190 protein-coding genes, 2 tRNA genes, 1 other RNA gene and 2 pseudogenes (1 of these 195 cut by a window edge) are annotated in these 230686 nt (G+C 65.6%); 72 read left to right on the top strand and 123 right to left on the bottom strand.

What is annotated here, in order from left to right; all coding sequences use genetic code 11:
- The 4 genes in view from MNI96_RS05145 to MNI96_RS05130 are tightly spaced (at most 42 nt apart) and all read left to right on the top strand, a layout consistent with a single transcriptional unit that may run on beyond the window.
- Positions 1-53 carry the end of a TRAP transporter small permease subunit gene (locus tag MNI96_RS05145; protein ID WP_249690945.1) on the top strand. 547 nt of this gene lie to the left of the window's left edge, so only the last 53 of its 600 coding nucleotides appear in the window; its start codon lies off the left edge, out of view; it ends in the stop codon at positions 51-53.
- Entirely contained in the window at positions 46-1374 is a 1329-nt protein-coding gene (locus tag MNI96_RS05140; protein ID WP_249690943.1) for a TRAP transporter large permease, read from the top strand. Before MNI96_RS05145 ends, MNI96_RS05140 begins: the two co-directional genes overlap by 8 nt.
- Positions 1375-1416: 42 nt before the next feature.
- Positions 1417-3021 carry a GMC family oxidoreductase gene (locus MNI96_RS05135; protein WP_249690940.1) on the top strand — a complete coding sequence of 535 codons (1605 nt, stop codon included), beginning with the start codon at positions 1417-1419 and terminating at the stop codon, positions 3019-3021.
- Between the two features lie 37 nt (positions 3022-3058).
- Positions 3059-3907 (top strand): fumarylacetoacetate hydrolase family protein, encoded by an 849-nt coding sequence (locus MNI96_RS05130; RefSeq protein WP_249690938.1) that lies wholly within the window; start codon positions 3059-3061, stop codon positions 3905-3907.
- Positions 3908-3955: 48 nt separating this feature from the next.
- On the opposite strand, the gene MNI96_RS05125 is transcribed toward MNI96_RS05130, so the two are convergent.
- From MNI96_RS05125 to MNI96_RS05105, 5 genes are all read right to left on the bottom strand, one after another.
- Positions 3956-5260 (bottom strand): TRAP transporter large permease, encoded by a 1305-nt coding sequence (locus tag MNI96_RS05125; RefSeq protein ID WP_249690936.1) that lies wholly within the window; start codon positions 5258-5260, stop codon positions 3956-3958.
- On the bottom strand, positions 5257-5739 hold the full coding sequence (locus MNI96_RS05120; protein WP_249690935.1) for a TRAP transporter small permease: 483 nt from the start codon (positions 5737-5739) through the stop codon (positions 5257-5259). The genes MNI96_RS05125 and MNI96_RS05120 overlap by 4 nt, the downstream gene beginning before the upstream one ends.
- Positions 5740-5813: 74 nt before the next feature.
- Positions 5814-6890, bottom strand: a complete 1077-nt coding sequence (gene dctP / locus MNI96_RS05115; RefSeq protein WP_249690934.1) for a TRAP transporter substrate-binding protein DctP — start codon at positions 6888-6890, stop codon at positions 5814-5816.
- A 25-nt stretch (positions 6891-6915) separates the two neighbouring features.
- Entirely contained in the window at positions 6916-7707 is a 792-nt protein-coding gene (locus MNI96_RS05110; RefSeq protein WP_249690933.1) for an alpha/beta fold hydrolase, read from the bottom strand.
- Positions 7707-8258, bottom strand: a complete 552-nt coding sequence (locus tag MNI96_RS05105) for a cupin domain-containing protein (protein ID WP_249690932.1) — start codon at positions 8256-8258, stop codon at positions 7707-7709. Before MNI96_RS05105 ends, MNI96_RS05110 begins: the two co-directional genes overlap by 1 nt.
- Positions 8259-8423: 165 nt before the next feature.
- Here MNI96_RS05105 and MNI96_RS05100 point away from each other — a divergent pair, with 165 nt between their 5' ends.
- Positions 8424-9356 (top strand): LysR family transcriptional regulator, encoded by a 933-nt coding sequence (locus tag MNI96_RS05100; RefSeq protein ID WP_249690931.1) that lies wholly within the window; start codon positions 8424-8426, stop codon positions 9354-9356.
- 8 nt (positions 9357-9364) lie between these two features.
- Here the strand turns inward: MNI96_RS05100 and MNI96_RS05095 are convergent, their stop codons facing one another.
- From MNI96_RS05095 to MNI96_RS05055, 9 genes are all read right to left on the bottom strand, one after another.
- Positions 9365-9820, bottom strand: coding sequence for a YaiI/YqxD family protein (locus MNI96_RS05095; protein ID WP_249690930.1), 456 nt, complete (start codon positions 9818-9820; stop codon positions 9365-9367).
- Between the two features lie 128 nt (positions 9821-9948).
- A complete protein-coding gene (locus tag MNI96_RS05090; protein ID WP_249690929.1) occupies positions 9949-10173 on the bottom strand; it encodes a formate dehydrogenase subunit delta in 225 nt (74 codons plus the stop codon).
- Positions 10163-10978, bottom strand: a complete 816-nt coding sequence (fdhD, locus tag MNI96_RS05085; protein WP_249690928.1) for a formate dehydrogenase accessory sulfurtransferase FdhD — start codon at positions 10976-10978, stop codon at positions 10163-10165. Before fdhD ends, MNI96_RS05090 begins: the two co-directional genes overlap by 11 nt.
- A gap of 4 nt (positions 10979-10982) precedes the next feature.
- Positions 10983-13853, bottom strand: a complete 2871-nt coding sequence (gene fdhF / locus MNI96_RS05080; RefSeq protein ID WP_249690926.1) for a formate dehydrogenase subunit alpha — start codon at positions 13851-13853, stop codon at positions 10983-10985.
- A 4-nt stretch (positions 13854-13857) separates the two neighbouring features.
- The gene (locus MNI96_RS05075) at positions 13858-15414 is read right to left on the bottom strand and encodes a formate dehydrogenase beta subunit (protein ID WP_249690924.1); all 1557 of its coding nucleotides are present in this window, start codon (positions 15412-15414) and stop codon (positions 13858-13860) included.
- Positions 15411-15890: a formate dehydrogenase subunit gamma gene (locus MNI96_RS05070; RefSeq protein ID WP_249690923.1), complete on the bottom strand. Its 480-nt coding sequence runs from the start codon at positions 15888-15890 to the stop codon at positions 15411-15413. Before MNI96_RS05070 ends, MNI96_RS05075 begins: the two co-directional genes overlap by 4 nt.
- A gap of 348 nt (positions 15891-16238) precedes the next feature.
- Positions 16239-17936: a dihydroxyacetone kinase family protein gene (locus MNI96_RS05065; protein WP_249690922.1), complete on the bottom strand. Its 1698-nt coding sequence runs from the start codon at positions 17934-17936 to the stop codon at positions 16239-16241.
- 27 nt (positions 17937-17963) lie between these two features.
- The gene (locus MNI96_RS05060; RefSeq protein WP_249690921.1) at positions 17964-18386 is read right to left on the bottom strand and encodes a hypothetical protein; all 423 of its coding nucleotides are present in this window, start codon (positions 18384-18386) and stop codon (positions 17964-17966) included.
- Positions 18387-18389: 3 nt separating this feature from the next.
- Entirely contained in the window at positions 18390-18863 is a 474-nt protein-coding gene (locus MNI96_RS05055; RefSeq protein ID WP_249690920.1) for a MarR family winged helix-turn-helix transcriptional regulator, read from the bottom strand.
- 115 nt (positions 18864-18978) lie between these two features.
- Between MNI96_RS05055 and dctP (MNI96_RS05050) the strand changes: the two genes are divergently transcribed.
- From dctP (MNI96_RS05050) to MNI96_RS05010, 10 genes are all read left to right on the top strand, one after another.
- Entirely contained in the window at positions 18979-20067 is a 1089-nt protein-coding gene (dctP, locus tag MNI96_RS05050) for a TRAP transporter substrate-binding protein DctP (protein ID WP_249690919.1), read from the top strand.
- A gap of 23 nt (positions 20068-20090) precedes the next feature.
- Positions 20091-20597: a TRAP transporter small permease subunit gene (locus MNI96_RS05045; protein ID WP_249690918.1), complete on the top strand. Its 507-nt coding sequence runs from the start codon at positions 20091-20093 to the stop codon at positions 20595-20597.
- A complete protein-coding gene (locus MNI96_RS05040; protein WP_249690917.1) occupies positions 20594-21889 on the top strand; it encodes a TRAP transporter large permease in 1296 nt (431 codons plus the stop codon). Before MNI96_RS05045 ends, MNI96_RS05040 begins: the two co-directional genes overlap by 4 nt.
- Entirely contained in the window at positions 21889-22860 is a 972-nt protein-coding gene (locus MNI96_RS05035) for an alpha/beta hydrolase family protein (protein WP_249690916.1), read from the top strand. The genes MNI96_RS05040 and MNI96_RS05035 overlap by 1 nt, the downstream gene beginning before the upstream one ends.
- An 80-nt stretch (positions 22861-22940) precedes the next feature.
- On the top strand, positions 22941-23297 hold the full coding sequence (locus MNI96_RS05030; RefSeq protein WP_249690915.1) for a hypothetical protein: 357 nt from the start codon (positions 22941-22943) through the stop codon (positions 23295-23297).
- 72 nt (positions 23298-23369) lie between these two features.
- On the top strand, positions 23370-24890 hold the full coding sequence (locus MNI96_RS05025) for a multicopper oxidase family protein (protein WP_249690913.1): 1521 nt from the start codon (positions 23370-23372) through the stop codon (positions 24888-24890).
- A 124-nt stretch (positions 24891-25014) separates the two neighbouring features.
- Positions 25015-25143, top strand: coding sequence for a hypothetical protein (locus MNI96_RS21830; RefSeq protein WP_280515606.1), 129 nt, complete (start codon positions 25015-25017; stop codon positions 25141-25143).
- 16 nt (positions 25144-25159) lie between these two features.
- Entirely contained in the window at positions 25160-25435 is a 276-nt protein-coding gene (locus tag MNI96_RS05020; protein ID WP_249690911.1) for a DUF302 domain-containing protein, read from the top strand.
- Between the two features lie 274 nt (positions 25436-25709).
- Positions 25710-28043, top strand: a complete 2334-nt coding sequence (locus MNI96_RS05015) for a heavy metal translocating P-type ATPase (protein WP_249691376.1) — start codon at positions 25710-25712, stop codon at positions 28041-28043.
- A 39-nt stretch (positions 28044-28082) separates the two neighbouring features.
- Positions 28083-28562: a DUF411 domain-containing protein gene (locus MNI96_RS05010; protein WP_249690909.1), complete on the top strand. Its 480-nt coding sequence runs from the start codon at positions 28083-28085 to the stop codon at positions 28560-28562.
- Positions 28563-29171: 609 nt separating this feature from the next.
- Here the strand turns inward: MNI96_RS05010 and MNI96_RS05005 are convergent.
- The 3 genes from MNI96_RS05005 to dctP (MNI96_RS04995) form a co-directional block, all read right to left on the bottom strand.
- A complete protein-coding gene (locus tag MNI96_RS05005) occupies positions 29172-30479 on the bottom strand; it encodes a TRAP transporter large permease (protein ID WP_249690906.1) in 1308 nt (435 codons plus the stop codon).
- Positions 30476-31054, bottom strand: a complete 579-nt coding sequence (locus MNI96_RS05000; protein WP_249690904.1) for a TRAP transporter small permease — start codon at positions 31052-31054, stop codon at positions 30476-30478. The genes MNI96_RS05005 and MNI96_RS05000 overlap by 4 nt, the downstream gene beginning before the upstream one ends.
- A 65-nt stretch (positions 31055-31119) precedes the next feature.
- Positions 31120-32124, bottom strand: coding sequence for a TRAP transporter substrate-binding protein DctP (gene dctP, locus MNI96_RS04995; protein WP_249690903.1), 1005 nt, complete (start codon positions 32122-32124; stop codon positions 31120-31122).
- 229 nt (positions 32125-32353) lie between these two features.
- Between dctP (MNI96_RS04995) and MNI96_RS04990 the strand changes: the two genes are divergently transcribed.
- Complete coding sequence (locus MNI96_RS04990) at positions 32354-33736, top strand: aminotransferase-like domain-containing protein (protein WP_249690901.1); 1383 nt, start codon at positions 32354-32356, stop codon at positions 33734-33736.
- Positions 33737-34338: 602 nt separating this feature from the next.
- Here MNI96_RS04990 and MNI96_RS04985 read toward each other — a convergent pair.
- Positions 34339-34497 carry a hypothetical protein gene (locus tag MNI96_RS04985; RefSeq protein ID WP_249690899.1) on the bottom strand — a complete coding sequence of 53 codons (159 nt, stop codon included), beginning with the start codon at positions 34495-34497 and terminating at the stop codon, positions 34339-34341.
- Positions 34498-34808: 311 nt separating this feature from the next.
- Here MNI96_RS04985 and MNI96_RS04980 point away from each other — a divergent pair, with 311 nt between their 5' ends.
- The 3 genes from MNI96_RS04980 to MNI96_RS04970 are packed head-to-tail and all read left to right on the top strand — an operon-like array spanning position 34809 to position 38538.
- On the top strand, positions 34809-35450 hold the full coding sequence (locus MNI96_RS04980) for a (2Fe-2S)-binding protein (protein WP_249690898.1): 642 nt from the start codon (positions 34809-34811) through the stop codon (positions 35448-35450).
- A 2-nt stretch (positions 35451-35452) separates the two neighbouring features.
- On the top strand, positions 35453-36430 hold the full coding sequence (locus MNI96_RS04975) for an FAD binding domain-containing protein (RefSeq protein ID WP_249690896.1): 978 nt from the start codon (positions 35453-35455) through the stop codon (positions 36428-36430).
- The gene (locus tag MNI96_RS04970; RefSeq protein ID WP_249690893.1) at positions 36427-38538 is read left to right on the top strand and encodes a xanthine dehydrogenase family protein molybdopterin-binding subunit; all 2112 of its coding nucleotides are present in this window, start codon (positions 36427-36429) and stop codon (positions 38536-38538) included. The genes MNI96_RS04975 and MNI96_RS04970 overlap by 4 nt, the downstream gene beginning before the upstream one ends.
- Positions 38539-38848: 310 nt before the next feature.
- Here MNI96_RS04970 and MNI96_RS04965 read toward each other — a convergent pair whose 3' ends face one another.
- The 3 genes from MNI96_RS04965 to MNI96_RS04955 all read right to left on the bottom strand — a co-directional run bounded on the left by MNI96_RS04965 (position 38849) and on the right by MNI96_RS04955 (position 44350).
- Positions 38849-39523, bottom strand: coding sequence for a nuclear transport factor 2 family protein (locus MNI96_RS04965; protein WP_249690891.1), 675 nt, complete (start codon positions 39521-39523; stop codon positions 38849-38851).
- A 282-nt stretch (positions 39524-39805) separates the two neighbouring features.
- Positions 39806-42682, bottom strand: a complete 2877-nt coding sequence (locus tag MNI96_RS04960) for an ATP-binding protein (RefSeq protein WP_249690889.1) — start codon at positions 42680-42682, stop codon at positions 39806-39808.
- A 390-nt stretch (positions 42683-43072) separates the two neighbouring features.
- Positions 43073-44350 carry an MFS transporter gene (locus tag MNI96_RS04955; RefSeq protein WP_249690887.1) on the bottom strand — a complete coding sequence of 426 codons (1278 nt, stop codon included), beginning with the start codon at positions 44348-44350 and terminating at the stop codon, positions 43073-43075.
- A gap of 135 nt (positions 44351-44485) precedes the next feature.
- On the opposite strand from MNI96_RS04955, the pseudogene MNI96_RS04950 reads away from it, so the two are divergent.
- A pseudogene (locus MNI96_RS04950) lies at positions 44486-45030 on the top strand (integrase core domain-containing protein).
- A gap of 486 nt (positions 45031-45516) precedes the next feature.
- Here the strand turns inward: MNI96_RS04950 and MNI96_RS04945 are convergent.
- The 5 genes from MNI96_RS04945 to MNI96_RS04925 all read right to left on the bottom strand — a co-directional run bounded on the left by MNI96_RS04945 (position 45517) and on the right by MNI96_RS04925 (position 59599).
- The gene (locus MNI96_RS04945; protein WP_249690884.1) at positions 45517-46647 is read right to left on the bottom strand and encodes a hypothetical protein; all 1131 of its coding nucleotides are present in this window, start codon (positions 46645-46647) and stop codon (positions 45517-45519) included.
- A gap of 97 nt (positions 46648-46744) precedes the next feature.
- Positions 46745-49669 carry a DEAD/DEAH box helicase gene (locus tag MNI96_RS04940; protein WP_249690882.1) on the bottom strand — a complete coding sequence of 975 codons (2925 nt, stop codon included), beginning with the start codon at positions 49667-49669 and terminating at the stop codon, positions 46745-46747.
- 626 nt (positions 49670-50295) lie between these two features.
- Positions 50296-54723, bottom strand: a complete 4428-nt coding sequence (locus MNI96_RS04935) for a sacsin N-terminal ATP-binding-like domain-containing protein (RefSeq protein WP_249690881.1) — start codon at positions 54721-54723, stop codon at positions 50296-50298.
- Positions 54724-55105: 382 nt separating this feature from the next.
- A complete protein-coding gene (locus tag MNI96_RS04930; protein ID WP_249690880.1) occupies positions 55106-58501 on the bottom strand; it encodes a TM0106 family RecB-like putative nuclease in 3396 nt (1131 codons plus the stop codon).
- A gap of 99 nt (positions 58502-58600) precedes the next feature.
- Positions 58601-59599: a hypothetical protein gene (locus MNI96_RS04925; protein ID WP_249690879.1), complete on the bottom strand. Its 999-nt coding sequence runs from the start codon at positions 59597-59599 to the stop codon at positions 58601-58603.
- A 707-nt stretch (positions 59600-60306) separates the two neighbouring features.
- Here MNI96_RS04925 and MNI96_RS04920 point away from each other — a divergent pair.
- Positions 60307-61863 carry a Fic family protein gene (locus MNI96_RS04920; RefSeq protein ID WP_249690878.1) on the top strand — a complete coding sequence of 519 codons (1557 nt, stop codon included), beginning with the start codon at positions 60307-60309 and terminating at the stop codon, positions 61861-61863.
- Positions 61864-62021: 158 nt separating this feature from the next.
- Here the strand turns inward: MNI96_RS04920 and MNI96_RS04915 are convergent, their stop codons facing one another.
- The 6 genes and pseudogenes from MNI96_RS04915 to MNI96_RS04890 all read right to left on the bottom strand — a co-directional run bounded on the left by MNI96_RS04915 (position 62022) and on the right by MNI96_RS04890 (position 68454).
- Complete coding sequence (locus tag MNI96_RS04915) at positions 62022-63479, bottom strand: argonaute/piwi family protein (protein WP_249690877.1); 1458 nt, start codon at positions 63477-63479, stop codon at positions 62022-62024.
- Complete coding sequence (locus tag MNI96_RS04910; RefSeq protein WP_249690876.1) at positions 63479-64801, bottom strand: DUF4365 domain-containing protein; 1323 nt, start codon at positions 64799-64801, stop codon at positions 63479-63481. The genes MNI96_RS04915 and MNI96_RS04910 overlap by 1 nt, the downstream gene beginning before the upstream one ends.
- A gap of 123 nt (positions 64802-64924) precedes the next feature.
- Positions 64925-65806, bottom strand: a complete 882-nt coding sequence (locus MNI96_RS04905; protein WP_249690875.1) for a pPIWI-associating nuclease domain-containing protein — start codon at positions 65804-65806, stop codon at positions 64925-64927.
- Between the two features lie 200 nt (positions 65807-66006).
- Complete coding sequence (locus MNI96_RS04900; RefSeq protein WP_249690874.1) at positions 66007-66942, bottom strand: toll/interleukin-1 receptor domain-containing protein; 936 nt, start codon at positions 66940-66942, stop codon at positions 66007-66009.
- Positions 66943-66958: 16 nt separating this feature from the next.
- Positions 66959-67171, bottom strand: a pseudogene (locus MNI96_RS04895) (DUF2188 domain-containing protein); the annotation flags it as partial.
- Positions 67172-67458: 287 nt separating this feature from the next.
- Positions 67459-68454 (bottom strand): hypothetical protein, encoded by a 996-nt coding sequence (locus tag MNI96_RS04890; protein ID WP_249690870.1) that lies wholly within the window; start codon positions 68452-68454, stop codon positions 67459-67461.
- A 204-nt stretch (positions 68455-68658) separates the two neighbouring features.
- Here MNI96_RS04890 and MNI96_RS04885 point away from each other — a divergent pair, with 204 nt between their 5' ends.
- Positions 68659-69021: a hypothetical protein gene (locus MNI96_RS04885; RefSeq protein ID WP_249690868.1), complete on the top strand. Its 363-nt coding sequence runs from the start codon at positions 68659-68661 to the stop codon at positions 69019-69021.
- A 374-nt stretch (positions 69022-69395) separates the two neighbouring features.
- The gene (locus MNI96_RS22065) at positions 69396-70697 is read left to right on the top strand and encodes a DNA cytosine methyltransferase (protein ID WP_502960302.1); all 1302 of its coding nucleotides are present in this window, start codon (positions 69396-69398) and stop codon (positions 70695-70697) included.
- Here the strand turns inward: MNI96_RS22065 and MNI96_RS04880 are convergent.
- The 3 genes from MNI96_RS04880 to MNI96_RS04870 all read right to left on the bottom strand — a co-directional run bounded on the left by MNI96_RS04880 (position 70578) and on the right by MNI96_RS04870 (position 74833).
- The gene (locus tag MNI96_RS04880) at positions 70578-71513 is read right to left on the bottom strand and encodes a response regulator (protein WP_249690865.1); all 936 of its coding nucleotides are present in this window, start codon (positions 71511-71513) and stop codon (positions 70578-70580) included. The two genes, MNI96_RS22065 and MNI96_RS04880, sit on opposite strands and share 120 nt — an antisense overlap.
- Entirely contained in the window at positions 71503-73848 is a 2346-nt protein-coding gene (locus tag MNI96_RS04875; RefSeq protein WP_249690863.1) for an ATP-binding protein, read from the bottom strand. Before MNI96_RS04875 ends, MNI96_RS04880 begins: the two co-directional genes overlap by 11 nt.
- 908 nt (positions 73849-74756) lie before the next feature.
- Positions 74757-74833, bottom strand: a tRNA-Met gene (locus tag MNI96_RS04870).
- Between the two features lie 554 nt (positions 74834-75387).
- Here MNI96_RS04870 and MNI96_RS04865 point away from each other — a divergent pair.
- Positions 75388-77139: a cyclic peptide export ABC transporter gene (locus MNI96_RS04865; protein WP_249690861.1), complete on the top strand. Its 1752-nt coding sequence runs from the start codon at positions 75388-75390 to the stop codon at positions 77137-77139.
- A gap of 3 nt (positions 77140-77142) precedes the next feature.
- On the opposite strand, the gene MNI96_RS04860 is transcribed toward MNI96_RS04865, so the two are convergent.
- The 5 genes from MNI96_RS04860 to MNI96_RS04840 form a co-directional block, all read right to left on the bottom strand.
- The gene (locus tag MNI96_RS04860; protein ID WP_249690859.1) at positions 77143-79587 is read right to left on the bottom strand and encodes a GcvT family protein; all 2445 of its coding nucleotides are present in this window, start codon (positions 79585-79587) and stop codon (positions 77143-77145) included.
- 4 nt (positions 79588-79591) lie between these two features.
- Complete coding sequence (locus tag MNI96_RS04855) at positions 79592-80494, bottom strand: choline kinase family protein (RefSeq protein WP_249690857.1); 903 nt, start codon at positions 80492-80494, stop codon at positions 79592-79594.
- Entirely contained in the window at positions 80491-82554 is a 2064-nt protein-coding gene (locus MNI96_RS04850; RefSeq protein WP_249690855.1) for an ABC transporter permease, read from the bottom strand. Before MNI96_RS04850 ends, MNI96_RS04855 begins: the two co-directional genes overlap by 4 nt.
- A gap of 2 nt (positions 82555-82556) precedes the next feature.
- Positions 82557-83612, bottom strand: coding sequence for a quaternary amine ABC transporter ATP-binding protein (locus tag MNI96_RS04845; RefSeq protein WP_249690853.1), 1056 nt, complete (start codon positions 83610-83612; stop codon positions 82557-82559).
- Positions 83613-83748: 136 nt separating this feature from the next.
- Positions 83749-84708 carry an ABC transporter substrate-binding protein gene (locus MNI96_RS04840; protein WP_249690851.1) on the bottom strand — a complete coding sequence of 320 codons (960 nt, stop codon included), beginning with the start codon at positions 84706-84708 and terminating at the stop codon, positions 83749-83751.
- 218 nt (positions 84709-84926) lie between these two features.
- Between MNI96_RS04840 and MNI96_RS04835 the strand changes: the two genes are divergently transcribed.
- From MNI96_RS04835 to MNI96_RS04825, 3 genes are all read left to right on the top strand, one after another.
- On the top strand, positions 84927-85688 hold the full coding sequence (locus MNI96_RS04835) for a DeoR/GlpR family DNA-binding transcription regulator (RefSeq protein WP_249690850.1): 762 nt from the start codon (positions 84927-84929) through the stop codon (positions 85686-85688).
- Positions 85689-85802: 114 nt separating this feature from the next.
- Positions 85803-87089 carry a UDP-N-acetylglucosamine 1-carboxyvinyltransferase gene (locus MNI96_RS04830; RefSeq protein WP_249690847.1) on the top strand — a complete coding sequence of 429 codons (1287 nt, stop codon included), beginning with the start codon at positions 85803-85805 and terminating at the stop codon, positions 87087-87089.
- Between the two features lie 111 nt (positions 87090-87200).
- Complete coding sequence (locus tag MNI96_RS04825; RefSeq protein WP_249690845.1) at positions 87201-88430, top strand: mandelate racemase/muconate lactonizing enzyme family protein; 1230 nt, start codon at positions 87201-87203, stop codon at positions 88428-88430.
- Here MNI96_RS04825 and MNI96_RS04820 read toward each other — a convergent pair whose 3' ends face one another.
- The 7 genes from MNI96_RS04820 to MNI96_RS04790 all read right to left on the bottom strand — a co-directional run bounded on the left by MNI96_RS04820 (position 88431) and on the right by MNI96_RS04790 (position 95272).
- Positions 88431-89717: an amidase family protein gene (locus tag MNI96_RS04820; protein WP_249690843.1), complete on the bottom strand. Its 1287-nt coding sequence runs from the start codon at positions 89715-89717 to the stop codon at positions 88431-88433.
- Between the two features lie 63 nt (positions 89718-89780).
- Entirely contained in the window at positions 89781-90458 is a 678-nt protein-coding gene (locus MNI96_RS04815; protein WP_249690841.1) for a DUF2848 domain-containing protein, read from the bottom strand.
- Positions 90459-90496: 38 nt separating this feature from the next.
- Positions 90497-91777 (bottom strand): TRAP transporter large permease, encoded by a 1281-nt coding sequence (locus MNI96_RS04810; RefSeq protein WP_249690839.1) that lies wholly within the window; start codon positions 91775-91777, stop codon positions 90497-90499.
- A complete protein-coding gene (locus MNI96_RS04805; protein ID WP_249690837.1) occupies positions 91774-92322 on the bottom strand; it encodes a TRAP transporter small permease subunit in 549 nt (182 codons plus the stop codon). Before MNI96_RS04805 ends, MNI96_RS04810 begins: the two co-directional genes overlap by 4 nt.
- 27 nt (positions 92323-92349) lie before the next feature.
- Positions 92350-93393: a TRAP transporter substrate-binding protein gene (locus tag MNI96_RS04800; RefSeq protein WP_249690836.1), complete on the bottom strand. Its 1044-nt coding sequence runs from the start codon at positions 93391-93393 to the stop codon at positions 92350-92352.
- Between the two features lie 22 nt (positions 93394-93415).
- Positions 93416-94219 (bottom strand): putative hydro-lyase, encoded by an 804-nt coding sequence (locus tag MNI96_RS04795; RefSeq protein WP_283776350.1) that lies wholly within the window; start codon positions 94217-94219, stop codon positions 93416-93418.
- A gap of 132 nt (positions 94220-94351) precedes the next feature.
- Positions 94352-95272, bottom strand: coding sequence for a LysR family transcriptional regulator (locus MNI96_RS04790; RefSeq protein ID WP_249690834.1), 921 nt, complete (start codon positions 95270-95272; stop codon positions 94352-94354).
- Positions 95273-95459: 187 nt separating this feature from the next.
- Between MNI96_RS04790 and MNI96_RS04785 the strand changes: the two genes are divergently transcribed.
- Positions 95460-96089: a LysE family translocator gene (locus MNI96_RS04785; RefSeq protein WP_249690833.1), complete on the top strand. Its 630-nt coding sequence runs from the start codon at positions 95460-95462 to the stop codon at positions 96087-96089.
- A gap of 36 nt (positions 96090-96125) precedes the next feature.
- Here MNI96_RS04785 and htpG read toward each other — a convergent pair whose 3' ends face one another.
- The 3 genes from htpG to MNI96_RS04770 all read right to left on the bottom strand — a co-directional run bounded on the left by htpG (position 96126) and on the right by MNI96_RS04770 (position 100091).
- Positions 96126-98060: a molecular chaperone HtpG gene (gene htpG, locus MNI96_RS04780; protein ID WP_249690832.1), complete on the bottom strand. Its 1935-nt coding sequence runs from the start codon at positions 98058-98060 to the stop codon at positions 96126-96128.
- 112 nt (positions 98061-98172) lie between these two features.
- A complete protein-coding gene (locus MNI96_RS04775; RefSeq protein WP_249690831.1) occupies positions 98173-99000 on the bottom strand; it encodes a glycerophosphodiester phosphodiesterase family protein in 828 nt (275 codons plus the stop codon).
- Complete coding sequence (locus MNI96_RS04770; RefSeq protein WP_249691373.1) at positions 98997-100091, bottom strand: Gfo/Idh/MocA family oxidoreductase; 1095 nt, start codon at positions 100089-100091, stop codon at positions 98997-98999. The genes MNI96_RS04775 and MNI96_RS04770 overlap by 4 nt, the downstream gene beginning before the upstream one ends.
- Positions 100092-100123: 32 nt before the next feature.
- Here MNI96_RS04770 and MNI96_RS04765 point away from each other — a divergent pair, with 32 nt between their 5' ends.
- The 3 genes from MNI96_RS04765 to MNI96_RS04755 all read left to right on the top strand — a co-directional run bounded on the left by MNI96_RS04765 (position 100124) and on the right by MNI96_RS04755 (position 105232).
- The gene (locus MNI96_RS04765) at positions 100124-102412 is read left to right on the top strand and encodes a caspase family protein (protein WP_249690830.1); all 2289 of its coding nucleotides are present in this window, start codon (positions 100124-100126) and stop codon (positions 102410-102412) included.
- A 46-nt stretch (positions 102413-102458) separates the two neighbouring features.
- Positions 102459-104414: an adenylate/guanylate cyclase domain-containing protein gene (locus MNI96_RS04760; RefSeq protein ID WP_249691372.1), complete on the top strand. Its 1956-nt coding sequence runs from the start codon at positions 102459-102461 to the stop codon at positions 104412-104414.
- Positions 104415-104491: 77 nt separating this feature from the next.
- Positions 104492-105232 (top strand): hypothetical protein, encoded by a 741-nt coding sequence (locus tag MNI96_RS04755; RefSeq protein ID WP_249690828.1) that lies wholly within the window; start codon positions 104492-104494, stop codon positions 105230-105232.
- 15 nt (positions 105233-105247) lie between these two features.
- On the opposite strand, the gene MNI96_RS04750 is transcribed toward MNI96_RS04755, so the two are convergent.
- The 18 genes from MNI96_RS04750 to MNI96_RS04665 form a co-directional block, all read right to left on the bottom strand.
- Positions 105248-106486, bottom strand: coding sequence for an MFS transporter (locus tag MNI96_RS04750; RefSeq protein ID WP_249690826.1), 1239 nt, complete (start codon positions 106484-106486; stop codon positions 105248-105250).
- Between the two features lie 129 nt (positions 106487-106615).
- Positions 106616-107704: a metal-dependent hydrolase gene (locus MNI96_RS04745; protein ID WP_249690824.1), complete on the bottom strand. Its 1089-nt coding sequence runs from the start codon at positions 107702-107704 to the stop codon at positions 106616-106618.
- Positions 107705-107857: 153 nt separating this feature from the next.
- On the bottom strand, positions 107858-109030 hold the full coding sequence (locus tag MNI96_RS04740) for a Gfo/Idh/MocA family protein (RefSeq protein ID WP_249690822.1): 1173 nt from the start codon (positions 109028-109030) through the stop codon (positions 107858-107860).
- A gap of 39 nt (positions 109031-109069) precedes the next feature.
- Positions 109070-110125, bottom strand: a complete 1056-nt coding sequence (locus MNI96_RS04735) for a sugar phosphate isomerase/epimerase family protein (RefSeq protein ID WP_249690820.1) — start codon at positions 110123-110125, stop codon at positions 109070-109072.
- A 79-nt stretch (positions 110126-110204) separates the two neighbouring features.
- On the bottom strand, positions 110205-111194 hold the full coding sequence (gene dhaK, locus MNI96_RS04730; RefSeq protein WP_249690817.1) for a dihydroxyacetone kinase subunit DhaK: 990 nt from the start codon (positions 111192-111194) through the stop codon (positions 110205-110207).
- Between the two features lie 18 nt (positions 111195-111212).
- Positions 111213-111659: a hypothetical protein gene (locus MNI96_RS04725; protein ID WP_249690815.1), complete on the bottom strand. Its 447-nt coding sequence runs from the start codon at positions 111657-111659 to the stop codon at positions 111213-111215.
- Positions 111652-113271, bottom strand: a complete 1620-nt coding sequence (gene ptsP / locus MNI96_RS04720) for a phosphoenolpyruvate--protein phosphotransferase (protein WP_249690813.1) — start codon at positions 113269-113271, stop codon at positions 111652-111654. Before ptsP ends, MNI96_RS04725 begins: the two co-directional genes overlap by 8 nt.
- Before the next feature lie 4 nt (positions 113272-113275).
- Positions 113276-113578, bottom strand: a complete 303-nt coding sequence (locus tag MNI96_RS04715; protein ID WP_249690811.1) for an HPr family phosphocarrier protein — start codon at positions 113576-113578, stop codon at positions 113276-113278.
- Positions 113579-113589: 11 nt separating this feature from the next.
- The gene (gene dhaM / locus MNI96_RS04710) at positions 113590-113979 is read right to left on the bottom strand and encodes a dihydroxyacetone kinase phosphoryl donor subunit DhaM (protein ID WP_249690809.1); all 390 of its coding nucleotides are present in this window, start codon (positions 113977-113979) and stop codon (positions 113590-113592) included.
- A complete protein-coding gene (gene dhaL / locus MNI96_RS04705; RefSeq protein WP_249690806.1) occupies positions 113976-114584 on the bottom strand; it encodes a dihydroxyacetone kinase subunit DhaL in 609 nt (202 codons plus the stop codon). The genes dhaM and dhaL overlap by 4 nt, the downstream gene beginning before the upstream one ends.
- The gene (locus MNI96_RS04700; protein ID WP_249690805.1) at positions 114585-115598 is read right to left on the bottom strand and encodes an ABC transporter ATP-binding protein; all 1014 of its coding nucleotides are present in this window, start codon (positions 115596-115598) and stop codon (positions 114585-114587) included.
- Between the two features lie 4 nt (positions 115599-115602).
- Entirely contained in the window at positions 115603-116718 is a 1116-nt protein-coding gene (locus MNI96_RS04695; protein WP_249690800.1) for an ABC transporter ATP-binding protein, read from the bottom strand.
- Between the two features lie 6 nt (positions 116719-116724).
- Complete coding sequence (locus tag MNI96_RS04690) at positions 116725-117024, bottom strand: hypothetical protein (RefSeq protein WP_249691391.1); 300 nt, start codon at positions 117022-117024, stop codon at positions 116725-116727.
- Positions 117021-117971 (bottom strand): carbohydrate ABC transporter permease, encoded by a 951-nt coding sequence (locus MNI96_RS04685; protein WP_067218941.1) that lies wholly within the window; start codon positions 117969-117971, stop codon positions 117021-117023. Before MNI96_RS04685 ends, MNI96_RS04690 begins: the two co-directional genes overlap by 4 nt.
- A complete protein-coding gene (locus tag MNI96_RS04680) occupies positions 117968-118930 on the bottom strand; it encodes a carbohydrate ABC transporter permease (protein WP_249690799.1) in 963 nt (320 codons plus the stop codon). Before MNI96_RS04680 ends, MNI96_RS04685 begins: the two co-directional genes overlap by 4 nt.
- Positions 118931-119130: 200 nt before the next feature.
- Entirely contained in the window at positions 119131-120411 is a 1281-nt protein-coding gene (locus MNI96_RS04675) for an extracellular solute-binding protein (RefSeq protein ID WP_249691370.1), read from the bottom strand.
- Positions 120412-120877: 466 nt separating this feature from the next.
- Positions 120878-122995 carry a 3-hydroxyacyl-CoA dehydrogenase NAD-binding domain-containing protein gene (locus MNI96_RS04670; protein WP_502960301.1) on the bottom strand — a complete coding sequence of 706 codons (2118 nt, stop codon included), beginning with the start codon at positions 122993-122995 and terminating at the stop codon, positions 120878-120880.
- Between the two features lie 112 nt (positions 122996-123107).
- On the bottom strand, positions 123108-123935 hold the full coding sequence (locus MNI96_RS04665; protein WP_249690797.1) for a 2-keto-4-pentenoate hydratase: 828 nt from the start codon (positions 123933-123935) through the stop codon (positions 123108-123110).
- Positions 123936-124134: 199 nt separating this feature from the next.
- Between MNI96_RS04665 and MNI96_RS04660 the strand changes: the two genes are divergently transcribed.
- Positions 124135-124560 (top strand): FKBP-type peptidyl-prolyl cis-trans isomerase, encoded by a 426-nt coding sequence (locus MNI96_RS04660; protein WP_249690795.1) that lies wholly within the window; start codon positions 124135-124137, stop codon positions 124558-124560.
- Positions 124561-124634: 74 nt separating this feature from the next.
- On the opposite strand, the gene MNI96_RS04655 is transcribed toward MNI96_RS04660, so the two are convergent.
- Together MNI96_RS04655 and MNI96_RS04650 are read right to left on the bottom strand one after the other, a co-directional pair.
- Positions 124635-125264 (bottom strand): CDP-alcohol phosphatidyltransferase family protein, encoded by a 630-nt coding sequence (locus MNI96_RS04655; RefSeq protein WP_249690793.1) that lies wholly within the window; start codon positions 125262-125264, stop codon positions 124635-124637.
- Between the two features lie 28 nt (positions 125265-125292).
- Positions 125293-126888, bottom strand: coding sequence for a xylulokinase (locus MNI96_RS04650; protein WP_249690791.1), 1596 nt, complete (start codon positions 126886-126888; stop codon positions 125293-125295).
- 127 nt (positions 126889-127015) lie between these two features.
- On the opposite strand from MNI96_RS04650, the gene MNI96_RS04645 reads away from it, so the two are divergent.
- Entirely contained in the window at positions 127016-128005 is a 990-nt protein-coding gene (locus tag MNI96_RS04645; RefSeq protein ID WP_249690789.1) for a stealth family protein, read from the top strand.
- A gap of 4 nt (positions 128006-128009) precedes the next feature.
- Here the strand turns inward: MNI96_RS04645 and MNI96_RS04640 are convergent, their stop codons facing one another.
- Together MNI96_RS04640 and MNI96_RS04635 are read right to left on the bottom strand one after the other, a co-directional pair.
- Positions 128010-129128 carry a glycosyltransferase family 4 protein gene (locus tag MNI96_RS04640; RefSeq protein WP_249690787.1) on the bottom strand — a complete coding sequence of 373 codons (1119 nt, stop codon included), beginning with the start codon at positions 129126-129128 and terminating at the stop codon, positions 128010-128012.
- Positions 129125-129865: a CDP-alcohol phosphatidyltransferase family protein gene (locus MNI96_RS04635; RefSeq protein ID WP_249690785.1), complete on the bottom strand. Its 741-nt coding sequence runs from the start codon at positions 129863-129865 to the stop codon at positions 129125-129127. The genes MNI96_RS04640 and MNI96_RS04635 overlap by 4 nt, the downstream gene beginning before the upstream one ends.
- 115 nt (positions 129866-129980) lie before the next feature.
- Here MNI96_RS04635 and MNI96_RS04630 point away from each other — a divergent pair, with 115 nt between their 5' ends.
- Positions 129981-130736 (top strand): phosphocholine cytidylyltransferase family protein, encoded by a 756-nt coding sequence (locus tag MNI96_RS04630; RefSeq protein WP_249690783.1) that lies wholly within the window; start codon positions 129981-129983, stop codon positions 130734-130736.
- A gap of 81 nt (positions 130737-130817) precedes the next feature.
- On the opposite strand, the gene MNI96_RS04625 is transcribed toward MNI96_RS04630, so the two are convergent.
- Positions 130818-132041: an LptF/LptG family permease gene (locus MNI96_RS04625; RefSeq protein WP_249690781.1), complete on the bottom strand. Its 1224-nt coding sequence runs from the start codon at positions 132039-132041 to the stop codon at positions 130818-130820.
- 3 nt (positions 132042-132044) lie between these two features.
- Positions 132045-133268: an LptF/LptG family permease gene (locus tag MNI96_RS04620; RefSeq protein WP_249690779.1), complete on the bottom strand. Its 1224-nt coding sequence runs from the start codon at positions 133266-133268 to the stop codon at positions 132045-132047.
- Between the two features lie 122 nt (positions 133269-133390).
- Here MNI96_RS04620 and MNI96_RS04615 point away from each other — a divergent pair, with 122 nt between their 5' ends.
- Positions 133391-133870: a phosphatidylglycerophosphatase A family protein gene (locus MNI96_RS04615; protein WP_249690777.1), complete on the top strand. Its 480-nt coding sequence runs from the start codon at positions 133391-133393 to the stop codon at positions 133868-133870.
- A gap of 7 nt (positions 133871-133877) precedes the next feature.
- Here the strand turns inward: MNI96_RS04615 and MNI96_RS04610 are convergent, their stop codons facing one another.
- From MNI96_RS04610 to MNI96_RS04570, 9 genes are all read right to left on the bottom strand, one after another.
- On the bottom strand, positions 133878-134678 hold the full coding sequence (locus MNI96_RS04610; RefSeq protein WP_249690776.1) for a phosphatidate cytidylyltransferase: 801 nt from the start codon (positions 134676-134678) through the stop codon (positions 133878-133880).
- The gene (locus MNI96_RS04605; protein ID WP_249690774.1) at positions 134675-135514 is read right to left on the bottom strand and encodes an SDR family oxidoreductase; all 840 of its coding nucleotides are present in this window, start codon (positions 135512-135514) and stop codon (positions 134675-134677) included. Before MNI96_RS04605 ends, MNI96_RS04610 begins: the two co-directional genes overlap by 4 nt.
- A 2-nt stretch (positions 135515-135516) precedes the next feature.
- Positions 135517-136629, bottom strand: coding sequence for an inositol-3-phosphate synthase (locus tag MNI96_RS04600; protein ID WP_249690772.1), 1113 nt, complete (start codon positions 136627-136629; stop codon positions 135517-135519).
- Between the two features lie 121 nt (positions 136630-136750).
- Positions 136751-137431: a DUF4833 domain-containing protein gene (locus MNI96_RS04595; protein WP_249690770.1), complete on the bottom strand. Its 681-nt coding sequence runs from the start codon at positions 137429-137431 to the stop codon at positions 136751-136753.
- A 60-nt stretch (positions 137432-137491) separates the two neighbouring features.
- Positions 137492-138733 carry an aminotransferase class I/II-fold pyridoxal phosphate-dependent enzyme gene (locus MNI96_RS04590; protein ID WP_249690768.1) on the bottom strand — a complete coding sequence of 414 codons (1242 nt, stop codon included), beginning with the start codon at positions 138731-138733 and terminating at the stop codon, positions 137492-137494.
- 603 nt (positions 138734-139336) lie between these two features.
- The gene (locus MNI96_RS04585; protein ID WP_249690766.1) at positions 139337-140455 is read right to left on the bottom strand and encodes a 2-aminoethylphosphonate--pyruvate transaminase; all 1119 of its coding nucleotides are present in this window, start codon (positions 140453-140455) and stop codon (positions 139337-139339) included.
- On the bottom strand, positions 140452-141591 hold the full coding sequence (aepY, locus tag MNI96_RS04580) for a phosphonopyruvate decarboxylase (protein WP_249690764.1): 1140 nt from the start codon (positions 141589-141591) through the stop codon (positions 140452-140454). The genes MNI96_RS04585 and aepY overlap by 4 nt, the downstream gene beginning before the upstream one ends.
- Positions 141592-141615: 24 nt before the next feature.
- Entirely contained in the window at positions 141616-143235 is a 1620-nt protein-coding gene (gene aepX / locus MNI96_RS04575; RefSeq protein WP_249690761.1) for a phosphoenolpyruvate mutase, read from the bottom strand.
- Positions 143236-143371: 136 nt separating this feature from the next.
- Positions 143372-144364 carry an MDR family oxidoreductase gene (locus tag MNI96_RS04570; RefSeq protein WP_249690759.1) on the bottom strand — a complete coding sequence of 331 codons (993 nt, stop codon included), beginning with the start codon at positions 144362-144364 and terminating at the stop codon, positions 143372-143374.
- Between the two features lie 184 nt (positions 144365-144548).
- Between MNI96_RS04570 and MNI96_RS04565 the strand changes: the two genes are divergently transcribed.
- The 7 genes from MNI96_RS04565 (at position 144549) to urtE (ending at position 155344) form a co-directional block, all read left to right on the top strand.
- A complete protein-coding gene (locus tag MNI96_RS04565; protein WP_249690758.1) occupies positions 144549-147953 on the top strand; it encodes a class I SAM-dependent DNA methyltransferase in 3405 nt (1134 codons plus the stop codon).
- A 144-nt stretch (positions 147954-148097) separates the two neighbouring features.
- On the top strand, positions 148098-149333 hold the full coding sequence (locus MNI96_RS04560; protein WP_249690755.1) for a CaiB/BaiF CoA transferase family protein: 1236 nt from the start codon (positions 148098-148100) through the stop codon (positions 149331-149333).
- 245 nt (positions 149334-149578) lie between these two features.
- On the top strand, positions 149579-150871 hold the full coding sequence (gene urtA / locus MNI96_RS04555) for an urea ABC transporter substrate-binding protein (protein WP_249691369.1): 1293 nt from the start codon (positions 149579-149581) through the stop codon (positions 150869-150871).
- Positions 150872-151040: 169 nt separating this feature from the next.
- Positions 151041-152651 carry an urea ABC transporter permease subunit UrtB gene (urtB, locus tag MNI96_RS04550; RefSeq protein WP_249691367.1) on the top strand — a complete coding sequence of 537 codons (1611 nt, stop codon included), beginning with the start codon at positions 151041-151043 and terminating at the stop codon, positions 152649-152651.
- Positions 152652-152688: 37 nt separating this feature from the next.
- Positions 152689-153873: an urea ABC transporter permease subunit UrtC gene (gene urtC / locus MNI96_RS04545; RefSeq protein ID WP_249690753.1), complete on the top strand. Its 1185-nt coding sequence runs from the start codon at positions 152689-152691 to the stop codon at positions 153871-153873.
- A gap of 4 nt (positions 153874-153877) precedes the next feature.
- Complete coding sequence (gene urtD, locus MNI96_RS04540) at positions 153878-154624, top strand: urea ABC transporter ATP-binding protein UrtD (RefSeq protein ID WP_249690751.1); 747 nt, start codon at positions 153878-153880, stop codon at positions 154622-154624.
- Between the two features lie 24 nt (positions 154625-154648).
- Positions 154649-155344, top strand: coding sequence for an urea ABC transporter ATP-binding subunit UrtE (urtE, locus tag MNI96_RS04535; protein WP_249690749.1), 696 nt, complete (start codon positions 154649-154651; stop codon positions 155342-155344).
- A 12-nt stretch (positions 155345-155356) separates the two neighbouring features.
- On the opposite strand, the gene MNI96_RS04530 is transcribed toward urtE, so the two are convergent.
- Both MNI96_RS04530 and MNI96_RS04525 read right to left on the bottom strand, forming a co-directional pair.
- On the bottom strand, positions 155357-156121 hold the full coding sequence (locus MNI96_RS04530) for an SDR family oxidoreductase (protein WP_502960306.1): 765 nt from the start codon (positions 156119-156121) through the stop codon (positions 155357-155359).
- A 116-nt stretch (positions 156122-156237) separates the two neighbouring features.
- Positions 156238-156636, bottom strand: a complete 399-nt coding sequence (locus MNI96_RS04525) for a DUF2177 family protein (RefSeq protein WP_249690746.1) — start codon at positions 156634-156636, stop codon at positions 156238-156240.
- A 235-nt stretch (positions 156637-156871) separates the two neighbouring features.
- On the opposite strand from MNI96_RS04525, the gene bfr reads away from it, so the two are divergent.
- The 3 genes from bfr to MNI96_RS04510 all read left to right on the top strand — a co-directional run bounded on the left by bfr (position 156872) and on the right by MNI96_RS04510 (position 159663).
- A complete protein-coding gene (gene bfr / locus MNI96_RS04520) occupies positions 156872-157357 on the top strand; it encodes a bacterioferritin (RefSeq protein ID WP_249690744.1) in 486 nt (161 codons plus the stop codon).
- Between the two features lie 166 nt (positions 157358-157523).
- Complete coding sequence (locus MNI96_RS04515; RefSeq protein ID WP_249690743.1) at positions 157524-158681, top strand: lipase family protein; 1158 nt, start codon at positions 157524-157526, stop codon at positions 158679-158681.
- 100 nt (positions 158682-158781) lie between these two features.
- On the top strand, positions 158782-159663 hold the full coding sequence (locus MNI96_RS04510; protein ID WP_249690742.1) for a 2-keto-4-pentenoate hydratase: 882 nt from the start codon (positions 158782-158784) through the stop codon (positions 159661-159663).
- Positions 159664-159908: 245 nt separating this feature from the next.
- On the opposite strand, the gene MNI96_RS04505 is transcribed toward MNI96_RS04510, so the two are convergent.
- The 5 genes from MNI96_RS04505 to MNI96_RS04485 form a co-directional block, all read right to left on the bottom strand.
- Complete coding sequence (locus MNI96_RS04505) at positions 159909-162359, bottom strand: Tex family protein (protein ID WP_249690741.1); 2451 nt, start codon at positions 162357-162359, stop codon at positions 159909-159911.
- Positions 162360-162514: 155 nt separating this feature from the next.
- The gene (locus MNI96_RS04500) at positions 162515-163627 is read right to left on the bottom strand and encodes an ATP-dependent DNA helicase (RefSeq protein WP_249690740.1); all 1113 of its coding nucleotides are present in this window, start codon (positions 163625-163627) and stop codon (positions 162515-162517) included.
- A 73-nt stretch (positions 163628-163700) separates the two neighbouring features.
- Positions 163701-164732, bottom strand: coding sequence for a 4-hydroxyproline epimerase (locus MNI96_RS04495; RefSeq protein ID WP_249690739.1), 1032 nt, complete (start codon positions 164730-164732; stop codon positions 163701-163703).
- Positions 164733-164762: 30 nt separating this feature from the next.
- Positions 164763-166007: an NAD(P)/FAD-dependent oxidoreductase gene (locus MNI96_RS04490; RefSeq protein WP_249690738.1), complete on the bottom strand. Its 1245-nt coding sequence runs from the start codon at positions 166005-166007 to the stop codon at positions 164763-164765.
- Between the two features lie 57 nt (positions 166008-166064).
- A complete protein-coding gene (locus MNI96_RS04485) occupies positions 166065-166961 on the bottom strand; it encodes a dihydrodipicolinate synthase family protein (RefSeq protein WP_249690737.1) in 897 nt (298 codons plus the stop codon).
- Between the two features lie 114 nt (positions 166962-167075).
- Between MNI96_RS04485 and MNI96_RS04480 the strand changes: the two genes are divergently transcribed.
- Positions 167076-167786, top strand: a complete 711-nt coding sequence (locus tag MNI96_RS04480; protein WP_249690734.1) for a GntR family transcriptional regulator — start codon at positions 167076-167078, stop codon at positions 167784-167786.
- A 114-nt stretch (positions 167787-167900) separates the two neighbouring features.
- Here MNI96_RS04480 and MNI96_RS04475 read toward each other — a convergent pair whose 3' ends face one another.
- Complete coding sequence (locus MNI96_RS04475) at positions 167901-168527, bottom strand: hypothetical protein (RefSeq protein WP_249690732.1); 627 nt, start codon at positions 168525-168527, stop codon at positions 167901-167903.
- A complete protein-coding gene (locus tag MNI96_RS04470; RefSeq protein ID WP_249690730.1) occupies positions 168524-169174 on the bottom strand; it encodes a hypothetical protein in 651 nt (216 codons plus the stop codon). The genes MNI96_RS04475 and MNI96_RS04470 overlap by 4 nt, the downstream gene beginning before the upstream one ends.
- A gap of 181 nt (positions 169175-169355) precedes the next feature.
- On the opposite strand from MNI96_RS04470, the gene MNI96_RS04465 reads away from it, so the two are divergent.
- Positions 169356-170834, top strand: a complete 1479-nt coding sequence (locus MNI96_RS04465; protein WP_249690728.1) for a DUF4403 family protein — start codon at positions 169356-169358, stop codon at positions 170832-170834.
- Between the two features lie 121 nt (positions 170835-170955).
- Here MNI96_RS04465 and MNI96_RS04460 read toward each other — a convergent pair whose 3' ends face one another.
- Entirely contained in the window at positions 170956-171600 is a 645-nt protein-coding gene (locus MNI96_RS04460) for a GntR family transcriptional regulator (protein ID WP_249690726.1), read from the bottom strand.
- A 186-nt stretch (positions 171601-171786) separates the two neighbouring features.
- Between MNI96_RS04460 and MNI96_RS04455 the strand changes: the two genes are divergently transcribed.
- On the top strand, positions 171787-172950 hold the full coding sequence (locus MNI96_RS04455) for a pyridoxal phosphate-dependent aminotransferase (protein WP_249690725.1): 1164 nt from the start codon (positions 171787-171789) through the stop codon (positions 172948-172950).
- An 11-nt stretch (positions 172951-172961) separates the two neighbouring features.
- Here the strand turns inward: MNI96_RS04455 and MNI96_RS04450 are convergent, their stop codons facing one another.
- Both MNI96_RS04450 and ctrA read right to left on the bottom strand, forming a co-directional pair.
- Positions 172962-173738, bottom strand: a complete 777-nt coding sequence (locus MNI96_RS04450) for an aminoglycoside adenylyltransferase domain-containing protein (protein ID WP_249690723.1) — start codon at positions 173736-173738, stop codon at positions 172962-172964.
- Positions 173739-173822: 84 nt separating this feature from the next.
- A complete protein-coding gene (gene ctrA / locus MNI96_RS04445; protein ID WP_067218837.1) occupies positions 173823-174512 on the bottom strand; it encodes a response regulator transcription factor CtrA in 690 nt (229 codons plus the stop codon).
- A gap of 383 nt (positions 174513-174895) precedes the next feature.
- Between ctrA and fliI the strand changes: the two genes are divergently transcribed.
- From fliI to MNI96_RS04425, 4 genes are all read left to right on the top strand, one after another.
- Positions 174896-176221 carry a flagellar protein export ATPase FliI gene (fliI, locus tag MNI96_RS04440; RefSeq protein WP_249690720.1) on the top strand — a complete coding sequence of 442 codons (1326 nt, stop codon included), beginning with the start codon at positions 174896-174898 and terminating at the stop codon, positions 176219-176221.
- Positions 176222-176250: 29 nt separating this feature from the next.
- Positions 176251-176661 (top strand): flagellar export protein FliJ, encoded by a 411-nt coding sequence (gene fliJ / locus MNI96_RS04435; protein WP_249690718.1) that lies wholly within the window; start codon positions 176251-176253, stop codon positions 176659-176661.
- 120 nt (positions 176662-176781) lie between these two features.
- The gene (locus tag MNI96_RS04430) at positions 176782-177255 is read left to right on the top strand and encodes an acetyltransferase (RefSeq protein ID WP_249690716.1); all 474 of its coding nucleotides are present in this window, start codon (positions 176782-176784) and stop codon (positions 177253-177255) included.
- Between the two features lie 3 nt (positions 177256-177258).
- The gene (locus MNI96_RS04425) at positions 177259-177696 is read left to right on the top strand and encodes a paraquat-inducible protein A (protein ID WP_249690714.1); all 438 of its coding nucleotides are present in this window, start codon (positions 177259-177261) and stop codon (positions 177694-177696) included.
- Between the two features lie 10 nt (positions 177697-177706).
- On the opposite strand, the gene MNI96_RS04420 is transcribed toward MNI96_RS04425, so the two are convergent.
- A complete protein-coding gene (locus MNI96_RS04420) occupies positions 177707-178777 on the bottom strand; it encodes a DUF2336 domain-containing protein (protein ID WP_249690712.1) in 1071 nt (356 codons plus the stop codon).
- A gap of 170 nt (positions 178778-178947) precedes the next feature.
- Here MNI96_RS04420 and MNI96_RS04415 point away from each other — a divergent pair, with 170 nt between their 5' ends.
- From MNI96_RS04415 to MNI96_RS04385, 7 genes are all read left to right on the top strand, one after another.
- Entirely contained in the window at positions 178948-180528 is a 1581-nt protein-coding gene (locus MNI96_RS04415) for an aldehyde dehydrogenase (NADP(+)) (protein WP_249690710.1), read from the top strand.
- A 130-nt stretch (positions 180529-180658) separates the two neighbouring features.
- Positions 180659-183124, top strand: a complete 2466-nt coding sequence (locus MNI96_RS04410) for a mechanosensitive ion channel domain-containing protein (RefSeq protein WP_249690708.1) — start codon at positions 180659-180661, stop codon at positions 183122-183124.
- A gap of 364 nt (positions 183125-183488) precedes the next feature.
- Complete coding sequence (locus tag MNI96_RS04405) at positions 183489-185093, top strand: ABC transporter substrate-binding protein (protein WP_283776331.1); 1605 nt, start codon at positions 183489-183491, stop codon at positions 185091-185093.
- Positions 185094-185218: 125 nt separating this feature from the next.
- A complete protein-coding gene (locus MNI96_RS04400) occupies positions 185219-186226 on the top strand; it encodes an ABC transporter permease subunit (RefSeq protein ID WP_249690706.1) in 1008 nt (335 codons plus the stop codon).
- Positions 186227-186240: 14 nt separating this feature from the next.
- The gene (locus MNI96_RS04395) at positions 186241-187158 is read left to right on the top strand and encodes an ABC transporter permease subunit (RefSeq protein WP_249690704.1); all 918 of its coding nucleotides are present in this window, start codon (positions 186241-186243) and stop codon (positions 187156-187158) included.
- Between the two features lie 3 nt (positions 187159-187161).
- Positions 187162-188028, top strand: coding sequence for an ABC transporter ATP-binding protein (locus MNI96_RS04390; protein ID WP_249690702.1), 867 nt, complete (start codon positions 187162-187164; stop codon positions 188026-188028).
- A complete protein-coding gene (locus tag MNI96_RS04385; protein ID WP_249690700.1) occupies positions 188025-188861 on the top strand; it encodes a dipeptide ABC transporter ATP-binding protein in 837 nt (278 codons plus the stop codon). Before MNI96_RS04390 ends, MNI96_RS04385 begins: the two co-directional genes overlap by 4 nt.
- 39 nt (positions 188862-188900) lie before the next feature.
- Here MNI96_RS04385 and MNI96_RS04380 read toward each other — a convergent pair whose 3' ends face one another.
- Both MNI96_RS04380 and MNI96_RS04375 read right to left on the bottom strand, forming a co-directional pair.
- Positions 188901-190085: a coiled-coil domain-containing protein gene (locus tag MNI96_RS04380; RefSeq protein ID WP_249690698.1), complete on the bottom strand. Its 1185-nt coding sequence runs from the start codon at positions 190083-190085 to the stop codon at positions 188901-188903.
- Between the two features lie 175 nt (positions 190086-190260).
- A complete protein-coding gene (locus MNI96_RS04375) occupies positions 190261-190863 on the bottom strand; it encodes a DUF1134 domain-containing protein (protein WP_249690696.1) in 603 nt (200 codons plus the stop codon).
- A 236-nt stretch (positions 190864-191099) separates the two neighbouring features.
- On the opposite strand from MNI96_RS04375, the gene MNI96_RS04370 reads away from it, so the two are divergent.
- The 7 genes from MNI96_RS04370 (at position 191100) to MNI96_RS04340 (ending at position 198230) form a co-directional block, all read left to right on the top strand.
- Positions 191100-191519: a YHS domain-containing (seleno)protein gene (locus MNI96_RS04370; RefSeq protein ID WP_249690694.1), complete on the top strand. Its 420-nt coding sequence runs from the start codon at positions 191100-191102 to the stop codon at positions 191517-191519.
- Positions 191520-191707: 188 nt separating this feature from the next.
- Positions 191708-192352, top strand: a complete 645-nt coding sequence (chpT, locus tag MNI96_RS04365; RefSeq protein WP_249690692.1) for a histidine phosphotransferase ChpT — start codon at positions 191708-191710, stop codon at positions 192350-192352.
- Between the two features lie 130 nt (positions 192353-192482).
- Positions 192483-195248 carry a hybrid sensor histidine kinase/response regulator gene (locus MNI96_RS04360; protein WP_249690690.1) on the top strand — a complete coding sequence of 922 codons (2766 nt, stop codon included), beginning with the start codon at positions 192483-192485 and terminating at the stop codon, positions 195246-195248.
- On the top strand, positions 195245-195724 hold the full coding sequence (locus MNI96_RS04355; protein ID WP_067218805.1) for a chemotaxis protein CheW: 480 nt from the start codon (positions 195245-195247) through the stop codon (positions 195722-195724). Before MNI96_RS04360 ends, MNI96_RS04355 begins: the two co-directional genes overlap by 4 nt.
- Positions 195725-195770: 46 nt before the next feature.
- Complete coding sequence (locus MNI96_RS04350; RefSeq protein ID WP_158193773.1) at positions 195771-196136, top strand: response regulator; 366 nt, start codon at positions 195771-195773, stop codon at positions 196134-196136.
- A 22-nt stretch (positions 196137-196158) separates the two neighbouring features.
- On the top strand, positions 196159-197370 hold the full coding sequence (locus MNI96_RS04345; RefSeq protein ID WP_502960300.1) for a protein-glutamate methylesterase/protein-glutamine glutaminase: 1212 nt from the start codon (positions 196159-196161) through the stop codon (positions 197368-197370).
- Positions 197367-198230: a CheR family methyltransferase gene (locus MNI96_RS04340; protein ID WP_249690685.1), complete on the top strand. Its 864-nt coding sequence runs from the start codon at positions 197367-197369 to the stop codon at positions 198228-198230. Before MNI96_RS04345 ends, MNI96_RS04340 begins: the two co-directional genes overlap by 4 nt.
- 236 nt (positions 198231-198466) lie before the next feature.
- Here the strand turns inward: MNI96_RS04340 and MNI96_RS04335 are convergent.
- Both MNI96_RS04335 and MNI96_RS04330 read right to left on the bottom strand, forming a co-directional pair.
- Positions 198467-198542 (bottom strand) — tRNA-Glu (locus MNI96_RS04335).
- Between the two features lie 212 nt (positions 198543-198754).
- Positions 198755-199114: a hypothetical protein gene (locus tag MNI96_RS04330; protein ID WP_067218794.1), complete on the bottom strand. Its 360-nt coding sequence runs from the start codon at positions 199112-199114 to the stop codon at positions 198755-198757.
- Between MNI96_RS04330 and MNI96_RS04325 the strand changes: the two genes are divergently transcribed.
- The 3 genes from MNI96_RS04325 (at position 199113) to MNI96_RS04315 (ending at position 203572) form a co-directional block, all read left to right on the top strand.
- The gene (locus MNI96_RS04325) at positions 199113-200150 is read left to right on the top strand and encodes an RluA family pseudouridine synthase (protein WP_249690683.1); all 1038 of its coding nucleotides are present in this window, start codon (positions 199113-199115) and stop codon (positions 200148-200150) included. The genes MNI96_RS04330 and MNI96_RS04325 overlap by 2 nt on opposite strands.
- 158 nt (positions 200151-200308) lie before the next feature.
- Positions 200309-201211 (top strand): RNA polymerase sigma factor RpoH, encoded by a 903-nt coding sequence (gene rpoH, locus MNI96_RS04320; RefSeq protein WP_249690681.1) that lies wholly within the window; start codon positions 200309-200311, stop codon positions 201209-201211.
- A gap of 162 nt (positions 201212-201373) precedes the next feature.
- Positions 201374-203572, top strand: a complete 2199-nt coding sequence (locus tag MNI96_RS04315; RefSeq protein ID WP_249690680.1) for a CHASE2 domain-containing protein — start codon at positions 201374-201376, stop codon at positions 203570-203572.
- On the opposite strand, the gene MNI96_RS04310 is transcribed toward MNI96_RS04315, so the two are convergent.
- The gene (locus MNI96_RS04310; protein WP_249690679.1) at positions 203569-204516 is read right to left on the bottom strand and encodes a DMT family transporter; all 948 of its coding nucleotides are present in this window, start codon (positions 204514-204516) and stop codon (positions 203569-203571) included. The two genes, MNI96_RS04315 and MNI96_RS04310, sit on opposite strands and share 4 nt — an antisense overlap.
- A gap of 177 nt (positions 204517-204693) precedes the next feature.
- On the opposite strand from MNI96_RS04310, the gene MNI96_RS04305 reads away from it, so the two are divergent.
- The 3 genes from MNI96_RS04305 to MNI96_RS04295 all read left to right on the top strand — a co-directional run bounded on the left by MNI96_RS04305 (position 204694) and on the right by MNI96_RS04295 (position 209206).
- Positions 204694-205962 carry an MFS transporter gene (locus tag MNI96_RS04305; protein WP_249690678.1) on the top strand — a complete coding sequence of 423 codons (1269 nt, stop codon included), beginning with the start codon at positions 204694-204696 and terminating at the stop codon, positions 205960-205962.
- A gap of 163 nt (positions 205963-206125) precedes the next feature.
- Positions 206126-207415, top strand: coding sequence for an adenylosuccinate synthase (locus tag MNI96_RS04300; protein WP_249690677.1), 1290 nt, complete (start codon positions 206126-206128; stop codon positions 207413-207415).
- Between the two features lie 60 nt (positions 207416-207475).
- The gene (locus MNI96_RS04295; RefSeq protein ID WP_249690676.1) at positions 207476-209206 is read left to right on the top strand and encodes a prolipoprotein diacylglyceryl transferase; all 1731 of its coding nucleotides are present in this window, start codon (positions 207476-207478) and stop codon (positions 209204-209206) included.
- 113 nt (positions 209207-209319) lie between these two features.
- Here MNI96_RS04295 and serA read toward each other — a convergent pair whose 3' ends face one another.
- The 22 genes from serA to MNI96_RS04185 form a co-directional block, all read right to left on the bottom strand.
- Positions 209320-210906, bottom strand: a complete 1587-nt coding sequence (gene serA / locus MNI96_RS04290; protein ID WP_249690675.1) for a phosphoglycerate dehydrogenase — start codon at positions 210904-210906, stop codon at positions 209320-209322.
- A 98-nt stretch (positions 210907-211004) separates the two neighbouring features.
- Positions 211005-212180 carry a phosphoserine transaminase gene (locus MNI96_RS04285; RefSeq protein WP_249690674.1) on the bottom strand — a complete coding sequence of 392 codons (1176 nt, stop codon included), beginning with the start codon at positions 212178-212180 and terminating at the stop codon, positions 211005-211007.
- Between the two features lie 214 nt (positions 212181-212394).
- Positions 212395-213192, bottom strand: a complete 798-nt coding sequence (locus MNI96_RS04280) for an outer membrane protein (protein ID WP_249690673.1) — start codon at positions 213190-213192, stop codon at positions 212395-212397.
- Positions 213193-213464: 272 nt separating this feature from the next.
- Entirely contained in the window at positions 213465-214811 is a 1347-nt protein-coding gene (gene glmM / locus MNI96_RS04275; RefSeq protein ID WP_158193787.1) for a phosphoglucosamine mutase, read from the bottom strand.
- Between the two features lie 285 nt (positions 214812-215096).
- Entirely contained in the window at positions 215097-217025 is a 1929-nt protein-coding gene (gene ftsH, locus MNI96_RS04270; RefSeq protein ID WP_249690671.1) for an ATP-dependent zinc metalloprotease FtsH, read from the bottom strand.
- 129 nt (positions 217026-217154) lie between these two features.
- Complete coding sequence (gene tilS / locus MNI96_RS04265; RefSeq protein ID WP_249690669.1) at positions 217155-218492, bottom strand: tRNA lysidine(34) synthetase TilS; 1338 nt, start codon at positions 218490-218492, stop codon at positions 217155-217157.
- Positions 218479-219474, bottom strand: a complete 996-nt coding sequence (ybgF, locus tag MNI96_RS04260; protein ID WP_249690667.1) for a tol-pal system protein YbgF — start codon at positions 219472-219474, stop codon at positions 218479-218481. The genes tilS and ybgF overlap by 14 nt, the downstream gene beginning before the upstream one ends.
- A 224-nt stretch (positions 219475-219698) precedes the next feature.
- Positions 219699-220184, bottom strand: coding sequence for a peptidoglycan-associated lipoprotein Pal (pal, locus tag MNI96_RS04255; RefSeq protein WP_067218757.1), 486 nt, complete (start codon positions 220182-220184; stop codon positions 219699-219701).
- Between the two features lie 143 nt (positions 220185-220327).
- Complete coding sequence (tolB, locus tag MNI96_RS04250; protein ID WP_502960299.1) at positions 220328-221683, bottom strand: Tol-Pal system beta propeller repeat protein TolB; 1356 nt, start codon at positions 221681-221683, stop codon at positions 220328-220330.
- A gap of 151 nt (positions 221684-221834) precedes the next feature.
- Positions 221835-222785 carry a cell envelope integrity protein TolA gene (gene tolA, locus MNI96_RS04245; protein WP_249690665.1) on the bottom strand — a complete coding sequence of 317 codons (951 nt, stop codon included), beginning with the start codon at positions 222783-222785 and terminating at the stop codon, positions 221835-221837.
- Positions 222786-222789: 4 nt separating this feature from the next.
- Positions 222790-223239, bottom strand: a complete 450-nt coding sequence (gene tolR, locus MNI96_RS04240; RefSeq protein WP_249690662.1) for a protein TolR — start codon at positions 223237-223239, stop codon at positions 222790-222792.
- A gap of 4 nt (positions 223240-223243) precedes the next feature.
- Positions 223244-223957, bottom strand: a complete 714-nt coding sequence (tolQ, locus tag MNI96_RS04235; RefSeq protein ID WP_249690661.1) for a protein TolQ — start codon at positions 223955-223957, stop codon at positions 223244-223246.
- A gap of 187 nt (positions 223958-224144) precedes the next feature.
- Positions 224145-224618: a tol-pal system-associated acyl-CoA thioesterase gene (ybgC, locus tag MNI96_RS04230; protein WP_249690658.1), complete on the bottom strand. Its 474-nt coding sequence runs from the start codon at positions 224616-224618 to the stop codon at positions 224145-224147.
- Complete coding sequence (gene ruvB / locus MNI96_RS04225; RefSeq protein ID WP_249690656.1) at positions 224605-225651, bottom strand: Holliday junction branch migration DNA helicase RuvB; 1047 nt, start codon at positions 225649-225651, stop codon at positions 224605-224607. The genes ybgC and ruvB overlap by 14 nt, the downstream gene beginning before the upstream one ends.
- The gene (gene ruvA, locus MNI96_RS04220) at positions 225648-226262 is read right to left on the bottom strand and encodes a Holliday junction branch migration protein RuvA (RefSeq protein WP_249690654.1); all 615 of its coding nucleotides are present in this window, start codon (positions 226260-226262) and stop codon (positions 225648-225650) included. The genes ruvB and ruvA overlap by 4 nt, the downstream gene beginning before the upstream one ends.
- Before the next feature lie 43 nt (positions 226263-226305).
- Entirely contained in the window at positions 226306-226824 is a 519-nt protein-coding gene (gene ruvC / locus MNI96_RS04215) for a crossover junction endodeoxyribonuclease RuvC (protein ID WP_249690652.1), read from the bottom strand.
- Between the two features lie 150 nt (positions 226825-226974).
- Positions 226975-227724, bottom strand: coding sequence for a YebC/PmpR family DNA-binding transcriptional regulator (locus tag MNI96_RS04210; RefSeq protein ID WP_249690650.1), 750 nt, complete (start codon positions 227722-227724; stop codon positions 226975-226977).
- Between the two features lie 223 nt (positions 227725-227947).
- A complete protein-coding gene (locus MNI96_RS04205; protein WP_249690648.1) occupies positions 227948-228775 on the bottom strand; it encodes a TIGR00282 family metallophosphoesterase in 828 nt (275 codons plus the stop codon).
- Complete coding sequence (locus MNI96_RS04200; RefSeq protein WP_249690646.1) at positions 228772-229395, bottom strand: 5-formyltetrahydrofolate cyclo-ligase; 624 nt, start codon at positions 229393-229395, stop codon at positions 228772-228774. Before MNI96_RS04200 ends, MNI96_RS04205 begins: the two co-directional genes overlap by 4 nt.
- Before the next feature lie 74 nt (positions 229396-229469).
- A non-coding RNA gene (gene ssrS / locus MNI96_RS04195) (6S RNA) lies at positions 229470-229625 on the bottom strand.
- Between the two features lie 94 nt (positions 229626-229719).
- Positions 229720-230097: a cell division protein ZapA gene (locus MNI96_RS04190; protein WP_249690644.1), complete on the bottom strand. Its 378-nt coding sequence runs from the start codon at positions 230095-230097 to the stop codon at positions 229720-229722.
- Between the two features lie 12 nt (positions 230098-230109).
- On the bottom strand, positions 230110-230460 hold the full coding sequence (locus MNI96_RS04185; RefSeq protein WP_249690642.1) for a DUF4164 domain-containing protein: 351 nt from the start codon (positions 230458-230460) through the stop codon (positions 230110-230112).
- Positions 230461-230686 lie beyond the last annotated feature (226 nt).

Here is a 230686-nt window from a genome sequence, read left to right as displayed (position 1 = left end):
CCTTCAATTACCTGCGCGGCCTCGCAAGGCCTGAGAGGCACGACGATGCTTGACCTTCTCGATCTCGGCCTGAACCTGAAGGCGCTCGGCATCGAATACGGCACGCTGGTCCTGTTCGCCCTGCTGGTGGCCCTTCTGCTCACCGGCATGCCGCTGGCGCTGGTCACCCTGCTGGTGGCGCTCGTCTTCGCCATCGGCTGGTTCGGCCCCAATGCGGTGCCTCTGATCACCAGCCGCGTCTATTCCTTCGTCTCCTCCTTCGTCTTCGTCTCCGTGCCGATGTTCGTGCTGATGGCGGCGATCCTCGACCGCTCCGGCATTGCGCGGGATCTGTTCGACGCCATGAAGCTGGTCGGCGGCCGCCTGCGCGGCGGGGTCGCGGTGCAGACCGTCTTCGTCGCGGTGATCCTGGCGGCGATGAGCGGCATCATCGGCGGCGAGATCGTGCTGCTCGGCCTCGTCGCGCTGCCGCAGATGCTGCGCCTCGGATACGACAAGCATCTGGCCATCGGCGTCGTGTGCGCCGGCGGTGCGCTCGGCACCATGGTGCCGCCCTCCATCGTGCTGATCATCTACGGCCTGACTGCCAACGTGTCCGTCGGCGAACTGTTCACCGCCGCCTTCGTGCCGGGCTTCATGCTGGCCGGCCTCTACATCGCCTATATCCTCTTCCGCTCCTACACCGATCCCACGGTCGCCCCGCCGCCACCGGAAGACCGCCCGTCCTTCTCCGAGATGCTGCCCCTGCTGCGCGGCCTCGTCCTGCCCATTCTCGTCGTCTCGGTGGTGCTCGGCTCGATCTACGGCGGCATCGCCTCGGTGACGGAGGCCTCTGCCATCGGCGTTGCCGGCGTCATCGTCTCGACGATCCTGCGGCGCGAGTTCTCCTTCTCCATGCTGCTCGACGCGGCGATGCACACGCTGGCCACCGTCGGCATGATCATGTGGATCGGCATCGGCGCCAGCGCGCTGGTCGGCGTCTACAACCTGATGGGCGGCATCCGTTTCATCTCCTCGCTGATCACCGGCGTCTCGGACTCGCCCACCGTCATCATCCTGCTGATGATGGTCATCCTCTTCGTGCTGGGCATGTTCCTGGACTGGGTCGGCATCGCGCTGCTGACCATGCCGATCTTCGTCCCGATCGTGATCGGCCTCGGCTATGACCCGGTGTGGTTCGGCGTGCTCTTCGCCATGAACATGCAGGTGTCGTTCCTGACGCCGCCCTTCGGACCGGCCGCCTTCTACCTCAAGAGCGTGACCCCGCCGGAGATATCGCTCGGCGAGATCTTCCGCTCGCTGGTGCCCTTCATCTGCCTGCAGGTCCTGGCGGTGGCGATCCTGATCCTCTTCCCCGGCATCGCCCTCTACTGACGCCGGCCGCTCGCCTCCAACACAGCCCCTTCGGATACCTTCATGACGTCCACCCTCGACGGCGACTACGACTACATCATCATCGGCGCGGGAACCGCCGGATGCGTGCTCGCCAACCGCCTGAGCGAAGACCCGCGCACCCGCGTCCTGCTGCTGGAAGCCGGCGGCCGCGACACCTATCCCTGGATCCACATCCCGGTCGGCTATCTCTACTGCATGGGCAACCCGCGCACCGACTGGATGCTGCGCACCCAGCCCGAGGACGGTCTGAACGGCCGCTCCCTCGCCTATCCGCGCGGCAAGGTGCTGGGCGGCTGCAGCTCCATCAACGGCATGATCTCCATGCGCGGACAGGCCGCCGACTACGACGGCTGGGCCGCGCTCGGCAACACCGGCTGGAGCTGGGAGGACGTGGTGCCGCACTTCCTGCGCTCGGAAGACCGGCCGGGCGGCGACGGTCGGCTGCACCGCGAGGGCGGCGAATGGAAGGTCGCGCGCCAGCGGCTTAAATGGCAGTTGCTGGAGGACGTGCAGGCGGCGGCGGCGGAAATGGGCATTCCCCGCAGCACCGACTTCAACGCCGGCGACAACGAGGGCGCCGGCTATTTCGAGGTCAACCAGAAGAACGGCCGGCGCTGGAGCGCCGCCCGCGCCTTCCTGAAGCCGGCCTTGAAACGCCCCAACCTGCGCCTCGTCACCCATGCCGAGGTGGAGCGCATTCTCATTGAGGACGGGCGCGCCGTCGGCGTCGCCTTTTCCCGCGGAAACAGGCGGGGCGAAGCGCGCACGCGCGGCGAGGTGCTGCTGGCCGCGGGCGCGATCCACTCGCCGGTGCTGCTGGAACGCTCCGGCATCGGCCAGGGCGCGCGCCTGAAGGAAGCCGGCATCGATGTCGTGCAGCATATGGAGGAGGTCGGCGAGAACCTGCAGGACCACCTGCAGCTGCGCATGGTGTTCCGCGTCGAGAACGCGCTGACGCTGAACCAGATCGCCAACTCGCTGACCGGCAAGATCTCGATGGCGGCGGAATATCTGTGGCGCCGCTCGGGCCCGCTGTCGATGGCGCCGAGCCAGCTCGGCATCTTCACCCGCAGCGGCCCGGACCAGGCAACGCCGGATCTGGAATACCACATCCAGCCGCTGTCCACCGACCGGCTCGGCGAGCCGCTGCACCCCTATCCGGCGGTCACAGTGTCGGTGTGCAATCTGCGCCCCGAAAGCCGGGGCAGCGTGCACATGTCCGGCAGGCCGGACGACCCGCCGCAGATCGCGCCGCGCTATCTGAACACCGCCGGCGACCGCGAGATCGCCCGCCGCTCGTTGCTGCATGCCCGAAAGCTGATGACCATGCCGGCCCTGCGCAAATATACGCCGAAAGAAGCCCTGCCGGGCGCGGAGATCGTCTCCGATGCCGAGCTGATCCACGCGGCGGGCGACATCGGCACGACCATCTTCCACCCCGTCGGAACCTGCCGGATGGGCGGCGACGAGCGGGCGGTGGTCGACCCGCAGTTGCGTCTGCGCGGCCTGGCGGGCCTGAGGGTGGTCGATGCCTCGATCATGCCCCGCATCGTCTCCGGCAATACGGCAACGCCCGTGGTGATGATCGCCGAAAAGGCCGCCGACATGATCCTGCGCCCGGCCTGAGCGGCGCATCCCGTTTCAAGACCCGAAAGGACGACCCATGAAGTTTCTCCGCTTTGGACCGGCGGGCGCGGAAAAGCCCGGTTGCCTCGACGCGGCCGGCACGATCCGCGATCTTTCCGGCCTGATCGACGATTTCACGCCGGAAACGCTCTCCTGCGAGACGTTGGACCGGCTCAAGGGCACCGACCTTGCCGCGCTGCCCGAAGTGCCGGCCGGCACCCGCATCGGTCCGTGCGTCGGTGCGGCGCGCAATTTCTTCGCGGTCGGGCTGAACTATACCCGCCATGCCCGCGAGACCAACAATCCGGAGCCGGCCGAGCCGGTGCTCTTCTCCAAGGCGACGTCCTGCATCTGCGGGCCGAACGACCCGATCATCCTGCCGAAAGGCTCGGTCAAGACCGACTGGGAAGTGGAGCTCGGCATCGTCATCGGCCGGGTCTGCGAGCATGTCGAGGAAGCCGGTGCCCTCTCCCATGTCGCCGGCTATTGCACGGTCAACGATGTCAGCGAGCGCGCCTTCCAGATCGAGCGCGGCGGCCAGTGGATCAAGGGCAAGTCGGCCCCGAATTTCGGCCCGCTCGGCCCCTGGCTGGTGACGCCGGACGAGGTCGGCGACCCGCAGGATCTCGCCCTCACCCTGTCGGTCAATGGCGAGACGATGCAGGACAGCTCGACCTCGGACATGATCTTCGGCGTCGCCACGATCATCTCCTACATGTCGCGCTTCATGCGGCTGATGCCCGGCGACATCATCGCCACCGGCACGCCGGAAGGCGTCGGCCTCGGCTTCACCCCGCCGCGCTTCCTGCGCGAGGGCGATGTGGTGGAGCTGTCGGTGGAAAAACTCGGAGCCCAGCGGCAGACCGTCATCGCCTACGACAGCTGACGGGAGAAAACCTGCGGCGCGGCGGTCGTTTACCGCCGCGCCGCGACGTCAAAGCAGCGAGGGCACCAGGGTCGCCAGCGGCGGGAACACATAGACCGCGACGGCGATGCCGAGGATCATGATCCAGTAGGGTGCAAGGCCGCGGAACACCTCGGAGAGGCGCAGCTCCCTGTCCGGGATCGCCGCCAGCACCACGAAGGCGCCGATGCCGAAGGGCGGCGTCAGCACGCCGGCCTCGATCACCAGGATGCCGACGATGGCGAAGACCACCGCATCGATGCCCATCGCCTGCGCGATGGGCCAGAACAGCGGCACGGTCAGCAGCATGATCGAGATGCTGTCGACGAAGCAGCCGAGCACCAGCCAGATCGCCGCCATCACCAGAACCGTGCCGGTAGGCCCGAGCTCCATCGTCTCGAACAGCATGCCCACCACCTGCGGGATGCCGGCAAGCGCCAGCAGCTTCGAATACATCGCCGCGCCCAGCAACAGCAGCATGATCGGCGTGACCACCATGCCCGCCTCGCGGGTCGCCTCGACGATGGCGCCCCGGCTCATGCCCTTTGCGAGGGAGAGCAGAAGCGCGCCGGCAAGGCCGACGGCGCTTCCTTCCGTCGGGGTGAAGAAGCCGCCCCAGATGCCGCCGAGCGTGACGACGATGATCGCCAGGATGCCGAAGATGCCGACCGGATCGGGCCGCGGCGCGCTGTCCGGCGCGATGGCGGTCTCGGCTTGCACGATCTGCGGATTGCGGATCGCCCGCACCACGCAGTAGAGCGCGAAGAGCACGGCCAGCGCGATGCCCGGCAGGACGCCGGCGGCGAACAGCCGGCCGATGGACTGCTCCGTCAGAATCGCCCAGACGATCATGAAGACCGACGGCGGGATCAGGAGGCCCAGCACCGAGGAGCCGGCGATGCAGCCGGCGGCGAAGCTGCGGCGATAGCCGGCCGCCTGCATCGAGGGATAGGCGATGTGGCTGAAGGTGGCGGCCGCCGCGACGCCGACGCCGGTCACCGCCGCAAAGAAGGCGTTGCCCGCAACCGTTGCCACCGCAAGACGCGCCGGCACGCGGGAGAACGTGCGATTGGCGGCGGAGAAGAGGTCTGTCGCCGCGCCCGAGCGGGCGATCAGCAGGCCCATCACCGCAAACAGCGGGATCACCATCAGATTGTAGTCGCGAATGCCGTCGAAGGCCGTCTGCTGCAACAGGCCGAGCGTCATCCACCAGTCCTGGAACAGCAGGTAGAGCCCGACGGTGGAGCCGATGAGAAAGGCCAGCGCGATATGCACGCCCGCCAGCGCCAGCACGAAGATGAGGCCAAGGGCGATGACCGCGGTCTGTTCGATCATCGCGTGCTCCTCATGAAGGTGGTGCGGGCCTTGCTCAGGAAGGCGACCGCCAGCATGCACCACAGCAGCGCGACCGCGAGGCGCACCGGCCAAGCGGTGACGCGGAACGCATCGGTGCCGAAGAACTCGCGGGTCCGGTAGGCCTGCTCGATGGGTTCGACGGAGATCGCGGCAAGGCACAGGAACAGCCCCGCGCCGACCAGATTGGCCAGCGTCACGGCAAGCTTCAGCACCGCGCCCGGCAGCTTTTCCAAAAGCAGCGTCATCTGCAGCAGCCGGTCCTGCAGCAGCGCCTTCATCGCCTGCAGGAAGGTGACGAGGACCAGCGCGATGGCGACGAGATCGGCCGTGCCGGCGAAGGGTCGCCCGAAGGCAAGGCGGGCGCACACGTCATAGACGATGAGCCCGGCACAGAGATAGACGACGAGGCTGCCGAGATCCGCCAGCAGGCTCGCCGCCCGATTGATGAAGCGTTCCATGTCTTTCCACCGGTTGGACGGACGGCACAAGACGAAAGCGGGCCGGACGTGGCGCCCGGCCGGCTTCGCCTCACTTAGAACTGGTAGTCCGTCGGGAAGGTATAGCCTTCCTCGCCGAGGATCCGGATATAGGTCCTCAGCACCTCCGCGGTGGGATAGCCGCGATCTTCCAGGCCGGCAATCGAGGTGACCGGAATGTCGGTCACCGCCCGTGCCCAGCGGGCCCGCTGCTCGTCGGAGAGATCGCGCACGGTGATGCCCTCGGCCGCAAGCTTCTCGGCGAGTTGGCGGTCGCGCTCGGCACTGCGCTCGGCGACGATCACCGCCGCCTCGGCCGCAACCTCGTCGATGATCGCCACTACGTCCTCGGGCAGCCGCGCGCGGGTGTCCTTGTTCATGAAGGAGACGAAGGTCGCCAGCGAGCCGAAGCCGGTCCGGGTGAAGGTCGAGGACACTTCCTTGAGCTGGAAGGCTTCCATGCCGGAGATGAAGAACAGGCTGCCTTCGGCAAGGCCCGTCTGCATCGCCTGGTAGTGCTCTCCGATGCCGAGATTGACCGGCGCGGCGCCGATCGGCACGAACAGCGGCGCGTTGGTGCCGGCCATGGCGATGCGCCGGCCGCGGAGCTCGTCGATGGTCGTCCAGTCGAAGCTGGTGGCAAGGCCGTAGGCCTCGGTGACCATCATCGACAGGATATGGGCGTTGTAAGGCTCCATGCTCTCCTGCAGGCTCGGCACCTCGGCAAGCATGCGCGAGGCGACCCGCCCCTGCAGCACCGGATCGGATGTGGTGAAGGGGACCATGGCGCTGTAGTTCAAAAGCGCCGCCCGCGACTGCTCGAAGCCGATGGGCGACAGGCCGATGTCGAGCGTGCCGCGCTGCACCGCCTCGACGGCGCCGTCGACCTTGGCGACGCTGCCGCCCCAGGCCTTGATGAAGCGGATGTCGTGCCCCGTACGCTGCTTGACCCGCTTCTGCACCTCGTCGGCGAAGAACGTGTCATAGGTGGCGATATAGGTCAGGCCGGTCGTGTGGCCGCCGCCCATGCGCAGCAGGAAGCTGTCCGCCTGCGCCCCGAACGTGCCGGCAAGCAGCAGCGCCGCAGCGCACACGCTCCCGCCGAACCCCTTGATCCACGTGCCCAGTTTCATTTTTTCCCTCCCAGGTATTCCTGCCTCAGATGGCTGCCAGCACGGTGCGTGCAAACTCCTCCGGGGCGTTGACATAAGGATAGTGTCCACCGGAAATTTCCCGGTGAGCGGCGACCGGCCAGCTCTCGCGGAACAGGGCCCTGGCCCGCTCGCCGACAATCGGATCGTCATGGCAGTCGACCACCGTCACCGGACCGGCGAAACGCTCGCCCGGGGGCACCGGCAGCGACGAGGTCACCTCCAGCAGGCGGCCCTTCAGGTCCTCCGCCGCCAGCCATCCCGTCATGGCCTGCAGCAGAAGCTCGGACAGCATCGCCGGCGGTGCGGATGCCGCGCGCTCGCGCCACTCCTCGCGCAAGCCTGCCGCTGGCGTTGCCGCAATCGCAGCATGGTCGAACAGCGGATGCGGCTTGAGATCCTCTGCCTCGACGAAGCCGTTGCACAGGATCAGCGCGTCGAACGGCCCGTCCGTGGCCGCATGCTGCAGCCACCAGGCGCTGTAGGAACAGCCCAAGGCGACAGGCGCCGCAAGGCCGAGATCCCGCGCCAGGCGCTCGGTTCGCCGGGCAAGCTCGCGCGGGGCGAGCGTGCCGGGATAGTCGACCAGCACCGGATCCACGCCGCCGGCCGCCAGCAGCGGCGCGGCAAGGCAGAAGAACTCCGAAGTGCCGCTCGCGCCCGGCAACAGGATCACGGGCCGGCCCGCCGGCGAAGCGGACCGGCGAAACGACAGGGCACCGTTCGCGCCCTGCGTCCTGGGAAAAGCCGCGTCCAGCGCGGCAAGCGGCCTTCCCGTCAGGTTTGCGCCAGAGGCCATCAGCTTTCCAGCAGGCCCCGCTCGCGCAACTCGTCCATGGCACCCGGCGAGAACTCGGCCTTCGGCTGGTTGCCGCCGATGACGAACATCAGCAGATGCTCCTTGTCCGGCTCGTCGAAGGTGATGTTCTCGAAGCGGCGCTGGACGCCCGGAGGAAACGAGATGACGTCGTGCGGGCCGAGCTCGAAGGCCTCGACCTGGCCATCGACTTCCCACGAACAGCGCCAACGGCCGGTCATCGGAATGAAGGTCTCGTTGGTATCGTGGTTGTGCATCATCGGTCCCTTGCCGGGCTTGGCGTGGCAATAGCCGAGATTGAAGCCCTCGGAGATCTTGATCGATGCGTTTTCCGCAGCCTGTGCGCCGACCGGCGAGGTCGTCGCGACATCGGATCCCTCCGGCGGCTGGAAGCCGACGACGTTGTACAGCGTGCGCTTGCACTCGGGATGATTGCTGTCCGGCAGTCCGCCGTCGAACCCCTTGAGTTCGGAGAAAAGGGCAACGCGCTTGCGCATCTCCTCACGGGTGACGCGGATCGTCTTCAAAGCCATTACGACCTCCCTGGCCTGGTTGCGTGATAACCGGCGCTGCCGGTTTTGCCCTCCGTGCAACTACGGAGAACTATCACGATGGAGAATGGCGCGAGGGGATCGTTTGCAGCAATCGGCTTGCCTTGATATGTTTCATTCGATTTCCGAATAGCTGAAGAGTATGAAATGGCTGGCCCCGACTACAGCCTGAAGGACCTGCGGGCGCTCGACGCCCTGCTGCGCGACCGGCATGTCAGCCAGGCTGCGAACCGGCTCGGCATGAGCCAGCCGGCGATGAGCATGACGTTGAAGCGCCTGCGCGCGATCTTCGACGATCCGCTGCTGATCCGCCAGGGCAACAAGCACGTCCTGACCGACGTGGCGCGCGGCCTGCACGAACGGGCGCAGATCCTGATCCGCGAGATGGAAGGTCTGGTCGACGACAGCGGCGGCTTCGATCCGCTGCGCTCGCGCCGCACCTTCACGCTGATCCTGACCGACTATATCGACGCGATCCTGATCCCCTCGCTGCAGCAGCGGTTCCGGGACCTCGCACCGGAGGTGCGGCTGCGCATCGTCGGGCCGGACCCGTTTCGTCTCGCGCGCGTCTTCGGAGAGGGCAGCGTCGACCTGACGGTATCCTATTTTCCCGATGCGCCGGGCGACCTGATCTCGCGCAGGATGTTTTCCGACAAGATGGTGTGCCTTGCCAGGCGCGGCAATCCGGCGATTTCCGGCGACCTGACTCTGGCCGGCTTCTGCAATCTCGACCATGTCGCCATCGAGCCGGCCGAGGCGACCATGTACCGCGCCGTGCTGGACGAATCCCTGGCCAAGCTGAACCTGGTGCGCCGGGTGGCGATCTCCAAACCGGACTTCGTCGGCGTGCCGTTCCTGCTGGAGCGTTCGGACCTTGTCGCGACCATGCCCGAGCGTCTCGCCCGGCTGTTCACCGCGAAATTCGACCTCGTCACCTTCTCGCCGCCGATCGACCTGCCGCCGCTCGACATCCAGATGATGTGGCACAAGAGCACCCACCTGTCGCCGGCCCATGTCTGGCTGCGCGATCAGGTGATCCAGGTCTGCCGGCAGCAATCGCCAGAGACCGATGGCGACTAAGGCGGCCGTCAGGCGCCGTTGAGTGCGCGCCGGGTCAGCCGGTCGAGCGATTGCAGGAAGCGGGAGCGGTCGGCCTTGGAGAAGGAACGCCCGCCGCCCTGATGGAAGGGATCGGCGGCGCGAATGTCCTGCATCAGGTCACGGGTCGCGAGCCGGCCGCCGATATTGGCCGTATCGAGAATCTGGCCGTCGTGCTGCAGCACATGCGCCCCCGCTTTCACGCAGCGGTCGGCAAGCGGCAGGTCGGCGGTCACCACCACATCGCCCGGACCGCATTGCTCGGCGATCCACTTGTCGGCCTCGTCCGGGCCTTCGGCAACGACCTTTAAGGATATCAAGCGGTTGGAGGATGGGCGCAGGCCGCCGTTGCACACGAGCACGACCGGCACATCGAGCCGGCTCGCGACGCGTTCCACCTCGTCCTTCACCGGACAGGCATCCGCATCGACATAGATCGTGGTCACGCCTCTACTCCCCTTGCCGCTCAAGCGCCGCAGGCCAGCCTTGCGAGCCGCCTCGGCGCCGCCCTTATAGGAGGTCTTTTGAGGGAGCGAAATCCGGAGGGCGAAAATCGATGCGACAGGGGCGCCGCTCAGGCGGCCTGCTTCGGCTTGCGGATGGCGGGAGCTGCCTCGACCACCAGCGGATCGAAGCCGGCACCGCCCGCCTCCAGCATGGCGAAGAGCTGGTTGCGCATGCGCGGCTCCCAGAACTTGCTGATGTGGTCGGCGATCCCGGCCACCGCCTCGTCATGCGGGCGGGTCCGGAAGAAGCCGCCGATCTGGTTGGCCATGTAGGTCAGTTTGTCAGGCGACATCTTTGAGGCTTCCCCCGATGATCCTTTGCGGATGCGTGAAGAGTTCGAATTCGTCGCCGCGCGCGACGGCCGCGAGGGTGATGCCGGCGGCCTCGGCTTCGTCGACGGCAAGGGCGGTGGGCGCGGAGACCGCGACGAGGATGCCGCAGCCGGCGACCGCCGTCTTCTGCACCAGTTCGATGGACAACCGGCTGGTGAGGACGATGGCCCCCGTCGCCATGTCGATGCCGGCCCGCGCCGCCGCGCCGATCAGCTTGTCGAGCGCATTGTGCCGGCCGACATCCTCGCGCACCAGAACGAGCCCGCGCTCGCTCTGCCAAAAGCCCGCAGCGTGGACGGCACGGGTGCGCAGGTTCAGCGCCTGCGCCTTGGCCATCGCGGCAACAGCACGCGACACCTCGGCCGGCGCGAGCCGAACCTCGGCGGAAACGGATGCGATCTGGCGCATCGCCGCCTCCAGGCTTTCGATCCCGCACAGCCCGCAGCCGACCGGCCCGGCCATCGACCGGCGCCGCTCGCCGAGCCGCGCGCTGGCATCGCCGGCAAGACTGACCTGCAGGTCGAGGCCGCGGCCGCAATCGACCGCGGCGACCTCCTCGACCTCCGCCACCGAGGCGACCAGCCCTTCCGTGAGCGAGAAGCCGTAGGCGAGATCCTCCAGATCGGCCGGTGTTGCCATCAGCACGGCATGGGACGTGCCGTTATAGCTGATCGCCACCGCCACCTCCTCCGCAAGCTCCCTGGTGGAGGCGGAGAAGCGGCCGTTGCGATAGGCGGTGCCGGAGGCGGGGCGATGGGTGACCATGCGGCTACTCGGCAGCCTCGATCCGCCGCGACAGGGTCGAGAATTCCTCGTATTTCTCCTGCCAGTCGGTCGGGCCGTTGGACGGCATCACCTGCACCGCCGTCACCTTGTATTCCGGGCAGTTGGTCGCCCAGTCGGAATAGTCGGTGGTGATCACGTTGGCCTGTGTCGTCGGGTGATGGAACGTGGTGTAGACGACGCCCGGCGACACGCGGTCGGTGATCTGCGCCCGCAAGGCCGTCTCGCCCGAGCGGCTGGCGAGCTTCACCCAGTCGCCGTCCTTGACGCCGCGCGTCTCCGCATCGTGCGGATGGATCTCCAGCACGTCCTCCGCATGCCAGACCACATTGGCGGTGCGCCGGGTCTGTGCGCCGACATTGTACTGCGACAGGATGCGGCCCGTGGTGAGCAGGAGCGGGAAGCGCGGCCCGGTCTTCTCGTCCGTCGCCACGTAGTCGGTGCGGATGAACCGGCCCCTGCCCCGCACGAAACCGTCGACATGCATGATCGGCGAGCCGTCCGGCGTCTTGTCGTTGCACGGCCACTGCACCGAACCCTTCTTGTCCAGCATCTCGTAGGAGACATTGGCAAAGCTCGGCGTCGTCGCGGCGATCTCGTCCATGATCTGCGAGGGGTGGGTGTAGGACCAGTTGGCGCCCATCGCATTGGCCAGCATCTGGGTCACTTCCCAGTCCGCATAGCCGTTCCTCGGCGCCATCACCTTGCGGACCCGGTTGATCCGACGTTCCGCGTTGGTGAAGGTCCCGTCCTTCTCCAGGAAGGTCGAGCCCGGCAGGAAGACATGGGCGTAGTTGGCCGTCTCGTTGAGGAACAGGTCGTGGACGATGACGCAGTCCATCGCCGCAAGGCCGGCCGAGACATGGCGCGTGTCGGGATCCGACTGCAGGATGTCCTCGCCCTGGCAGTAGAGCCCCTTGAACGTGCCCTCGACCGCTGCATCCAGCATGTTGGGAATGCGCAGGCCCGGCTCGTCGGAGATCTCGACGCCCCACAGCTTTTCGAAGATGTCGCGCACCTCCCGCCCGTTGACATGGCGGTAGCCGGGAAGCTCATGCGGGAACGAGCCCATGTCGCAGGAGCCCTGCACGTTGTTCTGGCCGCGCAGCGGGTTCACGCCGACGCCCGGCCGGCCGATATTGCCGGTGAGCATGGCAAGGTTGGCGATGCCGATGACCGTGGTCGAGCCCTGGCTGTGCTCGGTGACGCCGAGGCCGTAATAGATCGCGCCGTTGCCGCCGCGAGCGTAAAGCCGGGCCGCGGCGCGCAGCTCCTGCGCCGGGACGCCGGTCAGCGCCTCCACCGCTTCCGGACTGTGCTTCGGGTCGGACACGAACTCCGCATAGTCCTGGAACTCGTCCCAGTCGCAGCGCTCGCGGATGAAGGTCTCGTCGAACAGGCCTTCGGTGACGATGACATGGGCCATCGCCGTTACCACCGCCACATTGGTGCCCGGACGCAGCGCCAAGTGATGCGACGCCTGCACATGCGGCATCCTGACCAGGTCGATGCGGCGCGGATCGATGACGATCAGCTTCGCCCCCTGGCGCAGCCGTTTCTTCAGCCGCGAGGCGAAGACCGGGTGTCCGTCGGTCGGATTGGCGCCGATCACCACGACCACATCGGCATGCTGGACGCTGTCGAAGTCCTGGGTGCCGGCGGAGGTGCCGAAGGTCTGGCCGAGGCCGTAGCCGGTCGGCGAGTGGCAGACGCGGGCGCAGGTATCGGTGTTGTTGTTGCCGAACACCGCGCGCGCCAGCTTCTGCACCAGATAGGTCTCCTCGTTGGTGCAACGCGAGGAAGTGATGACGCCGATGGCGTCCTTGCCGAGCTCGTACTGGATGGCGCGCAGCTTCGTCGCGGCGAAGCCCAGCGCCTCCTCCCAGGACACTTCCCGCCAGGGATCGGTGATCTTCTCGCGGATCATGGGGCTCAGGATTCGGTCCTTGTGGGCGGCATAGCCATAGGCGAAGCGTCCCTTGACGCAGCTGTGGCCGCGGTTCGCCTTGCCGTCCTTGTAGGGCACCATGCGCACCAGCTCGTCGCCGCGCATCTCCGCCTTGAACGAGCAGCCGACACCGCAATAGGCGCAGGTCGTGACCACCGAATGTTCCGGCTGGCCGATCTCGATCACCGACTTTTCCTGCAAGGTCGCCGTCGGGCAGGCCTGGACGCAAGCGCCGCACGAAACGCATTCGGAGGACAGGAAGTCCTCGTGCATGCCCGGCGAGACGCGGCTGTCGAAGCCGCGCCCCTCGATGGTCAGCGCGAAGGTGCCCTGCACCTCCTCGCAGGCCCTGACGCAGCGCGAGCAGACGATGCATTTGGACGGGTCGTAGGTGAAATACGGGTTGCTCTCGTCCTTCGGCATCCAGCGGGCGTTGACCTCGCCCAGGCCATCGCGCGCCTTGACATGGTTGTCGCCGTCATGGCCGTAGCGCACGTCGCGCAGGCCGACGACGCCGGCCATGTCCTGCAGTTCGCAGTCGCCATTGGCCGCGCAGGTCAGGCAATCGAGCGGATGGTCGGAGATGTAGAGCTCCATCACCCCGCGGCGCAGCTGCTTCAGCCGCCCGGTCTGGGTATGCACCACCATGCCCGGTTCCACCGGCGTGGTGCAGGAGGCCGGCGTGCCGCGCCGCCCCTCGATCTCCACCAAGCAAAGCCGGCAGGAGCCGAAGGCATCGACCATGTCGGTGGCGCAGAGCTTGGGGATCCGGATGCCGGTCTCCATCGAGGCCCGCATCACGGACGTGCCTTCCGGCACGGTGACCTCGAAGCCGTCGATGGTCAGCGTGACGGTCTTGTCCGACGTCGAGGCCGGTGTGCCGTAGTCGGTTTCCTTGATCAGGGTCATCGGTCTACTCCGCCGCTTCGGCCATCGGCCGGGGGCTGAAATCCTGAGGGAAATGGGTCAGCGCGCTGAGGACCGGATAGGGCGTGAAGCCGCCGAGCGCGCAGAGCGAGCCGGCCTTCATCGTGTCGCAAAGGTCCTTCAGCAGGTCGACCTGCGCCTCGGGCCGCTCGCCGCCCGCGATCTTGTCCAGCGTCTCGACACCGCGCACCGCGCCGATCCGGCAGGGCGTGCATTTGCCGCAGCTCTCGATGGCGCAGAACTCCATGGCGAAGCGCGCCTGCTTCAGCATGTCGACCGTGTCGTCGAAGACGACGATGCCGGCATGGCCGATCAAGCCGTCCTGCGCCGCGAAGGCTTCATAGTCGAACGGCGTGTCGAACAGCGCGGGCGGAAAGTAGGCGCCGAGCGGACCGCCGACCTGGACCGCGCGCACCGGACGGCCGCTCGCCGTGCCGCCGCCGATCTCGTTGACCAGAGCGCCGAGCGTCACGCCGAAGGCGGTCTCGTAGAGCCCGCCATGGCGGATGTTGCCGGCAAGCTGGATCGGCATTGTACCACGCGAGCGGCCGACGCCGAAATCGCGATAGAAGGCCGCGCCCCGGTCCAGGATCACCGGCACGGAGGCCAGCGAGAGCACGTTGTTGACCACCGTCGGCCGGCCGAAGAGGCCGCGCAAGGCCGGCAGCGGCGGCTTGGCCCGCACGACCCCGCGCTTGCCCTCCAGGCTGTTGAGCAGCGAGGTCTCCTCGCCACAGACATAGGCGCCGGCGCCGACGCGCACCTCCATGTCGAACGCGTGGCGCGAGCCCAGCACCGAGGTGCCGAGAATGCCCTCCCGGCGGGCGATCTCGATGGCCTCGCGCATGGTGGCGATGGCATGCGGATATTCGGAGCGGGTGTAGATGTAACCCTTGGTCGCCCCGGTCGCGATGCCGGCAATCGCCATGCCCTCGATCAGCACGAAGGGATCGCCCTCCATGATCATCCGGTCGGCGAAGGTGCCGCTGTCGCCCTCGTCGGCATTGCAGACGATATATTTGCGGTCGGCCTCGGCCTTCAGCACCGTGTTCCACTTGATGCCGGTGGGAAAGCCGGCGCCGCCGCGCCCGCGCAAGCCGCTGTCGGTGACCGTGGCGACGATCTCCGCCGGCGCCATGGCAATGGCGTTCTGCAACCCGCGCAGGCCCTTGTAGTGGCGGTAGTCCTCCAGCGACAGCGGATCGGTGACGCCGACGCGGGCGAAGGTCAGCCGAGTCTGGCCCTTGAGAAAGGGAATCTCCTTCGTCTCGCCGTGGAACAGCGGATGATCGCCACCGTCCAGGAACCCGGCGTCGAACAGGCCGGGCACGTCCTTTTCCGTGATCGGGCCATAGGCGACGCGGCCATGAGCGGTGCGCACCTCGACGAGCGGCTCCAGCCAGTGCATGCCGCGCGAGCCGTTGCGGACGATCCTGGCCTCAAGGCCGCGGGCGGAGAGTTCGCGGGCGATCGCCCGGACCACACGGTCGGCGCCTACGGCAAGCGCCGCGGAGTCCCTGGGAACGAAGATCACCGGGGTCATCGGCCCGTCTCCTTCACCAACTCGCCCATCGCGGTCTCGTCCAGCCGGCCGTGCAGTTCGCCGTCGAGCATCGCCGCCGGCGCGCAGGAACACAGGCCGAGGCAATAGACCGGCTCCAGCGTGACCCGCCCGTCCGGCGTCGTCTCGTGCCAGTCGATGCCGAGCGCAGAGCGCACCCCGTCGGCGAGCGCATCGCCGCCCATCGACTGGCACGCCTCGGCCCGGCAGATCTTCAGCACGTGGCGGCCCGCCGGCACCTTGCGGAAATCGTGATAGAAACTCGCAACGCCGTGCACTTCGGCCCGGCTCAGATTGAGTGCCTCTGCAATGGTGCGCAGCGCCTCTTCCGGCACGCAGCCGAACTCCTTCTGCACCTCGTGCAGGATCGGCAGCAGCGGCCCCTCGAGCTCAGCAAGGTCCTCCACGACGGCCTGCGTCCGTTCCGCGACCTGTCGTGACGACAATTGCAGTGACATGCGTTTTCTCCCTCGGCTCGCCCGCTTCCCGGAAAGTCCGAAATGCACGGAGAAACATCAACATCACTGTTCCGTTGTGCGATTGCACATCCTTATAGATGAATGAAAGACTCCATTTTTTCGCGCAAGTCTGCCCCGCCCCGACGCCGCGTTCCCATTTCAGACCCGTCTCGCGCACGCAGAATTGCGGGGTGGCGAGCGCCGCGAACTGGTCCCCGAACTCCTTGATGAAGGCCGGATGGCCATTCGTCCTAAGTCTGTTGCGGTCGGAACGCGGCATCTGCACGTGGTGGCGGTGCAGCAGCCCGGCCGCGTTCCCGCGACCGGGCGAGCGCCAGCGCCGCCGCCTCAGGCGCGAAGCGACCTGGCGATCGCGTCCATCCAGATCGCAACCGCCGTCGCGCCTGCATCGGCGTGTCCGAGCACACGTCCGCCCAGATAGCTTGCCCGTCCGAGCTTCGGCGTCATCTCGGCGGTTCTCCGGGCGCCCTGAGCAGCGCCGGCAGCGGCTGCATCGAACGCTTCGAGGCCATTGCGATCTTCGCCGCGCGCCGCGTGCCATCCCTCGATCGCACCTGAAAGCGCGTCGAGCATCGTCCGGTCGCCGGGCTTTGCGCCACCCGTCGCAGACACGGCCTCGGCCGCCTCGGCCAAGGCCTTGCCCCACAGATCGGCGGACGGTGCGGCCTCGCCCTCGAGCAGCCTTGCGATCCGCATCAGGGCAATCGCATAGAAGGGACCGGAACTGCCGGCTATCTCTCGCCGCAGCGCCAGCGCCAGCGCGTCGAAGGCCTTCGAGGGCGTCGAGAACTGCTGGGCGGCGACACCGCGCAGCGCCACGGCACCGCGCACCATACTGGCGCCGAGATCGCCGTCGCCTGCGACGCTGTCGAGCTCCGTCAGCTTCTGCTCGGCCGCATCGAGCGCCTCGGCAATCGCCAGCATGGCCTTGCGCACGGCGCCCGAAACCGGGCCGTCGACCTCGCCGGCAAGGATGTCGTCGGCCGCGGCCGGCGGGTCCACCGCCGTCTTCTGCGCGATCACGCCCGGTCCCGGCCAGGCCGGAGCCGCCGTCTCCTGGTCGATCAGCGCGGAAAGTTCGTCATCCAGCGGCATCAGCGAAAGGGAGCAGCCCGGCATCTCCAGCGCGGTCATGAAATTGCCGGCCCACACGCGCGCGACCTTCACGCCGCGGCGGGAGAGATCGTCGAGCGCGTTGCCAGCCACGATCATCAGTTCGAGCTGTGTCGTCGCGCCGAGCCCGTTGACCACGAGCCCGATCGGCTCGCGGGACCGCTCACCCAGATCCTCGACGAGGCGGTCGAGCATGTCCGACACGATGCGGTTTGCCGGCAGCATGGCGGAGCGACGCGCGCCCATCTCGCCGTGAATGCCGAGGCCGAACTCGACCTCCTCGTCGCCGAGCGTGAAGCTCGGAGTCTTGGCCGAAGGCAGTGTGCAGGATCCGAGGGCAACGCCCATGGAGCGAACCGCATCGGCTGCACGGGCGGCCAGCTGCGCGACGACGGCAAGCTCCCTGCCCTGTTCCGCCACAGCGCCCGCGACCTTGTGCACAAGGACCGTGCCGGCGATGCCGCGCCGCCGTTCGCGCGCGACGATGCCCTCGAGCGCCGCGTCGTCCCCGACGACCACGATCTCGACCGGAATACCGCCGGCGCGGGCAATCTCCGCCGCCAGGCCGAAATTGAGCCGGTCGCCCGTGTAGTTCTTGACGATGAGAAGCGCGCCGGCCGGCCCCGCCGTCGCCTGGATCGCTTCGAGCACCGCATCGACGCTCGGCGAGGTGAACACGTCGCCCAGCACCGCGGCCGTCAGCATGCCGGCGCCGACATAGCCTGCATGGGCGGGCTCATGGCCGCTGCCGCCGCCGGAGATGATGGCGACCTTGCGCTGCTCCGGCACCGGCAGGTCGGCGCGCAGCACAACGTTCCGGCCGGCGATCCTGGTCAGTCCCGGCTGCGTGGCAACCAGGCCAGCAACCATTTCTGCAACGGCGTTCGCGGGATCGTTGATCAGCTTCTTCATATCCATTCCCCAGATGTGGTCACACGCTCAGGCCGGTGCTTGCGCCAAAACGCCCCGCGCGACAAGCCCGCGATAGTTGTCCTCGCTGCCCTTGAAGCCGCCGAACGGCGTACTCGTCACGGGCTGCCTGGCGCGGCAGCTCCCACCTGAAGGGGACGCAAGCACCGTCAGCGCGGGGGTGAATGCCAGAGAGGTCGTGAGAAAGCCGATCTGGCCGGCAAGCGCGATGAAGACGGCAAGCTTCTCGACGATGGCCGGATCCGTGCCGGCCGGAGCGCCGACGCCGTCGGCTTGCCGTTCCTGCCGGAGAAGGTCAGAGCCGAACATTTTGCGATGGTCGACGTTGTCAGGAACGGCGAGCTCGAAGAACTCGCAAGGTTGTGCACGAGCGACATGCAGCCCGCACGCGCCTTCTGCGAGGAAAAATACTGCGGTGTCCTGTAGGTGCAAGCCTCACGCGGCAGGCTCCGCGACGGAAGAAATATGATCCGAGAGCTTGATCAGAATCGCCTGGAACTGCTGCAATTCCTCGCCGGTCAGACAGGAGAGATACGCGCCCTCCCTTTCCACGAAAAGCGGCTCGATTTCAGCGAAGACGCGCGCTCCATCCGCGGTCGGGTGCAGCGTTACCTGACGCTTGTCCTGGGTACTGGGAGTGCGCCGGACGAGGCCGCGTTTCTCGAGGCTGATGACGCCCCGGCTGATTGAGTTGCGAGGCTGTCCCGTCAGCTCCCAGATGTCCTTCGAGATGATGCCTTCCCGGATCATCACGCAAAGCAGAACCGTCCACTCGGGCCGCGAGAGGTTCCACCTTTCCTCGACGACCTTCAGGAGCGGCTCGCGAAACATGTTGCCGACATAGGCAAGGCGGAACGCCCACGGGAAACTGGCGGTGCTGACGAAATCATTCACGTTCATGCCTGCCATCGCATCCTGCTTTCCCGTCGCAAGTCAAGACGCAACTATTGCCATATGGGAGGAATTATGATCCCATATGGGAATAATTATCCGGGCAATCCGGGAGACAGGGAGGAGGAACCCGATGAAACACGTCACTTCCAGGATGGCTCGAGCCATCGCGGCCGGCCTTGTGGCGATCCTGTCCAGCGGGGCAGCGCAGGCTGAAACGCGCACGTTGACCTACGCGACCTACCTTCCCCAGAGCTTCACCTGGGTCCAAGTGGACGACTGGTTCATGGACGAGGTCGAAGCCAGGACCGAGGGGCGCATCAAGTTCGAACGAAACTACGGCGGCTCGCTTCTGGGCCCTGTTGAAGTCTTTCCGGGCGTGAGTTCGGGCGCGGCGGACCTGGGGACGGGCGGCGCCGTCTACAACACCGACATGCTGCCGCTGGCCGGTGGCCTGCTGCTGCCCTTCGTGACCGAAAATGCCGATGCCGCGGCACGCGCCTTCACCGATCTCAGCTTGTCGAGCGGCGCGCTGGCGCAGGAATGGAAGGCGGCGAACCTGACGCCCGCCTATTCGCTCGTGGCGACCGAAAACGCCTTCTGGACCAATAAGCCCATCGAGACGACCGAGGACCTGAAGGGCATGCGCATTCGGGCTTCGGGAGGCGTCGCCCAGGTCCTGCAAATGCTGGGAGCAACGCCGGTCGCCATGGGAATGGGCGACGGCGTGCAGGCGTTCAAGTCCGGCGCCATCGACGGTTTCTCAGCGGCCCCCTTCGACGTCAGCACGCTTGTCGGCCTGCAGGACATTGCGACCCATGCGGGCGACGCCGGCCGGCTGGGCGTCTACGCGGCGGTGACGCTGGCATTCAACCTGAACACCTGGGACAGCCTGTCCGAAAAAGACCGCGCGGTGATCAGCGAGGTCGCGGCAGGTGCGCCCGCGAAATATCTGGAGATTGCCGACGTTTCGATCGCAGCGGCAATCGACAAGATCAAGGCGGCTCCGCAGTTGAAGATCGTTCGGACCAGCCCGAAGGTCGACACCGAATGGCGCGAGAAGACCCGCGAGACGGTCTGGAACACCTGGATCGACGAGTTGGAAGCGAAAGGAATTCCGGCAAGGGCGACGTTCGACGAGTTTCGGCGTCTTGTCGCCGAGAAGGAGCCCGGCTCCGACTACGCCCCCGGCTTCGACCGCCTGCAAGCCGAGCCGAACTGACCCCTGACATGACGGGATTGTCCTTGAGATGGATCGACCGGGCGCATATCGCGCTCGGCTCGATCAGCGGCCTGTGCATCCTTGCCATCATGGCCATCGTCACGCCCGACGTGATCGCACGAAAAACGGTCAGCTACACCATTCCCGGTGCAGCCGAACTGAATACGCTTCTTCTGGTCACGCTGATCTATCTCGGCCTTGCCGCAGCCGAAGCAAAACGCGCCCACTTCGTCGTGACGCTGCTGACCGATTCCTTGACCCCGCGATATCGCCATGTCGCGGCGATACTCAGCACCCTCGTCAGCCTGGGATATGTCGGCTTCCTGGCATGGCTGACGACTCTCGCCGCCAGCAAGTCCTTCCTCTCCGGCGAAACGACGTTCGGGGTCGTCTCCTTTCCCGTCTGGCCCAGCCGCATTGCAGTCGCCGTGGGATTGTCCCTGCTCACGCTGCAGCTTTTCGTCGAACTGATCCGGCTTCTGGGCGGCCATCCGGCACACGTCCAGGATCGCGAAGGAACCGTCCAATGACCGGGATCGAGATATCCCTCCTGATGGGCGGGATGCTCATCGTGCTGCTTCTGATCGGAACGCCGATTTCCTTCGCGCTCGGAGCGACCGGAGTGGCCGGTCTTGCCCTGGCACGAAGCTGGCAATCAGTCCTGTTCCTGATCGGCTCCAAGCCCTTCGCCTTCACGGCGGAGCTGACCCTGATCATCGTGCCGCTTTTCCTGCTGATGGGGCACCTGGCCTTTTCGGCCGGCATTTCGCGCCGGGCGTTCGAGGCGGCTCGGGCCTGGGTCGGCCACATCCGGGGCGGCCTTGCGATGACCACCATCCTGGCCTCCGCGCTGTTCGCAACCGTGTCCGGGACAAGCGTTGCGACCGCCGCGACCATCGGGCGGATCGCAATCCCGGAGATGCTCCGGTTCGGCTACAGCGAGAGGCTCGCCGCCGGGGCCGTGGCTGCCGGCGGGACGCTCGGGGTCCTGATCCCGCCCTCCGGGGTCCTCGTCATCTACTCCATCGCAACCGGCACGCGGTTAAGCGATCTGCTGCTGGCCGCGATCCTGCCTGGGATCATGACCGCCGCGGCCTACATGGTCGGGGTGCATCTCCTCGCCCGGTTTCATTCCGGCTTCCAGAGCACGCAAGTGTTGCCGCGGGAGGGCTGGACGCGGCGCGGGACGACACTGCTGAAGGCGTGGGATCTCTGGCTGCTGTTCGCTGTCGTGATCGGATCGATCTATGCCGGTGTCGCCACCCCGACCGAAGCTGCCGGCGTCGGTGCGACCATGGCGCTGGTCATCGCCCTATTCCGCCTGCGCGGAAACGTCCGGCAACTGGTCTCCGGCTTCATCGAGACGGCCGTCTCCACGGCCGCGATCTTCGCGCTGATCATCGGCGCCGGACTTTTCAGCCTCGGCCTGTCGGCCACGCAGGTTCCTCAGGATCTTGCGGCCTGGGTGGCCATGCAGGACGTGTCGCCGACCGTCCTGCTCATCCTCGTGCTGTTGCCGTTTCTGTTCCTCGGGGCCGTGGTCGACGGTCTCTCGATGATCCTGCTGATGATGCCGATCGTCTTCCCGATCATCACCGATGCCGGTATCGATCCGGTCCTCTTCGGTATTCTCGTCACCAAGATGACCGAAATCGGCGTCATCACGCCGCCGGTCGGCCTCAATGTCTTCGTGGTGAAGGGCGCCTATCCGGACATCAGAATCTCAGAGGCCTTCAAGGGCTGCATCCCGTTTGTCGTGATCGAACTGATCCTGACCGGGATCCTTATCTTCTGCCCCGGCCTGGTGCTCTGGTGGCTGTGATGACGAAAAGCCCCGCGGTCGTCTTGGCCGATTTCGGCAGCTTCCATGTGGGAGGCCGGCTCGCCGAGATAACCGGCGAAGACCGCACGACAATCCGCCTGACCGAGACGATCACCGAATTCGTGCACGACCCCAACGGGTGCTACGCGATCGAGGGGGCGTATGTCCAGTACATGATCCCCGAAGCTGCGACAGGGAAACCGGTGCTCCTGATCCATGGCGGAGGCATGAATGGCTCCGTCTGGGAAACCACTCCCGACGGACGCAAGGGCTGGATGCGCCTTCTGCTGGAGGCCGGGTACCCGGTCTATGTCGTCGACATGGTCGAGCGAGGGAGAGCAGGGTTCTGCGCTCTGGAAAGCGTATGGGCGTCGCGCCCGATCATGCGCTCCATCGAGGACGCCTGGGAAACCTTCCGCATCGGCCACCGCCAGCCGGACGGCCTAGCTGAGCATCCAGGGCAGCGATTTCCGACGGATCACTTCATCAAGGGGGCCTATGCCTGGTCGCCGCGCTGGCCCGACACCGAAAGCGCCGCGGCAGCGGCTCTTGAAAAGGCGATCCGGCGCATCGGCCCCTGCCACATCATCGCCCACAGCAGCGGCTCGGCAACGGCATTTCAGGTGCTTTCGGGACTGGCAACAGGAGGGGCCCTTTCGCTCTGCCTCGTCGAGCCGGCAGGCCTGCCGCAGGTACCGGACTTTCCCGACGTGCCGCTTCTTGCCGTTTGGGGCGACTTCATCGGGTCCAGCCTTCTGTGGCAGGCGCTTCGCGAGACGAGCAGAACCGCCTGCGCGGCATCCGGACTGCATCTTGAAGAGCTGCTGCTGTCTGATATCGGCCTTGCCGGGCACTCGCATCTGCCGATGCAGGATCTGGGGAACGAGCGGGTGCTAGGCGCCATCCTCACTCGCCTCGTCAGGCCGTCGGAGACAAGACTGAGCCTTGCCCGGCGCCAGACCGCGTCCTAGGAACGGCCCTGCGCCGCCCTGCAGTCACCAGTGGCTCGATCCAATGGACATTATCGTGACCAGAGCCTATCTACTACAAGATGATCGATCGCTTCGTCACTATGTTCGCCTTGCTCGCGATCGCCGTGGTCACAACGATGACTCCGGCGCATGCCGTGCGCATGAGTGCCGGGCAGGATCATGTAGTTCATGTCGGCGAGATGATGCACGTCACCGGTGACGGCGAACGCTCCTGTGCTGACCAGCTTCATTGCGGCATCGCCGACACCGGCATGTGCGAGTTCGTCTGTGCCGGTTTCACGGCCTTCCTGCCGTTTCCGAGCGCGAAAGCCGGACAAGAGTACGTGCCTTCCCGACACGACTTCCCGCCCGAGGCAAGCCACGTCGGCCATGCGCCAGGACTGAAGGAACGACCTCCCAAATTCCGTCTCCTCTGATCGCGCCCGGGCCGACGCCCGCGGCGTCCCATCGGCATTGATGAACGGGACGGATGTCCCGAGGAGACGACCATGAACACCCTTTCGCGACGCGGCTTTCTCGCCGCAAGTGCTGCCGCCATTGGCGCTGCACACATGCCCCGTCTTGCCTTCGCGCAGACCGTGGCCCCAATCAGCCTCTCCGCTGCAACCCGGACGCTCGACATTAACGGGCGCGCAGCCACGGTCTTCGGTCTTGCCGGCCCCGGCGGTCAGGGGCTTGTCCTCGACCCCGGCCAGAAGTTCCGTGTCGATCTGACCAACGATCTCGACGTGGGCACAATAATCCACTGGCACGGCCAGATCCCGCCAAATGCTCAGGATGGCGTGCCGGACATGCCGATGCCGGTACTCGCGGCGGGCGAGACCCGATCCTACGACTTCGAGGCGCGGCCGGGCACACACTGGATGCACAGCCACGTACCTACCCAGGAAATGCAACTGCTGGCCGCGCCGCTGATCGTGCGCTCGGCCGAGGACGTCGCCGCCGACCGGCAGGAGGTCGTGATGTTCCTGCATGACTTCTCCTTCAGGGCCCCCGAGGAAGTGCTGGCGGAGATCAGCAGGGGTCATGTCGGCGATGGCGCCGGTCCCTCTGCGCAGCCCGATCAAGGCGCGCCCATGGAAGGCATGGGGGCGATGCAGAGCATGAATCATGGCAGCATGCCGATGGGCAACATGTCCGGTATGGGCGGGATGATGGGCGTGGGCGGCCGGATGGGCGGCATGGCCATGGACCTGAACGATTACGACTGGGACGCCTATCTCGCCAACGACCGGACCCTGTCGGACCCCGAGGTGGTGCAGGTCGAGCGTGGCGGACGCATCCGGCTTCGGGTCATCAATGCCGCCGCGGCGACGGTGTTCTGGATCGAAACCGGTGGAGCAGAAGCGCGACTTGTCGCGGTGGACGGGCACGCCGTCCAGCCTGTCCCGGGCACGCGGTTCGGGCTGGCGATGGGCCAGCGGCTGGACATCGAGATCGACCTGCCGAAGGAAACCGGCTCCTGGCCGGTTCTCGCCCTGCGCGAAGGGGCGCGGGAGCGCACCGGCCTGATCCTTGCCACGCAGGGTGCCGAGGTCCGGCGCCTGGATGCCATGGCGGAGTCCGAAGCACCCGCTTTCGACACCGGCCTTGCGCAGGAGGCGCGCCTTATTGCCCGCGATGCCCTGCCTGATCGACCTGTGGACCGCAGCCATGTGCTGATGCTGGGCGGCTCGATGCAGCCCTATGTCTGGACGATCAATGGGGCACTCTGGGGCCAGCATCAGCCGGTCGCCGCGCGCAGCGGCGAGCGGGTCGAGCTGTCGTTCCACAACATGTCGATGATGGCCCACCCGATGCATCTGCACGGGCATGTGTTCCAGGTCGTCGGCCTGAACGGGCGCCGCGTCGCCGGGGCCCTGCGCGACACGGTTCACGTGCCGCCGATGGCGATGGTCGATGTCGCCCTCGACGCCGGCGAGGCTGCGCGCTGGATGCTGCATTGCCATCACATGCCGCACCTTGCGACCGGCATGATGACCGAGTTCGCAGTCACGGCATCAGCCTGACCCAGGTGGGGCGTCCGGACAGGGCGCCCCGACGTCCCGGTACCGATCCTATGCTGTCCTGCCCCATGTTGTCGTGAGGGCCGGCCAAAAGGCACACCTTACGGGTGAAAATCAGGAGGATGAGATGATGAACTGGAACGACATGGGCTCCGGAATGGGTTTCGGAATGGGGTTTGGCTGGCTCTTCGGACTGCTGATCCTCGCGCTGGTGGTTTTGGCCATAGCGGCGCTGATCAAATATCTTCGAAAATAAGTGAAGGGACTTCTCAATGGCCTCCACGATCAATCGCATGATCCCGGATACCGGTATCGACGATGTCGACGCCCGCACGCGCAAGGCGCTGGCGGACCATGGCTTCGGTGTCCTGACCGAGATCGACGTCGAGGCGACGATGAAGAAGAAGCTCGATGGCGAGATGCCGACCTGTCGCATCCTCGACGCCTGCAATCCGAAGATGGCGCATCAGGCAATCGAGAACGCCGATTTGACGGCCGTCTCGCGCGAGGTGCGCGACCTTCTGGCGAAGGCCGACGCGGCGATCTGAGATGGGCCTGCGCGCAATCATTCTCGCGACACTGGCGGGATCATCCCGGCAAGCTTCCTGCTCGCCCATTTCGGAGGTGAGGCGGTCAGCAGAGACCTTGGCCGCGCGACCTGGGCGGTGCTCGGACTCGGACTTGTGACCGGGTTGCCACTGCTCTGGGTGGCCCTTCGAAAGGGGCCTGAAAAAGGCGCTTCCGACCACTCATGAAAAGGGCTTGACCTTCCAGCGGCTGGAGGCCGCAAGCTCAGATAAGAGATCGAAAGGCTGGCAGACTATGGAGCATGATCATCATCACAGGGCGCCTGACATCCCGGCAGGGACGGAGACGGCGAAGGATCCGGTCTGCGGGATGGCGGTCGCGGTCAAGCCGGACGGACGTCACGCCGAGTTCCAGGGCGAGACCTTCCATTTCTGCTCGGAGAAGTGCCAGACGAAGTTCCAGGCGGATCCGTGGTTCTATGCTTCCGGCCGCGCCGCCGGACAGAAGAAGGCTGTTCCGGCCAACGTCCAGTACACCTGTCCGATGCATCCCGAGATCGTTCGCGATGTGCCGGGGTCCTGCCCGATCTGCGGCATGGCGCTGGAGCCGATGGTGCCGTCGGACGAGCCCAGCGAGGAATTGACCGACTTCACCCGCCGAATGTGGATCTCGGCTGCCGCGGCGGTGCCGCTCATCGTCCTGACGATGGGCGAACTGGTGGCGCTGCCGGTGCGCGACTGGATCGGGCACCAGACGGCCAGCTATCTGGAATTCGTGCTGGCCACGCCGGTTATCCTCTGGGCGGCGCTGCCATTCTTCCGGCGCGGCTGGGATTCGATCGTGAACCGCAGTCCAAACATGTGGACCCTGATCAGCATCGGCGTGGCGGCGGCCTACCTTTACTCGATCGTCGCCACCTTCCTGCCGGGCGTGTTTCCGGAACAGTACCGGATGGGCCATGGCGTCGGCACCTACTTCGAGGCGGCGGTCGTGATCGTGGCGCTGGTCTTCGTGGGCCAGGTTCTAGAGCTGCGCGCCCGCGAGCGCACCGGCGACGCGATCCGCGCGCTTCTGGACCTCGCGCCGAAGACTGCGCGACGGATCCTGCCGGACGGCACCGAATACGACGCGCCGCTCGAGAACATCATGGAGGGCGATCGGCTTCGCGTGCGCCCGGGCGATGCCGTCCCTGTCGACGGGACGGTAATCGAAGGCCGCTCATCTCTCGATGAAAGCATGCTGACCGGCGAGTCTATGCCGGTCGAAAAAGGCCCGGGCGATGACGTGACCGGCGCCACGATCAACAAGAATGGCTCCCTCGTGATCGAGGCCGGCAAGGTCGGGTCCGATACCGTGCTGGCGCAGATCGTGGCGATGGTGTCGAACGCGCGCCGGTCCCGCGCGCCGATCCAAGGTCTGGCCGACCGGGTGTCGGCGGTGTTCGTGCCGACTGTGGTGGCCATCGCAATCGTCGCTTTCGTCGTCTGGCTGACCGTTGGCCCCGAGCCCGCGCTTGTCTTCGCCATCGCGTCTGCAGTGTCGGTGTTGATCATCGCCTGCCCCTGTGCGCTCGGGCTGGCTACGCCGATCTCGATCACCACGGCGGCGGGGCGTGGCGCGCAGGCAGGCGTGCTGATCAAGGACGCCGAGGCGCTGGAACGCATGGCGGGGGTCGACACGCTGATCGTCGACAAGACCGGCACCCTGACCATGGGCAAGCCGAAGCTGACTGATACTGTTGCGCTGGCGGAACTGCCCGAAGTCGACCTGCTGTCGCTGGCCGCAGCTCTGGAGCGCGGCTCGGAACACCCGTTGGCGGAGGCGATCGTCGAGGGCGCCGAGGCGCAGGGTGCGCCGCGTCAGGAGGCTGCGGACTTCGAGGCAATCACCGGCAAGGGTGTGCGCGGCAGAGTCGGCGAACGCGCGGTGGCGCTCGGCAATGCCGCGATGATGCGGGAAATGGGTCTTGAAACCGGTGAGGCTGAAGCCAGGGCCGATACTCTGCGCGCCGAAGGGAAGACGGCCATGTTCATAGCCGTCGATGAGGCGCTTGTCGGAATCGTGGCTGTGGCCGACCCGATAAAGGACTCGACGGCTCAGGCTATCCGCGAACTGCACGCTCAAGGGCTGCGCGTGATCATGGCGACGGGCGACAACGAACGCACGGCGCAGGCGGTGGCGGGCAAGCTCGGGATAGACGAGGTGCGCGCGGGCATCCTGCCCGAGGCCAAGAAGGACCTGATCGACCAGTTGCGCCGCGACGGCCACAAGATCGCCATGGCCGGCGACGGGGTGAACGATGCGCCTGCGCTGGCCGCTGCCGATGTCGGCATCGCCATGGGCACCGGGGCCGATGTTGCGATGGAAAGCGCGGGCATCACCCTGCTGGGCGGTGACCTGATGGGCATCGTTCGAGCGCGCAAGCTCGCCCGTGCCACCTTGCGCAACATCAAGCAGAACCTGTTCTTCGCCTTCGCCTACAACGCGCTTGGCGTCCCCGTCGCGGCAGGACTGCTCTACCCCGTCACCGGCTTGCTGCTTTCGCCGATGATCGCGGCGGCGGCGATGAGCCTGTCCTCCGTCTCGGTGATCACCAACGCCTTGCGGCTCAGACGGGTCGATCTCTGACCTGTCAGTCCACGCATGCAATCTCGGAAGGAAAATCAGATGATCGAAGACAGTTTCTCCCGCCGCGCTCTCCTGATCGGCGGAGCGGCACTGCTGGCCGCATCGCCCTTGGGGACCCAGGCGAAAGACGCCGGACCGGCGATCCACGTGATGAAGGATCCGAATTGCGGCTGCTGCTCGGCCTGGATCGAGATCCTGGAAAACGATGGTTTCTCGGTCACGACCGAGCACAGCGCCGGGACCGCGCTCATGCGCTACAAACTGGACAATGGCATCCCGCAGGAGATGGCCTCCTGCCATACTGCGCGGGTCGAGGGCTACATGATCGAGGGTCACGTCCCTGTTGCCGACATTCGCCGCCTGCTGGATGAGCGCCCTGACGCGGTGGGCCTCGCGGTGCCCGGCATGCCCTACGGATCGCCCGGCATGGGGCCGGAGAACGAGCGCGAGGCATACGACGTGTTCCTGATCCGTCGGAATGGCAGTACGGACGTCTTCTCCCACTACGCCGCCGCTTGATGACGGGCCGGCGAAACAGCGACCGGGGGCGCGACAGTGGCGCTAGCTGGAAAAAGCGGCAACTGAAATAATCTCCTGTCGCAGACGCTTGCTTCGCATCTGCGACGGGTTGGAATGGTCGGTTACCGAGATGCCTCCCATAAAAAGGGAATCCCCTTAATGGATTATGCGACCTAGCTGTCGGGCGCCCCAGGGTATCTAGGTTCCGTGCACTAAGCCTGACCGTGGGCTCGGTCGGCTGATTCAAAGCCGGCTTTTGGAGGCAGCCTTGGACGAGGGGATCGGCGTGATGGGGGCGATTCTACCGCCTGAACATGGTCGTGGATGCCGGAGCTCCAAGCCAGATGCGACGCCAGAGATCTCCCGCTCGGCTTCATGCTGAGGCCTGGACAGGTGCACGATGTGCAGGGCTTTGCTCCGCTGTTCCGTGTGATTGGAGACCGGATCGAGGCCTTCCTGGCTGATCGGGGCTAAGATGCCGACGCTGTCTGCAAGGAGATCGAGGCAGCCGGTGTAGAGGCAGTGATCCCAGCCAAGGTCAACCCGCGCATGTTCCTTTCAGAGCGGTTTGGCAGAAGGGAGATCATTTTGATGATAAGATAGCGAGGGTCACGGAACGCCCAGCACGAGCCGTGGCAGGGCCAACGAGAGGCTGGGTACGAAGGTCGTCAAGAGAACCACGGGCAAATAGGCAAGGAATACGAAGACTAGCGTCGGCGTCAGCATCTTGGCCAACGGCACCTTGCCGATCAAGGCAGCGAAGTAGAGGATCGGCGCGGTCGGTGGCGTGATCAGTCCCATACCAAGATTGGTGGCGACGATCGCGGCAAACTGGATCGGATCGACTCCAGCATGGACCATGACCGGCATGAGCAGCGGCGATGCGAGCAGGATGCCGCTGACGTCCTCCATGAACATGCCGACGATCATCAGGAAGAGGTTGGCGAGCAGCAGCAGGATCACCGGATTCTCGCTCACTAGGAGAAAGCCCTCCATGATCTGCTGCGGTACATTCTCCAGCGTCCAGACGCGCCCGAGCATGGCGGCGAAGAAAATCAGCACCATCAGCACGCCTGTCGTCTGCCCGGCACGCCAGATTACCTCGCTCGTGTCGCACCAGTTCATGTCGCGATAGATGTAGATCGAGATCGGTATGGCGTAGACGACGGCGACGGCCGCCGCTTCGGTCGGGGTGGTGACGCCGCCGTAGATAAAGCCGAGAATGATCAGAGGCATGGCGAGACCAAAGCCGGCCCGTTTCGTGCGCCGCGCAAACTCTTGCATGACCTGCCGAGTGGTTGCCTTTTCAGGAGCGGCGAGCGGCATGCGCCGCGTCAGCACGTAGTTCCAGCTTCCCAGCAACAGGCAAAGCAGGAGACCCGGCACAACAGGTGCCAGGAAGCAGGCGAGGATTGAGGTGCCTGTGACCCAGCCGAACAGGATCATTGAGGCGCTGGGCGGGATGAGCAAAGCCAGAACGGCCGAGGCCGAAACGAGTGCAGTTGCATAGGCACGGTCGTAACCTCGCTCTTCCATGCGAGGGATCATGATCGTGCCGATCGCGGCCACAGCCGAGGAGGCCATGCCCGATATGGCGCCGAAGATGGCGGTCGCGATGATGACGACGATTCCGAGGCCGCCGCGCATGCGCCCGAACACGGTGTCGGCAAGGTCGACGAGGCGGCCGGCAATGCCGCCGCGGCTCATGATCCCTCCGGCGAGGATGTAGAGCGGAATCGCCACCAACACGATCGAGGAGAGCTTTGCATAGCCGGCTCCGACCAGGAAGCTGGCGTTGCCGAAGTCGCCCGTCAACACTAGGAACAAGACCGCGCCTGCAAAGCAGAGTGGGACTGGCACACCGATGATCAGCAAAACCGTCAGCAGCAGCGCATCGATGAGGATCAGCGGGCTCATCGGCTTGTCTTGCCGCGAAGCAGGTTCCAGCGGTCGAGAAGCTCAACCACGAAATAGAGCGTCATCAAAGTAAGGCCGAGCGGCATCACGCCATGCACCCAGGCGAGCGGAATGCCGGTCTCAAGCGACATGGTTCCGCGTCTGATCGTGAAGGCGAGGTACTGAAATGCCCACACCGTCATCCAGCCCGAGAGGACCACAGTCACCAAGCTGGAAAAGACGGCCATAGCGGCGCGCGCCTTGCCTTCGGGCAGGAAGAGCTCGACCAGGCTCGCTGAAATATGCCCACGCTCCCAAGCGCCGTGTGATGCACCGATAAAATAGAGATAGACGGCGACGAAGCTCGCCAGTTCCTCGATGCCGAACAGCGAGATGCCCACGACGTAGCGGGTGAACACCTGCACCGTCACGAGAGCTGTGAGGGCCGCGCCGCAGACGAGCAGCACAAGGCGCTGCAGAATGAGCTTGGCGTTCCAGATCGCCAGACCGCGGGCCGAGAGAAAGTCTGGCGTATTGACGCCTGCATGTATGCTGCCCGGTACTGCAACTGCGACGGTGGTTTCGTCTTCTTGCATCGCGTCTTGCCTCTCAGAAAAAGAAGGGACCCGGCCGGGAGACTGCCGCCGGGTCCCAAGGGACATCAATCGATGCCGAGGGAGGACTTCAACTGGCCGAAGGTTTCCTCGCCGAGTTCGCCGGCGATCTGCGGCCAAACGTCGGTACGCGCGACGCCTGCCAGCTTGTCCAGCGTTGCGTCGTCGAAGGTCACGACCTCGATACCCGCCTGACGCATCGTGTCCAAATGTTTAGCGTCGGCCGCTTCGACCTGCTCGAAACGTTCCGAACTGACTTCCTGCGCCGCGTCGAGCAGGATCTTCTGGTCGGCCTCCGAGAGCGAGGCATACCTCTCCGAGTTGACGATGAACCAGTCGCCTTCGAAGTGGTCGTTGTACTGGACCCAGGTCTTGGTGATGTCTTTGAACGATTCGAGTGCCATGCCGGCGGTGCCGCCGATCTGTCCGTCGACCACTCCGGTCTGCATGCCAGTATAGAGTTCGGCCCAGGGCAGCGTGGCGGTGTTGAAGCCGAAGCGCTCCAGCAGGACCCTGTGTGTGACGCCGCCCGGCCAGACGCGGATCTTGAGGTTTCGCTTGAGTTCCGTGTCGGAGGGATTTTCGACCGCCCCGGCGAAGCCGGCGCCGCCCATGCCCTCGCCATAAACGCCGAGGGGCGTCAAGCCTTTGTCGGCGATTGCTTCGCTGACGATGTCGAATACCGCGCCGCCGGGCGACAGCGACTGTTTCGCCGTCTCGTAATTGGTGAAGGCGTAGGGAAACCAGGTGATGGCGAGTCGCTTGTCGTCAGCGGTTGCCAGCGGCTGCATGGCCATGTCGACTGCGCCCTGCATGACCTGCTCGTAGACCTCGGTCCAGTCGCCGAGTTGGCTGGCAGGATAGACCTTGACCTCGACTCGTCCTTCGGTTCGCTCCCCGACAAGCGCTGCGAATTTCTCTGCAGCCTGCGCGCCGTCCGAGCCTGGCTGTTTCAAGGTGGACAGGCGCAGCGTCTCGGCGTGCGCTGCTCCGGTAAGTAGAAGGGTTGTGATGGCCAGCAGCGTTGCGATTTTGCGATTGTTTTGTGTCATTGCGGTCTCCTCCACCGAGCTCTCTGTAGCGGTTGCTCCCAATGTATGACCATACAAGTCATTAATTTGAAACTTGCACGATATCAATCCATCGTCAACCGACCATTAATGTCAAATTTTTCGCTCAATCCTTCTTTGCATGTCATGTTTTTATGAAATATGATTAATTGCATGATCTATTTGCATGTGGCACAAAGCGTCCATGAGATTCGAGGATCAGCCAGTTCGCATGTTTGAGAAGACGAAGTTCGTAGCGGGTAACGTGCCAATCTACCGGCAGATCGCTGACCTGATTGCCGACGGCATTGTGCAGGGCAAGCTTACCGTCGGTGAACGACTTCCACCGCAGCGCGACATCGCGCGTATGGTCGGCGTCAACTTGACCACGATCACCCGTGCCTTCGCGGACTTACAAGAGCGCGGGCTGGTGGAGAGTCGCGCCGGCAGAGGTTCGATCATCGCCGACCCCTCGGTGAACGCCAGCTTCAAGTCAGCGCCAGTTGAGGAGCAGGGCTTTATAGACTTGTCAGTCAACCGACCGGCCACAACTGGCTACCTTGAGGCTCTTGCGGCCCTGATGCCGCAGCTACCGCGCGACAAACGCTACACTTCGCTGCAGGACTTTCACGCGCCCGAAGGTCCGAGCTGGGCTCGAGAGGCGGTTGCCGACTGGTTGTCTCCCGCAGCCGGTATCAACGATCCGTCAAGAATCATCGTGACCAACGGAGCGCAGAACGGCCTCGCCTGCGTCCTCGGTGCCGTAGCACGGCAGGGCGATGCGATTTTGGCGGACGCGGTCACCTATCAGGGAATTGGCGCACTGTGCCGGTCACTAGACCTCAACCTCAGGCCGGTTGCAATTGACCGCGATGGTATGCTGCCGGATGCGCTGGACAGGACCTGCAACGAGTTCAAGCCACGCGCGCTGTTCCTCGTGCCGACCCTGCACAATCCGACGACGATTACGCTGTCCGCCGAGCGCAAGTGCGCGCTAGCCGCAATCGCGCGCAAGCATGGTGTGCTGATCGTCGAGGACGACGTCTATCGTCCATTGAAAGCGGATGCGCCGCGCGCACTGGTGTCGTCCGACCCTGACATCACAGTCCATATCAGCGGCTTGTCGAAATGCGTCGCGCCGGGCTTGCGGTTCGGTGCCGTCCTAGCCCCCAAGGCGCTCGTGGCCGACATTGCGGCGATGCTGCGCATCAACTGCTGGAGCACCAGCCCGCTCAATGCGTTGATCGCGACACGGATGATCGAGGACGGCCGCGTAGCGCGGATTGTTGACGGTCAACGCGACGAGTTCGGCAGGCGTCAGGCAGTGGTTCGGGAAGTTCTGCATGACGTGAACATTTGGACAGATGACGTCGCGACACATTTCTGGCTGCACTTGCCAGAGCCTTGGCATGCGAACGCGTTCGCCCGCGCCGCCGCGCAGGCTGGCGTCGGCGTTCTTTCCGGCGAGGTCTTTGCGGTCGGCCGCGATTCGGTGCCGCATGCCGTACGAGTGAACGTTGGAGCGGCGCGCTCGCCGAAAGATCTTCGGTGCGCTTTGGAGAGCCTCCGGGACGTGTTGAAAGCGGACCGGCGCCTCTATGAAACGATGATCTGAGCAGCGGCGATGCAGGAAGCAAGCGAAGTCGCGATTATCGGAGGTGGCGTCGTCGGACTTGCCGTGCGCATGCAGCACGTCAACCCGACGAAGCTTCGTGACGATCTCTTCTGCCTTGTGTCTTTCCCCGCCATTTCAATGTCCTTCTGAGGCTCAAAAGCCTGCAAGATGCACTAGCGGAAGGCATGCGTTCGGGCGACTCCACCGCCACAACGCGCGAGAACTGAATGATGGTGGCCTTGGCCGACGCATAGGCGGCTTGCGGCGCGCCGGGGGTAGCGGATGCCTGAGAGCGCGTGGTAGGCATCGAGGGTGGCGTCTGAGACGTCGGGCCGAAGCAGCGCAATGCCGAGATAGCGCTGGCCGTCGCACTGTTGTCGAAGCCGTGGCAGCCGGACTACACGATGACGCAGCGCTCAATGCCCATGCGGTCGTAAAGGGCGAACAGGGACTCCTACGGCGCATCGCCTGGCATGCAGCCGCTCGCCGGATCATAGGGGAAGCAGTCGGTCGGTCCAAAAACATGGCAATGGCAGTCGATCGTGCCCGCCGGCAGGACCACCTGCGTCCGCCGCGGGTTTGCCGTCCAGGTCGGCGCCGCCTCATTCATCGGACAGCTCCGGGATGCAGCCCATCGGCGGGATCCGGAAGACGCTAATCGTCGGGGAAATCAACGAATAGTAGTCGAGCAGACCCACCATATCGACAACCGCCTTGGCGCAGAGGACCTCGACGGCGCGGGCGAAGAGGGCGTCGTCCACCGTCCGGCGTTTCTTTGACCATAGGATCAACGATCGAAATTGCCGGGCCAACCGCTGCGCCAGCGCGGAGGTTCCTTCCGCAGTGGGGGCGGGCGGAGACCCCGGTCTCATCACTAGAAGCGAGGCTTCAATGGCGCAGGGCAGCCAATAATGAACCTCGTCTGCAGAGGAATGCTCAAATCCACCCCTTTTATTCTGCGGCCTTCACATGTGCCCCGCTCGATTCACAACGATTAACTCGGCCCCAGTTTAGGATCGCCGTACACTGTCCTTGCGAGTGTGCAGTTGCGCATTCTTGACGGAGGACCAACATGGCGAATCCTGACCTTCCTGGTTCATCGAGCGGCGCAGAGAGCTCGGCTTCGCCCCAAACGGGTGCCGGCGCCTATTCAAGACGAACCGTCCTGCAATTCGCCGGCGGAGCCGTATCCGTGGCGGTGACACCCGCGGTAGGGACCATCTCCGCCGCCGCACAGGATAGCTCCACCATGACAGATACCTTGCGGATATCCGTCAACGGAACGCCGCACGAATTGACACCGGATCCGCGCCAGTCGCTGCTCGATGTCCTTCGAGAAACGCTCGACCTCACAGGCACCAAGAAGGGCTGCAACCAGGGTGCCTGCGGGGCCTGCACAGTCCTTGTCGACGGCAAGCGGGTGGTGTCGTGCCTGACGCTGGCAGCCATGCATGACGGCGCCGAGATCACAACCATCGAAGGGCTGGCGAAAGGCGGGGAACTCCACCCGCTGCAGACGGCCTTCATCGAGCACGATGGCCTGCAGTGCGGTTTCTGTACGCCGGGACAGATCATGTCGGGCGTCGCCTGTATCGCCGAAGGCCATGCCGGTTCGCCGGAGGAAATCCGCTTCTGGATGAGCGGAAACATCTGCCGCTGCGGGGCCTATCCTGGGATCGTGGCAGCGATCACCGATGCAGCGGAAAGGGCCTGACCATGCTTCTCTTCACATTGCAGAAGGCCGGCAGCCCCGAGGATGCGATCGCCGCGGCGCAAGCCGGGGCCCGCTACATCGCCGGCGGCACGACCCTCATTGATCTCATGCGCGAAGAGGTCGAGCGGCCCGAAAGGCTCGTCGACATCAACGCGCTCCCGCTCAAGGATATCCGCGTCGAAGGCGAGGACCTCGTGTTCGGCGCGCTGGCGCGGATGAGCGAGATCGCCGCGCATCCCGACGTCCTGCGCCTGCAGCCGCTCGTGGCCGAAAGCCTGATCGAAGGCGCCTCGCCGCAATTGCGCAACATGGCCTCGATCGGCGGCAACCTGCTCCAGCGCGTGCGCTGCCCTTACTTTCGAATGCATGACGCAGCCTGCAACAAGCGCCAGCCTGGTTCCGGCTGTACCGCGCTCGACGGGCTCAACGGCGGCCATGCCATTCTCGGAACGAGCGAGCAGTGTGTCGCCACGCATCCCTCCGACGTTGCCGTAGCGTTCGTAGCGCTCGACGCTACGATGCGCGTGCGCGGCCCGGACGGCGAGCGCAGTTTCCCGGTGGAGGAGCTCTTCCGGCTGCCCGGCGACACGCCGCATCTTGAGCACACGCTGCTGCCCGGCGAATTGATCCTCGAGGTCCGCGTGCCTGGGGGCGCCCATGCCAGGCAAGCGCGCTACCTGAAGGTGCGCGACCGCGCCTCCTACGAATTCGCGCTGGTTTCGGCCGCGGCGGCGCTGGAGATCGAAGACGGCGTCATCCGCACCGTCCGCATTGCCTGTGGCGGCGTCGGAACGAAACCCTGGCGCATGCGTGCCTGCGAGCAGGCGCTCATCGGCCGCCCGCCGGATCGCGCAAACCTCGAGGCGGCGGCAAAGCTCGCGCTCGAAGGCACGCGGCCGCTCGCGCACAACCACTACAAGATCGAACTGCTGCCGCGCACGATCGCACGTGCGCTCGAAATGGCGGGAGAACTCGCATGAACACACAATTCGTCGGACAGCCGATCCGTCGCGTCGACGGTCGTCTCAAGGTGACCGGTGGCGCACGCTATGCGGCGGATTTCAATCTGGACGAGCACGTCTACGCGGTCATCGTCAATGCGACGGTTGGGCTCGGCCGTATCGTCTCGATCGATCAGGCGGCCGCAACGCGGCTCCCCGGCGTGATCGCTGTGATCTCGCACCTCAACGCCCCGCGCCTCGCCTACCACCCGCACAAGGGTGCGATCGATCCCGCGACCGGGGAACGGCTGCATGTGCTGCAGGGCGATCAGGTGCGCTTCTACGGCCAGCCGGTCGCCGTCGTCGTCGCCGATACGCTCGACCAGGCGGAGCGGGCGGCGGCCGCGCTTTCGATCACCTATGCGGCCAAGCGTCCTGCCGTCGACCCGTCGGCCTCAGACACAACGGAAATCATGGCCGAGGCCAGCAAGGGCCCCAAGGCATATTATCCGGCCGACACCGCCCGCGGCGACGCCGACGCCGCCCTCGCCACCGCGCCCGTCAGGATCGACGCCTTCTACGACACGGCGCGCGAGAACCACAATCCGATGGAGCCGCATGCGACCGTCGCCCGCTGGGACGGCGATCGGGTGACGCTCTGGTCGAAGACACAGTTCGTCGTCAACGAGCAAGCCGAAATCGCGGCGATCTTCGGCATCCCGACCGAGAACGTTCAGGTGATCTCGCCTTTCGTCGGCGGCGGCTTCGGCACAACGCTCAGAACCTGGTCGCATGTGACCATCGCCGCGTTGGCCGCTCGCCAGGTGGGACGGCCCGTCAAGCTCGCGCTGACGCGCAAGCAGATGTTCTTCACCACCGGCCATCGGCCTCGATCCTTGCAGCGGGTAGCACTCGGCGCAACACCCGACGGCAAGCTGACCAGCATCGTTCACGAAGGCCGGGGCGAGACCAGCCGCTACGAGGAGTTCATCGAGGCGCTGACCGCGGGCACGGGCTTCATGTATTCCTGCCCGAACGTCCGAACCCAGTACCGCATCGTCCCGCTCGACACGGGCACACCCAATCACATGCGCGGTCCCGGCGAGGCGCAGGGCATGTTCGCACTGGAGTGCGCGATGGACGAACTGTCCTATGAACTCGGCATCGACCCGATCGAACTTCGACGCCGCAACGAGCCGGAAATCGACGAAAGCACCGGCAAGCCGTTCTCGAGCCGGTCGCTGATGCCGTGTTACGACCGTGGCGCCGAGCTGTTCGGCTGGGCACAGCGCAACCCGGCACCGCGCTCAATGCGCGACGACCGCGAATATGTCGGGATGGGGTGTGCATCCGCGACCTATCCGGTGCTCTTCAGCCCGACCAGGGCGAGAGCGCGTTTGCTCGCCGACGGCACTGCCGAGATCGAGGTCGCGGCCAGCGACATGGGGCCGGGGACCTATACGTCGATGACCCAGGTCGCCGCGGACGCACTCGGCCTGCCGCTGGACAACGTCCGCTTCAGCCTCGGACGTTCCGACTTTCCGCCGGCCCCACCGCACGGGGGGTCCCAGACCATGGCGTCGGTCGGGTCCGCCATCCGCGCCGCCTGCGCAGCTGTTCTGGAAGCAGCAGCGCGCAACCGCGAGGTGCGGCCGATCGAGGCGGAAGGATCGGCGCAGCGCGATCCGGAGGTCGCGGCGCGGTTTTCCATGCATTCGTTCGGCGCCGTGTTCGCCGAGGTGGGGATCGATAGCGACGTCGGCACGATCCGCGTGCGCCGGGCGCTCGGCGTCTACGGCGCCGGCCGTATCGTCAATCCGCGGCTCGCCCTCAGCCAGTGCACCGGCGGCATGGTCGGAGGCATCGGCATGGCCCTCATGGAGCGCACCATGCTCGACGCCCGCGACGGCCGGCTCGTCAACGCCCACATGGCCGACTATCTGATGCCCGTCAATCTCGACATCGACCGGCTTGAGGCGCATTTCGTCGACGAGGAGGATCCCCACGTCAACCCGCTCGGCGTGAAGGGGCTTGGCGAGATCGCTCTGGTCGGCATGGCCCCGGCCATCGCCAACGCGATCTTCCATGCCACCGGCACGCGCCTGCGCAACCTGCCGATTTCGATCGAGAACGTACTCACAGCCTAGGGCAGACCGCATCCATTCGGACGAAGTAAAGGTGCCCCAGGGAACTGAAGTCGATGAGCGTTGGACGTTCGGTCGCTATCGAAAGAACGTCCGCCGATCCAGGCAGCCGGCGTTCGATCGGACAGATCGGACGCCCAGCGGCGACCCTATCTCGAAACCTTGAACAACCACACCTGCGTCCGACCCGACGCAGGTGTGGCCAGCTCGCGCTCCGCACCGGCGCGGTCGGCGCGCCGATCGACTCGCGTATAAATTGCGCAAGGCGAGATCAAATCCCGCTCGGCATAGACCGTGATCGGCGCCTCGGCCCTCACTGCTTCGGCAGGATGATGAGGCTGACGATCCGGTCGCTGGACAGGCGAAAGTACAAGGCGTGAATCACTGGATCCGGAAGCCCGAGCCAGTCGAAATTTCCGTTGACCGTGACCGTTACGATGACCTCGCCGTAGTGGTCGAGGGCGTTGACGACATAGAAGGTCAACCGGCGCCCGACGACATCGCGTGACGCCCAGTCGGCAATCGCAGACCTGCCCCAATAGTCACTGAACTGGTCATCGACGAAGGCGTCGGAGGCGAATGTTGCAAGCATGCCTTCGGCGTCGAGGCAATTCGCCGCTCGTAGGAACCTTCCGACGGTCGGGGGCATCCGGACCGGCGTCCGGTCTTCGATGGCAACCACGGCGACCCGCCCGTCATGGACGACGAACCGCCAGTCGCTGTAGGTTTCCCCCTCGCCGCCTTCCGGCCCCCGTGTGACTGTCAGCGTAGTGACCACGGCCTCCCCGGCTCGCTTTCGTTCGTCGACCGCGCGGATCAGGCGGATTGAACAACCCGACAGGAATTCGAGCCAATGGGCGAGCGGCTTGACCGTCGCCAGCCGCCGATCGAGGCGCGAGGCCATGGTCTTCGCGGTCGTATTGCTGCCGCAAGCAACCAGGCCCTCGAGAAAGATCCGGATCGGGAGGGGAAGATTGGACAGAGACATCGCCGACCGACAGGCAATGAGGTGGTGGCATCAGACCATCTCTGTTCGATCATCGCGGAAAACGTCGGCCCGCGCGTGTTAATGGTTGTGAAAAAACGAAGAGCATGCCGACGACGTCATATCGCGGTCCATCGGCGAGGTTACTTGAATACCCCTCTCCTCGATCACAGAATCGGCAATACTTTTCGAACAGGAAGCATCAAGTTATCGAAGATATTTCGTAAAAATCTCAGTAATTAAAGTAAATTCCGTTCATGCCGCTTGGATGTGTACAGGAGATATTCAGGTGAACGAATTCTCACTCGTCACGATCTTCTCAAGCATACGAACTGCAGCCGAGAAGTCTCGAGTGGCAAAGCCTTCCCTGAATCGAGAGCGCGGCTCGCTCAAGACGCTACGTGCCTCCGAAATCCTTCCATCCTGCAGCAACAGCTCGGCCAGCGTCGTTGCCGCGCGCAGCTCCCAGCCCAGAGCGTGCTGCAACTGGGCCAACTGAATCGCCTCTCGAAGCAAGGCTTCAGCCATATCAGTCCCTCCGTCTTGCGCGGCCATGAGGACCTCGGCGCTCGCCCTCAGCACCTCCGGATACAGAAATCCGCGGTCGGCCGCTTCTCTTGCTTGAGCGACCAGAATGCGCGCCCCGTCGACCTCTCCGAGGCACAAAAGCCCCTTCACCAGCGCAAGTTCCGCGGCAGTCGCGCGTGGCCGCGCTCCCTCCGCTCGTATTCTGGGTAGAGCGTCTTTCAAAACCTCGACCCCGCTGGTCGGGTTGCCCCTGGCGATGAGCAATTCCCCTTTGAAGCCAACGCATGTCGATTCGAAGTGCTTCAAGGAGTGCGCCCGCGACAAGGACAAGGCCCGGCCGACTTGCGTCTCGGCAGCGTCAAGCTCACCACTCAGCAAGAAGATCGGCACCGTGTGGGTCAGCGAGAGGCAGAGATCGACCGGTCCTCCCCGAGTTTCGGCCTCTCCGGCGGATTGCCTTGCGATGAGCATGGCCCGTTCTGGCCGGCCGCGCATCCAAAGGGTAAGGGCCAGGGAAACGAGGCCACGCGAGCGTTGATGATAGCCAAACAACGTGTAGTCTTGGGAAATCGTCGCATTCGACTGCGCCAGGGCGCTTTCTCCGACTTGCTCCGCCTCCCTCTGGTTTCCGGCAACGAAGTGGGCGGACGCGAGAAGCCATTTGGCAGCCACCGCCGGGCTGTCGCCGGCAAGTTGTTCCGCTATGGTGACGCTATGCCGAGCTGCTCGAATGGCTTCGTCGGTTCTCGAATGCCGCGCGAAGAACACGCTCTGCCCGGCAAGCAGATGAAGTTGACGTTCCGTATCGCGCAAGGCCCCGGCCAGTTCGAGACCTCGATCCATCGCATGTCGGATCTCGTCGTTGTTTCCGGACGTGAATACGGTGGCGATCGCTGTTGAAAGCTGGAGCGTTAGCTCCAGTTTGCTTCCGCGAACCGCGGCAGGAAGCACCGCCAGTGCTCGTCCGCACCATTGCAGGCATTCGGGAAGATACGAGAGCCCCAGAAACAAGGGTGCTGCCTGACCAGCCATTTCCACGCCTAAACGGCTGTCGCCGCCTGCCGAAAAGCACCAGGCCAATGCGCTTCGCAAGTTGGCGAGGTGAGGTTCGAAGGCGGTCAGCTGTCTCTTATCTGCGATCACGGGGGCGTCCGCTAGGATCTGCCCCAACAGACCCGAGACATAGAGCACGTGCCCCTTGTGCAGCCGTTCGCTCTCTCCGCACTCTTCGAGCTTGAAGGCCGCGTAGGATCGGGTCGTCTCCGGAAGTCGGAACGCCGGAACCCCGTTCTGCTGGACAACCCAGACCAGAGATTTCTCGACCAGGCCTTCGATGGCCTCGATGCCTTCATCGTCGCCGTCCCGGTCAACGGTGCTGCCGAAGTCGTGGGCCTCCGCATGTGTGAACATGCCCACGAACAATGACAGGCGTCGCAATAAGCGCTGCTCGCGCTCCGAAAGGAGGAAGTAACTCCAATCGAGCATCGCCTTAAGTGTCTTGTGGCGCGGCAAGGCCGTGCGCCTTCCTTGCCAGACCAGCCTGAAGCGGTTGTTCAGCAGGTCTTCCACACCGTGAATGCCGTAGGGTCCGACGCGGCTGGCCACGAGCTCGATCGCGAGGGGAATTCCGTCCAGGCGATGGCAGATCCTAGCGACGAGCGGCGCATCCTCGTCGGTCAGGCCCTTTGAGTATCCGCTGGCTGCGGCCCGTTCCATGAACAGGCGCACGGCGGGCGTGGCCAGCGCCTGCGCCGCAGTAAGCCCCTGGTCCCGTCCCGGAACGTCTAACGCGGCCAGACGATAGACGTTTTCGCCCCGGACGCGCAGGGCCTCCCGGCTCGTAGCGAGCAGATGCAGCGCCGGGAGATCCGCGATCAGCCGCTCCGAAAGGTCCGAAACGGCTTGGACGAGATGCTCGCAATTGTCCAGGACGAGAAGAATGCGTTTGGCCTTGAGAGACGTCAGCAGGCGCGCCATCGCGCCATCCCCCTGTGCTTTAAATCCCAGCGCTGCGCCGGTCTCGGAGATGACGAGCGCGGGATCGGAAATTGCGCCGAGGTCGACAAATGCCACCCCGTCGGGGAAGGTCCGCAACAGGCGATGCGCCACGGACACCGCGACAGTGGTCTTGCCCATGCCTCCCGCGCCGACGATGCTGACGAAACGGCTGGATTGGAGAAGCTCGCAGAGGGCGTCGACCGCTTGGTCTCGGCCGATCATGCTGGCCGGCGGAGCGGGCAATTTCCTCAGCTCGGTTTGCGATTCCGATGTGTCCGGCTGGGCTTGCTCAAGCCGGCCGCGAACCACCGGCGCAGTGAAGCAGTAGCCACGGCCCGGGACGTTCGTGATATACCGGACGTCCTCCCGCCGGTCGCCGAGTGCTTTGCGAAGCGCGGCGAGGTTCACGCGAAGATTGGATTCCTCGACAGTGACTTCCGGCCAGACTCGCTCGATCAACTCCTCTTTCGCAACGACCTGACCCGGGCGTTCCAGAAGAGTTCTCAAGATGTCGAGCGCACGTGTTCCAACTCTGACGGAAACACCGTCTCGAAATAAGGACCTATGCGCGGGCACCATTCGAAACGGCCCAAAGGAAAACACCTCGCCCTCAGTGAAATCATTCTGTTCGATCATAATAGATTTCCAGCTCGTCCAAGCGTCGAACTATCAAGCCACCAGCAAAGCTGAACACGCTACACATACCAAATATGCGAGCGCAAACCGCGCAGAGATGCTTGGAAAAATGCCGGCCGTCGGATCGGGGCCAAAAGGCCATCGTTCTTCCCGTCTCAACGCCGCCGGCTAAATATTAGGCAAACTGAATGAGAACATTACAATATAGCATTTGTGCCAAAGGATACAGACAGGCTCCGGCGCGGCTCGCCATCTCAAGCCCGCACGCCCGAACCGCCCCGACTAGGAGCGCCCGAACCAACTCGGGGAAGCGCCCTGATCCACGCAGCTGGGGCAATCGCTGCAAGGAATGCATCGGGCATGGAGGCGTTATGGGATTCAGGAAGTGCCCTACAGAGGCCGTCCGAAAAGGGGCACCGGGAGAAACCTGATCATTAGAACGAAGGCTACAGCGTTCAGCCCGCTCAGGATCAGCATCGCGTCGGGAGCGCTCAGTCCGAATTTCTGCGCCGCGGCAAGCGCTGTGCCGAAGATGACAATGAGAGCGGCGCCCAATGCGCTTGCCCCCGCGATCGTCCTCGCCCGGCGCCCCGGTTCGGGCCAGACCTGAAGAGCAACGGACGTGGGAACAAGCAGCAGGCCACCGGCCATCGCAAGACCAGCCACATCGATGGCAATGCGGATCACATGTGCCTGGACAATGAAGTCGAGGATTGGAACGGAGGTGTGTTGTTCGGCGACGCCCGCAATCACGAAGTGAATATCAAAGCAGAGGACTGACATCAGTGCCGTCCCGATGATCGACGGCAGGAAGACAACCCGTCCTGCACAAAGCCTCGCTGCAAATGCGGAGCCGATGCCGATCGAAAAGGCAAAGACGACAAGGAAGAACGTGACGGCGCTCTCCCCACCTCCCATGTTTTCCTTAACGAAGACCGGAAGCACCGCAAAGATCATGGCGGAGATCAACCAGAACCAGGACGTCATCGCGGCAATGACGAGAAACCGGCGCTCGCGTACCAGATCGGCAAAGATCTCCCATGTCGACTTGATGATGTTCCAGTCGACCCGCAGGCCGGGACTTGCAGCCGTGGTCGGGGGAATCATTCGGCTGACGAGATAACAGGCAATCGCCAGCGTAACGATGATCGGGGCAAAGGCCAGGTGAGCGATATCCAGCGTGAACAGAAGCCCCGCCGAAAGCGTGCTCCCCAGCTTGGCGAGAAAGACACTCCCCTTCAGCCAGGCGTTCGCCGTCGGGAGTTCGTTGGGACGCATCTGCTCTGGAAGGATGCTGTACTGCACGGGCACGCCGAACGCCGAAACGACACCGAACATGAGAAGTGACGAAAACAGTGTCGGAAGCGACTGGAAGGCCATGCCGAGGGTTGCCAGCACCGCCCCTGCGATCTCCACCAACTTGAGCCCTCTCAAGATAGCGGCCTTGTCATACCGATCGGCAATCTGCCCACCCGGCGCAGACAGGAAAAGAAAGGGCACGATATAGACGGCGCTTGCGAGGGAAATCAGGGCAGCGGAACCCTCCGCGACATTAAACAAAATCAAGAAGACCAGGGTGTTCTTGAGGAAATTATCGTTGAACCAGGAAACAACCTGACAAAAGAACAAGGGGGCAAATCGCCGATTCGCTACCAGATAGTGAGCCACCGTCCCTCCTCGACACAACAATGCGACTGCCGGAAAGCCGAGAGGTATTCTAACAGGCGGGAGCGGATTCCACCCCACTAGTTGGAGCCGGCCTCGCCACCCGCTGTTCGACCGCTCGGATATAGCGTCCCTCGCATTCAGGAGACGGATGGAAGGAAGCGTTCAAGGTTCACGGAAGAACAGATCATCGGCATTTTGCGAGAGCAGGAGAGCGGCCAGAAGACGGCCGATGTTTGCGGGTACCACGGAATCTCGGAAGCCACCTTTCACAAGTACAAGGCCAAGTTTGGCGGTATGGATGTATCCGATGCCCGCAAGCTGAAGACGCTGGAAAGACGTGAATGCGAAGCGCTCGTCCGTCTGCGTGGCAAACCGGTCACCGTGGTCTCTGAAAGGAACCGAACTGACAAGCATGGCCGTTCTCAAATGGTGTCACCGGTTTCGGTTGGCACTACATCCAGCCCGGCAAGCCGATGCAAAACGGTTTCGTCGAGAGCTTCAACGGCAGCTTCAGGGATGAGTGCCTCAACGAGACGCTGTTTTCATCGATCGCGGAAGCCGAATTCCAAATCACTACATAGAAGGACGACTACAACAGATACAGACCCCATACATCCCTAGGCAATCTCACGCCCTACGAATTTGCATCAAAAAGGAAATCGCAAATACAGGCAGCATGAGGTCAAAAATCAACAGTAAAACTCTGCGCCAAACTGGAAGAAAATCGGACCTCAGGTCAAAGCCGATATTGTTCAGAGTTCGATTCATCGGCGTTGGGCCCTGAATAGCACATGAGAGTTGCTAGGTCTGAGTAGCAAGAAAAAGAAGCCGCCCAGTACCCGTCGTCGCAGAATGCGACCACTAGCTAAATCTTTGGCACGATCGATTTTTTTGGTAGCGGAGGACCGCTACCGCCAATCCCCACACCTACCGGAAATACGCTACAGGCTCCGATTATTCTCTCGGCTTCTAGCAGCCTAGCTGCGCCGATGGGATTGACCGTATCAGGGCCGTTTCCAGACTGCCCGGTTGTGAAAACGTTCTGCATCAAGCAGCTGTGCTGAGTTCGCAAATTAGGAAAAGTTCGCCTATTCCACTTCTGATCCCGAAGTGTCATTCGCGCCACGTGGTAGGCATCGTGGACGACTTGCGCATTGCGTCGATCATCATTGTGCCCACTGGACGACAAACGTATCAGTTGTCTTCCATGCCAAGCTGATACCTAGTGAATGGCAGAACTTGATCTCTTCGTGTTTGGGTTTGGCTCCCAGGACGATGAGAGGATGTGCGTCTGGGTTCTGGAAATATCGATACTCGAGCACCTGGCCCACAGCAAAGCGAATGGGGTATTTGGTCTGCCCAGCTGTGGCTGGCTTGAGTTCGGCGATGACGCGGCCCCGAGTTGCAAGGTGGAAACGAACGTCGATCGCGTTCTTGTTCTGCGAAATGGCTGTCGCTTTGAGGGTTCTCAGGAAGGCGAGAAACGCCTTCTCTAACAAGTGGTGCTCGGGAGTTACCCTGACCTCCCTATTTTGAATGTAGCGCGTGTAAGGGTCTTTGGCCGCTGGCGCGCCGAAGTTGTCGGCACGCTCCGAGGACGTCTGACCTGGTTTGCTTCTCACGTAGCGCGGCAGGAAGGCTTCGTCGAACTCCCCTTCTATGAACCACTGGCGAACGAGGCTCTCGGGCGGCAGGTGTCCATCCAGCAGCTTCAGGGCATGTTCGGGTCGGATCGCCTGGTAGTTGTTGTGCATCTTGGCGAGAACCTTTTTCCCTAAGCCGAGGGGGTCTTTCGGCAGAGGAATAGGTTCGTCGAACCAATGAAAATAGTCAGATGGGCAACGCCACCTCGGTGTGTCAAATCCGGCTGGAAAGTCCTTCTTCAATGCCGCAATCGATGCATATCGCGCTCGAACGGAGCCTGCATTCCATAGCTCATTGATTGTGTTTTTGAAGGCCGACTGTTTGAAAATCGAGGCGAGGTCATCCTCCTCGTTGATGCGCACGCCACAGGCCACACCCACGATGTGCTGTACGTCGTCATGCATGGCGATCATGAGAAGGCCGAGGTGTCCATGTTTCGCGTAGAGATCGAGCTTTTCCTTCGTCTCAGTATGGAAAACGCGCTGCCCCCTCCAGGTACGGTTAATGCGCCCGTTCCATTCCTCACCGCCAAACCCGTGTTTCCTCACGAAGCCGCCGGCCACCCGGGGGCTGCTTGGACCGTTGTAGCCGTTCAAGCTCCAAAGCAGGGGCTTCACCGCCACGGCGAACTTGGTCGAAGGCGATAAGGTCATTCTTAAATACAGCCCGCGTTGCTTACGAGGAGGAGGGTCTGTGCTCCATCATTGGTCAGAACATGATGTCCTTGAACGTCAAGAAGCGCCAAGGCGGTCATGCCGAACACATGACGCGCAGGGGCAGAAAACCACCACGAACAAGGTGGTCGCTGGCGGCGGCAAGTACGTTGGCGAATTCTTCCGGCAATCCCTCTCTTTGAAGTCCAGGCTGAACCGCCAGGAACTCAAATGAAATCTGCGCGGGCGTCGCTTCCTCGATGAGGAGCGTTAAAGCATCAAGATCGCCTTTGATAAACTGATGGGCACCTTTCCTTTCAGTGAACCGCCTGCGTATGTGCTTGAGCACGCGCTGCTTGAGCGCCCAGGTGACCGACTTAACGGCCTGAGAGGTGACCTCGTATATGTCACCCAACCTGTGCCCCGCAGCGGCACCGCCCGCGCCTTTGCAATGATAGAGACGAATCGTCAATCCACGGTCGTGCTGTTCGATACCGACGAAATCCGCCATCTCGCCCGTGCCGTGATCGTAATAAACGACAATATCATTCGATGCGCGCAGACGAGCATCCAGCCATGAATGGACCGACTCCATGCCGGGGCTCGCGTTACCGAATTCGCGGCCGATATCAACGTTTGCAGCTGTCCAGTCGACTACTTCCCACTGGTCCTCGGCAACGAGAGGAACGCCGCCGTCAGGCGGCCTCAAGAGACTAGCTCCGTCGACAAGCGACAGATCGGACGTGAAAAAATGCGGCATATCGCCGTTCAGAAAATCGATCAGTGGAATGTTATCGCGATCGTGTTCCACGAATGCCTCCGGTTCATGGTCGCTTGCTGGCTCAAAATATCGGTCAGTCTCGAACGAAAACGTCGCGTCGAATGCAAACCCCGGATCGTGCCGCAATGTGACCATCACCGCTTCGGGCGTTGACCGATCGCGATCAACGGATATGTCGAAGTCCAATAGCTGCGCCGTGATGTCGCCGTTCGGGCCATTGAACCTGACGAGTGGCGGACTGCGGTACACTGACAGCGGCCAATCGGCACCGATTATGTTATCGGGAAGCTCGGTGATTTCTTCGCCGACATCGAGATAGTCGAGACCCGAGCCGGTAACCGGGTTGCGGTCGCTACTGATGCGGGTGGCAAGCTTCTCGCACCACGAGATCAGGCCAGGGAGTTTGGAACTGGTATTACTCCAAATCTTTGAGGCGCTGCTCAATCCGATAGTGACTAGGTCGCCGTCATCCGACGCTCGGCCAAACACATGGCCGCGATGGTAAAGGCGCCCATCACTCTTATGGATCGCCTTGTCCGCGTTGGAGCCGGTAACGATCCTATATGACTCCATGGTATTGAGCGCGACACGATTGCGCATTCCGACATTGAAGAATTCGGGTGTCGTCAGATCGTTGAGCGCCCGATTCAGGCGAACAAGTGGCAGCGGCCGGGGATTGGCAACCGCAAAGGTTTCAGCCAGTTGAGCGTACAGCCCTTCCGCCCGGCGGGAGGCGCATATGAACAACAGACCAGAGTCAGCGTGCTGATAGAAGATGAACAGGTCCGGGTGGACAATGGCGAGGCGATCATCGGTCGTCCATCGAGGAAGGCTGACCTCACGTGTGATGTAGACCGCCGCGTTGTGGGCTTCGCTGATGCCTTCGTAAACGACCTCAAGCGGCTCCGGAAAATTCACCGGCTGATTCAGATCGACCGGCGCATCAAGTTGGTAGACTTTGACGTGGTAGTACGGTTCAAGGACGAACAGTGACAGGTCAGCAAGGTCCTCGGCGCCTAACTGGGCAACGGCAAAGGATTCAAGCACTTCGCGAATCTGCGCTTCCTGGTGGACGCGCGTAGCGCTCAGGTTCTGCACCATCTCCTGCCAAACCGCGCGGGTATCATAGAGACGCTCGGCCTCGATCTCGATCTCCGATGGAATCGCCAGGAACGTCGCAGGCCCGATGTTGTCACCGACCGTCCTTGCAAACCTGCCAATGAATTGCAGGGTGACCGCGAGCGAACGATGGGGAGAATGGATAGCGGCGATTTTCAGGCTCGGGAGATTAAAACCTTCACCGAGCATGTTCACGCAGATAACGCCATCAAGTTCTCCCGCGAGCAGCTTGTTAATCACTCCCTTCACGTATCTCAGCGATTTGTCACCGGTAATGATGCGAAGTCTGAGCCCTGTGTTTTCGTCGTAGACGGCTTGCAATTCTCCGGCGCGCTTACGGCTATCCGTTCGCACCATTAGATGGTGCCGGAATCCGGCCTCCCGGTCCGCCGTGTACTGTCTCTCGGCTGCGAGCGCGATCGAAACGTCATGGTTGACGCCCGGGGCGGGGCCGACAGGCTGATAGGTAATTTCCCCGAAGACACCATCTTCGTAGGCCTTATGGAGATCGTAGGTGTAAATGAAGCGGCCTTTGATTTCCTTCTGGTCTTGACGAAACGGCGTCGCCGTAAACAACAGCCGCTTGGCCTCAGGGAAATGGTTGAGCACCGCCTGCCACGTTCGGGCAGGGCTATGATGCGCTTCGTCGACCAGCACCAGGTCAAACAGGTCAGCGGGCGGTTCCGGAATCTGCTCGTATTCGGGGCTGATGCTCTGAACCGTGCCTACGACGACATCGAACTCGCGCAAGGCCTCCCATTCCTCTGCCGTCGTGATACGTTTCTTGGTGCTGAACACTCGTGGGTTCGGAACGCCGTCACCAATTGCGCCGGCCTCTCGCAGCGTAGTCAGTGCGCCAGCTTCTTCGGCGATCTGTTCCCGGACAAGGCGCCCAGGCGAGATGATGAGAACACGCGTTGCGCGAAGCACGAAGGCAGCGGAAATAAGAACGGCCGTTTTACCCGATCCGGTTGGCATCGCGACCACACCGGGCTCTGACCGCAGGGTGAAGTGTGAGGCAGCAGCATGGATGGCGCCGAGCTGTGCTAGCCGGAATCCGGCAGCATCTCCGTCTTTGAGCGGGTAACGGAAGGCCTCATAATTATCCGAGAAATAGGACATCGAGTAAGAATACTTCGCGAATCACTGATAGCAAAGAAGTTAGAGCACCCTCTTGGGCTGTATCGGGTGGATTTGACGGATGAATTCGCGCAAGCTCGCTTTCGCTGCTTAATTTGGAGCCGCCGTCGCTATCGCCGTCAAAGGGCGAGCACCGCAGCGAAGGACTGCTTCAGCCCACATTGGCCTTCAATCAGATTTCAAGGAGCGGCCGCTTTCGGGATGAGGGGCGGCGACCTTGCACGGCCGGGATGGGAGCGCGAAGCGGCCATAGATGCACCCGTCAGCGGAGTGAGCGTTGAGGTCAGCTCGGTCCGGGATGACCATGTTACTCTGGCTTGCTCCAGCGTAGGAGATCCAACGTTTGAGTATCGAGACTAGGGACCGCTACCGTCAATCCCCACACCTACCGGATATTCGCTACAGGCTCCGATTGTTCTCCCGGACATTGGCAGCCTAGCCGTCGACTGCACCTCGCGGGATCCTTCCTCGGGGACTTTCGTATGCCTGCCTGCGCCCGAAGCTCTTCAGGAGAGCGGAAAAGCAAGGCTGTCAAAGCTGCCAATGGAGCCCTTGCCCATTGCTTCGTTGGAATTGCAACTCCCCAGGTTGGTTCTTGCCGAGGCGGGCTAGTCGGCCTCCGCCTCCTCGCTTGCTTCTTCGAAGTGTATTACGACAGCAGGTGCATCCAGAAGGCCAACTAGCTTCACACCGTTGGCCGGACGCATAGTGGCACAGTTCGCAGGATCGAAAATCAGCCGAACCTCGTCCTTCTGGCCGGTCTCCAGGCCCGATACGAGCGCCAAGATGAAGTCGCTACCTCGTTGCTTTGCTCGTTCAAACTCATTGTTGGAGAGTTCAATCTGAGTTTGCGGTGCGCGCGCAGTTGCCTTCATCTCGACGAAGCGTTTCCAGTCGAATACTCCGTCCGCACCAACGCCATGTCGCTGACGAAAGTCGGTAAGGCGTTGGTCCGGCGATGTCTCCAACGCCTGCTTCAAAATCTCCCACCCTCGTTGTTCCAGATCCGCATTGGTGTAAGCGGCAGGTGCCGAGATTTTACCGCTCGTCGCAAACTCGCTTGGCTTCGGTGGAGTTGAATGCAGGCCCTTAGTCTGCTTCTTGCCTGCCTGCTTCGGGTTGTGGCTTTGCGTACCAGGCTGCACCGTCGCGCCGACCACCGCCCCTGCTGATTGCTTCAGCGTTCTTGGCTCGACCTTCGTCTCGCGGCTTTTCGGCGGGGTGACCTTTATCTTGCTCTTCGGCGCCGCATTAATTGCCGCTGCAGTCTCGGCCATGGCCTCTGTGCGTCTCTCATCACTGGCAAGGCGGATGACCTCTGCGGCCGTGTCCCGGCTCTTAAGCCACGCTAGGGCCCATTCTCCGCCGATACGACGACGCACATCCAGCGGAAAGAACGAGGCAATCGCACGCCCTCCGAACTCACGGTCGCCAATGTCGTCATCCCGCACGTACACTCTGCGCGATGCGTCATCGATGTAAGCGCGAAGACCGACAACGATCCCAGTAGAAGGCAGATGCTCGGCCTTAACCCGAACAGGAATTACACCGTCCGATACATATAGCGGGATTGCCTTGAGTGTATCCCAGCTTATGTTGATGCGATCACGTAGCGTCGGTTCACTGCGCGCCAACTCCGATGACAAATGGTCGACGGCGTGCCCGTATCGCAGGCGCAGTTGTTCGCCGCGTTCTTCTTCCTCCGGCATATCTTGCTCGACGCTAAGTGTGAGTGCCATGACTTCCACGCCGATCGCTCGGCCAAGACCTGGGAAATCCCGAAGGTCGCAAGGGGGCGTCCAGCAGTTCAAAGAGGGAAGTCTGGCCACAAGCTCTTGCCGAAGCTCGGCATTCTCAATCCAGAACACCGGGCGCGTGCTCACCCATTTGTCCGTGCAGTACAACGGAAGCTGGCGTAGTTTGTCGCGGTGACGGCGCTCGGCCGTCCCCACGATCTCCTCCATATAGCGGTAGACATCCATTAGGACGGCGTCTGTAGCCAGGCTGTATTCTTCAGCAGCGAGCTCGCGGCAAAACTGGATACAATCGTCGAGTGTTGGTTCTTCGACACCAAGAGTGACCCAGAGACTGGCACAGCCTGGGCCTCCCGGCACAAAGAGCCGGCGGTCATGGAAGATGTCGACGCCCCGCATAACCTCGTCGGGACGTTTCCATGTTCCATTGCCCACATAGACAAGTCCCGTGCCCGCAAGAAACCGGCGTCTGAGTTCCTGCACACTCATTTCACCGACGAGGGCGTTATACGCCGCTACGCGGGGACATCTTTTGGCAATGGTGCGATAGAGCTGGAGTATATGGAGGTCATCGACGGGTCCGGCCTGGTCGCGGATTTCCTCGAGCCTGCCGACCAGATCGCCCACCCGCACATCCACGATTAACTTGAGTGCTACGGCACAGTCCGCAGACACCTCGTCCAGCGCGATGTCACACACAAACACTTGGTAAAGCGCCTGGGTCTCTGACGTCTTTAGTACGGCCACGTCCGGAGCGACCAGTTCGCCACGGCCTACAGCTACCCAATCACTTTCACGAAGTTCGTTCAGCCATGCGGCGGTGACCTCCCCGCGGCTGTGGATATACTTGGTGGCCACATGCTCAGCCGGAACGCGCTGTCTTGGCGCGTAAAGCCGATCCCAGTGTCTGGAGAGTGTCCGAAGAAGGGCCGGGCTTCGCTGCCGGACATCGCGTTTACTAAGCTTTCTCAGAGCTTTGAGGACGCTGCTTAAGGCAGGCGATAGGTAGTCATACTCCACTTGCTCGGCGCGCCGGGCGCGCAGCTCCGCATACCGGGCGCCTTCACCCCAGCGTACCCGCCCATCCGTCTCCACCACTCGTGGGGCGGTCTCCGCTCCCAGCAGTGTCAGGAAGCGTCTAGGTCCTCGGGATATCGACCCATCTTCGCGCTTGCGCTTGGCCCACCGCCTAGCACCCGTCTTGAGCACGTCTTCGTACTTCGCAGCGATCCACTGGATCCCCGGTGTGGTTCCGGCAGCATCTGGCCAGGTGGAGTTCTCGCCATCGAGAGTTTTGGAGAGATAGGCTTCCGTCAAAGCCACTTTTTGTCGTGCTGGCTTTCCTCCTTTGTAAACCAACCCGTCGACGAGCAGCACGTCGCCGACCGATGGGCCCAGCCTTTCCGCCCTTCTGTCGGACACGCTATCGAAACTCTCACGAAGCTCGCGCAACTCTTCATCTGTGATCTCGATACGATTGCCAGCGAAATGCTCAGCAAATGCCGCAAGCTCGATCTCAGGTTCGAGGTGGCTTGTGAACGCAGCATTCGCGGAAAGCCAAGCGATCACCTCCTTGCCATCTTCGTTGTGACCGAAAGCCGGATGCAGACGATCCATAAGCCGCCACCGCATCGCAAAAGGAGAGGGTGCGGCGTCATAGACTAGCGGCTTTTGCGACTCATCCGCTTCCCTGCAACTGACGATACGCAGATCATCTGTGAGCAAGAACGGCGTGTCGAACAGCTCATCATCAGGATGGTTTTGCACAAGGCGCGAAGCCACTGCCACGCACCATTCCGGGGGCTTGCCGGAAAACTGACCGTCCCGGAGGGCTGAGAGCAATACGGCCGCGTCGATCAGAGGCGATACACCGAGAGCATTGAGAACCTCTCGCCAGCGGCCCTCATCGTCACGGTGCCCCGTCGGAAGGGCGGTGCATTCTGGCTCCAGCTGTTCCAAGTCCGCGCCGCCGAGGACATTGGTGAAGTAGTCTTCTTCGTGAACTATGCGCTCCAGGGGTACCGCCGTTCCTTGGATCGTGAGGGAAGTCTGCTTCGCCAACCAATCTCGGGTTTCAGCAAAGGCACTGGCAAATCTTCCGGAAAGCCAGCGGTCGTCCGCCTTACCCACTGTTTCGGATTCCAGGGGCACAAGGCTCCAGCCTGCTAAGGGATTTGTTCGCAGTTGCTCGGCAGCAATCGTGGCCAGAACTTCACCGGTCCGGTCGATGAGCCAGTTGTTCCATGGATTCTCAATGATGGCTTCGCGCGAGGTGCTCGGATCGAACTGTGCGTCAATCGAGAAAGGGACAGATAATGGCACTTGCGACCGAAAACCTATGAACAGCCCCGCCGGGCTGTTGTCGTTCGCTATGGCGACAGAGATATCCGTGAAATCACTTCGCGCCTTGTGCGCAGGGTGCAGATGGGCGGGTACTGCTACGGTCGCACGCCAGACTGTCCAACTGCCGGCCGGGCCGTTCACCTGCCTGCGTACCAAATGATCTATCGAAGCGTGAGAGACCGTGTAGTGCACCGGCTCCCAAGCCGAGAACGCAAGGGTGCGTTCGGCTATCGATTGCCCATCCAGCGTACACCATCGAAACCGGCACACCGACGCCAGGAAAAGAAGGCTATCTGCTTCCCAAGCTTCGCACCATTCCTTGAGTTCATCCTCATGGAAGCTCGCGTTGAGGTCCGCGACCAGCATCGTGTCGAGGGTCGGATCATAGAAACCGGGAATGGCGTTCTCTGGACCTATCCGATCGAAGCGTAGTTGATCGCCCGAAAAATGATACGGCGCTGAATGGATCGAGACAGCATCGGCGATGCGTTTGAGGGTTTTCATCCCGATACCGAACCGGCCTCGCTGGTCCACGCGGTCAGTCTTGGTTGTGAGGTACGGCAGCGCCATGCCTAGTACATTGTGGCATGTCACCGGTTGGCCATTGTGAACTATTAGTAGCTGCCTTTTCCCAGGCTTTTCGCGGAGCGCAAATCGCACTTCCGTGGCACGCACATCGTCGGCGTTTTGTATGACTTCGATGATGCCCTGGAACTGCTCGACGGCAAGATCCTCCGCTCCCGCCGCCGCGCGATCAATCATGCGCTTTATGAGACCTCGCGAGCTCCGCAGGATCGTCACTGACGTATCGATCATTGCATGCGCAAATTCTGGCGTGCGCGGATCGACAAGTGCCCCCGCCGCCGGGTCATCGTCCCATATCAACCGCGCCGCTTCTGCACCCAGCACAACGTCGGAGACAGATTCATCGACTGACAAGCACCCCTCCCTATCAGATTAAGCCTTTGCAACATGACCCATGCTCCCACGTGTCGCATAGCCTACATTGCTGCCAGCTATGCATCCAGCGAGTCCGCGCCGTACAGCGTATCGAATATGTCCGGACTTGCGCCATAATCGGGCAGGTCCCATGCAGATCATCGTGATGCGCTCATCAGCTGTTGGCCCAAGGAGATATGGGCCTTCGATCCCGCCTCGACCTGGCCTGGCCAATTCGCGTTGGTCAGGTCACTGTTCAGGACGTTGCGTTAGTTCGTTGCATCCGGCATATTCACTAACACGTTCTCCCTGTGTCTTCGGACAGAAGGGTAATCGCACCGAAGGGGACCTCGCGTGAAACTCGCAGCCGGTGCGAGCCGCCTCAGATCACGTTCGCCCGTTCAAGATACCGGCAGAAGGCGTTCGCAAGCTGCATCTGTCGGGGCGTTCGGCACTGCGCTTCGAAAACGGAGGGCGAGGCGACCAACATGCAAGTGCATTTGGCGCGTGAGGTGGCCACATTGAGCCGGTTCAGGCTGTAGAGAAACTCCATGCCGCGCGGCGCGTCGGCATAGCTTGAAGTCGTCATCGAGTAGATGACGATCGGCGCTTCCTGTCCCTGGAACTTGTCGACCGTGCCGATACGGCCGCCGGGAATGTGGTCCCGCATTTCGAAGACTTGGGCGTTGTAAGGCGCGATGATGAGGATGTCGTCGAGCGTCACAGGCGCTTCGACGCCGTGTTTGTCGATCCAGGTCGTGCCCGAACCAAGGATCTCATTCACAAGATCGCGGACACAGTCGGCTTCCTCTGGCGACGAACTCTGATTGCCTTCAGTCGGGACCGGGATATAGCGCAGGCCCGCACCGCTGATACGGCTTCTCGATCTTATGTCCTGCACTTCCAGCCCTGGCCGTGGGTGAAGGCGCCCACCGTAGAACAGCTCGGAGGTATAGGCGCAGATGTCCGGGTGAAGCCGCCACGTCTCGGCGAGAAACAGCCCGTGGTCATCGGCAATGGTTTGATCACCGCCGAGGATGTGATGGAGCGATGAGACGTCGGTGCCTTCGGGATGGCTGCCCTGCATGGGTTGGTCGAGTTGTTGCGGATCACCGAGCAGCACGATAGTGGATGCCGCCTGAGAGACGGCCAGCACATTGGCAAGCGCCATCTGCGCCGCTTCGTCGATAAAGAGGACATCGACAGCTTCGGCGGCGTCGGGCGAGGCCCAGAGCCACGCTGTGCCGCCGCCGACGTGAACGCCGTGGCCGATGGCTCCGAGCAGTTCGGGCGCCTTGGTCGTGAAGCGCAGGCGGTGAACGCCGTCCTCTTTGTCGGCAGGCTTCTGCATGCACTGGACGTCGATGCCCATCTCGTCGGCCGCCGTCACGACAGCATTCAGAAGATTGCGGATGACCTTGTGGCTGTTGGCGGTCACGCCGACGGTCTTTCCGGCCTGAACGAGGACGCAGATCATGCGGGCGCCGGTGTGGGTCTTGCCGGCACCGGGCGGGCCTTGAATGGGAAAGACGCCCGGCTGCAGAAAGGGTGCGATGCGGAGCGCGGCATCGAGCGCCGGTTCGCCATCCTGCTGGATCGGCTGGTCGCCGATCCGCGGTGGCATCCGCATGAGAAGATCGCGGGCGGCCCTATATGGACCGTCGCCTTCCATGCCGTTTGCGGCGACATAGGTGCCAATGCGGACGAGTGCTTCCGCAAGGACCTCTGCTCTTACAACCTTGTGCGCAAACACGGCGCCGGAATGCAGGCCGGCGGTGTCCATCCGCTTTTTGATGTCAACCCAGCGCTCTTCGAGCGAAATTGCCTCGACCGAACCAAGCTTCGCGCCGCCCAGATTGTGCAAGCCTTCCCCGCCGCGCAGTTCCGTTTCCTGCGGCGGGAAGCCGTAGCGGTGGATCGGCGCCTTGGCGGTGCCGCCGGTCACACCGATGAAGGAAAGGCCGGACAGGCCCGCCCTCTCTTCGAGCAGATCCTCTGCGGCTAAGTCGGACAGCCTGAAATACTCCCACCACAGCGCCTTCTGCTCCCGGCGATGCCAGTCGAGCGAATGGGCAAGCAGCCAGCGCGCATGCTGCTCAGGCGTCCGGTCCGCGGGATTGGGAGGCACGTCGCCCTTCAGCTGCGCGATCAGCGCATTGATCTGCTCCTGCCATTCGCTAAGCTTTTCACTTGGCGCACCTTCCGGTGCCTCCGGGCGTGGCACGACCGTACCGCCTGCGACCAAATCATCGCGCCGGGTCTCGAGCCAGTCGCGCAGCTGCCAGGTCGAAACGCAGTCGTCGCGGTTATAGCCAGCGACCACCGCCCGGTCGGCCTCGTCGATGAATTCGAGATCGCCAAGCTCTAGGCAGGCCTGGACTTTGGCGAGCGCCATGTTGGCGTCGGACAGCTTTGTGTCGCGCGTGAAGCCGTAAAGGGATTCGAGCTTCTTGATCGAGTAGCTCTCGACGCTCGCCCGCAAGCCGTTCCGAACAACGCCGTAAAGATCGACGAAGCGCTTGGAGCGCAGCAGGAAGTCGATCTCCTCCTCGCGGCTCGCGTAGCGGCCCATCAGCCGCTTGAGCGCTGCCGGCTCGTAGGGCGCGAAGTGGTAGATGTGCAGATCGGGGTGCTGTTCGAGACGCGCCATGACGAAGTCGATGAAGCGCTCGAAATTCGCCTTCTCCTCTTCGCGGGAGAATGCCCAGTCGCAGGTGTAGCTGGCGGTGTCGTCCGCATCCTTGAAGCTGTAGCCGAACAGATATTCGAGCCCGCCTTCGCCTGCGAAGGGATCGCCTTCGAGGTCGAAGAAGACATCCCCGGCGGACGGCGCCGGCAAGCTCGCAAGCCCGAACCCCGGCACCACAGGGAGTAACTCGTGGAGCATGGCACCTGCCGCGCGGCCTTCGACCTGGATGCGCGCCTGTTCGCGGACGCGCTCGTAGGAATGGGCCGCACCGCGGGTGGGCTTCCAGGCAAGGGGTAAGGGCATGACCGCGAGGTTGGCGGCGGTCTCGATGCCCTGGCGCTTGAGTTCGTCGATCTGGACCTTGCTGATACCGGCCACGAGGGAGAGATGATCGTCGGCGCGCCGCCGCTGGTCGCAACGATCCTGCCAGCGGCAGATATCGCAATGCGTTTTCGGGTCGGGATAAATCTCCGAGTCTCCATGCTCGTCGATCGCGCGGGCGAGCCCGTCCCGTACCCGACGGTAATAGGCCGCATAGTCATCCATGCGGAAGACCTGCGGCTCATAGTCGGACCAGGGGGCGACGACGTAGGAATATGCTGGCGTCAGCCCCTGCACCGAGGCCACGAGTTCGGCGTAAAGGCAGAGTTGCAGGACGGTGCCGCCTTTGGTCTCGCGGGCGAGCTTGGTGTCAATCACCTCATAGGACCAGGCTCCCAGATCGCTCGGCGTGTCGATGCGCCGGAGAATGTCGGAACGACCGACCCAGCCATTCAGCCGAAACGCGCCCTGCACGATGATAGGATGGCCTTCGATCATCGCCGTGCGGGTCTGGGCGACCGCGTCGTCATCGACCCCGACGCCGTCGATAACGGTGACGTCGAATCCTTGCGCCTTCAGGTGCTCCATATAGCCCCGTTCGTGGCGTGCGCCGCGCTCCCAGAGGATCTGGAGGAGCGGGTCCCAGAAGGCGGGTTTGGGAAGTGTGCCGCGCGCGACCTCTATGTCGAGACCGGTCAAATGGCGGCAGTTCAGGTGCCCGATCAGGTCGGACGCGCTAAGCAGGAGTGAGTCGTCGCGCAACTGCATAGGATAGTATAACCCAGCAGCCCTGCACGCGACAATGTTTGGTTCCGGACTGCAATACTTCGCTGAAGTCACCAACAAATGTAGTACGGCATGTGGGTACTAGTGGCGGCCAGAATGCCTCCAATCCAAAACTGTCTCGGTTGGTAGCCGGTAACGGGAACGGCCACCGGCGTCGTAGATGACGGAAATGGGCGCGCGAAGGAGCCATTTGCGGGCCATCTGCGGATGGTAGCGTCGATAAGCTTGTGCGAATATGCCAGTCATCTGTCGGCCTCGAAATGCAGACTCAACGTGTCCTGCAGTTTTCCCAATGTGCCATCCTTGCGAAACCGCGTGCCACTGATGATGAACGTGGCGCCTTTGTCGCTCGCGTAGAGGGGTAATTCCCGTGACGGAAAGACGTAGGAAGCGCCCGCGGTTTTCCGCAGCCACGATATCTCCCATTTCAATGCCCAGTATCGATTGGGCGAGGGCGCAACGCTCGGCTTCCAACTCCGTCTCCCAGTCGGCCAGTTCATCTTCGAGACGCGCCAAAGCTTCCCGCGCCGACCGAAAGGGCCGCTCTCTTCCGAACCATATTCGGTCCGCGAGCAACAGCTCGTCGTCTGGGACCTGCCGTTCAATCGCGTATGTAGCGCGAGATATCATCTCATGTACGCGATCGGCCTCGAGCAATCCCTGCAGGCGCTCTCGGTAGGGTTTCACGGTGGCACGGGAAACGCCTGGAGGCAGCTCGATTTCCCGAACCGGCATGTAATCGATCGGCATAATGTCGCGCAGCTTGAGTCTGCCGGTGGCGACCCGTTCGGGCGGATCCTCGTCGCGCCACGCTCGCCGAGCGCTTTCCACCCAGACTTCGGTGGCCGAAACACACAAGGTGCTGTCCAGGAAGACATGCGCTGCCGGCGCATAAAGATACCGGGCCGACCACGCGTGATCCGCGGCGATCAGCGGCATGACGACGTGGTCCAATTTCTGGTCCCGGACGACGCGCACAAGAGAGGCAATCCGCTCCTGCAGATGTGCCGTCAGACGCACGAAGACCGCAGGGCCATTTGCCGTGTGCCGCCTGGGCTCGCGATCGCTTTCAAACATCAAGAGCTGTGGTCGTGCGAGTGGCAGGAGCTTTCCAACCAGACTGGCCGCACTGGCTTGAACCGAATGGCTCCAGTTGGCGGCGACTTGACCCTCTTTGACCCAGTGATGCCCGCGGTTTTGAATGAGGAGCAGTATCTGTACGGCGAGATCGGGTCGGGGTGGAGTTCGGGCAGCCTGGGCCTGCGTGTCTCGGTCCCACCCACATCCACACCACGAGCGATCAACTCGCTAAGCGCAGCCTCGTAGAATTGCTGTTGCAGTTTTGATAATGTTACAACTGCTTTCGCACGTGCCGTTTCCCGGCGTTTGCGATCGACCTCTTCTCGGAACGCCGCAAGGGGCGGACGTTTCGGCGTCTGCCCGGATTGAACCCTGGCCCAGTAGCCTCGCGGCGGTTTGGGAACCTGAAGACGGGCGCATAGCTTAGCGATTGCGACATCCGAAACGCCAAGTTCCCTGGCCACCTCCTGCGTCGGCTTCTCCCAAACCAGCGCGAACAGTTCCTCGCGCCAGAGCTCTTTTGACGGCATTTTGGCTCCATTCTGGTCAGTGGCCTGCGGGTGTGTTTCGTCTTGTTATCGACACTCATATCTTATCGTGAACGATTTTCGACATTGGTGTTTGATTTTCAATCCTTGGACTGTAAACTCCTTTCGACAGACTCGCGACATATGATCGATATTCGACAATCATGAGAGAAAGCCGACATGAAACTCGACGTCGGGAAATCTGCCCATTTTCAGAACGAATCCGTTCCAGAGGGCACGCGGCTCGCGGGTTGGGCCGCTCTCGTCCAAGCACTCGACGTGAAGGCGCCCGTGAGAAACCCCGCCTGTATTTCCGAACGGCATGTGCGCGGCAATCGCCGGGGGGAGGGCATCTGGGAGGTCTATGACAAGCGGTATCAACCGGAAGACACCCTAGATGGGCATCTCGGCTTTGCCCTGCGTCATGAGCCGATCGATCTTCTGGTGCTCAAGCGCATCCTCGATGCGTTGCCGGAACAGAACCTCATAGACTTCATCCAGCGGACACCGACCGGCGCGGCGACGCGGCGCGCATGGTTCTTTTACGAAACCCTGAGCGGCAAGCGGCTGGATATCGACGACGCCCCCACAGTTACCGCCGTCGACGCACTCGATCCCGAAGCCTATTTCACCTGCCCCGCGTCCCTGTCTCTGCGCCATCGGGTGCGCAACAATCTGCTTGGCACCGGCGCGCTCTGTCCGGTGATCAGGCGCACAGAAAAGCTGGAGGCATTTCTGGCCCTCGATCTTTCTAGGAAGGCCCAGGAGACGATAGGGCGAACAGGCGCCCACGTCGTTTCCCGGGCCGCGAGCTTTCTCCTCCTCGCGGACAGCCGTGCCAGCTTCGAGATTGAAGGGGAGCGCGTGCCAGCCAATCGGCTTGAGCGCTGGGGACGCGCCGTTCTCGAGGCCGGCAAGCGTCCGCTAAACCAGTCCGAGATCTACCGCCTGCACCGCATCCTGATCGGCGATGACCGTTTCACCGAAATCGGATATCGCAGCGACGGCGTGTTTCTGGGCGAGCGGGATCACAACCATGATCCGCTGCCCGAGTTCATCGGTGCCCGTCCTCAGGATGTTCTCGACATCATGACCGGCCTCAATGAGTGCAACAACAGGCTGCGGACCTCAGACGTCGATCCGGTCCTGCAGGCCGCTGCGATCGCATTCGGGTTTGTCTATGTGCACCCGCTGGCTGACGGCAACGGGCGCCTGCACCGCTGTCTCATCCACCACGTGCTTGCCGAGCGTAAATACACCCCGCCGGGCATGGTGTTTCCCGTCTCGGCAGTCATGTTGGATCGCATCGACGACTATGCCGCTACCCTGAAGCGGCACTCCGGTCCCTTGATGGGGTTCATCGACTGGCGCGCGCTGCCCAGTCACAATGTCGAGGTCACCAACGACACGGCGGACCTTTATCGCTATTTTGACTGCACCGAGGAGGCTGAGTTCCTCTATAGCTGCGTGCAGCGAACCGTAGAGGTCGATCTGCCGCGCGAGATCGACTATCTCAAGTGCCGCGACGAGGCTCTGACGGCCGTCATGAATCTGGTCGAAATGCCCGACCGCATGGCGCAGGACCTCATCATGCACATCCGTCAGAACGGCGGCTCGCTCAGCAAACGCCGCCGAACGGGCGAGTTTGAAAAACTGCGGGACGACGAGGTCAGTCGGATTGAGGCAATCGTCGCAGATGCCTTCGATGATTTTGACAGCAAATACGCTTCGGAATAGTGGGTTCAGCCAGGAAGATGTTTAACCTCGAGCTTCAGTTCGAGGGAACAGCGATTGTCACGAAATTGTTGATGCCGCTGCAAGCTGGCGATTAGCGTCTGTCCCAGATCGACAGAGCGCGTCAGAGAACTTCCAAAAGCACGTTGTACCGTCGAAGTCTATATATATCTGCGGTAATCTGAACTTACTGTTTGGCCTTCAGCCATATATTTCAGGACCTCCCCCACCTTACGCGCTGCCCGGATAGGGATCGGAAGGCGCTGGTTCATCTGCGTTGAATTCCAATTGATTTTCGTCAACGAGAAGACTTCCTCAGCGATCTGGGCAATCGTGCTATCGCAGCTTTTGTGCGGACAAAGCAGCAGCGGACGCGGATCATACAGCCCCGGGTAGGTGCCATAGTAGGGTATGCTGCCATTCGTATAGAGCAGGCCTTTGCCCGCCAGGTTCACGAATGTGCCTCGCAGGACCGGATAGTTTCCATCACGCAGGATCTTTGCTGCGTACGACTCCTGAACCCAGACCAGATCGCGAAGCTCGGAGCCCGCTTCTTCCAGCGCGCGCAGAATGCCGTCGGCCTCATCCTCCCGGAAACGGGAGGTTTTGAGCACAATGACCCGTGCCGGATAGTGCTTGTGATGATTCTTGTAGGCTGCGAGCACCTGCTCGATGAGCTCGTACGCATCATTTTCGGTCATATAGGGGTGACGGCCGCGGCTTTCGGTTTGCGCCCTCTTCCCCTTGAGAATGAACCCGCGCCCGCGCTCATCGAACATTTGCGCCGCGCTGGTAAAAAGCTGCTGGCCGCCAGCTTCGCGATAGAAGCTGATCCCTACATAGCAAGCGGCAAATTCCCCCTCCCGTGGCGGGCGGCGCCACGGGATGCGGCCGCTGCCTTTAAAATAGAGAGTGGTGAAGAGGTTCCAGCTCCTGTCTGCCTCGTCCTGGATCTCGCGGTCTTTGCTCTCCTTGATCTTCCGGGGGATTGCCGCCTTCTCGTCGATGACATCTTCCCAGACGATCTGGATCGGAAAGTTCAGGCCCATCGTCCGGGCTTTGAGCATCCCCCGGAAATTCGGGGCATCTGAGCCGCTGCTGTCTTCCTTCTCAGTCGTGCTTTTTGAGTCGACCTTTGCATTCCAGACACGCTCGATAAGGGCGACTGGCAAGGCAACGATCGCAACATCAGGCCTGTCCCCGCTGTCATCCAGCGTCTGCAGCAGTGAGTATATTTCCTCGACTGCCATCTCGACCGCCTTCTGATGGTGCGGCTCCTTGACGATCTTATCGATCTTGCTCTGGGACAGCGCGGCCGTAGCATTTTCCGAGATCTCAAACCGGCAGCGAAAGGGGTTCTGATTGCCAAGCCCGGGAAAATCCGGGTGCAAATTGGGATGCCTCTCGCCTTTGCCTTTGATCCCCGTCGCAACTGCCGAGAAGTACTTCTGCGTGCTCTCGACGGTTTTCGTGCTTCCGACAACTCCGACCCTGATCAGCTCCCCCAGGGGCGGCTGCAGCGGCCCCGCCTCAACGAGTCCGCGGCGCGGATCGAGGCCGTGGTGCTGGTCGCCGAATTCCAGCTCGGGTTCTTCGAATATCTTGCTCTCAAATTCCATCAGACCGCGAACCTTTCCTGCTCGGCTGGTTCTTCGGGCCGTTTCTTCGGCGCACCCCAGACATCTTCCGGCACACGTGTATCAAGCGCGATCTGCGGCGGCGGAGCGAATTTCAGGCAAGGCTCCTGAACCGCATGACGCCCAAAGAGATCATCGCCTGCGCTTTGCTTCTGGGTAAGGAAGCGATGCCACATGATCACCTGACCGCGCAGCGAGGCGCTGTTATCCAGGCGCTTCTTTCCCGCGAGCAAAGCCTGCGGGTAAGAGTGCGGTGTGAAGCCGTCTGTCGTAAAATAGTAGGTGGGGGTAACGATCAAGAACCACTGATCGTCGAGCAGTTCGAAGCGCGGCGCGAATGCGTGGTGGCGCACGTAGGCAACAAGCCCCTCTTCCTTCTTGCTGGTAATGACGTTCACGACGTCGGCATGTGTCTTTTTCTGCGTCGACTCGTAATGGAACCGGCGTGGCACATTTTTCTCTTCCGCCCGGAAATACAGCAGCTTGCGCTCCTTCTCCCAGTTCAGGTCTTCCCCAACCTGGTGCTTGAGCGTCTGCCGTAGCAGGAAAGAGAAATTGTGCTGCTCGTCGAGGTCCTCGTGGAAAGCCAAAAAGCTCGTCTCGATCGCCTCAACCTGATCGGCATCGACAATGTCGCGGCACGCGGAATTGCGTGGATCGTGAAACGACCAGAACGAGCCGCCCTTAATGACCCAGTCGAACCTAGCGGGTCCGTCACCTTCCAGAAGCAACGACGTCGCCTTCGGCCCCGTATACGGTGTCGAAGCAACGAATATCTCGGGGGGCAGGGTAATCGGCAGCAAATTGACAAGAGCGCTCTCGCCTCCGCCAAGCGGCGGAACGTAGTAGCCGAATCCTGCCTTAGGCACGGTAAGGGCGGCCAGACGGTCGACCGCATTGCGGTCTAAAACATCCTGCACCTTATCGAACCGTAGTCGGCGCTCACCCGCTGTGACTCCGCTCGGGACTTCCTTCCAGTAGAAGCTCTCGTCCGATTTTCGATAGAGGACGATGATCACGGGCAGGTTCGATCCGCGCCAGTAATCCAGGTCTTTCGGCTTGAGCAGATAGCTGAACCCCGTATCGTCTTCGGACGTGTATTTCCCTTCTGCCGTTGCCTTGACCTGCACGGCGATCATTCGCGCCAGCGGGCGGCCTTCATCCATCACTTCGGCGATACCGTCGATCCCGGCTTCAAGGCGGGACCGGCCGTCAAACTGAAAGCCGATGTGAAGAAATCGCTGTCCGACAGCGAGTTCTCCGATCTGACCGAGCATCTGGTTTGGCGTAAGGATCTTCGACATGATGATAATCATAGAACAATCAGAGAACATTTGCCACGATAGCGGAGGATTTGCTCCGCGACACTGTGGATTATTCTGAACCTGAAACGTCCGGTGGAACCTTTCTCCCGCGCCGCGTGGGGGTTAGTGAATGAGTCGTGAGAGGTAGAGAATCCCGTCTTCAACGCGCACGCGGATCGCCTGCAGCTTGTTGAAGCTGAATTTTCCGGCCTCGCCATGTGTACCCTGGTTGAAGGTCTGGAAGAGCGCGACGACATTCTCGATGTCGCTGTCGACAAAAGACTCCAGTTCGTCCCCCGCCATACCGCTCCGGTGAAGAATGTATTTGATCTTTGCCCGTCTGGTCGGCGTTCCCTGCTGTGTCCGGTCACAGTCGGGAATTGCTTGTTCGACCGCCTCATTGGGGGCGTGGATGTCGAGGATGCGTGTGATGATCTCGCGCGCACTGGTGCAGAAATGGCGGGCCGCGTCGGGGTTTTGCGGACTGAGCGAGTAGAGCGCGCCGCGCCACCTGTCGCAAAGATCTGCGGATAGACGTTGAAGGATCGGCGTGAGCGGACTTTCGGGCTCATTGGGTGCCGGTGCGTTGTCAGCGATGGCGCTGTCTTCCAGCAGCGCGTTCATCAGACCGGCGTTATTCGCGGCCTCACGCTCTGACAGGTCCAGCAGTTCATTGTAGCGCTCGTCGAAGCGCCCCTGATCGGCTGCGCTTTCAAGACGCTCATACGCCGCCTGCATGGAGTCGACCGACACCCGGTAGGTCACATAGCGTGTGGTGTTCGCCTGGCGGTTAAGGCGCGCAATTTCGTTCTTGAGCCGCTGCCGGTTCGCGCGGACCCTGGAGTTGTGCGCCCTGACCTCGCGGTTGTAGCGGTCAACCTCCTGCTTGACCTTACGGTTATACTCTCGGATGCCGCGATTAAGGTCATCGATGGCCCGTTTCTGCTTCTGCTGAGCCTGTCGCATCATGCTTTTGAACTGCGACGGCGTTACGCGGCGCGCCATTTCCAATCCTCCTGTCTGATTTTTCGGATTTCAGCCTGTATAGCGTTCACTCCCATCCCCGTCGGATGTCTGTTCGCTGGCATTCTGGGCAGTGGATTGGATATGTCGGCTGATCGCGGCGGCGCGCCTCGCGCTTTTCGTCCTCGTCGAGAACGTCTTCCTCGAAACGCTTGCCGCAGTTCATGCACCGAAAGCGGATCCTATTCGTCATGGGACACCCCCGCCTGATCCAGAAAATTGGTCCACAGAAGAGCCGACGCCTGCTCCGGGGTCAGCCGCTCACTGCTCGTTTCAAAACCAAACGGCCCCGATTTTAGGAAAAGCTCGTAGTTGTCGCTCTCGATCGTGAAGCCGCCATTGGCGGTGTTGGGCAGGGCGTTCTCCTGAAAAGAATAGAAGATGTCGGAAAAACCCATCGCACCGCTCTGGCCGTGTACGGTGATGTGGGCCGTGCCATGATCGATCGCCCGGTTGATAAGGGTGCAGGTGAAGCTGAGGGGGCCGGTTGATACATAGCGTGCACGGACGCCTTCAATCTGATCTACTTCGGCAACCGCCCGCTCAAAATAGCGCCGCATGATCTCGAATGCGTTCGACCGGAAGTCGCTGCGGTCGATTTCGTCGAACTCCCGTTTGATACGGTACCGTGAACTTGCGGCACGAGCAGGCGGCGCAGGCTCGTCCTCCCGGTCATCGGCCCTATCTTCGCGCGCAACGGCCCGCCGCAGTTCGGTGACAACATCGAGAAACGCGTTGTTCTGATTCGTCCATTCACTGACAGGATGACCGTCGCGCGGGAGCGCCTTCAACTGCTTCAGGGGCGAGGACTTCCAGTCGCATGGTTCAACGATGATCGGAACGACGATGGCCTCGCCGCTTTCGTGCCGTTCCAGGGCGCGGCGCAGCTCGCGATCATAGCAATAGTCCGAAGCGAGGAAATCGGGACTGACAAGGAGCAGGAACAGCTCGCTTGATTCGAGTTGCGCTGTAATCTCGCTGTCGAGGTCGCTCCCCGCGAGAATCTCGCGATCATACCATTCAGTGATTTGTCCCTCACGCCGGAGCATCGACAAGTGGGTATGAAGGCGCTCGAGCGCAGCCGTATCGCGATGTGAGTATGAGATGAACGCCTTCATGCCGGCCCTGCCTTTCTCAGTGCTTCTTGTCCCGCGGTGGGCAAGGATCATTGCCCGGTGCGACCGTGTCGGAGTCGCGCCACCTGCCATCACGTCCCTGAATGCGAACCTCGCCACCACCAAGATTGCCGACGGTCTGCTTGGCCGCCTGCTCGGCTGCGCGTTGCGTTGTGTGCACGCTGCTCGCGCGTTGCCCGCCAGGCGCCTTCACGGCCCAGCCTTTCGGATGTTTGGTTACATATCCTCGAGTTCCAGTGCGACGACATTTTCAATCGCGAAATTTGTCCAGAAGTAAGAAAAGCTCGGGCAATCAGCAGGAAGAGGACTTGCCTGCAACTCCGAGAACATCTTCAGGCACTGGTTTATTAGGGCGTAGTCATATTCGAAAAGCACAGATTTACTCCTTTCTGTAGGCAGCCGAGTTCGTTCTCGGAAGAGACCGAGTTGGACAACCACAGGGTTGATGAAGAGCCGCTAGGCCACGACGCTCTCTGCTCCGAGACGCTCAGTCACGGATCAAAGAACGGATTGCAGACGTCGCTCCGGATCGTCAGCAAAGTCGGAAAGTTCGCGTTCGCTGAGACGCTCCCAGCGGATACCTGACACAATCACCCAGGCGCCGTTGGCGTTCTGTCGGCGCCAATACGGGTGCGACAATGCGTGAAGGTGAGTGAGAGCCGCTTCGAACGTGTCGAAGTCACGCTCACTGCCCTTGGCGCCGACGCGGTACCCATTCGCTCCACGCAGGCCCGGATGGAAAATGCTCCCATCGCGAGACACCGGCACGAACACATAAGCGTCTTCCACCGGCTCAGCGGCTTGCTCGTGATCGTCATGCTCTTGGCGCTGCCAAATCGAGTCCCAATAGTCGGGGCGCACACGAAGCCACGCCAGAGCATCGCTTGCGAGCACCTTGCCGTTCTCTGACCGCAAGCCTTTGTCCTTCTTCGACATCAGATTGCGGATTGAGCGCTCGGAGACGTTCCCGAGGCGCGCCAACGCAGCCGGTTCGATCGGCTCGTTGTTGTCCAACGCCCAGCGGCCTTTTGCCCAGGTCAGCAAGGGACCGATTTCGTCGAACTCTTCGAGCCCCCACTGCTTGATTGGCGTCGCCTGCCAGAACGCATCAACCTGGTCGATCATCGCCTGGATGTGTTCTGCCCAATCGCCAGCTTCATCCTCAACCGGCAGCACGATCCCGTATTCCGCGTAGGCAAGGAGGTTGTGCATGACCGGCCCGTGCCCCATGGCCGAAAAGAACATCGAACTGTTGTCCGATACGTAAGTCCGCCATTCGCGGGCGTCTCGGGTCTCGGCCCCGAGCCAATCGTTCAGCAGAGCGGCCATGGCTGCATCCGCCGAAGCTACATCGGCCAGTTTCGAAAGATAGTCGCCAAGCGCCAGCAGGATGCACTCGAAGGTACGCCCCCCATCGAGCACATTGCCGTAGCTCTCGTGGAACCACTCCATGCGCTCTTCTGCGCTGATGTCTGCATAGCGGCGTTCGGACACGACACGTCTCCCCGTTGATGGTGAGAGCGTTGTAGCTGACATCCACGATCATATCAAGTGAAAAATGAAATCACTAATCATACCCTTAGATCGTCGGCAATAAAATGGCTGTTTCCTGCCATCCCTTCCGCCCAAATCCACCCTTGGCCCCGACCAGCCGGCGTCCTATCGCAGCAAGATCACACCTGAAACCGAGGTACGATCATGAAAAATACGATCCGAACTGCCGCTCTCAGCCTCCTGCTTGCCGGCTCGGCAGCGAGCAACGCCACAGCGGATCAGATCGACCCTGCCCTCGAACAGGCGATCCGCGACAAGGCTGCCAGCGTGCTCAACGACCCCTACTCCGCCGTCTTCACCTTCGACATCGTTCGGGTGATGGGTGACAACGAAGCGGGCAAGATCTGCGGCACGGTCAACGCCAAGAACGGCTTCGGTGCCTATACCGGCAAGCAGTTCTTTTTCGCGGGCTATCTGCACCAGGGCGGGGTCTACGAGGTGTTCGCATTCAAAGTGCCGGGCTACAGCCTGGAGCTTGCGATCGCGAACGGCCGGATCTGTGACTAGAGGGGCGCGCCGTTCAATCGGGCCGCGATCCGCGCGCCCCCCACCAAACACCTCCACTCAGCCGCCAGCAACCACCGCCTCACTTGCCCGACAAGGCAAACCACCCTCGGCCCCGAACAAAACTAGATAGAACTTGAAGGCAAAGGCTACCGGGACGCACCTGCCATTGCGGAGATCGGAGGCTCCCATTTATGGTTAATTTCGGCAACAAAGCCGTCGACACGTATCAATTGGCACAGCACCAGTCGAATAACCTTTCTTAACCCTTGGATGGCACATTTCACCACAGTGATAGTTTTACGGTGAAATACTTTGCTCGAATATCGACCAAGTTTGTCCTGGACATTGTCTAGAGCACATGTAAATGTGCCCCTATGAAGCCAGTGGCGATTGATCTCTTTTCAGGTTGCGGAGGCCTCTCGCTGGGATTGTCCCAGGCAGGCTTCGAACACCTTTTCGCGGTGGAAAGCCACCCCGATCCCTTCTCCACGTACGAGCGCAATCTCATACTCGGAACTGACTACGAAAGCCGATGGCCTAGTTGGCTCTCAAGATCGCCTCATGACATTCGCCAACTCCTCGACACCCATATGGACGAACTCGTTGCGCTGCGAGGCGAGATTGACCTCATCGCCGGTGGGCCACCTTGTCAAGGTTTCAGCACAAATGGACGGCGAGATCCATCGGACCCAAGGAGTTCGATGATCGACGCCTACATGGACTTTGTTGCAGCAATCAGACCAAAGCTTGTATTACTGGAGAACGTTCAGGGTTTTGCTTCCATGCCGCATTCAGATGGAGGTTGCTATCCAGACCACGCTCGTCGTCGACTCTCCGCGCTTGGATATGAAGCATGGGACACACTGCTGGCGGCCTCAGATTGGGGGGTTCCCCAACGACGTCCGCGCTATATCCTTATCGGGGCGCCAAAGGATAGCCTTCCAGGTATCAATCCTATTGAACGCCTCCGTGTCTTCCGGAAATCGTTTCTTGAGGGGCTGGGACTTGGATCCAGTCCAGTAACGGCAAAAGAAGCATTGTATGACCTCGAAACGAGGGGAAAGATAACGGTACCGGACCCCGAATGGGGGCACTCAGGGTTTTGCGCGCTCGACTATCAAGAGCCCGAACATCCAACTCCCTACGTGCGCTTGATGCGAGATGAGGCCAACGCTAACCTCACCGATATGCGCCTCGCTCGTCATTCCCCGGAAAAAGTCAAGATGATGAGCGAAGTACTCGCCACTTGTCCGAAGGGGCGCGTGATTGGGGTACTAGATCGTGAACGCTTGGGGATTCGAAAGCGCTCGACGACACCGCTTGATCCGGATGCTCCGTCTCCGACAATTACAACCCTTCCGGACGACCTGATACATTACTCGGAACCGCGGACAATGACGGTAAGGGAACATGCGCGTCTTCAGTCGTTTCCAGACTGGTTTTCGTTCCATGGCAGATACACCGCAGGCGGACTGGCACGAAGAACCGCCTGCCCGCGCTATACGCAAGTAGGAAACGCAGTTCCCCCTTTGCTGGGGCGCGCTCTCGGGAAGATCCTACTCAGCTTGCTGAGGGACCAAAAGGTGGTGAATTTCCCTGATAGCCTTCAAATTGGACAAGAAATGCCGCCTGAGCGCGGGAAAGTCATGTGTAGTCATGATGGTGTCTCCGTTTGAGTTACGGATCTCCCATCCATCCTTGGATTTAAATTCCGTGGCATGCCCCAGAATATTTCGCTTTTCCAAAACCTCCGCGCGAAAGTTCTTCGTGGCTAATTGCATCGCGCTGAGATGGTCTTTTTCTTCTCCATCCTCTTTCTCCCGGATGGCCACTCGAAGCAAATCACGAAATGTTCCGAAGAGCTTCATGCTATCGACAGCCCTATGATCCAATTGAGCTGTCAATCCATCGAGTCTCGGAAAGTCTTCAACTATTCTCTGCGCGGACTGCACTACCTGCGCTGAAAGCTTTTTGTCCGCCCCGTCAGCAAGTCCCTGAGCACTAATCGCTAGGACTATGTCCTTGCAAAGTGAATCAGCTACCGCGACTACTTCCACTGCCAGTCCACGCATCCCGGACAGTCTGTCAAGTGACTGGGCTAGATCTGAAATCATTTCAGCAGCCCTATCGAGAAAACGGCGCCGGTGAGCACAGAAAATACCTTCTATTCGCTCGTCCGCCATTCGCCGGCGAAGATCAGCTTCTTCAACGCTCCCACTGTAGAATAGAATAGGTGTTGAGCGAAACAACTTTCTAACCTGGGGAGCCAAAGCATCCCCCTTTACGCCACCCGCCAAATTCAAATCAAGCAGGATCAGGTCGAAAGGATGATAGACTGCTTGCTCCTGCGCAAGCTCTGCAAGATTGGATCCGTCTGCAGAATTACGAATGCTTGCCTCAAAGCCTGAGTTTGAAGCAGCTTCTCGAATGCTGTCTACTTCACCCGGGTTAAAAGCGTCTTCGAACCATAGTATTCCAAATTCAAGGTTCACGTGCCCCCTCCGCAATCGTAATCAAAAAATCGGCCCTGTTCTCCTCACCATCAGGATCAAGTTCGATAGACCCCCCCATCTCTTCGAGAACATGCCGGACGTGGTATAGGCCAAGACCGGTGCCTCCAACCGTAGCAGAATAGTGCTTCTCGAATATTCGCCGCGGGTCCATACGCTCAGGATTGAAGCCTACCCCATCGTCAGACACCCTTATGGCAAGGCCTTTCCCGGACTTGGGACGTGCAGCTTTAAATAAGATTGTTTGCGCCTTTGCCTTCCGAGCATTGTCAATCAAGTTATCAACGATCACAGCGAGATCAAAAGGAGAAAACTTGCGCTCTAGGGACAAGTTATTCGCTTCGAATGTCGGCTGGGGTCGTTGCGCTGAATCGTTGAGCAACACTGAAAAGTATTCCTCCAAGAACCCAACGAGATCGCCCCTGACTTCGCTGGTTTCAAGATCCACTCTGATATTTGGCGCAAAGCGAGAAATTGATTGGAGCCGGTCGTTCTCAAGTCGGATGTAGGAGAGATCATCAAGCACTTGCCGAAGTCCATGACGAAGGGACCCGGCTAAATCTTCAAGATCATCCGCATCCAAATTTTCAATATCATTGAGTTGCCCAAGAATCCCGCCTGCGTTTGCAAGAGCCCTTCCTGTACCTGCATCAATATGGCCCGAGTAAATATTCACTTGATGGAGAAGGAGTCGAATGCGCTCAGCATCAAGATCTTGACTCGACGCCAGAAAATGGGCCTGTTTCTCGAGCTGGGAAATCCTAGCATCAGACCTTGCTCGCTCCTGAGCATATCGATTGGCTTCTTCCCGGGCTGCTGCTTCCGATTTTTCAAGCTCAACGATCTGCGCGCGGGTTTCTTCGATGCGCTTGAGGAGGGTCAAGTCGCCCTCCCGTTCAGCAATCGACGAAAGATCTTCAAGAGCTTTCCGGCTGGCTTCTTCGCGGGCATCTGCCAATTCCAAAATGTCGTGATCGAAATGAACAATCTCGACACCCTTTGCGCGTGCAAAACCACCGACGATCTCTAGAATTCTTCTTCGAGCTGGATCTGTTTCAAGCCCTTCAGAAGTATCCCGGTCCCTGTCAGCTTTATCCTTCCAATTAACACCGACCACATATCTCTCAAGCCTAAAAATCATGTGCTTACGGACGGCGTCGTAAAGCTCGCGCCAGTGCGCGTCTTCAATCAAACCAGCATCTCGGCTCGACGCTTCACGAAACATGCGAGCAGGAGCTTTTACGTCGATACGTCCAAGGACGTCTCTTGTCCCAAGGTAACGCGAGGAGCCCTGCTGCTTCCTGCGGTTTAGGCCAAAGCTATCGTCGTACTCCTCTCCAATGGGGAATACCCTAAATCCATTGAGAAAGAGGAAAATGCTACCAAATTCGACCACCGGCACCTTCATCCGCTGGGAAAAGGTCTGTTTAGCGCTCCGATTGAGGTAGAAAATCTCACCCCGGACCGTAGCCCCAGTCAGGTCTTCATATGGGCTTTCCTCAGAGATCTCATATATCACTCGGCCCCGATCAATAAGGGAGGAGTGTATCCTGCCCTCGGATATCCCCACTTCCATCCTCGTCGTCTTGTCTTTTAAGACATCCGCGATATCGTTGGAAATAGGACCGTTTAAATCACGATTGTGCGGATCTGAACCGACAAGGACTGTCGCCACCTCGACGTCCTCCGTGGTTCCAAACGGGTCTATGAGCTTCGCCAGATAACGACGTAGTTTGGCAACAGCATCCTCACCCCATGCGTGGCGCAGCCCCTTTATTCGGAGCATCGTGCCACGTTGCGAAGGTGGCACAACTCCGTCAGATTTTGGGAACGAACTATCCTCATCAAGGCTCACCTTGATCGTACCAAACTCTTCCTTGCTGTCTTGCTCAAAGTCCTCCCAGTCGACTTCAAGTTTGATTACTGGGGAAATATCTTCTCCTGTCCTCGAATATAATTCCAATGACCTTCCAAGCGTGTCGCATGAGAAACGGCCTATGCCCTTGCTTCCGGCATATCCTCGAATCCTGATTCGGTCGCGATAGTCGCTCGCATCATCATCTTCAGTACCATCAGCCTTCGCAGAGTAAGCAACGAAAAGCCATTTTTCCCTTACGTCATACGAAGACATTCCCTTACCATCGTCTACGATAGTGAGCAGATCTGCCTCAAGATCGAACGTAATTCGAACATGCGTAGCCCTGGCATCGAATGAGTTCTTCACAAGTTCGAAGATTGCGACGAATTCATTCGTCACCAGGTCACGCCCGATGACATCCTTGAGATGTGTGCTGATCCGGAATGCAATCTGATCCATAACTACGAGAGCCTATCGCTGGGGAGTTATTTGTCTAGCTTGAATCGCGACGCGCGCCGCAACTTTGATAGCGAGGTTTCGGTCCAACGATACAAAGCCAGAAGTGCTTTTGATGTCCGCGCCTCGTTCTGGCGTACGCTTCCTTCCCATTTCGGGTTTTCCGCGAGCTTAAGAAACTCGAGAATTAGAACGGCATCTTTCAGCCACGGGCGTTCTGGCCAACAAGTTGAAAAGGATGTAGACAAATTCCTGTTTATCAGATCTGAGAGACGCGCACTGTAGCAGCGTCGTGGCGGTTCCACGTCCTCTATCGGGACGCGCGGAATCCAGCCATCGATTAAGGCTTATCGGCCTCGATCTCATTTCGCCTTTCTTCGAAAATCTTTTTGATGAATTTACGCACCCTTTTGCTCGGTTCCACGATCGCATGGAACTCAGCAATTCTGTTGTTTTGATCCGGAACGGCGTCCGACGATGTGTTTCCCAGGAAACCGTAGAGCGCTCCGATCAGGTCGTAAATCACGTCCGAGCACCCACTCGTTTTCCGTTTGGTCAGTTTCCGAATATGCCTTGCGATTTACCCGGAGCCGCCTTTACCGTTCGGCTGCGTTCATCGCAATTGTGTTGAGGGCGTTCGTCCGAGTTTCTTTTTCAGGGGAGGGGTTTAGCCAAGGCGGTTTTCTTTTCGTGTGCACGAAAAATGATGGCCCCACTCTTCCGCGATATCGATCACGTAAAAAACTTCCCCCGTAACTCCGGATGATATCGCGGTCTCAAAGGATTCACACGAATGCGTGCTTAGGGACTCGTTTGGATCGTTACACAGTCAGTACAAGTTGCCCAAAAAGCAAAACTCAGAAACCGGTGCATACTGAGTCAGTCTATAAAAATCTAATTTTTTGAATTTTTGGTAGCGGAGGAGGGACTCGAACCCCCGACACGCGGATTATGATTCCGCTGCTCTAACCAACTGAGCTACTCCGCCAGACCGGCAGCGGGCAGCAAGGCCCGCGCGAGTGAGCCCGCATATAGTCGGCGCCGCGGCCGCCTGTCAAGAGAGGAGCCGCAGGTTAGGCGTGCTTCTCCCCACTCGCCGTTTCACGCGGCTCCAAAGGGCGGTGACCCAGGTCGCCGAAGGCGGCTTCCGGCCACCGGATTGCCCCTGCCATGGACGGTTTTGGCAGTGAGCCCGCCCTCCCGCAAGATGGTACGGGAAGAAGCTTGCCGGTCGCCGAAGCATCCGAGGCGGTCGCTGGACGCGCTTTGCCATGGCGCGCCGAGAGCCCACCCTCTCCGGGACAGCCACGGCGCCATAGCCGCTCGACGCTAGCAAGGAAGCTGCAGCAAGAAACAAACGCTTTGCGCGCGTCCAGCAAGCCGGAGCACAGCCCGGCGCATCTCCCCTGCCCGGCTCAAGCGCGTTTCCCTCACCCGAGAATTGGGCTAGAGCAGGGTGCGCGACAACAATCGGGCAGCGCGCGAGGCAGGCGCCAGCCCGCAGAAAACACAAACCGGCGACGAGCAGGCAAGACGAACGAGATGGCGGGGCGAAACGACAGCGAGACGAGCGGCACCGAAGGCGGCAGCGGGCTCGGCTCCCTCTTCGCGTTCCTGATCCGCGACGGCAACCTGATGCGCTCGCCCGTGCTCGCCTATGCGGTGCTGGCCAGCGTCACCCGCTCGGGCATGATCTACGCCATCAACACGCTGGCAGGCGCGGCGGCCATTGCCACGGGCGATGTCCTGCTGCTGTTCGCCGCCATCGCCTCTACCCTCACCTTCTCGCATCTTGCCCGGGTCGCCAGCTTCCGTCTGGTCGAAACCACGAAGCGGCGGCTGCGCACCGAACTGAGCCGGCGTCTTCTGGAGGCCCGTGCCGATTTTCTCTCCCGCCGCGACCATGGCAAAGTTTATTCCATCGTCACCCACGAGGTGAACCAGATCTCCTACGCATCGGTGAACTTCATCCAGTCGCTGGAAGCAGTGCTGGTGATCGCCTTCTGCATTCCCTACATCTTTTATCTGTCCTGGCCGAGCGGCGTCGCGACTCTCTGTGCCGTAGTGCTCGGCGCCATCGGCTACCTGCTGGCACAGACCCCGGCGCAGGCGAGCGCGGAACGTGCCTCGCGAACCGAGTGGACCTTCTTCGACCGGGTCAACGACGTGCTGCGCGGCTACAAGGAGCTGCGGCTGCGGCGTGCGCGGCGCGACGGGCTGCAGGCCGACATCATCGACGCGGCAAGTCGCGAGCGCGAGTTGAAGGTCACCGCAGAGCGCTTCTTCAGCCTCGGCCAGACAGTCGCCCAGGGCGCAATGATGGGCCTGCTGTGTCTGATCGTCGTCGGCCTGCCGCTTCTTGCCGGCACGCCCACCGAAACGGTGCTGCAGGTGCTGACCGTGGTGCTACTGACCTATGGGCCGGTGGAAACGGTGATGGGCAATCTCGCCTCGTTCTCGCGCGCCGCCGTCGCACGGCGCCTGATCGCCGGGCTGGAAAAGGATCTGATCGCCGAGGCGGAGATTGACGCACCGACCGACAGGGCCGCAGCCCCGCCTGCCCGTTTCTCGCGGATCGAGCTGCGCGGCGTGACGGCGACCCTGTCGGAGGCACCGCCTGAAGGGGCAACCACCGCCGCCCCTGCCGACGACGAACACTTCACCGTCGGGCCGATCGACCTCGTGCTGGTGCCCGGCGAAGTGGTTTTCATCAGCGGCGGCAACGGTGCCGGCAAATCGACACTGATCTCGCTGCTGACCGGCCTGCGCCGGCCCGAAGACGGGGAGATTCTTCTCGACGGACAGCCGGTGACGACGGCCACCCTTCAGGACTACCGGGACCTCTTCAGCGCGGTCTTCAGCGAGTTTCACCTCTTTTCCCGGCTTTACGGGCTGGACGAGGCGGAACAGGCGAAGGTTCCGCCGCATCTTGCCGAGCTCGACCTTGCCCACCGCGTCCGCATCGAGAACGGCGCGTTCTCGACCCTGGCATTGTCGACCGGCCAGAAGCGGCGGCTCGCGCTGTCCGTGGCCCTCGCCGAGGCACGGCCGATCATCGTGCTGGACGAATTCGCCGCCGACCAGGACCCGGTCCGCCGCAAGCTCTTCTACGACGTGCTGGTACCGCAGATGGCGCGCGACGGCCATCTGGTCATCGCGGTGACCCACGACGAACACTGTTTCGACAAGTGCGACCGGCTGATCCGCATGGAAGCCGGCCGGATCCTTGCCGACACCCGCCAGCCGGGGTCGGCACACGCGATTGCGGATGCCGCCGTCGTGTCCGGCAACTGATCCTCAGGCCTTCACACGGGCATTCTGCGGATCGTAGAGAGGGCCGAGTTCGATCCGTGCCGGAACCCGCTCATTGGCGACAACGAGCTCATAGCTGCCGGCGCGCAAGTACGCCTCGTCCACACCATCCGCACGACGCAAATAGCCATAGCCGATCGGCCGGTCCACCGTGTAGCCGTAGCCGCCGCTGGACAGATAGCCGGCAAACTCGCCGTCGCGCAGGATCGTCTCGCGGCCGAGCAGCACCACGCTCTGGTCCTCGACCGTGAAACAGGCGAGCTGCTTGCGCAGCGGCACCGCCGCGATCCGCTCCGAAGCCTCCCGACCGAGGAACGGCAGGCCGGAGCGCAGCTTCACCGCCCAGCCGAGACCAGCCTCGAACGGGCTGTCGTTCGGCGTGATATCCGCGCCCCAGGCGCGATAACCCTTCTCAAGCCGCAAGGATTCGATGGCGCGATAACCCGCCGGCCGGATTCCGTGCGGGGCGCCCGCCTCCATCAGGGCATCGAACACCGCCCCGGTGGCGCCGATGGGCACGTGCAACTCCCAGCCGAGTTCGCCGACATAGGTCACACGCAAGGCCCGCACCGGATGTCCGGCGATCTCGATCACCCGCACATGGCCGAAAGGAAAGGCCTCCCCCGACACATCCGCCCCCGGCGCAACAGCGGCGAGCACATCGCGCGCCTTCGGCCCCATCAGCGACAGCGTGCCGAACTCCTCGGTCACGTCAGCGAGGGTCGCATTGGAGCCCGCGCGCAGGTGCTCGGCGATCCAGCTTCCGTCATGGGTGCGAAAACCGGTACCGGTGACGATGTAGAACAGATCGTCGGCAAGGCGCGCGACGGTGAGGTCGCATTCGATGCCGCCGCGGCTGTTGAGCAGCTGGGTATAGGTCAACCGGCCAGCCGACTTGCCGACCTTGTTGGCGCAGATGAACTCCAGCTGTGCCGCCGCATCCGGCCCGCGCAGCTCGAACTTGGCAAAGGACGACTGGTCGAACAGGCCGACCGCTTCGCGCACGGCACGGTGTTCCTCGCCGACCGCGTCGAACCAGTTCTGCCTGCCCATGGAGTAGATGTCGCGCGGCTCGTCGCCGGGGCGGGCGAACCAGTTGGGCCGCTCCCAGCCGAGCTTCGAGCCGAACACCGCCCCGCGCGCCTGGAGCCGTTCGTAGAGCGGCGAGACGATGCGCGGCCGGCCGCTCGCATATTCCTCATGCGGGAAAACGATGGTGTAGTGCTTGCCATAGGCTTCCAGCGTGCGCTCGCAGACCCAATCGCGGTCGCTGTGCAGGCCGGAGAAGCGGCGGATGTCGACGCTCCAAAGATCCAGCGGCGCCTCGCCCTTCATCACCCATTCGGCGAGCACCCAGCCGGCACCGCCGCCCGAGGCGATGCCGAAGGCGTTAAAGCCGGCGCCGACATACATGTTCGCGCATTCGGGCGCCGCGCCGAGAATGAAATTGCCGTCCGGTGTGAAGCTTTCCGGCCCGTTGATCATCTGCTTGACGCCGGTCTGCTCGAGCGCCGGGACGCGATGGATCGAGTTGACCAGATGTTGCTCGAAATGGTCCCAGTCGTCCTCGAACAGCTGGAACTGGAAATCGTCCGGCACATCGCCCGTCGTCCAGGCGATGGGGTCCGGCTCGTAGCCGCCGAGCGCCAGGCCGCCGACCTCCTCCTTGAAATAGGTACGCCGGTCGGGGTCGCGCACGGTCGGGGTGTTGGAGGTGATACCCTGGATCGGCTCGGTGATGATGTATTGGTGCTTGACCGGCTGCAGCGGCACGTTGACGCGCGCCATGGCGCCGACCTGCCGCGCCCACTGGCCGGCACAGTTGACCACCTTGTCGCAGGCAATGCGCCCCTGCGTCGTCTCCACATGGGTGATGCGCGCCCCGTCCATGACGAAGCCGGTAACGCGGATGCCCTCGACGATCCGCACCCCGTGCATGCGTGCGCCCTTGGCCAGCGACTGGGTGATGTCGGACGGACTGGCCTGTCCGTCGGTCGGCAGAAAGGTCGCTCCCACCAGATCGTCGACGCGCATCAGGGGCCACATCGCCTTCACCTCGTCCGGCGACAGCAGGTGCATCTCCATGCCGAAGCTGCGGGCGGTGGTGGCAAGGCGGCGATACTCGGTCCAGCGATCCTCGTTGCAGGCGAGCCGCAGACAGCCGGTCATCCGCCAGCCGGTCTCCAGGCCCGTCTCTGCGTCCAGCCGCTTGTAGAGATCGACGGAGTATTTCAGCACCTGGGTGATAGAGGCGGAGGAGCGCAACTGACCGACCAGCCCGGCCGCATGCCAGGTCGAGCCGCTGGTGAGCTTGCCCTGCTCCAGCAGCAGCACATCGGCCTTGTGATCGCGCGCCAGGTGATAGGTGGTCGAACAGCCGATGATGCCGCCGCCGATGACGACGATCTGGGCCTGCTGTGGAAGCGACATGGAACTAACCCTTTCCGAAACGGAGGCGGTAGCTGGCAAGCGCCGCCTCATAGGCGGCGAGCGTTTCTGCGGTGTAGGCGACGTAGTCGACGCCCGGCGCGTCGAGATGCAGTTCGGAGACGAGGCTCCAGAGGGTCTCGCGCAACAGCGAGGCGACCTGCATCGCCGCATGGGCATGCAGGAAGGCCGCATCCGCCGGCGCGTCGAGATAGGTTGCCAGCAGGTCTTCGGTCTCCATCTGCGAGAAACCCGCATTGGAGGCGACACCGGCGAGGTCGAACATCGCCGTGCCGAAGCCCGCATATTCGAAGTCGATCAGCCAGAGACGGTTGCCGTCGTCGATGAAATTCGCCGGCAGCAGGTCGTGGTGGCCGAAGACGATGGGCAGCGCCACCTGCGCCTGCTCCATCTCCTGCGCCACGGCGAGGAATTCCGGCAGGCGGCCCGCCATGCGCGAGTTTCCGGCGACCAGCGTGCGGGCATAGTCGCGGATGACGTGGAAGACCCAGAAGATGAAGCCCGCACCGCTGACCCGCTCGCCCATGCCGGTATGGAAGCGCCGGATGAGCGCGGCGACATCGGCACGCCGGGCCCGCACATCGGCAGGCCCGAACGTGTGCCCGTCGATGAAGCGAGAGACCATGATGCCGGGCTCGACATGCACCAGTTCCGGCGCAAGGCCAAGATCGACGGCGGCCCGTGTCACCATCGCCTCGCGTGCCCGCTCCACATGATGGAACGGGAAGTCCTGACCGAGGCGCACCACGAAGGCCCCTTCGCGATCACGAACGAGAAAGCTGGCATTGGAAAGCCCACCATGCAGCGGCTCGATCTCGATGGGGCCGGACCAAACCGGCAGGGCGGCGATCCTGTCATGGGTTGCGGCGGCGCCGGGCGCATCACTCATGAGCGTCCTCCTGCGGTGTCGTCGAGGCCGAGGCGTTGCCGGCTGCGCTCTGCGGCAGCGGCGATCAGCCGGTCGGCGATGATGGCGATGAAGGCGACGGCAAGACCGGCGACGAGACCGCGCCCGGTATCGGCCTTGGTGAGCGCGATATAGACCTCCTGGCCAAGGTCGCGCGTGCCGACCAGGGCCGTGATCACCAGCATCGACAGTGCCAGCATGATGGTCTGGTTGATGCCGAGAAGGATCTCCGGCAACGCAAGCCGCAGGCGGATCTTGGTCATCAGCTGCCACGGCGTCGCTCCCGACACGATGCCGGCCTCGAGCAGCTGCGGGTTCACCTGGCGCAGACCGTGCGCGGTGTAGCGGATCGCCGGCGCGACCGCATAGGCGACGACGGCGATCATGGCCGTGAAGTCGCCGACGCGGAACAGCATCACCGCCGGCATCAGGTAGACGAAGGAGGGCAGCGTCTGCAGCGTGTCGATGACCAGTTCCACGCCCTTCCACACCCGTTCGCGGGTGGAAGCGAGAATGCCGACAGGAATGCCGATCATGCAGGCGATGACGACGGAGATGCCGCAGAGATAGACGGTCACCATCGCCTTCTCCCACTGGCCGGTGAAGGCGATCAGCGAGGCGAGCACGGTGACCAGAAGGGCGAGACGCCAGCCGCCGAGCCGCCAGCCGAGCAGGCCCAGCAGCCCGGAGACACCTAGCCACGGCAGTCCGGCGAGGAACCGCTTGGCCGGAACCAGCACGTTGAGCAGCAGCGCGTTCTTCACCGCCTCGATCTGGTCGAAGAAATTGACGTTGATCCAGCCGACGATGTCGCTGCCGACCGAGCCGGTGGAAAGCTGCAAGGCCTTCGGGTAGGCCTGCACGGGCGCGGCGACGAGGCCGGCGAGCGCCGTGACCAGGACGAGCAGGCAGCCGGCAACCGTATAGGGATGGCGCGCGAGCAGCCCCTTTCGCTGCGCGTCCTCCGCCCCGTGCTCCGGACGGCGGTCGGCAAAGGCCTGGCTCAGCCTGTCGAGCGCAATGGCAAGCGCGACAATGGCAAGGCCTGCCTCGATGCCCGCGCCGATGTCGAGCCGTCTCAGGGCCGCCAGCACGTCGAAGCCGAGCCCGCCCGCGCCGATCATCGAGGCGATGATGACCATGTTGAGCGACAGCATGATCACCTGGTTGACGCCGACCATCAGCCCCGGCCGCGCGCTCGGCACGAGGATGCGCCAGGTCATCTGCCGCCGCGAGCAACCGGTCATTCGCCCGAGCTCGTGCGCCTCTTCTGGCACGGCGCGCAGGGCCAGCAGGCTGATCCGGGTCATCGGCGGCAGCGCATAGATGATGGTGGCGACGACCGCCGAAGTCGGACCGAAACCGAACAGGAACAGGATCGGCACCAGATAAGCAAAGACCGGCACGGTCTGCATCAGGTCGAGCACCGGCCTCAAGGCCCTGTCGAACATCCGCCAGCGGAAGGCGGCAAGTCCCAGCAGCAACCCGCCCACGACCCCGACCGGCACGGCGATCAGGATCGAGGCGAGCGTGACCATCGCGCTGGCCCACTGGCCGAAGACGGCAAGGAAGGCAAAGCAGCCGCCGACCAGCAGCGCGAGACGGCGTCCGCCGGCATAGTGGCCCATCAACATCGCAACGCCGGTCACCGCGAGCCACGACAGCGGCGGCAGCAACTGCACCGCGGCGCTGCCGCGCCCATCGAGAATACCGGTCGACAGCAGACCGAGGACCAGACGATAGGGTGCCTCCACCATGGCGGCGAGAAAGCGCGTGAGGTCGGTGAAGGTGAACAGGCCGAAGCTCGCCTCCTCGACCAGCCAGCGCATCGCATCGCTGATCCAGCGCTGCATCGGGATGCGCCAGCCGCGCGGAATGTCGAAGGCCCAGCCGGCATAGGACTCGCCGAATTGCCAGAGCAGCACAAAGGCGAGAACACCGGCGCCCCAGATGATGTGCCAGCGGCGACGGTTCTCGCGGCCGCCGGCTCCAGCGGCGGCGAGAGGCGCGGGCGCGCGCGGAATGCTGGCGGCCTCGCTCATGCTCAGCCCTGCATCATCACGGTCACGACCGCATCGCGGGTGAGGCGCCCGAACACACGACCGTCGCGCGCGCGCACGCCAATTTCCTGCAAGCCGCCGGCAAAGAACGAGGCCGCATCGGCGATGGGCGCGCCCTCGTCCACCGTCGGCGCACCTGCCGGAGCGCTCCCTGCCTCCATCAGGCTGCCGGCACGGATCACCTTGGCGCGGGCAACGCCGCGGGTGAACTCGGCGACGTAGTCGTTCGCCGGCCGCAGCACCAGGTCTTCAGGCGTGCCGACCTGCACGACCGCACCGTCCTTCATGATGGCAATGCGGTCGGCCAGGCGAATGGCCTCGTCGAAATCGTGGGTGATGAAGACGATGGTCTTGCGCAGCACCGACTGCAGGCGGATGAACTCATCCTGCATCTCGCGCCGGATCAACGGATCGAGCGCGGAGAACGGCTCGTCGAGGAACCACAGTTCCGGCTCCACCGCGAGCGAACGGGCGATGCCCACCCGCTGCTGCTGGCCGCCGGACAGTTCGCGCGGGAAAAAGCCCTCGCGCCCTTCCAGGCCGACCAGCGAAATCATCTGCCGTGCACGCGCCTCGCGCTCCGTCCGCCCGACGCCCTGAACCTCCAGCGGAAAGGCGACATTGCCGAGCACGGTGAGATGCGGCAGCAGCGCGAAATGCTGGAACACCATGCCCATATGGTGCCGGCGGATCTCGATCATCCGCTTCGGGCTTGCGGCAAGCAGGTTCTCGCCGTTGAACAGGATCTCGCCATGGGTCGGCTCGACCAGCCGCGACAGGCAGCGCACCAGCGTCGACTTGCCGGAGCCGGACAGACCCATGATCACGAAGATCTCGCCCTCGCGCACGCCGAGATTGACGTCGCGCACCGCGCCGACAAGTCCGGCCCGCGCAAGGCGACCGCTGTCCGCGGCGTTCGGGCCGTCGACCGGGTAACCCTCGGCGCCGGCGCCGAACAGTTTCCAGACCGAACGGCATTCGAGCTTCGTCGCAGGTGCTGCGGCTGCGGGCCTTTGGCCCTGCTGCAATGAACTGGTCACGGGTGGCATGCCTCGGCTTGCAGGTCCCGTCGCCGCCAGCCTGCCGAAAGACGGAAGGACATATCCGCGACAGGGCGAAAAGAGGCTGCCGCCGTCCCGGGGACGGAAGGCGGCGACAGCCAGTCGGGCAAGGGTGTTACTTGATCCACTCCGACCAGCGGTCGGTGTTGGCTTCCATCCAGGCAGCGACCACATCCTCGACGCTCTGTCCGTCGAGATCGACCTTGGTGATCATCCCGCCCATCTCGTCATTGTCGACGGAGAAGGCCGAGATCGCCTTGTGCGCGCCGGGCCACTTGTCCTTCACGCCGGACCACGCGACCTTCCAGATCGGCCCGCGCGGCTTGCCGCAATCGTAGGCCATGTCCGGATTGGAGCCCCACGCGGGGTCCTCGTAGCAGGCCTTCTCATAGGTCGGGAACTCGACCCACTCGCCCTCGTATTTCTGCGGCGCCCAGTGCGGGGCATAGACCCACAGGAGAATCGGCGCCTTGCGCTGATAGGCCGATTCCAGCTCGGCGAAGAGCGCCGCATCCGTCCCGGCGTGAACCACCTCGAACGGCAGTTCGAGCGCCTCGACGCGCTCATCGTCATATCCGCCCCAGGTCACCGGAGCTCCGAGATACCGGCCCTTCGGCGCCGTCTCCGCGGTGGAGAAGGCTTCGGCGCAAGCATCGCTCTTCAGCGCTTCCCAGTCGGGCAGCCCCGGGCAGAGCTCCTTCATGTAGCTGGGATACCACCATTCCTCGATCGCCAACATGCCGCTTTCACCGAGGTTCTCGACCTGCCCGGTGGCGGTCGCCTCGTCCAGCGCATCGCGGCCGGTGGTCTCCCAGATTTCCATCGCCACGTGCAGGTCGCCGGTCTTCAGGCCGGCGAACTGGGCGATATAGTCGGCCTGAACGTATTCGACGTTGTAGCCGGCCTTCTTCAGCACCTCGCCCATAATCTGCGTGGTAATCAGCTGGCCCGTCCAGTCGTGCAGGGTGAGGCGGATGGGATCTGCGTTCTCCGCGGCTCGCACCGGCGCCCCCGAAAGGACGGTTGCGGCCAGCAAGGCGGACAGGATCGCTGCCGCCGGACGGACATGTGTCATGGCTGGTTCCCTCTGTATGCGCTCTGGAGGCAGCGCCCGCCCTTGTCGGATCTCTTCGGCGCCGTCACAGGATCGTCACCTCGGCTGCCAAACCTGTCAATGCATTTGGGGGATAAAATTGGCAAATAGAGCACTTGATGTGGCTTTTTGAGATTGAATAGCCGATATTACCACAAAAGCCACACAAACAACCAAACAGCCGGGCCGTAACCTGCGCTATGACCTTCAGCAAGCGTCAGACCCTGATCCTGGAAAGCACCCGCCGCTCGGGCAGTGCCCGCATCGCCGATCTCGCTGCCGAGCTCGATGTCTCGCTGGAGACGATCCGCCGCGACATCCGCTCGCTGGTGGAAACCGGCGAGATCGTCAAGTTGCACGGGCTGGTCAGCCTGGCGCGGCAGGACATGGAGGCTCCGTTCGAGCGCCGCATGCGGGAAAACCTCGACGCCAAGATCCGCATCGCCCGCCATGTCGCGGCCGGCATCGCCGACGGCGATAGCGTCATGATGGACACAGGAACCACGACGAGCGTGCTGGCGCGCGAGTTGCGCGGCAAGACCGGCCTGACCATCGTCACCAACTCGTCCGACGTCGCAAGGACCCTGGCGACCGTGAACGGCAACAAGGTCTATATGGCCGGGGGCGAGTTGCACGGCGACAACGGCGCCGCCTTCGGCCGCTCCGCCATCGACTTCGTCTCCGCCTTTCGCGTCCGCCACGTGGTCATTTCCATCGCGGCCATCGATCCGGTGGACGGGCTGATGGACTATCACCTTGCAGAGGCGGATTTCGCCCGCACGGTGCTCGGCTGCGGCGAGACCCGAACGGTCATCACCGACCACAGCAAGTTCAACCGGCGCGCGCTTGTGCGGGTCGCGGGATTCCCCGATGTCGACCGGATCGTCACCGACATGGCTCCGCCGCCGGAGATCGCCGAGCGCTTGCTGGCCGCCGGCACCACACTGGAGATCGCGGCGTAGGACGGCATCTCGGCACGGCCATATCCTTGCCACGGAACTGCCGTTTGCCGTCGCCCGGATTCTCCATTAGGAAACGGGCAACATCCTGCCCCTTCCATCCGGAGGCACTTTTCCATGGCCGACCTCATCGTCGATGGCGGACACCCGATCTCGGGCACCGTCATTCCGTCGGGCAACAAGAATGCCGTTCTGCCGATGCTCTGCGCCACCCTGCTCACCGACGAACCGGTGACGCTGGAGAACGTTCCCGAGATCAGCGACGTCGCCAAGATCCTCGCCTATTTCGAGAGCATGGGCTCGACCGTGGCGCGCGCCGACGACGGTGCGACGCTGACCATCCGCCACGACTTCGACGCCTTCCGCAGCGGTGAGGCGGACCTGCCGCTCGGTATCCGCTCCGCCGTACTTTTGCTGGCGCCGGTGATGGTGCGCACCGGCACCCTCACCTTCGACACCGATGCCAAGGGCTGCGCTCTCGGCCTGCGCGAGATCGATCCCCATCTGGAGATCATCGAGCAGTTCGGCGCCCGCATCGTCGCGACGCATCCTTACGACATCCGCCGCGAGGACCAGCTCAAGGGCCAGGCGATCTGGGCCGACTATGCGTCGGTGACCGCGACCGAGACCTTCGCGATGATCGCCGCCACGGCAGAAGGCTCTTCCATCCTGATGAACGCGGCCTCCGAGCCGCATGTCCAGGCGCTGTGCGAGATGCTGCGTTCCATGGGTGCGAAGATCGACGGCCTCGGAACATCACGCCTAAGCGTGACGGGTGTCGAGCGCCTGTCCGGAACCCGCGTGCGGGTGCCCGACGACCACCACGAAGTCGCGACCTTCCTCGCCATCGGCGGCGTCACCGGTGGCCGGGTCACGGTGAAGACCGACGTCACCCCGCACATGACGCTGATCCTGCGCCAATTCGCCAAGCTCGGGCTCCAGTTCGAGACGACCGATGATTCCATCACCGTCACCGGCTGGACCCGCGAGATCTCCCGCCCCTACACCCGCGAGATGCTGCCGAAGATCGAAGCCGCTCCTTGGCCGTATTTCCCGGCCGACCTGCTGCCGCAGGCGATCGGCGTCGCCGTCGGCTGCCACAGCGAGATCATGTTCTGGAACAAGATCTACGAAGGTGCGCTGGCCTGGAGCTCGGAACTGGCGAAGTTCGGCGCCCGCGTGCACCTCTCCGACCCGCACCGGCTGATCGTCTTCGGCGGCAACAACCTGCGGCCGGCGGAAGTCGAGGCGCCCTACATCATCCGCGTCGTCCTCGGCCTATTCCTGGCGGCGATCCAGGTCGAGGGCCAGTCGACCATCCGCAAGGCGGATCCGATCCGCCGCGCCCATCCGCGCTTCGTCGAGAAGCTGACGGAGCTCGGCGCGCAGGTCCGCTGGGCCTGACGATACGTTTGCGCGAAAGCGACCGTACGTGTCGCTTTCGCGCATCTGGACATCCTCCCCAACGCCAGTAGCCTGCGAGGGCCGACGACCGCGCGATGAGGAGGACATGCGATGAAGCTTGCCGAACTCGAGACATTCGTGGTCGGCAATCCGCCGCCCGGCTTCGGCGGCCGCTATTTCGTCTTCGTCAAGCTCACCACGGCCTGCGGCGTTGTCGGCTATGGCGAGATCTATACGGCGAGCTTCGGCCCAGATGCGGTGACGCGCCTCGCCGAGGACGTGTTCGCCCGCTACCTGAAGGGTAGCGACCCCTTCGCCATCGAGGTCTTCTTCCGCAGGGCCTACGGCTCCGGCTTCACCCAGCGCCCGGATCCGACCATGTGCGGCGTCGTCAGCGGCCTCGAAATGGCGATGTGGGACATTGTCGGCAAGGCGCTCGGCAAGCCCGTCCATGCCCTCCTCGGCGGGCGCGTGCACGAACGGCTGCGCTCCTACACCTATCTCTACCCGAAGAAAGACGAGGACCATGCCGCCTTCTACGGCGATCCGGACCTGTCGGCCGAGCGTGCTGCCGAATATGTCGAGGAGGGCTTCACGGCGGTGAAGTTCGATCCCGCCGGCCCCTACTCCGTGCATGGCGGGCGCCAGCCGGATCTGGAGGATCTCGATCGCAGCGAGCTGTTCTGCCGCCGCATCCGCGAGGCCGTCGGCAACCGGGCGGACCTCCTGTTCGGAACCCACGGCCAGTTCACCGCATCGGGCGCACTGCGTCTTGCCCGCCGCATCGAGCCCTACGATCCGCTCTGGTTCGAGGAGCCGGTGCCGCCCGACATGCCGGAGGAAATGGCAAAGGTGGCGCGCGGAACCGCCATCCCGGTTGCGACCGGCGAGCGGCTTTGCACCAAATGGGAGTTCGCCCGGCTGCTGTCGACGGGAGCCGCCTCGATCCTGCAGATGAATCTCGGCCGCGTCGGCGGTTTGCTGGAGGCCAAAAAGATCGCCGGGATGGCGGAGGCCTGGCACGCCCAGATCGCGCCGCACCTATATTGTGGGCCCATCGTCGCCGCAGCGAACATCCAGCTCGCCGCCTGCTCGCCGAACTTCCTGATCCTGGAATCGATCCGCCGGTTCGACGGCTTCCATGCCGAGATCCTGAAGACGCCGCTGCGCTGGGAAAACGGCTACGTCATCGTGCCCGATGCGCCGGGCCTCGGCGTCGAGCTCGACGAGGATGTCGCCCGCGCAAATCCCTACACGGGACGTGCGCTGCATCTGGAAATGACCCAGCATCCGGTCGACGCCATCCGGGATCGCCGGTTCGGAAAGAACGGCGAGGCCTGATCAACCGATGCCGTTGAGGTCCCGGTCGAGCCTTGCGCCGACGGACAACACGCGCTCGTCGTGACCCTTCGCCCCGCCGATCATCAGCGCGCCGGGGCGGCCGGTGCCTGTGCTGCGCGTCGGCATCGACATCGCGCAGCCATCGGCAAGGTTCAGCAACGAGGTGTTGCGCAGCATCGCCGCGTTGATGCGGTCGAAATCCGCCAGCGTGTCCGCAATGCTGGGCGGGCGGATCTGCAGCGTCGGAGCGATCAGCGCATCGAAGCCCGACAACGCCTCCACCGTGCGCGCGATGACCTCGATGCGGGCCGCCCTCGCCTCGGCCACTTCGTCGTCGCTCAGCGTCTCGCGGAAGCGAATGCGGGTCAACACCCGCGGGTCGCCGACGCTGACGAGCGTGTCGAGATGATCCCTGTAGAGCTCATGGGCCTCGGCGGAGATGAGGATCTTGTTGAGCAGCAGCGCTTCGTGCAGGAACCCCAGGTCGAGCGGCACGAGTTCGTGGCCCGCCTCGGCGAGGCGCGCCTTCACCGCCTCGAAATGGCCGCGCGACCACGCGTCCAGATCGTTGGTGAAGGCGTTTTCCGGCACGGCCAGACGCAGGCCTCCGGCAGGTCCCTCGACACCCGGGGCATCGCCGCCGCTCATCACCTGATAGGCAGCCAGCATGGTCGCGAAGTCGCTCGCCAGCGGCCCGCAGGAATCGAAGGAGACGGCCAGCGGATGCACGCCGTCGAGCGGCACCTTGTCCTGGCTCGGCTTGTGCCCGTAGAGACCGTTGATCGCCGAGGGAATGCGGACCGAGCCGCCGGTATCGGTTCCGAGCGCGATCTCGCACAGGCCGAGGCCGACCGTCACACCGCCGCCCGATGTCGAGCCGCCGGGAATGCCACCCTCCTCGAAGACGTTCGATGGAGTGCCGTAATGCGGGTTGAGGCCGACGCCCGAATAGGCGAACTCGCTCATCGAAGTCCGGCCGAACGGCACGGCGCCCGCCTCCTTGATCCGCGCCACCACCGGGCAGTCCTCGGTTGCCGGCTCCCGGTCCTTCAGCAGCAGCGAGGCCGCCGTGGTGCGCTGGCCCGCCTCGTCGTAGAGATCCTTCACTGAGACCAGCATCCCGGCGAGCGGCAACGGCCTGTCGGCGGCCGCGACCAGGGCCTCCGCCTCGGCCGCCGCCTGCAAGATGCGGCCGGGAGAGAACTCGGTGAAGATCGCCGATGCCGCATCTCCCAGCGCCTCAACGCGTCCGATCGCGGCCCTGGCCTTCTCGACGATCTCACCCATTCACCTGTCTCCCCTGTACCATCCGGCCCATCCGCCGGCGACAGTCGTCCCGCGAGCGACGCCTCAGGCGACGATCGGCAGGACCGTGATCTCGTAGCTGTGACCGATGCTGCGGCCGAGCACCGGATCGCGAAGCTCCATCCTGAACGCCGCCGCCGGGCGCACGCCGCCGATGGCGCCGAGCGTACCGCACAGCATGGCCACACAGTCGCCACGCTCGCGGGCGGCGTCCATTCCAGACCCCTCGATCAGATCGGCGAGCGGGCGGATCGAGCCGACCTTGCCGTCCTGATAGGAGATCCAGTCACCGGCCGCATCCTCCTTGATCCACGAGCGCAGTTCAAGCGCATCGAGATGCCCGGCAACCTCGTCGAACAGCCAGAGTTCGCGGGCCACTGGCTTGGCGCAGGCCTGCTTGGAGAGCGCCACGGAATGGGCTTCGAGGTCGCGATCCGTATGGTCGGAGGCAAGCCCGATATGAAGCACGCCGTCCTTTGCCAGCAGGAACGGCTCGACCTCGCCGGACGTGCCGCCGCCGACGACCTGGATGCCGCCTTCCTGGGTGAGGAGATCCGCGGCAGTGCGGTAGTAGAGCGGCACGGTGGACGGCGGCGCCACACCGATCTCCGCCAGTTCCTCGATGTGATGACGGATCGCCTCCGGTTCTCGTCCGGTCCAGCCGGCGACGGTCAGATGGGCGATGCGAGCGGAAAACGGCGCACCGTTGAGGGTGAACTCCATGGGAGGCTCCTTGAAAAAGGAAAAGGGCCTGCGCCGGATCAGAGCGATCCGGGCAGGAACAGGGCGATTTGCGGGAAGACGATGAGGGCAGCGACCATGGCGAGCATCACCAGGACATAAGGAATGCAGCCGAGCATCACCTCGCTCAGCGAGCCGGATTTTCGCGCGCCCTGCACCACGTAGAGATTGAGCCCGACAGGCGGCGTGATCAGCGCCATTTCCACCAGCACGATCATCATCACACCGAACCAGACCTTGTCGTAGCCGAGCCCGACCATGATCGGCACGACGATGGGAATGGTCGCGACCATCAGCGACAGCGTCTCGATGAAGAAGCCGAGGACAATGTAGAGGACGATGACCACCAGCAGCGTGCCGAAGGGCGACAGGTTCAGGCTATCGAACAAGTCCTGAAGCTCGCGGCCGAGCCCGGCCGAGGCCAGCGTGAAGTTGAGGAAATAGGCACCGGTGATGATCAGCATGATCATCGCGGTGATGCGCACGGTGCCGAGCAGGCTCTCGCGCAGCATGCTGGAGGAGACGCCGCCGTTGAACAGCGCGATCAGCAGCGCCATCGCGACGCCGACGGCGGCCGACTCCGTCGGCGTTGCCCAGCCCGCGTAGATCGACCCGATCACCACGGTGAACAGGATGAAGATCGGCACCAGCTGGACGAGGGCCATGAACCGCTCGCCCCAGCCGAAGCTGCGGCTCGGACCGCCGAGCGCGGGCCAGATCTTGCACAGGACCGCCGTCACGATCATGAAGGCGACCGCCATCAACAGGCCCGGCAGGAGACCGGCCAGGAACAGACGCGGGATCGAGGTCTCTGTAAGGAAGCCATAGACGATCAGGTTGATCGACGGCGGGATCAGGATGCCGAGCGTGCCGCCGGCGGCAATCGCCCCGGAAAACAGCTTGGGATCGTAGCCCAGCCGCTCGGCCTGGGGCATGGCCACGGTGGCGACCGTCGCGGCCGTTGCGACGGAGGAGCCGGAGGTGGCGGAGAACATGGTGGCGGTGCCGATATTGGCATGGACCAGCCCGCCCGGCAGCCAGGACACCCACTTGTCGAGGGAGCCGTAGGTCTTCTCGGCAATGCCGCCGCGCACAAGGATCTCGCCGAGCAGCACGAAGAAGGGAATCGCGATCAGCGTGGCGGAATCGGATGCCGACCAGACCACCTGCCCGAGGCCACGGATCAGCGGAAAGACCGAGAAAAACTCGGAAATACCGAAGCCGAGCAGGAACAGGACGATGCCGACCGGAATGGATAGCGAAAGCAGCCCGAGCAGAGCGATGGCGACGCTTCCGATCATTTGCCGTCCTCCGCTTCGCCGCGTGCGCCGATCATCGCATCAGCGTTCTCGAAATCGCCGCGCAGTACCGTCGCCAGCGCCAGCAGGACCAGAAGGCAGGAGGAGATGGCGAACCACACCCAGCCGGAGAACCAGACCGCCTGCGGGATCCACAGGGGCGTCTCGAGGGCCGTGTTGGCCCGCGACCCCCGGACCAGCGTCTTTTCCAGAACCGGCCAGGCCTGATAGGCGATGATGCAGACCGTGCCGGCAGCAACGCTCATCGCGAAGATGTCGAGCATGGCCCGCCCTCGCGTCTGCAGCTTCTGACGGACGAGATCGATGCGCACATGGGCAAGCTCGGTCAGCGCATAGGACAGGCCCCAGCTTGCGACCGCGGCCATCACATACCCGGAGATTTCGTCCGAACCGCCGAACGAATGGCCGAACTGTCTGAGCGTGATGTCAACGATCACGAAGCCTGCGGTCGCCAGCACGACGATGCCGACCAGCAGGGCAAGTCCGGAATTTATGCGGCGGAGGGCCGCGGCAAGATTGTCCGTCATGTCGCGGCCCCCTCTTGGATCACGCTATCAGTTGACCGTGACGCCGGTGGTCTGGCCGACGCTGTCGTTCCAGCGCTTCACCCAGTCCGCACCGGCCCGCTCGGCCCACTCCGGTAGAACGGTCTCGGTCAGGATCTTGCGCGCGGTGGCGACATCCGCCTCGCTCGCCTCGACCAGCTTCATGGAAGCCGGCTTGCCGGCCGGGCACTCGCCGTTGCCGGTCAGGCAGGCGGTGTCGGTGGCGACGGAGGCCGCCACGGAATCCCACGCCGGGGTCTCGAACTTCTCCTTGATCTGGGTCTCGATCAGGGTACGGGTCTCTTCCGGCAGGGCGTTCCAGCGGTCGAGGTTGACGGCGGTGACCACCGAGTCCCAACCGCCCAGCGGCAGGTTCATCAAGGTGTCGGTGACTTCCCACCAGCCGGCGCTGTAGCCCGAGCCCGAACCTGTGACGGCGCAGTCGATGACGCTGCGCTCCAGCGCGCCCGGCACTTCCGAGAAGGCGACGTTGACGCCCTCGGCGCCCAGCGCCTCGAGGAACTTCGTGGTCATGCGACCCGAACCGCGGATCTTCTTGCCCTTCAGATCCTCCAGCGAGGAGACGTCACCCTTGCAGAAGACGACCTGCGGGGGATACGGCGCGATCGCCAGGACCTTGGCGTTGAAGCGCTGCTCGTAGATATCCTCGACCATCGGACGGGCAGCCGCAACCATGGCGCGGGCCTCATCCGCGGTGGTCGCGATCAGCGGAACATCGAGGCCTTCGAGTTCCGGCGCATCGCCCACCGCATAGTCGGCAACCGTCATGCCGACGTCGAACACGCCGTCGCCCAGCATGCGGAACACGTCGCCGCCCTGGATGCCCATCTGGTTGTGGGTGGTCATTTGCACCTCGATACCGCCGTTCGACGCGGCCGGCAGGGTCTCCGTCCAGAACGGAGCCTCGAACTTCTGGTGCAGGGGAAGGTTGGACCAGCTGCCGACGACGGACAGCGTTTCGGCCGAGGCCGGAGCGAATGCGGCAAACGACAGGGCCGTGGCCGCGAGCAGGCTGGAGGCAATGCGCTTCATGTGGGACTCCTCTGGTTTTCGTTCACTTCGAAGCGGGCCAGACACCGCCGAGCGTGAATTCGGCGGCATCGGCAGAGAGATCGGTCACCAACATGTGGCCGGGCTCATGGGTGATGGCGATCTCCGGACGGGCCTGGCGGATCGCCATCTGCGGGGTCACACCGCAGGCCCAGAACACGGGGATTGCACCGGGAGCAAGCTCCGGAACATCGCCGAAATCGGGTTTCATCAGGTCGGCAATGCCGATGCCGGCCGGATCGCCGATATGCACCGGCGCGCCATGGGCCAGTCGGTAGCGGTCGGAGAGCAGCACCGCCTGGATCGCGTCGGAAGGATGGAAGGAGCGCATCGACACCACCAGCGGCCCGCCGAACGGGCCGCTCGGCGCCGTCTGCAGGTTGGTGATGTACATCGGCACGTTCTTGCCGCCCTCGAAATGCGGCAGGGGAATGCCGGCCCGCACGATGGCGGCCTCGAAAGAGAACGAACAGCCCAGCACGAAAGCAACGAGATCCTCGCGCCAGACCTCTGCAAGGTCCGGCACCGGGGTATAGCCCTCCTGGTCCGCGCGGAACACGCGATAGCCGGACACGTCGGTACGGATGTCCAGATCGCGCCCGAGCGAGGGAATGCCCGGATTGCCTGGCTCGGACATGCCGATCAGCGGACAGGGCTTGGGATTGAGTGTGCAGAAGCGCAGGAAGTCGCCGGCAAGCTCCGCCGGAAGGATCGCCAGGTTCCCCTGGAGGCAGCCCTGGCCGTAACCGGCGGTGGGGCCGCGGAACCGGCCCTGTCTGATGCTCACGCGAAGATCGGCGGGAGACAGACCACGGAAGGCATCCTGTTCGGATACGGTGCGGTCAAGGGCGACAGATGCAGGCACGCTGGCAACCTCCTCACGTTACCTCGTGAGGATTGCCAGTCGTTATGATCTTGTCAAGTTATCGATATAAGATTTTTACGATCTTCTTTCAAGATCATTTTGATCACATGCACGCGCGACGGCCGCAACCTCTTCTCCCACCTCCCGATTCCGGTCCGGCATGTAGGCGACGACGAACCGCAAGGCGCTTAGCCGGGCGCCGTCCACGACCTTCAACGGCCGGATCCGCGAGCGAAAAAGGTCTGCCTCGGCAATACGGACCGGCAGCACACCGATCCCGAACCCGTCGGCCACCAGATGCAGAACGGTGGACAGGCTGGCCGACCCGTGCAGGTCCGGCGGCGGCAGGTCGGGGGCTGCCAGCAGCCCCTCCAGCTCGCGGAACGGGGGCGTGCCCTTGGGAAAGGAAACGATGGTCTGCCGGGCCAGGTCGGTCAGCGTCAACGGCTCGCCCGCCTCCGCATCCTCGCCTTCCTTGTCGGAGGCAGCCCCGTACCAGCCGAGCGGCTGGCGCTGCAACGGCACCACGGCCGCCCCGCTCGGCACGCTCTCGCGCAGCATGATGGCGACGTCCAGCCCGTCGTCGGCCAGCGCCAGGCCGAGCTCGCGCGAAGTATCGACCGACAGTTCGAAGCGCACCCGCTGATGGGCGCTTTTCAGCTGGTTGAGCAATTCGCTCAAGATCGTATGGACGATGGTCTCGGCAACGCCAATGCGGATCGTACCGCTCAGCCCACCGGGCCGCGTGATCTCCTGGATCAATCGGTCCCGTGCTGCGCTCAACCGCTGCGCCTCCTCCAGGAAGCGGCGCCCGACCGGCGTCAGGCGGACCTGGCGGCGGCCACGGTCGAACAGCTGGATGCCGAGGCGCTTTTCCAGCGCCAGAACCCGGTTCGAGATCGCCGACTGCGAGAGCCCGTATTTCGCGGCGGCAGCGCGAAACCCGCCTGCCCGGACGATATCCTGGAGGATCTCCACGTCCTTCAGCTCGAACACGTCAGTCCCTCCCTTGCCGCGCCCGATGCGCGGACGGCGCATCCTCGTGGAACGGTGGAACGGATTCAAGCGCTCCGCGCAAGCACTGCAAACCCGCCTCTGGCAATGCCGTCATGAACTGCATATCGTGCCGCAACCTGCCCTGCCGCACCCGGTCACCGGGCGCTCCACCGCGAGATCGGCACTCATGACATCCGACCAGCTCGTCGCCTTCGCCACCTTCGCCTTCGTCGCCTCGGTGACGCCCGGCCCCAACAACGTGCTGCTGACCGCCATCGGCGGATCCGCCGGCTTTCGCAAGGGCATGCCGACCCTGTGGGGCATCGTCTTCGGCTTCGCCGCGATGATCTTCGCCCTCGCCGTCGGCCTCGGAGGCACGGTCTTCACCCTGCCGCATGTGATGGACGCGATCCGCATCGTCGGCCTCGTCGTGCTCCTATGGCTTGCCTGGAAGATCGGCTCGGCCCCGGTCGGCAGGACGGACGAGACAACAGCAGCAAAGGACAAGCCGGCGGAACGGCGCGGCAGCTTCGTCGGCGCCGCCCTGTTTCAGTGGGTCAATCCCAAAGCCTGGCTGATCGCCGCCGGCGCCATCGGCACCTACATGCATCCCGGCAGCGGCGGCGTGCTGCAGCAGGCCGGGATTCTCGCCGGCGTCTTCATCGTTGCCGCTGCCCTCGGCTGCCTGCCCTGGCTCGCGTTCGGCGCGGCCGTCGGCGAGCTTCTCAAGCAGCCGCGCGCGGCTCGCCTCTTCAATATCGCGATGGCAGTGCTGCTCGTCGCCTCGATGATCCCGGTCGTTCTCGACGCTGGGTGATCCGGGGAGGCGAGACCGCCTCCCCGTCACCTCGGATCAGAGCCCGCGCCCCATCACCGCGGACAGCCGGCGGGCGAAGGCGACCGGGTCCGCCGGCACCTCGCCGTCGAGGATCAGCGCCTGGTCGAGCAGCAGCCAGGCGGTATCTTCAAGCTTGCCCTTGTCGCCGCTGCCGGCCAAAGCCGAGGAAAGACGAGCCAGCAATTCGTGCGAAGGGTTGAATTCCAGCACCGGCGCAAGGCGCGCCCGCCCGTCGCCCTGCCGCGACATCAGCTTCTCGAACTGCCGGTCGGGCCCATGCTCGGGCGCGACGAGACAGACGGGGCTCTCGGCGAGACGCGAGGAACTGCGCACGTCCGACACCCGCTCGCCGAGCGTCTCCTTCAGGAAGGCCGTGACCAGACCGATATCGGTATCGCCGGCCTCGGCCTTCTTGTCGGCATCGGCCTCCGTCTCGCTGACCGGGATGCTATCGAGCTCCGCAGCGCCTTGCGTGATCGAGCGGAACGGCTTGCCCTCGAAGCCTTCCACCATCTGCACCCAGAACGCATCGACCGGATCGGCGAGGTACAGCACCTCGACGCCGCGGGCACGGAAGCCCTCCAGGTGCGGGCTGGCGGCAATCGCCTCCTGGCTCGCGCCGGTCGCGTAATAGATCTGGGTCTGGTTTTCCTTCAGGTCCGCCACATAGTCGGACAGCGACCGCCAGCTCTGCCCGTTGTCGCGGCTGCTGCGGAACCGGGCGAGGCCGAGGAGCTTTTCCTTGCGCTCGAAGTCCTCGTAGATGCCTTCCTTCAGCACCGGGCCGAAGGTCTCCCAGACCTTCTCGTAGGCCGCCGCATCGCTTTCCGACAGCTTCTGCAGATCTCCGAGCAGCCGGTTGGTCACGCCCTTGCGGATAGCATCCAGCACCGGATTGTGCTGCAGCATCTCGCGCGACAGGTTGAGCGGCAGGTCGGAGGAATCGATGACGCCGCGCACGAAGCGCAGCCACGCCGGCAGCAGGTCCACGTCATCGGCGATGAACACCCGGCGGACATAGAGCTTCACCCGTCCCTTGCGGTCGGGGTCGAACAGGTCGAACGGCTTCATCGACGGCACGAACAGCAGCACGGAATATTCGTGCCGCCCTTCCGCCCGGTAGTGGACGGTCATCGCCGGCTCGTCGAACTGTCCCGACACATGGCCGTAGAACTCGCGATATTCCTCCTCGCCGATCTCGGACTTCGAACGCGTCCACAGCGCGGTGCCGTCGGCAAGGCGACGAGGCTCGCTCACCTTGCCATCGTCTTCGGGCTGGGTGACCAGCGTGATCGGTACCGGTACATGCGCGGAATAGGCGCGGACGATCCGCTCGATGGTGGCAGGCCGCGCATAGGATGCGGCATCGTCCTTCAGATGCAGGATCACCCGGGTTCCGCGCACAGGCACGTCCGCGTCGGCAGGAGCCGGCTCCACCGTGAAGGCGCCGAGCCCGTCCGAGCTCCACTGCCAGGCCTCGCTGCTGCCGGCGGCGCGGCTCACCACGTCCACCTTCTCCGCCACCATGAAGGCGGAGTAGAAGCCGACGCCGAACTGGCCGATCAGCGCCGTTCCGTCCTTGCCCTCGCCCAGCCGGTCCATGAACGCCTTGGTGCCGGAGCGGGCGATGGTGCCGAGATTGTCGATCAGCTCCTGCCGGGTCATGCCCGAACCGTTGTCGGACACCACCAGCTTGCGGCCCGCTTCGTCCGCCTCAAGGCGAATGCCGAACTCCGTGTCCTCACCCAGCAGCGCAGGATCGGTGAGGGCTGCGTGCCGCAATCGCTCGCACGCATCGGCCGCGTTGGAAATCAGCTCGCGAAGGAAGATGTCCTTGTTGGAGTAGACCGAGTGCACCATGAGATGGAGCAACCGCGCGACCTCCGCCTGGAAGGCGTGGCTCTGCGGCGCCTCGGTGCCTGCCCCTGTCGTGTTCGGCTCGGTACTCATTGGTTCTGACTGCCCCGTACGCTCGTAAATGTCTGAGGGTGAAACGCCGTCGCGCCGGACCGGACCGGCAGATGCTAAGGCGGCTGAGATATCGGCTTGCGATGCGGCGAAATCAAGCACCCGGGCCGCTGGAGGGCCCGGCCGAGGGATCGAGAGGCGACGATCCGGGCCACACGCCTTCCTCCTCCGCCACCCGTTTGAGCAGCGACGGCCGGTCGGTGACGATGCCGTTGACACCCATCCGGATCAGCCGGCGCATCTCCGCTTCCTCGTCGATGGTCCACACATGCACGGCAATGCCCTTGGCGTTGCAATGGCTCACGAAACCGGGCGTTGCCAGCGGAACGCCGTACTGCGCCAGCGGGATCTGGGCGCAGGCGACATCGGGCACGGCCACCGGCATGCCCCACGCACCGAAACGCAGGGCGGTCACCGCGCGCGGCCCGCTGCTGAGGCAGACCCTGTCGCCGAAACGGGCGCGGGCCGCCCGCAGCCGCGCATCTGAGAACGAGGCGACACAGACGCGCTCCAGGCAATCCATGCGCTCCAGCAGGTCGAGTGTCGGCTGCAAGGCTTGGTCGGTCTTGATGTCGATGTTGAAGCGCATGTCCGGAAAGCTCTCCAGCGCTTCGGCAAGCGTCAGCAGCGGCTCGCCGCCCTGCATGCGCACGCCGGCGAGATCCGACATGACCAGCGAGGAGACAACCCCTTGCCCGTCCGTCGTCCGCTCCAGAGTATCGTCGTGAAAGACCACCACCCGTTCGTCGCGCGAGGCTTGGACATCGATCTCGATATAGCGGTAGCCGAGTTCGGCTGCGGCGGAAAAGGCCTGCCGGCTGTTTTCCGGGTTCTCCAGCCCGCCGCCGCGATGGGCGAGTGCATGAAAACCCGGCTCCGCGAGATAGGAATGCACGAACCCTGGTGGCCGCGCCGCGCTCATGCCCAGCGCCCGTCCGGATCGAGCGCGATCCGGCGCCCGAGCCGCGAGGAGGCATGCGCCGCCTCGATCAGGCCGATCACCTTGGCCGCCGAGGCCATGGTCACCGGGACTTCCCCGTCGGTCTCGATGGCCTGCCGCATGCGCTCGTAGAAGGTCAGCCAGCGTCCGCGCTCGCACGGAACCGCGCGGCGGCTTCCGTCCGGGCCGACGATCTCGCCCTGCTGTACGTCCGGCTCGCGGCCGAACTGCGGATCGCGAGGTGTCATGCCGGCCTTCAGCTGGTCCTCCTGCACGTCGAGACCCTGCTTGCGGAACAGGCCGGCCGTTCCCTCGATACGGAACCGGTCGCGCGGTGCGGCAGCAATCAGCGAAACGCCGAGCGACAGCCGCATGCGGCCCAGCCCCATCAGCAGCTCGAAGCCGTCGTCCGTCGTCCCGCCCTGTCGCTGGGTGAAGACATCCGCCTGCAGCCAGTCGGGCATGCCGACCAGCTGCAGCGCCTGGTCGATGAGGTGGGAGCCGAGATCGTAGAGATTGCCGGAGGCGGGCGCCGGCCGGTCGCGCCAGCGATCCGCAACCTGCGGCCGGAACCGATCCCACACCAGGCGCAGCGCCGCGATCTCGCCCAGCTCGCCGCTTTCCAGCAGACGCCGCGCGGTCAGGAAATCGCTGTCCCAGCGGCGGTTGTGATAGACGGCGAGCTTGAGGCCCTTCTCGCTCGCGAGCGCTGCCAGCTGCTCCGCCTCGGCGCGGGTCGGCGTCGCCGGCTTGTCGACGACCACATGGCGGCCGGCCTCCAGCGCGGCCCGCACCTGCGGCACATGCAGCACGTTCGGCGTTACGATGACGACCAGATCAATATCGGACCGGGCCAGCAGTGCCGCAAGATCGGGAACAACGGCAGCCTGCGGGAAGTCTGCCGCCACCTCCTCGCCGCGAGAAGTCGCCACCGCGGCGACCTCCATGCCGGCAGCTGCAACGAGCGGTGCATGCAGATACCGTCCCGCCGCTCCATACCCAGAAAAGCCGACCCGCAGCCCCATGTCGTTCCACTCCCGTCTCGCCTCGGCCGGGATCTTGGGAAAAAGCACCGCCAAGGGCAACCCATCAGCAGGGTTTTGCCGTGCTGATTGACCTCGATGACGGATTGGGCTGCAATCGCAGGGCGGTGAAGGACAGGCACTATCGGCTGGACGGGCAGCGCGCCCGCGGCTACTTCACACCGTCCGACCGTAGAAGGAACCTGTTCATGCGCCTCCTGCAGGGCATCGCCCTCATCGCATGTCTCGGCATCGCACAGGTGCTCGGCGCTGCATCCGCCCTTGCCGCGGAGCGGCTGGCTCTGGTCATCGGCAATGGCAGCTATTCCGGCGATGCAATGACGCCGCTGAAGAACCCTGTCAACGACGCGGCGCTGATCGCCGATACCTTGCGCCGGGCCGGCTTTGCTGTCGAGACGGTGCTCGATGCGGATCTGCGCACCATGAAACAGGCCGTTCGCGCCTTTACGCAGCGCCTCGGAGAGGCCGGGGAAGGATCGGTCGCGGCGGTCTACTATTCCGGGCACGGCTTCCAGGCAGGAGGGCGCAACTATCTGGCCCCCATCGGCGCGGACCTGCGGGACGAGGTGGATGCGGAATTCGAGGCCCTTGCCGTGGACTGGGTTCTGTCGGCGGTCGAGGACGCACACAAGGGCGCCAATATCGTCATTCTCGACGCCTGCCGAAACACCGCGCTCAGCCGCTCCGTCGGCGCCGGCGGGCTCGCCCTGCTGAACAGCACGCCGCGCGGCAGCTTCATTTCCTTCGCCACCGCCCCCGGCAGCACCGCCGCCGACGGCACCGGCCTCAACAGCCCCTATACCTCGGCCATCGCCGCGGAACTGCTGGTGCCCGGCCGCAGCATCGAGGCCGTCTTCAAGGCGGTGCGCCTGCGGGTGGTGGAGGCGACCGGCGGCGACCAGGTGCCTTGGGACCACTCCTCGCTGACCTCGGAGATCGTTTTCGTGCCCGATGCGGCGGCCGACGGGTCCGCGGCGGTCGCGAGCTCGACACTTGGCTCCAACGTCCAGCTCGAGCTGCAACTGTGGAACGACGTGAAGGACAGCGGATCGGCCGACCAGATCCGCAGCTATCTCGAGCGCTTCCCAAACGGAGCCTTCGCCGCCCTGGCGAAAACCCGCCTGGAGGAGGCCGAGACCGGTAATGGCGACGACAAGATCGGGCAGCTCTTCGCCCAGCTCGCCAGCCGTTCGCTGATCGTCGACACCCCCACCCAGCCGCACGAGTTCTACTCCAACGCCCGGCTCAAGGAGATCCGCGGCGACTATCCCGGTGCGCGGCAGGACTACCTCAAATATTTCGCCTTCGGCATGCCGCAGGTCGACCCGCACCTGCGCTTCCAGTCGGTGCTGAGGGTGCAGGAAGGACGCACCGGCGCGCTGGAGATCTACCGCTCCCTGTCGCAGGGACGGAACGATCCCACCACGCTGTTCGCCGAGATCCTGCTGGAGGAGCGCGACGAGCGCGTCCGCCGGCTCAGTGCGTTCCTGGATGCCTATCCGGACTTCTCGCCGGCGCTCTATGCCCAGTCGCAGGACTTCAGCCAGACGCGGCTCGGCCAGCAGTCGGCGACCGACAAGGCGCGCGAGCGCGATCTCCTCGATCGCTTCATGGCCGCCGTCGAGGACGGCCGCTTCCTTGGCTACTATCTCGACCAGCAGATGGCCGCCGAGCAGGTAGAGGACGCCAGGACCCGCCTTGCCGCCCTCTCCTTCATCAATCCGGCCGCGCTTGCCAACCCGGTGCGCCTCAACGCCATGCGTTCCAACCAGGGATGGATGCTGACCCTCGCCATCGCCGACCGAACCCGCGAGATCTTCGTGAAACTGCCAGGCGGCGAACCGCGCTCCACCGGCTTCGTCAACGGCGCGGTCGACCCCTCGACCGGCGCGCCGATCCCCTATCCGGCCTTCGAGCTTCCCGGCAATGCCGGCGACACCGCCATCGAGGTGAGCTATCTCGACATCCATGGCGAGATGCAGGGGCCCTTCTCTGTCAGCTTCATGCCGGGCGATGCGCTCGTTGCCGGCCAGAAGGACATTCTCGAGCGGCTGAGCACCGGATGGCTTGCCTTCCGCGACTGGGACGGGCGCAAGCTGCTCTATTTCACCCACCTAATCAGCTATCGCTGCGCGATCCAGGAAGTCCGCTATGCCCTCGACAGCGACACCCCGAACGAGGTTTTCGATACTGGTCCCTGCGATCCGGACAACCCGCACGCCATCCCGGAGGCCGGCCCCGGCTCCACCGTCCATATCGACATTCCCGCCGCCACCTCCTTCGTCTCGGTGGAGCTGTTCTATCGCGACGGCACCCGGTCGGGCGTGAAGCGCTTCGACGCCGACCAATGATGCAACTACCCTACCGCAGGCCAGATCACGGGAGACCCAGGTGACGATGCGGCCCGAACGTCGGGGCGGATGGCAGCTGGAGGTCGCGGCCGTCGTCCTTGCCTCGCTGCTCGCCCTGCTCGCGGCCTCCCGGCTCGACCCGCTTGCCGGCGACATCGCCGTTTCCTTCGCACCCTCGCCGCCGGGCGAGACCCTGTCTCAGATCGTCGTCGCCGTGGTGACGGAGGACACGCTCGCCACCTTCCCCTACCGCTCGCCCATCGACCGTGAGTTCCTTGCAAGCCTCGTGAGGCGTCTGGACGGAGCGGGAGCTGCCGCTGTCGGCATCGACATCCTGCTCGATCAGCCGAGCCTCCCGCACAAGGACAAGGCGCTGTTCTCCGCTATCGACGAGGCCTCAGTGCCTGTCGTTCTGGCCTATGCCACCGGCGCCGACGGCCTGACCGACAGGCAGGCCGCATTCGCCGCCAAGAACGTTGCCAGCCGTGGGCACGGCCTGATCGCCCTGCCGCGCGACGAAATCGACGGCGTCGTCCGCCACCTGCCGCTAGAGCGGGCCGAACACGGCGAGACCACACGCACCTTCACGCAGGCTCTGGTGGAGGCAGTCGCAGCGAACCGCAGCAACGGGGGCGGGACGCGATCCCGCATCCTTTACGGCAATGGCGCGCAGGTACCGGAGAACGGCGTGCCCGGTCCCTTCGCGCTCTATCCCGCGCACCTCATACCGCTGCTCCCGGACGCCTGGTTCGCCGGCAAGATCGTCCTTGTCGGCACGGACCTGCCGACCATCGACCGGCACCCGACGCCGATGGTCGCAGGCCGCGGCAGCGCCGCCGGGACCATTCCCGGCGTCATCATTCACGCACATATCCTTGCCCAGCGCCTTGCGGGACTCTCACTGCCCGCCTCGCCGCCCTGGCTGCGGATCGCGGCGAGCCTGGCGCTTGCCGGCCTTGCCGCCTTGGCGCTCTCGCTGCCCTTCCCCCCGCGCCGGCTGGTCCTGCTGCTGGGCGTCGGCCTTGCCGCCTATGCGGGCCTTGCCGCCTGGCTCGTCTCGAGCGGCACATGGCTGCCGCCGCTCGTCGCCCCTCCTCTTGCAGCGCTTGCCACCGCCGGCCTGCTCGCCTGGCGGCGATGGCAGACCGAGCGTTCGGAGCGGGCGTTCCTGCGTCTTGCCTTCTCCCGCTATGTCAGCCCCTCAGTGGTGGAGCGCATCGCCAGCGGGCGGCTGGCGCTGGAACTCGGCGGCGAGAAGCGCAAGGTCACCTACCTCTTTACGGATCTGGAAGGCTTCACCAGTCTGTCGGAGCACCTCGAACCCTCCGCCCTGACCGACATCCTCAACCCTTATCTCGACGAGATGTGCCGACTGATGACCGAGCACGGGGCAACCATCGACAAGATCATCGGCGATGCCGTGGTCGGCTTTTTCGGTGCGCCCGACGACGACCCGGAGCAGGAGGTTCACGCCGTCGCCCTTGCCATTGCTCTCGACGATTTCGCACAAGGTTACCGCCTCAAGATCACCGCTCGCGGCATCCATCTCGGCGCGACCCGGATCGGCTTGCACACAGGAGAAGCGGTGATCGGCAATTTCGGCGGCAGCCGTTTCTTCGACTACACCGGCATCGGCGACACGGTGAACACGGCCGCGCGGCTGGAAGGCGCCAACCGGTTCCTCGGCACCCGCATCCTGATGAGCGAAACCGTCGCTGTCCGCTGCCCGGTGAGCGAGTGCCGCCCGGCGGCCGATCTCGTCCTCAAGGGCCGCACCACCCCGCTGCCCTGTTTCGAGCCTCTTGCTGCCCGCCAGCGGGACCCGGCATGGCAATCCGCCTATCGCAAGGCTTTTGCGGCCATGCGCGCCGGCAATGCCGAGGCCGCCAGCCTTTTCGAAGCCTCGTTGCGGCTGCGGCCGGACGATCCGCTAGCGCTGCTGCACCTTCGTCGCTTGCAGGCCGGCGAAACCGGGGCCACACTGGTTCTCGAGGGCAAATGAGGCAGACGAGAAAAACCGCGCGCCACCGCAAGGATCGCCGGCGCAAGGACTGGACGAACACAAGACCCGGGACTGCCATGCGCCAGACCACCCTTTGCCTCGGCTTCGGCCTGCTCGCCGGCCTCGGCCCGGCCGCAGCACTGGCCGACTATGTCGTCATCGCCGCCAGCGGGGCGTCCGGCGGCTATTCCGCCGGGACCGAAATCGCCGACGACCAGCAGATCGACCTGCCCCAAGGCGCAAGGCTGACCCTGATCGAGCGCAGTGGCCGCATGGTCACGCTGGAGGGGCTGTTTTCCGGCACGGTTCCCGCGCCGGGCGAGACAGGCGAAAGCGAGACTCCCTCCACCGGATGGGATGCCCTGAAACGGCTGGTGGGCTCGGCCGAAGCCAGTTCCACGGTGCTCGGCGCGGCTCGCGCCGGCGCCGGCGACATCCCCCCGCCGCCCGGCGTATGGGACCTCAGCACCGACAGCTCAGGACCCCGGTGCGTCCGCAAGGGCCAGTTGACGCTCTGGCGAAAGCAGGCGAACGAGAGCGAGAAGGTCTCGGCGAGAAGCGCCGCCGGCCGTCACGACGGCATCGTCTGGAAGGAGGGCGAACATCGGCTCGCCCTGCCCGAAGGCATGGCGATGGAGGACGGCCGCATAGTCGTCTCCGTTGCCGGCGAGCTTCGGGATTTTGAGCTTTCGGTGATGCCCGAGACGCTTGCCGGGGCTCCGGGAGGACAATTGCTTGGCTGGCTCGCCGAACACAACTGCCGTCGCCAGGCGCTCGCCTTGATCGCGCGTCTGCATGCCGGCGAGACCGCCGACTGACGGAATAGCAGCGGCTCAGGCGGCGGCGGCCAACCGACGTGGACGCCCGCTCTTCAGCAGGATCAGAACGATCACCGCGATGTTGAGCATATTCCAGGCAATGCCGTTGAGGAACGCCGCCTGGTAGGACGCCGTCAGGTCGTAGATCCAGCCCGACATCCAGCCGCCCAGCGCCATGCCGACGATGGTCGCGGTGATCACCGCGCCGACCCGGCGCCCGGCTTCGCGGGCGGGCAGGTATTCACGTACCACTATGGCGTAGCTGGAGACGATGCCGCCCTGCGACAGGCCGAAGATCAGCGACACCAGGTAGAGCGAGGCGAGCCCGTCATAGGGGATGTAGAGGAACAGCGCGAGACACTGCAGGACGGCCCCGATCAGCAATGTCCGCAAGCCGCCGATCTTGTCGGCCAGCACGCCGGAGATCAGCCGACTGGCGATGCCGCCGGCCAGCATCAGGGAGAGCATCTCCGCCCCGCGCGCCACCCCGTAGCCGAGATCGACACAGTAAGCGACGATATGCACCTGCGGCATCGACATGGCGACGCAGCAGCCGAGCCCGGCAAGGATCAGCAGGAATTGCAGCGCACCCGGAGACAGCGGCGTCGTGCGCACCGGCGGCGGCGGCTCGACATGTCGGGCACCAGTGGCCATATGCGGCGCCGGTCGCCGCAGCAGGAAGGTCAGCGGCACCAGCACGGCAAGGCAGACGCAACCTGCGAGAATATAGGCCCCACGCCAGCCGTATTCGGTCATTGCCGCCTGTAGCACCAGCGGCCAGATCGCTCCGGCAAAATAGTTGCCCGAGGCGGTCGCGGAGACGGCGAGGCCACGCCGTTTGGCGAACCAGTGAGAGACATCCGCCAACAGGGGTCCGAAGGTCGCCGCAGAGCCGAAGCCGATCATCGCCCCTTGCAGCACGGTGAAGATCCAGATCGAACTCGCCTGCGAGGCCAGCAGGAAGCCGGACCCGAGCAACACGGATGCCAGCGCCAGCGGCACCATGACGCCGAGGCGGTCGACGAAGCGGCCGATGAACAGATTGCCGAGTGCGAAGCCGATCATGGTCGCCGTATAGGGCAGCGAGGCATCCGCCCGGTCGACGCCGAACTCGCGCTCCACCGCCGGCAGCACAACGACCACGGACCACATGCCAGCCCCGCCGATGGTGGCGAGGAACATGGAAAGCCCCAGCCGTGCCCAGGCATAGCTGCTGTCGACACCGCCCGTGTCGTGGGTCTCGCTTCCCTGCATGGCGTGAGCGTCCTTCCCGGCTGCCCGCATGTCTCCCGCATGCAGACTTTTTCAACCGGTTACTACCCTATGAGGGGGCTTTCAACGCCTATCCGCGTCGCCCCAGAGTGACGTCGCGGCACGAAGTCGTTAGCAGGCGCGGGCCTGGCGAGGGTCGGCAGCCTCCTTCTCCGCAAGCACCGCTTCGGCGGCCTGCGCCTCCGCCGGGCGCAGGAACGGCCGGCCCCACAGCCGTGCCAGCAGCCAGTCGCCATCGCCCTCGCTGGAGCGCCGGTGGGACATGTCCCGCTCCGGAACGATAGGCATATATCCGGCCCCGCCCCGCTCGGCGATGGCAAAGCGGAAGACATAGGCCGGCGTCAGGCCCATGCGCAGGTCGGAGACGACAAGCCGGTTCCCCAGTTCCTCGATGCGCAGATAGCCGCGGCTGAACCAGTCGAGCTTGGCAAAGGCGGGATTGGCCGCAAGGCATTCGGCAAACCTGCCGCCCCGGTCGTGGGTGTAGATCGTCGGCGGCCCGTCCGCATCGAGCAGCGACAGGTAGAGATTGTGGTAGCGTTCGTCCTCCATGCCGATCACCTTCCACACCACCGTGTTGAAGGGGGCGGCGATGGCGAAGACCCGGTCCGGCACGATCCCGGCTTCCGCGAAGAGGCGGCTTGCGCGCGCCTCCATATGCGCCTGCAATCCGACTGTCAGCGCCATGTACGCCGTGCTGAGCACCAGCGCAGCGGTGTTGGCGCGTCCGAACCGAGGCGACCACTCGCGCCGGGCCAAGGCCCAGATAGCGACGACGAGCAGCGGCAGGGTGTAGAGTGGATCGATGATGAAGATTGAGCCGACGCCGACCGGGTCCGGGAAGATCGGCCAGAACAGCCGCGTCCCGTAGACCGTCATCGCGTCGATCAGGGCATGGGTGGCAAAGCAGAGATAGACCGTCAGCCAGACGAGCAGGCGCTGCTGGCGCAACGAGCGGAACAGCCGCACCAGCACCTCGCCGAAGACCGGCGCGGCCAGTGCCTGGATGAACAGCGAATGCGTCGCCCCGCGATGCAGGACAAAGCTGTCGACCGGATCGGCAAAGGGCAGCAGGACATCGAGATCCGGCAATGTGCCGAGCACGCCGCCGACCAGTGCCGCCTTGCGCGGGCCGAGGGTCTTGCCGAGGCAGGCGGTCGAGACGGCGGCACCGAGCACAAACTGAGTAAGGGAATCCATGGGTGGGTCTTGTCCAGGGCAGGCACGAGAGCGGCGCGGCAGAGGCGATCTCCACCGCACCGCCCGCGCCATTCGGCAGCGTTGCGTCCTCACATAGGGCCGGCGCGCATCAGCCGCCAGTGTGAATGACGGCCCGCCAGGGCGAGGCCAGCCCTACAGCGAAATCCACCGGCCGTTCGCGCGCGAGGACCGCACACAGGCATCGATGAAGGCCATGCCGGCAAGCCCGTCCGAAATACCGGGATAGAGCACCTCAGGCCCCGCCGGCTTGCCGGTCCGTGCCGCACGGATCGCATGCGCGGCTTCCTGGTAGATCGTCGCAAAGCCTTCCAGATAGCCCTCCGGATGGCCGGCCGGCACGCGGGTAATCCGGCCGGCCGCCGCACCGGCCCCCGCCCCGCCGCGAGTGATCAGCCGCTTGGGCTCGCCGAAGGGCGTGAACCACAGATGGTTAGGCTGCTCCTGCTCCCACTCCAGCCCGCCCTTCTCGCCATAGATGCGCAGGCGCAGACCGTTCTCGTTGCCCGGCGCCACCTGGCTCGCCCACAGCATGCCGCGCGCACCGCCCCTGAAGCGCAGCATCACCTGGACGTTGTCGTCGAGACGCCGCCCCTCCACGAAGGTGGTCAGCTCGGCGGACAGTTCCGCGAGTTCGAGGCCGGAGACGAAGCAGGCGAGATTGTAGGCATGGGTGCCGATGTCGCCCACACACCCGCCGGCCCCCGAGCGCTGCGGATCGGTGCGCCAGTCCGCCTGCTTCTGCCCGCTCGCCTCGAGCCGCTCGGTCAGCCAGTCCTGCGGATATTCCGCCTGCACCACACGGATTGTGCCGAGCTCCCCGGCGGCGATCATCTCGCGCGCCTGCCGGATCATCGGGTAGCCGGTGTAGTTGTGGGTGAGCACGAAGAGAGCGCCGGAGGCCTGGGCGAGCGCCGCAAGCTTCTTCGCATCGGCCATCGTTGAGGTCAGCGGCTTGTCGCAGATGACGTGGATGCCGCGCTTCAGGAACTCGCGCGCTGCCGGGTAGTGCATGTGGTTCGGTGTGACGATGGCCACCGCCTCGATGCCGTCCTTCAGCCGCGCCTCGCGCTTGGCCATCTCCGCGAACGAGCCGTAGCTGCGGTCGGGCGCCAGGCCGAGCGCAGCAGCCGACGCCTTTGCCCGCTCCGGGTCGGACGACAGCGCACCTGCCACCAGCTCGAACTGACCGTCCAGCCGCGCCGCCATGCGGTGCACGCCGCCGATAAAAGCGCCCTCGCCGCCGCCCACCATGCCGAGGCGGATCCGTCCTCCGCCCCGTGTTTCCTGTCCTGCCTCGATCGCCATCGCTGCCTTCCTCCCGTTGCTGGCGCTCTCGCAGCGCCGTCAGTCGATCCCCAGCATGCGCCGGTTCGCCGCCTCGTCCGCCCCGCCGGCCGCGAAGTCGTCGAATGCCTTCTCGGTCACCCGAATGATATGACCGGCGATAAAGGGAGCGCCTTCCGCCGCACCGTCCTCGGGGTGCTTGAGGCAGCATTCCCATTCCAGAACGGCCCAGGAATCGTAGTCGTAGGCCGCAAGCTTGGAGAAGATGCCGGCGAAATCGACCTGCCCGTCGCCGAGCGACCGGAATCGCGCGGCCCGGTTCACCCACGACTGGTAGCCGGAATAGACACCCTGCCGGCCGTCCGGATTGAACTCCGCATCCTTGACGTGAAACGCCTTGATCCGCTCATGATAGATGTCGATGAAGGCGAGATAGTCGAGCTGCTGCAGCACGAAATGCGAGGGGTCGTAGTTGATGCAGCAGCGCGGATGGTCGCCCACCGCCTCCAGGAACATTTCGAAAGTCGCCCCGTCGAAAATGTCCTCACCTGGGTGGATCTCGTAGCAAAGATCGACGCCGGCCTCGTCATAGGCATCCAGGATCGGGCGCCAGCGGCGGGCCAGTTCGGCAAAGGCGGTCTCGACCAGCCCCGCCGGGCGCTGCGGCCACGGATAGACATAGGGCCAGGCCAGCGCACCGGGGAACGAGACGCTCGCGCCGAGGCCGAGCCGGCGAGAGGCTTTGGCCGCCTTGTGCATCTGGTCGGTCGCCCATTCCTGCCGCGCCTTCGGATTGCCGCGCACATGCGGCGCGGCAAAACCGTCGAAGGCCGCGTCATAGGCGGGGTTCACGGCAACCAGCTGGCCCTGCAGGTGGGTGGAAAGCTCGGTGATCTCGACGCCCGCCTCCCGGCAGATGCCGGCGACCTCATCGCAATAGTCCTGGCTGTCGGCCGCCTTGTCGAGATCGAACAACCGCCCGTCCCAAGTGGGCATCTGCACGCCCTTGTAGCCGAGCGAGGCGGCCCAGCCGGCAATCTCGCCCAATGAGTTGAAGGGCGCCGTGTCACCGGCGAACTGTGCCAGGAAAATCCCCGGTCCTTTCATCGTCTTCATCGTCTCGTCTCCTCCCGTCTTGTGGCCTTGTCGCTTGTGATCGTGCCCGCCCGAAACCCGCTCTCGCAGCTCTTGCGCCTCACATCCCCCAGCGCAGCGCGGCCGTATGAACCGGTGCGTCCCAGAGTGCCTTCAACTCCTCGTCCAACACCGTGACCGTCAGCGAACAGCCCGCCATGTCCAGCGACGTCACGTAATTGCCGACCAGCGAGCGGGCGATGGACAGGCCCGCGGCCTCCACCTTGCCCGCCGCCGCGTCGTACATGACGTAGAGCTCCATCGCCGGTGTCGCGCCGAAGCCGTTGACGAAGAGCAGCACCTCGCCGCGCGCCGCATCGCCGAGATCCTTGAGGATGGCACCGATCATCTCGGCGGCGATGTCGTCTGCGCTGGCCAGCTTGACGCGGCGACGCCCCGGCTCCCCGTGAATGCCGACGCCCATCTCCATCTCGTCCTCGCCGATCTCGAACATCGGCTTGCCAGCGGCCGGCACCGTGCAGCTTGTCAACGCCACGCCCATGGACCGGGTGCGGGCATTGACCTTGTCGCCCAAGGCCTTCAGCGCCGCGAGATCGCGCCCCTCCTCGGCCGCGGCCCCGACGATCTTCTCCACCACCAGCGTGCCGGCGACGCCGCGCCGGCCGGTCGTGTAGAGCGAGTCCTCGACGGCAACGTCATCATTGGTCAGAACGGTGGCGACCTCACCGGAAGCCATCTCGGCCGCCATCTCGAAGTTCATGACGTCGCCCTCGTAGTTCTTCACGATAAAGAGGGCACCGGCACCGGTATCCACCGCCTCGACCGCCGCCAGCATCTGGTCCGGCGTCGGCGAGGTGAACACCTGGCCCGGACAGGCCGCATCCAGCATGCCATGGCCCACCAACCCGCCATGCAGCGGCTCGTGGCCCGATCCGCCGCCGGAGACCAGCGCCACCTTGCCGGCTTTAAGGTCCTTGCGGCGGACGAATTTCAGCTCTTCGCCGGCAACGAGAATGTCGCGATGCGCCCGGCAGAACCCGTTGAGGCTGTCGGTAAGCACGGTGTCGACGGAATTGATCAGCTTCTTCATCGCTTCCTCCCGAAAGGCTTATTGGGTCGCGGCCTCGTCGCCATCCTCCTCCAGCAGGTCGGCGAGGTCGCGAATGACGTTGTCGAGCAGGACGTCCAGCCGCCGGTTGCGTTCCGGGTCGCCGAGATCGGGCAGCAGCAGCGTTCGCGCCCTCAGCTTCGGCCCCCGGTCGGCCAGCGACTGGCGTCGGGGGTGCGCCACCGCATAGGCTTCCAGGAAAGCCTCGCGCTCGCGCGGCGAGAAGTGGCAGACCTCGAGGATCGGCTCGATATGCGCCGCCGGGATCGGCGTCGAATAGGCCGGGTTGGTGATCTGCGAGACGAAGCTCCGGTTCTTGCCCAGCACGGCGGCGATCCGCTGCCGCGTCCCCGAGGGGCGCTTGTCCAGCACCTTCTGCAGTACCGCTTTGTAGACGGCTACCAGTTGCGCGCTCTCGGGCGCCGGGGTCTCGGGCGGTCTAGCCATCGTCGCCAAGCCGCATTCCGGCAATCGCCGCCTTGACCCTGGCAAGGGCCGCCGGGGCGACCGACACCCGCCGCAGCCCGCAGGCGAGCAGCTTGGGCAAAACGGCGAGGTCGCTGCCCGCGTCGCCGCACAGGCCGACCGGCAAGCCCGCCGTCGCGCCGCCTCGCAAGGTCGAGGCGACAAGCGCCAGCACCGCCGGGTCGTCGGCCCGTCCGAGCGCCGCCACGTCCGGCGAATCCCGCCCCGCGGCCAGCACGTATTGCGTCAGATCGTTGGAGCCGATGGAGAAGAACGCAGCCGCAGCGAAGCGCTCGGGCGTCACCGCGACGGCCGGCACCTCGACCATGATGCCGAGCGGCGGTCGTACCGCCTCGTATCCCTCGGAACGAAGCTCGGCGACGCACCCGTCCAGCAGCCGCGCCGCCTCCGCGATCTCCTCCGGCACGGAGACCATCGGCAGCATCACCTGCAGATTGCCGTGGCACCCCGCGCGCGCCAGCGCCCGCAACTGGACGCGAAAGACATCCGGCCGCCGCAGAGACAGCCGGATTCCCCGGCATCCGAGGAACGGGTTGCTCTCCTCGACCGTCAGGCCGGGCACCGGCTTGTCGCCGCCGGCGTCCAGCGTGCGGATGGTGACGCTGCGCCCGCCGGCCCATTCCAGCACCTTGCGATAGGCGCGGTACTGGCTGTCCTCGTCCGGCAGACCGCCGGGGCCGTGAAAGAGAAACTCGGTCCGCATCAGGCCGATGCCGTCGCAATGGGCGGGATCGAGCGTGTCGATCTCCGCTGGCGCCGCAACGTTGATCATCACCGAGACCGGCACGCCGCAGGCCGTCACTGCCGGCCTGCCAAGATAGGTTTTCGCTGCCTCCGCCTCCCGGGCAAGCGCCTGTGCCAGCGAGGCATGCTGCCGGCGCGCCACCTCGTCCGGATTGAAGCGGACGCGGCCGCTGTCGCCGTCGACCAGCGCCTCCTTGAGGTCGCTCGTGTCGAAGGCGCCGAGCCCCGTCACCATCGGCACACCGCGTGCCCGCGCCAGCATCGCCACATGGCTGGAGGGGCTGCCTTCCGCAAGGACGATGCCGCCACCGGCGGACCAGTCCGTCTCCAGGAAGCGCGTCGGCGTGAGATCGGTGCCCACAAGAACCGCGCCCGCTGCGGCTACGGCCGCGCCCTCCTCGCCCGACAGCGCCCTCAGCACCCGCTCGCGGATATCGGCAAGGTCGGCGGAGCGGGCGCGGAAATACTCGTCGTCCGAGGCTCGATAATCGGCAATTGCGGCATCGAGAGCCCCAGCAAAGGCGGCAGCTGCCGAGGCCCCGCCGGCAATCGCCGCGCGGGCCGGCGCGGTCAGTTCCTCGTCTTCCAGCATCGCCAGCTGGAACTCGAGCATTTCCGCCGCTTCCGCGTCGACCGTCTCCATCAGGCCTGCGATCTGCGCCGAGGCCGTCTCCAGCGCCTGTAACAGGCGCGCGGCTTCCGCGTCCGGATCGCCTGCCGGACGCGTCCCCGCCACGACTCTGTCGACCACCACGACGGGACCGGCCGCAAGGCCGGGAGAGGCCGCTCTGCCGACAAGCTCCGGTCCCGGTGCTGGCGCTCCTGTCATACCCTCACTCCGCCTCGCCCGCGGCTCCGGTCTCGAAGTCGTTGCGCACCAGCGCCACCAGCGCGTCGAGCGCGGTGCGCGCATCCTCGCCGGCAGCGCGAAAATGCAGGACGGTACCCTTCGGCGCCCGCGCCGCCATCACCTTGACGATGCTCTTGGCATCGATCCAAGGACCGTCCGGCCCCGAGCTCACCTCGATGCGCGACTGAAAGGTCTTGGCCAGCTTGGTCAGCTTCACCGACGGACGGGCATGCAGCCCGACTTCGTGTTCCAGCAGGACCTCGGCGGTCAGCGCCACTTCGCTCATTTCCATTGTCCTCACAGCGCCGAAAGCTCTTCCGCGGTCCGGCGAACCTCCTGCAGCGACGCACCGCCCGAAGCCTCGGTCGCGGCGATCACCGCGCCCTCGACGATCGGCGCGTTGCACACCACCACCTTGCCGCCGCGTTCGGGCGGCAGCATCTCGACAGCCATCTCGGAATTGGTCTCGGCCCCGCCGAGATCGACGAGCATCGCGACGCCCGCCTCCGACCACGCCTTGTCGATGGCCGCCAGGATCGCCTCGACGCTGGTGCCGAGGCCTCCGTCCGGATCGCCGCCGCACCAGGCGAGCGGCACCTCGTCGCCGACCATCTGGCGCACCATGTCGGCGGTGCCTTCCGCAACCAGGGGCGAATGCGACACGATGACGATGCCGACATTGCTCATTTTACGTCTCCAAGCTGTGCAGCAACCGCCTCGATGATGATCAGGCTCGACCGGGCGCCGGGATCGATGTGACCGATCGACCGCTCCCCCAGGAACGAGGCGCGCCCCTTGGTGGCGAGCATGTCCTTCGTCGCCGCACAGGCCTTGCGCGCGACCTCCGCGACCTCGGCCGGCGAGCGGCCGGCGGCCAGCGCCTCCGACACGGGCACCAGCACGTCGAGCATGGTCTTCTGCCCGGTGCTCGCCTTGCCGCGCGCCATCACCGCCTCGATGGCCGTCTGCAGCGCGGCGGCAACGCCCTCGCGCGTCGGCGGCATGTCCAGCGACTTGCCGAGCGTCATGAACAACGTGCCGTAGAGCGGCCCCGAGGCGCCGCCCACCTTCAGCACCAGCTGCATACCGGCCGCCTTCAGCGCATCGTTCCATGGCTTGGCACTCAACGCATCCAGCTCACCCAGCACGGCCTGCATGCCGCGCTTCATGTTGTGACCGTGATCGCCGTCGCCGACGGCGGCATCCAGCTCGGTCAACTCGTCGGCATGGGCGATGATCGCCTGCGCCACCGCCTCGAAAATCTCCCGCAAACGGGGATCCGTATCGCTCATCTATCTGATCCGGTTTCCGTCTTCATCGAAGTAGAGTGGCGAGACCGCCTCGACGCGGATCGCCTCGCCGGCGACAAGGCGGCTTGCAGGATCCGCCAGCGTCGTCAGCCGGAAGTCGCCGATCCTGATATGGAGATGGTTCTGGTCGCCCAGATGCTCGACCCAGTCGAGCCGGGCGTTGGCGCTTGCCCCATCCGCGACCTCGATCCGCAAGTGCTCGGTCCGTGCGCCCAGCGAAAAAGCGGCGCCCGGCGCATTCACTACCGGGATCACGCCCATCGGCAGCACGTTGATCGCCGGCTGGCCGAGACGGGCGGCGACATACACATTGTCCGGATCCTCGTAGATCTGGCGCGGCGTGCCGATCTGCACCAGCCGCCCCTCCGACAGGAGGCCGATCCGATCCGCCATGGTCATCGCCTCGATCTGGTCATGGGTGACATAGAGGATCGTTGCTGCGAGCTCGCGCTGGATCCGCTTCAGCTCCAGCCGCAGGTCGGCCCGCAGCTTGGCATCCAGCGAGGAGAGCGGCTCGTCCATCAGGAAGATCGAGGGCTGGCGCACCAAGGCCCGGCCGATGGCGACGCGCTGCATTTCGCCGCCCGACAGCTGGGTGGAGCGGTTGCCGAGCTTGTGGCCGATGCGCAGCATGCTTGCCACCGTCTCGACCGTGCGCCGGATCTCGTCCTCCGGCACGCGCCGCGCCGGCGAGCGCAGCGGGAACGCCAGATTGTCGAAGACGCTGAGATGAGGATAGAGCGAATATTGCTGGAAGACGAAAGCGACGTCCCGTCCGGCCGGCGGCACGCGGGTGATGTCTTGCCCATCGATATGGATGGAGCCGCGATCCGGCGTCTCCAGCCCGGCGATCAGCCGCAGCGTCGTCGTCTTGCCCGCCCCCGTCGGCCCGAGCAGGACCACGAATTCGCCGCTGGCAATGGTGAGCGAGAGATCGTCGACCGCCCGGGTGCGACCGAACTGCTTGGCAATTCCCGAAAGGGCAACGCTTGCCATGGTCTCAGCCTCCCGTCCCGTTGCGCAGGACCGCTCCCGCATCGTCGCGCGCGCTCGCCAGTGCCCGGCCGCTCGAGCGGTCGAACAGCGACAGGCGTGCAGTGTCGAAGGTCAAGCCGACAGACTCCCCCTCGCGCACCGGCACGTCGGCCGCGACCCGCGCTTTCAACCGCGCCGTGCCGAGCAGGAGCGTAACGATCTGCGTGGTGCCGAGATATTCCGCACCGATCACCTCGCCCCGCAGCGCCGAGGCATCGTCGAACCGCACGTGCTCGGGTCGCATGCCGACGACCAGGGCACCGGCCTCGACTTCTTCCCGCAGCTCGGGAATGGCGACCTCTACCCCGCTGAGGCGGACCCGGGCATCGCCGGCCGCATGCCCGCCCTCCACATTGAGAAAGTTCATCGGCGGCGAGCCGATGAAGTCGGCGACGAACATGGTGGCCGGGCGGTCGTAGATTTCCTGCGGGTGGCCGAACTGCTCGATGACGCCGTGGTTCATCACCGCGATCTTGTCGGCCATGGCCATCGCTTCCACCTGGTCGTGGGTGACATAGACCGTCGTCGCCCCGATCGAATTGTGGAGCTCGCGCAACTCGCGCACCATCAGGTCTCGAAATTCGCTGTCCAGCGTACCGAGCGGCTCGTCCATCATGAAAGCCTTGGGCCGGCGCACGATGGCCCGGCCCAGCGCCACCCGCTGGCGGTCGCCTCCGGCAAGTCCCGAGACCGGCCGGTCGAGGATGTGGTCGATGCGCAGCAACCGCGCCGTCTCGTCCACCCGAGTGCGGATCTCCTGTCGCGGCATGCCCTGGCAGATCAGCGGAAATGCCATGTTCCGCCGCACGTTCATGTGCGGATAGAGCGCGAAAAGCTGAAACACGAAGGCGATGTCGCGATGCGAGGCGCGGTTGAACGTGACATCCTCGCCGCCGAGGAAGATCCGCCCGGAGGTCGGCAGCTCCAGCCCCGCGATCATCCGCAGCGTCGTCGTCTTGCCGCAGCCCGACGGGCCGAGCATGACGAAGAACTCGCCGTCCGCCACGGTGAAATCGGAATTCTTCACCGCGGTGAAGTCGCCGAAATTTTTCCTGAGGGCTTCGACCCTGATCTCCGCCATGGCTGACTATTCCGGAAAGTGGCTGACGACGATGAACATCACGGTGCCGGTCAGGATCGTGACGAAGGAATAGGTGAAAAGCGCTAGGGCGAAGGGCTGCATCAGCATCACCACGCCGAGGCCGATCAGCACCGTCGCCAGCAGCTCCCACGGCCCCCGACGGAAAATCCGCGGCCCGGACGACCCGGCCGTCGCAGTTCCCGCCCTTTCGCGCCCCGGCGGATGTGCCCGCTGGTGGGCGATGCGAGCGCGCGCCGCCTCCAGGCCGCTTTCGGCCGCCGGCTTGGTTGGCTGTGACCCGGTCATTTGCGCACCGCTCCGAAGGTGATGCCCCTGAGCAGATGCTTGCGCAGGAGGATGGTGAAAACGAGCACGGGAAGCAGGAACAGGGTGACGCCCGCGCCGATGGCCGGCCAGTCGAGCCCGCCCTCGCCGATGATCGTCGGGATGAAGGGCGGCGCCGTCTGCGCGGTGCCGGAAGTCAGCAACAGCGCGAAGGCATATTCGTTCCAGGCGAAGATCAGGCAGAAGATCGCCGTCGCAGCGATACCTGTCGACATCTGCGGCAGCACCACCTTCACGAAGGCCTGGAGGCGCGTATAGCCGTCGATCAGCGCCGCCTCCTCGTATTCGCGCGGGATCTCGTCGACGAAACCCTTCAGCAGCCAGACGGAGAGCGACACGTTGACCGCCGTGTAGAGGATGATCATGCCCAGATGCGTGTCGGACAGGCCCAGCGTCCGGTACATGAGGAAGATCGGGATTGCGACCGCGATCGGCGGCATCATCCGCGTCGACAGGATGAAGAAAAGCAGATCATCGGCCAGCGGCACGCGGAACCGCGAGAAGGCATAGGCGGCGAGCGTCCCGAGGAAGACCGACAGGAAGGTCGAGCCGAAGCCGATGATCACCGAGTTGAGGAACCGCTCGCCGAATTTGGACGGGCCGGCAATCACCATCTGCCGCGAGCGCACAAGTTCCTCGTACCAGGTCTGCGGCGGCGGCAGGCTCTCCATGTATTCCGGAGTCTGGCGCGTGCGGGTCGTGAACAGGTTCACATAGCCTTCCAGCGAGGGCTCGAAGACGACCTTCGGCGGATAGGAGATCGAGTCCGGCGGCGTCTTGAAGCCGGTCAGGAAGATCCAGGCCAGCGGCACCATCGTCACCAGCGCGTAGACGATCACCAGCGTTCCGGCGACGGTCCGCGTCAGGCGGCTCGGCTCCACGACCGAATGGGCGGTAGAGGTGCTCATCTGCTCTTCACCGTGTTGAGAGCCTTGACGTAGATGTTGGCCGCGCCGAACACCGTGACGAAGAGAATAATCGCGAAGGCGGAGGACAGGCCTGTCCGCCACTTCTCGAACGCCTCGCGCTTGAGATTGATCGAGGCGAGTTCAGTGACCGAACCGGGACCGCCGGAAGTCAGCTCGACGACCAGATCGAACATCTTGAAGTTCTCGATCGATCGGAACAGCACCGCGAGCATCAGGAACGGCATCACCATCGGCAGGGTGATAGACCAGAAGGTGCGGAAGGGTCCGGCCCTGTCGACCTCGGCCGCCTCGTAGATGTAGTCGGGGATCGAGCGCAGGCCGGCGAGGCAGATCAGCATCGTGTAGGGCGTCCACATCCAGGTATCGACGATGACGATGGCCCAGGGCGCCAGATTGACGCTGCCGATCATCTGGAAGGACGAGGGGTCGGCTCCGGTGAAGAAACTGATGACGTAGTTGAACAGGCCGATCTGCGGCTGGTACAGGAAGGTCCAGAAGTTGCCGACGACGGCCGGCGACAGCATCATCGGCAACAGGATGATCGTCGTCCACACGCCGTGACCGCGGAAATTCTTGTTGATCAGCCAGGCCAGCGCGAAGCCGATCAGCACCTGGAAGAACATCGTCCAGAACAGGAAATGCGCGGTCACCAGCATGTTGTGCCAGATGTCCGCATCCGTCAGCACCCGCTCGTAATTGCGCAGACCTACCCACTCCACCGCGCGGTTGAGCCGGTTGGCGCGATAGTCTGTGAAGGACAGGTAGACCGTCCAGATCAGCGGGAAGACGTTGATCGCCAGCAGCAGCACGATGGTCGGTGCGATGAAGAGCCAGGCAATCGCCTTGTCCGACAGGCCGCGCACCTTGCGGGCAATGCCGGGCGGCGTGCTGCGGGCGAGCCGGTCGGCGGCACGCTGGCTGATCTGCGTTTGAGACATGGTCGGGTTCCGCATGGTCGGCGGCAGGCGCCTTGGCTTGCCGGACTGGGCTTGCAGGACGTGACGGGCGCGACAGGCACGCGAGGCGGTGTGCCGCCTGGCCTCCTGCCGGACCGGGCGGCGGATGCGGATCCGGGCGGATCCGTCCGCCGTCCGGCCTTCCCGCCGCGGCGTGCTGCGGGAAGGTGCTTCCGAAAGGTCTAGAGCTTGCCTTCGTCCTCGAAGGTCTCGGTCCAGTCCTCGATCAGCTTGTCCAGCGCTTCCTGGGCCGTGCCCTGATCGGCAACGATGTAGTCGTGCAGGCGCTTCTGCATGGCCAGCAGCAATTCGGCATAGGCCGGCTCCTGCCAGAAGTCCTGTACCGCGCCCATCGCCTTCAGGAAGTCGGCCGCAAAGGGCTGGCTGTCCTTGAAGCCGGGATCGTTCAGCACCGAATTGTGGGCGGAGTAGCCGCCGAGCGACCACCACTTGGCCTGCACCGCAGGCTGGGCGAACCACTTGATGTACTTGAGCGCCTCGTCCTTCTTCTCCGAATAGGAGATCACCGAGATGCCCTGGCCGCCCAGCGTCGAGGCCTCCACGTTCTGCTTCGGATTGACGAAGAAGCCGATCTTGTCGCCACCGACCTGCTCGTCCTTATAAAGGCCGGGGAAGAAGGCGAACCAGTTCATCGCCATCGCCACCTGGCCGGACTTGAAGCTGTCGAGGCTCTCCTGCATGTAGCTGTCGGTATAGCCCGGCGCCGTGCAGCACTTGTAGAGCTCCTTGTAGAACTCCAGCGCCTCCACTGCCTCGGGCGAGTTCACCGCGCCTTCCATGTCGTACTTGCCCGGCGTGTTCTCGTACTTGAAACCCCAAGCATAGAGCGCGCCGGTCGCACCCATGGTGATGCCTTCGGAACCGCGCTCGGTGAAGATGTTGATACCGTAGCGCGTCTGCCCGTCGATCTCGCGGCCCTGGAAGAACTTGGCGATCTCCATCAGCTCGCGCTGCGTCTGCGGCGGGGCGAGATCCCGTCCGTACTCCGCCTTGAACGCTTCCTGGATCTCCGGCTTGGAGAACCAGTCCTTGCGATAGAACCAGGCATTGGCATCGCCCATCGCCGGCAGCGCCCAGTAGTTCGGGGTGCCCTTCGGCCAGGTCGAGTAGGCATAGACGGTCGCCGGAGCGAAATCGTCCATGCTGATGCCTTCGGCCTCGAAGAAGTCGTTCAGCTTGACGTAATGGCCATTCTCCGCACCGCCGCCGATCCACTGGCTGTCGCCGATCAGGAGATCGCAGAGCTTGCCGCCCGAGTTCAACTCGTTGAGCATACGGTCGGCGAAATTCGGCCAGGGCACGAACTCGAACTTCATGCCGATACCTGTCTCGGCGGTGAAGTCCTTGGACAGCTCGACCAGCGCGTTGGCCGGGTCCCAGGCGGCCCAGCACAGGGTGATGTCTTCCGCCTGCGCCGATGTCGAGGCGAACCCGCCAAGCATCGTCCCGCACAAAACGGCAGCCCATGTCTTCCGATATCCGTTCACGTGATCCTCCCAAACTTCACGCGGCACTTTTGTCGGAACCGCCCCTCCAGACGGCCGCCGGCCGCACCCGCCTCCCGCGAGAGCGACATCCGTTGTCCGGATGTTTACCGCAGTGTTTAGTAGGAGAACTATAACTAAACAAAGCAAGACAATTCGTTGCTGCAAAGCCACATGCATTCCTTGCATTGCAGCACTGAATACGCGCGAAGGGGGCGTAAAACACCGCCTTGCTTCGCAATTCTTTATCAACTCGACAGGATCAATCCTTCGCTGCCCGAAATAAACAGCCATATGATAATAAACATTTTCCGGGAGATCGCGCGCCGCGCCCGAAAAAAAGCCGGGCCTCATGGAGACCCGGCTTCGGCAAAGACGGCAATCGATCTGGCAGCGCAGCAAGCCGGCACCAGGAAGGGAAGGCTCAATCGCGCTCGTTGAGCCGGGCGAAGGTCTTTCCGTCTTCCGCAAGGCGAAGCAGGAGCGGTGCCGGCTCCCAGAAGAACGCGTCTTCCGTGCTCAGGCGGCGTAACTCGGCAAGCACGGTGTCGAGACCGAGCCTGTCGGCATAGTGCATCGGCCCGCCGCGCCAGCGCGGGAAGCCGTAGCCGGCGAGCATGGTCACGTCGACATCGAGCGGGCGCAGCGCGATGCCTTCCTCGACGATCTTCGCCGCCTCGTTGATCATCGCCGCCATGTAGCGCGAGACGATCTCCTCGTCGGTGAAGCTGCGCGGCACGATGCCCTTGGCCTCGCGCTCGGCTGCGATGATCGCCTCCACCTCCGGGTCCGGACTGCCGCGCCGGACACCCGGCTCGTAGAGATAGTAGCCCCGGCCGGTCTTCTGGCCGAACCAGCCGCGCTCGCAGATCCGGTCCGCGATCCCCACTGTGCGCTCGCGCGGATCGCGTGTCGCCGCCCGCCGCTTGCGCCCTGCCCAGGCGATATCGAGGCCGGCAAGATCGCTGACGGCGAAGGGGCCCATCGGGAAACCGAAGGCAACCAGCGCGGCATCGATCTGGTAGGGGCTCGCCCCGTCCTCGACCATGTAGTCGGCCGCCTTGCGATAGGTGTTGAGCAGCCGGTTGCCGATGAAGCCGTCGCACACGCCGGCGCGCACCGCCACCTTGCGCAGCTTCTTCGCCAGCGCGAAGCCGGTGGCGACCACATCCGCTGCCGTCTTGTCCGCGACCACCACCTCGAGCAGGCGCATGACATGGGCCGGCGAGAAGAAGTGGAAGCCGATCACGTCCTGCGGCCGCGAGGTCACCGCTGCAATCTCGTTGACGTCGAGATAGGACGTGTTGGTGGCAAGGATCGCCCCTACCTTGGCGATGCCGTCGAGCCGCCTAAACACGTCCTTCTTGACGTCCATGTCCTCGAACACCGCCTCGATAACGAGATCGGGCTCGGCGAGCGCCGAATAATCCGTCGCGGTGGAGAAGTCACGCGACAGGATCTGGTCGCGCCGCGCCTCGCTCAGCTTGCCGCGCCGCACGCCGTCGTCCAGCAGCTTGGAAACGATGCCGCGGGCGCGCTCCACGCTCGCCTCGTCCCGCTCCACCAGCGTCACCGGGAGGCCCGCATTCAGCGCCGCGACCGCAATGCCGGACCCCATCGTGCCGCCGCCGATGACACCGATCGAGGCGACCTCGCGCGGGCTCGCCGCCTTCGCTTCCGGGATCTTGGCGACCGCCCGCTCGGCGAAGAAGGCATGGATCAGGCCGGCCCGCTGGTCGGAAGTCATCAGCTCCTTGAAGAGCTCGCGTTCGCGCGCCATTCCCTCGGCGAACGGCAGGTCGTAGGCCGCTTCGATGGCGTCGATGGCCACCAGCGGCGACATCTGCCCGCGCGCCGACTTTTTCGTCTTCGCGCGCCAGTCGGCGAACAGTGCCTCGTCCTTCGCGCCCGGATCGATCTCGTCGGAGCGCCGGCCGGTCGCATCCCCCTCGGCAAGGCGGCGGGCATGGGCAAGGCCGGCCGCCAGCGGGTCGTCCCCGTCGACGACAGCATCGATAATGCCGAGCTTCAGGGCCTCCATCGCGGCCACATGGCGGCCGCTGGTGATCAGGTCGAGTGCGGCGGCAGCGCCCGCAATGCGCGGCAGGCGCTGCGTTCCGCCCGCGCCGGGCAGGATGCCGAGCGTCACTTCCGGCAAGCCGACCTTGGCCGAGGCCAGCGCCACGCGGGCATGACAGCCGAGGGCGACTTCGAGCCCGCCGCCGAGCGCGGTGCCGTGCAGCGCCGCCACCACCGGCTTCTCGCAGGCCTCGATGGCCGCGATCACATCCGGCAGGAAGGGCTCGGCCATCGGCTTGCCGAACTCGCGAATATCCGCGCCGGCGATGAAGGTGCGCCCGGCGCCGTAGATCACGCCCGCGCGCGCCTGATCGTCGCCGGCCAGCCGCACGACGGCCTGCGCAAGGCCGGCCCGCACCGCCTGCGACAGGGCATTGACCGGCGGATTGTCGACCGCGATCACGGCAATGCCGTCCTGAACGGAATAGCGTACGGGATCGGTCACAGGGCAACTCCTTGGCATGTGGCGAGGGCCCGAAGCCTCTTTTCAGGCTCCGGATTTGGGCCGCAGTGTAGGGAGCGGCCCAACTGTTTCAATCCTAAAATATCTGCGCACGGACGTCGCCACGCGCACCTCACCGCGTGAAGGAGATCGCCATGTCGGCAAGCGGCAGCCCGGCGACGCGCGTCTCCCAGGTCTCGCCGGGCGCCACCGGAAAGGCGCGCGTCAGCGTCCCCGTCGTCACCACGTCGCCCGCGGAGACCGTGCTCGCCAGCGCGGTAGCAGGCAGTCCGTCGACCATGGCCTTGAGCGCGCTCAGCGGCCCGCCGAGCACGTTTTCGGCGCGGCCGCTGTCGGCCCGCTCGCCGTTGCGGTGGAGATCCAGCGTGAAGGAGGAGAGCAGACCCAGCCATTCGGCCCGGTTCGCTGCGGTGACCGGCGCGAAGGGGCGGTGGCGCAACAGGCCGTGCAGGGCGAAGGCGGCGACCGTATCGGCCGCCTGGAACCGCCACTCCGGGTAGATCGACTGCACGATCTCGAAGCCGAGCGCCACTCCGTCGATCCGCTCCAGCAACTGCGCTTCCGAAAGGTTCGCCTCGAGCGGCGCGGCGATCCGGAAGACGATTTCCGGCTCGATTCTCGGCTCGACCAGATGGCCGATGGACGTCTCCGCCGCGCCCTGCGCCGGCGCCTCGGCCAGCGTCGTGTCGTAGACCGGCCCCCAGATCGGCGCGTGCACGTCGTACTCGTCCCAGATGGTCCGATTGGTGAAACCGATCTTCCAGCCGCGCGGGGTCTCGCCGCGGGCGATGCGGGCTGCGCGGATTTCGGCCGAGACCTGATAGGCGCGCGCAAGGCCGAAAGCTTTATCCCCGTCGGTGATCGGTGCGCAGGACCCCGCCTCGCCGGCAATCTTCAACAATGCTGCCGCGTGGCTCCTGTCGCCGTCCGAAATCTGCAAGGCCGCTCCTCCCTGTTATCCCCCATTGGTCGGCCGACACGATGGCTGCGCGCCGCCCCCGTGGCAAGTGGCGTGGCAAGGGGTCTCGTCGGTCCGCACAGTGCCCGCCTTTCCGCATGGCTGTCCCCGCGCTATCTTCGCCGCCACGGACACGCGTTGTCGTGACAAAAATCCAGACCCGCTAGCGAAAGGCCCCTTCATGCTGCGACTTCTCCAGGCATTCCTCCTGCTGCTGCCGCTGACCTTTGCGGCGCATGCGGAAGAACTCCAGATCCGCGACATCGTCACCGGCACCGGCGAGGAAGCCGTGCCCGGCGCCACCGTCACCGTGCACTACACCGGCTGGCTGATGGACGGCACCAAGTTCGATTCCAGCCTCGACCGCGGCGAGCCCTTCTCCTTCCCGCTCGGCGCGAGCCGCGTCATCCGCGGCTGGGACCAGGGCGTGGAAGGCATGCGCGTCGGCGGCAAGCGCGAACTCATCATCCCGCCGGAGCTCGGCTATGGCGCCCGCGGGGCCGGCGGCGTCATTCCGCCCAACTCGACCCTGCGCTTCGAGGTGGAACTGCTGCGCGTGTCCAAGGCGAATTTCGGCGCGCTCGGCACGCCGACAGCCCGTGGCTGAAGAAGTTCGACCGGCATCCGGAGCGGTGCCGGTCGACATCCGCCGGTGCGGCTTTTCAGGATTATCGTTTTACATCAGTCTTTTCCGGCACCATCTGCAGCTCGCAGCAGGGCAACCGCCCGCCGCATCCGCTGCACCGACGTCAGATGCGCCAGCAGCGCGTAGATGCCGAGCCCGACGGCAATCGTCGATGCCGGCGCGATGCCGGCAAGCGATAGCCCTCCGGCGACCAGCAGCATCGCGCTGAGGAAGATGATCCGCTCCAGCCGCTCGAAGAAGTCCGGCCACGCCTCGTTGCGGATCGGGATCTCGATGGCCGTGCGCGCCTTGGCATAGCTGGTCAGCACGCCGCCGGAAAAGGCGAGCAACGCCAAGGCCCAAAGGTCGTTGACCGCCGCAAGCGCGGCGAGAACCGCCAGCTCCTGGTAGCGGTCCACCATCGCATCGAAATAGCCGCCGGACTTGGTGCACATCGAGCGTCGCCGCGCCACTGCCCCGTCCAGCGCATCGAAGGCGAAGGCAAAGGCCAGTGTCAGGCCGAAGACGGCCGAATTGCCGTGCCACAGGTAGAGCGCCGAGGTCAGGCAGATCAGGACGAGACCCGTCGCCGTGACCTGGTTCGGCGTCATCCCCATGCGCACCAGCGGGGTCGCCATGCTCTCCCAGAGCGGGTCGATATGGCGCTTGAACAAGCCGTCGATCATTGGCGTGGTTCCATTTTCGTCAGAATAATCAGCGATATAGGGAAATCAGCTTCGGCCGGTGCCGGTCGAGCAGCGCGGCCCGCCGGTCGGCCCGCGCCATGCCTTCGTCCTGCGGGTCGTAGGTCAGCGCCTCGCCCTCAGCCAGGCTTGCTGCGGCCGCCTCGACGCTCGGATACCAGCCGAGGCCGGCCGCGGCGATGGCCCCTGCCCCGCGCACGCCGGCAAGGCGCGGCTGGCGCACCACGACCTGCAGCTTCAAGGCATCGGCCAGCATCTGCGCGAAATGCGGGTTGACCGCACCGCCCCCGACCAAAGGCAAGGGCAATCCGGCCTTCAGCCCCTTCTGCCGGGCCACCTTGCTGAGAGCCCAGCGCATGTTCAGCGCGACGCCCTCCAGCACCGAACGCAGCAGCGCGTTGCGGTCATGTCCGACAGAAAGCCCTGTAAAAACAGCGCGCAAGCGGTCGTCGTCGACCGGCACACGCTCGCCGGAAAGCCAGGGCACGAAGAGCGGATCGCTGTCGCGCAAGGGGCCGATGCCGGCGTAGAGCGCCTCCAGCGAGGCGTCGTCGTCGCGCGCCGCGCCGCTCTCCCCGCCGCCGAACAGCCGCGCGGCCCAGGCGAAGGCGGACCCGGCGCTCTCCTGCGTCGCGATCAGCAAAGGCCGGTAATTCACGCTGGAGGATATCGTGGCGTAAGAGTGGAAAATATCGATCCTTCTGGAGGGGAAAAAGCCGCTGAGCCAGGCGCTGGTGCCGGCATAGGCGTGGAGTTCCCCCTCGCCCGTCGCGCCCGAGCCGATGGCCGTCGCCACCACGTCGCCTGCCCCGGCGATCACCGGCAGGCCGGCGGCAAGGCCGAGCTCTGTCCCCGCCTGCGGCAACAGGCCGCCAACGGTACAAGTTCCGTCGACGATCTCCGGCAGCCGGTCGAGCGGAATGCCGAGCCGGCCGGCAAGAAGCGGCGACCAACCCTCGCGGCCGGGCCGCGTATCCATCATCCAGGTCAGGTTGGCGCTGTCCGCCGTGGTGACGAAACGCCCTGTCGCCCGGTGCAAAAGCCAGTCCTTGACGTCGAGCAGCCGAGCCGAACTGTCCCACACCTGCGGCTCGTGCTGTTTCAGCCAGAGCATCTTGGCCGGCGGGTCCATGCCGTTGTGCGAGGGCGCGCCGTTGGCGATGCGCGTCCAGGTGTACAACTTGTCGAGCCGGTAGCCCGCGAGCGAGGGAAATCCCCCGTTCATGGCGCGCGACAGGGAGCCGGCCCGCTTGTCCAGCCAGACGATGGCCGGGCGCAAGGGGCGGCCCGATTGCTCGACCGGAATGACGCCGCACATCTGCGCACAGAAGACGAGGGCCGAGGCGCGCGCGGATAAATCGGGGACCTGCGCGCCGAGATCGGCGATCCCCTCGCGCAGCGCCGACCACCAATCCTCGGGCTCCTGCTCGGCCCGGTCGGGGCCCGGCAGGCTCAAGGGATAGGCGCGCGTTGCCGTCGCAATGGCGGAAAGGCTGCGGTCGAGCGCCGCGATCTTGACACCCGACGTGCCGAAATCGGCGGAAATGATCAGGCCGCGCTCATTGGAGCCCGGACCTTGTCCCCCTGCTGCGCTGTCGCCGATCACCTGTCTGCCCCAAGCCTGATGCGGGGAATTGCCCCTTCGCCGGCAACGGGTTTATAGAGTCCGGGACCAAATGAGAACCGGGAAACGCGCGCAGTGCGCTCCCGCAACCGCGTGCCTCGAGGGCCGGATGATCGCAGCAACGGGGCGGGGACAGGGCGCGGACAACAGCGAGGCGGTCGACATCGTCTACACCTGGGTGGACGACAGTTTCCCCGGTTATCGCGAGCTGCTGGCCGCCCATGCGGGCACTGCGCATGACAGCAATCCCAACCGCACCCGCGACAATCTCGAGCTTTTGCGCTACTCGCTGCGCTCGCTCGACGCACATGTCCCCTTCGCCCGCAAGATCTACCTGCTGAGCTGCCGGCCGCAGATCCCCGCCTGGCTGGACACGGATCATCCCGACCTCGTGGTGGTACATCACGATGACATCATGGCGCCGGAGATCCTGCCGACCTTCAACTCCTTCGCCATCGTCAGCCATCTGGCGAAGCTGCCGGGCCTGTCGAGGACTTTCCTCTACTTCGAAGACGATATGCTCGCCTTTTCCCCGCTGAAGCTCGCCGACTTCCGCGGACCGGACGGGCGGGCGAAAGCGTTCCTGACCGGGAAGGCCTCACCGGTGCTGGCAGGCCTCGATCCTGAGCACGCAAGCCCCTGGAACCTGGCCATGGCCAACGCCAACCGCTTGCTGGAACAGCGTTTCGGCCCCGGACGACGGCGCTATCTCGCCCATGGGCCGCAGCTGATCGACGCCGCGCTTTTCGAGGAAATGTGCGAGGAATTCCGCGAGGCGATCGAGGCGACACGGGCAAGCCGCTTCCGCGCCGGCCACAACGTCCCGCCGGAATACCTCTATCCGCACTTTGCCGCGGAAAGCGGCCGCGCGGTTGCCGTCTCGTCTCGCGAAACGCGGCGCGTGATGGGCTATGCCTCGCTTGAGAATTTCCTGCCCTGGACCTTCGCGCAGCTTCGCTATCTGGAATGGGCAAAGCCGCTGGCGGTGACGCTGAACGACAGCTTCGGCAAGGCGCCGAACCCGCGTGTCGTCGCCCATATGCGCGCCGTGCTGGAGCGCTGGTTCCCCGTCCCCTCCCGCTTCGAGAAACGGGGATAGGGGCTCACGGGAGGCCCAGCGCCTCGCGGTAAAGCCTTGCAAGGACGGGACCCGTGCCGCGGATGTCGGCATCTTGAGCGCGGGCATCGGCCCAGGCGGCGAGGCGCTCGCGGGCCGGCCGGTCCCCGGCAAGGGAGACGATGCGCTGCGCCAGCGCGCCGGCATCGCCCGGCGGCACCAGGAGCTCCGCGCCCTCCCCGCTCATGACGCTGGCATAGCCGGCATTCGCCGCTGCGACCGGCAGCGCGCCCGCCGCCATCGCCTCGACCAGTACGAGGCCGAAGCTCTCGCCGTAAGGGGCCGGCGCTGCGAAGATATCCGCCCCCCCGACCAGGGCACGGGCGGTGACATCGTCCGGCCGGTCGACGAGGCGGATCCGCTCGCCATGAGGGAGGACAAGCGCCTGCTCGACGAGGGGCCGCAACTCGCCGCCGCCGGCGACAGTAAGACGGGCCTCCGGCAGCGCGGCGGCGATCTGCGGCCACGCGGCCAGCAGCACATCGAGCCCCTTGCGTGCCTCGAACCGCCCCAGAAAGACGATCTCAAGGCCTTGGTTCTGCTTGGCCTTTCGCGCCTGACGCCAGGGGCCGAGATCGACCGACGGGGGCACCACCTCCACCCGCGCATCGCGCGCAGCCTCGCCCAGATGCGGCAGCGGCGTCGGCGAGGGAACGACAACGATCCGTGAGTGCGAGAGGAAGTGGCGGGCGGTGATACGCAGCACCCTTGCGGCAAGTCCCGAGGCATCCGCCGCCGGAAGCGTCGCATGGAAGGTCGTCACCGTCGGCAGATGCAGTTCCCGCCAGACCTGCCAGGCGACGAAAGGCGTCCAGGGCGTGTGCAGGTGGACGAGATCGGCGCCCCAATCGCGCAACTCGGCGATCAGGCGCCGCCGCTCGGCCCGCAAGGCATAGCTCACCTCGAAGCGGGTGCCGAACATCGACACCATCCGGGATCGTCCGCAACACTCTGTTCCGTCAGCGCAAATTCCATCGGGCGTCGGCGGCGCGACGATGCGCACCTCGTGCCCCTCGCCCCGCAGCCACTGCGAAAGGTCGCGCACATGCGACTGGACGCCGCCGGGCCGGGCCATCGCGTAAGGGAGGATCTGGACGATCCTCATGTGCCCTCGCCCGGCCAGTTGCGGAAACTTGTCCACACCGCATCCCCGACATCGAGCAGGGCATAGACCAGAACGAAGACCACCATCGCCGGCAGAGCGCCTGCGAGAGCTGCGATTCCAAGAAAAATCGGCAGGGCACCGCTCATCCCCGCCACCATGCGCTCAGTGAGGATGAGAAATCCCCCTTGCGCCGTCTGCCCGAGAGGGGCCGCCGTGCCGGGAGCGGCAGCAGGCGGACGGGCGTCCCGCACCACCCTGGCATAGAGGCGCAGCCACGCCGCAACGAGCGCAAGAACGGTCCAGAACAGGCCTGTGGCCTCCCCGGCCCCGGCCATCCGGTCGGCGAGGATGCCGATGCTGGCGTAGAAGAGCCCCCACTGCGCCATGTCGATGACGAAGTCGAGCGCCGCGCCTTTCGAGGAACTGCGCCCCGTCGCCCGCGCCAGCCCGCCATCGGCGCAATCGAGGATCTGGAAGGCGACGGCGAGCAGCACCGTGCCAAGGACGGCAAACCCCGGCGGCAGCAGCAAGGCGGCGAGCGGCATCGCCAGCGCCACCGGCAGGGCGGCCAGCGTCACCGCGGTCGGAGAAATCCCCGTCGGCACCAGCCGCGCCACCAGCCACAGGCTCGGCAGGCGGTAGAGCACGGCCACCGCCCAGTCGCTGGCGAGCTCGCTGCGGAACCTCTCCCGGCGGTACTCCCGCCAGAGGGTACGAAACGTCGGATCCGGCTGCATGATGTCTAGATAGTCCCTGCCTGTCTGCGCCCTCGGCCCTCCAGCCAGCCGGCTATTGCCCGCGGCCCGGCGCTCCCCTATTAGTGGACCGCCTTTATCACATTCCGGTCGATCCATGCCCACTATCAAAGCAGTTTTCCTGGCCGCCGGTCGCGGCGTGCGAATGGGCGAGCGCGGCCTGATGACCCCCAAGGGTCTGATCTCGCTCGGGACCCAGAGCTTCCTGGAAGACGCGATCGACACGCTGGCCATGCACGGCATCACGGATATCCGCGTGGTCACCGGCCATCTTGCCGAGCATTACCGCGAGCTGGCGGCACACCGCCGCCCCTCGCTCGACCTGCAGCACAATGACAGTTTCGCAAGCAAGGGCTCGCTGCACAGCCTGATGGTCGGGCTGGACGGGCTGGACGGACCTTGCCTTGTCCTCGAATCCGACCTGGTGTTCGAGCCGCGTGCGGTCGCTGCCGCCATCGCCGAACCGCAGACGCCGGCCCTGCTCACCTCCGGCAAGACCGGGGCGGGCGACGAAGTGCATGTGTGGATCGACGACCGCGAAGGGCGGCCCTGCCTGCGCGACATGTCCAAGCTGGTCGACCGCTGGCACGATGCGCCCTATGGCGAGCTGGTCGGCCTGACCTACCTGACGGGTGAAGCGGTAGCGCGGATGCAGGACATCGGGCCTGAGCTGATCGCGCTCGACCCGATGGCGGACTACGAGAGCGGCGTCGTCGAGCTGGCACAGCACCAGCCCGTCATCGTGCCGCGGATCGACGATCTGGCCTGGGCCGAGGTCGACAACGAGGCGATGCTCGCCCGGGCCGCCGAGCTGGTTTATCCCCGTATCGAGGCCGCCCGCCGGCAGGCCTGATCCCCGCGAGAAATTTTGCGACGGATTTTGCAAAATTCCGTCTCGAAATCGCGAAATTTCGAGACGGCCTGCGCAAACCGCTCAATGCGGCCGCGACAGCATCCGCTGCGCCACGAGCACCCCGACAAGCGCCAGGAAGATCGACAGCCAGCTGCTGGTGAAGCCGGACAGGACGCCGATCTCGCCCATCGCCCAGGAGACCTTGGTCGCGACGAGGGCGAGATATCCCGCAAGCGCCAGGACGAGGATACGCAGCGGCGCGACGACACGCCCTGCCCCCGCGACCGGGGCAAGGCTCGCGCCCAGCAGCGCGTAGGCGCCGGGAAGGAAGAACGCCGCCCAGCGTCGCCACAGCGCCGCGTCGACATCCGGCCCCTTCAGCGGGTTGCTGTCGCGCGCCAGCACCTCGAGCGGGGCCTGCGGCAGGTAGAAGGCGGCGATGTCGTAATAGGAGAGCGCCTCGGGCACGATGTCGAGCCGCAGTTCCAGGCTCGGATACTGGCTGATGAGATAGAGCGAGGTCTGGGCGTAGGCAGGCGGCGCGCCGTCGCGGCGCGACTGGTCCTCGCCCGGCAGCCGCGCCCACAGGTCGACATCGGTGAAGCGCCAGAAGCCGGGCCGGTCGGTCGGCACACCGTGGCGGGCTACGATCACGTCGCGCAGGTCGCCGGCGACCACGCCGCGATAGAGCTCGACGTCGACGAGCTCGGGCTTGGCGCTGCGGATGACCCGCGCCTTCAGCACCGCGCCGTTGACGACAAACCAGCTCGGCTCACCGAGATCGCCGTCAGCAAAGCGCCGGCCGTAGCCGCCGAGCTGCAGCTCGGCCTGGGCGAAGACCGCCGCCGGCCGCCACCAGCGCTCCAGCGAGAATTGCAGCGCGCCGGTCAGAGCCGCGAAGAGGCAGACCACCAGCAGCGTCTGGCGCGGCGACCAGCCGGCGGCGGCGATCACCGTGGTCTCGCGGTTGAACAGGCGCATCAGCTCGGCCGCGAAGACGCCGATGAAGCAGGCGACGGGGAACAGGCGCGTCGCGATGTCGACGGCGCGGTAGCCGAGATAGGTGGCGACCAAAGCCCCACGCGAGCGCCCCAGCTCGTCGGCCCGTGCCAGCACACCGTCGAGCGTTTGCGCCAGATCGATGGCGAAGGCGACGATCAGGAACATGGTCATGACCAGCGCCGCCGCCTTCAGGTGCGTCGCCAGGATCCGCCGGCCGATCAGGCCGAAGACGGGCGTGCGCCGCCGGGCGAGCGGCAGGCCGCCGGCGGTGAAAAGCGGAAGGGAGGAGCCGGGCGCGCGCATGGGTCAGGCCCGCGAACTGACGGGGCGCAGCAGCACGGCGGCGCGGGTGCGAATGCCGGCGACCGCGACCAGCAGCACCAGCAGGGCCGCGGCGAGGCCGACCGTCGCCAGCGCCTGCGGCTGGTCCGCCGCCAGCCGTCCGAGAACGCCGCGCAGCACGATGTCGAAGGCGAGCAGCGCGCCGCAGGCGAGCGGCAGCGACAGGAAACCGAAGACCCCGCGTCCGGCGAAGACGCAGGCCAGCAGCGCCAGCAGCGGTGCGACGAAGACGGCGATGGCGCGCGAGACGCGCTCGCCGGCGATCTTCAGCGCCTCGCGCCCGGTCTCGCCGGCGGCCTGCCCCTCGCTCAGGGCCTCGAACACGGTCCACTCTCCGGCAACGTCGGTGCGCAGGGCGTGGTTGAGGATGTTGTCGAGGCTGACCGGCAGCGACACGTTCTCGACCTTGACCTGGGGGAGCGCGGGAATGTTGGCGACGTCCGGCCGGCCGACGGCGAAAAGGTTCGGCCCGCGCCCCTGGCGCAGCATGCCGGCGCCCTCGCGCGCCTCGACCCGGATGAAGTCGTAGGCGATCACCCGGCCGAGCCCGAGGCTGTAATTGCCTTCCTCGTCCGGTCCGGCCAGCTTCCAGTCGGCGGCCTGGGTGACGCGCCAGCGGCCCGCCTCGCCCGGCTGGTGGACGAAAAGGCTTTCGTGCGGCGGGGTGACGGAGTTGTCGGAGAGGGCGGCGAAGGTCCGCCCGCGAATGGTCTCGACCAGGGTGCCCTCGCTCGGCCCGGTGATGCGGGAAAACAGCAGCTCGCTCTTCAGCTGGAAGATCACCGTGCGGGTGGCGTGGCGAGCAAGCGGATCGACGACGCCGGAAACCGCGAGGCTGGCGACGAAGGCGAGCGCACCCAGGGCCAGCGCGACGCGCACCGGCAGGCCCCAGGAGACGCCGGCCGCCGACAGCGCGACCAGCTCGCGCTCCTCGCGCGCGGCGACGAAGGCGAAATAACCGCCGATGACGCAGGCCAGCGCCAGCGCGAAATCGAAGATCTCCGGCGAGGTGAGGCCGAGAACCGCGAGCGCGTAGAGCAGGTTGCCGCCATTGCCCAGCACCTCTTCCAGGATGCCGGTCAGCTTCTCGGCGAGAAACACGACCTCGATGATGGCGACGACGAGCACCACCCGGCCGAGCACGCGCGCGAACAGGGACCGCGCGGCGAGAGAGGCAAGCGGTCTCACCTTACCCCGCACTCCGTCCGGCAGATCGCCCCGTTCCGCATCTCGTCCTGCATCGCTCCCCGTCGTATTTCATGCTATGGCCCGGCGGTTCCGATTCCGATCCTCATCATAGGCCGGCCGCAATGTCCCGTCTTGTCCATAAGCCGAGCCAGCGGCTCGGCCATGTCCTGGCCCTGTCCTTCGGCGCCGGCCTGTCGCCGGTCTGGCCGGGAACGGTGGGCGCCGTCGTCGGCCTCGTCCTGGCCGCCGGCCTCGCCATGCTGTCGGTGCCGCTGCAGATCGCCGGCCTTGCCGCCCTGTTCTTCGTCGGCGTGTGGGCCTCCGGCGTCGTCGCGACGGCGACCGGCACGGACGACCCGCAGATCGTGGTGATCGACGAGAGCTTCGGCGCCGCCGCCGTGGTTCTGGCGCTGCCGGCCGAGCCGCTGTGGTGGATCGCGGGCTTCATCGCCTTCCGCGCCTTCGACATCCTCAAGCCCTTCCCGGTGAACTGGGCGCATGACAAGGTGACCGGCGGGATGGGCATCATGCTGGACGATGCCGCCGCGGCGCTCTACGCGATCCTGGTCCTTGCGCCCATCGCCTGGTTTCTCGCGAGCTGACGCCGCTTCAGGACGCAAGGCGCAGCAAGGCGACCAGCGCGGGACCGGCGATCAGCCAGGCGTCGACGATGTCGAGCAGCCCGCCCTGGCGCGGCAGCACCTGCGGGTAGTCCTTGACGCCGGAGGCGCGCTTCAGCCGCGAGCCGGCGAGATCCCCGACCACCGCCGCAACCGCAATGACGCCGGCGGCCGCCAGCGACAGGCCGAGCGACCAGCCGAGCAGCAAGGGACCGGAGATCGCCGCCGTCAGCGCCAGCATCGCCGCGCCGATGGCAAGGCCCTCGACGGTCTTGCGCGGGCTGAGACGGGGAAAGGCCGGATGCCGGCCGAACAGCTTGCCGCCGAACAGGGCATAGCTGTCGTAGGTCTCGACCAGCAGGAAGGCGAGCACCAGCACGCCGGCATTGGCCGGCTCGACGCCGGCGGCAACGAAGAGCGCAAGCGGCAGGCCGGGAAAAAGCAGCACCTCGCCGGCAAGGCGCGCGGTGCCGGCCGTCCCGCCGGCGCTGAGGTGCCGCCGCCAGGCAACGCTCACCGCCTCATAGGCAACGCGCGTCGCCAGACCGGCCAGCGCCAGGGAGAGAACGAGGCCGCCGGCAACGAAGGGCCCGAGCCCGCCGCCGACGATCACCAGCTCCGTGCCGTAGACCGGCCAGAGCGGGCGCGCCTGCGGCGCCGTCGCCGGCACGAGGCTGCCGAGCGCCAGCAGCACGGCGCCGATGGCGAGGCAGACGAGAACGGCGAGCGCCGCGATGTCGAGGGGAACGAGGGCCGGCATGGCGAGAGGCACCATCGAAACTGCGCTCAATCCCGGTGCGAGCGGGCAACGCGCGCCTGCCAGAGCCGGAGCGCGGGCGACAGCAGGCTGTGGCCGTGGGCGAGCAGCTGCATCTGCAGGCCGGGCGCCACGGTGAAGCGGCCCTTCTCGGCGGCGAGGATGATCTTTTCCGCCACCCGCTCGGCCGGCCAGAGGCCGCCGCCGGCGGTGATCGCCCGGGTGGCCGCCGGCTTGGTCTCGTTCTCGGCGACGAGCTGCGGCGTGTCGGTGTCCGGCGGATAGGCGAGGGTCACCGAGATGTTGCGGTCGGCGAGCTCCACCCGCAGGACCTCGGCAAGGCCGCGCATCGCGAATTTCGAGGGCGCGTAGGCGCCATAGCCGTAGATGCCGAAGAAGGCAGCACCCGAGGAGACGAAGACCATCCGCCCGCCGCCCGCATCCGCCATTGCCGGAGCGAGCGCGTGGGCGACATGCAGCGCGCCGAGATAGTTCGTGCGCATCTGCATGAGGTGATCCTCGAGCGGCTGTTCGAGAAAGCGGCCCGGTCGGGCAACGCCGGCATTCATCACCGCCCAGCGCGGCACGCCGAGCTCGGCGGTGATGCCGGCAACGGCCTCGCGCGCCTGGTCGGCATCGCCGACATCCGCAGTGCGCACCGCGATGCGCGCCTGCGGCACGGCGGCGGAGATTGCGGCGCGGGCGCTTTCCAGCCGCTCGGCCCCGCGCGAGACGAGGGCAAGGTCGAAGCCCTTGCGCGCCAGCGACAGGGCCATGGCCCGGCCGATGCCGCTGCTGCCGCCGGTGATCAGGGCGACGGGACGCCCGGCGGCGCCGAGCAGTCCTGCGCCCGTCGCCGCGGCCGCCATGGTCAGGCCGCCTCGCCGTCGGCGAAGGCGAGCAGGCGGTCGTAGCCTTCCGCATCCTCGATCTGCAGCGGCGGGTGCTTGAACAGGAACGCGCTCGCATCCTCGACCGGACCGGCAAGGCCGCGGTCGGCGGCGATCTTGGCGCAGCGGATGGCGATCAGCGCCATGGCCGCGGCGTTGGGAGAATCCTCGACTTCCAGGCGCATCTCGACATGGGTGCGCACGCCGCCGAACAGCCGGCCCTCGAGGCGGACATAGGCGACCTTGCGGTCGTTGAGCCACGGCACGTAGTCCGAGGGGCCGATGCGGATCTCGCTGTCGGAGAGCCGCGCGTTCATCGCGGTCTGCACGGCCTCGGTCTTGGACTCCCGCTTCATCGCCAGGCGGTCCATGTCCATCATGTTGAGGAAGTCGGTGTTGCCGCCGACATTGAGCTGATAGGTGCGGTCGACCTTGACGCCGCGCATGTCGGCGAGCCGCGCCAGCGCCCGGTGGGTGATCGTCGCGCCGAACTGCGCCTTGAAGTCGTCGCCGACGATCGGCACGCCGGCATCGCGGAAGCGGGCGGCCCAGACCGGATCGGAGGCGATGAAGACCGGAATGCCGTTGACGAAGGCGCAGCCGGCTTCCAGCGCGCATTCGGCGTAGAACTGCGTCGCCTCCACCGAGCCGACGGGCAGGAAGTTGATCATCACGTCGGCCTTGGCCTCGCGCAGGGCCGCGACGATGCCGGCCTTGTCGAGCGCCGGCGCGCTGGAGACGACGAAGCTGCGGTCGGGCGCCTGGTTGCGCATGAAGGCGGAAACGCCGTCGAGATCGGGACCGCGCAGCACCGGCGCGGTCATGCCGGAAAGATCCTTGTGGAAGATCTCGGTGCAGTTCGGCAGGGCAACCGCCGCCTCACCCACCGTGCGTCCGACCTTGCGCGCATCGACCTCGAAGGCGAGCACGATGTCGATGTCTTCCGGCCGGTAACCGCCGAGCACCGGGAACGGCACGCCCACCGCCTCCTCGCCCAGCGCCCGGCAATAGGCCACGCCCTGGACCAGCGAGCTTGCGCAATTGCCGGCACCGACAATCGCGGTGCGGATCGTTTTCGCGGAAGAAGCGCTCATACTGTCTGGTTACCCCCGAACCTGCCCGGACGGGGTCGACCGTCCGCTTCTCTGGCTGTTGTCGCGCGCGGCAGTCCCGCGCGCCTGATGCCTGCCGCCGGCATCGCCGGCGCGGCAAGCGTTACTCGATCTCGATCCGTTCGACCAGCGGCTTGCCGGTCTCCGCGTCGTGCCCCATCACCAGCACCTCGCGCACGCTCGGCATCATCCCGCTCTCGTCCACCTCCGCATAGGCATAGGCCATGCGCATGGTCCGCCCGCCGACGGGAAGCAGAAGCTCGGCCCGGCCCGGCTCGACCAGGCGCAAGGTCGCCGGCCGCTCGGAATAGGACACGATGTGGATGCGGAAGACATCCGGATCATCGGTCGCACGCGCCCTGACGCCGAAGGCGAAGCTGTCCTCGATCATCTTCAGCGGCAGCTGCTCGCCGGTCGTGTTGAACCGCCGCCAATAGGCGACGATCGGCTCGCGCGGGTCGAGCCTGCCGTCCTGCGTGAAGCGGGCGGCATAGACCACGGTGTTGGAATTGCTGGACCGCTGGAGATAGAAGACCTGGCCCGGGTCGCTGGGCACCGGAAATTCCGGGCGCACGACCGGCAGGGTCGCGACCTCGGTGACCACGGAGTCCCGCGCCTTCTGCGCGTTGCCCGGTGTGATGCGGGTTCCCTCGATGGCCATGGCCGCCGCCGGCGACAGGGCGACCAGCGCCGCCAGCAGGATACCCGTGAGGCGAAGCGGACGCCCGGCATGGGTCGTCCGCGAGTGACCCGGCTCGATGCCGGCCCTTTCGTCAGCTGTCATGGCGATGCCAACTCCGCTCGGTGCGCGCCCCGTGCCCCGATTGTTCCGGCCCGGTCGGCGTCAGGCGCCGACCACGGCCTGTTGCAGCAGCTCCGCCTGCGCCGAGCCCTCGCCATGCGCCACAGCGGCGGCAATGGCGATGGCCTTGTCCATCTGCTCGTGCGTATGGGCGGCCGACAGGAAGAAGCGGATGCGCGGCTGGTCCTTCGGCACGCCGATCTGGACGATGGGCGGGGCATAGACGCCCTGTTCCAGCAGCGCCTGCGAGGCGATCATCGTCTGCATCGGGCTGGAGAACAGGATCGGCACGACGCCGCAACCGATCGCCGGACCGGTGTTCAGCCCCATGGAGCGGGCGCGGTCGCGGAAATACAGCGAATTCTCGTGCAGGCGGGTGACGCGCTGCGGCTCGGCCTTGAGCTGCGTCAGCGCGCCATGGGCGCTGCCGAGCGTCGCCGGCGACAGGCCGACGCTGTAGACGAAGCCGGGCAGAGTGAAGCGCAGCCAGTCGATCACGCCCTGCTCGGCGCAGATGAAGCCGCCGGAGGAGACGAAGGACTTGGACAAGGTGCCGACGGTCAGTTCGATGCGGCGCGGGTCGATGTCGAAATGCTCGCACAAGCCCCGCCCAGTGGCGCCGAGAACACCGTAGGAATGCGCCTCGTCGACGAGCAGCCAGGCGTCGTGCGCCTCCTTCATCTCGACCAGCCGCGGCAGGTCGGGAATGTCGCCGTCCATCGAATAGAGGCCTTCGACGACGATCAGCACGTTGCGGTACTGGCCGCGCACCTCTTCCAGCTGGCGCTCCAGATCATCGAGGTCGTTGTGGTTGAAGACCCGGTGATCGTAGCGGCCGTTCTTGGCGCCGACGAAGATCGAGTTGTGGGCCAGTTCGTCGATCAGAACGAGATCGCGCGGGCCCATCAGGAAGTTGATCAAGGAGACGTTGACCAGATAGCCGCTGACCAGCGACATCACGTCGCCGACGCCGAGGAAGTCCGCCAGCTCGCGCTCGAAGGCGCGGTGGCCGGCACGCTCGCCGCCGACGAGGCGCGAGGCGCCGACGCCGGTGCCGAGCCGGTGCAGCTCGGTGCTCGCCGCCTCGATCACGTCCGGATGGTTGCTCAGGCCCAGATAGTCGTAATGGGCGAAACTGATGAACGGGATGCCGTTGCGCTCGCAGATCTCGCGCTGCTGGTCGACGGGGAGGAAATACGGATTGTGCTGTTCGATGATCGCCTTGCCGGCCAGGCGAAAGCGGCGCTCAGCGACAACGGAAAAGCTCGGCCGATCAGGCTTCATTCTTGCTTACCCCCAAACCCGAACCCGGATCGAAGACCGTTCGAGCTGTCTCAATTTATCAGGAGCCGACACCTGCAGTACGGTCGGCGCGCCTCGGCTGGCGACCTGCAGGACGTGGCGAGCCCGGCTCCCATATTTCCGGGCAGTCGTCGAAGCCATCAGCGTTCCGGCACGGGTGGTACAAAAGCGGCGACCCCCTGCTTGCCCTGCAAGCCCCCTTGCATGAAGCAGTCTGCCGCCAAGCCCCCACTCAGACGGAAATCGCTAAATAACCGAAAGGTTGGAAACTGTCGAGTAAGCCGACGAAGGGAGAGGGGTAATCCGGAGGCGGCCGGCCCTCCCCGCCCCGCGTGCCCCGCGCCAAGGATGCGACAGGCCCTCCCCGAAGCATCCGCACGGCCCAAGAGGTCACCCTACGGAACATCGCCGGCCCGACCGCACCGCAAACGAACGCCGAAGCGCGCATCTCCACCGGTTTCCCTCGCAAATGCGCCGGCCGCGTCCGCGAGCAGAGCGCGGCCGGCCGCCGCGACCCGCGCGCGCGCCGGCACCGCCGGAGGTCGATAACCCGTGGCAGCACAACCGGTTCGCTCTACCCCGGGGTCAGCGGATCAATTTCTGTTTCAGATCTGTCACAACCGCCTGCACCGCCGCGAGGAAGCGCTCGATCACCAGAGAATCGATGGCCCCGATCGTGCCGACGCGGAAGGTGCCGAGCGCCTTCATCTTGCCCGCGTAGATGGCGAAGCCGCGCGCCTCAAGCGCATCGTAAAAGGCGGAGAAGTCGTACCAATCCTCCTGCGGCTCCAGGAAGGAGACGATCACCGGCGCCTGCAGCGCGGGATCGAGCGCCAGGACGAAGCCGAGCCGCGCCATGCCGGCGATCAGCGTGTCGCGGTTGGCGGTGTAGCGATTGAGCCGGGCGGCCGGGCCGCCCTCCTCGGCAAGCTCCCGCAAGGCCTCGTGGAGGGCCGCGACCACATGGGTCGGCGGCGTGAAGCGCCACTGGCCGTCGCCGGCAAGCGCCCGCGCCTGGTCTTCGAGATCGAGCGCCAGCGAGGGCGAGACGCCGGCCCGGGCGGCAAGCTCGTCCGTCCGGCAGACCACGAAGGCAAGGCCGGGAACGCCTTGCAGGCATTTGTTGGAGCTGGCCGCCAGCGCGGAAATGCCCCAACCGCTCATGTCGACGGCGAGCGCGCCGAAGCTGCTCATCGCATCGACCAGCAGCCGCCGGCCGGCGGCCCTCGTCACGGCGGCGATTGCCTCGAGCGGATTGACGAGGCCCGAGGTCGTCTCGCAATGGACGATGGCGACAGCGGCAATGCCGGGATCGGCCGCAAGCCTGTCGGCAAGTGCGGCGGGGTCATGCGCCTGCGTCTCCGCGACCTCCACCACCTCGAACGGGCGGCCGAGCCGGCGGCAGATCTCCGCCATGCGCCGGCCGTAGGCGCCATTGACCAGCAGCAGCAGCCGCTCGTCGGGACGCAGCAGGCTGCCGAGCATCGCCTCGACCGCGAAGGTGCCGCTGCCCTGCACGGGCACGCAGATATGCTCGCCCGGCCTGCCGCCGGCAAGATCGCGGACCCGCGACAGAACCTCGCCGGCAAGGCGGGTGAAGGCGGGATCGCGTGAGCCCCAGTCGCGCAGCATCGCCGCCTTGACCCGGTCGCTGGTGGTCAGCGGGCCGGGCGTCAGCAGGACGAGACCAGAAGATACGCTCATGCGGCACCGGTGAGATGGGCGCGGAAGCGGCGGGCGACATCGCGCGGTGCAATGGTCGGACGGCCGAGGCCGGCGACCTCCTCGGCCGCGACCTTCACATGCACGAAGCGCGGCCCCGGCACGGCGAGCGCCGCATCGAGCGCCGCTCCCGCCTCGGCAAGGCCGCCGGCGCGCGCGGCGAAACGGTAGCCGCAGGCGGCCGCAACGGAAGCGAAGTCCACATGCGCGGAGACGGTCGCCTGGCCGCCGGTCGACAGGTGCCGGCCGTTGTCGAGCAGGACATGGGTGAAGCGGGCCGGCGCCTCGGCGCCGATGGTCGCCATGTTGCCGAGCTTCATCAATGCCGCGCCGTCGCCGTCGAGCACCGCAATCTCGCGCTCGCAGTTGAGCGCGGCACCGAGGCCGATGGCGCTGGCCCCGCCCATGGAGCCGACGCAGTAAAGATGACCGGCATGGTCCTGCAGGGTGAAGAGCTCACGGCCCGTATGGCCGGTGGTGGCGACGAGACCGGCGCTTTCGGGCAGCTTCTCGCGCAACAGCGCCAGCACATCCATGCGGCGCGGCAGGCTCGCCCCGCCGAAGTCGACCGGCGCAACGCGCGGGGCCGGCTCTGCGCGGGCCTCATCCAGCGGCCGCGGCGCGATCGCGCCCTTGGGCTGCACCAGCCCGACCGGCTGGCCGGTCTTGCGCATGTGCGCGACGGCCCGCGCCAGCACCGGCTCGATGTCGGCGGCTGCAAGCGGGAACGGCTCGCCATGGACTCCGGCGAGCGCAAGGAGCTGCGAGGTGATCTGCCCCATCAGCTCGTGCTGCGGCTCGTCCTTCACCCCCGGCTCGCCGCGCCAGGTGGCGATCACCAGCGTCGGAATGGCGAAGGGATGGTTGAGCGAGGTCAGCGGATTGACCGCGTTGCCGAGCCCGGAATTCTGGAACATCACCACCGTCTGGCGGCCCGCGCACCAGGCGCCGGCAGCAATCGCCACCGCCTCGCCCTCGCTGGTCGCTCCGACATAGCGCGCCGTCCGGTCGGAGATCACCGCATTCATCAAGGGCGTCAGGAAGCTGCAGGGCACGCCGGTGAAGAAGTCGATGCCCTGGCGCTTGGCCGCGGAAAGAAAGTCGCCCGCCTCGATCATCGCCCGTGCCTCCAGGCTCTCCGGTCAGACCGCATCGCGCGCCTGCGCCAGGTCCATCAGGTCGTTCACATTGCGCCAGAAGCCGGTGACATAGACGACGCCGATGCGCTCGCCGGCCGCCGCCATGCGGGTCAGCACCGCGCCGAGATCGGCGCCCGCAAGGCTGCCCTCGGCCGCCATCTCGTCCAGCGTGCGGCGCAGCCGGGCAGCGCCCGCGGCGCTCGCCCGCATGAGGCCGACCCACTCGCCGTCGCCGCCTTCCGCGACGAAGCCCTTCAGCTGCGGCGTCTCGGCGTCCGGGTCGAGATCGTCGGAGAAGGGAAGCGTGCAGGCGACGGCGTCGCGGCCCGCGCGGCCCGAGACGCGCGGATCGACCGCAAGCACGATGTCCTCCTCCCGGTCCTCCAGCATCGCCAGGAAGAACGGACGGTAGAGAATGTCGCCATAGGAGACGATGGTGTCGCCCTCGCCGAGCGCCAGCGACAGGGACTGCGCCTCGCCGCTGGTCTGGTACTCCGCGTTCTCGATGAGCGAGATGCCCGGCGCCTCGACCGCCTCGGCCTTGTAGCCGACGACGACGCGGATATCGGCAACGCCGTGGCGCGACAGCGCCTCGACCTGGCGGCCGAGCAGCGAGGTGCCGCGCACGGGCAGCATGCATTTCGGCCGGTCGATCGTCAGGTCGCCGAGCTCCTCGCCGCGGGTTGCGGCCAGAACGATGGCGCGGCGCGGCGCGGTGGCGGCAAGATAGCGCTTCTCCGCCTCTTCCAGCTCCTGCGAGCCGGCGAGCGAGAACACGTCGCCGAGCGGCGCCACGTCGCTTTCCACCTCCAAGAGGGTCTGGTGCTCGCGCAGGGCCGCGCAGGTGTCGCGCATGGCGCGGATCGAGGCGCGCAGGTTGTGGTTGGCCCAGATGATCATCGAGGCGCCGGCCTCGCGCAGCTTCTCGGTCGGCGTGCGGTAATACTTGGTCGGGATCAGGATCACCGGCGCCCGGTCGCCGAACTCCCGGCAGAACTCGACGATCTCGTCGGCCGTGCTCTTCTTGGAATGGATGACGATGGCATCCGCCCCCGCATCCGCATAGGCATGGGCGCGCTTCAGGGCCTCGTCGAGGCCGCGCCCGGCGATCAGCGCCTCGACCCGGGCGACGATCTGGAAGTCCGGATGGCTCTGGGTGTCCTTGCCGGCCTTGATCTTGCCGCAGAACTCGTCGATGTCGGCGAGCGGCTGGTTCTCGCCCAGGAACGAGTTGGTCTTGGGGAAGATCTTGTCCTCGATGCACACGCCGGCGATGCCGCGCTCGCACAGCTTGGCGACGAAACGGCGGAAATTGTTGAAATTGCCGTAGCCGGTGTCGCCGTCGACGAGGATCGGCAGGCTGGAGGCGTCCGACATGTATTCCAGCATGTCGAGCACCTGGGTCCAGGACAGCTCGTTGTTGTCGCGCACGCCGAGCGCCGCCGACATGGACAGGCCCGAGGCCCAGATGCCCTCGAAGCCGGCTTCCTCGACGATCTTGGCGGACAGGCCGCTATGCGCCTCCATCAGGAAGGCGAGATCCGGACGCTGCAACAGCTCGCGCAACCGGGTGAACCTGGAGACCGGCGCCGATGCGCGGTCGAGTGCGACGTGCTTTTGCAAAACAACTCCTTTCGGCCGGCCTGCCGGCGCCCGTTCGTGAGGCGGCTCATTGGTAGCGAAGCGCCCGCCAAAAGAAAAGACGGGGCCGCAGCGCCCCGTCCGTTTCTGCACCGGACCGTCTGGCGGGGGAGACGCCTCAGGCGTTGACGTCGACGACGACGCGCCCGCGCACATGGCCGGCAAGGATCGCCTTGCCGAGTTCCGGGAGGTCGGCAAGGCGCGCCGGCACCACCATCCCGTTCAGCTTGTCCATCGGCAGGTCCGCCGCGATCCGCGACCAGGCCCGCACCCGGTCCTCATAGGGACGCATGACGGAATCGATGCCGAGCAGGTTGACCGCCCGCAGCAGGAAGGGAACGACGGTCGCAGGCAAGGCAGCACCGCCGGCCAGCCCGACGGCGGCGACCGAGGAACCGTATTTCATCTGCCCCAGCACCCGCGCCAGCATCGCCCCGCCGACCGCATCGACGCAGCCCGCCCAGGTCTCGCTCTCCAGCGGCCGCTTGACCGTTTCCGCGATGTCCTCGCGCGCGACGATACGCGTGGCGCCCAGCCCCTTGAGATAGGCTTCCGTCTCCGGCCGGCCCGTCACCGCCGCGACCTCGTGGCCGAGTTTCGCAAGGATCGCGGTCGCGACCGAACCGACGCCGCCGGCAGCCCCCGTGACCAGCACCGGGCCGCCTCCCACCTTCAGCCCGTGATCCTCCAGCGCCATCACGGCGAGCATGGCGGTGAAGCCGGCCGTGCCGACCGCCATGGCGTCGCGGGTGGTGAGGCCCTGCGGCAAGGGCACCAGCCAGTCGGCCATCACCCGCGCCTTCTGCGCATAGCCGCCCCAGCGCACCTCGCCGACGCGCCAGCCGGTCAGCACCACCTTGTCGCCGGGCGCATAGCGCGGATCGGAGGAGGCCTCGACCGTGCCGGCAAAATCGATGCCCGGCACATGCGGCCAGGCGCGCACCAGCCCGCCGCCGGAGCCGAGGCACAGCCCGTCCTTGTAGTTCAGCGTCGAATACTCGACCGCAACGGTGACGTCGCCCTCCGGCAGACGGTCTTCCGTCACGGCCTCGACCCCGGCCGATACGGCCCCCGCCTCGTCCTTGTCGACGACCAGCGCGTTGAAGCTCATGGCTTTCCTCCCCTTGAACCTGTCCTGGACCTGTCCTGGGACCTGCCCTTCATCTCTCCGCCCATTGGTACCGGCCAACAGCAAGGATGAAAAGCGGCGCGGCGATGGGGCAAGCCTCTACCTGCCGGCTTGCGCGACGGGGCGGGCCGGGTAAAACGATAAGGACAGGGAGAGGCGAGCACGCATGCAATCCACGGTCGAGGCGTTCATCGCGAAATGGCAAGGCGTCGAAGGCGGCCAGGAACGGGCCAACTACGCCCTGTTCCTGACCGAGCTGTGCGACGTGCTGGGCGAACCGCACCCGGACGGCGCCAGCGCGACCCATTCGGGCAACGACTACGTGTTCGAGCGTGTGGTCCGCGAGGAGACGCGCGACGGCCGCGTCTCGGACAAGCGCATCGACCTGTACAAGCGCGACTGCTTCGTGCTGGAGGCCAAGCAAAGCCGCCAGGTGGGCGACAAGAAGCTCAGCGACGCGCCGCCGCTTCCCGGCCTCGACGGAGCCGCGAACGAGCCGCTGCGAGGGCGCAGGGTGAGCGCCAACCGCGCCTGGGACGTGCTTATGATGAACGCCCGCGCCCAGGCGGAGAACTATGTGCGCCTGCTGCCGGCCGCGCACGAGCCGCCGCCCTTCGTCATGGTCTGCGACGTCGGCCACTGCATCGAGATCTATGCGAATTTCCGCCGCGACGGAAAGGCCTACGACCAGTTCCCCGACCGCCGCTCCTTCCGAATCTACCTGGAGGACCTGCGCGAGGAGAGCGTGCGCGCCCGGCTGAAGACGATCTGGTCGGACCCGATGGCGCTCGACCCCTCGCGCCACGCCGCCCGCGTCACCCGCGAGATCGCCGAGCGCATCGCCAAGGTCAGCCAGGCGCTGGAAAAGGCCGGCCACCCGCCGGAAGACGTCGCCATGTTCCTCATGCGCGTGCTCTTCACCATGTTCGCCGAAGATGTCGGCCTGCTGCCGCCCGAGAGCTTCCGCGCCCTTTTGAACGAATGTCGGGAAAAGCCCGAGATCTTCCCCGGCATGATGGAAGACCTGTGGCGGGCGATGGATGAAGGCGGCTTCACCGCAACGATCCGCGAGAAGGTCAAGCAGTTCAACGGCGCCTTCTTCAAGGACCGCCGCGCGCTGAAGCTCGCCCGCGAGGAGATCGGCGAGCTGGCGGCAGCCGCCGCCTACGACTGGAAGGACGTGGAGCCGGCGATCTTCGGCACCTTCCTGGAACAGGCGCTCGATCCCGGCGAGCGGCGCAAGCTCGGCGCCCATTACACCCCGCGCGCCTATGTGGAGCGGCTGGTGGTGGCGACGGTGATCGACCCGCTGCAGGCCGACTGGGACAATGCGCTGGCCACCATCGAGCGGCAGAAGGCGGAAGGGCGCAACGACGCGGCGGTGAAGACGGCGCAGGCGTTCCACGACCGGCTGTGCGAGACGCTGGTGCTCGACCCGGCCTGCGGCACCGGCAACTTCCTCTATGTCTCGCTGGAGCTGATGAAGAAGCTGGAAGGCAAGGTGCTGGAAGTGATCGCCGACCTCGGCGGCCAGGTGTCGCTGGCGCTCGACCGGCACACGGTCGACCCGCACCAGTTCCTGGGGTTGGAGATCAACCCGCGCGCGGCGGCGATTGCCGAACTGGTGCTGTGGATCGGCCATCTGCAATGGCACTTCAAGAACCAGGGCGTCGCGCCGACCGAACCGATCCTCAAGCAGTTCCGCAACATCCGCCAGATGGATGCGGTGCTGACCTGGGACGGCTATCCGCTGCCGCAAGTGGTGGACGGCAAGGAGACCTATCCCAATCCGCGCCGGCCGGACTGGCCCAAGGCCGACTATATCGTCGGCAACCCGCCCTTCGTCGGCGGCAAAGACATCCGCGCGCGCATGGGCTCGCCTTATGCCGAAGCGCTGTGGAAGGCGCATGCCCACATGAACGAAAGCGCCGATTTCGTCATGTATTGGTGGGACCGGGCGGCGGAGATGCTGCTACGGCCGAAAAGCGGCCTCAAGCGCTTCGGCCTCGTCACCACCAATTCGATCAGCCAGGTGTTCCAGCGCCGGGTGATGGAGCGCCACCTGAGCGCCAAGAAGCCGCTGTCGCTGGTGATGGCGATCCCCGACCACCCCTGGACGCGGGTGACGCGCGACAGCGCCGCCGTGCGCATCGCCATGACGGTGGCGGAAGCCGGCACGCGGGACGGGCTGCTGCTGGAAACGGTCAGCGAGCGCGCCATCGACACGGACAGCCCGGTGATCCTGTTCGACGCGAAAAGCGGCAAGATCCATTCGGATCTGACGGTTGGTGTGGATGTGACGGGAGCGCTTAAGCTTCGGGCGAACGAAGGAGTTTGCTCGCCGGGCGTGAAATTGCATGGTTCGGGATTTATCGTAACGCCAAACGAAGCAAAACACCTCGGTCTAGGCACCCGCGTGGGCCTTGAGAAACACATCCGCAAATACCGTAATGGGAAGGACATGACCGCACGCGCTCGAGGGGTAATGGTTATCGATAACTATCCCATGAGCCAAGAAGAACTTCGCGCGAGTTATCCAGAAGTCTACCAACATGTCGCAATGAAAGTTAAGCCGGAGCGCGAGCATAATAACATGGAGTTTCGTCGCGTAAATTGGCATTGGTTTGGAGCAACACATGAAATGTATCGCTCGTTTTCGGCCACAATTCCTCGAGTTATAGTAACTCCGGAAACTACAAAACACCGAGTGTTCCAGTTCCTCGATGCCGAAATTCTGGCGGACAACATGCTTGTCGCCATCGGCCTCAGCGACGGATATCCGCTCGGTGTCCTGTCTTCCCGCTTTCACGGGATCTGGGCGCTGCGGGCAGGCGGCTGGCTGGGGATCGGCAACGATCCGCGCTACTCCAAATCGCGCTGCTTTGACCCCTTCCCCTTCCCGGACGCCTCCGAGACGCAGAAGCAGACGATCGGCGCAATCGCCGAGGAGCTGGACGCCCATCGCAAGCGGGTGCTGGCCGAGCATGCGCATCTGACCCTGACCGGCCTTTACAACGTGCTGGAGCGGCTGAAGGCTGGGGCGCGGCCGGACGAGCTGACCGACAAGGAGCGCGTGACTTACGACGACGGGCTGGTGCTGATCCTGAAGGAGCTGCACGAGCGGCTCGATGTCGCCGTCGCCGAGGCCTATGGCTGGCCGGCGGACCTGCCCGAGGAAGACGTGCTGGAACGCCTCGTCGCGCTCAACAAGGAGCGCGCCCGCGAGGAAGCGCGCGGCCATGTGCGCTGGCTGCGGCCCGACTACCAGATCCCGCGCTTCGGCACCGAGGCGGAGAAGGCCGAGATGGAGCTGGACCTCGGGCCGGCGCCGGCGGCAGCGGCGGCAAGCGGACCGAAGCCCGCCTTCCCCAAGTCGGATGCCGACCAGACGCTGGCAGTGGTCTGGGCGCTCATGGATGCCGACGGCCCGCTCAGCGCCGACGACATCGCCGCCCGGTTCCGCAAGAGCAAGACCCTGCGCCCCTCCATCGCCGCGGTGCTGGCCTCGCTCCACCGCATGGGCCGTGTCTCGCCGCAGGACGGGCGCTACGCGCTGCGCCTTGCCGCCTGACCGGTCCTGCCGCCCCGGAATGACGTTCTCACGCCAAGTCATTGGACGCATGGCGATGCCGGGGCTATGACCGGAGGAAGCTTGCTGCTCTTCGTGATGAAGGAAGGCAGGACAGACGTTCAGGAAAGAAGGCGTTTCCCGATCATGACCGCCCCGCTGTCGCATCTGCGCGTGCTCGATCTCTCCCGCGTCCTGGCCGGCCCCTGGTCGACGCAGGCGCTGGCCGACATGGGCGCCGACGTCATCAAGATCGAGCGGCCCGGCAGCGGCGACGACACACGCGGCTGGGGCCCGCCCTTCGTCGCGGACGGGGCGGCGGCCGGCGAGAGCGCCTATTTCATGGCCGCCAACCGGGGCAAGAAGTCCGTCGCCGTCGACATCGCCAGCGAGAGGGGGCGCGCGCTCATCGTCGAGCTGGCGAAGAAGTCCGACATCCTGGTCGAGAACTACAAGGTCGGCGGCCTGAAGAAATACGGCCTCGACTACGAGAGCCTGTCGAAGATCAATCCGGGCCTGATCTACTGCTCGATCACCGGCTTCGGCCAGACCGGGCCCTATGCCCAGCGCGCCGGCTACGATTTCATGATCCAGGGCATGGGCGGGCTGATGTCGGTGACCGGCGAGCGCGACGCGCTGCCGGGCGGCGGGCCGCAGAAGGCGGGCGTGGCGCTCGCCGACATCCTGACCGGGCTGAACGCCACCATCGCCATTCTCGGCGCCCTCGCCCACCGCGAGCGCACCGGCGAGGGCCAGCATCTCGACATCGCCCTGTTCGACGTGCAAGTCGCCTCGCTGGCCAACCAGGCGCTGAGCTACCTCGTCTCCGGTACCTCGCCCGTGCGCATGGGCAACGCCCACACCGCCATCGTGCCTTACGAGGTCTTCGCCAGCTCCGACGGCCACCTGATCCTCGCCGTCGGCAACGACGGCCAGTTCGTCCGCTTTTGCGAGGTCGCCGGCCGGCCGGAGCTGGCCGCCGATCCGCGCTTTGCCGTCAACCGCGACCGGGTCGCCCACCGGGAGATCCTGGCGCCGATGGTCGCGAAGATCATCAAGACGCGCACGACCCGCGAATGGATCGCCGACCTGGAGGCCGCCGCCGTGCCCTGCGGCCCGATCAACACCATCGCCGAAGTGTTCGAGGAACCGCAGGCCAAGGCCCGCGGGCTGATGAATCCGGCCCTGCCCCACGGCAGCGGCGGCGCCGTGCCGGGCGTCGCCAGCCCCTTGCGGTTTTCCAAGACGCCGGTCAACGACAAGGTCGCCCCGCCGATGCTGGGCGAACACACGCGCGAGGTGCTGGCCCGCGTTCTCGGCCTGGACGAGGCCGAGCTCGACGCGCTGGAGGCGGGCGGGGCCGTGCAGTCGCGCAGGGGCTGATGGGCGCCCAAGACTTGAACAAATTTTGAGCACATTTTCGCCGCGATGCACAATTGTGCAATTTCATTGTGCGCTGCGAAATCGGGCATCGCGCGGCGCGGCTGACGCTGCGTTCCCCGCAAGATGCGACGAATCCGGCACTTTTGCGCCGATAACGGCCGCGGCGCGAAACTGGCACGCATCTTGATCTTCCTTGTCGTGGCTCTTCCTCCCGGGGAGACGCGACAGAGGGGAAACAGATGACAATGTTCAGCAAGAAATTCTTCGCCGGAATGGCGCTTTCGGGCCTGATGGCCTCCACCGCCGTCACCGGCGCCTTCGCCCAGGAGGAGACCATCAAGGTCGGCATCCTCCACTCGCTGTCCGGCACCATGGCGATTTCCGAGACGACCCTCAAGGACGTCATGCTGATGCTCATCGAGGAGCAGAACAAGAAGGGCGGCCTGCTCGGCAAGAAGCTGGAGGCGGTCGTCGTCGACCCGGCCTCCGACTGGCCGCTGTTCGCCGAGAAGGCCCGCGAGCTGATCCAGGTGAACGGCGTGTCGGCCGTGTTCGGCTGCTGGACCTCGGTGTCGCGCAAGTCCGTGCTGCCGGTCTTCGAGGAGCTGAACTCGCTGCTGTTCTACCCCGTCCAGTACGAGGGCGAGGAAAGCCAACGCAACGTCTTCTACACGGGCGCCGCGCCGAACCAGCAGGCCATTCCCGCCGTCGACTACCTGATGAACGAGGAAGGCGTCGAGCGCTGGGTGCTGGCCGGCACCGACTATGTCTACCCGCGCACGACCAACAAGATCCTCGAGGCCTACCTCAAGGCGAAGGGAGTCGCCGAGGAAGACATCATGATCAACTACACGCCGTTCGGCCATTCCGACTGGCAGACGATCGTGTCCGACATCAAGGCCTTCGGCTCGGCCGGCAAGAAGACCGCCGTGGTCTCCACCATCAACGGCGATGCCAACGTTCCCTTCTACAAGGAACTGGGCAATGCCGGCATCAAGGCCGAGGACATCCCGGTCGTCGCCTTCTCGGTCGGCGAGGAGGAACTGGCCGGCCTCGACACCGGACCGCTGGTCGGGCACCTGGCCGCCTGGAACTATTTCCAGTCCGTCGACACGCCGGTCAACGGCGAGTTCATCAAGGCGTGGAAGGCCTATATCGGCGACGACAAGCGCGTCACCAACGATCCGATGGAGGCCCATTACATCGGCTTCAACATGTGGGTGAAGGCGGTCGAGAAGGCCGGCACCACCGATCCGGACGCGGTGATCGACGCCATCGTCGGCGTGTCCGTGCCGAACCTGACCGGCGGCTACTCGGCGATGATGCCGAACCACCACATCACCAAGCCGGTGCTGATCGGCGAGATCCAGGAAGACGGCCAGTTCGAGACCGTGTGGGAGACCTCCGGCCTCGTCGTCGGCGACGCCTGGTCCGATTACCTGGAAGGTTCCAAGGACCTGATCGCCGACTGGCGCAAGCCCTTGAACTGCGGAAACTTCAACACGGCCACGGGCAAGTGCGGCGGGTCGGGCAGCTAACGCTCGCCTTCCGCAACCAGAGGGGGAGGGAGGCGGGCGCAGATCCGCCTCCTCCTTATCCCTCCTCTCCTTCCCCCTTTCCGCACCCCAGCCCGGACGGTCCCCCGTGAACGCATCCGTGAACGCAAACGCCCCGAGCCCCGCCGGCGCACAGCGCCCCCTCCCGGCCCTGCTGCTGGCTCTGCTGCTGACCCTGCTGCCCTTGGCGCTGCTGTCCTCGGCAGCGGGCGCGCAGGACCATGCCACCCTGCGCCCGCTCGTCGATGCGCTCGGGAAAGGTTCGTTCAGCGACACGGAAAAGCAGGTCGCCGCGCTCGCCGCCACCGGAGACCCGGCCGTGGTGCCGGCGCTGGAAGCGCTGACCAACGGCGATCTCTATGTCCGCAAGGCCGACAAGGCCGTGGTCATCGGCAAGCGGGCGGGCGGAAGCCTTGCGCTCACCGATCCGCTGACCGGCGAGGCGCTGGGAAGCACGGCCTCCAGCGCGCTCGACAAGATCCGCGTCAACAACCGCCTGCGCCGGACGATCCGCGCAGCACTCGGCGGGCTGACCCTGCGCGCCGCGGATGCAAACACCCGCCGGCAGGCGGCCGAGGCGATCTTCAAGGCGCAGGACGCGGAGGGCATCGAGGCGCTGGACGCGGCGATTGCCGCCGAGACCGATCCGGGCGTTGCGAAGCTGATGCGCGAGGCGCGCGCCGCCGCCGTGCTCGCCTCCGACCTTTCCACCGAGGATAAGATCGCCGCCATCGACACGCTGGCCGAACGCGGCGACCGCGACGCCCTGTCGATGATCACGGCGGTGCAGAACAGCGATGCGGCCGAGTTGCAGGAGGCGGCAGGCGCCGCCCTTGCCCGGATCCAGAAGCTGCAGGCGGCCTGGGACACGGCCCGCAACGTCTGGTTCGGCCTGTCGCTCGGCTCGGTGCTGCTGCTCGCCGCCATCGGCCTTGCCATCACCTTCGGCGTCATGGGCGTCATCAACATGGCGCATGGCGAGATGGTGATGCTGGGCGCCTACACCACCTTCGTGGTGCAGAACCTGTTCCGCGCCCACGCGCCCGACCTCTTCGACTATTCGCTGCTGGTGGCCCTGCCGGCCGCCTTCCTCGTCGCCGGCCTCGTCGGCGTCGGCATCGAGCGCGGCATCATCCGCTTCCTGCACAACCGCCCGCTGGAGACGCTGCTCGCCACCTGGGGCGTCTCGCTGATCCTGCAGCAGGCGGTGCGCTCGATCTTCGGCCCCACCAACCAGGAGGTCGGCAATCCGGCCTTCATGTCGGGCGCCTTCGAGATCGGCCAGCTGACGATCACCTACAACCGGCTGTGGATTCTCGTCTTCGCGCTGACGGTCTTCGCCGCGCTCTTGATCGCCATGAAATTCACCCGCTTCGGGCTGAACGTGCGCGCCGTCACCCAGAACCGGCGCATGGCCGCCTCCATGGGCATCCGCACGCCGCTGGTCGACGCGCCGACCTTCGGCCTCGGCTCGGGGATCGCCGGCATCGCCGGCGTGGCCCTGTCGCAGATCGACAACGTCTCGCCCAATCTCGGCCAGTCCTACATCATCGACAGTTTCATGGTCGTGGTGTTCGGCGGCGTCGGCAACCTGTGGGGCACGCTGGTCGCGGCCATGAGCCTCGGCGTTGCCAACAAGTTCCTGGAGCCCTTCGCCGGCGCCGTGCTGGCCAAGATCCTGGTGCTCGTCTTCATCATCCTGTTCATCCAGAAGCGTCCGCGCGGCCTGTTCGCGCTGAAGGGCCGGGCGGTGGAGGCATGAGCCCCCGTCCCGCCCGCATCCCGCGGAGCCGCCCGTCATGATGGTCCGTTTCCTCGCCGGCGGGTTGACCGGCACCCGCCTTGTCATGCTGGCGCTGCTTCTCGCCGCCGCGGTGCTGGTGCCCGTGCTCAATCTTTCCCTGCCGCCGAGCCACCCGCTGCATGTGCCCACCTACGCCGTGACGCTGATGGGCAAGTACCTCACCTATGCGCTGCTGGCGCTGGCGCTCGACCTGGTGTGGGGCTATTGCGGCATCCTCTCGCTCGGCCACGCGGCCTTCTTCGCCCTCGGCGGCTATGCCATGGGCATGTACCTGATGCGGCAGATCGGCACGCGCGGCGTCTATGGCGATCCGCTGCTGCCGGACTTCATGGTGTTCCTCAACTGGAAGGAACTGCCCTGGTACTGGAGCGGCTTCGACGCCTTCCCCTTCGCGATTGTGATGGCGCTGGCCGTGCCCGGGCTGCTCGCCTTCGTCTTCGGCTGGTTCGCCTTCCGCTCGCGCGTCACCGGCGTCTATCTGTCGATCATCACCCAGGCGATGACCTATGCGCTGCTGCTCGCCTTCTTCCGCAACGACATGGGCTTCGGCGGCAACAACGGCCTGACCGATTTCAAGGACATCCTCGGCTATCCGGTGCAGGCCGACACCACCCGCGCCGGCCTTTTCGCCGCCTCGGCGCTGGCGCTGGCAGCAAGCCTGGTGCTCGCCATCGCCATCACCGGCTCCAAGCTCGGTAAGGTGCTGGTCGCGGTGCGCGACGCGGAAAGCCGCACCCGCTTCCTCGGCTACCGGGTGGAGCACTACAAGCTGTTCGTGTGGACCGTCTCGGCGATGATGGCGGGGCTTGCGGGCGCGCTCTACGTGCCGCAGGTCGGCATCATCAATCCGGGCGAATTCGCCCCGGCCAACTCCATCGAGGCGGTGATCTGGGTGGCGGTCGGCGGCCGCGGCACCCTCGTCGGCCCGATCATCGGCGCGGTGCTGGTCAACTTCGCCAAGAGCTGGTTCACCGCCGCCCTGCCCGAGGTCTGGCTGTTCGCGCTCGGCGCGCTGTTCGTCGCGGTGACGCTGTTCCTGCCCAAGGGGCTGCTCGGCCTCGCCGCATCGCTGCGCGCCCGCCTGCCGAAGCGCAAGGAGGCGGGCCTTGCCGGCAACGCCTCCCCCGGCGGGTCGGTGACGCCTGCTCAAGCTCTTGCCCGAAACCAGGCCGCGGAGTGACACGATGACCGCCACGGGCTCCCTGCTCTATCTCGACGGCGTCAGCGTCTCCTTCGACGGCTTCAAGGCGCTGAACAACCTGTCGTTCCTCATCGGCCGCAACGAGATGCGCGCGATCATCGGCCCGCACGGCGCCGGCAAGACGACGATGATGGACGTCATCACCGGCAAGACCCGGCCGGACACCGGCACGCTGCTGTTCGGCGAGAAGCTGGACCTCACCCGCCACGACGAGGCGGAGATCGCCGGCTTCGGCATCGGCCGCAAGTTCCAGAAGCCCACGGTCTTCGAAAGCCATACGGTGGAGGACAATATCGCGCTGGCCCTGAAGGCGCCGCGCGGGCCCTTCGCCACGCTGTTCCACCGCCGCGAGCGCGAGGAGAGCGCCCGCATCGACGCGCTGCTGGAGCTGGTGCGGCTCATCGGCCGCCGCGAGGACCTCGCCGGCGATCTCAGCCACGGCCAGAAGCAGTGGCTGGAGATCGGCATGCTGCTGGCGCAGGACCCGCAGCTGCTGCTGATCGACGAGCCCGCCGCCGGCATGACCGACGCGGAGACGGCGGCGACCGCCGACCTCCTGCGCGACATCGCCCAGAGCCATTCGGTCGTCGTCGTCGAGCACGACATGACGTTCGTGCGCGCGCTCGGCGTCAAGGTCACCGTGCTGCACGAAGGCTCGGTGCTGGCGGAAGGCTCGCTCGACCACGTCTCGTCCGACCAGAAGGTCATCGACGTCTATCTGGGCCGCTGAGCCTTTCGAAAGGGAAACGCCGCCATGCTGACCGTCGAGAACATCGACCTCCACTACGGCGCCGCGCAGGCGCTCAAAGACGTCAGCCTGAGCGCGGAGGTCGGCAAGGTCACCTGCGTGATGGGCCGCAACGGCGTCGGCAAGACCTCGACCCTGCGGGCCATCGCCGGCCAGCAGCCGATCTCGTCCGGCAGGGTGCGCTGGGAAGGCGAGGACATTTCGCGACTGACCCCTCATCAGCGCGCGCACCGGGGCATCGCCCTGGTGCCGCAAGGGCGCGACATCTTTCCGCTGCTCAGCGTGCGCGAGAACCTGGAGACGGGCTTTGCCGTGCTGCCGCGAAAGGACCGGCGGGTGCCCGACACGGTGTTCGAGCTGTTCCCCCTGCTGAAGTCGATGCTGTCGCGACGCGGCGGCGACCTGTCCGGCGGCCAGCAGCAGCAACTCGCCATCGGCCGGGCCATCGTCATGCGCCCGCGCCTGCTGATTCTGGACGAGCCGACGGAAGGCATCCAGCCCTCGATCATCAAGGATATCGGCAGGGCGATCTCGTTCCTGCGCGACACCGGCGAGATGGCCATCGTGCTGGTGGAACAGTATTTCGAATTCGCCCGGGATCTTGCCGACCGCTTCGCGGTGATGGATCGCGGCGAAGTGGTGCTCGCCGGCACGCGGGACGAGCTAGAGGAGAGCGCGGTGCGCGCCCACCTCACCGTCTGACGGGAGCTCCGCTCAGCCGCGGCCGATATAGGGCATGGTCGTCGCCATCACCGTCATGAACTGGACATTGGCATCGAGCGGCAGGCTCGCCATGTGCAGGACGGAACTCGCCACATGCTCGGCCGCCATCACCGGCTCGGCCCGCACGCTGCCGTCCGGCTGTGCGACGCCCTCCTGCATGCGCACCGTCATGTCGGTCGCCGCATTGCCGATGTCGATCTGGCCGCAGGCGATGTTGAACGGGCGCCCGTCCAGCGAGATGGAGCGGGTCAGGCCGGTGATCGCGTGCTTGGAAGCGGTGTAGGCGGCAGAGCCGGGACGCGGCACATGCGCGGAAATCGAACCGTTGTTGATGATCCGTCCGCCCTGCGGATCCTGCGCGCGCATCATGTTGAAGGCGCCGCGCGCGATCAGGAATGCGCCGTCGAGATTGACGGACATCAGCTTGCGCCACTCCTCGAAGGAAAGATCGCCGATCGGCTTGCCGAGCACGGTGGTGCCGGCATTGTTGAAGACCACGTCGAGCCGCCCGAACGTGTCGTGCAGGGCGCCGAACAGGTCGTCCACCGCCGCCGGCTCGCTGACATCGCAGGCAACGCAGAGGGCACTGGCCGGATCCACGCCGGACATGGCCACGGTCTCTTCCAGCCTGTCGCCCCGGCGCCCGGTCAGCACCGTGCGATAGCCCGCCTTCAGAAAGGCGATGGCGCAGGCGCGCCCCACACCCGCGCTGGCGCCCGTCACCAGCGCCACAGCTCCCGTTCCATCTCCTGTCATGGCCATGCCGTTCCTCCGCTGCAAGCCGTTCCGTCGTGGTGGCAACAATGGCCGGGTAGACACGGAAAAGGCAAGCCGCAAGGGCACTTGGCCAAAAAGATCGAGCCGGAAGGTCTCTAGACGAAATTTCGGGCGATGACGTAGCCGACGGTTGCGGAAAAGCCGGTGACGAAGGTGCCCCAGGCGACGTCGACCACCGTCACCGCCACCGGCCAGTCGCGCAAGGTGGCCAGGTTGGTGAAGTCGTAGGTCGCATAGGCGAAGAAGCCGAAGAGACAGCCGTAAAGCGCCGCGTCCTGCCAGTTGCCCGAGCGCAGTGCCGGGGCGACGGCGAAGATGACGATGCCGATCACGTAGACCAGATAGAAGACGCCGGCGACCGTGAAGTTCACCTGCTCGGCCATCAGTCCGGCCAGGCGCTCGCGGTAGAACGAGCCCGCCACATGCGCCAGCCAGACATAATCCAGCGCCAAGAAGATCAGCGCCGTGGCGCCATAGGCGATCGCATGCGACATGTCCGGGGCCTTCCTGTTTTCCACATGTCGTTAGACGCAGAATTGGCGCGAGCGGTTCACCTTGCAGCCACATTGCGCGGGCTCAATCGAAACATCCTTGCGCAAAGCAGCTGTTCCCCTCTTCACACGTGATTGGAATTATTCTAAACTACGCGCAACTGATCGCTTCGCGAAGCCGAGGCGACCGTGGTGGTGCGGCCAGAACGGCGCACGCAGAATACAAGGAGAGCATCGAATGAAAGGCAGCGCAAAGGTTATCGAACGGCTCAACGAGGCTCTCTTCCTCGAGCTCGGCGCGGTGAACCAGTACTGGCTGCACTACCGCATGCTTGACGACTGGGGCCTGACCAAGCTGGCCAAGAAGGAGCGTGCCGAGTCCATCGAGGAGATGCAGCACGCCGACAAGCTCATCGCGCGCATCCTGTTCCTGGAGGGTCATCCGAACCTGCAGAAGGTCGCGCCGCTGCGCATCGGCCAGGACGTCAAGGAAGTGCTGGAAGCGGATCTTGCCGGCGAGCACGAGGCCCGCGCCTCCTACTCCAAGTCGCGCGACATCTGCCACGACGAGGGCGACTACGTCTCCATGAAGCTCTTCGAGGAGCTGCTGGCGGACGAGGAAGGTCACATCGACTTCCTCGAGACCCAGCTCGAGCTGCTCGAGAAGATCGGCGTCGAGCGCTACTCGCTGCTCAATTCCGGCTCGGCCGACGAAGCCGAATAAGCTCCCTGCTTCGCACCACTGCACAGCCGCCGCGCCGTCCCGGCGCGGCGGTTTTTTTCATGCCCGCCCGGCCCGGCGTACAACAAGGCGAGCGCGGGCGCGATTTTGCAACCCCCGATTGGATATCCGGACTATCCTGTTGCCGTCGGCAGATCGGGAGGATGGCATGGCTTTCACCGCAGGGTTCGATTTCACAGAGGCGGAGGCCGCGCTCGCGCTCTCCCAGTCGATCTATGGCGTTCCCGCCATTCCGGTGCCGACGCCCGATCCGGTCGCGCTCGGCTGGTCCAAGGTCGACGGCCTCTCGCCGTCCGGACCGACCCTGCTCGACAATCTCTGGCAGATCTGGCGAAACGATGCCGCCCCGAACCGCTATGCCCTCGTGGTGCGCGGTACGGTCGACACGGACGCCAGCATCCTGGCCGACCTGCTGTTTCCGCTGGTCGATGCAAGGCTCGACCTGGAACTCGACATCGGCGGCACGACGCTCGACATTCCCTTTCATCTCGCCCGCGACGAGACCGGCAGCGCCGTCGTCGCCGGCACCCATCTCGGCTTCACGCTCGGCCTGCTGTTGATGCTGCTGACCACCGACCGGCCGCTGCTGGCGACCCTTGCCCGCCTGTCGCTGCTGCCGGACACGGAGCTGCTGGTCACCGGACACAGCCAGGGTGCCTCCATCGCGACGCTGGCCACCTCGTTCCTGCGCCACGCATCCGGGCCGTTCGCGCCCTTTCGCGATCTCTCTGCCAAGACCTATGTGCTGGCGCCGGCAAAGCCCGGCAACGACCATTATGCCGCCGACTATGCGGGCATCGCCGGCATGACCGGGTTCGGCTGGACGATCGCCAGCACGCAAGGATGGGTACCGCAGGTGCCCTTCACGCTGCAGGGACCGGGCGATCTCAACACGCCCAATCCCTTGCGCGGCTATGCCGGCGAGACGATGCCGGACAGCGATCCGCGGGTCGCGGCGATGGCGCTGACGGCCGCGACGGCGGCCGAGGCCGCACATGTCCAGGCCCTCGCGCATGCGCGAGCGAGCGTCGCCGCGCTGAAGGCGGGCCTGGCCTCCATCCGCCTTGCTCCCGACGCGCTGCCGGGCAGCGGCGGCGCGACGCCGGTTCCCGGAACGGCGCTCTCGCCGGTGCTCGACACGCTTCTGTCGCGGGTGCAGCTCTCGCTGAACTACGCCCCGGCAGGCGCCCTGGTGCCGCTCTTCGCCCGGCCCGGCGGCAATCCGCAGGACCCCAAGGACTATTTCTGGCAGCACCATCTTGGCAATTACTGGATCTACCTGCAGGAGCAATACGGCGGGAGCTGAGCCCAAAGGGCGACGCGCCGCGGCGGGTGCATCTTGCAAGGGCGTCGCGGCATCGGCACTCTCGAGGGGGCGGTACGCCCTTTCGGGAGGAGTTTCATAAATGCATTCCAATCGCTCGGCACTTGCCTTCGGTGCCTCGCTTCTCGTCTCGCTGCTTCTGGTACCGGGCGCGGCGCAGGCCGCCTGTCCGGACGATGCGACAATCGACGCCTTCCTGGCCGCGCGCGCCAGCGCCGCCCCGACGCCGCCGCCGGTCGCGGCCGGCGGATCGATGGCGGATGCCCTGTGCGCGCAAGGCAAGATCCTCGCAAGGCTGGAGAAGGATCTCGGCCCGCTCGTCGGCTACAAGGCCGGCCTCACCTCGCCCAAGTCGCAGGAGGCCTTCGGCGTTACCGAGCCGGTCTTCGGCACGCTGCTTGAGGGCATGATCGTCAGGGGCGATGCCACCGCCCGTCCGGCGGAGGCGGTGCGCGCGCTGTTCGAGGCGGACCTGGTTGTCGAGATCGCCGATGCTGCCGTCAACGAGGCGACGACGCCGGAAGAGGTCCTCGCCCATATCGCCGGGGTGCGCCCGTTCCTGGAACTGCCCGCCCTCGTCGTCGGCAAGGACGACAAGCTCGACGGCCCGGCGATCACCTCGATCAATGTCGGCGCCTGGAAAGGCGCGATGGGCGAGCTGATCGAGATCCCGCAAGGGGCCGAGGGTGTTGCCATGCTCGCCGATTTCACCGCGAAACTGACGAACGACGCCACCGGCGAGACCCTGTCCGAGGCGCCCGGCAAGGCCGTTCTCGGCCATCCGCTCAACGCGGTCACCTGGATCGCCGGCGTTCTGAAGGCGCAGGGCAAGGCCTTGAAGCCCGGCGACCTCGTCTCCGTCGGCTCCATCGGCCCGCTGCATCCGATGAAGCCGGGCCTAAGCGTCACGCTCACCTATGAGGGCCTGCCCGGCACGCCGAAGATCGGCGCCCGGTTCGAGTAAGGGCAACGCGCCGGCCCCACAGCCCGCTCCGCTGTCGTCCCGGTTCCGGCGAAGCCGGAGACCGGGAACCAGTAACCCCAGGTCGTGCGGTTGGCGCCTCGACGCGGCCAAGATGGGAGAGCTTCACCGGAGCGTCGCCACGTGCCCCGGCGGATACTGGATGCCTGCCTGACGCAGGCATGACAACCGAGGAGCGGAACGACTGCCCTCACGCCTCGGCGCCTTTTTGCACCGCCCTTCCCCGATCAACGCTTCTTCTTGTTGAAGGCGGCGGCAAGGGCTGCGGCCATGGCCCCGTCGCCGCCACCGCCCTGTGAGGGACGCGAACCGCCAGAACCACCGGAGCCGCCGCCAGGCCCGCCGCGACGCGGACCGCCGGGGCCGCCCTTCGGCCGATCGCCGCCGCCGCCACCAGGACCGCCGCGCGGCCGATCCGAGGCCGCCTCGCCGCCGTCCTTGCGCATGGTGAGGCCGATGCGCTTGCGCGCCATGTCGACGTCGACCACCTTGACGCGGACGATGTCGCCGGCCTTCACCACCTCCGCCGGATCGCGCACGAAACGGTCGGCGATCTGCGAGACATGCACCAAGCCGTCCTGGTGGACGCCGATATCGACGAAGGCGCCGAAATTGGTGACGTTGGTGACCGTGCCTTCCAGCACCATGCCGGGGCGCAGGTCGCTCATCGTCTCGACGCCGTCGGCAAGCTTTGCGGTCTTGAACTCCGGGCGCGGATCGCGGCCGGGCTTTTCCAGCTCGGCGAGGATGTCGCGCACGGTCGGCAGGCCGAACGTGTCGTCGGCAAAGCGCGCGGGATCGAGCCCCTTCAGCAGCGCCGCATTGCCCATCACCTCGGACAGCGGCCGGCCGCAGGCCTGCACGATGCGGCTCGCCACCGGATAGGCCTCCGGGTGCACCGACGAGGCATCGAGCGGATTGTCGCCGCCGGGAATGCGCAGGAAGCCGGCGCACTGTTCGAAGGCCTTGGGCCCGAGCCGAGCCACCTTGAGCAGCGCCTTGCGGTCGCGGAACGCGCCTTCCGCCTCGCGATGCGCCACGATGGACTCGGCAAGGCCGGGGGTGAGGCCGGACACGCGGGCGAGCAGCGCCACGGAGGCGGTGTTGAGGTCGACGCCGACCGCATTCACCGCGTCCTCGACCACCGCGTCCAGCGCCTTCGCGAGCTTCGTCTGGTTGACGTCGTGCTGGTACTGGCCGACGCCGATGGACTTCGGCTCGATCTTGACGAGCTCGGCCAGCGGATCCTGCAGGCGGCGGGCGATGGAGGCCGCCCCGCGCAGCGAGACATCCACGCCGGGCAGCTCGCGCGCAGCCAACTCGCTCGCCGAATAGATCGACGCGCCGGCCTCGTTGACGATCACCTTGATCGGGCGGTTCGCCGGCGGGATCTCGCCCAGCAGATCGGCGACCAGCCGGTCGGTCTCGCGGCTCGCCGTGCCGTTGCCGATGGCGATCAGCGAGATGCCGTGCCGGGCGATCAGCGCCTTCAGCGCCGCCATCGAGCCCACGATGTCGTTGCGCGGCTGGAACGGGTAGATCGTCGTCGTCTCGACCAGCTTGCCGGTGGCATCGACCACCGCCACCTTGACGCCGGTACGGATGCCCGGATCGAGGCCCAGCACCGTCTTGTGGCCGGCGGGAGCGGCCAGAAGCAGATCCTTGAGATTGCGGGCGAAGACGTGGATCGCCTCTTCCTCGGACTTCTCGCGCAGCGCGTTCATCAGGTCGAGTTCCAGATGCAGCGCCAGCTTGACCCGCCAGGCCCAGCGCGCCGTCTCCGCCAGCCAGCGGTCGGCCGGCCGGCCCCGGTCCTCGATGCCGGCGGCCTTCATCACCATCAGCTCGACCGGCTTGAAGGAGCCCTGCGCGTCCTCGTCGACAGCGAGTTCCAGCGCCAGCACGCCCTCGTTGCGGCCGCGCAGCAGCGCCAGCGCCCGGTGGCTCGGCACGTCGGCCCATTTCTCGCGATAGTCGAAATAGTCGGAAAACTTGGCACCGGCCTGTTCCTGGCCCTCGACCACCCGCGAGCGCAGCACCGCGCCCGAGGTCATGTGCGAGCGCAGCCGCCCGACCAGCGCCGCGTCTTCCGCAAAGCGCTCCATCAGGATCTGGCGCGCGCCGTCCAGCGCCGCCTTGGCGTCCTCGACGCCCTTTTCCGCATCGACGAAGCGCGCCGCCGTCCCCTGCGGGTCGTGCGAGGGATCGCCGATCAAGAGGTCGGCCAGCGGCTCCAGCCCCGCCTCGCGGGCGATCTGCGCCTTGGTCCGCCGCTTCTTCTTGAACGGCAGGTAGAGATCTTCCAGCTGCGCCTTGGTCTCGGCGGCGTGGATGCGCCCGGCCAGCGCGTCGTCCAGCTTCCCCTGCTCCTCGATGGAGCGCAGGATCGCGCCGCGCCGCTCCTCCATCTCGCGCAGGTAGGTCAGCCGCTCCTCGAGCCGGCGCAGCTGCGTGTCGTCGAGACCGCCGGTCGCCTCCTTGCGGTAGCGGGCGACGAAGGGAACCGTCGCCCCGCCGTCGAGCAGCTCCACCGTCGCGGAGACCTGCTCCGGCCGGCAGGCGAGCTCGGCCGCGATGGTGCGGGCGATGCGGGCGGAAATCTCCGGCGGCAGCGCCGTCTTCGCGGATGCGGGACGGGAGGCCGGAACGTCCGGCGCGAAGGAGGAAAGATCGGTCATTTCGGGGCCTGTCGACAAATCGGGCCGCCGGGCGGAAGGCCGGTCGGCGGGCCGCGAACCTTACGCGCGCTGCGCGCGCCGCGCCAGTGCGGGACGCGAAGGCGGACGGCCGGAAGTGGAAAACCGCGTAGGCGAGGCCGGACCGGGACTCGGGCTCAGCGCACCACGGTGATGCGCTGCGCGGCGCGGGTGACGGCCGTGTAGAGCCAGCGGTCGCGATATTCGCGGAAGGCCCAGCTCTCGTCGAACAGGACGACATCGTCCCACTGCGAGCCCTGCGCCTTGTGGACCGTGAGTGCGTAGCCGTAGTCGAACTCGTCGGAGCGGCGCTTGAGGGCGTAGGGAATCTGGTCCGCGCCCTCCTCGAACAGGCCCGGCAGCACCTTGACCTGCACCCGGCCCTTGCCGGCGGCCTCGTCCTCCGGGCGCACGTCGAAGCGCAGCGTGTTGCCCTTGGACGGGCGCAGCCGCTCGACGGTCCACAGCCCGCCGTTGAGCAGGCCCTTGGCCTTGTCGTTGCGCAGGCACACCAGCTTGTCGCCGACCGCCGGCATCTGCGTCGTATAGCCCTTCAGCTCGCGGATGCGGCCGTTGTAGAGCCGCCGTGTGCGGTTGGTCCCGACCAGCACCTGGTCGCTGGCGAGGATCGAGGCGGCGTCGATCTCGCGGCGCGAGATGATGCGGCTGTCGCCGTAGCGGCCTGCCTCCAACTCGCCGCCCTCGCGGATCAGCATCGACATGTGGACGATCGGGTTGTCGCGCGCCTGGCGGTGCACCTCCGACAGCATCACGTCGGGCTCCGCCTCGGTGAAGAAGCCGCCGCCCTTGACCGGCGGCAGCTGCGCCGGATCGCCGAGCACCAGCACCGGCGTGCCGAAGGACAGGAGATCGCGGCCGAGATCCTCGTCGACCATCGAGCATTCGTCGATGACGATCAGCTTGGCCTTGGAGGCGATGCTGTCGCGGTTGATCGAGAAGCTGAGGCTTTCCTCGTCGTCCTCGGTCTCGTCCTTGCGCCCGCGCGGCCGGTAGATCATCGCATGGATGGTGGTGGCGTCGACGCAGCCCTTCTGGCGCAGCACATGGGCCGCCTTGCCGGTGAAGGCGCCGAAGGCGACATCGCCATTGATGCCCTCCGCCAGATGGCGGGCGAGCGTCGTCTTGCCCGTGCCGGCGAAGCCGAACAGGCGGAAGACCTGCTTGTCTTTCGATTTCAGCCAGCGCGCCGTCTCGTCGAGCGCGTGCCGCTGCTGGGGCGACCAGTCCATGAAGCGAATCGGATCCCGAGTTGGTTCGCTCCCTTCCTACAGGCTTCGCGCCCGCCTGTGCACCCGCTTCAGTTCATGGGCGCGGATAGAGCTTCACCCCCGTGCCGGTGACGGAGAAGCCCGTCATGTAGGGGTCGCGCTCGTCCAGCGTGATGGTGGAGGTGCCGGTCTTCACCGCCCAGCCCTCGATGGTGGGGATGATGGCCGGCCGGCCGCCGACGGTGGTCTCGGACTTCACCCCGCCGACGAACAGCGAGCCGATGACGCTCTCGTGCACGAAACGGTCGCCGACCTTCAGCCGGCCGCGCGCATGCAACTGGGCGAGGCGGGCCGAGGTGCCGGTGCCGCAGGGGCTGCGGTCGATGGCCTTGTCGCCGTAGAAGACGGCGTTGCGCGCGTCCGCCCCCGGCTGGGTCGCCGGGCCCGTCCACTGGATATGGGTGATGCCGCGGATGCGCCCGTCCTCCGGATGCACCATCTCGTACGCCTCGTTGAGCGCAACCCGAAGCGCCGGGCTGATCGCCACTAGCCGGTCGACGTCGATGGCGCCGACGCCTGCGAAATTCTCCTGGGGCTCGATGATCGCGTAGAAATTGCCGCCATAGGCGACGTCGAAGGTCAGCCGGCCGAGCTCCGGGCAGTCGATCTCAAGATCCTGCGCGGCAAGGAAGGAGGGCACGTTGGTCAGCCGCACGGAGGTGACGTGCTCGCCCTCCATCTCGTAATCGGCAAGCACCAGACCGGCGGGCGTTTCCAGCCGCGCCTGACCGGGCGTGCGCGGCACCAGGAGCCCCTCCTCGATCGCCATCGTCACGGTGCCGATGGTGCCGTGGCCGCACATCGGCAGGCAACCGGAGGTCTCGATATAGAGCACGCCGATATCGCAATCCGCGCGCGTCGGCGGATAGAGGATCGAGCCGGACATCATGTCGTGGCCGCGCGGCTCGAACATCAGGCCGGTGCGGATCCAGTCGTAGCGCTCAAGGAAGTCCGCCCGCCGCGCCAGCATGCTGTCGCCGGCAAGGTTGGGTCCCCCGCCCGCGACGAGCCGCACCGGATTGCCGCAGGTATGTCCGTCGATGCAGAAGAACGTATGCCGCGCCACGGCTGCCTCCTTGAGAAAGAACCCAGACTGTCAGAACCGGTCGACCGCATAAGGGGCAAGGTCGATGGCCGGCCGCTCGCCGGCAACGAGGGCGGCGACGAGTTCGCCCGTCGCCGCCGCCTGCGTCAATCCGTGGTGGGCATGGCCGAAGGCGTGGATCAGGCCGGGGACGCGGCGGCTCGGCGAGATCACCGGCAGGCTGTCGGGCAGCGAGGGACGAAAGCCCATCCAGCGCTCGCCGGTCTCGGCCTTGAGGTTCGGCACCACCTTGCCGGCGCGCGCGACCAACGCGTCGACCCGCCGCCAGTCGGGCGCGGCCGCAAGCCCGCCGAACTCCACCGCCCCGCCGATGCGCAGGCCCTTGGCCAGCGGCGACAGCACGAAGCCGTAGCCGGGGAGCATGATGAAGCGGCGGAAGGAAACGCCGGGCTCGGGCACCGTGATGTTGTAGCCGCGCTCGGTGTCGAGCGGCACGTCCTCGCCGATGCCGGCGGCAAGCCGGCGCGACCACGCCCCGCAGGCGAGCACCACATGCGGCGCGCGGCGCACCGGCCCCTCGCGCATGCGCAGCATGATGCCCTCGCTGCCGCGCGCCAGCGCCACCACCTCGCCCCGCTCTATGATGCCGCCGCGGGCCCGCACATGGGCGGCGAGATCGAGACACAGCCCGTGCGGGTCGTCGACCTGCACCCAGCCGGGAAGGAAGGCGCCGCCGGCGACCGTGGGGCCGAGATCGGGCTCCATGTCGCGCAGCTCGGGACCGCCCAGCTCGCGCACCTCGATGCCGTGGTCGCGCTGCAGCTGCCAGCCGGCGCGCGCCCGCGCGATCTCGGCCGGCTTGTCGAAGACGTCGAGACAGCCCTCACGCTTCACGCGGTGTAGCGTGCCGCTGTCCTGCCACAGCCGCTCCCACGCGGGCAGCGCGGCAGCATTGAGCGCGGCGATGGCCGAGATCGACCGGCGCCAGGCGGCCGGCCGCGAGGCCTGCACGAAGCGCAGCATCCAAGGCAGAATGGAGAGGGCATAGGACGGGCGGACGGTCAGCGGCCCGAGCGGGTCGAGCAGCCAGCCCGGCGCCTTGCGCCAGATGCCGGGCGAGGCGAGCGGGGCGACATCCGTCCAGGCGATGCCGGCGGCATTGCCCCGCGAGGTGCCGCTGCCCGGCTCGCCCCGGTCGATCACCGTCACCGCATGGCCGCGCGCGAGCAGCGCCGCCGCCGTGGCGAGGCCGATGATGCCGGCCCCGATGATGGTCACTTCGGACCTGTCGTCCATCCGTCCTTCACGCCCCAATAAAGCCTGTCACCGTACCCGGCCGGCGCCGCTCCCGCCTCAGAGCGCCGGCAGCTGCGGCCGCGTTTCCAGCGCTGCGCGGATGATGCCGTCGACCCGCTCTGCTTCCGCGCCGGACAGGGCCATGCGCGGTGCGCGGCAGCGGTCGTTGGAGCCGATGGCATGCACTTCGGCGCGCTTGATGTTCTGCACCAGATTGGTCGAGACATCGAGATCGAGCAAGGGGCGGAACCAGCGGTAGATCGCCCGCGCCTCCTCGATGCGGCCGGCCTGCGCCAGCTTCCAGATCGCCACCGTCTCCTTCGGGAAGGCGACGACGAGACCGGCGACCCAGCCGGTGGCGCCCATGACGAGGCTTTCCAGCGCCAGGTTGTCGACGCCGGTGAAGACGTCGAAGCGATCGCCGAAGCGCGAGATCACCTCGCTGACGCGGCGGATGTCGTCGGTGGACTCCTTCATCGCCACGACCAGCGGCTCGGCGGCCAGCTCATCGAACATCTCCAGCGTCACGTCGACGCCGTAGGCGACCGGGTTGTTGTAGATCATCGACGGCAGGCCGGACCCGCGGACGACCGCGAAGAGATGCGCCAGCGTTTCGTGCGGGGCCGAGCGATAGGGCACGCCCGGCAACACCATCAGGCCGTCGGCGCCGGCCTTTGCCGCGGCCTGCGCGGCGGAAACCGCGCGGCGGGTGGAGCTTTCGCACACGGTCATCAGGACGGGGCGGCTGCCTGCGACGGACGACTTGGCCAGCTTGAGGATCTCGAGCTTCTCTTCGCCCTCGAGCGCCATCGCCTCGCCGAGCGAGCCGCAGACGATCAGCCCGTCGACGCCCGCCTCGACCTGGAGCGCGAAGCAGCGCTCCATCTCGGCCATGTCCAGCCGGTCGTCGCTGGTGAACTTGGTCGTTACCGCCGGAAACACACCGCGCCACATGATAGAAACTCCCTTGCCGCCATCTGATATATCAATTGTCGAACGCACAGTCCCACGCGGCTTCCCTTCTGTCAACGACTGATATATCAAGAGAGAGAAGCGAGAGGAGATGTCATGACCGCCAGCCCCGCCGGAGGCGAACGCGCCGGACCTGCCGAGTTCGGCTCCGCCAGCCAGGATGGCGAGGAAAGCCGGGCGGCCCGCGCCTATCGCGCGCTGGAGGAGCAGATCGTCACCCTGCGGCTGGCGCCGGGCACGGCGATGACGGAAAGCCGCATCGCGGCGCTGCTGGACATGGGCCGCACGCCGATCCGCGAGGCGATCCAGCGCCTCGCCTGGGAGGGGCTGGTGACCATCCGCCCGCGCCTCGGCATCCTGGTTGCCGACATCAACCCGGCCGACTTCGCCCGGGTGCTGGAAACCCGCCACGCGCTGGAGATCCTGCTGACCGGCTCGGCCGCGCATCTGGCCAGCCGCGACGAGCGCGACCGGCTGGGCGCGTGCGCCCGCGCCATGCGGGACGCTGCCGCCGCCGGCGATGTCGACGCCTTCCTGCGCGAGGACAAGACCTTCGACGAGATCGTCGCGGTGGCCGCGTGCAATCCCTTCGCCGCCCGGGTGGTGGCGCCGCTGCAGACCCATTCGCGGCGGTTCTGGTTCCGCTATTTCGGCGAGAGCGACCTCAACTCCGCCGCCTGGCACCACATGGAACTGATGCAGGCCATCGCCTCCGGGGACGTCGCCCTCGCCCGCTCCCGCGCCGACGACCTGATGCACTACCTCCGCCGCCAGGCGATGACGCTGACGGGCGGGCTGGAGAGGTAGGGGGAGCCCCCTCGTCAGCATGTCCTAAGACTGCAATCGCCTGACAGAGACCCGCGACGAGAACCGGGCACGGCCGGCTCTCGTCCTTGGCATGGGAATCTGCCCAATGCGCAGTTACGCCGCCTTGACGGGAAGTTTCAGGCCCAGCAAGCGCTCGAGCAATTCGTACTGCGTCTGGGCGTCGAGTGAAGCGGCAAGCTGGTCCTGGTGGGGCTTCGACAACTGCTCGTAATCGCTGAGTGACAACCTGATCAGCCGTATGGCTTCGTCATTGAGATCCGATGCAACGGATGCCAGTCGATCGATCGTGCCTTGAATGATGCCGGCATCCCTGCGGAGCAACATCTGGCTTCTGTCTCGCCCCTTGTAGTCGGTGAACGCGCCGGGATTGGCCCGCACAGCCAGCTCCCATTCGGCGTCGAGACGGTCGGCTTCGGCCAGCAACCGGCCGCGCTCCGCTTCCAGTCGCCCAGCCTCTTCGGAAAGGCGCCTGGCCTCGCAGACCAGCCGCTTTCCCTCCAGCGCGAGATTGAGTGTCGCAGAGCGGAACCCCAGCGCGCCGACGACAACGTCGACCTTTTGCTTCTCGTCGGCCAGGCTGCGAACGCATGCAGCGTGGTTTTCCTGCCCGAGGCGGGCGACCATGCCAGCGGCAAAATCGGCGGCGCTCTCCTGTGCTTCAGCGGTTGTGAAGGCGGTCAGGAACAGCGTCGCAACTACGCAGAAGACGGTTTTTCTCATGCGGCCTGCTCCACGTGCCCGATGGCATCGGCGATCTGGGCGAGGTGCTCCCGGTAGAGCTGCTCCAGCTTCCCCAAAGACCTGATCCGAACGTTGTTGGTGCCGATCCGCTTCAGGAAGCCGAACTTTGCCAGAAGAATAACCAGTGTCCGGCAGCTCTCGGGAGCCATCAGTTCGATCAGCAGCGACGACAGGCTGGACTGATCGAAGCGCAGCTCTCCCCATTCGGCTTCGTCGACCAGCATCTGGATCTTGCCATCATCGAGGATGCCACTGGCAAGCCGGTCCCGCGACAGGCCCTCCGGCGTATGGGCCAAATTGTCCTCGCGCATCTGGGCGAGCTTGGCCCCCAAAGCTTCATTGTGCATCTCGAGCCGGCTGCGCAGCAGGGCGGGATCGCTCATGCCGGTCTCTTCGAAGAGGAAGAAGATCTCCGCGATCTGAACGACGCCTTCCGACTTCAGCTGCCGGAGTTCTTCAGGAGAGAGCGAGGGCGCGGCCGATTCCTTGCCGGTCTCGGCAAGATGTGCCATGGCGTGCTCGACGAGCCGGCGCATGAGTGTGGCGCGAGCCAGCCGGATCGCGCGCAATACCGTAAGTTCACGCGACAGCGTCACCGGATGCCCCCTCAGGTGGTCGTCGGTCATTCCCAAAATTTGGGATTGAAACCGAACTCTAGGTCAAATCCTGAGACCCGGCAACACTCCGGGAATTCTGTTCTCCCACCGACAGCTAGATGAGGTCTGGTCAGATCAACGGCGGATGGCCGCCGTTCCGAAGACCCCGCGAATGCCTGACGCATTCGCATCGAAGCTGGAGGAGACCGACATGACCAGGAAGACCATCATCACCGTGGCATCTCTCGCCACTCTGGGAGCCGGTGCTGCGGCCGTGGCCTCCACGAGCATGTTCACCGACGCCTACACGATCGCGCCGCCTGCGGTCTCGACCAAGTTCAAGGCCGACGAGATGATGTCGTCGGTCAGCGTGCCGCTGACCGTCAATCTCGCCGCGCTGGAGAAGGAGCTGAACGCCAGGATCCCCGACACGCTGCACACGATCAACGAGTCGCGCGGCGGCTGCTTCAAGAAAAAGATCGGCTTCATCAAGGTCAGCATCGGCTGCTCGATCAGCGGCCGGGTGTGGAAGGCTGGCAAGTTCAGCCTGACGGCGGCCGGAGACAGCATCCGGGCCAGCATGCCGATCAACTTCGAAGCGACGGTTCGCGGTCGGGGCGACATCGGGAAGAACATCCGCGAAACGGGCCGTGGCTGCGCGGAAGTCACGGCGCTGATCAAGCCGGGCATTTCGGCAAACTGGAAGCCGTCCGCACAGGTTTCGACGGATTTCCGGTGGTGCAAGCGCCCCTATATCGACCTGCTCGGCATCAAGATCACGATCGGCTCCAAGGTCGAGCCGAAGGTCAGGGAAGCGCTCGCCGATCTCCAACCGAAGATTGCCGAGGCGCTGGCCGCAGCGGATATCCGCACCGAGGTCGAGAAGGCCTGGATCAAGCTGCATCGCCCGCTGACGGTCAACGCCGATCCTGCGGTCACGGCGGTGGTCAAGCCGGAAAGCGTGCATTTTGGCGGTTTTCGCTTCGCCAACAACATGATGACCACGAGCCTTGCCCTGCGTGCCAGCCTGAGCACCACGGTGGGAAGCCATGGCGCGGAAACCAGCTTGGCGCCGCTGCCGCCGCTTCACGGCATGGACGGTGTCGATCGAGGCTTCAACATGGCCGTACCGGTGCGCATCTCCTATGAGGAGATCCGAAAGCTGCTCGAACAGAGCGACATGGGGGCGCGGCTCGCCAGGGAAGCCGGACTTGAGCCGCAGCAGCTTGGCGTCTCGAACATCGAGGTCTATGCCGCCAAGGATGCCCTCGCGATCGGCTTCGACATCAAGGTGGACACCGGAAGCTGGTTCGACAGCCGGGGGCGTGTCTATCTCACGGCCAAGCCCGTGGTCGACATGGCAAAGCGCGTGGTCACCTTCGAGAACCTCGGCTTCACCGCCGCCACAGACAATGCCGCAGTGCAGGCAGGCGTGCTCCTTGTCGGCAGCCGCCCGGTGATAAAGCTGACCGAGCGGCTCGTGGAAGTGCCCTTCGGCAAGGACCATGCCGCCCTGATCGAGAAGCTGAACGACGAGATCAACAAGCGGATCGACGATGATCTGCAGATCGAGGGACGTGTCGACGCGGTTGGCGTAAACAGCATCCAGTTCGGCCCGGATCACCTGCATATCGGTGTCCATGCCAAGGGGGCGGTCCAGGTGATCTACGGCGTGCCGGCAGCCGGTTGATATCGCCTCATCGTCCAGAATGAGCCCCCGTGCCGGTAGCCGGCGCGGGGGAAATGTGTTCAGGACGCAGAGGGGACAGGCGACCGGCGAAATCGCAAACGCGGTGTATGTCCAAATTCCCCTACCCCGGCAATGCCGCAAGCAGGGCCTTGCCGGCTTCCTCGATATGGGTGCGCAGGATCTCCTGCGCGGCCGCCGCATCTCGGCGGCGGCAGGCGGCGAGGAGTTCGCGGTGCTCGCGGTCGGAGCGCACCGCGTAGTCGAGCTGGCGAATGGCGATGCGCAGGTAGCGGTCCGCCGCATCGTGCAGCAATGAGATATGCGCGAGCAGGCGCGGGCGGGCGCAGGCCTCGTACAGCGTCATGTGGAAGCGCTTGTTGAGCGCGCCGAACGCCTCGATGGGCGCGGTTTCCAATTCGCCCTGGATGCTTTCCGCCCGATCGATCCGGCTTTCGGTGAGCTCGGGGATCGCATGGCGCAGGGCAAAGCACTCGGCCAGCACCCGCATCTCGTGGATCTCGGCAAGATCGCGCGCGTCGATGGCGGCGACGCTGGCGCCGCGATTGCGGACCATCTCGACGAAGCCTTCCGCCTGCAACAGGCGCAGCGCCTCGCGCACCGGCATGCGGCTGACGCCATAGGCCTCGGCAATCGTCTCCTGGCGCAGCGGCTGGCCGGCGGCAAGTTCCCCGGAAATGATCCGCTCGCGCAGCTGGTCGGCGACGGACCGCGTCTGGTCGCGGCCCTTGGCGCCTGCCGTCTGCATCCCCTGCCCTCTGTCGCCCGATCCGCTCGCCGTCATGATCCGCCTGCCTGTCCGTCCTTTTGGCAGCAAGGGCTGACCGCGCGCCTTGCCGCGATCCGCCCCGATTCCCTTTCGCCCTCGACAATTGACATAGCCCGCCAGGTTCTGCATTCAATATCTTAAATTGGATCCAATAAAGAGAATCGTATGACAGTTTCCCGTCTGCGCCACATCCCCGGCATCAATGTCGACAAGATGGGCGATGCCGCCGACGCGCTCGGTGATCCGGACATGCTGCGGCTGGAAAACCTCGACACGGACATCGCCCCGCCGCGCGCCGCGCTGGAGGCGACCCGCGCCGCGGTCGAGGCGGACGCGGCCAACAGCTACCTGCCGTTCCTCGGCATCCATGCCTTGCGCGAGGCGGCCGTCGCCCGGATCGAGGCCGACATGGGCGTCGCGTATGATCCGGAAGGAGAATGCATCGTCTCGGCCGGCGGCCTCTCCGGCATTCTCAACGTGCTGCTGGCGATCCTGGAGCCGGGCGACGAGGTGATCATCACCGATCCGGCCTATGCCGGCCTGCTCAACCGCATCCGCCTGGCCGGCGGCGTGCCGCGTCTGGTGCCCTTGAAGGTGGCGGAGGGCGGCTGGCGGCTGGACCTGGAGGCGCTGGCCGCCGCTCGCTCGGACAAGACCCGTGCGGTGCTGACCATGAGCCCGTCGATGCCCTCGGGCATCGTCCATGACCTTGAGGAGTGGCAGGCGATCTGCGATCTGGTGCGGCAGACGGGCGCCTGGCTGCTGCACGATGCGGCGATGGAGCGGATCCTTTATACCGATGCGCCGGTTCTGCATCCGCTGCAGTTTGCCGACATGCGCGAGCGCACCGTCACCGTCGGCAGCGTCTCCAAGGAATACCGGATGATCGGCTGGCGTGTCGGCTGGATCGTCGGCCCGCGCGCTCTAATGAACGATGTCGGCCTCGTCAGCCTGTCCAACGTGGTCTGCCAGGTCGGCATCGGCATGCCGGGTGCGGCCGCCGCCCTGACCACCAGCGACGACGGGGTGGCGCAGGCGTCCGCCCGCTGGCGCGCGCGGCGCGACCTGATCCTTGCCGAGCTTTCCGACCTGCCCTGCGTCAGGCCCGACGGCGGCTGGTCGCTGCTGATCGACACGGCCGCGCTCGACCTGCCGCCGGAGCGGGCCTCGGCGCTGCTGCTGAAAAAGGGGCGGATCGCAGCGACCGCGATGACCGGCTGGGGCGCGCCGGGCCAGGCCGGACGCTACCTGCGCCTCGTCTTCGCCAACGAGCCGCGCGCCCGCCTTGCCGGGATCCGCGAGCGCTTCCGCGCTGCCTGGGGGATGTGAGGGCGGCAGCGCTAAAGCCGGGTCTCGATCTCGCGGGAAAGATGCCCGGCGACCTCGCGCAGGAGCGCGGGCGGGCCGAGCTCGGCATCGCCGGCAAGGCCGAGATAGGCGTGGCGCGCGGCGCGCAGCACCTCGCCCGTACTCCCGCCGAAGGCCGCGGCGGCCTTTTCGGCCGCCTCGTCCTTGGACAGGAAGGCGCCGGTGCCGGCGGTCCACCACATGCGCGCCAGCGTTAGCACGACGTTGCGCGCGTCGCCGTCGAGCCCCTCGACCAGTCCCGGCAGGAGCCGCCGCATCGCCTCGCGGACCTGCGCGATGCCGATCTCCGGCAGCAGGTCGGTGGCAGTGGGCCCGGCAATCGGCACGGCCTGCCGGTGCGCCTGCGCCAGAACCAGGGTATGCTCGGGATCGGCAAGCGGCTGCGGCACATCGCCCGCCTCGAAGGCCTCGCGCAGCCATTCGCCGTAGACGAAAGTGCTTTCCATTGCGGCGGAGAGGCGGGCAAGGGCTGAGCGGTCGAACACCATCAGCTCGAGGCAGCGCGGCCCGCCGACAGGTGCCGGATACGGCGCCGAGATCCCCAGCAGCGCCTCGAGCAGCCGGCGGCGCGCAGGCGCCTCCGGCGGGCGGTCGACGACAGCCAGAAGATCGAGGTCGCTATGCGGGCGCAAGCCGCCGGCAACGGCCGAACCGTGCAGGTAGAGCCCGGCAAGCGGCATGTCGGCCTCGGTCTGCAGGATCGCGAGAACCGCCTGCGCCTGTTCCGGAATGTCGACCTCGTCCCGCATGGTCCCTCTCGAAACGACGAAGACCCCGCCGGATGGCGGGGCCTTCGATCAGATCTCAAGACCTCGGTCGCAGGGAAGGCCGGCTCAGGCCGCCTTCTCTTCCGGCTCGCGCAGCACGTAGCCGCGACCCCAGACGGTCTCGATGTAGTTCTTGCCCGACGTTGCGGCCGCCAACTTCTTGCGCAGCTTGCAGATGAACACGTCGATGATCTTCAGTTCCGGCTCGTCCATGCCGCCATAGAGATGGTTCAGGAACATCTCCTTGGTGAGCGTCGTTCCCTTGCGCAGGGAAAGCAGCTCCAGCATCTGGTATTCCTTGCCGGTCAGATGCACGCGCTGGCCGGAGACCTCGACCGTCTTGGTGTCGAGATTGACCACCAGGTCGCCCGTGGTGATGACCGACTGGGCATGACCCTTCGAGCGGCGCACGATCGCATGGATGCGGGCCACGAGCTCGTCCTTGTGGAACGGCTTGGTCATGTAGTCGTCGGCGCCGAAGCCGAGCCCGCGAACCTTGTCCTCAATGCCGGCGAGGCCGGACAGGATCAGGATCGGGGTCTTCACCTTGGACACGCGCAGCGTCCGCAGGACCTCGTAACCCGACATGTCGGGCAAATTGAGATCCAGCATGATGATGTCGTAATCGTATAGCTTGCCGAGGTCGATGCCTTCCTCGCCAAGATCCGTCGTGTAGACGTTGAAATTCTCGGACTTGAGCATCAGCTCGATGCTTTGCGCCGTTGCGCTGTCATCCTCGATCAACAGGACACGCATGCCAATCCCCTATGTCTGCCTATCCTGGGCAAGCCGCGCCGGCCAGTACGCTCCCGGTGCTAAGGACTGCGGTTAACCTCGACTCACTGTGTGAGACAATGGTTAACAAATTCTGATTCACACCTGCAAGCGCCGATGAGGCGAGTTTGGAAAACTTTTCCAAATGCTTGAAAATTCGATGGAAATCCTTTCCATAAAATCTTCAAGCGTCACATTAACAAGCCGCTGTAAACGACTCAGGTGACTCAACCTCTACGCCGGACGCGGGACCCAGGATGGCTCGCCATCCAGAACCCTCGACATTAAGATTAACCAAACTTGTAAACGATAGGTTACCGTACCCTCGCTTTCTGGGACCTTCTTTACCGAGCCTTGAGGATCAGATGGACCCGCTCTTTGCCGAACTCGAAGCCCTGATGCCCGCACAGATCTACGGCCGGGTGGTCGCCGTGCAGGGCCTCCTGGTCGAGGTTGCCGGCCCCGTGCACGAGATGAGCGTCGGCGCCGTGCTGGCCGTGGAGAGCGGGGAAAACGGCCCCGCCGTGCCGGCCGAGGTGGTCGGCTTCCGCGACGAGCGCGCGCTGTGCATGCCCTTCGCCGGGCTGGAGGGCGTGCGGCTCGGCTGCCGCGCCGTGCTGATGGCACGCGAGAGCCTGGCCCACCCTTGCGACGCCTGGCTCGGGCGCGTGGTCAACGCCATGGGCGAACCGATCGACGGTCTCGGCCCCCTGCCTGCCGGCGGCGAACCGCGGCGGCTGCGGACCAACCCGCCGGCGGCCGGCGAGCGCGGCCGCGTCGGCCCGCCGCTCGACCTCGGCGTGCGCGCGCTCAACACCTTCGTCACCTGCTGCGAGGGCCAGCGCATGGGCATCTTCGCCGGCTCGGGCGTTGGCAAGTCGGTGCTGATGTCGATGATCGCCCGCAACATGGCCGCCGATGTGGCGGTAATCGGCCTGATCGGCGAACGTGGCCGCGAGGTGCAGGAATTCATCGAGGACGACCTCGGGCCGGAGGGCCTTGCCCGCTCGGTCGTCGTCGTCGCCACCTCCGACGAAAGCGTGCTGATGCGGCGCCAGGCCGCCTATCTCACCATGACGGTGGCGGAGCATTTCCGCGATGCCGGGCGCAACGTCATGTGCATGATGGACTCGGTCACCCGCTTCGCCATGGCCCAGCGCGAGATCGGCCTGTCCATCGGCGAGCCGCCGACCTCCAAGGGCTACACGCCGACCGTCTTCACCGAACTGCCCAAGCTGCTGGAGCGCGCCGGGCCGGGCCGTCCGGGATCCGGCTCGATCACCGGCCTGTTCACCGTGCTGGTGGAGGGCGACAACCACAACGAGCCGGTCGCCGATGCGGTGCGCGGCATTCTCGACGGCCATATCGTCATGGAACGGGCCATCGCCGAGCGCGGACGCTATCCGGCGATCAACGTGCTGAAATCGGTCTCGCGCACCATGCCGCGCTGCGTGCCGGACGAGATGCAGCCGGTCCTGCGCAAGGCGCGGGCGCTGATGGCGACCTATTCGGACATGGAGGAGCTGATCCGCCTCGGCGCCTATCGCCGCGGATCGGACCCGGTGGTGGACGAGGCCATCGCCCGCCACGACCGGCTGGAAACCTTCCTCGGCCAGTCGAAGGGCGATGCAAGCACGATCGGCGCAGGCTATAATGAACTTGCCAACCTTTTGGAAATGACTCTCGCTTAAGTTGGTGTGCGCAACGGGAGTAACGAGTAATGAAGTCGCGTGAGAGTCTCATTCGCCTGAAGCAGTTTCAGGTCGACGAGCGCCGTCGCCAGCTGGCGCAGATCGAGTCGATGGTCGACGAGTTCAAGCGCATGGCCCGCGAGCTGGACGACCAGATCCTCGCAGAGCAGCAGCGAGTCGGCATCACCGATGTCGGACACTTCGCCTATCCGACCTTCGCCAAGGCCGCGGCCCAGCGCCGCGACAACCTGCTGAACTCCGCCGAGGAACTGAACGGCCAGCTGGAAGCCGCGCGCGAGGACCTGCGCGAGGCGCTGGAAGAGCTGAAAAAATTCGAGCTGCTGGAAGAGCGCGACCAGATTCGCGAACGCCAGGAGCGCGATGCGGCCGAGCAGGATGCCCTCGACGAGGTCGCTGCGCGCCGCAAGACCCGGATCTGATGCCGGACGGAGCGCGCAGGGCAAGCCTGCGAACCGGCTTCCCGAACCTGCCTTCAAGGGGCCCGCAGCGCGGGCCCTTTTGCATTTGCGCTTCCCCGCCTTGCGTGGGATAGCAGCGGCATGTGGACGATACGATACGCAGGCGCAGGCGAAAGCGCAACGGCCATCGCGATCTGGCGCCGCGCCGTCGCGGCCACTCACGATTTCCTCACGCCCGAGGACTTCGCCGAGATCGAGGAAATGGTGCGCGGCTTCCTGCCCGAGGTGCCGCTGACCCTCGCCGTCGACGCGGACGGCACGGTGGCCGGCTTCATGGTGCTGAGCGCAGGGCATCTCGATGCGCTGTTCATCGATCCCGCCGCCCACGGCCGGGGTGCGGGACGCGCGCTCGTCGCCCACGCGCTGGAACGGTTTCCGCGCCTCGTCACCGACGTGAACGAGCAGAACAGGGGTGCCGCCGCCTTCTATGCGCGCCTCGGGTTCACCGTCGCCGGCCGCTCCGAGCGCGACGACCAGGGGCGCCCCTATCCGCTGCTGCACCTGGTGCATGAGGCGGCCGAGGCCGCCGCGGATGCGGCCCTGCAGGACGGCTGAACCATGCGCGTGCTTCTCGCCCTGCTGCTGCCGGCGGCCACGACCTGCTTCATTCTCGGCCTGACGCTGCCGCTGCTGGAGCTGGAGCGGCTCTATTTTCTCACCGACCGTCCGGCGCTGCTCGCGCTCGTCGCCGGGCTGTGGCGGGAGCAGGAAACGCTGCTGGCCGTAGTGGTCGGGCTGTTCTCAATCGCCTTTCCGGCCGCAAAGATCCTCGCCCTGCATGTGGCGGCTATTGCCGGCCGCTCGGGGATCGGCCATGCGTTGATGCATGCGCTCGGCAAGTGGTCGATGATGGACGTGATGCTGGTGGCGCTGGTCGTCTTCGCCGCCAAGACCAGCGGACTTGCCGCGGCGACCAGCCTGCCGGGCCTGTGGTTCTACGCCTCGGCCACGGTGATGACCGCGCTCGCGGCCGCCATCGTCTCGCGCAGCCGCTGAACGGACGCGCTCAGGACAGCGGCGCGCCGTTCGGACGGTGGCTGCGCGGCTGGCTCGGCCCGCCGGTCGTTGTCGCGCGGGTGCGGCGATAGGCATCGAGCCAGCGCATCGCCTGGGTCTCCGGAATGCCCAGATGCTTGCACCGCAGATGCGCCAGCGCCAGGAACACCTGGTCGGAGGTGCCGGAGACCCGGCACAGGCCGATCAGCTCGTCGATGCCGGACTGGTACACGGCCCGCTGGACGGCGGCCACGCTCTCGCCGGTCTTGCGCGCCAGCAGCTCGAACGCATCGCCCGTGCGCCCCTCGGCCAGCAGCACCAAGAGGATCGAGCCGAAGCCGTACTTGCCCTCCTGAACCAGACGCCAGGCCTCGTCCACATCGCAGGACTCCATGAACAGGTTGTATCTCGTCCGCAGCTCTTCGCTGTCCGCCTCGGGCGTCGTCAGATCGCCCGGATCCGCGCCGCTGAGGATCGCCTCCAGCCGGACGCGGGTCGCGGCGTTCACATGCGGAATCAGCCACTCGCAGATCAGCGGCGTCAGGTCGCCGCGCGCCGCCATGCTGGACCGCAGGCGCGTATCGGAGAGCGAGCGCTTGGCCAGCGTCCTCAGCGCCCAGTCGGACAAGCCGCTGCGCCGGTTCTCCGCCAACGCCCGCCAGACCTTGGTCGGGCCCCGCTCCACCAGAGCATCCGACACCCGGCCCGGCAAGGCCTCGCGCCGGGCGACGACCAGGAGATGGCTCTCCGGCATGCGCCGGGCGATCTTGACGAGATCGGCCTCCGTCAGCGCCGGGCTCAGCTCCAGCATCGGCGTTGCCACGACGATCTCGTCGGTGGCGAGCCGATAGGCGATCCGGTGCGGCGTCTGGTTCCACGGCGCCATGCGCTGGGACAGGTGCGCACGCACCTTCAGCTCCGCCCCGTCGAGCAGTTTCATGATGATCTCGCAGAACAGCCGCAGCTCCTCGTCGCTGTGCTCTCCGACGCGATCCAGAAAAAGATCGGCGACGCGCTGCAGCAACCTGCTGCGCGCCTCGCGAGTCGGGTTGCGAGCGAGCTTCAACAGTTCGTTGAGCATCCGATGTCCTTTTGCGGCTCTTTGAAGCTGACACGTTCAGGTTACCAATCCCTTGCCGAACACGGCTGGATGGCAGGCTTGATTCCATGCTGATATATCAATAGTCGAGTAGATGGGCAGCTACGCTGGCCTGCCATATGCCTTTCGTTACTGACGCGCTGGAGACTCCCATGCCGAACGGTCATCACCTCGTCGCCGGCGACTGGATCGCCGGTCCCGGCGCCTTCCACGCCCTCGATCCGGTCAGCGGCGATCAACTCGCCCCCGCCTTCGCCGAAGCCGATGCGGCGCTGGTCGACAAGGCCGCACGTGCGGCGGACGCCGCCTTCCCCGACTATGCCGCCCGTCCGATCGCCGAGCGCGCCGCCCTCCTGCGCCGCATCGCGCGGGAGATGGAGATCGACGGCGAGGCCATCGTCGCCCGCGCGGTGCGCGAGAGCGGGTTGCCCGAGGCGCGCCTGACCGGCGAGCTCGGCCGCACCACCGGCCAGCTGCGCTTTTTCGCCGACTGGATCGAGGCCGGCCACTGCTTCGACGCCCGCATCGACACCGCGCAGCCGGACCGCAAACCGCTGCCGCGCCCCGACATCCGCTCGATCCTGCGACCGCTCGGGCCGGTCGCCGTGTTCGGCGCCTCGAACTTCCCCCTCGCCTTCTCCACCACCGGCGGCGACACCGCCTCGGCCCTGGCCGCCGGCTGCCCGGTCGTGGTCAAGGGGCACCCCGCCCATCCCGGCACGGCCGAGCTGGTCGCGCGCGCCGTCGCCGCCGCGATCCGCGCCTGCAACATGCCGGCCGGCATCTTCTCGCTGCTGCAGGGCGCGGGCCATGCCTCGGGCGCGGCGCTCGTCGCCCATCCGCTGATCTCCGCCGTCGGCTTCACCGGCTCGCTGCGCGGGGGCCGCGCACTCTTCGACATCGCGGTCTCGCGGCCGCAGCCGATCCCGTTCTACGGCGAACTCGGCTCGATCAACCCGGTCTTCGCCCTGCCGGCCGCCCTTGCGGCGCGCGCGGCAACGCTCGGCGCCGACTGGGCCCGCTCGCTGACACTGGGCACCGGCCAGTTCTGCACCAATCCCGGGGTCGTGGTGGCGCTGGAGGGCGACGGGCTGGAGGCGTTCCTGGACGCAGCCGACGAGGTGCTCGCGGGCGTTCCCGCGCAGGCCATGCTGACCCCCGGCATCGCCGGCGCCTATCGCCGCGCCGTCGACGCACGCACCGGGGAAGCGGCGCTTTCGAAGCGCGCAGCCAGGGCGCCTGCGAGCGAGACGCCCGGTACCTGCCACGTCACGCCGGCGGTCTTCGAGACGACGGCCGCCGCCTTCCTCGCCTCGCATGCCCTGCAGGAGGAGGTCTTCGGGCCCGCCGCCCTGGTCGTACGCTGCCGCAGCGAGGACGAGCGGCTGGCAGTCGCCGCCACGCTGGAGGGCCAGCTGACCGCGACGCTGCTGATGGAACCGGGCGATGCCGGCGACATGACGACCGCCCGCAAGCTCGTTCCGGTGTTGGAGCGCAAGGCCGGCAGGCTGCTGGTCAACGGCTTTTCCACCGGCGTCGAGGTCTGTCATTCGATGATGCATGGGGGCCCGTATCCTGCCTCCACCGACACCCGCTCCACCTCGGTCGGGTCGCGTGCCATCCTGCGGTTCCTGCGGCCGGTCGCCTACCAGAACCTGCCGGCGGAGCTGCTTCCCGAGGGCCTCGGCGACGATTCCGAAGGTCCGCGTCTGGTTGACGGCACGCCTCGATAGGGTAGGTAAAGAGGAGAAACCTCCGGGAAACGGTCGACATGCCGGCCGTTTCCGAGACCGCTGTCTAGCGTCCTGCCTGCCCGCTTGCAGGCGGCACGGGCTGCCGACGCGGCAAAAAGAAGGACGCCGCATGCCCTGCAACGGACGCTTCGCCCGTCTCCTCCCCCTCCTGCTTGCCGCCCTCCTGCTGCTGCCTCCGAGCCTGGCAGGGCCGGTTTTCGCGCAATCCGGCCAGCCGGCAACGCAGCAAACGGGCGAACAGGCGTCGGGAGGTCCGGCGGGAGCCGCACAAGCCGTCGCACAGACAAGGCAGGACGCGGAAGCGCTGATCCGCCTGCTGCAGGATCCAGGCGCGCGCGACGCGCTCGTCGACTATCTGCGGCGTGGCCCCGCGGACGCTCCAGCCGCAGGGACGCCCTCCAGCGCACCGGCAAGCCCACCCGCCGGAACCGCACCATCGGAAGCCTCGCCCGCCGCAGCGGAAGGGGAAGTGGCGCCGGCCGAGGTCGAGCGCCAGCCGACGCATATCGCCCTGCGCATCGCCAACGCGACGCAGAACGTGCTCGCCGAGGGCATGGTCTATGTGGAGCGGATCGCCCGCTCCTTCACCTCGCTGCCGACCGCACTGTCCTACAGCGCGGGGGCCAACTGGGAGCGGGTGCAGAGCATCCTGCTGCAGTTGGCGATCATCGCCATTGCGGTTTTCGCCATCGTCTCGCTGCTGCACCGCCTTGCCGACCGGCTGTTCGCGCGGCTGATCGGCCATGAGCAGTCGATGACCGTGGTGAAGCGCGTCACGCTGCTGGTCCTGCACCTCGTCGCAGAAGCCGCGGTCGTGGCCGTCGCGCTCGGCGCCGGCTATGCGATTGCACTCTATACGGGCGAGAACCCGCGCCATGTCGAGCTGGTGGAATCGCTGTTCCTCAACGCCTTCTTCTTCATCCAGGCGGCGAAGGTGTTGACGCGGTTCGCGCTGAGCCCGGAATTCGCCGCCCTGCGCCTGGTGCCGCTCGACGACGAGCAGGCGCTCTACTGGCGCCGCTGGCTGTTCACCATCTACAACGTGCTGGGTTACGGCACGATGGTGGTGGTGCCCCTGATCGCCAACAACATCTCCTTCCTGCTCGCCGACTCGGTGCGCATGATGATCGTGCTGGCGAGCGTCGCGATCGCCATTTCCGCGATCATGCGCAACCGCCTGGCGACCCGCGAGCGCATCCTCGGCTATGGCGAACGCCAGTCGAACCTCGTCACCACCGGCCTCGTCGAGATCGTCGCACGCACCTGGCACATCGTCGCCATCATCTACGTGCTGCTGCTGCTCGGCGTCTGGCTGTCGCGCCCCTTCGACGCGGTCACCTTCATGGTCCGCGCCACCGTCATGTCGGTGCTGACGGTGATGGTCGGCACCATCGTCTCGCTGGCGCTGACCCGCACCATCTCCGGCGGCGTGCACCTGCCGCAGAACGTGCACGAGCGCCTGCCGATGCTGGAACGGCGGCTCAACACCTTCGTGCCGCGGGTGCTCTCGCTGGTGCGGCTTGCCGTCTTCGTCGGCGTCATCCTCGGCATCCTGCATGCCTGGGGCATGATCGATGCGCTGTCGTGGTTCAGCACGACGGACGGCCAGGACTGGACCAGCCGTGCGGCCTCCGCCGGCATCATCCTCGGCGTCGGCTTCCTGATCTGGCTCGCGGTGATGAGCTGGGTGGACCTGCGCCTCAATCCGCGCGGGCGCCTGCCGACATCGCGCGAGAAGACGCTGTTCAACCTGTTCCGCAACGCCTTCTCGATCCTGCTCGTGGTGATGATCACGCTGCTTGCCCTGTCCGAGATCGGCGTCAACATCGGCCCGCTGATCGCCGGTGCCGGTGTCTTCGGCCTCGCCATCTCCTTCGGTTCGCAGAAACTGGTGCAGGACATCATCACCGGCGCCTTCATCCAGTTCGAGAACGCTATGAACGAGGGCGACGTGGTCACGCTGGGCGGCGTCACCGGCACGGTGGAAAAGCTGACGATCCGCTCGGTGCGCCTGCGCGACATCGACGGCACCGCCCACATGATCCCCTTCTCGACCGTCGACCGGGTCGCGAACTTCATGCGCGGCTGGGCCTATCACGTGGCGGCGATCGGCGTTGCCTACGACAGCGACCTGACCGAGGTGAAGCTGGCCATGCATGCCGCCTTCGACCGGCTCATGCAGACCGACTACAAGTCGGAGATCCTGGAACCGCTGGAGATGCACGGCATCACCATGTTCGGCGACAGCGCCATCACGGTGCGTGCCCGCATCAAGACGCGCCCGGGATCGCAGTGGGCGGTCGGCCGCGCCTACAACGAGTACATCAAAGCCGCGTTCGACGAGCGCGGAATCGAGATCCCGTTCCCGCAGGTCACCTATCACATGCCGCCGAAGGCCATGACCGGCGAGGAGGACGAGAAGGTGATCGAGGCGACGGCCAAGCCGGTGCGCGGCAAGGCAGCAGCCGGCGAGGACGAAGCTCAGGCCGCCCTGCCCGATGCCGCCGCACCCAAGGCCCCGCGCCGCCGGCGCAAGAAGAAGCCGCAGGACATCCCCTCGGAAGACGAGGTCTGATTCTCCGTGATCTCCCAGCCGACCACGTGCAGCCGGGCGCCATGCGCCCGGCTGTCGCGTTTTTGGGGAAGCCCGGCAAGGCATGACGTATTGCAGGACACACACAACCGGATCATCATGCCGGGGCATGAAGTTCGATTGAAACCAAGTATCCGGCACACTTGCCAATTGTGACGAGCAAATTCCTCCACCACCGTCTCGTCAGGTTATTTATCCCAAAACACGGCGAAAATAGAAAGCATCATCCTGTTGTAACCGGTTTCGGGCGCGACTAATGTGCCCTCAAGGCCGCTTGCGGAAAAACAACCTTCCCAAAGGGAAGCACAGGCCGCGGCGCGCCGAATCTTCAAACGGGAGAGTATCCATGATCATTCGCCGCAGCATGAAGGCCGCCCTTCTGGGCGTCAGCCTTGCCCTGTTCGCGACAGGCGCAGCCTCGGCCAAGAACCTCGTCTATTGCTCGGAAGGTTCGCCGGAAGGCTTCGATTCGGCGCTCTACACCGCCGGCACCACGTTCGACGCCTCGTCCAAGCCGGTGTTCAACCGTCTCGTCGAGTTCAAGCGCGGCACCACCGAGGTCCTGCCGGGCCTGGCCGAGAGCTGGTCGGTCTCCGAGGACGGGCTGGAATACACCTTCAACCTGCGCAAGGGCGTCAAGTTCCACACCACGTCCTTCTTCACGCCGACCCGCGACTTCAACGCCGACGACGTGATCTTCTCCTTCGAGCGCCAGCGCGACCCGAACCATCCGTGGCACGCCTATACCGCCGGCGCGTCCTGGGAGTATTTCAACGGCATGTCGATGCCCGATCTCATCAAGGAGATCGTCAAGGTCGACGACCATACGGTGAAGTTCGTGCTGAACCGGCCGGAAGCGCCGATGATCGCCAACCTCGCCATGGACTTCGCCTCGATCCTGTCGGCCGAATATGCCGACAAGCTCGCTGCCGACGGCAAGATGGACATGATGAACCAGGAGCCGGTCGGCACCGGTCCCTTCTCCTTCGTCGGCTACCAGAAGGATGCGGTCATCCGCTACCAGGCCTTCGCCGACTACTGGGGCGGCAAGCAGCCGATCGACAACCTGATCTTCGCGATCACGCCGGACGCCTCGGTGCGCCTGCAGAAGCTGAAGGCCGGCGAGTGCCACGTGATGCCGTATCCGGCACCGGCCGACATCGCCGACATCAAGGCCGATTCCAACCTGAACCTGATGGAGCAGGAAGGCCTCAACGTCGGCTACCTCGCCTACAACACCCAGATGGCCCCCTTCGACAACCCGAAGGTCCGCAAGGCCCTCAACATGGCCATCAACAAGCAGGCGATCCTCGACGCGGTGTTCCAGGGCGCCGGCCAGGCGGCCAAGAACCCGATCCCGCCGACCATGTGGTCCTACAACGACCAGATCGTCGACGATCCGTACGATCCGGACGCGGCGAAGAAGATGCTGGACGAGGCCGGCGTCTCGGGCCTCAAGATGAAGGTCTGGGCGATGCCGGTGCAGCGCCCGTACAACCCGAATGCCCGCCGCATGGCCGAGCTGATCCAGGCGGACTTCGCCAAGGTCGGCGTCGAGGTCGAGATCGTCTCCTACGAGTGGGGCGAGTACCTGAAGCGCTCGACCGAGAAGGACCGCGACGGTGCCATCCTGCTCGGCTGGACCGGCGACAACGGCGATCCGGACAACTTCCTCGCCGTGCTGCTCGGCTGCGACGGCGTCGGCGGCGCCAACCGCGCCCAGTGGTGCCACCAGCCCTTCGACGACCTGATCCAGAAGGCCAAGACCATCTCGGACAAGGCAGAGCGCACCAAGCTCTACGAGGAGGCCCAGGTGGTCTTCAAGGAGCAGGCGCCGTGGGCCACCATCGCCCATTCGGTGGTGTTCATGCCGATGTCGGCCAAGGTGTCCGGCTATGTCATGGATCCGCTCGGCGGCCACTGGTTTGACGGCGTCGACATCACCGAGTAAACCGCGCGCCGCCGCGGCTTGACCGCTCCGGGGACGATCTCCCGGAGCGGACAGGCCCGGCCAACGCCATCCCGCACCGGCCCGGATCCAGTCCGGGGCCGGTGCGGTCGTTTTGGACGCATTCGATGATCCGTTTCCTGTTCGGCCGTCTGGCGCTGCTCGTCCCGACCTTCATCGGCGTGACGATCGTCGCCTTCGGCTTCATCCGCCTGCTGCCGGGCGATCCCGTCCTGTTGCTGGCCGGCGAGCGCGGCCTCAGCCCCGAGCGCTACAACCAGCTGATGGAGCAATTCGGCTTCTCCGAGCCCATCTGGCGGCAATATCTCGACTATATCGCCGGCGTTCTCACCGGCGATCTCGGCAACTCCATCGTCACCAAGAAACCGGTCTTCGACGAGTTCATGGCGCTGTTCCCCGCGACCGTCGAGCTGGCCCTGTGCGCGATCGTGATCGCGGTGGCGCTCGGCATCCCGGCCGGCATCCTCGCCGCCGTCCGCCGCGGTTCGGTCGCCGATCAGGCGATCATGGGCACCGCGCTGATCGGCTATTCGATGCCGATCTTCTGGTGGGGCCTTCTGCTGATCATCCTCTTCTCCGGCATCCTGCAATGGACGCCGGTCTCCGGCCGCATCTCGCTGATGTATTTCTTCCCGCAGGTCACCGGCTTCATGCTGATCGACAGCCTGCTTTCGGGGCAGAAAGGGGCCTTCCAGTCGGCCGTCAGCCACCTGATCCTGCCTTCCATCGTGCTGGCGACGATCCCGCTGGCGGTCATCGCCCGCCAGACGCGTTCGGCCATGCTGGAGGTGCTGGGCGAGGACTATGTGCGCACCGCAAGAGCCAAGGGCCTGGCGCCGCTGCGCGTCGTCGGCCTGCATGCGCTGCGCAACGCCATGATTCCAGTGCTGACCACCATCGGCCTTCAAGTCGGCGTGCTGCTGGCCGGCGCCATCCTCACCGAGACGATCTTCTCCTGGCCGGGCATCGGCAAATGGATGATCGACAGCATCGCCCGCCGCGACTACCCCGTCGTCCAGGGCGGCCTGCTGATGATCGCCCTCATCGTGATGATCGTGAACCTGACGGTCGACATGCTCTACGGGCTTGTCAATCCGCGCATCCGCCACACCTGAGCCGGGGCCGAGCCATGACCGACACACCCACTCCCGCCGTCTCCGTCGAAGCCGAAAGCCGCAATGCCACGCGGCAGATGCTCGCCGAGTTCTGGTTCTACTTCTCCCGCAACCGCGGCGCCGTCGTCGGCCTCGTGGTCTTCGTCACCCTGGTGCTCGTCGCGCTCGCCGCGCCGGTCGTCGCGCCGCACGATCCCGACATGCAGTATCGCGACAGCTTCCTCACCCCGCCTTTCTGGTCGGAAGGCGGCAAGACGGCCTTCCTTCTCGGCACCGATGCGGTCGGCCGCGACATCCTCTCGCGACTGATCTACGGCGCGCGCTTCTCGCTGTTCATCGGCCTCGTCGTGGTGACCATCGCCCTGACCGGCGGCATCGTGCTCGGCCTCGTCGCCGGCTATTTCCGCGGCTGGGTCGACACCGTGATCATGCGGGTGATGGACGTGGTCCTCGCCTTCCCCTCGCTGCTGCTGGCGCTGGTGCTGGTCGCCGTGCTCGGGCCGGGCCTCGTCAACGCGATGATCGCCATCGCCCTGGTGCTGCAGCCGCATTTCGTCCGCCTGACCCGCGCCGCGGTGCTGGCCGAGCGCAGCCGCGACTATGTGGTGGCCGCAAGGCTCGCCGGCGCCGGCAACCTGCGCCTGATGTTCAAGACGATCCTGCCGAACTGCCTGGCGCCCTTGATCGTGCAGGCGACCCTGTCCTTCTCCAACGCGATCCTCGATGCGGCCGCCCTCGGCTTCCTCGGCATGGGCGCACAGCCGCCCACCCCGGAATGGGGCACCATGCTGGCGGAAGCGCGCGAGTTCATCCTGCGCGCCTGGTGGGTGGTGACCTTCCCCGGTCTTGCGATCCTGATCACCGTGCTCGCCATCAACCTGGTCGGCGACGGGCTGCGCGATGCCCTCGACCCCAAGCTGAAGCGGAGTTGACCGATGAGCCTGCTCGAAATCCGCAATCTCAGCGTCGAATTCGACACCGCTGCCGGCCCGTTCCGCGCCCTTGCCGGCGTCGACTACACGATCGAGGCCGGAGAGGTGCTTGCCATCGTCGGCGAAAGCGGCTCCGGCAAGTCGGTCGCCATGCTGGCCCTGATGGGCTTGCTGCCCGACACCGCGACGGTCACCGCCGACAAGATGACCTTCGAGGACATCGACCTCCGCTCCCTGTCCGCGGCGCGCCGCAGAAAGGTCATCGGCAAGGACATCGCGATGATCTTCCAGGAGCCGATCGCCAGCCTCAATCCGTGCTTCACCGTCGGCTTCCAGCTCGACGAGGCGCTGAAAACCCACACGAGCCTCGACCGCCGGCAGCGCCGCGACCGGGTGATCGAACTGCTCACCGCCGTCGGCATTCCCGAGCCGGAACGCCGCGTCGGCGCGTTCCCGCACCAGATGTCGGGCGGTCAGTGCCAGCGGGTGATGATCGCCATCGCCACCGCCTGCAATCCGAAGCTGCTGATTGCTGACGAGCCGACCACCGCGCTCGACGTCACCATCCAGAAGCAGATCCTCGACCTTTTGACCGGCCTGCAGCGCGACCACGGCATGGGCCTCATCATGATCACCCACGATATGGGTGTCGTCGCCGAGACCGCCGACCGGGTGGTCGTCCAGTATCAGGGCCGCCAGATGGAAACTGCCGACGTGCTCACCCTGTTCGAGAACCCGAGCAATCCCTACACCAAGGCGCTGCTGTCGGCCCTGCCCGAGAACGCCACCGGCGACCGGCTGCCGACCGTTGCCGATTTCGCCAGGGACTACGCCAAGGAAACCCAGGCCGGCACGGAGGCACGCCCATGAGCGATGCGATCCTCAAGGTCCGCGACCTCAAGCGCGGCTACGAGATCGGCGGCGGTCTGTTTTCCGCCCCGCGCCTGCTGCACGCCGTCAAGGGCGTCAGCTTCGACGTGGAACGCGGCACGACGCTGGCCGTGGTCGGCGAGAGCGGTTGCGGCAAGTCGACCCTTGCCCGCATGCTGACGATGATCGACGCCCCGACCTCCGGCTCCATCGAGATCGACGGAACGCCGATCGATATCGCCCGCAGCGGCATTACGCGGGAGATGCGCCAGGCGGTGCAGATCGTCTTCCAGAACCCCTACGGCTCGCTCAACCCGCGCCAGAAGATCGGGGCGGTGCTGGAAGAGCCCCTGCTGCTCAACACGTCGATGAGCGCGGCCGAGCGGCGTGACGCGGCGCTCGCCATGCTGGCAAAGGTCGGGCTCAAGCCGGAGCATTACGGGCGCTATCCGCACATGTTCTCCGGCGGCCAGCGCCAGCGCGTGGCGATTGCCCGTGCGATCATGCTGCGCCCGCGCCTCCTCGTGCTGGACGAGCCGGTCTCCGCGCTGGATCTCTCCGTGCAGGCGCAGATCCTCAATCTGCTTGCCGACCTGCAGGACGAGTTCGGCCTCACCTACGTCTTCATCAGCCACGACCTGTCGGTCGTGCGCTATATCGCCGACAAGGTGATGGTGATGTATTTCGGCGAGGCGGTCGAATACGGCACGCGCGACGAGGTCTTCGAAAACCCGCAGCACGACTATACGCGTACGCTGTTCGCGGCGACGCCCAAGGCCGATGTCGCCAGCATCCGTGCCCGTCTGGAAAAGAAGAAGGCCGCTGCCGGCTGAGTGCCGGGGCGGCCGAAGCACCTGGTTGCGGCGGTCGGGTCAGCCGCCGGCCTTGGCCTTGCCGCGCGTCGCCTGCTCGGGAGCCTTGGGCGGAGGCGGCGCGCCGTCCCCGGCCTGCGACTTGCGCTCGCGCACCGCACGGATGCGCGCGGCAAGCGACCGGGTAACCGCGCTGCCGGACGGCCCTTCGCCATCGGCGGAGGCGGCATCGCCCGTCGCAAGCACCGGCGCCAGATCCTCCTCCGTTCCCAGCGATGCAGCAACAGAGGCGGCGAGACCGGCCAGTTCCGAGCGCAGGGCGATGAAGTCGTCATTGCCGCGCAGCTCCGCCCGCAGCCGCTCGTTCTCGGCGCGCAGCCGCGCCGCTTCTCCGGCCAGCGTCTCGTCGCCCTGGCTGCCCTCGGCCAGCACCGACAGGCGGGTGATCTCCGCCTGGGCGGCGATCAGGCGCGACTCCACCTCGAAAAGCCGATTGTCCCTGGCTCGCAATTCCTGCCGGCTGAGACCTGCGCCGCGAGCCGCCTGCGCACCGTCGGCAGCGGTCTCGATCGTGTCACTGGCACGGGCGGCGCGCTCCTCGGCGCGCTTCAGCTTGCGCTTGAGGGACGCGATCTCGACCTCCAGCGCGGTCACTTTGGCGAACTCCGACGCGCGGCCCAGCGGATCCTCGCCGGCCTCGTCCGACTGCGCGGCAAGCCGCTCGCCCGCCCGGTCCGCCAGCTGAGGGGCAGCCACCAGCACCGGCATCCCGCCATCCGCAAGCACCTCGTCGCCCTCGGCCCTGTCCGCCGCCTCCGCCGCCGCCATCAGCCGCTTGACGCTGCGCTCCAGCTCGCGGATGCGGGCTTTTGCCCGCGCCAGCACCTCGCCTCCGTCGTGGATCTCGCGGCGCAGCTCTTCCTCCCGCGCCATGGCATCGTCCAGCGCCTGGTCCTTGGCCCGGAATTCGGCACGCAGGTCGTTCGCCATCGCCTCGGCACGGTCGCGTGCGATACGGTTCTCCGCCGCCTGCTGCTGCAGCCGCTCCAGCCCCGCCTCGAGTTTCCGGTAGTCGACCGCGTGTTTGGCGCGCAGGCCCGCGATCTCGCCGCGCACATCCGCATGGGTCATCGGGGTGGTTGCCTCGACGGCCGCGCGGGTGAGCCGCACCGCCCGGCGCCAGACGGTCGGCAGGAGCGCCACCGACAGCAGGCCGGCCAGGCAGAAGCCGAGGGCCACGTACATTGCCGCTTCAATCAAGACCGCTCACCACCGTCTGGTCCCCTGCCGCCACGAAACCCGCATGCGTGCTCCGGACCCGCGTGCCGTAAGGGCGTCGCCCCGGCACGCCTGCATGTTTTACCATGCATCCTGATACAAGAGGCCGGGTCATGCGCCAAGCATCTCGCAGGGTAAGCGATCAAAAAGGATTCCAGGTCGGCTGGTCGGTGAACTTGAGATAGCCGACATTGACGCCGAGACGCGCACCGACGCCCGCCCGCACCGGAACCACGTAGATGTCGTGGTTGGACAGTACCGTCATGCCGAAGCCGCCGATTAGGTAGGCCGAGCCGTTGACGCCGACATAGCGGCGGTAGATCGCCGACGTGTCGGGCAGATTGTAGACCAGCATCATCACCCGGGCGCCATCGCCGCCGATGTCCCAACCGAAGGACGGGCCCTGCCAGAACACCTTGTGGGTGCCGGCATTGCGCGTGTAGAGCTGCCCTTCACCGTAGCGGGCGCCGGCCAGCAGCGCGCCCGAGCCCTCCTCGCCGAGGATGTAGCCGTTCGGCTGGCCGTATTCCGACACAGCACGCTCCACCACCGAGGCGAGCCCGCCCGACAGCTGGCCGAAGAAGCGGTGGCCGGCATCGACCAGCTCGCCCTGGCTGTACTGCTCCGGCTGCTGCGCCTGCGCCTGCGGCAGGCCGGCGGCGAGCAGCACGAGGAGGCCGAGAACCAGCGTCGCGGCGAAGCCTGCCGCAAAACGGCCAGTGCGGAAGTGGGAGAGTCGCGTCATGATGGTCCGTCCTCAACGCTTCTGTGCAAGGGACCGGCGCGAGCCTTGCGGGCGGCCGGAACGACCGGCGCCGGACGCGGGCAGCGCCGGAAACCTCCGCGGTTGCCCCCGGGCCCGCCTTGCAGGCACAGTCGTCGTCCGGGGATCGCGAGACTGATTCGATGTCAGAGTGTAGTCGAAATCGGAAAAGATTATGGTGGACGGCAGGCGGCGGCCTGCGCGTCGCCCTGGCAGGCTTGGCGCTCGTCTGCACGGCAGACCCGGCGCGCGCCACCGACTATGCCACCGATCCGGTGTCGGGCTATGCGCTCGGCGGCCGCGACCCGGTCGCCTATTTCGTCGACCGCATGCCGCGCGAGGGCGACCGGCGCCAGGAGCTGCGCTGGGACGACACCGTGTGGATGTTCGTCAATGAAGGCAACCGCGCCGCCTTCGAGAAGGATCCGCAGATCTATGCGCCCCATTTACGGGGCTGCGATCCGCTGGCTCTTGCGGAAGGTTTCGTCACCATCGGCAACCCGTTGATCTTCGCGCTGCATGATGGCCGCCTGCTGCTCTTCCATTCGGAGATCAACCGCTTCCTGTTTCTCTCCGATCCGGCCAGCCTGCAGGCCGAGGCCGAGACACAGGCGCTGGCGCAAGGATGCAGCCGCTGAATTGTGCCATCGCCCGATGGCTTGGCAGCGTGGGAAGGGCGGTGTAACCCTTTCGCCAGGACCGAATCGTGCCACCCGGCGGGTCTGCGCCAGTGCCGTGCCGGTCCTGACCGCCGGCCGCGACTGCCGGCACGACCACCGGACAGACCGTCAGGCACACTGCCAGGGACATCCGCCAAGGACACAGCATGACCGCCATCGACGAACTCAGCGCCCTCGATCTTGCCGCCCTGGTGGCGAGCCGCGTCTGCCACGATATCATTTCCCCCGTTGGCGCGATCACCAACGGCCTCGAGGTCCTCGATGAGGAAAATAACGAGGACATGAAGGAATTCGCGATGGACCTGATCCGCAAAAGTGCGCGTCAGGCCTCGGCAAAGCTGCAGTTCGCGCGCCTCGCCTTCGGCGCCGCCGGATCCGCCGGCGCGGAGATCGACCTCGGCGATGCCCATTCGGTGGCGGCCGGCTTCCTGGCCAACGAGAAGGCGGATCTCGACTGGCAGGTGCCCCGCCTGCTGATGGCCAAGAACCGGGTCAAGCTGCTGCTCAACTTGGTCCTGCTCGCCAACCAGTGCGTCCCGCGCGGCGGCCTGATCACCGTCACCATGGACGGCGATGCCCAGACGCCTACCTTCCGGTTGAAAGTAACCGGATCGACAACCAAGGTTCCTGCACTCGTCCTCGAAATGACGTCCGGCAAGGAGCCGGAGAGGATCGACGCCCATACCGTCCAGCCGGTCTATGCAGTGCTTCTGGCGCGCGAGTCCGGCATGGATTTAGAAGTCGTTAAGGAAGACGACGGAGTGAAGATTACTGCGGCCTGCACAGGTTAAACTGCTTCAAACGCACCCAGGCTGCTTCAGCCTATCTTAACTGTTTAAGCCGCATTCTCTGCGACAGGGATGGGTGGTCCGGATACAGGGTTCGGATCGTGTACCAGTAACCAGTCGGGTGAGTGTGGCCATGGACGACCTGCTTAGCGAGTTCCTCACAGAAACGAACGAGAGCCTGGATGTCGTCGACGTCGAGCTCGTGAAGTTCGAACAGGAACCGAACAACGCGAAAATTCTCGATAACGTTTTCCGGCTCGTTCACACGATCAAGGGCACGTGCGGCTTCCTTGGCCTGCCCCGGCTGGAGGCCCTCGCCCATGCCGGCGAGACGCTGATGGGCAAGTTCCGCGACGGCGCCAAGGTGACGCCCGACGCGGTGTCGCTCATTCTCTCCTCCATCGACCGGATCAAGGAGATCCTGGCCGAGCTGGAGGCCGCCAACGGCACCGAGCCCGCAGGCAGCGACCACGACCTGATCTCCGAGCTGGAGCGCATGGCGCTGGAAGCCGACACCCGCGGCAGCGCTGCCGCCGACGACACCGCCGAGGCCGAAGACGACGGCCTGGCCCGCGGCGAACTGGTCGAACAGGTTCTGGAACGCCCGCTGCGTCCCGGCGAGGTCTCCCTCGATGAGCTGGAGCGTGCCTTCCGCGAGGCCGAGGTCGAGGTCGAACTCCCCGTTTCCGCTGTCCTGTCCGAAATCGAGGCCGATGCCGAGATGGAGGCGGAAGCCGCCCCGCCGGCACCACTCGCCCCCCGCGGCCGTAAGCGCGAGGAAGACGCGGCTCCGCGCGAAACCGCCGACAAGGGCGAGAAGAAGGCCTCCGTGTCGAGCCAGTCGATCCGCGTGGCGGTCGAGACGCTCGAGCATCTGATGACGATGGTCTCCGAGCTGGTCCTCACCCGCAACCAGCTGCTCGAGATCTCCCGTCGACACGAGGATTCCGAATTCAAGGTGCCGTTGCAGCGCCTGTCGAACGTCACGGCCGAGCTGCAGGAAGGCGTCATGAAGACGCGCATGCAGCCGATCGGCAATGCCTGGCAGAAGCTGCCGCGTATCGTCCGCGATCTCAGCCAGGAACTCGACAAGCCGATCGAGCTGGAGATGATCGGCGCCGAGACCGAACTGGACCGCCAGGTCCTCGAGCTGATCAAGGATCCGCTCACCCACATGATCCGCAACTCCGCCGATCACGGGCTGGAGATGCCGTCCGACCGCCGTGCCGCCGGCAAGTCGGAGAAGGGCACGATCACCCTGTCCGCCTATCATGAAGGCGGCCATATCATCATCGAGGTCAAGGACGACGGTCGCGGCATCGATGTCGACCGGGTCAAGGCCAAGGTTCTGGAGCGCGGGCTCGCCACCGAGGCCGAACTCGACAAGATGACGGATCAGCAGATCCACAAGTTCATCTTCCACGCAGGCTTCTCCACGGCGCAGAACATCACCAGCGTGTCCGGCCGCGGCGTCGGCATGGACGTGGTGCGCAACAACGTGGAGCTGATCGGCGGGACCATCGACCTGCGCTCGGTCCCGGGCCGCGGCTCGAGCTTCATCATCAAGATCCCGCTGACGCTCGCCATCGTCTCGGCACTCATCGTCGAGGCCGGCGGCGACCGCTTCGCCATCCCGCAGCTGTCGGTTGTCGAACTGGTGCGCGTCCAATCCAACTCCGAGCACCGCATCGAGCGCATCAAGGACACGCCTGTCCTGCGCCTGCGGAACAAGCTGCTGCCGCTGGTCCACATGTCCCAGCTGCTCGGCGTCGGTCCCAATGACGGCGACCAGGAGATCGAGTCCGACACCGGCTTCATCGTAGTGATGCAGGTCGGCAGCCAGACCTTCGGCGTCGTCGTCGACGGCGTGTTCCACACCGAGGAAATCGTCGTCAAGCCGATGTCCTCCATGCTGCGCAACCTGACCATGTTCTCCGGCAACACCATCCTGGGCGACGGTGCGGTGATCATGATCATCGATCCGAACGGCGTCGCCTCGGCCATGGCAAGCCATGCCTCCAGCGTCGTCGCCGAGAACGAGCGCAAGGAAGCCGAGGACGCCATGGCTTCCGCCCTCGACGGGCAGGCGACCGTGTCGATGCTGCTGTTCCGCGCCGGCTCGCCCGAGCCCAAGGCGGTGCCGCTGTCGCTGGTCACACGTCTGGAGGAGTTCGAGGTCTCCAAGATCGAACATTCAAACGGCCGCGACCTGGTCCAGTACCGCGGCTCGCTGATGCCGCTGGTCTATATCGAGGCCTCCCAGACCCGCCGCAGCGAAGGCACCCAGCCGATGCTGGTTTTCTCCGACGCCGGCCGCTCCATGGGCCTGATCGTCGACGAGATTGTCGACATCGTCGAGGACCGGATGAACATCGAGGTCGGCTCCGACCGGGCCGGCATCCTCGGATCGGCGGTCATCAAAGACAAGGCGACCGAGATCATCGACCTCGGCTACTACCTGCCGCAGGCCTTCGAGGACTGGTTCATGCGCAAGGAGATGGACATCGCCGCGCTGACCAAGAAAGTCCTTCTGGTCGACGACAGCGCCTTCTTCCGCAACATGCTGACGCCCGTCCTCAAGGCGGCCGGCTATGACGTCACCGCCGTCAACGGCGCGCGCCAGGCCTTCGAGCTGCTGGAGAACGGCGACACGTTCCAGGCGATCGTCAGCGACATCGAGATGCCGGAGATCAACGGCTTCGAGTTCTGCGAGGCCCTGCGTCGCGATCCGCGCTTCCGCAAGATGCCGGTTCTGGCGCTGTCGGCCGTGGTCTCCCCGGCCTCCATCGAGCGCGGCCGTCAGGCCGGTTTCGACGACTATGTGGCGAAGTTCGACCGTCCGGGGCTGATCGCCTCGCTGAAGGATCTGTTCGCCGGTGAAATGGGAATTGCGGCATGAGGCACAACGATAATCTCGCGGCCGGTATCGACGATACCATCCAATACGTCACCGTCATCATCGGCGGCCAGCTCTTCGGCCTGCCGATCAGCCAGGTGCATGACGTCTTCGTTCCCGAGAGCGTGACCCGCGTGCCGTTGGCCGCTCCGGAAGTGGCCGGCGTGCTCAACCTGCGCGGCCGCATCGTCACGGCGATCGACATGCGCAAGCGCCTGCACCTGCCGGCCAGGGACGCAAACGCCCAGGTCATGGCGGTCGGCATCGAGCACAAGGGCGAGAGCTACGGCCTCGTCATCGACCAGGTCGGCGAGGTCCTGCGCCTGTCGAACGACTCGATGGAGCCGAACCCGTCCAACCTCGACAAGCGCTGGGCGGAGATTTCCGGCGGCGTGCACCGTCTCGACGGCAAGCTGATGATCATTCTCGACGTCACCCGCCTCTTCGGAGCGATGTTCGAGCCCATGGCTGCGGCCTGACGCGACCGCACCGGCGAAAAGAAACCCGGCACTCGGGAGAACAGAAATGAAGCACTGTCTGGTCGTCGACGACTCAAGCGTCATCCGCAAGGTCGCCCGCCGCATTCTCGAGGACCTGTCCTTCGAGATCTCGGAGGCCGAGGACGGACTCAAGGCCCTGCAGGCCTGTCGCGAGCGCATGCCCGACGCGATCCTGCTGGACTGGAACATGCCGGAGATGGACGGTCTGGAGTTCCTGCTGGCACTGCGCAAGGAATATGGCGGCGAAAAGCCCGTCGTTGTCTTCTGCACGACAGAGAACGACGTGGCCCATATCACCCGCGCCATGCGCGCGGGCGCCAACGAGTACATCATGAAGCCGTTCGACAAGGACATCGTGGAAGCGAAGTTCCAGGAAGCCGGGCTTCTGTAACCCCTCTGCAGGGCTGTACCACATGAACGCCAGTTCTTCAGCGCCGGCCCCCCGGGACGGCGCCAGGGCGGAGTGCATCCGCGTCATGGTCGTCGACGATTCCGTCGTCATCCGTGGACTGCTCAGCCGCTGGGTCGAGGCGGACCCGGCTTTGCAACTCGTCGCCTCCCATCGCAACGGCAAGCTCGCGGTCGACGACATCGAACGCTCCAACCCGGACGTGGTGGTTCTGGACATCGAGATGCCGGAGATGGACGGGCTGACCGCCCTTCCCCTCATGCTGCGCAAGAAGCGCGACCTCGTCGTCGTGATGGCCTCGACGCTGACCCGCCGCAACGCCGAGGTCAGCCTGCGCGCCCTCTCGCTCGGGGCGCATGACTACGTTCCCAAGCCGGAATCGACCAGCGAGGTCACGACCTCGATCGACTTCCGCCGCGAGCTCATCGACAAGGTGAAGGCGCTCGGCCAGCGTCGCCGCGGCGGCGGGGCCTCTGCCGGCGGGCGCATGATGCGTGCCCAGACGACCGCCGGGCGGACCGCCTCGCAGGCCCCGGCCGGTGCGATGCCGGCCGGCTATGCCCGCCTTGCAGCCGGCGCGGCGGCCGTGCCCGCAGCACCTGCAATCCGCACCCGCGCCTATTCCAGCGCCCGCCCGCGCATCCTTGCCATCGGCTCGTCGACAGGCGGTCCCCAGGCACTGCAGCAGCTCTTCACCGACATCGGCACCTCGATCCGTGAGGTGCCGGTTGTGCTGACCCAGCACATGCCGCCGACCTTCACCGCCATTCTCGCCGAGCACATCGCCAAGGCGGCGCTCCGCCCGGCCAAGGAAGCCGACAACGGCGAGGTGCTGAAGCCCGGCCATATCTACGTGGCGCCGGGCGGCCTGCACATGACGGTGGACAAGGACGGCGGCCAGGTCGTGGCGCGCCTGAACGACAGCCCGCCGGTAAATTTCTGCAAGCCTGCGGTCGACCCGCTGTTCGACAGCGTCGCCAAGATCTACGGCTCCGCCACCCTGGCGGTGGTGCTGACCGGAATGGGACATGACGGCGCCGCCGGAGTGCGCACCATCGCCGCCGGCGGTGGCAGCATCATCGCACAGGACGAGGCGACCAGCGTGGTATGGGGCATGCCCGGCGCGGCAGCGCAGACGGGCATGTGTTGCGAGATCCTGCCGATCACCCGCATCGGCCCCAAGATCTCCGGATTGTTGAGTGGAGGCCCCAGGTGATTGCGTCACAATTCGAGTATCTCAAGCAGTTCCTGAAGGCCAAGTCCGGACTGGTCCTGACCAACGAGAAGCAGTACCTGGTGGAGAGCCGGCTGCTGCCGGTGGCGCGGCGCCACAATCTCGGCGGGCTGTCCGAGCTCGTCCAGGCAATGCAGAAGCCGACCGGGGCGCAACTGTGCGTCGAGGTGGTCGAGGCCATGACCACCAACGAATCGTTCTTCTTCCGCGACGGCATGCCGTTCCAGCACTTCCGGGAAGTGATGCTTCCGGCCATGCTGAAGGCGCGTGCCGACCGCCGGACCATTCGCATCTGGTGCGCGGCCGCCTCCACCGGCCAGGAGCCCTACTCGCTCGCCATTTGCCTCAAGGAGGCCGCGCAGAAGATCGCCGGCTTCCGTGTCGAGATCATCGGCACCGACCTGTCGAACGAGGTCCTGGAAAAGGCGAAGACCGGCATCTACAGCCAGTTCGAGGTCCAGCGCGGCCTGCCGATCCAGATGCTGCTGAAATATTTCACCCAGAAAGGCGACCTGTGGCAGGTCAACCCGGAGCTGCGCTCCATGGTGCAGTGGCGCAAGCTCAACCTGCTGGAGAATTTTTCCACGCTCGGCTCCTTCGACATCGTCTACTGCCGCAATGTGCTGATCTATTTCGACCAGCCGACCAAGGTGGACGTGTTGCAGCGCATCTCCAAGCAGATGCCGGCCGATGGCTACCTGGTGCTGGGCGCGGCCGAGACCGTTGTCGGCCTGACCGATGCGTTTCGGCCGGTGCCGGACCTGCGCGGCCTCTATCAGCCCTCTGCCGCGACGGGAATGCAGGGAGTTGCCGCACGCTCGCGCTTCCAGGTCGCCGGCTGAAGCGCCCGCAAACCGCGCTTTTGCGAACACGAAACGCCGGCCCTTGCGCCGGCGTTTTTGCATTGCCCGGCGTTTTGCAATGCGGGGAATGTCTGCACGGAAAAGACCCGTCGCGCCGGATGCAGTCGGCAAACGCGCGGAGACTCGCCCCGGAAGGGGAAATTGCTATCGACTTTTCGGAAGTTTCGCAGAGCCAGCGGCAAGTCGCTTGTCGTTCAAGCGCTCGCTGGGAAAGTTGGCACCCCCAAGGGGACTCGAACCCCTGTTTCCGCCGTGAGAGGGCGGCGTCCTAGACCGCTAGACGATGGGGGCGTCGGCCGGTCAGTTACGAACAGGACGCGTAGGTAGAACGCCCGCGCGCCGAATGCAAGCCCCATTTTTCGCAAAGCCTGTGGACAGCGAAAAAAGAGACATTCTCGCACGCCGCGCACCCGGAGCGGACATGAGCCTGTCTGCCGGCGCCCGAGGGCCACATGCGGCAGGCAGGCCAGCAGATGTCGGCTCGGTCCGGTTCGGGTCCGGTTTTACTGCGCGACGAACGCGGTCTCGCCGACGAGGCGGCCGGTCGCCGCTTCCAGATGCAGCAGCTTGCTGGCGGTGCCGTCGCGCACCAGCAGGATCAGCCGATCGCCCGACAGGACCATGCTTTCCACCCGCCCGTCCTTGCCGATGGCCACCGTTGCGGCTATATCGCTCCCGTCCGCCCGCTTGCCGCTTTCGGACAGCTTGTAGATGATGGCCGCGAGAACGGCCATGAAGCCGAGCACCATGACGAGGCTAGAGACGGCGAGCAGTCGCTTCAGCTTCTTCTGAACCCGTTCCATCGCCGGATCCAGCGGGGCTTCCGCGTCGCGGTCTTCGTCGTCCATTGCCGGATGTGTCATGTCTATGTCCATTGAAGAGGAAGGCGATGCCGACGGCGTCGCGATCGCAGCCCTTGCCGTTTCCGATGAGGATGCCGGCAGCCGCCTCGACGCCTGCCTTGCCCGCCATCTGCCGGAAATCAGCCGCAGCCGCATCCAGTCCCTGATCCGCCAGGGTCGGGCGCGCGTCGGCGGGCGGACCATAATGGAGCCCAAATACCGGGTCAATTCGGGCGAGGAGCTGGCGCTGGAGCTACCGGAACCGGAGGAAGCCGAGCCCACTCCCGAGGATATCCCGCTGACGATCGTCTACGAGGACGATCACCTTGTCGTGATCGACAAGCCCGCGGGCCTCGTCGTCCATCCCGGCCCCGGCAACTGGAGCGGCACCTTGGTCAATGCGCTGCTGCACCATTGCGGCGACAGCCTGTCGGGCATCGGCGGCGTCAAGCGGCCCGGCATCGTCCACCGCCTCGACAAGGACACCAGCGGCCTGCTGGTGGTCGCCAAGACCGATCTCGCCCATCAGGGGCTCGCCGCGCAGTTCGCAGACCACGGCCGCACCGGCCCGCTGGAGCGCGAATATGTCGCGCTGGTCTGGGGCGCGCCGATGCAGCTGCGCGGCACCGTCGATGCCGATCTCGCCCGCTCCTCGGCCAACCGGCAGAAGATCGCGGTGACGAAATCCGGCGGCCGCCACGCCATCACGCACTGGCAGGTGCGCGAGCGCTTCGGCGCGAAGGACGCACCCCCGATTGCCGCCCTGATGGCCTGCCGCCTGGAAACCGGACGCACCCACCAGATCCGCGTGCACATGGCCCATATCGGCCACCCGCTGGTCGGCGATGCCGATTACGGCGCGCATTTCCGCACCAAGTCGGCACGCCTGCCCGACGAGGTCCGCGACGTGGTGGATGCCTTCCCGCGCCAGGCCCTGCATGCGGGCCTTCTCGCCTTCGCCCATCCGGCGACCGGCGAGACGCTGCGTTTCGAAAGTCCCCTTCCCGACGACATGGACACCCTGCTCAAGGCAATCCGAACGCTTTCGCCGTCATAATTTGCAAAATTATGTCCTGATATTGCCGAAATGAACCCTATATTGGGAAGTCCGGCGTGCCATTCGGGCGCCGAAACAGCATGCCCTGCGATGGCGGTCGCGCATCCGGCTCGGGCCGGCGCGACCCCGGAGGGATCGTTGGGAGAAAGGGTGCATTCATGGCCCAGAACATTCCGGCGCTGAGTTCCGGCGAAGGCGGTCTCAGCCGATATCTGGACGAAATCCGGCGGTTTCCGATGCTGGAACCGCAGGAAGAATACATGCTCGCCAAGCGCTACAAGGAGCATGGCGACCCGGCTGCGGCCGAGCGGCTGGTGACGTCGCATCTGCGCCTCGTCGCCAAGATCGCCATGGGCTATCGCGGCTACGGCCTGCCGATTTCCGAGGTCGTGTCGGAGGGCAATGTCGGCCTGATGCAGGCGGTCAAGCGCTTCGAGCCCGACAAGGGCTTCCGTCTCGCCACCTATGCCATGTGGTGGATCAAGGCGGCGATCCAGGAATACATCCTGCGATCCTGGTCGCTCGTGAAGATGGGCACCACCGCCAACCAGAAGCGTCTCTTCTTCAATCTGCGCCGGCTCAAGGGCCGCATCCAGGCGCTCGACGAGGGCGATCTGCGCCCCGAGCACGTAACACAGATCGCCACCAAGCTCGGTGTCAGCGAGGAGGAAGTCGTCTCGATGAACCGCCGGCTCGCCGGCGACGCCTCGCTCAACGCGCCGATCCGCGCGGAGGCCGACAGCGGCGAGTGGCAGGACTGGCTCGTCGACGAGAGCGATAGCCAGGAGGCGGTCTTCGCCCAGCAGGAAGAGCTGGACCAGCGGCGCAAGCTGCTCGGCGACGCGATGGAAGTCCTCAACGACCGCGAGCGGCGGATCTTCGAGGCCCGGCGCCTGTCGGAGGATCCGATCACGCTCGAGGATCTGTCGACCGAGTTCGGCGTCAGCCGCGAACGCGTGCGCCAGATCGAGGTTCGCGCCTTCGAGAAGGTCCAGAAGGCAGTGCGCCGCGGCGCCCGCGAGCTGGAACAGCCGCAGGCGCAGATCGCCGGCCAGGCCTGACGGGCAGCAGCCCGTCTTGCCTCAGGTCATGCTCCGATCAATCGCGGTCCCGCGCTTTGGGCGCGGGACACGCGGTTCCCCCAAGCCGATTCCCCTTTCCGGCCCGATGCTCTAACCTTCCCGCCGACGCGGTGCACCGCGGCAGGGGAGACGGAAGAGCACATGCGCATCACGCAACGCAAGCACCTGCTCGTGGCTGTGGCCGGATGCCTGTTCCTGTTCGTCGTCACCGCATTGCGGGCCTACGACCCGTCCTTCGTCTCGGCGATCCGCCTGATGGGCTTCGACGGATACCAGCGTTTCTGGCCCCGTCCGCAGGGTGATTTTCCCGTCCGCATCGTCGACATCGACGAGCGCTCGCTGGCCGAGCACGGCCAATGGCCCTGGCGCCGCGACACGCTGGCAGACCTGACCCGCGCGCTGACGGAACTGGGTGCCGCCGCCATCGCCTATGACGTGATCTTCGCCGAACCCGATCGCCTGTCGCCGCATCGTTATGTCCCGGACCTGAAGATCGGCAGCGATGCAGAGTTGGAAGGACTGGCCGAACGCCTGCCCGACACGGACAAAGTCTTCGCCGAAGCGATTGCCGAGGCCCCCGTGGTGCTCGGCTTTGCCACCCTGCCGAACGCCGACGGCAGCAAGCCGGCCGCCAAGGCCGGCTTTGCCCATGCCGGCAGCGACCCGACCGGCAGCATTCCCTCCTTCGCCTCCGCCCTGGTCAGCCTGCCGGTGCTGGAGGCGGCCGCAACGGGAAGCGGCGGCGTCAGCCTGTCCAGCCGCGACACGATCGGCATCGTGCGCCGCGTGCCCATGGTCTTCACCGACGGCACGGGTCTCTACCCCAGCCTGGTGATGGAAGCGCTCAGGGTCGCCCAAGGCGCCGGGACCTTCATCATCCGCTCCGCCGATGCGAGCGGGGAGCTGGACGCCGGCGCGGCCGCGGTCACGGACATCAAGGTCGGCGCCCTGCCCTTTCCCACCACCGCTCAGGGCGAGTTGTGGGTATATTTCAACGAGGACCGGTCGGACCGCTACGTCTCGGCCGCCGACGTGCTCGATCCCGAAACGCGCGCAAGCCTGGCGCCGCAGATCGAAGGCCAGATCGTCTTCATCGGCACCTCGTCCGTCGGCCTCTACGACATCCGTGCAACGCCCCTCGGCGATCTCGTGCCGGGCGTCTCGGTGCATGCGCAGGCCGCCGAACAGATCCTCGCCGGCACCTTTCTCAGCCGGCCGGACTGGGCGGACGGCGCCGAGATCATCGCCACCTTCCTGCTCGGCCTGATCGTCATCGCCCTGATCATCGCTTTCGGCTCGATCTGGGCCGCCGTTATAGGCGGGGTGATCGCCTTCTCGCTCTATGCGGGGGCCATCCATCTGTTCCGCACGCAAGGGCTGCTGCTCGATCCGGTCTATCCGACCGCTGTGAACCTCTTCGTCGTCTATGCCGCGGCGACCGCCCTGCTCTACTTCCTGACCGAGCGCGAGAAACGGTTCGTGCGGGCCGCCTTCGGCCAGTATCTGGCACCGGAAATGGTCAAGCGACTGGAGACCGCGCCCGATGCGTTGCGGCTCGGCGGCGAAATGCGCGACATGACCATCATGTTCATGGATGTGCGCGGCTTCACCCCGATCTCCGAGCAGCTGACGCCGACGGATCTGGTCGCCTTCCTCAACGCGCTGCTGTCGCCGCTCTCCGACGAGATCCAGGCGCATAGCGGCACCATCGACAAGTATATCGGCGACAGCATCATGGCCTTCTGGAACGCGCCGATGGAGGTGGACGACCATGCGGCCAAGGCCTGCCGAACGGCGCTGGAGATGGTGCGCATCGTCGACCGGCTGAACGCCGAGGACGCCTTCCGCTTTCGCGAGCGGGACTTGCCGACCCAGACCGTGCGCATCGGCGTCGGTCTCAACACGGGCGAGGCCTGCGTGGGCAACATGGGCTCCAGCCGCCGCTTCAACTATTCGGTGATCGGCGATGCGGTGAACGTCGCGGCACGGATCGAGTCGAGCTGCAAGGCGGTCGGCGCCGACTGCGTCGTCTCCGAAGACACGGCGCGCGCGGCCAGGGGCTTTGCCTTCCTGGAGGCCGGCGCCATCCCGCTGAAGGGCAAGAGCGTGCCGATCCGCCTGTTCGCCCTCGTCGGTGACCCCGACTATGCGGCCGGCGACGAGTTCCAGGCTCTGTCGCAGGCCCATGCGGCCATGGTCGCCGCCATCGATGCCGGCGACCGCGAGACGGCCCGCGCAGGCCTTGCTGCCTGCCGTAAGCAGGCGCCCGAACGGCTCGCCGACGTCTACGAGCGCTTCGCCGAACGCATCGAGGTGATGCCGCAGCGGGCGCCGGCTTAAGGACGCCCTCGTCCGGGCACCCGGCGCTGCACCCTGTCGAAAGGGGCGAGAACGCGCCCGTCCAGCAGCACAAGCCCGAACAGCAGCACGCCCATCCCGGCCACCTGCAGCAGGGACAAGGCCTCGCCCAGCAGGCTTGCGGAGATCAGCACTGCCGAAACCGGAATCAGCAAGGTGACCAGCGAGGCGTTGGTGGCCCCGGCCTCGCTCAACAGGCGGAAGTAGATGAGATAGGCGAACGCGGTGCAGGCTGTGCCGAGCGCGACGACCGAAGCCCAGGCGACCGGCCCCACCATGGCCGGCGTCCAGCCGCCCGGCACCGAGAACGACTGCCAGACAGCAAGCGGCAGCAGCAACAGGCTGGAGCCGGTCAGTTGCCCCGTTGCAGCGACCATGACCGGAACGCCGCGAAAGCGGCGGGCGAAGGCGGCGGCGAAGGCGTAGGACAGCGCCGCACCGAGGCACAGGGCCTGCGCCCAGACCGGCTCGCCCGAAAGGCTTGCCAGTACCCCGGCCTCCAGCCCCGGCAGCAGGAGCAGCGCCACGCCCGCAAAGCCGACGGCAATACCGGCAACCCGATGTGCCCGCAGGACTTCCTGGCGGAAGAGCACGGAGGCGACCAGCACCGTGAAGATCGGCGTCGTCGCATTGAGGATCGAGGCAAGGCTCGCCGAAATACCGGTCTGGCCCCACAGGATGAGAGAAAAGGGGATGGCGTTGTTGAGCAGCCCCATCACCAGGAACGCCGCGAGCATGGAAGGATCGCGGGGAAAGGCGAGCCCGCGCACGGCCAGCACGGCGTGCAGCACCAGCGCCGCCAGCAGCACCCGCAGGAAGGCGAGGACGAAGGGCGGGATCTCGACCAGCGCGATCTTGCCGAAAGGGAAGGTCGCACCCCACACGAGCGCGAGCGTCATGAGCAGCAACCAGTTCTTCCAGGTCATCTTCTTCCCTTGCAAACGGCATGTTCGCCCAAGGGCTACTCCGGGCCCCGGCTTCCGCCCACCCGATTTCCGACGACGGCTGCCCATGCAGGTTGAAAAGTCGAAACAAGGGCTTGTGGCGGACGGCAAGCAGGGTCAGGATCGATGTTCCCGCCGCCGCCAGGAATGCTGGCTCGAATGCCCGACAATCCCGCCTCCCTCGCCTCCCGCCCGCTGCTGTTCCGCCTCGTGCCGCTGCTCGTCGCGGCCGGTCTGCTGCTCGGCGCCAACGGCGTTGCGATGACCGTGATCGCGGTGCGCGGCCGGCTCAACGGTCTGTCCGACACAACCATCGGCCTGTTCGGCTCGGCCTATTATGCCGGCTTCATCCTCGGCGTCCTGGTCACGCCGATCCTGATCCAGCGTGTCGGCCATATCCGGGTGTTCTCGGCTCTTGCCGCGCTGAGCGCCATCTCCGTGCTGCTGTTGCTGCTCACCGCGCCGGGCCTGTCCTGGGCGGGCCTGCGCTTCGTCAGCGGCATCGCCTTTTGCGGCACGGCCATGGTGCTGGAAAGCTGGCTGAACGCGCTGTCCTCCAATGCCGAGCGCGGCCGGATCCTCAGCATCTATCGCATCGTCGACCTCGGCGCCGTCACCGGCGGCCAGTTCCTCCTGCCCGCCTTCGGCGCCGGCGGCTTCGAGATCCTGGTGGTCATCGGCCTCGTCTTCTGCGCCGCGCTGATCCCGGTCTCGCTCGCCCGCGAGGGCAATCCGCCGGTCTCCGACACGACGGGGATCAACTACCTGTCGATCTGGGTGATCTCACCTGTTGCTGCCGTCGGCTGCCTGACCATCGGCCTGACCAACGGCGCGTTCCGCACGGTCGGCCCGGTCTATGCCGAAGGCGTCGGCCTCGATGCCGACGGGCTGGCGCTCTTGATCAGCCTGTGGGTGATCGCCGGCGCCATCTTCCAGTTCCCTCTCGGCTGGGCCTCGGACCGCATCGACCGGCGCTATGTGCTGATCATGGCGACGCTGGGCGCCGGGCTCTCCTGCCTGTTCCTGTCGGGCGTCACCGCAGAGGCGGCGATCTTCTTAGGCGCCTTCCTGTTCGGCGGTTTTGCACTGCCGCTCTATTCGCTCTCCGCCGCCCATGCCAACGACCATGCCGGCCCCGGGCAATATGTCGAACTCGCCGCCGGCCTCACCATGTTCTTCGCGCTGGGCGCCATGGTCGGCCCGCTCATCGCCTCGGCGGTGATGGACCGGTTCGGCCCGACCGCCTTCTTCATCTATACGGGCGGACTGCACCTCGCCTTCGTCGCCTTTGTCGGCCTGCGACTTCTCGTCCGGGGGGCGGCCCCGGCAAGCCACCGCGGCCGCTTCGTCTGGCTTCTGCGCACATCGCCCGCGATCTTTCGCTTGGCAAGCAGTCAGAAGGGCCAGGACAAGCCGGACCGGGAGTGACTTTTCCGCCGCGCCGGCGTGGAAAGCGGGTCTTGGGGCTCGTCAATGCGGACTGTCGCCGCTATAGTCCGCCTCACAGTGCCCCGGTCGGCTGAACCGGGGTTTTTCGTGTGCGCTGGTGCCGCTGCCAGCCATGTTTTGCCTGATCGAAGGAACGTCTCGCATGGCCAATGTCGTCGTCGTCGGATCTCAATGGGGTGACGAAGGGAAGGGCAAGATCGTCGACTGGCTGTCGGAGCAGGCCGACGTCGTCGTGCGCTTCCAGGGCGGCCACAATGCCGGCCACACCCTGGTGATCGACGGTGTCAGCTACAAGCTGTCGCTGCTGCCCTCGGGCGTGGTGCGCGGCAAGCTGTCCGTGATCGGCAACGGCGTGGTGATCGACCCGCATGCGCTGGTGGCCGAGATCGGCCGGCTGGCCGAGCAGGGCATCCAGGTGTCGCCGGAGACGTTGGCCATCGCCGGCAACGCGACGCTGATCCTGTCGCTGCACCGCGAGCTCGACTCGCTGCGCGAGAACGCCGTCACCGGCACCAAGATCGGCACCACCAAGCGCGGCATCGGCCCGGCCTACGAGGACAAGGTCGGCCGCCGTGCCATCCGCATCATGGATCTTGCCAACCTGAAGAGCCTGCCGGCCAAGATCGACCGGTTGCTGGCGCATCACAACGCGCTGCGCCGCGGCCTCGGCGAGCCGGAAATCGATCCGGAGACGATCTTCGGCGAGCTGGAAAGCATCGCCGGCCAGGTACTGCCCTACATGCAGACCGTCTGGGCGCTGCTCGACAATTGTCGCCGCGACGGCAAGCGCATCCTCTTCGAGGGCGCGCAAGGCACGCTGCTCGACATCGACCACGGCACCTATCCCTTCGTCACCTCGTCCAATACGGTCTCGGGACAGGCTGCGGCCGGCAGCGGCCTCGGCCCGAACTCCATCGGCTATGTGCTCGGCATCACCAAGGCCTACACGACCCGCGTCGGCGAAGGCCCCTTCCCGAGCGAGCAGGACAACGAGGTGGGCGAATTCCTCGGCACCCGCGGCCGCGAGTTCGGCACGGTGACCGGGCGCAAGCGCCGCTGCGGCTGGTTCGACGCCGTGCTGGTGCGCCAGAGCTGCAGCATCAACGGCATCAACGGCATCGCGCTGACCAAGCTGGACGTGCTCGACGGCCTCGACGAGATCAAGATCTGCGTCGCCTACGAGCTGGACGGCCAGCGCATCGACCACCTGCCCGCCTCCCAGGGCGCGCAGGCCCGCGTCAAGCCGATCTACGAGACCCTTCCTGGCTGGAAGGAATCGACGGAAGGTGCCCGCAGCTGGGCCGACCTGCCGGCGCAGGCGGTCAAGTATGTCCGCCATGTCGAGGAGTTGATCGGCGCCCCGGTTGCGCTGCTCTCGACCTCGCCGGAGCGGGATGACACAATCCTTGTCCAGAATCCGTTTCAGGATTAAGCCTTAAACCGTGGACCGCGCCCTGGCGCGGTCCTGTGTGCGGCGATCACGAGTGGCGATATGGCAGATTACTACCCGGTTTTGAAAAAAACCGTCGCAGCGCTTCCAGAGAACACCGGCGCAGCCCGGCGCGAGATCTACCAGCGTGCGCGCAAGGCCATCGTCGCCCAGCTCAAGGCCTACGATCCGCCGCTCTCGCCTTCGGAAATCACCGCCGAACAGCTGCGGCTGGAGGAATCCATCCGCAAGGTGGAGGCGGAAGCCGCGCGCGAGACCCTCGGGTTTTCCGCTAGCCAGCAGCCTGTCGCAACGCCGCGTCCAACCGCACCGCAGCCGGCAGCCGCCCCCAAGCCGCCGCAGCCCGCGGCACGGCCTGCCGCAACCGATACGCCTGCGCAAGCCGCCAGCCCGTCGGCCCCCGCACGGCCGGCACCGTCCGCTCCGCCGGCGGCACGAACCCCGACCGCTGCCGAGCCGCCGCGCGACACGCTGAAAAGCGCCATCGAGGAAGCCCGCAAGCTGGGCGAAGCCGCCGATCAGGCGGGACGCGCCGCCCGCGTTGCGCTGGACGGCGAACCGGCCCGCGCCGCCCCGCAGAAGCGCGAGCCTACGCTGGGCCCCGACCCGTCCATCGGCGACGACACTACGGAGCGCGGATCTTCTGCGCGCGGCAATGGTCGCTCCCTCCCCTATGACGGCGATCTGCGGCCGTCGCGCCTTCCCGCCATTCTCGGCGGCGTCGCCCTGTTGCTGCTGGTCGTCGGTGTCGGCGCCATCGGCTATTCGCAGCGCGACACGCTGATGGGCCTGTTCGCGGGCGACGACAGCGAGGCCCCGACAAGCCAGCCGACGGCGGCCACGGACACCGACACACCTGCCCCCGCCTCCGACACCACCGATGACGCAACCTCAACCTCGCGCAAGGACACCGCACGCCTGCTCGACGGGCCGGCACCGGATGCACGCCCGGTTACCACGACCCGCATCACCCCCAACGGCCCCCAGACCGATACGCTGGCACCGAGCGCGCCTGCTGCCGGTCAGGACAGCGGCGGCGTGCGCACCGTGGAGCCGCAGGAGCCGGCCTCCCCCCAGACCGATGCCGCCGAGACGACCGAAGAGCCGGACGCCGTCGAGACGCCGCAGGACACCACCGCCGAAACGCCGGCCGACACCGAGCCACAGCAGGATACGCAGACGGCCGCCACGACCCCGGCGCAGCCCGACCCGACCGCGGCCACCGATGCTCCGGTCGCCCAGCGCGCCATCCTCTACGAGGAAGGGGCGACGGGCGGCAGCGCCGGACAGGCTTCCGCCGGCCGCTCCGTGTGGAGCGTGACGGAAGAGACGATCGACGGCCGCACCGAGACGGTGCTGCGGATGCGCATCGAAGTGCCGGATCGCAACATCGCGGCCAACCTGACCCTGAAGCCGAATCGCGACGACGCGCTGCCGGCGAGCCATCTGCTCGAAGTGCGGTTCGAACTGCCGGAAGGCTTCTCTGGACAGGGTGTGGCCGAAGTCCCCGGTCTCGTGATGAAGACCACCGAGGAAGCCCGCGGCGATGCGCTGATCGGCGCCTCGGTCAAGGTCGCCGACGGCTATTTCTGGGTGGCGCTGTCGAACCTGCCGGACGAGCAGGAGCGGAACCTGACCCTGCTGCGCGACCGCGGTTGGATCGATATTCCGATGCTCTACGAGAACGGCAAGCGCGCCATCCTGACGCTGGAAAAGGGCACGCCGGGCACCCGTGCGGTGCAGCAGGCAACGGACGCCTGGCGCGCCGGCTGATCCGCGGCAGCGGACACCAGGTTTTCCTGCGATCGATACGAAAAGGCCGGAGCGGCAAACCCGCTCCGGCCCTTCTTTCATGTCATCACGGAGCGCTGCTCAGCGCCGCCGGATCAGAACTGCAGCGGCTTTGCCTGCTTCACATGCGGCAGCGCCACGATCTTGGCCAGCACCGCCTCCGGCACCTCGCCGTCCACCTCGACCAGGCAGATCGCATCCGCGCCCGGCGCCGTGCGGCCGAGGTTGAAGGTGGCGATGTTGACGCCCGCCTCGCCCAGCAGCGTGCCGAGTTGGCCGATGAAGCCGGGCTTGTCCTCATTGGTGACATAGAGCATGTGGGAGCCGAGTTCGGCCTCCATGTTGATACCCTTCACCTGGATGATGCGCGGCTTGCTGTCGGAGAAGACCGTGCCGGCAACGGAGCGTTCCTGGCGCTCGGTCTTCACGGTCAGGCGGATGTAGTTCTCGTAGGCGCCGGCCTGGGCGCGCCGCACCTCTTCCACCAGGATGCCGCGCTCGCGCGCCATCACCGGGGCCGAGACCATGTTGACGGTCTGCAGCAGCGGCTGCAGAACGCCGGTCAGCGCCGCCGCCGTCAGTGCCTTGATGTTCATCTCGGCGACATCGCCCTCGTATTCGAGGCGAATGCTGCTGAGGCCGGTCTCGGTCAGCTGGCCGGCAAAGGAGCCCAGCAGTTCCGCCAGCTTGACGAAAGGCGTCAGGCGCGGCGCTTCCTCGGCCGTGATCGAGGGCATGTTGAGCGCGTTGGAGACCGCGCCCTTCATGAGATAGTCCGACATCTGCTCGGCGACCTGCAGGGCTACATTCTCCTGCGCCTCGGTGGTCGAGGCGCCCAGATGCGGCGTGCAGACCAGGTTCGGCGCGCCGAACAGGACGTTTTCCGTCGCCGGCTCGTCGACGAACACGTCGACGCCGGCCCCGCCGACCTTGCCGCTCTCGAGCGCGGCACGCAGTGCCGCCTCGTCGACCAGCCCGCCGCGGGCGCAGTTGATGAGGATGACGCCCTCGCGCATCTTCGCGATCGCTGCCGCGTCGATGATGTTGCGCGTCTTCTCGGTCAAGGGCGTGTGCAGCGAAATCACGTCGGCCCGCGCGAGCAGCGTGTCGAGATCCACCTTCTCCACGCCGAGATCGATGGCGCGCTCGTCGGACAGGAACGGATCGAAGGCCACCACCCGCATCTTCAGCCCGATGGCGCGATCCGCGACGATGGAGCCGATATTGCCACAGCCGATCAGGCCGAAGGTCTTGGATGTGATCTCCGCGCCCATGAAGCGCGACTTCTCCCACTTGCCGGCCTGGGTGGACGTATCGGCGGCAGGGATCTGGCGGGCGACGGCGAACATCATCGCGATGGCGTGCTCGGCCGTGGTGATGGAATTGCCGAAGGGCGTGTTCATCACGATGACGCCCTTGGCGGAGGCGGCCGGAATGTCGACATTGTCGACGCCGATGCCGGCACGGCCGACAACCTTGAGCCGGTCGGTGGCTTCGAGCAGCTTCGCCGTTACCTTGGTGGCGGAGCGGATCGCGAGGCCGTCATACTCGCCGATGGCGGCGAGCAGCGCGTCCTTGTCCTTGCCCAGATCGGGGCGGTAGTCGACCTCGACGCCGCGCGAGCGGAAAATCTCGACTGCCGCCTCGGACAGCTTGTCGGAAATCAGAACCCTGGGGGCCATTGGCTAGTCTCCCTGGCTTACCGACCGGCGGCGCCTTGCAAGTCCTCTTGCAAGGGAACCGCGACCGGTCATGTCTGTCTGTCGTGTGGGAAAGAGGCTCAGGCGGCCTTGCCGGGCGCCTGCAGCTGGCGCTCGAAAGCCCAATCGAGCCAGGGCAGCAGTGCCTCGACGTCGGACTGCTCGACCGTGGCGCCACACCAGATGCGGAAACCGGACGGAGCATCGCGATAGGCACCGATGTCATAGGCGACGCCGGCCGCATCGAGGGCCGTGGCCATCGCCTTGGCGAAGGCGGCCTGCAACTCGGCATCGAGTCCCGTCACGCGCGGATCGACGATCCGCAGGCAGACGGACGTGTTGGAGCGGGTCGCCGGGTCGCTCGCCAGAAAGTCGACCCAGTCGGTGCGCGCCACCCAGTCGGCGACAGCGCCTGCATTGCCGTCCGCCCGGGCGATCAGCGCCTCGAGGCCGCCGATCTCCTTCGCCCATTTCAGCGCGTCGATATAATCCTCGACGCAGAGCATGGACGGGGTGTTGATCGTCTCGCCCTTGAAGATGCCCTCGATCAGCTTGCCGCCCTTGGTCATGCGGAAGATCTTCGGCATCGGCCAGGCGGGAGTATAACTCTCCAGCCGCTCGACGGCGCGCGGGCTCAGAATGAGCATGCCGTGCGCGGCCTCACCCCCCAGCACCTTCTGCCAGGAGAAGGTGACAACATCGAGCTTGGCGAAATCCAGCGGCTGGGCGAAGGCGGCCGAGGTCGCATCGCAGATGGTCAGGCCCTCGCGGTCGGCCGGTATCCAGTCCGCATCCGGCACCCGAACGCCCGAGGTGGTGCCGTTCCAGGTGAAGACCACGTCGCGCGTGAAATCGACCGTCGACAGGTCGGGGAGCGCGCCATAGGGCGCCTCGATAACCCGCGTATCGGCAAGGCGCAGCTGCTTGACCGCATCGCTCACCCAGCCGGAGCCGAAGCTTTCCCAAGCCAGAAGGTCGACGCCGCGCGGGCCGAGCAGCGACCACATGGCCATCTCGACGGCGCCGGTGTCGGAAGCCGGAACGATACCGATCCGGTAGTCGGCCGGTACCTGGAGAACTTCCCGAGTCAGCTCGATCGCCTCGGCGAGCTTGACCTTGCCCGGCTTGGCACGGTGGGAACGGCCCAAAGGCGCGTCGGAAAGCGCCGCGGCCGACCAGCCGGGACGTTTCGCGCAAGGACCAGAGGAGAAACGGGGATTTTCCGGCCGAACGGCCGGTTCTGCATGCTGCGTCATCTGACTACCCTTCCAGATAGGTGCTCCTCGGTGGGGAGGAGTGTCCCGTCGACCGAGATATCCGAAGGGCGGGTCGCCTGCAAGCGGTCAAAAATAACGGAGTTGGAGCGTTCGTCCTGCAAACCCGGCAGACAAACGAAAGGGACCGGGCGTAACGCCCGGTCCCCTGCAGTCTTGTCGAACCCAGTGCGGCACGAAGCCGCGCGGGGTGTTTTCAGTATCTTGCCATGATCGGCTCCGGCAGGAAGGCCGGGCCCGAGTTGAACGTGTAGCGCATGCCGACGCGGAACTCGTGAGCAGCCAGATCCTCGTAGCGGATCTTGTAGGACGGGTTGGCGCCGCCCGTGCTGAAGCTCTTGCTGTAGGCATTGCCGATGTTCAGGTAGCGATAGCCTGCGTCGATCGCCCAGTTCTGGCTGAGCTCGTAGGAACCGCCGGCCATAAGGGCCCAGGAGAAGTTCCAGCTGCTGTCGCCCGGATAGGAACCGGAGGTGCCGTTCGGGTTGACGAACTTCACATCCTTGGCGGTCACGTAGGAGGTACCGATACCGGCGCCGACATACGGGGTGAAGCCCGCCCAGGTGCCGAGGTCGATGTAACCGTTGACCAGGAAGGTCAGCACGTCGATGTCGGCCGTCTCCGTGGAGAAGCCGGCGAGGCCAGGGCCGCCGCACGGCGCCGGGCACGGCGCATAACCCGTAACCTTGGCCGGGAATTCGTAGTCCACCGTCACGTCGGCACGCAGGTAGTCGCTGAACTTGTAGCCGACGCCGACGCCGATCATGCCGGTGCGGTCCATCTTCTCGTTGGCGAAGTTGGACGGCCCGTAAGCGACGCTGGGAGACTGGTAGATCTTGTAGCCGATGTCGCCACGCAGATACCAACCGCCCGTCACAACCGGCACTTCGGGAACGTGCTCGATCACCGGGATCGGCATATCCGCTGCATGGACGGCTGACGAGACGATTATCGCGACGCCAGCCAGGCACATTTTCTTGATATGGCTGCTCATGTCTCGGTCCTCGTAAGGTGCGTCCGAACAGTCATCCTTTGCCGGCCGCGCACGTGAAACACGAGGGTAGATTTGCCGAAAATGCTTAAGGCTGGCTTAACCGTAAAATTTAACCGTCTTTTTTACCTTAATGAATAGTAAACAAAGACGAATACCCGTTGCGATCAGCAACAGTTCTCCCCCGATCTTTGCGAATGATTAACCATACGCAAGAGGCCGCTGCCCGGCTGAGCAGCGGCCTCCGCATTGCAGAAAGGTCTGGGGCTGTCGGCTCAGGCGGCAGCGCGGGCCACGGCTTCGGCGATCCGGTCGACCACGCCGGTGAGCACATCCTCGTTGTCCGCCTCGCCCATCACGCGGATGAGCGGCTCGGTGCCCGAGGCACGGATCAGCAGGCGCCCGCTGTTGCCGAGGGTCTTGCGGCCGTCCTCGATTGCCGCCTGTACGCTGGGATCGTCGAGCGGCGTCGCGCCGGAGTAACGGACGTTGCGCAGGATCTGCGGCACCGGATCGAAACGGCGGCAGACCTCGGACACGGGACGGCCGAGCTTTGACACGCAGGCCAGCACCTGCAGCGCCGCGACGAGGCCATCGCCGGTGGTGGCGAAATCCGACAGGACGATGTGGCCCGACTGCTCGCCGCCGACATTGTAGCCATGCTGGCGCATGTGCTCGACCACGTAGCGGTCGCCGACCTTGGTGCGCGCTAGCGTCAAGCCGAGCCCGCCGAGATAACGCTCCAGGCCGAGATTGGACATCACTGTGGCGACGATGCCGGAGGCCGCCAGACGGCCGTCCTCCAGCCAGGACTGGGCGACGACGGCCATCAGCTGGTCGCCGTCGACCACCTTGCCGTTCTCGTCGACGATGATGACCCGGTCCGCGTCGCCATCGAGTGCGATGCCGATATCCGCCCTCACCTCGTGCACCTTGCGGCACAATGCATCCGTGTCGGTGGAGCCGCATTTCAGGTTGATGTTGTAGCCGTCCGGATCGACGCCGATGGCGATCACCTCCGCGCCGAGCTCCCACAGGACCTCGGGGGCGACCTTGTAGGCGGCGCCATTGGCGCAGTCGACGACGATCCTCAGGCCCGCCAGGCTCATCTCGCGCGGCAGGGTGCGCTTGGCGAATTCCACATAGCGGTCGCGCATGCCGTCGATGCGCTTGGCCCGGCCGAGCTCGGACGGCGAGGCCAGTTGCCGCGACAGGTCCTGCTCGATCAGCCGCTCGATCTCGCTCTCCACCTCGTCCGAAAGCTTGTAGCCGTCGGGGCCGAAGAACTTGATGCCGTTGTCCTGATACGGATTGTGCGAGGCCGAGATCATCACGCCGAGATCGGCGCGCACGGAGCGCGTCAGCATGGCGACGGCGGGCGTCGGCATCGGCCCCAGCAGCAGCACGTCGAGACCGACGGCGGTGAAACCGGCAACCAGGGCATTCTCGATCATGTAGCCGGACAGGCGCGTGTCCTTGCCGATCACCACCCGGTGGCGGTGCACCCCGTTGCGGAAGGACAGGCCCGCAGCCATGCCCACCTTGAGAGCGATATCCGGCGTCATCGGCGCACGGTTGGCCGTGCCGCGAATGCCGTCGGTTCCGAAATACTTGCGCGTCATGTCGACCCTGTCTTCTGCCGCGGGAGGCCTGCCGAACCGGCACCCATGCAACTGCACTGCGGACAAAATCCGATACGGCAGCCGCGCCCGGCGCTTCCGCCGGTCCCGCTTCTCGCGCGCCGGAAGGCAGTCCTGCCTCGCCGACGGCTTCTCCATGTAGCACCAAGCTGCCACAAAGGAGTTCAAAATTTGTTTTCGTTCGTTACAGGCAGACCCCGGCGCCCGGCACGAAAACGGCCCGGCAGTCGCCTGCCGGGCCGTCTGTTTCACAAGCTGCGCATGCTGTCAGCCCTGCGGCTGGGGCTCCATGCCGCCGGTCGCGGCATCGCCCTCGCCGCGGCGCTTGGCGCCGGTCTTCGGCACTGCCGAGGCCCGCGCGGTCGGGTGGTCGTCATCCGTCTCGCGCACCGGCGGCTTGCCGTCGAGCAGGTCGCGAATCTCGTCGCCCGACAGCGTCTCGTATTCGAGCAAGCCGTTAGCGATGATGTGGAGCTGCTCCTCGTGCTCCGACAGGACACGCTTGGCGGTCTCGTAGCCGGTATTGACGAAGGACTTGATCTCCGCATCGACGATCCGCTGGGTGTCTTCCGACACGTGCTGGCTCTTGGCGACCGAGTGACCGAGGAAGACCTCCTCCTGGTTCTCGCCGTAGAGCAGCGGGCCGAGCTTGTCGGACATGCCGAACTGAGTCGCCATGGCCCGCGCCAGACGGGTCGCCATCTGGATGTCGCCCGAGGCGCCCGACGTCACCTTCTCGTAGCCGAAGATCATCTCCTCGGCGACGCGGCCGCCCATCGCCACGGCAAGGTCCGCCTTGCACTTGGCACGGGTGAGCGAGACCTGGTCCTTCTCCGGCAGGCGCATGACCATGCCGAGCGCACGCCCGCGCGGAATGATCGTCGCCTTGTGGATCGGATCGGACGCCGGCATGTGCAGCGCCACCAGCGCGTGACCGGCCTCATGATAGGCGGTGAGCTTCTTCTCTTCCTCGGTCATGACCAGCGTGCGGCGCTCCGCACCCATCATCACCTTGTCCTTGGCGTCCTCGAACTCGGCCATGGTGACGAGCCGCTTGCCGCGGCGGGCCGCCAGCAGAGCTGCCTCGTTGACCAGGTTCATCAGGTCGGCACCGGAAAAGCCCGGCGTGCCCCGCGCCAGCGTGCGGACGTTGACGTCCGGCGCCAGCGGCACCTTGCGCATATGCACCTTGAGGATCTTCTCGCGGCCCGTGACATCCGGGTTCGGCACGACGATCTGCCGGTCGAACCGGCCCGGGCGCAGCAGCGCCGGGTCGAGCACGTCCGGACGGTTGGTCGCGGCGATGATGATGACGCCCTCGTTCGGCTCGAAACCGTCCATCTCCACGAGCAGCTGGTTCAGCGTCTGCTCGCGCTCGTCGTTGCCGCCGCCAAGGCCGGCACCGCGATGGCGGCCGACCGCGTCGATCTCGTCGATGAATATGATGCAGGGCGCGTTCTTCTTGGCCTGCTCGAACATGTCGCGGACGCGGCTGGCGCCGACACCGACGAACATCTCGACGAAGTCGGAGCCCGAGATGGTGAAGAAGGGCACGTTCGCCTCGCCGGCGACGGCACGCGCGGTCAGCGTCTTGCCGGTGCCCGGAGGGCCGACCAGCAGCACGCCGCGCGGGATGCGGCCGCCCAGGCGCTGGAACTTCTGCGGATCGCGAAGGAACTCGACGATCTCCTGCAGGTCTTCCTTGGCCTCGTCGATGCCGGCAACGTCCTCGAAGGTGACGCGGCCATGCGCCTCGGTCAGCAGCTTGGCCTTGGACTTGCCGAAGCCCATCGCCTTGCCGCCCGAGCCCTGCATCTGGCGCATCACGAAGATCCAGATGCCGAGGATGATCAGCATCGGGAACCAGGAGATCAGCGCCCCGAGCAGCGAGAAGCTCTCCTGCGGCGGGCGGGCGATGATCCGCACGTCCTTGGAGCGCAGCATCTCGACATATTCGCCGGCCGATTCGGGCGCGTAGGACTGGAACGAGCCGCCGCTGTTGTACGAACCGATGATCTGCTGACCCTGGATGGTCACCTCGCGCACGTCGCCCTGCTCGGCCTGGTTCAGGAACTGCGAGAAGGGAATATCGTTCGACACGGTGCGCTGTCCCGGGCTCTGGAAGAGCTGGAACAGGGCGATCAGCAACAGGCCGATGATCACCCAAAGGGCGAAATTGCGAAAATTGGCGTTCATGAGCGGTTCCTTCACCGCGCCAAGGCGGCGGTCTGCGCTGGAAAGAAGTCCTTCAAAGCCAAGATAGGTCCGCGGGAACGGGCTGCCAAGGCGACGAAGGAGATTCACACGAAACAGGTCTCATTTTTCTTAAATTTCCCGCCGGCCGAAGGGATTTCTCCCAAGTTCCGGCCGCGACAGGCTTTCCCGCTGCGTGAGCGGGACGAGCCGCACCCCGGCAGGCGCCTCTCCGGCGAGGCCGGGACAATAGGCCGCATCGCCGGGACCCAGCAGAAGCGGTGCTCCGGCAAAGGCCTGCGACGGCCAGTCGCCGGCCGCCTTGCGGTCGATGCCGTGGTCCGAAAGCGTCCCCAGAGGCACGACGCGAAACGCTCCGCTCCTCTCCGCCTCCACCAGGAAGCGCCGGTCGAAAACAGCCCGGCCCGGTCCCGTGAATTCGACAGGCGCAAGCCCGTCGCGTCCCGGTTCGCGCCAGAAGGCGATCTCTTCGCCGCACCGGCGCGCCACCACGCCCGACAGCGTCGACTGCGCAATCTCACGCGCCGCAAGGCGGTCCACAAACCCCTCCAGCCGGACGAGACGCGGCGAATAGGCCTCCCCGCCAACGTCTGCAAGCACCCTTGCGAAGAGCCGCAGCAGCGCCTCGCGCGGGAGCAACGCCAGGGCCTCGACGGACAAGCGTACCGGGCCAGCCGGATGGAAAACCGCACAGGACGCCATCACCGCATCGACCTGACCATCGATGGCGGCAGCGGCGGAGGCAAGACGGGCCGCCGTGGCGGCAAGGGTCGCGGCATCGAGCCCCTCGCCGGCCAGCGCCGGCATCAGCTGCCGAAGCCGCGTGCGTGCGTAAGCGGGGTCCTCGTTCGAGGGATCTTCGGCATAGGCTTCGCCTGCTGCCGAGCAGGTGGCGACGAGGCTCGCCTTGGACACCGCCAGTAGGGGCCGCAGCACGGTCACGCAAGCCCCATTGCCGTCGTGCCACAGACCGCGCGCAGGCATGGCCGCAAGGCCGTAGACGCCGCTGCCGCGGGCAAGGCGCAGCAGAAAGGTCTCGGCCTGGTCGTCCAGGTGATGGGCAAGCACCAGCGCCTCGACGGCAAGATCGGCGCATGCCGTCACAAGCAATCCCCGGCGCAGATCGCGCGCAGCTGCCTGGCGATTGGCGGAGGGCTTGGGCGCGGTCGATGTCAGGATCCGACAGGAAAGGCCGAGCCGTTCGCAGAGCGCGGCAACGGTGCGCGCTTCCGCAGCGGCTTCCGGCCGCAGGCCGTGGTCGACAGTCAGGACGTGAATATCGGGAGGATCGGTCCTGCGCGCGCGCCAGGCGGCGACAAGCAACAGCAGGGCCGTGGAATCCGGACCGCCCGACACGGCCAACGCGAGGCGGCGAAAGGGGGTCAGTGCGGCAAGGAGGGCGTCGGCCTGCGTCTCGCAAACGGGCCGCGCGCGGTCAGACGCAGCCACCGCTCTGCTGCTGAGCCTGAGCTTCGGCGCGGATCGAGGTCGGCGCGCCCGGATATTTGGTCAAAAGCTCGCTGAAGGTGGCACAGGCGGCATCCTTCTGGCCGATGCCCTTGAGCGACAGGCCGAGCTTCAGCAGACTGTCGGTCACTTTGGAACTGTCGGGATAGTCGGTATAGCTCTTGAGGAATGCATCGGCCGCATCGCGGTACTGCTTGCGGGCATAGAGGCTCTCGCCCAGCCAGAACTGCGCATTCGCCGCCAGCGGATCGTTCGGATGCTGCTGCAGGAAGTCCTTGAAGCCGGCCTCGGCCCCGGCATAGTCGCCCGCCATGATCATCGAATAGGCACTGTCGTAGGACGCCCGCGGCGAACTGCCGGACGAGGGCGCGGAAGCCGTGTCGAACGTGTCCTGCTGCTCCCCCTCGGAGACTCCCGGGGGCAGGTCACCCTGCCCCCCGCCGGGTGATCCGAAGCCGGCGGAGCCGGACTGGCCGCGGGCGAGCGCAGACAGGTCCAGCGGACCGGCCCCGAGCGAGCCGGAGCCGTCCTGCGAATAGCCGCCCTCGGCGCCGAACTCGGCGTCGCCCGATCCGTCCGCCGGGAGCTGGCCGAGCGTGCCGGACGCCGGGCCGTAGCTCTCGCCGCCACCCTGGAGACCCGCAAGGTCGCCGGCCTGGCCAGAGGGTTGGGTAGAGGGTTGTCCGGGAGCAGCGTCCGACCGCTTACGCCCGCCCTGCTCCAGCTGCTGAAAGCGATACTCGTTGTCTTCCTGCATCCGCTGGAGTTGCTCCTGCAACTGCCGGATCTGGTAATTGAGCTGCTCGATCTGGCCGGTGAGGTTGCGCATCTGCTCCTCGACCTGGTTGATCCGCACTGCGGCGTCGCTGTCGCTGCGGGAGCCGAAAAGCTGCGCGGACGCCGCCTGCGGCAATGCCAGCAGCATCACCAGCGCAAACACGCCGGTCAGAGTTCTGAAAGCCATGGGTTTCAATCGATTCATGCCTGTCCTCCGCCCGCGCGGCAGCCGGGCGATTGCCCGGCCATCCGCCTGAACGCCATAGCACAGGGCGCTGCGACTTCGGCCAAATTTTGACGCCGCAGCGAGCATCCGCCTTGCCTGCCGGGCACAAACGCAAGGGCGGCCGCGACGGGTTCCCGTCCGGCCGCCCCGAAGGCAGGTTGTCTCAGGTCCGGCCGAAAGGCCGGTCAGCTTCCGGCGTTGTCGAGCACGGTCACCGCGCGACGGTTCTGCGTCCAGCAGCTCTCGTCGTTGCAAACTGCGACCGGACGCTCCTTGCCGTAGGAAACCGTCTTGATGCGGTTGCCCGGAATACCGCGGGCAACCAGATAGTTGCGCACCGCGTCGGCACGCCGCGCGCCGAGCGCGATGTTGTACTGGCGCGTGCCGCGCTCGTCCGCATGACCCTCGATGGTCACCGTGTAGCGGCTGTAGCTGTTCAGCCACTGGGCCTGCTTATCCAGCGTCGCGGTCGCCTGCGGCGACAGCGTCGTCTGGTCGTTGCCGAAGAACACGCGATCGCCCACGTTCACCACGAAGTCCTGGCCGGTGCCGGGCTGGACGTTGCCAGTCAGGCCATCCGGCTTGGTCTGTGCGCAGGCTGCCAGAAGCATCGCGCCTGCGACAACGGAGGCAATGCGCGCGCCACGGCTCCGCATCCCGAAATTCATCATTAAACTCACTCCTGATCCCCACCACCCCGACAGGGTAAACGCTTCTACAGCGAAACCGGTTAAGCGCGCGTTCATCAACATGGTTAACGAAATCCTGCGCGCGCCAAAAGCTGGGGGCTGACCCCGAGCCTAGCTGTGGGAGCCTATTCCAGCAAGGGAGACCAGGCCGGGTCCGAGCCGAAGGCCGGGGTCGGCACGCGCTGCTCGTTGTAGCCGGTCAGGTCCACGGTCCACAGCTGCGGCCCGCCATTGGCCCCCGGCGTGTCGCGGAAGAACACCAGCACGCGGCCGTTCGGCGACCAGGCCGGCCCCTCGTTGTGATAGCCCTCGGTCAGGATACGCTCGCCCGAACCGTCCGGTCGCATCACGCCGATCATGAAACGCCCCTGATTCATCTTCGTGAAGGCGATCAGATCGCCGCGCGGCGACCAGACCGGCGTCGAGTAGCGGCCCGGCCCGAAGCTGATGCGCTGCGGATTACCGCCATTGGCGTCCATCACATAGAGTTGCTGGGTGCCGCCGCGGTCCGACTCGAAGACGATCCGGCTGCCGTCCGGCGAATAGGACGGGCTGGTGTCGATGGCCGGGGTGTTGGTCAGCCGGGTGGTGCGGCGCGAGCGCAGGTCCATCTCGAAGATGTTGGCATTGCCACCCTGCTGCAGGCTCATCGCCACCCGCTGACCGTCCGGCGAGAAGCGCGGCGCGAAGGTCATGCCTGGGAAGTTGCCGACCATCTCGCGCTGACCCGTCTCGATGTTGAGCAGGTAGACGCGCGGCTCGGTACCGGCATAGGCCATGTAGGTCACTTCCTGCCGCGAGGGCGAGAAGCGCGGCGTCAGCACCAGGTCATTGCCGTTGGTCAGGTAGCGTACATTGGCACCGTCCTGGTCCATGATGGCCAGCCGCTTGACGCGCTTGTCCTTGGTGCCCGTCTCGTCGATGTAGACGATGCGCGTGTCGAAATAGCCCTTCTCGCCGGTCAGACGCTCATAGATCGCGTCGGCGATGATATGGGCCATGCGGCGCCAGTTGTCGGCCGTCGTGTAAAACTGCTGACCCAGCATCTGCTGGCCGGCAAAGACGTCCCACAGGCGAAACTCCGCGCGGATACGCCCGTCCGACTGGCGTTCGATCGCCCCGACCACCAGCGCCTGCGCGCCGATCGGACGCCAGGAGCCGAACTCCGGCGGCGTGTTCACGTTCACGCCCGTCTCGATGAAGCTGGCCGGGTCGAGCGGACGGAAGAGACCGGAACGGGCGAGATCCGCCTTGATCACGTCGGTGATCTCCGACGCCAGCTGCGCTTCGCCGCCCGCTCCCGAAAAAGCCGGAAGGGCGATGGGCAAGGGCTCGATGTTGCCCTGGGTAATGTCGATCTCGACGACCGCCGACGCGCGCTCGGCTGGAAGCAGTCCAAAGCTCAACACGACCGCTGCAAGCAGCAGGGCGGCCATTCGCGAGCAGGAGCTTGCAATGCTGGCAGGTGCCTGTCTGATCATCCTCTAGGCTCCGTCGATCCTTGTGTCGCGGCGAACCGCGAATGCGGTGGCGCCGGTGTCCGGGCCATCCGTTGCGTGAGAATTCGTCATTTTCGCGTCCCTTGCGGATCTTGCCAAATCCGCAAAGGCTGCAAGAGGTCCCGATCCATGCTCAACCGCCGAGCAGTTCGCGCGGATCGAAGTTGATGATCACTTCCCGCCAGGCGTCGTATTTCACCGAGGGAAGCGAGTAGGGAGCACAGCGCAAGACCGCCCGGCGGGCGCTCTCCGCCGCGATGCCGAAAGACGGGTTCGAGCTGGAATTCATGATTTCCGGCTGTTGGTCCACATCGCCGCTCGGCGTCAGGAACACCTTGAGCCGGACAGTCAGATCGCCTGCACCGGCCGCGCCCGCAGGCGGGTTCCAGCACCGCGAGATCTGCCCGCGCAGCGCATCCAGCTCAGACTGACTCATCGTCACTCCACTCTGGCCGAGGCGACTGCCGAGCGAGGCCGGCTGGGTCGAGTTCGAGCTCGATCCGCCCGCCGGCTCCACCTTGTTGAGGAGCGCGGCGATCTCGTTCGGATTGAAGTTCTCGCGCGGCGGCTGGCGCTGCGGCTGCGGCGGCGGGGTCGGTTTGGACCGCGGACGCACGGTCGGCGGCGGCGGCGTCTCCGCCACCTTCTTCTCGGGCTCGGGTGTCGGGGCAGGTGCCGGCTCGGGCTCCGCTCGCGGTGCCGGAGGCTCCGGCGCGGGCGGCTCGGGCTGCGGCGCGGGCGGCTCGGGTGTCGGCGGCTCGGGCGCCGGGGTCGGCTCGGGGGCTGGTGCCGGCGTCGGCTCGGGCGCTGCCTGGTTCGGCCGCTTTGCCTCGGTTTCCGCCGGCTTTTCTTCCGCCTTCGGCTCCTCGACGGGCTTTTCCGTCGGCCGAGTCGCCTCGACCTCGCGGACTTCCGCCGTCTTCTCGCCGATACGCAGGCGCGTCAGCTCGGAGACGGGAACGAGGTCGACGGGCAGGGTATCGACTGGCCCGATGTCGAACGGCTTCGCATCGGGGAATGAGACCACTCCCCAAAGCAGCACGGCCAGATGGCCCGCAGTCGATGCGATGAGCCCGACACGCATGTGCCTACTGCTGCTCCTCGAGCGTCACGAGGCCGAGCCGCTTGTAGCCGGCCGCGTTGATGCGCCCCATCACCCGCATGATCGTGCCGTAGTCGGCATTCTGGTCGCCGCGCACGAAGATGCGCTCGTCGTAGCCGTTCTGGGCGATCGCCTCCAGCTTCGGCACCACCTCTTCGGCGGCGATCTCCGAGTCCTGGATATAGATGCGCCCGTCGGCGGCGACCGAAATCGTGATCGGCTCCGTCGCCCCTTCCAGGGGCTTGGCCTGCGTTTCCGGCAGGTCGAGCGGCACGCCGACCGTGAGCAGCGGCGCAGCGACCATGAAGATGATCAACAGCACGAGCATCACATCCACGAAGGGCGTGACGTTGATCTCGCTCATCGGCTGTTGGCGCCTTCGGCGACGGCGACGTCCGGCCTCTTCGGGCGCCGCACCGGCGGACTGCATGCCCATGAAGTCAGCTCCTCTCGTCGATCTGACGCGACAGAATGGCCGAGAACTCGTCGGCAAAGCCTTCCATGCGGGCGGACAGCTTGCCCGCATCCGCCGACAGCTTGTTGTAGGCAATCACCGCCGGAATGGCCGCGAGCAGGCCGAGCGCGGTTGCCAGCAGCGCCTCGGCGATGCCCGGCGCGACGACGGCCAGATTGGTGTTCTTCGAAGCGGCAATCGCCTGGAAGCTGGTCATGATGCCCCAGACAGTGCCGAACAGGCCGATGAAGGGCGCCGCCGAGCCGACGGTCGCCAGCACCAGGAGCCTTGCCTCCAGGCGCTCGGCCTCGCGGGCGATGGTCACGTCCATCACCCGGTCGATGCGTTGGCGCAGGCTGGCGATGGCCGGGCGCGCGCCCTCGTGGCTGCGCTTCCACTCGCGCATCGCCGCAATGAACAGCGCTGCCATCGAATGGTTGGCCCGCCCCGACAGGGTGCGATACAGCTCCTCGAGCGACTGGCCGGACCAGAACACGGTCTCGAAGCGGTTCATCTGGCGCTTGGTGCGCGCGAACAGCAGCCACTTGTCGACAATGATCGCCCAGCACCAGATGGATGCGACGACGAGGCCGAGCATCACCAGCTTGACGACGAGATGCGCCTGAAGAAACAGCGCGAAGAAGGACATGTCGCCCTGCGGAGCCGCGAGGGTCGTTTGTGCAAGTTCCACGGGATTCATCTAATTCAGGACCTCTTGCCCGATACCATTGGCGCACATGCCGGATCGGTTGCCGGTTGCCCGTATCGATCGGGCCAGTCGGTTTGTCCGCTGATCGACCGCCTCAATGACGAGCGATTTTGGCGAAACTGGGACTGTTTCCGCCGATAACCTGCGGCATTAAGCCAGCGTTAAGGTTACTGTCGCGTTAAGACAGCGACATGTCGCCGGCAAGGCGCGCGGCAAGCGCAGCCGGCAGGCGGCGCGGCCGGCCTTCAGGAGAAATCACGGCGACCGTCACCTCGGCGGCGAAGAGCAGCGCCCCGTCCCGGCGGACTTCCTGGGCCAGGACGATGCGCGCGCCCCGCGCCTCTCCGAGGTGCGTTACGACCTCCAGCAGGTCGTCGATGCGAGCCGGCGCATGAAAATCGATCTCCATGTGCCGCACGGCGAACGCCAGCGGTTCGCCATGCGCGCCGCTCGCCAGCTCATTGTGGTGAATGCCGCAAAGGCGCAGGAAATCGGAGCGGCCGCGTTCGGCGAACTTCAGATAGGCGGCGTGATAGACGACGCCGGTGAAATCCGTGTCCTCGTAATAGACCCGTACCGGCAGGACATGCCGTCCGCCCTCCAGCCGGCCGGCAAGATCCGGCCAGCGCGGCGCCGCCTCATGTGTCGTCATCGGTGAACAGCCCGAGCTGCGGCACGTTGGAGCCTTGCGGCACCGCCAGGCCGAGATGCTGGAACGCCTGCGGCGTCAGGATGCGGCCGCGTGGCGTGCGCTGGATATAGCCTTGCTGGATCAGATAGGGCTCGACGATTTCCTCGATGGCGTCGCGCGGCTCCGAAAGGGCGGCGGCGATGGTCTCGATGCCGACGGGACCGCCGCCGAATTTCAGCGCGATCTGGTTCAGGTAGCGCCGGTCGAGCTGGTCGAGGCCGGCGCTGTCCACCTCGAGCTGGGTCAGTGCCCGGTCGGCGATCGCCGCATCCACCGTCTCCTGCCCGCCGACCACGGCAAAGTCGCGCACCCGCCGCAGCAAGCGGCCGGCGATGCGCGGCGTGCCGCGCGCGCGCCGGGCGATCTCCCGCGCTCCGTCGTCGCTCATGCCGATGCCGAGAATGCGGGCGCCGCGCCGCACGATCAGTTCCAGCTCCTCGGACGTGTAGAATTGCAGGCGGACCGGAATGCCGAACCGGTCGCGCAATGGCGTCGTCAGGAGCCCGAGCCGCGTCGTCGCCGCAACGAGGGTGAAGCGCGCAAGATCGATCTTCACCGAGCGCGCCGCCGGACCCTCGCCGATGATCAGGTCGAGCTGGAAGTCCTCCATCGCCGGATAGAGCACTTCCTCCACAGCCGGGCTGAGACGATGGATCTCGTCGATGAACAGCACGTCGCGCTCTTCCAGGTTGGTCAGCAGCGCGGCGAGATCGCCGGCCTTGGCGATGACCGGTCCGGAGGTCGCACGGAAGTTGACGCCGAGCTCGCGCGCCATGATCTGGGCGAGCGTCGTCTTGCCGAGCCCCGGAGGTCCGACGAACAGCACGTGATCGAGCGATTCGCCCCGCGCCTTGGCCGCGCCGATGAAGATCTTGAGATTGGCGCGCGCCTGCGCCTGGCCGACGAAATCGTCGAGCACCTGCGGGCGCATCGTCGTGTCGATCTCGTCGCCGCGCAGTTCGGGCGAGACGAGACGGCCGGCGTCCTCGCTCATCTGGCAAGCTCCTTGAGGCCCAGGCGGATCAGCGTGGCGGCCTCTGCCCCCTCGCCTGCGCTCTTGACGGCAGCGGCCACCGCGGCACTGGCCTGCGCCGGCTGGTAGCCGAGATTGACGAGGGCAGACACCGCATCGCCTACCGCCGTCGGTACGGCGGCGGAGGCCTGCTGCGCGGCGGCGATGGTGCCCGCGTCGACGCTGGCGAAGGCCGGCGCCTTGCTCTTCAGTTCGGTGACGATGCGCTCGGCCACCCGCTTGCCGATACCCGGCGCCCGGGCGATCTGGGCCGTGTCGCCCAGCGCAACCGCATTGGCGAGTTCCGACGCCTTCATCACGCCGAGGGCCGCGAGCGCGACCTTGGCGCCCACCCCCTGCACGGTCATCAGCAGCTGGAACCAGGCCTTCTCCGAGGCGCTGGAAAAGCCGTAGAGGCGGATCAGGTCCTCGCGAACCAGGGTTTCGATATGCAGCACCGCCGCCTCGCCGCGCCCGGGCAGCCCCTGCAGCACCCGCGCCGGTGCGAAGACCAGATAGCCGACGCCGTGCACATCGAGGATCAGGTGATCGTCGCCGATCTCGTCGACCACACCCTTGAGCTTGCCGATCATGCCCGTCTCCCGGCTCCCTGTCTCCCGGCTCCCGTCGAAAGCGTCATCGCGCCAGCTTCTCGGCGATGCGTGCGGCGGCCGGCGTCACCCGGTGCTGGGCATGGCAAATAGCGATGGCCAGCGCATCGGCCGCGTCGTCCGAGTTGAACGTCGCCTTCGGCATCAGAACCTTCACCATCATGCGGATCTGGTCCTTCTCCGCGTGACCGGTACCCACCACCGTCTTCTTGACGAGGTTCGGCGCATATTCCGAAACGCCAAGACCGTTCAGCGCCGGCACCAACAGCGCGATGCCGCGCGCCTGGCCGAGCTTCAGCGTCGCGCCCGCATCCTTGTTGACGAAGGTCAGTTCCACCGCCGCCTCGTCCGGCGTCTGCTGGCCGATGACCTCCTGCAGTCCGTCATGCAACTGGCGCAGCCGGTCGGACAGCGGCAGGCGGTTGTCCGAAAGGACCGTGCCGCTGGCCGCGAAGGTCATGCGGTTTCCCTCCACGACGATCACGCCCCAGCCGGTGCGGCGGAGACCGGGATCGATGCCGAGTATGCGAATCGGGAATGCCATGGAACAAATCGGTAACGCCATTCGCCGCGCCTGACCAGCACGGACATGACGCCGGCTCCGCGAACCAGCAGAAAACCGGGCACCGGACACGAAAAAGCCCGGCAGGAGGCCTGCCGGGCATATTCAGAACGCCAAGCGGAAAAGCGGCACTCAGGCAGCCGTCAGGCGGGCCAGCGTCTCCTCGTCGACGTCGAAATTCGAGTAGACGTTCTGCACGTCGTCGTCGTCCTCCAGCAGGCCGATCAGCTTCAGCATGGTCTGGGCCTTGTCGGCATCGACCGGGGTCAGCGTCTGGGGCTTCCACACGGCCTTGACGGTCTCGGCCTCGCCGAGGGTCTCTTCCAGCGCCTTGGACACATCGCCGAGATCCTCGAAGGCGCAGGTGATCACATGGCTGCTCTCGTCGGACTGCACGTCCTCGGCGCCGGCCTCGATGGCGGCCTCGAGCATGGTATCGGCAGTGCCGGCCGCGGCCGGATAGACGATCTCGCCGATACGGTCGAACATGAAGGCGACCGAACCGGTCTCGCCCATCGAGCCCCCGCACTTGGAGAAGTAGGAGCGCACGTTGGACGCCGAGCGGTTGCGGTTGTCCGTCAGCACCTCGACGATCACCGCAACGCCTGCCGGACCGTAGCCCTCGTAGCGGATCTCCTCGTAATTGTCGCCCTCACCGGCCTGCGACTTGTTGATGGCCCGCTGGATGTTGTCCTTGGGCATCGACTGGGCCTTGGCATTCTGCACGGCCAGGCGCAGGCGCGGATTCGAATTGATGTCCGGCCCGCCCATCTTCGCCGCGACCGTGATCTCCTTCGACAGCTTGGAGAAGATCTTCGAGCGGACGGCATCCTGACGGCCTTTCCGATGCATGATGTTCTTGAATTGGGAATGTCCGGCCATGTCGCTTCCTGGTCTTGTCGGGAACGCCGGCGGTCTCGGCCGCGATCGCGCGCGGCCCGGACACGGTCTCCAGGCGCGTTCCTCCCGGATTGATGTCGGGCGGGCGGAGCGGATCGGTCGCCGCCGGTCCGGGTCTGCCTGCAATCTCAAAAGATCGGCGCGTTATAGGCTGCGGCCGCAAGAAAATCCAGCATCCGCTGGCGACCCCGGCACGGCCCGTGCCTCACCCTGCCGTCCAGAACGAGGGCAGCGCCCGGGCCAGCCGTCCGCCCAGCCGCACCGGCTCGATCGCCGTGGCAAGGCCGCTCGCATCGTCCACCTCGACGGCCACCCCGCACACCGTCGCATCGCCCATCGCCGGGGTGAAGCGCCCGGACGGGATCTTGCGCAGGAAGCGGGAGATCGGCTCGTCCTTCTCCATGCCGAGCACGGAATCGTAATCGCCGCACATGCCGGCATCGCTCATATAGGCGGTGCCGGCCGGCAGTATCTGGTGATCGGCGGTGGGCACATGCGTGTGCGTGCCCACGACCAGCGTCGCCCGCCCGTCGACGAAATGCGCCAGCGCCTGCTTCTCGCTGGTCGCCTCCGCATGCATGTCGATGACGATAGCATCCGCCACCTGGCCGAGCGGCGTTGCGTCCAGCACCCGTTCCACCGCAACAAAAGGATCGTCGAGACTGTCCATGAACACCCGGCCCATGACATTCATCACCAGCACCCTTGCGCCGTTGCGCGCGGTGAACAGGTTGGCGCCGCGCCCCGGCGCCCCTTGCGGAAAGTTGAGCGGCCGTAACAGGCGGTCCTGCCGCTCGATATAGACGAGCGTGTCGCGCTGGTCCCACACGTGATTGCCGGTGGTGACGACATCCGCCCCCGCATCCAGCACGTCCTGCAGGATCTCCTCGGTGATGCCGAAGCCGGCCGCAGAGTTCTCGCCGTTGACGATCACGAAATCGATGGAATGGCGCTCGACCAGTCCCGGCAGCATGTCGGTCGCCGCCTGACGGCCGCTGCGACCGACGAGATCACCCAGAAACAGCAGCCTCATGCCCGCTCGGGTCCTTCCAGTTGGATGAAGCCGCGCTCGGTCAGGATCCGGTCGAGGCGGCGGTCGTGGTTTTCCTCCGGCACGCTTTCCACTTCCTGCAGCGAAAAGGCAATCCCGACGGTCGCCGGCGGCGCTCCGCGCGTCGTGCCGATGCGCGCGATGGCTCGGTCGTAATAGCCCCGGCCATAACCGATCCGGCCGCCGCGCCTGTCGAAGGCGGCCAGCGGCACCAGCATGCAATCGGGCAGCAGGACATCGGCATCGGCCGACGGTTCCGCCGTGCCGAAACCCGCCGGCACCAGCACGGTCTCGCGGGTCAGCCGGCGGAACACCAGGTCCCCGTCGACGATGGCCGGCAGGCACAGTGCATGCCCGCGCGCGCGCAGCACATCCATCAGGGGCCGGGGGTCGATCTCGTCGCGGATCGGCCAGAAGCCGGAGACGACGGCGCCGTCAGGAAAATGAAGCGCGTCCACAGCCTCGGCAAGGGCGAGCCCGCCCTCGATGCGCGCCTGGACGGACAGGCCCGCGCGGCGCCCGAGCGCCTCCTTGCGGCGCACGGACTTCAATTCGCGCAGGGCGCGGATCTCTTGCGGAATGTCGGTATCGGGAAAGATCAAGCGTCGCGCTCCCGGATGCGGCGGCCGAAGGGGCTGCCGACGCTCCGTCCAGGGCGACGGCGATAGAGGGGAATGACGTGGCCACCTCGGCCGTTGGAGGTTGCAATCCCGGGAAACCTACAGAGTAGGTGGGCGCCGTATGCTCCAGCCCACGGGCCGGAGCAGGAACAGCTCCCTAGGGATGCGTAAGGCCCCGGGGATATGTCTCCTGACGCACCGCGCAGCCACGCCATCCCCGATATAGGGGCGCTTTGCCGGGAAATACAACACACGTTTTCGCATGACCGGACGGCGGCGCGCGGAACACCCGGCGCGCGGAGCCGGTCAGGCATCGGCCGGGCGCAGCGATCTTGCCAGCCCGTCGGCCAGCGCCTCGATCCGCTCGGCCGCCGTGACGATCTTGCCGGCGAGTTCCGCATCGTTGCGCGCAGAACTGTCGAGCGCCGCGCGGCGCGCCTCGCGCAGGCTGTCGACCTCGTCCTGCAGGGCGGCGAGCCGGCGTTCGCGCTCCACCAGTTCGTCGGTGACCATGATCCCGGCCATCACCGTCAGGCGCAGATCGCCGATCTCGCCGAAACTGCCGCGCAGGCTGTCGATGGCGCTGTCGAAGCGGCGGGCGAGCGCAGTCAGCCGCTCTTCCTCGCCGTCGTCGCAGGCCATGCGAAAACTGCGTCCGTTGATCGTCACGATTATCTGAGCCATCGCCTCGTCGCCTCAGCCGCCATGCGTCTCGAGCACGGAGCGGATCGATTCCATTGCCGACACCAGCCTTCTCGAAACTTCCCGGTTGGCGTCCTCCAGCCGGGCGACGCGCGCCTCGGCCGTGTCCAGCGTCGCAGCCAGCGAGGAACGGTCCTCGCCCAGCCGCTGCAGTTCTTCCTGCAGCCCGCCCAGCGACATGTCGGCCTCGAGCCGGCGCTGCACCGCCGCATCCAGCCGCGACACGGCGCGGGCCAGACGCTCGAGCGCCGCATCGACGCTGCCGCCGGACCCCGCCGCGGACGCGACCGGCCGGGTCTCGCCCCCGCCCGACTGCCCCCCGGAAAGTCCCGACGTATCGTCCATTCCAACCCCTTGTGAATTCGCTGTCGGCTTTCGGTGCGCGCACCGTGCCGCTCGCGGGCGGAATACCCGCATCCGCCCCTTGCCGCTATACCATTCCTTGCCGTCCGATGCGAGATCGACGGACACACGCTCTCCCCCGGCGTCTCCCGCCATCCGCTTTGTTGACTCGCCGAAGGTTCCTGATATTTGTCGAGCCGCCTCGGCGGGGTCCGGTGAAAACCGGTCG

Source organism: Stappia sp. WLB 29, from assembly GCF_023507705.1.
Lineage (GTDB): Bacteria > Pseudomonadota > Alphaproteobacteria > Rhizobiales > Stappiaceae > Stappia.
Note: the sequence above shows the minus strand (reverse complement) of the source record. Positions and strands in the feature narration are given on the sequence as shown.

What these genes read in the sequence shown, in the direction of transcription:
- MNI96_RS04360 (WP_249690690.1), top strand. Translation starts at nt 192,483, where the DNA reads ATGGACGACCTGCTTAGCGAGTTCCTCACAGAAACGAACGAGAGCCTG.
- MNI96_RS04465 (WP_249690728.1), top strand. Translation starts at nt 169,356, where the DNA reads ATGACCAGGAAGACCATCATCACCGTGGCATCTCTCGCCACTCTGGGA.
- MNI96_RS04470 (WP_249690730.1), bottom strand. Translation starts at nt 169,174, where the DNA reads ATGACCGACGACCACCTGAGGGGGCATCCGGTGACGCTGTCGCGTGAA.
- MNI96_RS04940 (WP_249690882.1), bottom strand. Translation starts at nt 49,669, where the DNA reads ATGTCCTATTTCTCGGATAATTATGAGGCCTTCCGTTACCCGCTCAAA.
- MNI96_RS04315 (WP_249690680.1), top strand. Translation starts at nt 201,374, where the DNA reads ATGCGCATCACGCAACGCAAGCACCTGCTCGTGGCTGTGGCCGGATGC.
- MNI96_RS04835 (WP_249690850.1), top strand. Translation starts at nt 84,927, where the DNA reads ATGACCTTCAGCAAGCGTCAGACCCTGATCCTGGAAAGCACCCGCCGC.
- urtC (WP_249690753.1), top strand. Translation starts at nt 152,689, where the DNA reads ATGATGGTCCGTTTCCTCGCCGGCGGGTTGACCGGCACCCGCCTTGTC.
- MNI96_RS04525 (WP_249690746.1), bottom strand. Translation starts at nt 156,636, where the DNA reads ATGTCGCATGCGATCGCCTATGGCGCCACGGCGCTGATCTTCTTGGCG.
- MNI96_RS04500 (WP_249690740.1), bottom strand. Translation starts at nt 163,627, where the DNA reads ATGGACTGGTCGCCCCAGCAGCGGCACGCGCTCGACGAGACGGCGCGC.
- MNI96_RS04910 (WP_249690876.1), bottom strand. Translation starts at nt 64,801, where the DNA reads ATGTCGAAGATCCTTACGCCAAACCAGATGCTCGGTCAGATCGGAGAA.
- bfr (WP_249690744.1), top strand. Translation starts at nt 156,872, where the DNA reads ATGAAAGGCAGCGCAAAGGTTATCGAACGGCTCAACGAGGCTCTCTTC.
- MNI96_RS04695 (WP_249690800.1), bottom strand. Translation starts at nt 116,718, where the DNA reads ATGGCGGAGATCAGGGTCGAAGCCCTCAGGAAAAATTTCGGCGACTTC.
- MNI96_RS04740 (WP_249690822.1), bottom strand. Translation starts at nt 109,030, where the DNA reads ATGGCGATCGAGGCAGGACAGGAAACACGGGGCGGAGGACGGATCCGC.
- fdhD (WP_249690928.1), bottom strand. Translation starts at nt 10,978, where the DNA reads ATGGTCACCCATCGCCCCGCCTCCGGCACCGCCTATCGCAACGGCCGC.
- MNI96_RS04970 (WP_249690893.1), top strand. Translation starts at nt 36,427, where the DNA reads ATGAACACACAATTCGTCGGACAGCCGATCCGTCGCGTCGACGGTCGT.
- MNI96_RS04700 (WP_249690805.1), bottom strand. Translation starts at nt 115,598, where the DNA reads ATGGCAAGCGTTGCCCTTTCGGGAATTGCCAAGCAGTTCGGTCGCACC.
- MNI96_RS04210 (WP_249690650.1), bottom strand. Translation starts at nt 227,724, where the DNA reads ATGGCCGGACATTCCCAATTCAAGAACATCATGCATCGGAAAGGCCGT.
- MNI96_RS04205 (WP_249690648.1), bottom strand. Translation starts at nt 228,775, where the DNA reads ATGAGGCTGCTGTTTCTGGGTGATCTCGTCGGTCGCAGCGGCCGTCAG.
- MNI96_RS04885 (WP_249690868.1), top strand. Translation starts at nt 68,659, where the DNA reads ATGAAAAATACGATCCGAACTGCCGCTCTCAGCCTCCTGCTTGCCGGC.
- MNI96_RS04325 (WP_249690683.1), top strand. Translation starts at nt 199,113, where the DNA reads ATGTCTATGTCCATTGAAGAGGAAGGCGATGCCGACGGCGTCGCGATC.
- MNI96_RS04680 (WP_249690799.1), bottom strand. Translation starts at nt 118,930, where the DNA reads ATGTCTCAAACGCAGATCAGCCAGCGTGCCGCCGACCGGCTCGCCCGC.
- MNI96_RS04400 (WP_249690706.1), top strand. Translation starts at nt 185,219, where the DNA reads ATGATCCGTTTCCTGTTCGGCCGTCTGGCGCTGCTCGTCCCGACCTTC.
- MNI96_RS04775 (WP_249690831.1), bottom strand. Translation starts at nt 99,000, where the DNA reads ATGAGCGCGGCGCGGCCACCAGGGTTCGTGCATTCCTATCTCGCGGAG.
- MNI96_RS04380 (WP_249690698.1), bottom strand. Translation starts at nt 190,085, where the DNA reads ATGTACGTGGCCCTCGGCTTCTGCCTGGCCGGCCTGCTGTCGGTGGCG.
- ptsP (WP_249690813.1), bottom strand. Translation starts at nt 113,271, where the DNA reads ATGACAGGAGCGCCAGCACCGGGACCGGAGCTTGTCGGCAGAGCGGCC.
- MNI96_RS04560 (WP_249690755.1), top strand. Translation starts at nt 148,098, where the DNA reads ATGACCGCCCCGCTGTCGCATCTGCGCGTGCTCGATCTCTCCCGCGTC.
- MNI96_RS05070 (WP_249690923.1), bottom strand. Translation starts at nt 15,890, where the DNA reads ATGTCACTGCAATTGTCGTCACGACAGGTCGCGGAACGGACGCAGGCC.
- ruvC (WP_249690652.1), bottom strand. Translation starts at nt 226,824, where the DNA reads ATGGCATTCCCGATTCGCATACTCGGCATCGATCCCGGTCTCCGCCGC.
- fdhF (WP_249690926.1), bottom strand. Translation starts at nt 13,853, where the DNA reads ATGACCCTGATCAAGGAAACCGACTACGGCACACCGGCCTCGACGTCG.
- MNI96_RS04930 (WP_249690880.1), bottom strand. Translation starts at nt 58,501, where the DNA reads ATGCAGTTGCGCGACGACTCACTCCTGCTTAGCGCGTCCGACCTGATC.
- MNI96_RS04860 (WP_249690859.1), bottom strand. Translation starts at nt 79,587, where the DNA reads ATGTCGCTTCCACAGCAGGCCCAGATCGTCGTCATCGGCGGCGGCATC.
- MNI96_RS04755 (WP_249690828.1), top strand. Translation starts at nt 104,492, where the DNA reads ATGCGCCAGACCACCCTTTGCCTCGGCTTCGGCCTGCTCGCCGGCCTC.
- MNI96_RS04875 (WP_249690863.1), bottom strand. Translation starts at nt 73,848, where the DNA reads ATGGATCAGATTGCATTCCGGATCAGCACACATCTCAAGGATGTCATC.
- MNI96_RS05105 (WP_249690932.1), bottom strand. Translation starts at nt 8,258, where the DNA reads ATGGCTTTGAAGACGATCCGCGTCACCCGTGAGGAGATGCGCAAGCGC.
- dhaK (WP_249690817.1), bottom strand. Translation starts at nt 111,194, where the DNA reads ATGAAGAAGCTGATCAATTCCGTCGACACCGTGCTTACCGACAGCCTC.
- MNI96_RS04295 (WP_249690676.1), top strand. Translation starts at nt 207,476, where the DNA reads ATGGCAGATTACTACCCGGTTTTGAAAAAAACCGTCGCAGCGCTTCCA.
- dctP (WP_249690919.1), top strand. Translation starts at nt 18,979, where the DNA reads ATGAAACACGTCACTTCCAGGATGGCTCGAGCCATCGCGGCCGGCCTT.
- glmM (WP_158193787.1), bottom strand. Translation starts at nt 214,811, where the DNA reads ATGACGCGCAAGTATTTCGGAACCGACGGCATTCGCGGCACGGCCAAC.
- MNI96_RS04345 (WP_502960300.1), top strand. Translation starts at nt 196,159, where the DNA reads ATGAACGCCAGTTCTTCAGCGCCGGCCCCCCGGGACGGCGCCAGGGCG.
- MNI96_RS04810 (WP_249690839.1), bottom strand. Translation starts at nt 91,777, where the DNA reads ATGATCGGAAGCGTCGCCATCGCTCTGCTCGGGCTGCTTTCGCTATCC.
- MNI96_RS04920 (WP_249690878.1), top strand. Translation starts at nt 60,307, where the DNA reads ATGAAACTCGACGTCGGGAAATCTGCCCATTTTCAGAACGAATCCGTT.
- MNI96_RS04485 (WP_249690737.1), bottom strand. Translation starts at nt 166,961, where the DNA reads ATGTGGCGCGGTGTGTTTCCGGCGGTAACGACCAAGTTCACCAGCGAC.
- MNI96_RS04300 (WP_249690677.1), top strand. Translation starts at nt 206,126, where the DNA reads ATGGCCAATGTCGTCGTCGTCGGATCTCAATGGGGTGACGAAGGGAAG.
- MNI96_RS04310 (WP_249690679.1), bottom strand. Translation starts at nt 204,516, where the DNA reads ATGACCTGGAAGAACTGGTTGCTGCTCATGACGCTCGCGCTCGTGTGG.
- urtA (WP_249691369.1), top strand. Translation starts at nt 149,579, where the DNA reads ATGTTCAGCAAGAAATTCTTCGCCGGAATGGCGCTTTCGGGCCTGATG.
- MNI96_RS04605 (WP_249690774.1), bottom strand. Translation starts at nt 135,514, where the DNA reads ATGGCGGCCGCGGCGACGGGCGCAGGACTGCTCGGCGCCGCCGGGCGT.
- MNI96_RS05030 (WP_249690915.1), top strand. Translation starts at nt 22,941, where the DNA reads ATGATCGATCGCTTCGTCACTATGTTCGCCTTGCTCGCGATCGCCGTG.
- htpG (WP_249690832.1), bottom strand. Translation starts at nt 98,060, where the DNA reads ATGAGTACCGAGCCGAACACGACAGGGGCAGGCACCGAGGCGCCGCAG.
- MNI96_RS04840 (WP_249690851.1), bottom strand. Translation starts at nt 84,708, where the DNA reads ATGACACATGTCCGTCCGGCGGCAGCGATCCTGTCCGCCTTGCTGGCC.
- MNI96_RS04430 (WP_249690716.1), top strand. Translation starts at nt 176,782, where the DNA reads ATGTGGACGATACGATACGCAGGCGCAGGCGAAAGCGCAACGGCCATC.
- ybgC (WP_249690658.1), bottom strand. Translation starts at nt 224,618, where the DNA reads ATGACGACACATGAGGCGGCGCCGCGCTGGCCGGATCTTGCCGGCCGG.
- MNI96_RS04425 (WP_249690714.1), top strand. Translation starts at nt 177,259, where the DNA reads ATGCGCGTGCTTCTCGCCCTGCTGCTGCCGGCGGCCACGACCTGCTTC.
- MNI96_RS04450 (WP_249690723.1), bottom strand. Translation starts at nt 173,738, where the DNA reads ATGCGGGACGAGGTCGACATTCCGGAACAGGCGCAGGCGGTTCTCGCG.
- MNI96_RS04615 (WP_249690777.1), top strand. Translation starts at nt 133,391, where the DNA reads ATGTCCCGTCTTGTCCATAAGCCGAGCCAGCGGCTCGGCCATGTCCTG.
- MNI96_RS05015 (WP_249691376.1), top strand. Translation starts at nt 25,710, where the DNA reads ATGGAGCATGATCATCATCACAGGGCGCCTGACATCCCGGCAGGGACG.
- MNI96_RS04415 (WP_249690710.1), top strand. Translation starts at nt 178,948, where the DNA reads ATGCCGAACGGTCATCACCTCGTCGCCGGCGACTGGATCGCCGGTCCC.
- MNI96_RS04490 (WP_249690738.1), bottom strand. Translation starts at nt 166,007, where the DNA reads ATGGACGACAGGTCCGAAGTGACCATCATCGGGGCCGGCATCATCGGC.
- MNI96_RS04590 (WP_249690768.1), bottom strand. Translation starts at nt 138,733, where the DNA reads ATGAAGCCTGATCGGCCGAGCTTTTCCGTTGTCGCTGAGCGCCGCTTT.
- MNI96_RS04690 (WP_249691391.1), bottom strand. Translation starts at nt 117,024, where the DNA reads ATGACCGGGTCACAGCCAACCAAGCCGGCGGCCGAAAGCGGCCTGGAG.
- MNI96_RS04960 (WP_249690889.1), bottom strand. Translation starts at nt 42,682, where the DNA reads ATGATCGAACAGAATGATTTCACTGAGGGCGAGGTGTTTTCCTTTGGG.
- MNI96_RS05055 (WP_249690920.1), bottom strand. Translation starts at nt 18,863, where the DNA reads ATGGCAGGCATGAACGTGAATGATTTCGTCAGCACCGCCAGTTTCCCG.
- MNI96_RS04820 (WP_249690843.1), bottom strand. Translation starts at nt 89,717, where the DNA reads ATGGGTGAGATCGTCGAGAAGGCCAGGGCCGCGATCGGACGCGTTGAG.
- MNI96_RS04475 (WP_249690732.1), bottom strand. Translation starts at nt 168,527, where the DNA reads ATGAGAAAAACCGTCTTCTGCGTAGTTGCGACGCTGTTCCTGACCGCC.
- ftsH (WP_249690671.1), bottom strand. Translation starts at nt 217,025, where the DNA reads ATGAACGCCAATTTTCGCAATTTCGCCCTTTGGGTGATCATCGGCCTG.
- MNI96_RS05125 (WP_249690936.1), bottom strand. Translation starts at nt 5,260, where the DNA reads ATGATCGAACAGACCGCGGTCATCGCCCTTGGCCTCATCTTCGTGCTG.
- fliJ (WP_249690718.1), top strand. Translation starts at nt 176,251, where the DNA reads ATGAAGTCGCGTGAGAGTCTCATTCGCCTGAAGCAGTTTCAGGTCGAC.
- dhaM (WP_249690809.1), bottom strand. Translation starts at nt 113,979, where the DNA reads ATGAGCAATGTCGGCATCGTCATCGTGTCGCATTCGCCCCTGGTTGCG.
- MNI96_RS04375 (WP_249690696.1), bottom strand. Translation starts at nt 190,863, where the DNA reads ATGACGCGACTCTCCCACTTCCGCACTGGCCGTTTTGCGGCAGGCTTC.
- dhaL (WP_249690806.1), bottom strand. Translation starts at nt 114,584, where the DNA reads ATGAGCGATACGGATCCCCGTTTGCGGGAGATTTTCGAGGCGGTGGCG.
- urtE (WP_249690749.1), top strand. Translation starts at nt 154,649, where the DNA reads ATGCTGACCGTCGAGAACATCGACCTCCACTACGGCGCCGCGCAGGCG.
- MNI96_RS04640 (WP_249690787.1), bottom strand. Translation starts at nt 129,128, where the DNA reads ATGAGGATCGTCCAGATCCTCCCTTACGCGATGGCCCGGCCCGGCGGC.
- MNI96_RS04685 (WP_067218941.1), bottom strand. Translation starts at nt 117,971, where the DNA reads ATGAGCACCTCTACCGCCCATTCGGTCGTGGAGCCGAGCCGCCTGACG.
- MNI96_RS04410 (WP_249690708.1), top strand. Translation starts at nt 180,659, where the DNA reads ATGCCCTGCAACGGACGCTTCGCCCGTCTCCTCCCCCTCCTGCTTGCC.
- ybgF (WP_249690667.1), bottom strand. Translation starts at nt 219,474, where the DNA reads ATGGCTTTCAGAACTCTGACCGGCGTGTTTGCGCTGGTGATGCTGCTG.
- MNI96_RS04395 (WP_249690704.1), top strand. Translation starts at nt 186,241, where the DNA reads ATGACCGACACACCCACTCCCGCCGTCTCCGTCGAAGCCGAAAGCCGC.
- MNI96_RS05025 (WP_249690913.1), top strand. Translation starts at nt 23,370, where the DNA reads ATGAACACCCTTTCGCGACGCGGCTTTCTCGCCGCAAGTGCTGCCGCC.
- MNI96_RS05020 (WP_249690911.1), top strand. Translation starts at nt 25,160, where the DNA reads ATGGCCTCCACGATCAATCGCATGATCCCGGATACCGGTATCGACGAT.
- MNI96_RS05065 (WP_249690922.1), bottom strand. Translation starts at nt 17,936, where the DNA reads ATGAAGAAGCTGATCAACGATCCCGCGAACGCCGTTGCAGAAATGGTT.
- MNI96_RS04510 (WP_249690742.1), top strand. Translation starts at nt 158,782, where the DNA reads ATGCATTCCAATCGCTCGGCACTTGCCTTCGGTGCCTCGCTTCTCGTC.
- MNI96_RS04785 (WP_249690833.1), top strand. Translation starts at nt 95,460, where the DNA reads ATGACATCCGACCAGCTCGTCGCCTTCGCCACCTTCGCCTTCGTCGCC.
- urtD (WP_249690751.1), top strand. Translation starts at nt 153,878, where the DNA reads ATGACCGCCACGGGCTCCCTGCTCTATCTCGACGGCGTCAGCGTCTCC.
- MNI96_RS04715 (WP_249690811.1), bottom strand. Translation starts at nt 113,578, where the DNA reads ATGAGCGAAGTGGCGCTGACCGCCGAGGTCCTGCTGGAACACGAAGTC.
- MNI96_RS04185 (WP_249690642.1), bottom strand. Translation starts at nt 230,460, where the DNA reads ATGGACGATACGTCGGGACTTTCCGGGGGGCAGTCGGGCGGGGGCGAG.
- MNI96_RS04980 (WP_249690898.1), top strand. Translation starts at nt 34,809, where the DNA reads ATGGCGAATCCTGACCTTCCTGGTTCATCGAGCGGCGCAGAGAGCTCG.
- MNI96_RS05120 (WP_249690935.1), bottom strand. Translation starts at nt 5,739, where the DNA reads ATGGAACGCTTCATCAATCGGGCGGCGAGCCTGCTGGCGGATCTCGGC.
- MNI96_RS04570 (WP_249690759.1), bottom strand. Translation starts at nt 144,364, where the DNA reads ATGAGCTTCAACGCGCTGGTCGTCGACAAGGACGAGGCGGGGGCCGTA.
- MNI96_RS04305 (WP_249690678.1), top strand. Translation starts at nt 204,694, where the DNA reads ATGCCCGACAATCCCGCCTCCCTCGCCTCCCGCCCGCTGCTGTTCCGC.
- MNI96_RS04905 (WP_249690875.1), bottom strand. Translation starts at nt 65,806, where the DNA reads ATGGCGCGCCGCGTAACGCCGTCGCAGTTCAAAAGCATGATGCGACAG.
- MNI96_RS04585 (WP_249690766.1), bottom strand. Translation starts at nt 140,455, where the DNA reads ATGAGCGTATCTTCTGGTCTCGTCCTGCTGACGCCCGGCCCGCTGACC.
- MNI96_RS04900 (WP_249690874.1), bottom strand. Translation starts at nt 66,942, where the DNA reads ATGAAGGCGTTCATCTCATACTCACATCGCGATACGGCTGCGCTCGAG.
- ruvB (WP_249690656.1), bottom strand. Translation starts at nt 225,651, where the DNA reads ATGAGCGAGGACGCCGGCCGTCTCGTCTCGCCCGAACTGCGCGGCGAC.
- dctP (WP_249690903.1), bottom strand. Translation starts at nt 32,124, where the DNA reads ATGACACAAAACAATCGCAAAATCGCAACGCTGCTGGCCATCACAACC.
- MNI96_RS04945 (WP_249690884.1), bottom strand. Translation starts at nt 46,647, where the DNA reads ATGACCTTATCGCCTTCGACCAAGTTCGCCGTGGCGGTGAAGCCCCTG.
- MNI96_RS04630 (WP_249690783.1), top strand. Translation starts at nt 129,981, where the DNA reads ATGCCCACTATCAAAGCAGTTTTCCTGGCCGCCGGTCGCGGCGTGCGA.
- tolQ (WP_249690661.1), bottom strand. Translation starts at nt 223,957, where the DNA reads ATGAATCCCGTGGAACTTGCACAAACGACCCTCGCGGCTCCGCAGGGC.
- MNI96_RS04915 (WP_249690877.1), bottom strand. Translation starts at nt 63,479, where the DNA reads ATGGAATTTGAGAGCAAGATATTCGAAGAACCCGAGCTGGAATTCGGC.
- MNI96_RS04725 (WP_249690815.1), bottom strand. Translation starts at nt 111,659, where the DNA reads ATGGCTAGACCGCCCGAGACCCCGGCGCCCGAGAGCGCGCAACTGGTA.
- MNI96_RS05135 (WP_249690940.1), top strand. Translation starts at nt 1,417, where the DNA reads ATGACGTCCACCCTCGACGGCGACTACGACTACATCATCATCGGCGCG.
- MNI96_RS04600 (WP_249690772.1), bottom strand. Translation starts at nt 136,629, where the DNA reads ATGAGCGCTTCTTCCGCGAAAACGATCCGCACCGCGATTGTCGGTGCC.
- MNI96_RS05005 (WP_249690906.1), bottom strand. Translation starts at nt 30,479, where the DNA reads ATGAGCCCGCTGATCCTCATCGATGCGCTGCTGCTGACGGTTTTGCTG.
- MNI96_RS04385 (WP_249690700.1), top strand. Translation starts at nt 188,025, where the DNA reads ATGAGCGATGCGATCCTCAAGGTCCGCGACCTCAAGCGCGGCTACGAG.
- MNI96_RS05035 (WP_249690916.1), top strand. Translation starts at nt 21,889, where the DNA reads ATGACGAAAAGCCCCGCGGTCGTCTTGGCCGATTTCGGCAGCTTCCAT.
- MNI96_RS04760 (WP_249691372.1), top strand. Translation starts at nt 102,459, where the DNA reads ATGCGGCCCGAACGTCGGGGCGGATGGCAGCTGGAGGTCGCGGCCGTC.
- MNI96_RS04460 (WP_249690726.1), bottom strand. Translation starts at nt 171,600, where the DNA reads ATGCAGACGGCAGGCGCCAAGGGCCGCGACCAGACGCGGTCCGTCGCC.
- aepY (WP_249690764.1), bottom strand. Translation starts at nt 141,591, where the DNA reads ATGATCGAGGCGGGCGACTTTCTTTCCGCGGCCAAGCGCCAGGGCATC.
- MNI96_RS04805 (WP_249690837.1), bottom strand. Translation starts at nt 92,322, where the DNA reads ATGACGGACAATCTTGCCGCGGCCCTCCGCCGCATAAATTCCGGACTT.
- MNI96_RS04850 (WP_249690855.1), bottom strand. Translation starts at nt 82,554, where the DNA reads ATGAGCGAGGCCGCCAGCATTCCGCGCGCGCCCGCGCCTCTCGCCGCC.
- MNI96_RS04800 (WP_249690836.1), bottom strand. Translation starts at nt 93,393, where the DNA reads ATGAAGCGCATTGCCTCCAGCCTGCTCGCGGCCACGGCCCTGTCGTTT.
- MNI96_RS04735 (WP_249690820.1), bottom strand. Translation starts at nt 110,125, where the DNA reads ATGAAGACGATGAAAGGACCGGGGATTTTCCTGGCACAGTTCGCCGGT.
- MNI96_RS04660 (WP_249690795.1), top strand. Translation starts at nt 124,135, where the DNA reads ATGCTGCGACTTCTCCAGGCATTCCTCCTGCTGCTGCCGCTGACCTTT.
- MNI96_RS04515 (WP_249690743.1), top strand. Translation starts at nt 157,524, where the DNA reads ATGGCTTTCACCGCAGGGTTCGATTTCACAGAGGCGGAGGCCGCGCTC.
- MNI96_RS04565 (WP_249690758.1), top strand. Translation starts at nt 144,549, where the DNA reads ATGCAATCCACGGTCGAGGCGTTCATCGCGAAATGGCAAGGCGTCGAA.
- MNI96_RS04865 (WP_249690861.1), top strand. Translation starts at nt 75,388, where the DNA reads ATGGCGGGGCGAAACGACAGCGAGACGAGCGGCACCGAAGGCGGCAGC.
- MNI96_RS05075 (WP_249690924.1), bottom strand. Translation starts at nt 15,414, where the DNA reads ATGACCCCGGTGATCTTCGTTCCCAGGGACTCCGCGGCGCTTGCCGTA.
- MNI96_RS04285 (WP_249690674.1), bottom strand. Translation starts at nt 212,180, where the DNA reads ATGACGCAGCATGCAGAACCGGCCGTTCGGCCGGAAAATCCCCGTTTC.
- MNI96_RS04975 (WP_249690896.1), top strand. Translation starts at nt 35,453, where the DNA reads ATGCTTCTCTTCACATTGCAGAAGGCCGGCAGCCCCGAGGATGCGATC.
- MNI96_RS05130 (WP_249690938.1), top strand. Translation starts at nt 3,059, where the DNA reads ATGAAGTTTCTCCGCTTTGGACCGGCGGGCGCGGAAAAGCCCGGTTGC.
- MNI96_RS22065 (WP_502960302.1), top strand. Translation starts at nt 69,396, where the DNA reads ATGAAGCCAGTGGCGATTGATCTCTTTTCAGGTTGCGGAGGCCTCTCG.
- MNI96_RS04825 (WP_249690845.1), top strand. Translation starts at nt 87,201, where the DNA reads ATGAAGCTTGCCGAACTCGAGACATTCGTGGTCGGCAATCCGCCGCCC.
- dctP (WP_249690934.1), bottom strand. Translation starts at nt 6,890, where the DNA reads ATGAAACTGGGCACGTGGATCAAGGGGTTCGGCGGGAGCGTGTGCGCT.
- MNI96_RS04190 (WP_249690644.1), bottom strand. Translation starts at nt 230,097, where the DNA reads ATGGCTCAGATAATCGTGACGATCAACGGACGCAGTTTTCGCATGGCC.
- MNI96_RS05140 (WP_249690943.1), top strand. Translation starts at nt 46, where the DNA reads ATGCTTGACCTTCTCGATCTCGGCCTGAACCTGAAGGCGCTCGGCATC.
- MNI96_RS04530 (WP_502960306.1), bottom strand. Translation starts at nt 156,121, where the DNA reads ATGACAGGAGATGGAACGGGAGCTGTGGCGCTGGTGACGGGCGCCAGC.
- MNI96_RS05010 (WP_249690909.1), top strand. Translation starts at nt 28,083, where the DNA reads ATGATCGAAGACAGTTTCTCCCGCCGCGCTCTCCTGATCGGCGGAGCG.
- MNI96_RS04280 (WP_249690673.1), bottom strand. Translation starts at nt 213,192, where the DNA reads ATGAGCAGCCATATCAAGAAAATGTGCCTGGCTGGCGTCGCGATAATC.
- MNI96_RS04455 (WP_249690725.1), top strand. Translation starts at nt 171,787, where the DNA reads ATGACAGTTTCCCGTCTGCGCCACATCCCCGGCATCAATGTCGACAAG.
- MNI96_RS04745 (WP_249690824.1), bottom strand. Translation starts at nt 107,704, where the DNA reads ATGGATTCCCTTACTCAGTTTGTGCTCGGTGCCGCCGTCTCGACCGCC.
- MNI96_RS04390 (WP_249690702.1), top strand. Translation starts at nt 187,162, where the DNA reads ATGAGCCTGCTCGAAATCCGCAATCTCAGCGTCGAATTCGACACCGCT.
- MNI96_RS21830 (WP_280515606.1), top strand. Translation starts at nt 25,015, where the DNA reads ATGATGAACTGGAACGACATGGGCTCCGGAATGGGTTTCGGAATGGGG.
- tolR (WP_249690662.1), bottom strand. Translation starts at nt 223,239, where the DNA reads ATGGGCATGCAGTCCGCCGGTGCGGCGCCCGAAGAGGCCGGACGTCGC.
- MNI96_RS04750 (WP_249690826.1), bottom strand. Translation starts at nt 106,486, where the DNA reads ATGCAGGGAAGCGAGACCCACGACACGGGCGGTGTCGACAGCAGCTAT.
- MNI96_RS04625 (WP_249690781.1), bottom strand. Translation starts at nt 132,041, where the DNA reads ATGCGCGCGCCCGGCTCCTCCCTTCCGCTTTTCACCGCCGGCGGCCTG.
- MNI96_RS04855 (WP_249690857.1), bottom strand. Translation starts at nt 80,494, where the DNA reads ATGAGTGATGCGCCCGGCGCCGCCGCAACCCATGACAGGATCGCCGCC.
- serA (WP_249690675.1), bottom strand. Translation starts at nt 210,906, where the DNA reads ATGGCCCCCAGGGTTCTGATTTCCGACAAGCTGTCCGAGGCGGCAGTC.
- MNI96_RS05040 (WP_249690917.1), top strand. Translation starts at nt 20,594, where the DNA reads ATGACCGGGATCGAGATATCCCTCCTGATGGGCGGGATGCTCATCGTG.
- MNI96_RS04965 (WP_249690891.1), bottom strand. Translation starts at nt 39,523, where the DNA reads ATGTCTCTGTCCAATCTTCCCCTCCCGATCCGGATCTTTCTCGAGGGC.
- MNI96_RS04990 (WP_249690901.1), top strand. Translation starts at nt 32,354, where the DNA reads ATGTTTGAGAAGACGAAGTTCGTAGCGGGTAACGTGCCAATCTACCGG.
- MNI96_RS05090 (WP_249690929.1), bottom strand. Translation starts at nt 10,173, where the DNA reads ATGTCGCCTGACAAACTGACCTACATGGCCAACCAGATCGGCGGCTTC.
- MNI96_RS04350 (WP_158193773.1), top strand. Translation starts at nt 195,771, where the DNA reads ATGAAGCACTGTCTGGTCGTCGACGACTCAAGCGTCATCCGCAAGGTC.
- MNI96_RS04405 (WP_283776331.1), top strand. Translation starts at nt 183,489, where the DNA reads ATGATCATTCGCCGCAGCATGAAGGCCGCCCTTCTGGGCGTCAGCCTT.
- tolA (WP_249690665.1), bottom strand. Translation starts at nt 222,785, where the DNA reads ATGCGTGTCGGGCTCATCGCATCGACTGCGGGCCATCTGGCCGTGCTG.
- MNI96_RS04675 (WP_249691370.1), bottom strand. Translation starts at nt 120,411, where the DNA reads ATGCTTGGCGGGTTCGCCTCGACATCGGCGCAGGCGGAAGACATCACC.
- MNI96_RS05100 (WP_249690931.1), top strand. Translation starts at nt 8,424, where the DNA reads ATGGCTGGCCCCGACTACAGCCTGAAGGACCTGCGGGCGCTCGACGCC.
- ctrA (WP_067218837.1), bottom strand. Translation starts at nt 174,512, where the DNA reads ATGCGTGTCCTGTTGATCGAGGATGACAGCGCAACGGCGCAAAGCATC.
- MNI96_RS04655 (WP_249690793.1), bottom strand. Translation starts at nt 125,264, where the DNA reads ATGATCGACGGCTTGTTCAAGCGCCATATCGACCCGCTCTGGGAGAGC.
- MNI96_RS04830 (WP_249690847.1), top strand. Translation starts at nt 85,803, where the DNA reads ATGGCCGACCTCATCGTCGATGGCGGACACCCGATCTCGGGCACCGTC.
- ruvA (WP_249690654.1), bottom strand. Translation starts at nt 226,262, where the DNA reads ATGATCGGCAAGCTCAAGGGTGTGGTCGACGAGATCGGCGACGATCAC.
- tolB (WP_502960299.1), bottom strand. Translation starts at nt 221,683, where the DNA reads ATGATCAGACAGGCACCTGCCAGCATTGCAAGCTCCTGCTCGCGAATG.
- MNI96_RS04330 (WP_067218794.1), bottom strand. Translation starts at nt 199,114, where the DNA reads ATGACACATCCGGCAATGGACGACGAAGACCGCGACGCGGAAGCCCCG.
- fliI (WP_249690720.1), top strand. Translation starts at nt 174,896, where the DNA reads ATGGACCCGCTCTTTGCCGAACTCGAAGCCCTGATGCCCGCACAGATC.
- MNI96_RS04670 (WP_502960301.1), bottom strand. Translation starts at nt 122,995, where the DNA reads ATGCCAAGGAGTTGCCCTGTGACCGATCCCGTACGCTATTCCGTTCAG.
- MNI96_RS04645 (WP_249690789.1), top strand. Translation starts at nt 127,016, where the DNA reads ATGATCGCAGCAACGGGGCGGGGACAGGGCGCGGACAACAGCGAGGCG.
- MNI96_RS04355 (WP_067218805.1), top strand. Translation starts at nt 195,245, where the DNA reads ATGAGGCACAACGATAATCTCGCGGCCGGTATCGACGATACCATCCAA.
- MNI96_RS04595 (WP_249690770.1), bottom strand. Translation starts at nt 137,431, where the DNA reads ATGACAGCTGACGAAAGGGCCGGCATCGAGCCGGGTCACTCGCGGACG.
- MNI96_RS04505 (WP_249690741.1), bottom strand. Translation starts at nt 162,359, where the DNA reads ATGACCGATCTTTCCTCCTTCGCGCCGGACGTTCCGGCCTCCCGTCCC.
- MNI96_RS04480 (WP_249690734.1), top strand. Translation starts at nt 167,076, where the DNA reads ATGACCGCCAGCCCCGCCGGAGGCGAACGCGCCGGACCTGCCGAGTTC.
- MNI96_RS05000 (WP_249690904.1), bottom strand. Translation starts at nt 31,054, where the DNA reads ATGCAAGAAGACGAAACCACCGTCGCAGTTGCAGTACCGGGCAGCATA.
- rpoH (WP_249690681.1), top strand. Translation starts at nt 200,309, where the DNA reads ATGGCCCAGAACATTCCGGCGCTGAGTTCCGGCGAAGGCGGTCTCAGC.
- MNI96_RS04815 (WP_249690841.1), bottom strand. Translation starts at nt 90,458, where the DNA reads ATGGAGTTCACCCTCAACGGTGCGCCGTTTTCCGCTCGCATCGCCCAT.
- pal (WP_067218757.1), bottom strand. Translation starts at nt 220,184, where the DNA reads ATGATGAATTTCGGGATGCGGAGCCGTGGCGCGCGCATTGCCTCCGTT.
- chpT (WP_249690692.1), top strand. Translation starts at nt 191,708, where the DNA reads ATGACCGCCATCGACGAACTCAGCGCCCTCGATCTTGCCGCCCTGGTG.
- MNI96_RS04420 (WP_249690712.1), bottom strand. Translation starts at nt 178,777, where the DNA reads ATGCTCAACGAACTGTTGAAGCTCGCTCGCAACCCGACTCGCGAGGCG.
- MNI96_RS05110 (WP_249690933.1), bottom strand. Translation starts at nt 7,707, where the DNA reads ATGGCCTCTGGCGCAAACCTGACGGGAAGGCCGCTTGCCGCGCTGGAC.
- MNI96_RS04635 (WP_249690785.1), bottom strand. Translation starts at nt 129,865, where the DNA reads ATGCAGCCGGATCCGACGTTTCGTACCCTCTGGCGGGAGTACCGCCGG.